Raw genomic sequence first — 230,686 nt, 5'->3', positions numbered from 1 at the left:
GATGTAAGATCAGATTTAAAATCAGAATTACTATCTATTGCTCCTGTATTTATAGGCTGATGATCTTGAAGCTGTTTTGAATTATCACAAGAAAGGTAAGCATCGAGTTTACGCTGCATAATACTGATATGTTCTAATAAAAGACTATTCAAATCCCCAGCAGATTTTCGACCAAAATTTGCCCAAGAAAGCATAGTAGTATCAGTAATACCTTTTAAGTCATTTAAAGAAATAAAATTGTTAGCTTGAAATACATTAAATAATCTAACAGGTAAATTAAGTTCTTCAAGCGGCTTGTCTAATATACTAAATGGTAATATCTCTATTAAGGACATTAACTCTCGATTAGATCTTTTGGTCTTTAGTTGATTAAATCTCGCAATTTCAGAGATCTCTTTTAACAAAGGTGGTAGTTTGGTATAGCGTTGAATATAACTTACATCGTCATATACACCATGACTATAAAGGTCATCAAATAGTTTAATATCGTTATCCTGAATCAATTTAACCCAACCAGAAACTACACCAGTAAATGCTTCTATAGAATAGTATTTATTTTCTGTTGTTTTTCCAAATAATCGACTTCCATTTGTAGAAGTTAGGCAATATTTTTCAAGTTCATTTTCTAATACAGTAACTGGTTTATTAACTGAAAATGATGCTAAATTATTTTCTACTATATATGCAAAAATAGACTCTTTTGACTCTGCGGATTTCGTCTCATTTAAATAATTTAGAGCTACGGAATGTAGGGTCGACACACCCTCTTCTACAACAGAAGATAGTTCAGATGCCTTGCTCGAATAGTCATGTACAAGGTAACCAAAGCCGTCTAACATTAAATAAATAGGCATTTTATTGTTTGATAACGTCACTTCTGCGATGCTATTACAAGTACTATGATAATTACCTGGGAGTGCCCATTTGGCAGCAGCTGTTGATAACACTTTGCCCTTAAAAGCTAACAACTTATCAGAGTCGACTATATTTGGTCTGACGAAACCAACATGTATTAACCCTATGTATGATTCACTTTCATTTAATGCCTTCCAGGTATCATGAATGCTAATTAAATCACGGTAAACACTTATGTGAGGTGCTTCAAGTTCATGATAAAGAGAAAAGTATATTTTTAATGACGCCATCAATTGCTACCTTATTCAGCTAAAAAATATTCTTCAAACGGAATTTCACCTGTTTGATCATACGTGTTATACATTTCTTTAATGCCATGTTCGGCGAGACACTCAATAAATGAGTAAATAGCAATAGAGTCAGAATTTAAGCCTGAATTTTCTACTACGGTAAATAAAACTTTATCAGGATCTAAATCAGAAACACGTAGAAAAGAGTTAACACTAGCGGTTAACTTTGAAGGTACCGTTTCATTTTTAATGCCTAATGCAACAGCCAATCGGTACAAGTCGTAGCGTACTAATTTTTCCCCTTCTTCACCAGCTTGGGGGTTTAGTTCCTCTAATAACTCATCAATCTTCTCTACGGTGACTTCTGTCAGTCCGATTCTATTAGGTTCTGTAATCATAATTAATGGCTCCGAATGATACGTGATTGGGTTGATGAAATTCGTTCAATGGCATATCGAACACCAATACGCTCTTTAAAATCTTCGATCTCTTTATTCGGGTCAATCTCACCTTCATGCACTAATAACACAACTTGGTCAGCCATTTTAGGCAAATACTTAAGTACATTAGCTCGATGCTTAGGATCTAAACGCCCAAGTGGTGTATCCATAATTATCGGACCTGATTTTCTAGCAGTACGATTTAAGCCATCAATGAGTGACAAAGCAACAATTTGCTCAGCTCCCGCACTACGCTCTTTAAGTGCTCGACCTTGATGATCTAATATTGTTAACCCATAATTTTGATTAATTTCTAACCCTGAATACGTCACTTCAGTCGTTAACTGACTAAATGCATTGGCCGCATATTTTTCAACTTGTAATCGAGCCGAATCTCGTAATTCATCTATACCTGCACTAAACACACTCTCAAGACTTTGGTACAAATCTACTTTTACTGAGCTCAATGAATTAGTACCTTGTGTACTTTTTGAAATGACATTGGATATTTGAGTTTGGTCTTTCTTTATTTTTTCTAGACTTTTCTCTACGCTAGCAATATCCATTTCAATGTTAGATAGTTGCTTAATATAGTTGTCACGAATACTGCGTTGGCGTGAAATTTCATCAGTATCAAAACCACTAATTTCATCTTCAATTTCATCTATATTCGTTTCAAGTTTCATTAACTGAACATTAGATTTTCGTTCTTTTTTCACTAGCTCGCAAAAACGTGCACCTTCAGATTGAGATTGAATTTGTGAAAACTGTTCAATTTTAGTATCTAGACGACGAATATCTTCAATATCAACATGTGACAAAGACGCTTCAGCTTTTAATACAGCAATTTGTTCTTTAATTTCTGAAATTTCTTTTTCAGAAATACTCTGAGAACATGTTGGACAAATAGGATCAAACAAACTCTTTTCTAACTCTAAGATTCTAGAATCTAAAATTACTTTATTATTCGAAGCCTCAAACATAGCTGAACGTTGTTCTTTAATATTTCTTAATACTGGTTGTACCCCTGTATATAAAATATCCTTCCACGCATTTCTAAGCAACTGTCGTCGTTCGTTTTGGTCGTCAAAAATCCGTTCTTCAGTTGCTTTTTTAGTTGCTGTTAAAACGTCTAGTTCCGCTTTACTTCTTTGTGCAGCTTCGGTATTTTTTAATATATCGTCAATACCATCAACTAAAATTTCAATCTCACTTTTCTGCAGCTTTAATGCAATCAAATCAGCTTGGGCTGTATCTTCTTTAACATCTAAATCACTTTGACGTGCAGCTAAACTTTTTAGTTCGGAAGAATTATTTGCATCACGAGTTTGTTGCCTGCGTGACTCTTGTAATAAAACAGAAAAATCATCACGTCCATTAATTAAGGAGGGGACGCCTAGAGCTTGTTCAATATGTAGCTTTATTTTTTCGCCTTGTGCATTTTTATCTAATAATAAATTTTCATATTCTTGCAATAACTCACCATCGAATAAAAAGAATCTTGAAATCTCTTCAGGCGAAACTTGATTTATCTGATTTAAAATTTTATCCCCAGAAATTACTTCACCATCAATTTTTAAACCAACCACCTCTTCAAAATCATTATCGATTGAAGGTACAGACACGTGACTTTTCTTGGTTATTTTTCGTCGTAATTCATAGTTCTTTTCTTCGTGTGTAAATTTAAGCAAAATTGACATTGACCAGTCATCAACACTTGCAGCTTCAATATTAACTAAGTTTACACGCGGAATAGTACGCAAATGGCGACCAACCGCCAGTCCATAAAATCCCCAACGAATAGAATTCAAAAAACTGGTTTTACCGCGCATGTTGTCCCCGTAAAGCAACATCACATTTTGTGTTTCATGTTGCGGAAACTGTACAATTTGCTCACCTTTATAAGGCATGAAATTATTAATAACGATTTCTTGTAACTTCATATTGATAGATCACCTTGTGGTATTGAAATTGACGCTTCAACTACTTTTTTAATTTCATTAACGCTATTTCTTTCTTTATCAAACTGGTGCTTTTGCTGAATGGCATAGCACTGTTCAATTAACCGTGAATCTATTGGAGCCTCAAGTTGAGCATTAATTTTTAACAATACAGATAATGGATTACTTTTACTCATCTTCAACATCTCCTAATTCTTCAATTCCATCAGTGCCATATAAGCCACACTCTTGCGGGTCTATACCTAACTCAATTGCAATTGTGATTAATTTATTCGAACCTGATTTGTTCATGGCGGTATCTGAAAACTGAATACTTCTTTGTAATTCACTCTTCAATAATGATAATTGACCAGGCTCGCTGTCTAAACAGATAGGCACCATAACAGCATCATATATAACCGCTTTATGTTTATTCGGGCTTATGCGTAACACGCGACCTCGTCGTTGTATAAATTGCCTTGGATTCTGCGATGAAGCAAGAATAATAGCATGTGAAATTTTAGGAATGTCCACTCCTTGGTCTAAACAACGAATAGAGACCATAATGCCACCAAATTGCTTAAACCATTCCAGTGACGCAGCGGCATCCCCTTTCATATTGGTATGATATTCACAGGGAGAATGGCCACGTTCTTTTAAAGCACTAATAACTTCTCCAAGTTGATATTGGTCTTCACAATATACTAACCAGCTCTCACCTTCTTTATAGTTATCTTTAATCACTTTCACTGCATAGGGAATTTTAGCAGACGCTTTTTTAGCAATACGCGAACGCTGAATTAACATTAGCTGCAGTTTTTTAGATGTAATTGGTGCGCCATTAGCATCACGCTTAGAGCGCGCATATTCTTTATAAATAGCTTTAGTTTCTAGCTCCCATTGCTCAGACTCTTCTACCGTAAAGCGAAGAGCTTCAGGTAAATATTCATACTTAACTAAGCGACCACAATTAATGGCATCTACTAAAGTGAAAGGGGGCTGAACAATATCGCCGAAATAGTTAAATATCTTTTCTGTGCCGACAGGGTCGCCGTAACGATTAGGAGTAGCGCTAAGCCCTAATCGTTTACCTGCATCAATAGTTAATATATTGGAGTTTTCTAGGCTGCCAATTTCATGCACTTCATCAGCCACAATCATTAAGTGTGGCCCTGTGCATATTGCATTAATAAATTCAGGAAGCCTTGCCGTTGCCATCGTGGCAAGGACCACTCTTACGCCTAAATCTTCATCTGGTTGAGTGATTGTATTTAAGCGTCTATTTTTTCTCCATCGATCATGCCCATCACCAGCTTTGAGTAATATGACATCTGGAATATCAGATTTTATCTCTTCGGACCACTGCTTATGTAATAAGCGATCAGGCACCAACACTAAAGCGACACCACCACCCTTTAAATGATCATTTAAGGCGATTAATGCCGTGAAAGTTTTTCCGCTACCCGTGGCATGCTCAAATACACCACGGCAACCTTGTTTTTTCCATGCTTCTATCGCATTAACTTGATGGGGTAAAGGGGTTCTTTTAGTAACTCCATTATCAATCTGCTCAATGTTTGGGGGCATAAAATAATCATCCAATGTATCGGGTTCTATATCTGCTATCGATTCTTTTGAAATACTTTCTAGTTTTGACTTGGCAACTTGAGGAAAGGGAATCACATCTAAAGCATCAATATCATTATCCCAAAGTGCTTCAAAATACTCACTGTTTCTATGCACCTGACGTGCATCTCTCCCTTCAACCCAGCTGCGAAACACATCGATGGTTTCGTAATTACCACGCTCATGCCAACCATTCCAAGTTTCATTTACTGAGCCCTTGAAGGTAACTATTTCATTGTTACCGTGAATAATTCCTACTTTTTCATGAAATAAGCCATTACCAATTTTTCGAAATGCGATTTTAACTTCTAGGCAACCACACTTGATAAGTGTGGCTAACGCGACCGTATTTTTAATCGTATTTGTATTTTGCATCAATAAGTTAACGGAACTTAAAATACTATTTTCGATAAACTGTTCATCAATGACAGGCTGATAGCCTGACTCTAACGCCTCAATATCAGCATTTGATAAGTATTGAGAACACACAAGTCGAATCTTGCCACCACGTTGCGCAAACTTCACAAGTTCAGGGCCAATCAGTAAAAAGACAGTAGAGCTAAAGTAACCTACAGAACGTGCATATGAACTAGCTTCTTGTAAGCAAGGTTTATAAAAGCTATTAACTAAATCATCATGACCCGTTCTGTATTCTTCTTTTAACCCAATTTCACTTAACTTCAATCTTTTCTCCAACATTGATTTGAACTAAATTAATAAAATTCACTAACTCTGGTAACCGTACCTTAATTCGTAATTTGTATGTATTACAGTAACTCCCAAAAGGCTCTATCACGCATTTTCTGGATCTTCTTAGCACCATCAATATACAAACTATAATGCTTCTCTAGCTTATTGATTGTTTCCATTAATGTTTCTTGCTCTGCCTTTTCATTCACACTGAAGATTGCTTTAATGTCTTGTGTTTTAAGCTTAGCGACACGATGGATCACCCAAGTAAGTACATAGCTTGAGTAATCATTTTCACCCGTTTGAAAGTGCGTAATATCTTGTGTCGATAAAATCACACCCACACCATATTCACGACCTTCTTTAAGGATCTTACGTAAACTTGGGAAGTTCTGAGACATAAAGTTATCCGCCTCATCAACCAAAATCATTTTAGTGATTTGACGATAATCGCCTTGTACTTCAGGCTTACCTTTCTTCTGCATTTGCGAATAGAAAAGATCTAACGTTAGCGCCACCACAAGGTTTTGAATCTCACCCGGATAACCAGCAAGCTCAATAACGGTAATCCCATCCACAAGCTCATATAAGCTCATGCACTTACTGTTATCATCTTCAAATATCTCAAGCTCATACAAACTTTCTAGTGCTGCGTATAATGAATCTTCATCTGGCTCAGTCTCAATAAACAACGCCCATACATCAGCAATCGTTGGTGCAGCTTTAGACCATGTACTTGGATCTGCCTTACGAATACCCGCTAAATCATATGCCTCACCAACTAATTTACGTAATCTAAGCTGTTGTTTTTGACCAAGATTAAACGCTTTACCCATGGTTTCAGAAAAACCGCGCGCAGTATGCACTGGTAACATCGGCGTGTCACCAAATAAACTCAATGGATTGTATGGCAGTTTGTGAAGGTTAAACTTCTTACCCGCAGTCGCTTGTTGGAACTTATCGTCTACATAATCTGATTTGTAATCAAAAATCAGCATGCCAATCGCGGCACCATTCACGTTATCGGCTTTATTGCGATGCAATTGAGTAATCACTGATTTGGTAAATTGCGTTTTACCTGTACCCATGGTGCCAATAATACCCGTATTGGTATTCATGAACTTTGAGGTATTGGTTGGCTCCCAATTTAATGGAGCTTGAGTCATTGCATTATGGCCAAACAACACATGCAAGTTTTTACCAGATGCAACTACAGGTGCATTTTCTGGCTCTGTTGGCTTCTCTTCTGCAACTTTACGTTCATCTTGCTGAACTGATGTCGCTTCATAGCTAGTAGTATTATTATTTGTTATATCTACAACTGTTGTTTCTGTTTCTGTTTCTGTTTCTGTTTCTGTTTCTGTTTCTGTAGCAATCACATCCACATCTTTCTCTGGCGTTTCAATTTCTAATTTCACACCTTTAGTTTCTGAGCCTAAGATATACATCTCAGGCACATAACATAGCTTAGCGATATCGATTTTATTCAAAACATCTTGTAACGGTGTCTCTACCAATGTTTTTAGTAGCCCCATTGGTAAATCTACTTTTAAAATACCATCGCGTAATTGATAGTCAGGCTCAAGACAGCTAGCACTTTCGATATGACTAACAACAAAGCCATCAGGATAATCCACCACTTGTGCCAATGAATAATTACCAGTTAACCACTGCTCTTTTTCGTCAAGTAAGCTATCAAAATAGTTATCTTCAAATACGTTATATAAACGGTATTTATCTACCTGCATTAACACTTGACGAACGAATAATGCACGATAAAGTTTATTAGCTAACCCATCGCCACCAAGTAGGTCGTCATTAAGGTAACGTAAAAGCTCTTTCGCTTGCTGCACTGCTTTTTTATAGTCAGGTACTGCACCCGTTTTAACTTCTACAGGCAGTAGATACATTTGTTGGTTTTTGAAACCAACCAGTAATACATCGTCTGAAATAGCCCCTTTTTTATAACCTTGAACATTACGTGAAAAGTCACTATCAGACATTTTAAGGCCAATATTGCCTGATACTCGGATCATTTCAGCTACTGAAAGTGGAACCCAAGTGATATCAGATTTATGAACTAAGCTCGTGACAAACTTATACGCACCAATAACGCCTTTACGCTCTTTATTAATAGTTGGCGCACACGTCATCATGTTAAGCAACCAATCACCATTAAAGGCATTAAACTCGTTAATTTGGCCCCCATCGCCTTGTTTAAGTACTTTCTCAAACAAATTTCGTTGGGCTGTTACTGTAATTGCATCATAAGTTGATGAACTGGTGTATTGATCTGAATAGTGGATAAGAACTACGTCATCGTTGCTATGAAAGAAGTCTAAAGTCACTTTTGGGTCAATAATTGTTGTCCAAATTGAGCTACCATAAGAACGCTCTAATGATTCTTTAAAATCTTCACTAACAGCAAGAGCAATAGCATTAGCACCATGGTAAGGAGTATTTGCTTTTAATGCAGGCTTAGATAAAGAGCCAATTTGATTAGCAATAACTAGATGCGGTTTATCGTGGTATTTAATGCCTTTTAAGCCAAAACCAGTAAAGTAAGACCCTGATTGACTCTCTGAAGACTCACCCGTTAATAAGCCATCACATGCAATGCCTGATGCCATATTATCGATTTCAATATCAGCACATTCTACTTTTTCATTATTTCTGAAAAAGGTTAAATGTGAATAAGCTTGCCCTTCTTTCTCAGCTTGTTTATTAGTGAACTTACTGTAAGTTAAACGCGTACGTAACAGATCAATAATGGTATCTGCTTGCTCACGAACTTTACCTTTATTAAGCTCTAACCACGCTTTTAAATCATCATAATTTGCCGTTTCAGCAAAGCGATCAAACGCATTAAATTGAAGTGCGTCGTCATACAAATTAACGTGAATAGCAGCTGCTTGATCTAAATTATTACGAATGTAATCAACTAGCCCTAAGAACAGCTCTTCTGCTTCATCTTGATTAACCGCATTAATAATGATGCTCTTTTCAGAACCTTTAAAAAGTTGGCTAAATGCAGTTTGGAACTCATCAATCTTCTCTTTCACTAACTTACGAACAAAAGTAAGACTGCTTTTTTCTTGAGCTACGCTCTTTAGCCAAAATGCATTTTCTTTAACTTGTTGATTGTAAGCAAAGTCATGCTCAGGATGATAAACATACGGCAATAACCCTTGAGGTGATAGACGCTCAAAAGTAACACTTGGTAAGCTAGCAAAGCTGTTTGATTCATCATCATTAATCGCATTAGCTAGTGATAAGAAATAAGATAAAACTAATGGATGATAAGGAGAATAGTATTCATCCCCTTCATCATAGATTAAGCCAATCTTCATCACTAACTTTTGATTCGTCGTTAGCATGTCACCTTTAGATACTGAAGAGAAATATCCTTGATAAGCTTCAACAATTTCAGTCACTCGCTGTTTAAAATCTTCTCCCCAAGAAACAAGTGAAATAGTAGTTTTTCGCTCTTCTAGGTAAGAAAACAGTGACAAGTAACCATCATGAAGATCTTTATCAATATTACTTAATACCGTTAACGGCAGTTTATAATCATTCTTTTGTAGCGAAAGGATCTTGCTTTGTACAAATTCTTCTTCCCAACGCAGTAATTTAAGACGTAGGCCCGGTACGATAAATTCACTGTTATCAATCCCAACCTTACCTTTTTGAGAGTAAAATTCGCCGTAATAATCGTCATTAAATAGCTTATGGAAACGGCCACGATTCAATAATAAAGGTAAACTCAAAGAATCAGTCGCAACAGCCCCTTCAATATTAAAGAAGAGATGGTTATCACCCGATTTCACTGAGAAATCGATCTCATCCGATTCGTTAGCTAATGCTTCAAAATCAACGGTTGAATATTTAGCAAGCTCAATAGTTTGCTTCGCATCTGTAAGGGTGTATGTATTGCCTTCTTCCGCACAGATCTGCAATGTATTTGATTCTGTATTTAAAGTAAGGCGTTTTTTCGAATGTTCTACACGAAAAATAGTTTTAAATGCATCAATATAAAATTCGCCTTTACGAACGACAAGGCATCGGAAATTATGACACTCTGATTTATTCTCACGCTTCAGCGCTAAATTGAAAAACAAAGGTTCATGATTATACGTCCCTTTAAGGGTCACAGATGCTGTTTTTAAAGAGTTACGCGCAGTTATTACTTCTTTCTTATTTAACGCTTTCGCTGGCTGAATTTTAAATTGGTTTTTATCAAGATTACTTGCGCCTTGAAAACCTAATTTAAGCTCAAATTCTTCAATACCATCATCAAGCTCAATAATAATATGACGCTCACGTTGACCTGCCTTGGTTTCTGATTTATTCCTAGCAGTCAGAGAACCACCTTCAGAAATAGATTCTTCATCAAGCATTAATTGTTGTTGTGAGTTACGTTTCTTCTCTTGTAGCAGCGCTTCTAATTCTAAATCTTTCCATGATTCAGTATCTGAGAAGTGCTCTTTGATGAACTTCTCACCAAATGTTTTTAGACGTTCAGGAAGTTGATCGTTAAAGTGTTCAACTTCAAATGATAGCGCTTCATACAAGGCTCTATTTTCTTCTAAACGACGTTTGATCTGCTTTGTGTTTCCCTTCATTTCACCTATGAGAGGATCTTCAAACATACCTAATTCATTAAAACGTAATTCACAATCTTCTACCGCTTTATATAAGGCTTCAAAGCCAAAAATAGTCGCGCCATCTTCTACAATAGAATTAAATTGATCATCAAGAAGGCACAAAGATACATCTTGGCCTTTCTCTTGTTGCTTGATAAAACCATTAAGCGCTGATTTTATATTATCAGTACTCCAGACTTGATCAGCTTGGGCTAAATCTTCTGCGGAGTTAATTAAAGTATCAAGTAAGCTATTATGAATAACAACTAACGCACACCCTTTTAAATAACCAGATTGACTCGCCACTTCATCTCGTAAATGTGAGATATAGTTCTCTGTAAAGCCACCTTGCTTTTCTGGTTGTTCTGAATGAACAACAGGCACTATTTTACAATTATTAATCTCAATAAATGGTAACTGAATATCATCATTAACAGCAATCTCACCCGTTTTACGTACTAATAATGCGTTATAAAGGCGTAGGCTATTATCACTGTCAGGTGATTTAAATTGATAGCGGAAACCTGATTGTATTTTTGCATCAGCGTTATTTAAAAGCTGCTCTGCAAGAAAGGTCTCAAATTGTTTTACGGACATATACTGCGTCTCCACTATCACTCATTCTTTCTACGTTACCGATTCTTTCGTAGAACTTAATTAATTCTTGCTCTGTTTGCTTATCAACAAAAATACCGCGTTGCTGGAACTTTGCAATTAACTCATGGAAGCGTAATTTTTCATTATTACCGACAACTAAATTGGTCAGCAAAATTATGTAATCTTGGTTAAGTACTAATACTCGTCCAGAACGACCACGACTTTGAATAAAATTAGCCGCAAGTTGCTTCTCTACCTCTCCAACATATTTTTTATTAATCGCAGGTCTATCTGTTTTTGAATCATTAAATTGTGCGATTGCTAATTTTACAATGTTACCTAGCCAATCAATCGCTTCTTCATAATGTTCTAATTCTGTATCCAACTTGCGTTGAGCACGAAATGCATATGAAAAGTTTTTTAGCTGAGTCGCCACACTTTCTAACTTACAATTTTGAATATCATTAGATATTTGCCACAGCGGTAATTTTTTCTCTTTTGGATTTGGTTGAAGCTGTTCCAACATAGATAGAATTGGAAATAAACGATACGCAGATTCATTAAATAGCTTATAGCCATGATTCTTAATATGCGTACGTTCATTACTTGCTCTTTCATGATCCATTATGAAATAAAGCGGTTTCGATTTTGGGGCTTCACCTGTACGCCAATCAGATATAGCAAGGCTTAACTGAGCTGTATAAGTAAATGCATAGAAAGATAAAAACTGCTCAATTTCGTTTAATAAATATTTTGGGCGAGTAGATAGAAACTTGAAATCCTCACGAAATGCCGCGGATAATGAAGGTAAATAAGGTGATTCTTTTGATTCAAATGACGAATCAACTTTCATCTTACCTTGTAAAGTAGCAAGTAGTTCGCGCTCAATAAAGTTCAATTGAACATCAAATTCTTCAATACGTAAATTTTGTAGAAGATTAGTAAAAAGCAATGCAATACGTTCATCACTTTTAGCAAATGTTCCTTTCTGAGCCTTGAATAAAAGTAATTCAGGACTAACAGTAAAAATATCTTCATTATCAAAATACATTTTTTGAAGTACAGCCCAAAACTCTTCTTCATCTAGCTTTTCTTTAAATGAATTTTGGCAATCATTAATGAAATCATTATATGAGTAATTTTCGATTTTCTTACGTAACAATGAACGCAAAACAAGACCAACAACAGCATTCCAATCAAATTCATTACCTTTTGTTCTTAAAGGTAAATAGCTATTCAAACTGTTTTTATTAGGCACAGTTTCTTGTGATTGAGGAAGGTCGCCACTAATTGGCTGAGTATAGTTATCATTTACCATATTACATGCCACTCACTTCAAAATATTCATCATCTGCATTTGTGATTTTATAACGCTGTTCATCTTTAAATATGAACAAAGAGTCTTTTTGGTTCGCAACTGACACTATTTGTTCTAATACTTCATCCAGCAATAAAACCGCATTTTTATCATGCTTGTTTGGTCTATACCCTTGATTAATCTTAATCAATAATGCCAACAAGTTAATACTTACTGGCATTGGAATCAGCTCATGACCGTCAACTTGAATATAAGAATAAAAAGCACTCACTTTTTCTTTTGCTAAGCCTGCATTTTTAATCGCGGTAAAATTAGCTTTAACATCTAACTCTACAGCCATCTTAAATCCATTATATTCTGAGATGAAAAATGTGCCTTTATCCAGTAATGGTGCGTTACGGTTGCAATATAATTGGATTGCAGTCTCTAGAGTTTCTTTATAAAATTTATTTAACTCTTTTTTCTGTTTAACTGAACCATCAAACTCACCATGCAACAACCATGTTTCTGCATATTTTTCGATTAATGAATTATCAAAATCTGATTTTAATGCATCAACATAATCATTAGCTATTTCCGTATCACTTCTTAGTAAATACACTAAACGTAAATATGAAGCGGCATTTTCAACTTCAAAAACACCATATTCTGCAACTCTATTTTTAAATCCAATAAAGTTTTGGTCTTCGATCCCTAAGCCAAACTGAAGAACAAATTCATCAATTTTTCGCGTATGGATATTACTTGGATCGAATTCTTGAATTTGCTCTAATAATTCATTATCCGCACCAGAGAACAAGTTATCGAATAAATAACCATCCATCGCTAATATTTGAAAAACAAAATCTAAAAGGGCACGAGCAGTTAAAAACTGATCTTTAATTAGGCGTGTTTTTAACAGTAAATCGATAAGTGTTTTTTGTGTCGCAGGAAGGCCTAATAACGCAAAATTAGCCGTTAGATTTGTATAGCCACATTTTTCAACTTCATTACGATAAAGTGCGTAAAAAGGGTTATCGAATGATGCTTCTGTTAATTTAACCAAAAACTTGGCAGCAAAATCAGACGTGCATTCATCATTGCTTAATGTGAATTTAGGGTATTTTTCGAAATCTAAAAAAGTATGGCTAGGAGCAGTGTCTTTTAAACGATTTTCTAAAAATGCAAGAATAGACGATTTGATACCATCATGAATATCAGCACCCTCAACAGCATAGTTACCAAGCATACCAACATTGATGCCAACGATTAATGGCTTATTACTAGCTTTAAACTCAGAGAAACGATCATCCAGTGCTTGGATAGCAGTTTGGCTAGGATTAAAACTGTGCGTCGCATCTAAATGGAAATCATGAGTTGATTTAAACTTTTGACTATATCTAGTTAAAATTTCTGATTTACCATCTCCACTACTACCGCATAAGAATACAATTTCATGCGATTGAGCTGATGTTAACTCTCGCTTAAAATCGGCTTCTATATCCGTTTCTATGTAAATATGGTTCTTATACGACGCTAATTTGCCATCTGACTCTCTTTCTGTACTAACAGCATAAGGAGACGATTTAGACAAAATACTTAAAGCAGTTTTTAAATCCAAAGCCACTAACCTATAAAATCATTATAATTATCCGTATTTTATCAGGTTTAAATTTTAATGGCTGTTAAAAGCTCACATTTATTAATGGGTTTTGTATACTGACTAGCAAAATTTTAGAATCAGTCGCAATTTAAGTTCTTCAATCTATTATCGATTTAGATAATTGTTAATTTTTAATCAGTCATAAATATGAATTGTTTAAAAATTATTAATGTCACCCCTAGCCCTGATAGTGACCCGTAGGGACAAGACACAGCGAAGCGTTTTGTGGCTTGGTTGAGCCATTGGTGTGTAGCGAAGTATGAGCGTAATGCCAATTCGCGAGATAAAGCAGGTTGCCGAAGGGTGCTTCTTTGCAAGATGCTTAGATTGAGATAAGAGTTGTGATGGTTAATTTAATGACTAAGAACGAGAGATTGTTTCTTAGTCATTAAGATTAGGCAATATTGTTTAGCGCTCGCTGTTTATCCATGTAAACTTTTAATCGGTTCGCTCTTGATTCGATTTCTTTCTCTCTTAATTCTCCGCGCTTCATGGCGAAGTTGATGGCTTGTTGGTCGTACACGCCTTCGTTCTGCATTTTCATGTTACTTATGCTGTTTTTTAGCTCTTCTTGGCTTCTGTCTCTTTCTATTGATTCAGTTTGAATTTTACCAATTGCTTCTACTTTCATATCGCCTCTGACCCCGTATTTATACCAGATGGGCTTTCCTTTTTTCTAAATTTAGTTGTAAGCGCTAATCTGGTCAAGCAATAGTGAAGCAACTTTCACAACTTTATGGCAAAGATCAATGCTTCGTGCTCTATCTCTTATATCTATCACGCTTATCCTGCTCTTTTTTGCTTTTTAACTATACTGATGGCGGGATTGAAAGAGTAAAAGGATTTATATGAACTACCAGCATCTTCAGGTTGAACAAGAGGATAATATTCTAATTGTTCGTTTGCACCGCCCTGAGAAGTTAAATGCGATAAATTACCCTATGTTTGATGAGTTAATTGATGTTAGCCGCAAGGTTAAGCATGAACGCGCTATTCGAGCGGTTATACTTACTGGCAGTGGCGATAATTTTAGCTCAGGTTTGGATTTTAATTCGATCATTAAACAGAAATCTCATGCCATTAAGTTGCTATTAAAGATCTGGCCGGGCAATGCTAATAAGGCGCAACAAGTGAGTGCTAATTGGCGTGGGCTTTCAGTACCTGTGATTGCGGCGATTGATGGGTATTGTTGGGGCGCAGGGCTTCAAATTGCACTTGGGGCTGATTTTAGAATTGCATCTTCTCGCGCTAACTTGTCGATTATGGAGTCGAAAATGGGGCTAACGTCTGATATGGCAGGGTCTTTAACGCTTAGAGAAATCATGCCTAAAGATCAGGCGATGAGGCTCAGTATGTGTGCGACGCAATTAGATGCAAAAACGGCGCTGCATCATGGGCTTATTACTGAGATTAACGACAAACCATTAGAGACGGCAATTGAGTTAAGTAAGCAACTTTCGCAGACGTCGCCTGATGCGATTGCGGCAACTAAGCATATTTATAACCGCTATTGGACTGCGCCTAAATGGAAGCTTCTGGCTTATGAGAGTTATAGCCAAGTGCGTATTTTGGTGGGTAAGAATTTTATGCAGGCGCAATATGCATTAAAGAAAAAGGCGCTGCCTATGTTTAAAAATAGACAACGCTTTTGGTGAGTTAACTCGCTGAGTTTATGGCTTAGTCGATAACATTTCGTCTAAGCCACCACCATTATGAACTTGTGTGAAACCTGCTTGTTTTAAGTAACTCATGGCTTGTTCTGAGCGATTTCCACTACGGCAATACACCACAATTGGCGTGTCTTTATCCATATTGGCAAAGGCGGTATCTACGGTATTTAATGGCAAGTTTGCGGCGTCGGTTAGGTGTCCTTGGCTAAACTCACCAGGGGTGCGAACATCGATTAATAATGCGCCTTGCTCGATAAGATCCCACGCTTGTTCACTGCGCTCTGATGCCCAACTAGTAAAAGACAGCATTGATAGTAGTAGACATAATCCCGCTTTGATTTTCATTTATTGTCCTTTTAAAATGCTCAGTAAAACTTGCCTTTATTTTAATCTGGATTGTGTGTTTTCACATAGGTTGCTCATCGTATTTATAGACTAGATCAAAAAAGCCGGTGCATTCTCTTTAATAAGGAATAACACTGGCTTTCTTTTCTATCTGCTGGTTACCTGCTGCTAACTGTCTTTAGTGCTTATGCATTGGCTGTTTCAACTTGCTCGGTTGTTTCACCACGGATAATGCGCGTTAGCTTAGGTGCGATTAGTAATGTGATCACAGCAACAACCGCGGTTGCATAGCCAATTTTACCAAAAACATCGCTGTAGATAGCCAGTGTTTGGTTGGCATCGGTTAGCCCTGCTGGCGCTGTAGTTAGTGTTGCTACCCACCCTGCAATAACCGCCGCAGTAGCAGAGGTTAAGAACCACATACCCATTGCAAAACCCATCATGCGTTGTGGTACAAGCTGCGCCACCATTGCAAGACCTAAACCAGACACAAGAAGCTCACCTAATGATTGGAAAGCGTAACAAACCACAAGCCAGTTAGAGCTCATGATGCCCTCTGCATTGGCAAAGCTTGCACCAAACTTTAGCACTAAGAAAGATAACGCACACAGCACCATACCAAAGGCAAACTTGTACGGCATGGCAAAGCGCTCACCTAAGTTGTTATAAGCAACCGCTAAGATTGGGCTCGCTATCATGATCCAAAATGGATTCAATGCTTGGAACTGCTCAGGCGCAACTGAAATACCAAATAAGTTATGCTCGATATTATGGATTGCAAAGAAGTTCAATGAGGTTGGCATTTGGAAGTAAAGCACAAAGAACACCACGCCTTGCAGCATTAGTGCAAACGCTACGAGCATTTTTGCACGCTCTAGCCCTTGGATTTTGAATGCTTCTTTCATATAAAGAACAACAATCGTTACGCCTACCACCACTAAAATAGCGTGAGCATAGAATAGGTGTTGCAGTAATATTGAACATAAAAAGCTTAATGCCACCGCGCCAATAACAACGCCTAAGTAACGTGTTTTATTTAGAGGAATAAGATCTGGTTCTGAACCAACACCTTTTACCATGCGAGAGCACATTAAGAAGTTTATAACGGTAATGATAAGACCAACCGCACTCACACTAAATGCCATGCCATAGCCAAACTGGCTCGCTATCCATGGTGTTAATAACATAGAGAAGAATGAACCAAGGTTAATGGCCATATAGTACATAGTGAATGCACCATCTAAACGCTTATCGTCTTGGTCATATACTTTTGCAAGTAAGCTTGATGGGTTGGCTTTAAACAGACCATTACCCATAGTAATAAAGCCCATTGCAACATAGATAAGGCCTGAGCCACCAATGTTCCCTGCCGATGCCGAAACACCTAATAGTGCATAACCAATGGTTAATATCAGCGCGCCAAGAGTGATGGTGCGTTTGGTGCCGATGACTTTATCTCCGACCCAACCGCCTATCGCTACCGAGCCAAAAATAAGTGCTGAGAATGCCCCAAAGAGTACAAATGATTCTGACTCTGACATTCCTAAAATTTTAACGAGATAAACGGCGAGAATGGCTTGCATACCATAGAAGCCAAAACGCTCCCAAAACTCGATTGAGAAGATTAAATAAAACTGCTTAGGCTGCTTGAATACATTCAAGTTAGACATAAATAAATCCCTGTATGTTGTGATTAGCTATTTTTCTTATGCATTTTTACGCATTACACAACCAACTTACTTATTTAACATTTACTTAGCACTAGCCAGAAATGGGATCTCAATTATCATTTATGGAAAATGAATTAAAACTTTATAAGATCATAGAGTTACAATAAATTACCAACTGAAATATTTTGAAACATTTATTACTGACACTATGATGACAAATTGTATGCGTTATTAGGGAAGGAAATAAATACCGTTCTAGATAAGCATTTAATCTTAAAAGAAGTTTTAAATGAGGTAACAGCAGAGGTGATTATCTGCTGTTGTTTTAGGAGGTAGTTTATATGAAGTGGAAGTTACATTGCTGCTTGTGGATTTAGACGAGTAATGGCAGCAAGGGCGATGATCAGTAAAGGCCAATGCGGCTGCCTGCGCTTTTTTTTTTGCCTTTTTAGCGACTGATATGCCTACTTCTTAATATAGATTAAGGTTTTGCTCTTTTCTTAGCGCTACTATTGCCGCCCTTTTATCCCAACGACATGACAGAACACTTCTAGAGGATTGCACTTGAGCACTTTGTTTACACAAACCCAGATTGGCAACATGACACTAAAGAACCGCTTTGTTCGAAGTGCAACGTGGGAAAATATGGCGACTGAAGATGGCCATATGACAGACAAACTTTACGATATCTATGAAGAGCTAGCTCAAGGTGAAGTTGGTTTAATAGTGACAGGTTATGCAAACATCGTTGAGGAAGAAAAACCCAATGCCGGCATGATGGGTATGTACAACGACTCTTTTATTGCTGAGTACCAAAAGCTGACTGAGTTAGTGCACAAGTATGATTCTAAGATTGCGATGCAGCTGGCGTATGGTGGCACTAAGACCACGTATAACGTCGGCGAGCGTGTGATCTTTGCACCAAGTGACGTATGCGAAAGAGGCACGCAAACTCTTGGTAAAGCGATGACTAAAGATGAGATTGATTACATTGTTGATGCCTTTGCTCAAGCAAGCCGTCGAGCGCAAGAGTCTGGTTTTGATGGTATTGAAATTCATGCGGCGCACACTTATTTAATCAATCAATTTTTAAGCCCATATTACAACCGTCGTGAAGATGAATACGGCGGTAGCTTAGAAAACCGCATGAGATTCTTAATTGAGATTTATGCCAAGATCAGAGAATTAGTGGGTAATGATTTCCCTATCTTAGTTAAGCTAACGGCAACAGAGTTTTTTGATGGCGGCTTAACCTTTGATGACACTCGCCTTATTTGTAAAAAACTGGAAGAGATTGGGGTTGATGCCATTATCGTTTCAGGCAATATTCACGGCAATGCGAGCACCATGATTGGCGAATCGTTCGATGGTTATACGCTGCAAGATGAAGGCTACTTTCGTGAGTATGGTGCGGTGATCAGTGAAGACATATCTATCCCTGTTATTACGGTGGGTGGTCTTAACGATATTGGTGCAATTGAAGCCATTGCTGAGAACACCAATATTCAATATTTTGCTTTATCACGCCCTTTGCTTGCTGAGCCTCAGTTAATTAAGCGCTGGAAAGAAGGCAGCAGAGCAGAAGTGGATTGTGAGCGTTGCTCTAAGTGTCGCACTAAACGCGGTAATTTCTGCGTAGTGTATAAAAAGAGAAAGCCAAAGAAAGCACAAGCGTAAATTTACTTTCTTTAGAGTGACAAATATAAAAACGCCGCAGGTATTAACTGCGGCGTTTTAGTTTGATTTACTAGAGGAGATTTTCCCATTATGGAACTTTTCTTCCATAGTTATTGGATAATTACGCTATTTCTCTCTTAGCGAGTTTTGTTTATCTTACTCCCATCAACAGCGCGTAGGTCGGATGTTCCCTCTTACGCTTTTGTTCACCGAATTTAGGAAGTAGATATGACTCACCCAATTATTGCCGATTTAAACACTCGTTACACAGCAAAAAAATACGATGCAACTAAACGTATCTCTGCAGAAGATATGGATGTGATTAAAGAAGCAATCCGCCTGTCTGCTTCTTCAATTAACTCACAACCATGGAAATTCATTGTTCTTGAAAGTGATGTAGCAAAAGAGCGTTTCCACGGTACGTTTGCGAATATGTTCCAGTTTAACCAACCGCACGCAAAAGAAGCGTCGCATACCATTTTGTTTGCACACAACCCGAAATTTGATAAAGACCAATACCGTAAAGTGGTTGATGCTGAAGTAAGTTCTGGTCACCTTCCTGCTGAGCGTTACAACGACATGCTTGATGGTGCTTACGGTTTTGTTGAGTTGAATACTGATGAAAATGGCTTTAATGGCAACTGGACTAAAGCACAATCTTACATCGCTTTAGGTAACACGCTGCACACACTTGCACGTATGGGTATTGCTTCTACTTCTATGGAAGGCGTTGATGCTCAGCTAATTGGCGAAGAGTTTAAAGACGAACTTGATGGCTATGTATGTGATTTTGCTCTTGCACTGGGTTACCACAAAGAAGTTGAAGATTATAACCACGGTCTTCCAAAAGCACGTTTAGCGATGGAAGATGTGATTACGGTTCTTTAAGAACGAATACCAATCTACATAAGTATTTGATCATTCTTGCTTGTTAAAACAACCCTGCTCTTTTGAGTGGGGTTGTTTTTATTTATTGAGCTGTTTCTATTTATTGACCTGATACATGGTTTCAAAATTTGGGATATGTTGCTCCCAACGAGGCGGCTCGCCTATATACTCCTGCACTGCCGCAATAAACTCTCTCACTAACGCGGTCTGTTTTCTGTGTGGATATAAGGCATAAACCGCAAGCCCCTTATTACAAATGGCATAGTTTGTTAATAACGGCTTTAGCTTCATCTCTTCAATTGAACATGCTAAATTGGAAGAGGCGATAACGGCATAACCTAACCCATCTTTTACCCCTTCCAATAGCGTTCTTACGTCATTCACTTTGTAGTTCCCCTTCATCTTGTAGTTTTTAAACTGCTTTGAATCTGGTGTTTCACTAAACCTAACAGTATCCACTGTTAACGACCCATTGCTATAGATAACAGAAGGCAAACTAACCAACTCTTCTGGGGTGCTAGGTTCACCATATTGCTCAATGAATTCATGGGAGGCTAAAACAACCGCACGAATGTCTGCTATTTTTTTGGCAATTAAACTTGAATCATCTAAACGACCTAAGCGAAAAGCGACATCGAAGTGATCGGTGATAATGTCAGATCGTTTGTCGTCCATTAGCAGCACAATCTCTACATCTGGGTATGATTTCATGAATTTACTGATCACAGGTTGCAGATATTGCTGTCCAATATGCACTGGTGCTGTAATTCGAATACGACCTTTTGGCTCTGCATGATAAGAATCAGCAATAGTTTGTACATGGCCGATGGTGTTAACCAGTTGATGAGCTTGCTCTAAGATCTCTTCACCGGCAGGAGTTAAAGAAAAGGAGCGGGTCGAGCGATTGAGTAGTTGCACTCCAAGCTCTGTCTCTAATTTTTTTATCTGCTTAGAAAGCGTTGAATTGTCCATATCATGCAGCGCAGCGGCTTTGGTAAACGAGCCTTGTTGTACAACATCAATAAAGAGTGAAAGCTGATTAACCAGAGACATGACGGATCCTTTGTTTAAATAGAGAGGCGTTAACTAATGACATTATAAATCATTAACTAAAGCCTATTATACTGGTTTAAATGTGAGATGGTATCAACGCATTAGCAGATAAATGACATGCATAACTGTCTTCTATTCTACTTACCAAGGATCTTTTGATAAATGCGTTCTGCTAATTGATGACTGGCAATATTACGATCTATCGTTGTTGTGGCTAACTTCCCTTTCTCTACAACACTAATCCAATCTTGGATCATATTCTCAAACCCTTTACTGGTTAGCATTGGCGTCCAATCTTTAAGAGAAAGCTTTTGCTCTGTACTGTTATGCCAGATTTTCCCTTCTACAAAAGAGCTAAATTCAACGGCTTGATTTACATAACTTGCCGATACTCGCTCTGTTGTGATGCCAAAATGACGATCCATTGAAGCATGTAATAAAGTCTCACCAACTTGCCATTGCACATCTAATCTTGCGAGTTGATTGCCTTGCATTTGATGTGTGATATACAAATCATCTATTGTCGCCTGAGCGTTTAAGTTGATACTGTCTAATGGATGGATAAAATCATCAAAAATAAAGGTGCGTAGATCACCCGGCAAAGCATGACGGTGTTTCTCCCAGCGCAGTGAGCGTAGCTGACCTACTTCTCCGTTTGCCAACTCTGGTAAATGTTGATTATATAGCGGGATATGGCGACGATTAAAACCAACATAAAGTGGCTGATTATGCTTGGCAGCAATAGTGTAAAGTTGCTCAACCTCTTCTGCTGAATCCGCTAACGGTTTATCTACAAAGGTAGGTACTCCGTTTTTAAGAAAGAAGGAGGCGATGTCAAAATGCACGCGAGTAGCCGCATGGATCATTACCGCATCAACGCCCAAAGTTAGTAGCTCTTGGTAATCTTCACAATATTGATCCACACGATATTTCTGTGCCAATTGTTTAAGTACCTCTGGATTGCGAGTACAAAAAACCGGCTGAACATTCTCAAGCTGTGTGATGATAGGCAGGTACGCTTTTTGAGCAATATCACCCAAGCCAATGATTCCAATTTTCATGATGATCCTTGTTTAAATACGATAGGTATACTGCAACGCTATCACAACTTTATAAGGCTGCCATCATTTATCAAATAAGAAAATTAACGCTAACCAACAGCAAAAATTAAAATTACCAAAGTTCTGGTTTATTAAACGCTGGAACACATGAAGAGTCGCCATCAATCCCGCTCAGCTCTTGACCACTTAGAGATTGTGCTAACCATCCATGAGGGTAACTAAGCGTAAGTGGCGCTTTAAATTGCGCTTCTGTTACTGGTTGGAAAGCCACTTTTGAATAAAAGCTAGGATCACCATAAGTAAACGCTAATTCCACACCTTCTTTTTTCATTGCTTGAAGGCCAAAATTAATCAGCTCTTGACCAATTCCTTTGCCTTGATAATCCGTATGTACAGCGACTGGCGCAAGTAAGAAGACGTTGATATCTGCTTTAAATGTCAGTCTGGTGAATAAAATACTGCCTATTACTTTCTCATTTTCTGTTGCTACAAATACGTACAAGTCTTCAGCTTTAGTGGTTCCAATAAGATCTTCTACTAGCTGACCAATTAACTGCCCCTCTTGCTCTCCTTCTGAGTCAGAAAAGGTTTTAGTAAATAGTGCGTTAATCTCGTTTGTTTGTGTTGCTGTATATAAAGAATATTTCATTGTCTTATCCTATCTTTGAATTTTTTAATATAAACATTTGGTAATCATATTCACCGGCTCTTTGGTGAAAGATTGCGATTTCGCGCTCGATATCAGCCAACACAGAAGATCCGTATAATTCTTCTTTTAGCTCGTTTAATCTTGCTTCTAATGGGCGGTAATAGGCTTGCCAAGCTTCTTCGCTGAGTGAGAAAGTATCAATCAATTCATAACCCGCGGCTTCTGCCTGCTTAATGCGAGCAGCCGTAGTTGTCATGTCTGGATATTCTTTTTGCCAAAAATCGACGATCCCTTGCTTTGGCTTATCAACGCTCCATACGGCATCACTTAATACAAGGACACCGTTTTCTTTCAGTAACGGTTTCCACGCTTTTAGTGCCGCTTCAACCCCCATGATATAAGCACTGCCCTCTGACCAAATAAGATCAAAACTTGCAGCCTCACAAGGTAGGCTTGTCATGTTGGCGCAAACCGTTGAGATCCTATTATCGAGGCCTTTTGCTTTCATTTTTTGCATTAACGCGTCTAGGGCAAACTCTTCATTATCTACCGCTGTGATTGTCGCTTGAGTATTCTCCGCTAATATCTGAGTCGCGATACCTTGCCCGCAACCAATTTCCAGTATGGTATTAATTTGGTTCGCTACTCTATTTAATGCTTTCAACCTGTCAGCTTTACTGCCTGGCCCCCACGTTTCTAACGCTTCAAATACCAAGTTAAAATCTTGCATATAACGATCGTGTTCATTCATGTCTTTTGATAACCACTTTAATCTCATGGCTTGTTTTTCATCAAACCCTTGTTTTATTAACCATTCTAAATGTGCTGAAGGCGCTTGTTGTTCAATGGTTTGATGCCAATCTCTCATTGAGTTCATACCAAGCATTGAGGATAGAAGCTCTCTCGCTTTTTGTTTCTTTGCGATTTCATCATCTAATACATCTAGCCTATGCAGCAGCTTCTCTCTGTCTATTTTGGCCTCTAAACAAGCCTGACACTCTTTTAGTGACAAACCTCCTGCTTGCAATTGTTGCAATAACACTAGACGCTGAAGATCGTTTTCTGAATAGCTGCGATAACCATTGGCTTGTCGTTTTGCTGAAATCAGGCCTAACTTCTCGTAATACAATAAGGTTGAACGACTTAATCCTACGTGCTGCGCTAACTCAGAAATACGATACATACACTCTTTCCTCTTGGTTGATAACAAACACTATAAACTATGAAGCTTTAGACAGGTCAAGCGTTCACTCTTTTTAATACAAAAATAGATCCATTTATGCTTCAATCTCTTCATGCTTTTAAATCAGAGACAATCATGACTATTGAAAAATTTGAATCCATTTATCAACGAGCGGCGCAGCGTAAAGGTGGGAAAGCACAACTAGAGCTGATGCTGCATAAGCCATTATCACCAGAAGAGTTAGCCGCGATCCCTGATGATCGTTGGTTAGCTGTATTTACAGAAAAGGTTTTTCAGTGTGGTATTTCATGGAATGTAGTTCGTAAAAAATGGCCTGAATTTGAAGAGGTTTTCTTTCAATTTCGCATTCAACCTCTATTACTTCAACCCGATGAAACATGGGAGGAGAAAGCGAAAGACCCGCGAATTATCCGCCATTTAACTAAAGTAATGACTATCCCAGCCAATGCCTTGATGATAAATATGGCAAGCCTAAGATATGGTTCGTTTGGCAAAATGGTTGCAAATTGGCCTAGTGACGATATTACGGGCTTATGGGCATATCTTAAAAAACACGGAAAACGCTTAGGCGGTAATACGGGGGCTTATGCATTACGCCAAATGGGTGTCGATACCTTTATTTTATCTTCCGATGTTGAGTGGTATTTGCGTCATTGCGATATTATTGATAGTGGCCGAGATACGAAGCGAGCACTTCAAGCAGCAACTCAAGCATTTAACCAATGGAAAACTGAGTCAGGGCGATCTTTGTCTGAAATTAGCCAAATAATTGCCTATAGCTGTGGCGATAATCGAATCGTGTAATTTTCTTGGTTCTTAGGGAGATCATTCTGATCTCCTCTAAATTTATCCATATGATATATGTACGATTATCGTCTTATTTCTAATTCAAACCGAAAACTCTACCCATTAATTTCCTTCCCCACCATAATTCATCCGCAAATCTGATGAGTTTAAATGCAACATTCACCCTATTGATAATTTACAAAATAGTCGGTATGGTCGCAAAGTAATCGAAATTATGGACAGCCAATTAAATGAAAATTAAACACATACTTTACTCTTTATGCTTAGTCGGTGTGCTAGGTATGACCTTTACCCTTGGGTACACTAACAAGATCAGCCAAGATTCAAACCAACTAAATCAAGCCCGTTTGGATTTAGCAGAATTAGAAATCAATTTGCTTAATATGCGTCGTAATGAAAAAGACTTTATGGCGAGAATGGATTTAAAATACCTTGCTAAGTTTGATGAAAATGCTCAAAAATTCATGGATAAAAGCCAAGAGATATCTCAAATATTTGATGATTTTGATATTAAACTTGAGCGTAATGATCTGATAAAGAAAGAATTAGAAGAGTACCAAATCACGTTTAAAAACCTTATTAGTGCCTATCAAGTATTAGGACTCACCCAGCAAGATGGATTGCTTGCCAATTATCATAAAAATCGGAAAATATTATTCTCTAAAGCGTTTCGCCAACAAAACATCAGTTTATTAGAAGGGATTCTACGCTTTGATGAAAGTGTAGCTAGCGGTAACCTTATTACGCTAAATAATTATACTGGCGAGCTATTTTCCTTAGCTTCTCAGGCCAATGCGGTAATTAAGCAAAAAATCAAATTAGGCTTAAAATACGATCAAGGCCTGAAAGGCGAAACTCGTGTAGAGTCTTCTGAAGTTGAAAGTAATTTCTCTCTGTTAGCTCAAGAGCTAAACGAAAAAGTGGATGAGCATATTGCCTATTTAAATTGGCAAAAATACCTTGTCTCTGGCTTTTTAATCATCATATTAATTGCTCTTTCTATTACACTCTCATTAATGATTGTTCGCCGCATTTCAAACCAAGCTAATGTCATTAAAGAAATCACTGATACCAATAATATTTCATTACGTGCTCAAAATATGGGCAATGATGAGACCAGCCAAATAGGGTTAAGTTTTAATCAATTACTGGATAAAATTCAGTCTCTGGTTGGTGATACACAACAAAAATCAGTTCACTTAGCAGGCAGTGCATCTGAAATGAGAGAGAAACTGAAGGGAGTACTGCGCGATTTTGATCAGCAGTCGCAACATACAATGATGATGGCCACGGCAGTCAATGAAATGAGCCTAACCGTCGCTGAAATTGCGAACAATACTGAGGCTGCAGCAAGTAATGCCACCCAATCACATCAGCACGCGACAGAAGGCCAAGCAACCTTACATGCGGCATCTCAAGAGATCTCTCAGTTATCGAGTTCTCTGATCTTAAGCCAAACAGACATTTCGCATTTAAGCGGTTTAGTTGGTCAAGTAGGCAGCGTGGTTGAGATGATTCAAAGCATTGCAGAGCAAACCAATCTTCTAGCGCTAAATGCCGCAATTGAAGCCGCTCGTGCTGGTGAACAAGGCCGTGGATTTGCGGTAGTTGCTGACGAAGTTCGCTCTTTAGCCACAAGAACACAAGCATCGACTGAAGAGATACGAACAATCATTGAATCCATTCAAACTCAAACGGATAAAGTGGTTACGAATATTGAGAAATGCAGTGACCAGGGTGAAAGTTCGGTTGAAAAAGCCAGCAGTGCAGAAGCGATATTAAATAAGATCATCGTGGATATGTCGAGCATTTCTGACTCATCGATTCAGATAGCCTCTGCCATTGAAGAGCAAAACACAACAACTAACGAAGTAAGCCAAACTATCACTGAACTTAATGACTTAACTGACAGTAACATTCACTCAGCACAAGCTTGTTTAACTGAACTGCAACAGGTAGCAGAGCAAGCTGAGGAGATGAAAAAACAAGTTTCACAATTTAAGACCAGTTAAACACTAGCCTTAAACTAAAAAAGACAGCCATATAAAAATATCGCTGTCTTTGTTTTATTCTTTCTTATTAAATTCAAGTAATATGCCAACAGCCAATACTGCTATCACTATTGTCACAGCATAACTCATCCATATAACAAGCTCTGTTAGCGGGCTTAACCCACCTGAGATATTCATCACTCCTCCTTGAGTAATATCTGTATCAGGACTCTATTCTACTCTTATTTATTACATTTAAAGTGTGACACAAGCCAAAAAATGACTAAATACTGAAGTATTAATAATCCGCTTTTAAACTTTTGTTACTGTTATTTATGACAATTACATAAAAATACAAGTTAACTCTAAATGAGCCTCATAGGCTCAAATTTTGATTTGCTAAACTAAAATTTAATTCCATAATTAAACATAAATAAAAACAACAAACGAGAAGATGATGGATAAACCGATTTGCCCATGCTGTCGCCAACAAAAAGAATGGTTTTATAGTGAAACAAGTGGCATTTGGTACTGTATTTGTGGCCATGTTCTTTTTATAGCTTAACTCCTATAATTTATAAATAAACAAGAAAAATAAATATTATCAGACTATCATTAGATCTTACCCTCTCACCTTTAGGAGTGTGAATGAAATGGATTTCACTGTCTGGTTTACTTTTTATTTTCATTACAACAAACGCCTTTTCTACCTCTCTAGAGGTCGCTTTTTTAGGTTACAGTAATCACTATGTTGACAGAGACTATGATTATAAAGAGCACCATCAATTAATAGGCTTAAGCATTAATAATGGGTTTAGCGTTGCTCATTTTGTCAACTCTTATCACAATAAGTCAACATTGATAGGTTGGAAGTTTAGAATGGATGACGAGATAAAAATATACGATCTATCCATTCATTTAGGAGCTGTCGCTGGCGTTGTTACAGGCTATGAACAGGACCAAATCATCACTTACATCAATGAAGACATTAGCTTATATTTAATACCTCAGCTAATCTTTACTTACCCTATTACCGACACAATCGCCCTTTCTGTTGTAAATGGTATTACGGCAGATACAACAGGCATCACCTTTATACACCACCTGCAATTGTCTTTTGATAATTTATTTTAATTTTTTCGCTCTTACAAAAGCCGTTAATAATTTATCAAAGTCTAACCGATGAGTACTTTTTCCTATCGATCCTTTATTCCCATTCGTTTTCTCTATCTCTAATGTGTACCCCTTACGAGAAAGGTAACCTAACACACTAAAAAAGATGAAAACTAATGAAGTAACGGCTTCAACTAAATAATCAGATAGCTCATTCCCACTTAACGCATCGAGGATTGGCAATATTAAAAACCAGCCAATGGTATAGAACATGATCACACTGAATATGCCTAGTCCCATTCCATACTTAATACGCTCTTTTCTCCCCCACTGAATTATATTAAGACCTAAAATATTCTCTAACTTTTCCTTGTGGCCTTGATAGGTAAAACTGTTTTCTGTGAGCTGATATTTTTTCGAATCAAATAATACCTTGTTCATATTTTCCCTTCTTATTTATTATTGTTGCGATAAGTTATTTAGTTTTCTTAGAAAAAAGCATTTTATAGATAGATTGAAGAAAGACGGCAAAGCCATAACTAACATTTGCTTTGCCATATTCATCAACCGCATAAATGAAATTTGATTTGAATTTTTCGACAGCGTCTTCAGGAGTATCTGCATAGATGACATCATCCTCTACTTCAAACCCTTGATCTAAAATCTCGGATTTCTCTTGTAAGAACGAACTTGATGCCATATCAAGAAAGGTGTATTGCTTACAATTGCTGTTGGGAATGCAAAAGAATTGGTACTTAGCCATAGCTAGTTTCCTCTATTAAATAAAACGTCTCAAAAATGATTTGAAATTGGATGTGATATTTTATTATTTAGAGTTAACAAGATTTTTATAAACCTGATTAATGAATGTATTTATTTGCAGTAAAAAAATCAATAAATAAATAAGTATAAGTTGATCTAACCCTCACTATACTCAGTTTATGTATACAAAAATCCCTCCATTAAATCTTATTAACAAATGAGCATTATTAATAACTATAAAATAATTGCGGTTATACTCTAATTTATTAAATTTAATAATAAGATTATCATCTTATCCGAGAATATAGTCACATATTTTCTTTCGTTACAGGCATACACTCCTTACCATCCTCAATTAATTAATACGGCATCAGAAGGATTTTTTATGTCGCAAGTTTCTCTCAATGGCGATTGGACACTAACTTCACCTACGCACCCAACAATTTGCATTCCGATGGTCATTCCTGGTGATAATTATCAAGCCCTTTATCGCGCTAACCTTATCCCTCACCCTTATCAAGACACAAACGAACAAGATGTACAGTGGGTTAATCAATGTGATTGGCACTTATCTCGCACCTTTTCTTTATCTCAATCTAACCTAAACGCCTCTTCGTTACTTTTGAATTTAAGCCGTTTAGATACCCTTGCTGATGTTTTCATTAACGATGAACTCGTATTACGCAGTTCTAATATGTTTCACCTACATCGCATTGATATCACTCCATTTGCTGTTATAGGTGAAAATAGGATCTCGGTTCATTTGCATCGAGTTGATGAAGAAGCAAAGAGACGAGCAGAAACCTTACCAATGCCAATTCCATGGGCTGTCGGTAATAATCAAATCCCACATATGAATTTAATCCGTAAAACACAATGCCACTCTGGTTGGGATTGGGGGATCTGTTTATTGGTTTCTGGAGTGTATGACCCTATCACGATTGATGTGATTAACTCTATCGCCTTACATTCTGTGCACACAGAGCAAATTTGGCATCAAGGCAGTGTCGATGTTCTCGTTTCCATTAGGCATGAACCCATTGCGGAACAGCAATTGACAATAATTTTTGCAGAACAAACTCAAACACTACTTAGTAATAGTAGTGGCGAAAGTAGCACGATTTTTCACATTGAAGATCCGAAGCTTTGGTGGCCCGCAGGCTATGGAGAACAACCGCTTTATACACTTAATGTTGAACTTGATAACCAATCCATATCTAAGAGAATTGGGCTTCGTCAGCTAGAGTTAAATAATAAAAGCGACCACATAGGCTCTGCGATGGAGTTTGTTATTAATGGGTTTCCTATTAGTTCAAAAGGGGCGAATTGGATCCCGACGGATGCCATGCCAAGCCTCGAATCAGAAGCTCGCTATCGTGAATTATTAAGCAGCGCAAAAGACGCGAATATGAATATGATCCGCGTATGGGGGGGTGGGCAATATGAATCAGATATGTTCTATAATATCTGTGATGAATTAGGGCTAATGATTTGGCAAGACATGATGTTTGCTTGCTCACTATATCCATCAACTGAAACTTTTATGAATGATGTTGAGCCCGAGATCCGCCAACAAATTCAGCGTTTAAAAGATCACCCCTCTATTGTGCTTTGGTGTGGCGATAACGAAGTAATTGGTGCCATTGGTTGGTACGCTGAATCCAAGAATAACAAAACTACCTACACGGTTAATTATGACCGTTTAAACCGTAAGATTGCTCAATGGATTGCAGAAGAAGATCCTAGCCGTCGTTTTTGGAGCAGCTCACCGTGCAATGGAGATATGGATTTTGGTGATGCATGGCACAATGATAACCGAGGCGATATGCACTTTTGGGATGTTTGGCACTCTGGTAAATCATTTAATGCGTATTTAGATATCAAACCTCGTTTTTGCTCTGAGTTTGGTTTTCAGTCATGGCCTTCTTTTGCGGAAGTAAAACGTTTTGTTCCAGAGCAAGATTGGAATGTCACCTCTCCAACCTTTGAGAGCCATCAAAAGAACGGACGCGGCAATAGCATAATCACCGAAATGTTTACTCGTTATTTTCGCTTTCCATCTAACTTTGAGAATATGTTGTATTTAAGCCAAGTTCAGCAATCTATTGCGATAAAAACAGGGTGCGAATATTGGCGAGCTATCAGCCCTATATGTCGTGGAATGCTGTATTGGCAACTTAACGACAACTGGCCTGTCAGTTCATGGTCTAGTATTGAATACAGCGGCCGATGGAAGCAACTTCATTACCACGCGAAACGATTTTTCGCGCCGACCTATCTGCCTTTTGAAGAGACAGAAACCGAGTTACGTATTCACGCTGTTAATGATAGCCGTGATGAAAACCATCTTGATGGCACCGTTTATTGGATGAATTTGAATGGTGAGATATTAGGCCAGTGGTCTATCAATTATACGATTGAAGCGGATGGTAACGATGTTATTTGGTCATTATGTAAAGAAAAATTCCAACTAAATGCCAACAATAGTTTCTTTTTCGTAGAAACGAGAGTGAACGGTATTCAAAATGAAAACACCTGGTTTGCAGCCCCTACTTTCAAACAACTTAGGATTCAAAAAGCGAAGATTGAGGTGACACTTAACGGCTCTGAAATTACGTTATGCTCCGATAAACCAGCATTCTTTACCCATTTGGAACATGATGGTAATGGTCGCTTCACTGATTCTAGCTTTACATTATTACCAAACACACCACGAATTATTCACTATATTGGCGACGATATTGAAACACTTAAGCAAACTCTGCGTGTGTATGATTTATCTAACAGCTATTAACCGCTTCAGTATTTTGCATTACCTATAATCAAAAGCCAATGGAATAGACCATTGGCTGTTTTATACTAATTACTTTTGCAATCCAAACATTGCTTTTGATGTATAACGGTGTATGCCTCTCTGCTGATTATTTTCTAAAGCCAAACCGAGCATGAATTGAGCCACTTTTTCCCCTTCAATTGGCTTATAATTAAGTAAAAAGCCTTTCATAAGAGGTGTGAATACTCTTGTTACTGCCTGTAATAATACTTCGTCTTTTCTTGGCTCATCCCTGTCTCCTGCTAATGGTCCAGGTTGCATAAATGTCACACTATCAAACCCAATATCTGATATCTCAGCTTCCATTTGTCCTTTGCATTTTAAATAGTGAGATAACGCTGACGGTGATGCTCCGATGCATGAAACCACATAAATATGCTTAACACCTATGTCATACATTTCCTTGGCAGTATTAACGACTAAGGTGAGATCAATCGCTTTTAATGCTGCTTTGCTGCCTGCTTTTTTTAGCGTGGTTCCCAAAGTAATAAAGCCTATTGTTGGTGAGGCTTCTTGTACTTGTTCTTTATTGATTTTCAACTCTGAGTCTATCATTTGAACTAGTTTTGAGCTGCTCGCATCTAATGGACGACGACTGATACTGTATACATGAGTAATGCCGTGACTCTTCAATGCAAAGTTTAATAAATGGTGCCCAATGAGACCGGTAGATCCCGCAATAATAATCGATGTTGAATTAACCATAATTTACTTCTTAAGCCGTTATTGCTGATACTTTTAGCCTAACCCTTAATGGCCAAGCTGTCCTGCTTTTGTATAAAAAAAGCCAGTGAACTCTCTCACTGGCTTCTAAAGATATTAATTTTAAGCAATTTTATGCTTGTATAAATAAGATTATTAGATTGCCCATCCGCCGACATAAAATGCAATCAAAGCGATGGTAATTGATACAATACCTACGTTTAATTTTTTAAACTCACCAGCGAATACGCGGCCGACCACTAACGTCGTAAAACCAATCATAATACCGGTTACGATGTTCGCTGACAGAATAATGAATACCGCACAGACAAGACCAGATAATGCATCTACCGAATCTTCAAAATCCAACTTAGAGACGTTACTTAGCATCAGTAAGCCAACGTACATCAATGCAGGAGCCGTTGCGTAAGTCGGTACTAAGTAACTTACTGGCGATAAGAAGATCATCACTAAGAACAACACACCAACAACCGTTGCAGTAAGGCCTGTTTTTCCACCTGCCGCAGTACCTGCTGCTGATTCAATATAAACGGCCGCAGGAGCACCACCAACAAGACCTGCGACCATTGAGCTTGCTGAATCTGCTGTTAATGCCTTGCCGCCATCAATGATCTTACCGTCTTTATCTAGTAAGTTCGCTTGGCCTGCTAACGCTCGAATTGTACCTGTCGCATCAAATACGGCCGTCATAACCAAAGCAATAACAACAGGAAGAATTGCAGGTGTTAACGCCCCCATAATATCCATAGAACCGATCAATGAGCTCCCATCTGCTGTTTCTAAACTTGGCAGAGCAAAGAACCCGTTGTAGGTGACGCTTGGATCAAAAATCAAACCGATAATTGAGATAGCAACAATCACTAATAAAATGCCACCAGGAACACGCTTTTTCTCTAAACCAAAGATAGCAGCAAGACCTAGTACCGACATAATAACGGAGAACGACTTGATGTCACCTAACATAATCGGTAAGCCTGCATGTGCATTTTTTACGATTAAGCCTGTACCATCAGCTGCAATCAACAGTAAGAAAAGACCGATACCAATACCAGTACCGTGAGCAATGCCTGAAGGTAAGTTATTTAAAATCCACTGACGGACGCCTGTCACCGTAATAAGCGTAAACAAAGCCCCCATGATAAATACAGCACCAAGCGCAACCGGAATGCTTACCCCTTGTCCTAATACCAGACTAAACGCGGTGAATGCCGTTAATGAAATAGCACAGCCAATCGCCATTGGAAGATTTACCCATAATCCCATTAACAATGAACCAAATGCCGCCACTAAGCAGGTAGCAACAAATACAGCGCCGGTATCAAACCCTGCGGCACCTAGCATGCTTGGCACAACGATAACCGAATAAACCATCGCTAAAAATGTCGTTAGACCTGCGATCATTTCTGTTTTCACGTTGCTGCCACGCTCAGAGATCTTAAAAAAGCCATCAAGTTTTTTATCTAAATTAGATTGTGGTGCCGTACTCTGTACATTGTTCTGCGACATTAGAACATTCCTTAAAATAGGTAACTGTAAAGTGGAGTTAATTTTCTGCGCGCATTTTTGCATAAACTGAGATAAATATAAATAAGCAATCGTTACCGTAAGAGCTCAATACTAATCTTTTAGTTAACTTAATCCATCATTAGGTTAAACGTTTTTAATTTTAATCTCCCAATTTCTACACTCTATAAATTTCGCATACACGGCAAATTGATGTAATATCTGCTTACAATAAGAAATAAATAGTTACTTTAAATGGTAGGTATTTACAGCCAATGCATAAAGGAAAATTAGATATGACGTCAAAAATACATATAAAAAATAAAGAGATTCTGTTTCCAAAAGAATACAACTTATTATCCATTACTACCCCTTCAAGCCATATTTCCTACGCAAGTAAAGAATTTTGTGAAGTCGCGGGTTTCACATTAGATGAAATCGTTAATAAGCCTCATAACGTTGTTCGTCACCCTGATATGCCGCCAGACGCATTTAAAGATATGTGGGCTCACCTTAAAGAAAAAAAATCATGGATGGGATTAGTTAAAAACCGCTGTAAAGATGGCAATTACTACTGGGTTGACGCTTTTGCCTCTCCTATTTTAAAAGATGGGGCTATTCAAGAATATCAGTCTGTTCGCTTATGCCCTTCACGCGAACACGTTAAAAATGCAGAAAAAGTGTATGCTGTATTAAAGTCAGGCAATAAACCATTAAAAATGAAACTGCCAAGAACGCGTTTATGGCAACGTTATGCGTTAACTCTTATTCCTAACTTTGCAATCTCTGCAGCAATGACTCAAGCGTCACCGTTACTAGGATTAGCTGCTTTTGCTGGGCTCTCACTCATTAGTACCTATTCGTTAACACGTCGTTTAGAAACCTTAACGACTAAAGCCAGAAAAGTGTTTGATAACCCATTAATGGAATTAATTTATACCAACCACATTGATGATATTTCAGAGATCGAACTGGCGTTAAAAATGCGCCAATCAGAAATCAATGCGGTTATTGGTCGTATTCAAGATTCAAATGAGAAAATTGAAACATTAGCACAATCATCAACAAGCAACTGCCAAGACACCGTAAACAATATTACGATTCAAAGTAAAGAAACTGCACAAGTCGCGAATGCAATTCAAGAAATGAGTGCCTCTGTTAGTGATATTTCAAGAAACGTACAAACAACAGCAGGGGCAACAGAGCATGCACATCAAATAACTGCTGAAGGTATGCTATCGGTGAGCGACACAGTTAAATCAATTGAAATGCTAGTATCACAACTGACCAACGCTTCTACTATCATTGGTACATTACAAGAACACGGTAATACCATTGGTTCTGCATTAACGGTCATTCAATCTATTGCTGAACAAACAAATTTACTCGCATTAAATGCCGCTATTGAAGCCGCTCGTGCCGGAGAGCAGGGGCGAGGTTTTGCCGTAGTGGCAGACGAAGTAAGAACCCTAGCTCAAAGAAGTCAAGAATCGACCAAAGAAATCCAAGAAATCATTTTGCATATTCAATCAAGTACGCAAGAAGCCGTACAAACCATAGAAGAAGGTAAAGATCTTTCTGAAGTGTGTGTTGATAACGCTAAAAGATCGGGAAATAAACTGCAAGAATCATTAGACCAAGTCAGTCGTATTTCAGATCAAAATACCCAAATATCTGTTGCGGTAGAGCAAATGGTCAAGGTAGCAGATGAAATGAATACCAATATTCAATTGATTAATAATGTCAGTTTAGAAACAACCAATCTTGCGAATGGAACAATGGAAGAGTGCCAGACACTTTCAACAACGATTCACTCTCAAGGATCTTTAGTGTCTCAATTCAGAATATTAAGCTAATCAACTCATTTATTAAGCCTAATCTAAGAGAAGATTAGGCTTTTTATGCCAACCTCACTATACCTCTTCAATTTATGTCATAATCCTGATGCATGGGCTTTGCCCTAAGGACTGATTTAAAGGGAATAAAATGACTGCGACAGCCTATCTTAATGACTTAAACCAACGCTATTTATCAATTCATCGCACCAAAGAGAACTTCTTTTGGGACACCTATATGGGGTTAAGTGATGATCACCAAGGCTCTACTGAAGCCGAGACTGCATGGACCAATTTTCTAAGTAACGCAAAACAAATTGCACTAATCAAAGAGCAACTTTCTCTTGCTGAAAATATTGTAGATAGCATTGAAAAAGAACAAACCTTAATTGGATTACAAGGATGGTTAGCTACATTTGAAGCGCACGCAATTGACTCTGAACAAGCTCAAACTCTAAAGTCAGAGTTAATTAAGTTTGAAGCTGGGCTGTTTGAGAAAAAGCAAAAACACACCATGACGTATGTAAACGAAGAAGGCAAAACGGTTGAAGGCTCTCTTCCTGTGCTCGCTTCTGTTGTTCGCACTAGCTCTGATGAAAGTACCCGTCAATCTGCACACCAAGCATTTCTGAGCTTAGAGCAATGGCTATTACAAAACGGGTTTATTGAATTAATTAAACTGCGTAACAAATTTGCTCGCTCTCAAGGTTTTGATACTTTCTTTGATTACTCAGTCACCAAAAAAGAGAAAATGAGTGCAGATGAACTGTTTGCCATTTTGGATGATTTTGAAGTCCGTACTCGTGATTGTAATCAAACCAGTTTAAATCAACTCGCCGCAGATAAAGGCAATAATGCGTTACTCGCTCACAACTTTATCTTCTCGTTTGCTGGCGATGTCATGCGTGAATTAGACCCTTATGTGCCGTTTTCTAAATCGCTGCGTCGTTGGGTTGAATCATTCGGACGCTTAAACATCGAATTCTCTGGCGCAGAATTAACCCTTGATTTATTGGATCGTAAAGGCAAATACCCAAATGGTTTCTGTCATGGTCCTATCCCTTCTTTTTATGATGAAAAAGGTGAATGGGTTGCTGCAAAAGTAAACTTCACTAGTAACGCTAAACCAGACCAAATAGGCAGTGGTTATGATGGTATGAACACCTTATTCCATGAGGGCGGGCATGCTGCACATTTCTCTAATGTAAAAATGAATGCTCCGTGTTTCTCACAAGAGTTTGCACCAACATCAATGGCCTATGCTGAAACACAATCTATGTTCTGCGACAGCCTATTAGAAGATGCAGATTGGCTAAAACAGTATGCTCTCGATGCCGATGGCAATTCAGTTCCTGATTCAATAATCAAAGCGATGATCGACAGTAAACAACCTTTCCGTGCATACCAAGAGCGCAGTATTCTCGTTGTTCCTTATTTTGAACGAGCGCTTTATCAATTAACAGATGAAAAGCTAACACCAGAAAATATTACGGCACTGGCTCGTGCAACAGAGAAGAACATTCTTGGCCTAGCGTGCAGCCCACGTCCATTAATGGCAATCCCGCACTTGGTTTCTGATGAAGCCGCTTGCGCATACCATGGTTATTTAATTGCGCACATGGCGGTATATCAAACTCGTGCTTATTTTACAGAGAAATTTGGTTACTTAACCGACAACCCTAAGATTGGTCCATTATTAGCAAAACATTATTGGAATGCCGGTAACAGCGTTAGCCATAACGAGTCAATTATTGCTTTAACTGGTGAAGGTTTTAACGCAAAGTATCTCGCTGATAAGTGTAATTTATCGGTTGAAGAGGCATGGAAGTCGGAGCAAGAGAAGATCGCAGAATTAGCTTCTCGAAGTCAATCCGAGGTAGCGCCATTAAACGCCTCTATCACTATTATTGATGGCGCTAAAACGCTAGCAAGCAATACAGATTCAAACACAAAAATGTGTGATGAATTTGAAGCCTATATTATGAAAACATACGGTCGTTAAACTTATTACAGGGTGCTATTTATACCACCCTGCTTATTTCAATATAGATAAATTAGAATTCTCAGCTTGAAAATAAAGCTGTTCAATTAAACGCGCTTGCTCTAATTGATCAATAGTTCCATTATCAATCAGCAATTGTTGATCTTTTAAAATATTAATTAAATCTGTCGGCACAGAATCTCCATTACCAACAATTTCTACGTGACCTGCTTGTACCGTTACCAAATCCGTATTAGCCCTATTATCTACCTGATTATTTGATTGCTCATTGACGCTGAATACATAATCATCTTCAAGGCAAATACCCTCATCATTGGTTCTTCGGCACGTATTACGCTCATCTGTTTTGATAACTAAATGTTGAGATACAGAAGCAACAAGCTCTCCCGGTTGCTCAATAAAGTCAGCATTAGGGGGGATCTGTTGGTACTTCTCTCCAGTAACTGCATAACAAATTAAATCGACAATCCCCAAAGAAAGAATTCTTAAAGGCGTGATACCACAATGTGACGATATTTCAATACCATTAAATGGCGAAGAGATGGTTGTAAGTTGCAATTGTTTTGTAACGACTTTTTTCTCATCCTCTCTATCAACCGTAAGTGCCCGACGAGCGACCAAACCACCTTGACTATGTCCAATTACATGCAGGGATTGATTAGGGTTTTCATTTGATAATTTATTTAAGGCAGAAACCAGTTCGCCAGAGGTTTCTTCTAAACTTTTTCTATCATCATATTCAAAACAAATGGCTTGTTGATCATATAAACCATAGACATCCGCTAAGGTTTTAAATTGGCCAGCAGAAGCGAAGCAATCATGAGCGATAATGGTTAACGGTTCATCTGGATTTAAATGAATGCGGTTATCACTCGTATTATTACAATGCTTTAAGCCATCAATCTGTAAGGTTTGTTTGGTCAACATGGTTGGTTCTTCAACCTTATCAATATCATTGACTGAAGCTGACGAAAACCAACCAGACCGAAGAATACTCCAACGCTGGCACATCGCAAAAAGTCGATTTGATTCATTAAGTTCATCCATAAACACAATATAAAATAATAATAGAGTATTTTTTATTCCATTATTACCCTTAGATGAAGAACATTAACAAACTATTCGACAGCTCTCTTGTTATTGCCGCAGATCAAAGCCAAGAAGGTAACAGCCCAGTAACTCTAAGTTGGGGTGAAAAGCTCACCTCACGCTTTCTTTCTATTTATTTCTAAAACCAATAAACACCCATTGACAGTTTATAAAAAGCGAGTATTTTCAATGAAGTTAATTTTTTGAAGTCAATCGCAAAAAAAATTTAGTAAAAACAATGAATTTTTACATTAATAAATCATAAATCACATAAAATATCCATTTGATTAGCGCTTATTTCACTTCCATTAAAAACTTTTATCCGTACACTAACCGACCTATTTACAGTTAATGTTTTGTAACATAAAAAATGACTCGAAACCATACATCAGGGTTCACTTTAATTGAGCTAATTGCTGTCATTATTTTGCTCTCAATCATATCAATTAGCGCAAGTAGCTATTTCTCTGGAATTAGTAGCGTTTCTGCGCATACATTACAAACTGAATTACTACGTTCATTACGCTTAACTCAAACTCGCGCCATGAATAGAAGCGGTTACTGTAACCGATGGCTAATTAATTCAAACCGAGCTCAGCAAGTTAGCCTTGATAAAACAAGTGAATGCGCCACCTCCTTTCCAAATACCCAACGTAGTAATGAGTATCTTGAAAACGAAGACATTACTTATGTGGCTATTTTAGAAAAACAAAATGCCGACTTCGCCTTACAGATAGGGAATCAATACAATGCACTAGCAACACCTTTTGCTTTTGATTTTGATGTAATGGGACGAGTAATGCAGTGCAAAAACACAACTTGTGAAATTTTCATTAATGCTAAATCACAAACTAAAATCTGCATTGAAAAAGAAGGATATATTCATGCTTGCTAAACACCAAAAAGGATTTAGCCTGGTTTCAATTGTTCTCTCAATTGTTCTAATGAGTTTTGCCTTAATTATCATAACCACCTCACTCGTTCCTCGTTCACAACATAATGCTGAACTAATGTACTCAACAAAAGCCGCTGAACTTGGTGCCGCGGTAATGGATGAAATTGTAGGTCGCCAATTTGATCAAAATAGTGGTCCTAATGGGGGTTTACCTGTATGCGAGCCAGCAGAGATTCCCTGTACAGAACCAGACTATCTTGGTGAAGACGGAGATAAAGAAAAAGGCAATAGAACACTCTACAACGATGTTGATGACTTTAACAACTTAACTGGCTCTGTAAAAGATGTATTAGGCAATGATTTAGCAGGTATTTATCCTAACTTTTCTATTTCTATTGAGGTTTTCTACGACGCTAATTTAGATGGAAAACCGGATGCTATCAGCGGAAACTTAAAGCGTATCGTTGTCGATGTGGTAGACCCATCCGGTCAGCATTACGCTTTTTCAGTAATTCGAGGTAATTTTTAATGACACGCTCCCTTGGGTTTACTCTACTTGAAATGATTGTTTCAATTGTCTTATTGGCCGTTGTTGGGCTTTCTCTCAGCGCGATTATTCAGCACAGCATGTCTATTTATGCCGATACCACCACCCGTGAAGAGTTGCTATTACAAGGCCGTTTTGTCACAGAGCGTATGCACAAAGAAATTCGTGATGCCGTACCAAACAGCGTACAAATCAACCAAACAACACAATGCATTGAATGGTTACCAATCACCAATACCGCAGTCTATGAAGCACTACCATTAGCACCAGAATCTGCAAATACGATGAGAGTATTACCAGAGCATGGTTTTGTTCAATCAGAGCGCGTGGTTATTATGCCAATTAATGCTCAAGACTTACTTGATGATATACCAAGCAATGGCGTAGATCGCGTCGCTGAGGTTAAAAACAATATCGATTTTACGCCAGCCCCTGAAGCTACAACCGTAGAAATTGAGTTTACTCAAGAAACCAGTTTTACGGCAAACTCCCCTGCCCATCGCTTATTTGCCTACAAAACCCCTGTGGCTTATTGCTTAGAAGACAGCCTATTATATCGTTATGCAAATTATCCGTTGTCTCGCAGTGAACTTTCTCCTGCTGAATTAAGTGCGGGAGATCGTGAGTTAATGGCTGAAAAAATCAAAAGTGTTCAATTTGATGTTAAGCAAGCTTCTCTCGTGCGTAATGGCTTAGTAAAACTGCAATTTGTCTTTAGTGACAATAATGAAGAAGTGAGGTTGGATCATGATGTCCTTATCGCAAACACGCCTTAGTCATCATAATGGCTCAGCACTTATTCTTACTGTTTTTGTTATCGTTATTGTTGGTTTTTTGGCTCTTATGGCAACGAAGAACCAACAGAAAATGAGTACGCATATCGTGACTTCTATTATGGGCACGCGAACTAATATGGCAGCTCAATCTGGCTCTCAAATTGAGATCAGTCGTTTCTACATGGATAAATCAGGTAGTTGTTTTACTACTGATAATCCAGCAAGTATTTATACATTTAAAGGCGAAGGCTTATCGCAATGTACAGCAGAAGTAAAATGTACACCTATTGGCAAACTAGATTCAGGTAGAGAAGTGTATAACCTAACAAGTACAGCAACATGTAAATTTGGAACCACCACCTTGCAACGTATTATTGAAGTAGGTATTCGCAGTGATGACTAAACTTTTCTCTCGCTCACTCATTATTTCAGCCTTTAGCTTATGTTTGATGCCACTGAGTGCATTTGCTTTTCCGACCATTAATCCAAATACTTACTTTCCAGATGTTGCTCAAGGACATAAAAGCTCAGGGGAAAGTTGCTCGTACGCCCAATTAGAACTCAATAACTCAGCAAAGATTAATGAAACGAAAGGCGCTGCATTAAATTACTGCTCTAGTAATAAAGGAGCCGGATTACCCAGCAATAGCTGTGATGATGGGCATGGTAGTTATCAACTTTGTGAAATAACAGGCTATACTGCACCTTCTTTATCGCTAGGTAATTTTAAAACTCACTATTCTCCTAAAAATGAAGTCTGTAACTCTGGGCAAGAGGAGTTTAAGTCAAAGAAATACAATCGTATTGAGTTACGTAATTCATGTCGCGCTAGTTTTAAAAACTCAAGCGGCACTACTTATATTAGTAGCTTAGATCTAGAAGATAATGTGACTCTTACCTTACTATCCGGCGACTACTGGATTACTCAAATATCTACCAGCGGCAACGCGCACATTAAAATTTCAGGGAGTGTTCGTTTATTTGTTTATGATAATTTTCTTCTAAATAACAATACGAAAATGACTCTAGAACAGAATGCCTCACTTACTGTTATTGGATTTAATAATATACAACTAAATAACAATGCCTATCTAGAAGGCTATGTGTATGCGAATAACCTTCTTTCATTAAACAATGATAGCCATATCAATGGTCGAGTCTCTAGTAAGAAATTATTTATGGAAGGTAATAGCCGTATCAATAAAGCGACAACGCCACCAGAACCAGAAGCTTACCCTATACTATCTCTACGCTTAGATGAAGACTCGTGGAACGGTTCGATTGGAGAGGTCAAAGACAGCTCTGGCAACGGCTATGACGGTATCGCTATTAATAACCTTGCTCCTCAAAAAGACAACCCAGCCCTGCCTATCGATGTAGCCAAGATGGGGACTTGTGGCTATGGATCGTTTAATAAATCACAGCAGCAATACATTGAAGTTCCTAATAACAGCAAACTCTCTAATGAAGATACGATTACGGTCAGTGCATGGATAAACCCAAGCTCATACCCTTCTAGCGGTCGCCTTAATACCATTGTCTCAAAAAATGGTAATTATGAATTTCATTTAAACTCACATGGCCAAGTCAATTGGTATTGGGAGTTAAAAAACTCTCGCTACCCTATGAACCTAACGACGACACAAAGTATTCCCAAAAACCAGTGGTCGCACGTTACCATTCGCTATAACGCTCACGATAGAAATAAAGCCTCGATTTTTATTAATGGCGAAAAAGTAAAATCCATCACTGAAGACGTCTCTCCACTAAAACACTTACAGGTAAATAATCAGCCACTACAAGTAGGTAATGATTATGATCTAACTCGTACTTTTAATGGCTTAATTGATGAAGTAAACGTATTTGATCAAGCCTTATCTGACGAGCAAATTGAACAGCTATATGAGCTACGCCATCCATGTCCTGATGTGGTTTTACCTACCTGTTATGAAGATAATTTTAATAGTGGAAATTTAGACAGCAATTGGGTGACGAGCTCTAGTAGTGGCAGTTTTATTCCTAAAATAATCAATGGTCGATTACAATTAACTCAAGCAAGAAGAGCACAATCAACGGCTTCTTCTTATCAATATTTATACCCTGCTCTTGGTAACAAGATAGAGGTGGAGTTCGATTATATGGCGTATGGTGGCAATGGTGCTGACGGCCTTGCTATTGTATTTTCTGATGCAGAAATAACCCCTCAAGCAGGCGCATTTGGTGGTCCTTTAGGTTATGGATTCAAGAAGAACTCAGAAGCGGTAAAACCTGGTTTTGCTGGTGGTTGGCTAGGTATTGGTTTAGATGAATACGGTAACTATTCAAAAGAAGGAGGGTCAAAAAACCACAACTCTTACTCTACCAATCAATCTGTTGTACTCCGAGGATCAGGCCAGCAATACTCTGGATATAACTATATAGATGGAGAAAAGGTTTCTCCAAATATTGACGGAAATAATGGCAACTATAACACCCATCGTTATCGTATCACTATCGACTCAAGAAGTAATAATACAGCTAATGTAACCGTTGAACGAAGTGTAGAACCTAAGGGAAACACTCCTCGTTTTAACAAAATCATTGGGCCGATAAATGTACTGAGCTCTCAATACAATCAAGATGAAACACCTGAAAACTTCATCATGTCTTTAACTGGTTCAACAGGGCAGTTATATAACACTCATGAAATAGATAATTTCAAAGTGTGTGCTCTGTATTCAAAACCGATTGGAGAGCAAATTGACCATTTTGAATTTGACCACTCAGGGCAAGGCTCTACTTGCGATGTGTCTAACGTGACATTGCGAGCGTGTGCTGATGCCTCTTGCTCAAGCTTATTTACCGATGAGATTGATGTCACTCTTAATACAAGTAACTTAGGTGCGGATGGTTATTGGCTTGGTGGAAACAATATCACAATGAAAAATGGTATTGCGAACCTGTCCATAGGTAAACCAACTCAAGGGAATGTGAGCTTGAATGTTGATAGCTCATCTCCCTCAACAAAACCATTCAGCAACACCTTATGCAGTATTAATGGCGGTTCATTAAGTAACCAAAACTGTACTCTCAATTTCAAATCTGAGGGGTTAACCGTTACTGTTCCTGACAAATTAGCCAATAAACCCGTTACAGCAACTATTAAAGGCTGTGGTAGTTCATTTACTGGTACAAAAAACATTCAATTATGGTCTGATTATATTTCACCAAGCAAAACAAATATTATTGGCTCACCAAGCTTATATGGACTCGTTAATGATTCATGGAATGAGATAGGAAAACAAGAAGCGTCTCCGACTACATTCACGTTAAACTTTGCCAATAATGAGGCTCAAATTACGTTAAATTATATTGATGCCGGACAACTGCAACTCAATGCTAAATACGCAAAATCGTATAGCCAAGATATTGAAGGGAGCGATCAATTTGTCAGTTTTCCTGTTGGCTTAAGTGCGTCAGTAAGCGATAAAAACAATTCAAATGCTAACGGTCGTTGTCAATCAGAAGACACAAGTTGCTCCATTTTCGCTCATGCTGGTGAAGAGTTTAACTTAAACATTAAGGCTCACGCATGGGAGAAGGATAACGACACCAATTTAACTGATAATCCAGTAACTCCAAACTATGCTCAAAATAATTTAATATTAGACCACACACTTATTGCTCCTGCCCAAAACATTGGTGGCAATACAGGGAATTTATTAGTTAATACTTATAATCATGCTGCAAAACAAGACAGCACAAATTCGTTTAAGCAAAGCATTAGTGAGGTCGGTGTTTTTGATATATCAATCACGCCACCTATCGAGTACTTAGGCAGTAATGCATATCAGATTAAAGCCGCGAATACGGGGGCCATTGGTCGATTTATTCCGGCGTATTTTAGTTTATCTGCCGAACAACCTACCATCAAAAATGCTTGCAGAACTTATACTTACATGGGACAAACGTTCGTGTTTGATACCTTGCCAACGTTAGAGATAACGCCTCTCTCATACACAGGTGGTCGTTTACAAAACTACAGTATCGGCCAATGGTGGCGCTATAACAAAGAGTGGGATTTTAGAACCTATTCGGCTTCACCTTCCAATATTAAAGTGATAGACAGTGACTCGCTTTCTATCCTTGGTCGACGCGCAGGTTTTGCTTCTTCTGGTAATGTCATTAAATTGCCTCTGCAGAATAAGGTACAACTGCAAAATGCCAAACTGCGTTATAACAAACCGTTTGATCCGATATCACCAACCAATGACACCATCACTTTAGCGCTTACTGCTGAAGACATCGAAGATCAAGATGGCGTTTGTTATAAGTTAAATGCCACAGGCAATTGCCTTAATTATGATTTCCCTGCCACGCCTGAGCATCAGCAAAAGTGGGGACGAATAACAATGGAAGATGCGTATGGCTCAGAGTTAAATGCACTTCAATCGAGAATTGAGACTGAATATTACGATTCTGGTAGCTTTATTCGTAATGATGCTGACTCCTGCACAGTACTCGCAATACCTGATTTTTCATTTGATGTGGGTAAAGATCCAAATGCCTTGCCTGTAGGAAAAGGAACAACAGCTGCAAGTTTAACTAGTACCAACATAAATGATGGACTTACAAGTATGGACTTCACAGCCCCAGGAAATGGAAATCAAGGGCAAGTCATTCCTACCTTGTCATTAGTTAACCTGCCTTGGCTACAGCAAGACCAAGACAATAACGATTCTTTTGAAGATTTCATTAAAGCAACCATTCATTTTGGGATTTATCGCGGAAGTGATCGTATTATATGGAGCCATGAACAAACCAACTAAGTTCATACAGATAGCCATAATTAATAAGGAAGCATCATGAAAGACGATTACAGCTACCCAATTGGAACAAAAGGTCAACCTTGGGGTGAAACCGAAAAAGCGGCTTGGCTTGCAAGCATGACAGTAAAACGTTCATACCAAGATGAAGTTGTGACGAAAATTCAAGCATTAGCAGAGCGTTTTGATGTTTCTCAATATGGCGCATTATCGTATGACGAATCGCGCTTTCCATTATTGTGCATTAAAACTCGCCAATGGGATAATACAAAACCAACACTATTAATTAGCGGTGGTGTTCATGGCTATGAAACTTCAGGCGTTCATGGTGCATTGCAATTTGTGGACACCAAAGCTGAGCATTACAGCCAATGGTTTAATATTGTTGTTGCCCCTTGTGTTAGCCCATGGGGTTATGAAGTGATTAATCGTTGGAACCCAACAGCGACGGATCCAAACCGTTCTTTTTATGCAGATAGCCCTGCTGAAGAATCGGCAGGATTAATGGCATTAGTTGCATCACTTGGAACGCCTATTTTTGCGCACATTGATCTGCATGAAACGACAGACAGTGATGAAACAGAATTTCGCCCTGCATTAGCTGCACGCGATGGCCTAGAATACATTGAAGGTTACATTCCTGATGGTTTCTACACGGTAGGTGATACAGAAAAACCAGCAACGGCATTTCAAACAGCCATCATTGATTCTGTTCGTACCGTTACACACATTGCACCACCTGATGAGAATAACCAAATTATTGGCTCTGATGTGGTTCAAGAAGGCGTAATTGAATACCCAACGAAGAAGTTAGGCTTGTGTGCAGGTCTAACAGATGCTGATTTTGTATCGACAACTGAAGTGTATCCGGACAGCGACAAAGTAACAGCACAAGAGTGTAACGATGCACAAGTTGCCGCCATTGTTGGTGGCGTTGAGTATCTATTAGCCCAAAAGTAATAGAGAGCCTTCCTATTTAGCAAATAGATGATTCGGATCAAAAAGGACACCTTTTGAATGATTCATCTATTTTCTATCAAAACATCGTACACTTAGCAATCACAAGAAAATGAATATATAGAATTATTAATAAATTGTAATATATCCCACTAAAAAACACCCTTACTTACAATATTTCTCCGATGAAAAAATAAAAAATTCGTATTTTGTTACATTCTCTTAATGGTAAAATACGTGAAGTAATTATCTAAAAGAGAAACCTTATGTGGAACAAACTAAATAAGTCCATGATGTTTTGCCAAATGATGTTTGGCTTATCATTTTATGGTGTAATGGTTATATTAACTCGATTTTTCCTAGAAGAACTAAACTACAGCGAAGCTGACACCATGATGGTAGTCGGTGCCTTTTCATCGATTGGCCCTCTATTTGCTATCGCTGGTGGTTTTATTGCCGATAAATTTTTAGGCGCTTATCGCTCACTAACCATTAGCTACCTTGGTTTCTCTGTGGGCTACGCATTACTTGTCTTAGGCTCATACACCGCCAATGTTCCAATGGCATTATGCGGTATTGCATTAGCAAGTTACGGCCGTGGTTTAATGTCCCCTTCTTATCCAAGCCTTTACAAGCGTACCTTTGATACTCAAGAACATTTTGAAAATTGCTACCCTGTAAACTACTCAGTAAATAATGTAGGTGCACTATTGGGCCAGTACTTGTTCCCTATGTTCGTACTGGTGCTTGGCTTCCATGGAAGCTTCATGTTATCTGCCATTCTTGCTTTCTTTGCATTAGCGACATTAGTGGTTTTCCGTAAATCATTATTAACCGTTGGTGCGGATATTGACCAAAAACCAGTAAGCTCTAAAAATTGGGCTGCATTTTTAGTTACCTCTATTGCTATGATTGCACTGGTATTCTTCATGTTCTCAAACATGGATATTGGCCAAAACATTGTTTATGCGATTGGCCTTACCGCTATTGGTTACTTCATTTTCTTAATGATCAAATCTGAGAAATCAGACGCATTAAAAATGGGGACTATCCTTATCGTTACAGCACTGACCACCGCTTTCTTTGTTTACTACGGTCAAATGATGACATCAATGACCATGGTAACCATCAATACTATGCGTGGTGACCTATTCAACCTAATCCCTATTGCACCAGAAGCGTCAATGGCGATGAATCCATTATGGTGTATTGTCGCTGGCCCAATCATTGCGATGATATTTTCTGCTCTTGAGAAACGTGATATTCATTTTTCAACCGCAACCAAAATTGGATTTGCCTTCATTCTTACAGCCATTGCTTTTGGTATTTTAACCATGGCGGTAATGAGCGTGGGTGAAGATGTAATCATTCGTCCTGAAGTGTTTTTATTAATTCACTTCTTCCAAGCGTTTGCTGAAGTTATCGTAGGCAGCTTAGTGGTTGCATTCATTCTGTCTGTAGCACCAAAACACATCGAGGGCTTTTCTGTCAGTCTATTCTCTGTTGCGATGGCGTTAAGTGGCATTATTGGGGCGGTATTCTCAACCTCTATCGCTCAAGAGAAAGGTCAAGTCATCACTCAGGAATTTGTGCAAACGGTTTATGGCGGTTATTTCCAACTATTAACCATTCTAGCAGTTGTCATGGTTGCAGTTGCTTTTATTGCTTCATTCATTATTCGTAAGATGCTTGAAAGTAGCAAACATGCAGAAACAGCAGAACTAAAAGAACAAGAAGTATAATCTCACCTCTTTTTGAATATTATAGCCTTACTCTGTTCTTTAATAGAGTAAGGTTTTTTTATACCAAACTATCTATTTAACAAGTGTTGCCCCCCTCGTTTCAACATCGCTTCAAGTTCTATTAATTTATAAGGCTTACTCAACGCATAGTCCATTCCTGCCGCAATACACTGCTCTACTTCCATCGACGTCGTTCCCGCCGTAAGCGCAATGATCGGTTTACTATACCCGTTCTCTCTTAATTTTTTTGTCGCTTCAAAACCGTCCATTATTGGCATCCGACAATCCATCAGTACAATATCAATTTCATTCTTATTTAAAAAATCAATCGCTTGCTGACCATTTTCGGCAAACTCCGGAATAATTCCGATTTTGGCTAACATCATCTTTAAAATCGTCTGATTCATCTTATTATCTTCTACAGCCAAGATAGAAAGTTGCTCAATTGGAAAAGAAGAACCAACCTCGTAATCATTACTCCCTTGCTGAATAGAGGGTTCATTAAGTGGGAGCAATACCGTAAATTCCGTACCAATTCCCTCTTGACTAGACAACGAAATACCACCATGCATGACTGATACTAAAAACTGGCAAATAGACAAGCCTAGTCCTGTTCCTTCGAACTGCCTCTGACTCGAATTATCCACCTGAATAAAAGGATCAAAAAGACTGGTTTGCTTATCTTTAGGGATACCACAACCGGTATCTGATACGATTATTTGTAGTGCATTATTAACCCAAAAAACCGACAATATTATCTTACCTTCTTTGGTAAATTTAATCGCATTGCCAATGAGATTTACAATAATTTGTTGAATTCTATCTACATCACCTTGCAACATTTCGGGGAGATTTGGAGTCAAATTAACTTCAAAAGCCAGGTTTTTTTCTTCAATTTGGAGAGTGAATATTTGCTGAATAGTCGATATAAGTCGATTTGGTGAAAAGTTGCCCACTTTAAGAGCTAACATTCCAGCACTCATTTTACTGAAATCAAGCAAGTCATTAATAATCACTCTAAGCATCGCACCAGACTGATGTACTGTCTCAAGCAACGTACGCTGATATGGGGTAATAACGGTATCTTCCATTAGCTCAGCCGAGCCTAATAACCCATTAAGAGGCGTTCTGAGTTCATGGTTTATCATGGCAATAAAATCTCTAGTTGCTTGTTCTGATTTCTCAGCCCTTTGTTTCTCCTTAAGCGTTTCTTCTAATAATTTTTGTCTTTCAAAAGCTGCACTGAGCATCTCAGAAAACAAACTAAACTGATTCTCAATGGTGTCATACCATGTAGGGCTAGGAGGTAGAATAAACATAACTTGCAACGCGCCACATTGCACATCATCTTGGTGAAGGTAAACAATCAACTGAGTACACTCAGCATTCCAATCTAAAGAGTGTTCAGATACAGATAAATCACCAAATTGAATGCTATTATCAGTATAGTAAACACTAATATCATGCTCTTGCGTCGCTAGGCTTGAAGAGAGATGAATCGCTTGTATTGGCTCAATATTAACAAGATCTTCAAGTAATCGTTTCAATAGACCTTTAGTTAAAGTCTCTTGCAGTAATCGCTGGCTATACTCCAAAAAAAGAGCGTCAAGATAACTTTTAAATTTCAATAGAGCTACATCATTCTCAGCTTGCTTTTGCACCATAAGTAACGTGTCTTCAACCAACTTTTTGGCGCGATAAAGCTCATTACTTTTCTTTTCAAGTAAGGTTTCTGCGGCTTTACGAGCTTTTTTCTCTCGCTGAATTTTCCGGTTTAACAGCTCTATCATTTTCTCGTTATCCATCTTTACCCCCTTAATGAAATTACACCTTCAATAAAGTAAAACGAACTTGAGAACCATCTTGCTGTATCGCTTGCATATGAATATCTATATTTTCATTGAAGTACTCTGCACATCCTTGGATCAATCCAAAACATACATTAGAAAAACAGCGTGCAGAAATGTAATCCATCACCATTTCTGATTCTGTATTAGAAATAAAAACAAACTCTGGCGGGCTTGCTTGTTCATACAACTTCTTCACTTCAAGATGAATATAACGTTCTACTTGTTTAATAAAATCAAACGTATTAGACGACTTTCCCTCTATACTTGGCATGCTGCTATAAAGGGTAAAAAAAACCGACTTACCATAAACTTGCTGTAAATCTTCGATACTGATATTGGTTAATTTACTTAATGAGATAATCAACTTTACCAAATTCTTATGATCATAAGTACCGACAGAGGTATAAGCTCCATCATCATTATTATCATCTAGCATTTGCTGACACACTTCTAATCCAAAAGTATCTTCCACTAACTCTAAAAACTCTGAAAAAATAATCCCTTTCATATTTGATCCTATTTACAAACTAGCTCTATCTAAGTGTAGGAAGTACGGCTGAAGAAATCGAGTTTTTAACTCAACCAAGATCTTCTTTTCTGCTCCTGTTTCAGCATTTATCAAAATAAAGACACGACATTTATCTTTAAGTCTATACACTGGCCTCAATATTCATAAAAAATTAGTATATAGAGCTCTCCTCATATGAAGCCAACACTTCCATTAATGTCATTACTTACTCTTCTTAGCGGTTGCCAGCTAGAAAGCACTCTAGAACCAGAGGCTATTCAATGCAGTAACAATGAGTTCTTATTGTCATTACCAGAAGACATTCCTGATTATCGTCACGCTATGGCTAAGTTTTCACAAATTGGTGGCGAAAACCCTCTTAATTCAATGACTTTTGTTAGCCAATGTATACCTAAAACGCCTTTTAAAGACCTTGCTGAAAACAGTGCTACAGCGATCTTATCAACGGACCATAAAGGCGCAGGTCACGTCGTTCATTTTAGAATTAAAAGCAATGTTGCGTACGTAGAGCTCGCTGCACATACCAACCATTGGGCGGGCTCTTCCGCTGCACTGGCTGCGGTAGATCCTATAATTAAACGCAACCTGTTTTTAAACAGTAAAGTTGAAGACGTTATCGTTGGTGAAATTACCGACTAATTAGCTAGCACATTCCTTTATTGATAAGACTATGCATAAAAATCATAGAGTCTTTGAAAAATAGTCATTTGCCTCATACACCGCCTTTCTCTACTATGCGCGCTCTTCTTTTTAACCCTAAGAGCGCAGTATGTTTTCACAATCCATTTTCGCTCAATTGGTCAGAATGAGTGTGTTATTAGTTTTATCCCTTATTGCCGTTCATAACTCACCTGCTTTGTTGAATTTATTAGCTCAACAAGCCGTAAATAGTGGATGCCACCAGCAAACAGGTCAAGACGATAGCCACCACCATTCTCATCATCACCATTAAGAGCACATTATGAGTATTTTTCGTTTTCCACCACTAGTATGGCTTGGGATCGGGATTTTAATTATCAGTCTAGGGATCAGACAATCATTCGGCATTTTTATGATGCCAATTTCAGAGCACTTCCAAACCGGTCGTGAGTTTTTCAGTTTTGCTATTGCCCTACAAAACCTTTTGTTTGGTATTTTCCAACCATTTATAGGCATGGCATCTGACAAGTGGGGCTCAAAGCGCATCATTATTATGGGTGCTATCGCTTATGCAGCTGGCCTTGCTTTAACGTCTATTGCCACTGAATCAAGTATGCTTTATGTCTCTTTAGGAGCTCTCGTTGGTCTTGGGTTAAGTGCAACAAGTTATGTGATCATTCTAGGTGCAGTGGCTAAAGTCGTTCCTGCTGAACACGCAGCAAAAGCCTTTGGTTTAACCACAGCAGCTGGTTCATTTGGCATGTTTGCTGTGATCCCTGGCGCACAAACACTATTGCATGACTTTAACTGGCAAATCGCGATGCAAGTATTTGCGATGTTATGTGCATTGATGGTGGCTTTTGCGCTATTTATGAAAACTGCAAAACCATCATCACAAGGCGCGACAGTAGAAGACACTCAAACCCTAACAGAGGCATTAAAAGAGGCCTTTTCACACAAGGGCTATTGGTTAATACATGCTGGTTTCTTTGTTTGTGGTTTTCATGTGATGTTTATTGCAACGCACCTACCAAGCTACTTGGCGGATAAAGACTTACCAGCCTCAAGCGCAGCAATGGCATTGGCTTATGTGGGTATTTTTAATATCTTCGGTTCATACTTCTGGGGTGTGATGGGCGATAAGTACAGCAAGCGACACGTAATGTCTGCACTGTATTTTGTTCGTACTGTTGTCATTGGTGCGTTCGTCACTTTACCTGTAACAGAGCATACGGCGGCTATCTTTGGTGGCGCAATTGGTTTCTGTTGGTTAGGGACAGTGCCATTAACCTCTGGTTTGGTTCGTCAGATCTTCGGGGCTCGTTACTTATCAACTCTGTATGGTTTAGTTTTCTTTACTCATCAAGTTGGTAGCTTTTTAGGCGCTTGGGCTGGCGGTCGTATTTATGATTACTATGGCTCATACGAACCAATTTGGTGGTCTACGGTTGTTCTGGCTTTCTGTGCGGCATTAATTCACTTGCCAATTAATGATAAGCCATTGGTAAGAGTCAATGAGCAGCTGGCATAATTAATAGCGACTAAAAGAATTCAGTTTCATCATTGGAATACACGTACAAACTCTTGACGTGTATGCGTTAGATTTGCATAGTAAGTGCCTTTACGATTAAACCTTAGGTATTTATGCATGAAACTCATTTTTGATGGCCCGAAAGATGGGCCACTATTTGTCTTCAGTCACGGGGCTGGGGCACCTCTCGACTCTGACTTTATGCAACAAGTAGCCCAAGGATTAGCAAAGCGCGGAATTCAAGTAGTACGCTTTAATTACCATTATATGCAACAACGAATTGAGACTGGCAGTCGCCGCCCTCCAGAGAGAGCTCCAAAGCTATTAGAGCAATTTACACAGGTGCTTTCTCTGTTAGATAAACCGATGATAATTGGTGGTAAGTCTATGGGGGGGAGAATGGCAAGCCTTTTACTAGCAGAGCAGGAAAGTGAGCTGATAAATGTTAAAGGCCTTGCCTGTCTAGGCTATCCATTTCATCCACAAGGTAAACCTGAAAAATTACGTACAGAGCATCTTCCTGATATCGCTGTACCAATCCTAATGCTACAGGGAGACCGTGATGCGTTAGGTAATAAACAAGAAGTTCAGAGCTATAATTTACCTGATTCAATCCAATGGTTATGGCTACCTGATGGAGATCACGATCTTAAACCACGAATTAAAAGTGGATACCGACATCAAGATCATATTGAGTCGGCAATAGAGAGATTAGCAACGTTTATTTTTGACACAATTTAGTTAGTCACTCTCTCTTTTAAGCATAGAGGGGGTGAAATCGCAACATGTTGTGCCTTCGTCATTTTTAGCTTTGTACATGGCAATATCGGCGTACTTAATCAACTCCTCACCTTGTTGATCGTGATCAGGATAAATCGCCACCCCAATACTTAACGAGACATCCATCGGCTCTGTTCCTATCATTATGGGAGTACTAAATTGCTCTAATAACTTTGAAGATAATCTTTTTACTCCTGAGTTTTGAGTAATTTCTTGCCCAATAATCAAGAACTCATCTCCCCCTAAACGATAGATATTATCTCTTCTGCGCACTGTTTTAGTTAATAATTGCGATGTTTTAACCAAAACTTCATCACCAACATCATGACCTAGCGTGTCGTTAATTTCTTTAAACTTATTTAAATCAATAAAATACACTGCAACTTTAGAATGTGAACGTTTAGCATGTTGAAGCGCATACTCAAGAGCATCATTTACCATGCTGCGGTTTTTAAGGCCTGTCAATTCATCGTGGTGTGCTTTATAAGTCAGAGTTTCTGTTTTCTCATGAACAATTTCATTCATGGTAAAGAATGCAGATAAAAGATTGCCCATCTCATTTTTTTCAACAATGTCAGAAATATCTAATTTTTCACCTTGTTGCATTTTTTTAGTACTAGAGAGTAATAAATGAAGGGGATCAAACAGATTTCGCTTCATAAAGAAGATCGTTGCTATGGCTAAAAAGACGAGAAAAACCATTTGCAGTTTGATGAAGGTCACTAACTGGCTACGGTTCTCTTTATAATCACCCTTACGTTTTTCTAATAATAACAACTCAATATTTATGAATTGAGTTAAGTCTTTTCTTAAGTCATCCATATACGCTTTACCTTTGTCTTCTTTAACAATGGCTAACGCTTCAGTCTGTTGATTGTTTTGTGCTAATTCAATGGTTGATCTTAATTCATCAAATTTCAATTGCATCACACCGGAAAGATGATCAAGGTTTTTTTGCTGTTCTTTATTATCACTAGTTAGCTGATATAAACGTTCTAAAACACTTTTAGCTTCTGATTTCCCAACATAATATGGCTTCAGGTAACTGAGATTATGAGTTAATAAAAACCCTCTTTGACCCGTCTCAGCATCTTTAAGACTACTTAATAGTTTTTCTGTACTGGTTATCACATTATTGGTATGAATAACCCACTCAAGCTTTTCATCGCTATAAGCCTCTAACTTAAAGGTCAACATCGAACTTGCAATAGATACAGAGAACAACACCAACAAATATAACGCTAATTTTAATCGAACACTCATATCATCCATGATCTTACTACCACTCACTATAGTGAATAGTAGGCGTTATAAAAAAAAATTCCAAAATTCTTTTTAATAAAGAGCTCAATATCAATATTTAGAGGTAATAAACAACCATATGAATGGCTTTTATCAATAACTAAGCCAATTAATATTGACAAGCGTTTGCTATAAATTCAATAAAAGTTCTCAATCGTTTTGGTTGATAGCGGTCACGATGATAAAGAGCAGAAAAGTCGACACTTGGGATCCCCCACTCTTCAAATACTTGCTCAAGCTTATTACCATCTAACTCTTGTTGGCAATAAATCAGTGGAACACGAATAATCCCATTACCCGCTAATGCACCAGAAACCAATACTCGGCCGTTTTTACACTGTAAATTGCCTTTCACAGAAACGTCATAATGATCTTTATTTTTAAGAGATTGAAAATGCCATTTACGTACAGAACCTGTTAAACAATGGTGCTGATTCAGCTCTTTGGGGTGCGTTGGTCTTCCATGTTGAGTCAAATAAGAGGGACTTGCTAATGTTCCCATTTCAATATTCAACAGTTTTTTAGCGATAAAACCTGAGTCCTCAAGTGAGCCCATACGAAACGCAATATCAAACTCTTCTTCGATTAAATCAACACGGTTACTGCTGAAGTCTAAGCTGACAGAAACATCCGGGTATTGCTGCATAAAATCATTAACTAGCTCAGCAAGGAACACCTCACCTAAATAGCCACCAACACAGTTTATTTTGATCTCTCCTTGTACTTTTTCGACATCATCTACAGCAGATAACAACGCTTGGTCTATAGTATGAAGAGCTTGTTCACATTGATGATAAAAATGCTTTCCGGCCTCTGTTAAACGAAGCGTGCGTGTTGTTCGTATTAATAACGTCACGCCCATCTGTTTTTCTAAGCTACTTATTTGACGTGATACATGCGAACGAGAAACATCAAGCGTTTCAGCGGCTTTAGTAAAGTTACCTAAACGAGCAATAAGAACAAACGAGCGAATATCAGTAAGGTTAATGTGATTGATCATAATAGTGGCTCAATAGTTATCGACGCTCTATTGTTGCAGTACAGCAACAGAGTTTCAAGTAAATGACTATATATCAACAATACAAGTCACAGTAATATATCTCCATCGCAACGAAGCAGGGCTCTGACTTCGATTGTTCATTGAATTTATTAAGGAAATAGAAGATGAAAAAATTAGTTGTTATTACAGGTGCAAGCTCTGGTATTGGTGAAGCAATCGCACGTCGTTTAAGCGATGAAGGTCATCCTCTGCTTCTTCTTGCTCGTCGTGTTGACCGTCTTGAAGCGCTTAACTTACCAAACTCTCTATCTGTAAAAGTAGACGTTACAGACAAAGCGTCTTTTGATGCAGCAATCGCTCAAGGTGAAGCAAAATTCGGTCCTGTTGATGCACTAATCAACAACGCAGGCGCTATGCTTCTTGGTCAAATCGACACTCAAGACGCACAAGAGTGGAAGACAATGTTTGATGTAAACGTTATTGGTCTTCTAAATGGTATGCAAGCGGTTCTAGCACCTATGATGGATCGTAACACAGGTACTATCATCAATATCAGTTCTATCGCTGGTAAGAAGACATTCCCAAACCATGCGGCTTACTGCGGTACTAAGTTTGCGGTTCACGCTATCTCTGAAAACGTACGTGAAGAAGTGGCTTTATCAAACGTCCGTGTTACAACTATTGCACCGGGTGCAGTTGAAACTGAACTTCTGTCTCACACCTCTTCTCAAGAGATTAAAGACGGCTACGGTGAGTGGAAAGAAAGCATGGGCGGCGTACTAGCTGCTGATGATATTGCACGCGCTGTATCTTTTGCTTACCAACAGCCTCAAAACGTTTGTATCCGTGAGATTGCACTTGCTCCAACAAAGCAGCAACCATAGTTAGAATTCACTTTACAACGAAATATAATAAAAGATCACTATTAATACAGTGATCTTTTTTATTAAAAATCTAAGCAAGAAACGACCTCTAACTCAGCATCACACAATAGAAGCAAGATCTCATTATTTCTTTAAATATCGCATTAATTGTTAATTTAAAAGATGAATGTTGTAGCTTATTTGAAATAAAATATCGTAATAGAATGAAAATAAAGCACTTAAAAGAATAATTATAAATTTATATTTCATTTATATAAAATGTCATATATCTTATTTATAAGACTACACTATATTATAAATAAAAATGTCAATTGGCTTATATTCAAAACTAATACCATCCATTATTCTATTAGTTTCATTAAATGGTTGCGCTATAACATCTCAAGAAAAAAAATTAAAAAACTTCAACCAATACTCTGAAAATGGTGATATCCCATCCGCTGTAGAATATGCGATGAACTATTCAGGCTACAATTCTAAAACAAGACAATCTGAACACCTTTTATGGTCACTTCAAGCCGGTTCCGTCTTACAGCGTGAAGGTCAATTCGAATTATCTACCCAATTACTAGATTCTGCCGAAGTCCAAATGCGCAGAGAAGATACCGAGAATACGTTAGCTAAAAGTGGAGAGCTAGTAGGCTCAATTGCTACTAATGATGCCATGCTTGATTATGAAGCCATGCACTATGATGGTGTTATGGCTAATACCATTAAAGCTTGGAATTTCATATCATTAGGTGACTATAAAAACGCAAGAGTCGAACTTAATCGAGCTGAAGAGCGTCAACGTAGAGCTTCTGAATACTTTTCCAATGAAATTATTGAACAGAAAAATCAACTCGCTTCTAGTGGCGATATTGGTCAATTTGTAAAGCGTACTATTAACTCTAAGGATATGAAATACGCCTTAGAGGATGCTGGTATTTTTACTGGTCAATGGCAACACTACAATGGTTATGTAAACCCTTTTACGACCTATTCTTATGGGTTAAATTTATTGTTAGTAGCGAAAGATCGCTCTGATTACAATAATGCCGCAAATGCATTTCAACGTGTATATCAACTAACAGGGTCTGAGTCTGTTAAAAAAGATTACCTCCTAGCAAAGTCATTAAGTAAAAAAAGATCTGCGTCTTTAAGTAATAACATTTGGGTTATTGTTGAGAATGGACAAACTCTAACCAAAGAAGAAAAAAGATTGGATATCCCAATGTTTTTATTCAGCGACAGTATTTCATATGTTGGTGTAGCACTTCCTCGATTAAATAAACGTGGGTTGGCTTTTTCCAATATAAAAATAAATGGGAAAAGCACCGAGTTATTGTCAGACATGGATAAAGTTGTGGCAGCCGAATTTGATAAAAAATTCCCACAAATTTTAACTCGAGAGCTTATCCGAATGACGGTCAAAACCGCTGGCCAAAAGTTATTAGACCAAGAGAGTGATTGGTTAGGTGGTGCTGGTGCCGCGTATACGATAGCGACAACAGGAGCGGATGTACGTAGTTTTACAGCCTTACCAAGCCAATACCAAATTGCTCGTTTAACCAAAAAATCTAATGAGGTTGTGGTTCAGGCCGGTCAATACCGCATCCCTGTTCAACTTGATAAACAATCAGGTAATCACATCATTTGGGTCAGTGCGACGTCTAAGTATGTCACTCCCAAAGTAAAAGTATTCAATATTTAATCACCCCAAGGAAAGAAGTATGAAGAAGTTACTTTTATCAGGCGTTATTGCCTCGATGATGCTCTCTGGCTGTCAATTAACAAAAACCTCAACCAGTTATATTGATGCTAAAGACACCACAACCAACATTGTTGCAACCATATCTTATGCGGATTTCAACAAAGCTGCGACTGAACTGGCTGATGAAATCATTGCAAGTCCAGGACTTGCTCAAAAAGACGGTTCTCGAACTATTGTGCTCGTAGATGAGATTACAAATGACACTATGCAACGTATCGACACAGACCAGTTAACCAAAGGGATCCGAGTAAAGCTACTTCAATCAGGTCTTTTTGCTGTAACAACTGCGTTTGGTGAAGACGACAGTACTCGCAAAGCAAGAAGTCTAAAAGACTCAGAACTAGTCAACCAAAAGACAGTAAAAAAGTCAGGAACCGTTCTGGCTGCTGATTACAGCCTGTCAGGTAAAATCATTCAGCGCAATGCAACACTAGATAACGACGATACTCGCATTGAATATTACTTTCAGTTAACGATGACAAACCTAGAGTATGGCGTTGCATTCTGGGAAGGTGAACGTGTTGTAGGTAAAGTTGCAGATGGTTCAACCGTAAGCTGGTAACCCCCCTCCTATAAAATTGGATATAAATTAAGGAAAATTCATGATTTCAAATAAGAACTTGCTAGCGGCTTTGCTTGCCGGCAGCTTTACTGTGCCTAACGTTCTAGCCCAAGATGTTGTGACACAGATCGAACAAAGCACACAAACAGCGGAACAGGTTAATATTGTTGAAGAAGATCCAGCAGATAAAATTGATGAGCAATTAACTCACTACGTATTACAAAAAGTGAATGCGACAGCAAAAGCCAATAAATCACACCTGATCCGATTCTATAGTGGTGCCGCAAATATCTCGATCACTAAAAGCAACCCAGATTGGGCTAACTACCGAGCAATAGCACTTAATGAAGCCATTGCAAAAGCACGTGAAGATTACCTAAAAACCCTTAATCGTGACTTTACCCAAGAAACGATACGTGATTTCTTTACACAACGTGGTATTCCAGCACCTACGGCTGAAGATTTTAAATCTGAGAACAAATTTGATCAATTAATGACTAAAGCCATTGCTCTGATTGATGGTGCAATGATGGCCAAGTTAGAAGAAATGGGGATCGACGCTGCTGAGTTCCAAAATGCCCCACCAGAGAAAAAACAAACCTTAATGCGACAATACTTTGGTACCACTTCAATTTCAAAAGCGTATGGCGATCTCTCTGGTATGTTCGTAATTAAAACTTTTGAAAATTACAGAAGTGACGGTATCGGTTCTGTCGGTGTGGTAATGGCGTTATCAGCAAAACGCCGTGATCAAGTGGTCGACATGATTGAATCTAACGGTGAAGTCATGCCCGATAAAGAAAAAATGAACCCTAAAAATGCTAATCTTGCCACTGTGTTTGCAAGTTACCCTGCCCCATACTTAAATAAAGGTGTGAAGCTAATGTATGATGCTCAAGGTTACCCAATGTTAGTTGCATTTGGTCAATCAGGCGTTGTACACACAAGTGATCGTGACGAACGAGACATTGAGCGTGAAGCCGCAGAAATGTTTGCTGAAGATGACGCATGGGGTGCAATGGCATCAGCCTATAACCTAAATGGTGATTTTGCGAAGAAAGCTACCGTTGCGAAAAAAACGGATAAAGAGCGTGTCACTAAATTAGTTGGGCCTGGCAACGTAAGAACGGCTGAATCAGCGGTTCGTCACAGCGCTATTTCAATAATGGATCAAAGCTCATCAATGACAGCTGAATTAAAAGGCATGACTGGTGTTTCCATTGAAAATAAATGGCGCCAAAAACACCCAGCAACAGGCCATGAAATGGTTGGTGTCGTATTAGTTTGGCATCCAGTTAAAGTGAAACAAACTCAAATAATCCAAAGCGGTTTAAGCGCAAACGAAATTGATGCCAAGCAAGAAACGTCTGAACCTGCAAAAGCGGGAACAACCGATTCATTTGAGTCTGAAGACCACTTCGACCTTTCTGATTTTTAATAACGGGCACCGTTAATCTATGTTATTTACAATCAAAAAATCGATTATCACACTCGCCCTATCGTTACTTGCCCTTAATGCGCAAGCCGATGTGATCAGCGTTGAGAATACCGGCTCAGGTGCAACCATAGATCAAGCCATTGATATTGCGGTTCGCCGCTCTATTGAACAGGTAAAAGGGGTGTCGTTAAAGAGTATTCGAGTAAACACCCAGAGTTATTCTCGTAGTGATAAAGAAACCACACACTCTAAAAACGTGAACACAGGACAACGAGTTACAACTCACGGTAACGCAACGTATCGTATTTTAAGTGAAAAATGCAGTGATACTACGCAATGCCGTGTTCGTTTACGTGTGAATGTCGAAGTACCAGATGGCTATGAACGCCAGCAGCAATTGAAGAAGCTAAACAATAATCGTCGAACGATTGCAGTTAAGTCATTCACTGGTTCCCATTCAGCCTCGTTTACTCGTAATTTAGAGTCTCGTCTTGTTCAAGATCGTAAGTTCAAAGTGCTTCAAGATCTAAACAGTGAAAATCTAGATTACGTATTAGAGGGGCACCTTATTCAAGCAAGCACGCAACGCAGAACAGTGGATAATTCACGTACCGTTGAGATGACTGGCGAATATATCAAAGATGTCAAAACCTATTACTCATCAAAAGTTCTGGTTGAATATAAGCTGATTGACCAAGTGAACCAACAAGTAAAATGGAGTGCGACCGTACCAACCACATCGTCTCGAAATAACTTAGATCTATTACTCGATATCTCAGCAGGAAAGGTGTTCTCACAACTGAAAGAAAACATCTATCCACTTGTTGTTATCAAAAATAAAGATGGCAGCCTTGTCTTTAACTCTGGAGGCTCCAGCGTTAAAGAAGGTGAATATTACGACGTATTTGCTATGGGCGAAAAAATCGTTGATCCAATCACCAAAGAAAAACTAGGATACAACGAAAAAAAAGTAGCTCGCGTACAAGTATCGCGCGTATTACCAAAGGTTTCTTATCTAAGAATCGTCAGTGGTAACAGCTCAAGCATTGATAAACATTCAATCGCGAGACGCGCCCCTATTGTTAGTAAAACAAAAAGAGTCGCTCCAACAAAACCAAAAGCGAAAGAGCCTGAAGCACCAAGTCGTATCTCTTTTTAATCACCTAGCTTGATAACATACTCAAGTTTAACATCATAACGAATTCCAACTTATCTAAACCATTGAAACAATGGCTTATTTAGGTTGGTAATTCCATTATAATAAAGAATGAAAATGAAACTACAACTCGCAGTTTTAACACTAATTAGCAGTATTTCTTCAAGCGTGATGGCTTATGAGCTATCACCAAAACAACCAAAAAGCATCTCTGAATCCCAAGTTCGCCTTCAAGGTGGAGCCTCTCCAGTCTGGTTTGGTAAATGGGATAAAAACTGTGATGAAGAATGTGATACAAAACTTATCATTGGTGGCTACCAACACCGTTTCGAACCATCAGCAAAATTAGAGACTGTAGCTCAGTTTAAAGACCGTTCTTTTGCTATCGTTAGCCAAATGTATCAGAAAAAAAATGGTAAATACTCTTCACGTAATGAATACCATTTCATTCAAGGTGGACACTCTGAGCGCCGTGTTGACCACTCTTTATGTGAAAGTTCTCAAGCGACCGGTTTTAACTACCAAGGTGAGCTATTGTGTCTAAATGAAAACACATTAGATATTTATAGCGCAAAACATAAACGTTCAATCAAACTACCAAAAGAATCTGATTTTGGAGCGATTAACAATAACCTTGCAGGTACGGTTTCGATTGCTTATGTAAACACAGAAGAGCGTCGTATTCGTTATACCAATCTTCACAACCTGGAAAAACAAAAAAATGAAGCTTGGGAAATGCTATCTACTCGACTTCATGACCGCTCAGATCGCCGCAATATCATTGCAACGTATCCAATAAATCGCTCTCGTGGTTTAGTGACTATGTATGAATACGTGAACCCATTTAACAAAGGCTTAAACCTTTATTATTTTGAAGGTGATAAAAGTGCTCGCCGTATCGTAAGTAATAGTGAAGAAGGTAATTTTGGTTTTAACCCTGAAGTGTTTGTTTATGGTAACCAATACGCAATTACCGCTGAAGATCCAAAAGAGAATAAACGCCATACTTACTTAGTGAATCCTGACGAAATGAGTAAGCCAGAAACCTATGTTAATGACATGTCTACAAAGTCAAAAGTTGATTTTCTAGCAGGTTACGGCTTAATGTATAACAACTGGGAAGCGACTCAATCTATTGGTGATGATGTTGAAACTGACTACAACATCAACGCTAGCTTTTTGCATACCGTTTATCTTCAAGCACGCCTAATGGATACCCAAGCATCATTAAAATACCTGACAAATCAAGCAGAAGGTGCAACTGATGGTAAAAATTCAGAAGCGGTGAGCATGCTAACTGGTTTGGTTGATTTTAATTCATTTTTTGAAGGTGCGGATACGTTACGTTTAAAAATGGATTGGACAAAAACTGATGGCACCGCAACATTTAAATCAAGCAACAGTAGCTACTGCCTTGCTGAAGGCTGCTCTGTGAAAAAAGGCTTCTCTACTGAATACAAATCTATTGAAACACTAGTATTGAGCGAAGGCGGTATGTATATGGGCTTTAGTTACTCAAACTATGCCATGCCATCTGCTGTTGGTTTCCAAAGAAATGAAGACAGCTCATCATTACTGGGTGTAGCCTTCGATGAAGATTTTGAACAAACACGCTACATGTTTGTAATTGGTCGTGATGAAGCCGCTTATGGTGCTCGTTACGAAACGAACTACAACCGCTTTTATCTAACACCTAAATTGGGTATTGGTGTGGCTCAATATGACATTTCATCTGCGGCAGAAAAAATCGCTCGTAACGGTGAATCAGGAAGTATCACTGGTACTTATGGTTTAGCGATAACAGGTGGTCTAGACTTTGGTTACATTTATCAACGCCGTTGGGCTGAAGCAAGTGGCTTAGGCTACTCAATCCAAGCAGGGGTAAGAGCCAACATCGATTGGTCTACCAATGGTATTTTGGATGCTGGCGATGATGATATTTACTTTGATTACAACCGCTTTGATTTAATGTGGGGCCCTTACATTCAATTCAATGCCATGTTCTAAACCTACATAAATAACCAATAAAAAAGCCAAGCTCGGATAACCTTGCTTGGCTTTTTTTTATTCAACGAGTAGATAAACGTTCAGTTAGTGACAATCCACTTAACTACGCCTCTTTTTAGCGACGGTAATTACCGCCACGGTTAGAGGTACGTTCTTTATGAGCAGATGCCGCTTTTGCTTGTGATTTTAAAATCGAATCTACCGTCAATTCCATTGGCTCTTTTGGCTCAAGACCGTGTGGGAAAGTACGTGAACGTGGCGGCTTATCAAACTCAAGGTTAGACGCACGTGGCATACGCTTAAAACGGTATAAGTAGAAGTTTTCTAGCTTCTCTCTCGCCCATTCTGTTTTCTTTAAGTATTTAACACTGCTTGCGATCGACGGGTTAGTGTTAAAGCAATTTAAACGCATTGCAGTATCTAGAATTTCCCAGCCGTAAAAATCAACCAACTCTTGCAGTAAGATTTCTAACTTAAGACCGTGTAATGGGTTGTTTTGTTGCAGTTCAATTCTTTCTTCATCAGTCATCATAACGGATATCCTAAGTGTTAGTTGTTCAAACAGGGTGAATAGGCGCCGAATTATACAGGGTTATCACTCAAAATATAGTATTAACCCGTGAAATATAAGTAACTATCTTTAGGGCGATTATAACGTAAAAAACCAACCACAATAACCCTAAGGCCATTGTGATTGGTGAGTAAAAATAAACTCAAAGACAGTATTTATTTATGCGTGGTTTGGTGCTGGCTTAATCTTAAATAAAATCGCGTACATTACTGGCACTACAATCAAGGTCAGAATGGTCGCAAAACCTAAACCCGCCATAATCGTAATAGCCATTGAGCTAAAGAACGCATCAAACAATAATGGAATAAGCCCTAGTATTGTCGTTAACGCCGCCATACTCACAGGACGAACACGACTGATCGCACTGTCCACTATTGCAATGTACGGGTCTTTACCTGATGACAATTCAAGATTGATTTGATCAAGCAATACGATACCATTTTTCAAAATCATACCGCTCAAGCTTAATAAACCTAAGAACGCGGTAAAGCTAAACGGCATATTGGTACTTAACAAACCAAACGCGACACCAATGATAGAAAGCGGAACCGTAAACCAAATCACTAACGGCTTTTTAAACGAGTTAAACAGCAACATTGTGATGAAAAACATGAACAAGTAACCCATTGGCAATGAACCAAATAGAGATTCTTGTGCATCTTTTGATGATTCATATTCACCACCCCAGGTGATTTCATACCCTTCAGGTAATGGCATTTCCAACACTTTTGGCTGAACACGCGCTAACAAACTTGCAGGTGTATCATCACTCAATAAATCGTGATCGGCCATTACCGTAATCGTGCGTTTTCTGTCGCGACGCTGGATAAGAGGCTCACTCCAATCTAGGTTCACCCCATCAATCACTTGATCTACTGGTATGTAGCTTTGTAGTGATGGACTCCAGATCTTCACGTTTTGCAGTGACTCAAAATCCACACGCTCTACTTCTGGCAAACGCGCCACAATTGGTAGAGTATGTGTGCCATCACGCAGCATTCCTAATGTATTACCACCAAATGCCATTTGCAGCGTATTTGATAAGTCTTCTTTTGAGATCCCTAAACGGCGCGCTTTTGATTCATTAAACTCAGGCGTTAACTCTTTAGTACGTTCACGCCAATCATGTCGAATGTTTCTTGAGCCTGAATCTGTCCCAAGAATGTCTTCAACATCGGTCGCTAAATCACGCAGAATTTGAGGATCAGGCCCTGAAATACGCACTTCGATCTTAGACGCAGGAGAAGGGCCAAATTCCATCATTTTGAATTGGAAGGTAGGCTTCTCAAAGCGTTTATCTAATGAGTTGGTTAAGTTTTCTAACAAACTAAACATTGATTCGCGATCTGTGGTTCTGATCTGAAACTGTGCATACGCTTCATAGCTTTTTTCTGGTTGGTAAGTTAGCGCAAAACGCTGCATACCTTGACCAATCGACGCTGATACAAACTCAATATTGTCTTGCTTATTAATGTAGCTCTCAACCGCTTCTGATTGCTTAATTGTTTCACGAATATCAGTGCCTTCTGGCATCCACATATCCACGTAAAACATTGGCGTATTTGATGCGGGGAAGAACTGTTGCTTCACATTACCAAACGCCATTACCGCAACGACAAGTAAACCCACTAGCGAGACAACCGTTACCCAACGGAAACGTAAAGCCAACTTAAGAGATGAACCAAACGCAGTAAATAAGAACCCTTTGTAAGCGTCTTCTTCTTCACCTGTGTTTTTATCTTCTTCTTTCAATAGCAAGTCAGCTAAGAATGGCGTGATTGTAATAGCCGTTACCCAACTTAAAAACAGTGAGTAACACAACACCCAATACAAATCACCCATGAACTCGCCAGTGGCATCTTCAGACAGACCAATCGGAGCAAATGCGGCAATCGCGATCACTGTTGCGCCCAATAAAGGCCATTGTGTTTGTTTTACAATGTCCGCAGCTGCTTGAACTTTAGTTCGTCCTTTTTTGAGGCCAACTAAAATCCCCTCAACCACTACAATGGCATTATCTACCAGCATCCCTAGCGCAATAATTAATGCACCCAATGAGATACGGTGAAGGTCAATGTTGTTGTAGCTCATTAAGATAAACGTGCCGAATACGGTCAGTAGTAACACCACACCAATAATTAGGCCGCTTCGCATACCCATAGCGAACAGTAGAACCACAATAACAATCGCGACCGCTTCACCTAAGCTGATGATAAAATCACGAACTGACGTATCGACTTCTTGCGCTTGGTTATAGAAATAACTTAGCTCAAGTCCCGCAGGTTTGATCGATTCTAGATAGGCTAATTCGTCTTGTACACGTTGACCAACTTCAACCACGTTCACACCAGACGCGAACGACAGCCCAATATTTAACGCATCTTTTCCGTTAAATCGGATCACATTGCTTGGTTTCTCTTGCGTGCCACGGCTAATGGTTGCGACGTCTTTTAAACGAATAAGATTGCCCGTATCACGCCCATGAATAATCAAATCTTCTAACGATTCAATCGTGGTTAACGTACCGCTTGGACGAATGGTTAAGCTCTCGCCATTCACCAATACTTCACCCGCCTGCACCACGTTATTTTGTTGGTTTAATAGGCCAGCCACGGTGTTCATGTCTAGGTTCAGTGCCGCTAAGCGATCGAGAGAGATCTCAACAAACAGCATTTCTTGTTGATCGCCCGCGATAGAGACTTTACCTACCCCATCAATCAGTTCTAATTCGCGCGTTAATGTGTCGGCATAACGTTTTAACTCTACATAGTTATAATCGTCACCCGTCAGCATCATCATTACGCCAAACACGTCACCAAAATCATCAATAATCTGTAAAGATTGAACCCCTTGAGGCAGAGTTGGTTTCAAATCATTAATTTTACGACGCATTTCATCCCAGATCTGTGGCAACTCATCTGGACCGTAATCCATCTTCATGCTCACCATGATCTGCGACATTCCGTTAGACGACGTCGATGTGATTTTATCGATATAAGGTAATTTACGGATCGCTTTTTCTAACGGGTACGTTAACTCTTCTTCAACTTCTTTTGAGGTAGCCCCCGGATAAGTCGAGATGATCATCGCATCTTTAATCGTAAAAGCTGGGTCTTCTAAACGGCCTAAATCTAAAAATGAGGTAATACCACCAATGGTTAAAATAACAATGAATAGCCAGCTAATGACTTTGTTTTTTATTGAATATTCAGCAATGTTCATTATTGTTGATTCTCCACTAACGTTACCTTTTTGCCTTCACGTAATTTTCGTAAACTTGAGTTGGCAAGAACATCACCTTGAGTAATACCAGAAGCCACAATTGCCCCTTCACCGTTAATTTGGCGAATGGTTACTGGTACTTTAACCGCTTGTCCATCACGTATGATCCAGACATAAAACAGACCTGCTTTTTGGCCCGCTTGCAATACCGTCACTGGCACATGGTAGCCATCAATTGAGGTGATCCCGGCTTCTACCATGTCCACATTCACAGTGGCACTGGTACCAGGCAAAATCTCAGTACTCGGTTGAGGCATGGTTAAATACATCTCATAGGTTTGAGTTTGAGCATTTGGCTCACTAGTGTGCTCTAAGTACTCCATAGAATAAGAATCGGATAAACCTACAAATGTGGTCACCGGATGGTAAGAGTCTCGATTGGTTTCAGGGTTTATCATGGCTAACACGTTATCTGAAAGATCAATACGCACGTACACTTTATCGTTTTGATACAAATTCAGAATTGGCTCGCCTGCCGCTGCACGTTCAAACTGCTCTTTATAAACATCAAGCACTTTGCCGCTAAATGGCGCAACAAGATGAGTATAAGTAAATTGGTTTTGTGCTGAACGATACGTCGCTTGCGCCAGTTCTCTATTCGCAAATAACTCATCAAGTTCCGCTTTTGAAATCATAGCGCGACGGTTCAATTCTTTACCGCGTTGGTACTGTTTTGACGCTAACGAATACTGTGCTTTAGCATCATTAACCGCTTGTTTTACCTTGCTGTCTTCTAGTTTTGCAATGAGTTGGCCTTGTTTAACCACATCTCCGGCTTTAACTAAGACCTCTTGGATCTCACCTGTTACTCGAAACGCAATCGGGGTTTGCTCAGCAGGAACCACTTGGCCTTTAAAAGAGCGAAATTGTTGAGTCACAGGCGCGCCAACTGCAAAGCCTGAAATATAAAGTGGCTCACTGGTTTCTGTTACCGCTTCTTCTTGGCAGCCCGTGAGCATAAAGAGGCTCATTACCAATAATGAATATAATGAACGCTTCATTAAATACCTTCCTCACGCTGCCATGCTTTTACTGTTTGACCTTCAACAAGGCTATCAACGCCGGCAATCACAACATAATCATTCGCGTTTAGGCCTGATATCACCAACCCTTGCTCGTTTAACGGTAACGTCGCTTTAGTGACGGTGTTTGTTTCTTCATTCATTAACCACACTTGCCCTTGGTTGGTGTTTTTACTTACCCACGCACTTTGGGGAAGTTGCAAATAATCAGAGCTTTTCTGTTTGGGAATATGAACTTGTCCCGTCATGCCCGTTAATAAATTACGCCCTTCTGGCAAGGCTATCGTTACAGTCGCTTCATAACTGTTCGTGTCTAAATTAGGCTGCGTTGAGATCTCTTTAAATCTACCATTAATTTGATTGTTAGGCTCATTATCCATGGTTACCCACATATCACTGCTAATTAATGCCGGAATAGAAACTGAGTCTACGTAGCTAATAGGTAAGGTTACCGACACATCCAATGTTGAGTTATCAATCAGATTTAAAATCTCTTGCTTCTCACCCACAATTTGATGTGGTTTTACGTAGGTATACGAAATAATGCCAGAGAACGGCGCATGAATTTCGGTATAACTTACATCCGTTTTTGCTTGTTCGTAATTTGCCAATGCTGCTTGATATTGTGTTTCACGCTGATCGTACTCATTGGTACTAATTAGCTTCTTACTGTACAAACTTTTAGCGCGACTCCATTGTGTCTTCGCTAGTGAGAACTGTGCTTTCGCTGCATCCAATGCCAGTTGTAAATCGTTTGGATCTAATAACGCCAATAACTCACCTTTAGTTACCGCTTGTCCCATTTTAACTTTGATATCAGAGACTTCGCCACCCACTTGGAATGACAATTGTGCTCGATATGTCGCATCAATACGCGCAAGAAACGCATCAGAATCAGCAACAGCGAGATCTTTTACCGACAATAGTTTTACAGGCTTAACTGTCATATCTGTGGTTTCAGATATCGCTTTATTGCATCCCGTCAACATACCCGACAAGCTTAATACAACAACAGCTCCTAGGAATGTGCGCTTTATATTTTGTTTTCGCACAAGTATCTCCACTCATATTATTTACTACACAACTGTGCAGTATAGTTTTAATTTGAAGTAGATCAATATATTTTACATCCGTGCAGTAAAATAGTTGAAAAGTGCATTTTTAAGTACGCGTTAGGCGCTGAACTTGGTATGCTTAGGCCATCAATACGCATTCGGCTGCTCAGAAATCAAAGCGATTAGCAACAATTATACCAATCACAGTAAGTAAGTGATCAGAAATAACGCAGGAAAAATGCTTGAGAACAAGGCGGCACTTTTCAACAAATAGTTTCGATAAGTAGTTATTCTACAATCAAAAATTTCAACGTAGTTATCGAGCATTTTAACCAGTTAAGATGAGCAGTTATTTACTACGATTGGTATTAATACGTATATATTGGTAATTAAGAGCACAAACTAAGGGTGAATAATGACAGAGAAAAAGCAGGGAAAAAGAAGTACCGAAGCTGCTGAACAAACAAAATGTCAAATCTTAATGGTTGCGGCAACGATGTTTGGCGAGCTAGGTTACGAGCGTGTATCACTGCGTAATATCAGTGAAAAAGCGGGCGTTTCCCACAGTCTTATTCGTCATCACTTTGGTAGTAAAGATATGATTTGGAAGGCGATTTGTGATGCCTGTGATAAACATATGCAAAGCTACTTAGATGCCATTATCGAGTCACTACCAACCGATAAAACACCCAGCTATCGCATTTATCTATTCATTGTTAAGTTGTCTGCGTTTACCTTGATGAATCCACAGCCAATTAAAATGATCGCTGATGCGATTCGCCAAGATGACAACGCATTACTTGAGTACTTCTTAAAAACTAAGAGTGAGTTTGAAGCGATATTTAAAGATCTTTTTGAAGAGTACAATGAAGCCAACCCTGATGGAAAACTCGATATTTGGGAAACCAAGTGGCAAATGCTGATTTTTGCTCATGGCGCATCAAGCTTAACCCCAATGATGTCTGAAGCCTGGCCACAATTTGCAGATAACCATGAAAAACTGTTACTGCAGCATTGGAATCTATTTAATCAAATCATGGTTGCTAAGTTCTCAGTGGCGAAAGAAGATATGCTTTGTCCAGCGGAACTTAATGAGTTATTGATTGATGTAGAATGCCCGTTAGAGCATAAGATTAAGGTGTAATTATTTAAGTGGGAGAAAAGCAAAAAAGATAATAAAAAGAAGGTTTTTTATTATCTTAATTCAAAAGCAGTATCAAATTTTCTCTTGCTATAATTTTTACTTTACACATTAGGTGCAATAACCAAAACGGCAATAATAGCTGCAACTAATGTACGAGGAATAAGAACATCTTTATCAATTTTCATCAAATAACTCCGGTTTACCTATCATTCAAATAAATCTAATTTTTCATTAAAGATGAATGAATTAGACTCTAATCAGGTAATACTACGATGCTTGATAACGAGAAACTATCGGTCACTGACTATTCGATGTATAGTTTTTATCTATGTATTTATTGATGCAGTTCACTTAGCCTAGCTTTAATCTGCTCACGTACATATTGATGCGTTTTATTGCTTATATTACGGCGATGATAAATAAGCTTAATTTCATACGGTTGAAGTGGAAAAGGTGACTCCAATACCTTTAGGCCGAGCTCTTGGGCTAAACCAAACATACTTTCAGCCACAATACAGATCGCATCCGTGTGTCTAACACTTAACAATAAATTAGATGGCCCACTGACTTCACGAACGATATTACGCTCAAATATCTCATCAGGACGCGTTTCAAATGCGCCCATGTTCTCATTTTTCAATTTAAGCATGACATGCTCAGCTTGATTAAATTGCTCTAAACTTAATGAATTCCCAGTAATACTTGGGTGATCGCATCGACACGCAAAGGCGATATCCAATTTACCTAAACTCTCACTCACAAAGGTGTAGTCCGTCACGGTAATATCATCAATCAAGATATCGACTTCACCCGAGCGAATTTTATCAAGCATTTGGTACTCAACCGCTGGGCTTTCTGTCAGCAACGCATCGTCCATATCAGGCAAAGATTGCAATACGATTTCTGGCGCGCTGATTATCAAACGACGTGGAGATTCCAATGCCAACACCAATTGCTCCATGATAGGTCTAACTTGATAGGCCAATGAATGGGCTGCATCGGTTGGCTCTAGAGATCGTCCTACTTTTAGAAATAACGGTTGCCCGTAACTCTCTTCAAATTTTTTAATCGCACTGCTCATTGAAGGCTGAGTAATATTCAAATGATCAGCGGCTTTTGTCACACTACCAAAGTCATACACCGCTAAAAAATGTTTGATAAAGTTTAAATTCATTTCGTTTCCTATACCCTTGAAGAAGTACCTAATTGAGTTTAATTAAATCGACGTCGAAACTCGGTTGGCGTCATCATTTTTAACTCTTTAAACTGGCGATTAAAGTTAGATATATTTTTAAACCCCGTTTTTTCTGCCACTAATGCGATAGGAAAGTTAGTACTTGCTAACAGCTCACATGCCTTACCAATACGATATTGCTTGAGATGATCAGAAAAACTCATTCCATAATGCTTCTCAAACATTCGATAAGCCGAGCTCTCACTCATATGAAGTCGCTTACATAAATCAGAGATCTTAATTGCATCACCATAATACGTTTCTATATAACGAGTTGCTCGCTCAATTCGATGGTTTAATTCAGAATCATCCGAAAGCGGCTTACTTCGATAAGGCGTGGTTGATAGCTTTTTTGCCTTCGTATCATCAGCAAGACTGACTAATATCTCAATCACTTTTATCGCCTGCAAATGACGATCTAGCGTATTGGCGTGTTTTAATAATTCTGACATCTTATGTGCGGTTTCTGGGCTAAACGATAAGCCATAAGCAGAATTATCTAATAACCGCTTTAAGTTTCTCGCTTCAGGGATCAGTGCCATTAAACGCTCAACCCAATGATGAGCAAACCAAATAATTAAGGTGTGATGCTTCGACTTCTCTAATTTTACGCTTCTCCCTGCCACCATATGAGGCAAACCCGGCCCATAAAGAAGCAGAGAATTATGGTGGATATCGCCAATCGCATCCCCTGCAAAATAACTGCCTTGAAATGCCTCATCAGGATCTAAATACAACACCAATTCATATTCAGAATGATAATGCCAAGAACACGCAAACTCATTATCTTCTACACGACAATGAAATTCTCTTACTATCCAATCAAAACTAGGTACATTTTGTACGTGTTCTTTAAATGGTTTCATTCTTGGCCTTAACGGTTAATACCTCTCTAAGTATGTCACTCTCAGGCTAATCGTGTAAGCGTCACCTGTCAAAGAAAGATATCAAAATGACTGAATAGTATTAGAGGTAGCTCGAATAACATCACTCACCTTCCCTATCATTGAGTAGACTACGCCTAAATAAAACAGTTCAACCACATTCTCTTTCGTACACTGGAGCTTCACTATGCCGCAAAACAAGAAGACATTTTTGTTTATTTTTATCGCCTTTATTACCGGGCTTTGTAGTGCGTTTTTTTACCCGCTATCAAGCTTGTTTATTGTAGAGGAGTTGGGCGCATCACCAATGATGTTAAGTCTGTATATGACGCTTGCTGTCAGCAGCTCTGTGATCGTATCTCAGTTTATTGCCAAACGCTCAGACACACATTGGAACCGTAAAACCATTTTAATTGTCTCGTTAGCAAGTTACTTAATTTTGGTCGCCAGTTTTACCGTTATTCGTGATTATTGGTTAGCAATTACCATGGCCGTGGTCTTTGGTAGCGTCAGTGGCGCGTCTTTTGGGCAGTTGTTTGCTCTAGGTCGAGAATATGGTGACAGACACGTTGCCAACAGCACCAGTTTTTTAGCCAAGATGCGTGCAGGCCTTGCCATTGCGTGGGTATTTGGTCCACCTGCGGCGTTCATGCTTAAAGCACAATTTGGCTTTAGTGCCGCGTTTGCGGTCTCAGCCATTACGGTCTCTATCGCAATACTCATCATCGCTAAATTTATTCCTGATAACGTGGTAACAAAAGAAGAACGAACAGCGGCAGTTATTGAGCATAAACCGTTAGGTCGTATGGTAATTCTTTATTGCTTCATCATTGTGTGTGCGTTTTCTGCCAACAACTTGTACATCACCAGTATGCCTCTGTATCTTTCACAAGAGCTTCAAGTGGATGTCAGTTGGTTAGGCTTAATGTTTGGTATGGCGGCAGCTTGCGAGATCCCTGTGATGCTTGGTGCAGGTAAAATGGCTGACAAACTAGGCACAACCAGAGTGATGACACTTGGTGTGATATCTGGTGCCATGTTCTTTCTTGTTATGCTTTCAGCCACCAGTTTTACAGGTATGCTGATTGCTCAAATACTTAATGGATTCTTCATTGGTGTGTGTGCCACGCTTGGCATGGTCGCACTGCAAGACATGATGAAAGACCGATTAGGCACTGCCTCTACCCTGTTCTCAAACATGTTGAACATCAGTGTCTTGGTATCAAGCGTGATGGTGGGTGTTGTGGGTGAGTTATACAACTACTACAGCGCACTGTATTTATGCTTTGTTGGTGCTGTTATCGCTGCTGTGTTGTTGATTGTGTTTGAGATATTAGAGAAGAAGCAGAAGGTAGTGATTGAAGGGCAATGCGCGGTGGCTGGAGAGGTGTAGAAGTGGAGAGGTGTGGAGGGAATTGTACCAGATATCACTTTAACCTAGAGTAAGGAACGATGCGATAATGAGTGGTATACTTAACTTAATCAGTAGACTGGAGCACTTTTCATGAGTAAGAAAAACACAACAACGCCCCATGATGGGTTGTTTAAAGCGTTTTTAACAACACCGGATACTGCTAAAGATATGCTGGAAATACACCTACCAACACATCTGAAAACGTTATGTGACCTATCAACATTGAAACTGGAATCAGGTTCGTTTTTAGAAGATGACTTACGTCCGTACTATTCAGACGTACTCTACTCAATGAAAACAGAGTGTGGTGACGGCTATATTTATGCTCTCATTGAGCATCAAAGTAGCCCTGACGAACACATGGCATTTCGGATGTTTCGCTATGCTATTGCCGCCATGCAAAAGCATCTTGACGCTGGAAACAAAGAGCTGCCATTGGTTGTTCCTCTGTTGTTTTACCACGGAAAAACATCACCGTATCCATACAGCATGAATTGGTTAGATTGTTTTACTAAACCAGAAATGGCGAAAGCACTCTATAATAATGATTTTCCATTAGTGGATGTCACTGTAATGGATGACAGTGAGATAATACAGCACAAGCGCATTGCACTGTTAGAGCTAGTCCAGAAACACATTTACCAAAAAGACATCCATGATATCCTTGAATCGTTAGTCATCTTATTATTAAATGACTACCATACAGACAGCCAAGTCCGAACCCTGATAGAATACTTAGTAACGGTAGGGGAAACTCAAAACGTAAATACGTTATTGGAAGCGTTGGCACAACAAGTACCAAAACACGAGGGCACACTAATGACAATAGCAGAGCAATTAATTCAGCAAGGTGAGCAGAAAGGACTTCAACAAGGCCGTCAAGAAGGCGAACAAAAAGGTCGTCAAGATACATTAAAAGAGATGGCTCGTAATTTACTGCAATCAGGCGTAGATAAAGCCACAATAATGAAGGCGACAGGATTTAGCTCTCGTGAATTAGATCTTCTTTCGCATTAATATATCTCGTCATTATCACCCCCTTATCACCAAACTAGAAAAATGCCAGTCAACTTAACTGGCATTTCATTACCCACAATAGGGAGGTTTTTCCTTAAATGTTATTTGCTTGGCATTGGTAGAATCTCAAACATGCCATCAAACTTATCTAGTGAGCCAGCCAGTTTCTCTAGCAGCGATGCATCGCCTTTCACGCCTGCTTGACCAGATTTAAATAATGCCTCTAGCGTTGTCTCACCAAGAACAACTTTTGTGAAATCTGCTTTGTTGATAATTAATTCAAAATCAACCTTTGGTAACTTATCGACTTCAATGTTAGCCATATTCGCATTAGACACTTCACCGTAGTAACGCTCTCCAAGATCTGGGTGGTAAACACCGAAGTTGAAGTCAAGACCTGCGGCTTCTGCTTTTGGTGCGTTCAAACTCACAGCAATAAAGTCTAAGAACATGCCTGTTGGCGTGTTGGCAATTACGTCAGATGAAGCCAGCTTGATTGATTCTTGGATCTCACCAGTACGCAGTTCAACCGCACCTTGCAAATAGCTGTTACGCCACGCCATGGTTTCAGACTGGTAACCTTGCTGTTCAAAGCTGTCAGCGAGTGCAAAACGGTAATCAATGTTGTTCGGGTTACATTGTACTAGGTCGTTAAACAGTTGAGACGATTCTTGGTATTCGCCAGCATTAAAGTGAGTCATGCCCGCTTTATATAGTACGTCTGCACCTGCGGCATTCACATACACACAAGATTGATCTTTGGTTTGCAATGGGTTGGTGTTCACAGGGTTCATATCATGGTAGCCAAGGTACAGGTTTACCACTGCACGAGCATTGTGGCTGTATGAACCGTGGTAACCGTTGGTGTGCCAAGTATCGATTTGAGATTGTGGAACGATCTCTTCAATTTGACGGCCCACATCGTGAATGGTCACACCGTGATTGGCTAAGCGCATCGACTGGTTATGAATGAAACCATAGTTGTCACGCTGTAGCGTCATGTACTCAGAAATTTCGTTTACGTCAGTGTCTGCATCATTCCATACTGGTGCCGAATGTGCCGCGTGAATATTGTCTACTAACCCATTGTCAACAAAGCGCATTTTGAGCTCAGTTAAGTATTTAGTCCACACCAATGAATCACGAACTTTTGCCCCACGGAAAGTATAAATGTTGTGCATACCATCATAAGTAAGCTCAGCGGTATTCAATGAGCGATACTCTGGCACATACAACACAATCTCAGCAGGCGCTTCAGCCCCCGGCATGTTGATTGCGTGGAAATCGAGTCCATCAATATTAATGACTTTTTCACGCTCTTGGATCTCAATCGTCGGTGCGACTAAAGTCACTTCACCACGCGATGCACCAAGGCCAAGTGCGTTATCTACAATGCCTTTGGTGTTGGTATCAAGGGTTGTACCGTATTGGTAGTTTGCACGGCGACCCATTGCGGTGCCTGCGATTACGTTCTCATCAGCCAGTTCTTTGATAAAATCTTTTGGTGCGTAGATTTCAGCATCTTTCGCAAAATCACCTGATTCATAAACACCACGTGAACCGCCAAAATGGTCGGCGTGCATGTGTGAGTAAATCATACCCGTAATTTTGTGCTCACCATTAATCGCAGGTAAGTGCTGTTTTGCGAATTCCCACGAAGCAGCTGCGGCTTGACGAGACAGAAGTGGATCGTGAATCACATAGCCATTATCTGTGCGGTAGATCGTCATGTTTGATAAGTCAGCGCCGCGAATTTGATATACCCCATCCGTCACTTCGTACAGACCACCGGCAGCATAATTTAACATTCCTTGGCGCCAAATTGATGGGTTTACTGAAGGTGGTAAATCTTCCACAGACATATCCGCCATGTATTCAAAACGGTTTTTAAGCTCGCCTGCTTCATGCGTACCAAACTCAGCAATAAGACCATGAGTAGTGCGTTTAAACGCAGACGTGTCTTCCCAAGGAAGCGTTTTTGCCACTGCGGTATTGGCATTTTCGGTGAACTTAGATGCCGCTTTTCCCTCGTACGTATCAATAGATGCATAATCATTGGCTGCTGCGCCAAATGAAACCATAACAGAGAGTGAAAGAACTGAAAGAGTAAAACGAGTTTTCATAAGTAGCCTCTTTGGGAATTCGTATTGGTATGGTGCTAATTTAGCGTATTGACACATAGCAATACATGCATGAAACTGTATTTAACACATCACAAAATATTATGTTTGAGGAAGGGATGGTTTCAAATATAGATCTAAACTTATTAAAAGTATTTGTTGTGGTTTATCGCCACCAGTCGATTACCTTAGCCGCAGAAGAAATGGGATTAACTCAGCCGGGTGTAAGTGGTTTACTTAAGCGTTTACAACAGCAGGTGGGAAGTCAGCTATTTATTCGATCAGGCCGAGGGATTATTCCAACGCAGCATGCTCAAGAATTAATTCGTCATGTTGAGCCTGCATTAGCTCAAATCAACAACGCATTAGAAGGGTTAGAGGGGTTTTCGACCCAGTACCCACGCAAGTTCGTTATATACACCTCAGAACCTGTGATGTTAATGCTGTTACCTAAATTAGAAGCCGACAATAGCTTGGGTAATGTCACTATTGAATTGCAGCCAACCCACTCTAATGAAGAAGCACTGATCCAAGCGCTCAATCAACATCAAGCCGATCTTGCTATCGAAGTATCTAACTATTCAACACACTCGTTTTTTACCGAGCCACTGTTTGAAGATAAGATCCGACTGATTGCACGAAAAGGACACCCTAGAATAGAAGGCAGTGTTACTCGTGAGCAGTTTTATGCAGAGAAACACATTACTTGGAAATTACGCCGTGAAGATACTTACATGGCAGATTATTTTACCGAGGAACGACTAAGTGAACGACAAGTAGCCGCAGAATGTACTTCTCTAGTGTCGCTTATGTCGATGGCCGCGGCGAGTGATTGCATTGCAATGGTGACCGAAAGTATCGCAACCGCATTTGCCGATAAGCTGGATATACAGGTGTTAGATTGCCCATTTACGTCCAAGCCAGTTCACTATCGCCTACTCACCCATAATAGAGAGCGACAAAACCCGGCAAATATCTGGTTGCGAGAAAAAATAAAGTCCTATTTTTGTTAAGCTCACTCTACCATCAGCTAAAGTGAGCTCATCTAAAACGAATGATCTAGCTTGCTTGCGCTAACATATTGGTATCAGCCAATAAGCGCTTCCCCGCCTCATCAAACAAATGCAAGTGCTGCTTTGCAACGTTAAGCGTCAGAGATTCTTGAGTGGCAAAGTCTAACTCTGGCGTTAACGCGGTAAATGTTTTGCCACCCACCAAACCATGCACTAACTGATTCGGCCCTAACGGTTCAACCGCTTGCACACTTAATGGAAAACTTAACCCGGTATTTACTGGCTCTAACAAGGCGTGTTCAGGTCTAATTCCAAGCTGTATTGTCTGAGCAGGTAAATGTGCGTATTCAGCCAAAAACACACTTTGTTGATCAAACTTAATCACCCCATTCACAATCTCGGCTTGATGAAAGTTCATCGCAGGGCTACCAATAAAACTCGCCACAAAGGTGCTTGCTGGTTGATGGTACACCTCTGATGGTGTGCCAATTTGCTCAATCTCGCCTTGGTTTAGCACAATAATGCGATCCGCCAAGGTCATCGCCTCCACTTGATCATGAGTCACATACACACTGGTTACGCCTAGCTCTCGTTGCAGCTTTTTAATTTCTAAACGCATATGGGCACGCAGTGAAGCATCTAGATTAGATAACGGCTCATCAAACAAGAATAACTGCGGATCACGCACAATCGCACGTCCCATTGCAACACGTTGACGCTGCCCACCCGATAACTTTGCAGGCTTTCTGTCGAGATAATCTGCGATCTTGAGGGTTTCTGCCACTTTTTCAATTTTTTCAGCAATGATTTGCTTATCGACACCACGGTTTTTTAGCCCATAAGCCAAGTTGTCATACACCGTCATGTGTGGGTATAGCGCGTAGTTTTGAAACACCATCGCAATATCACGGCTGGCTGGTTTTTCAGTATCAATTCGGCGATGATTTAACTCAATTTCGCCACCCGTGATCGACTCTAACCCTGCGATAGAGCGCAAGATGGATGACTTACCACAGCCCGATGGGCCAACCAATACAATGAACTCGCCCTGTTTAATATCAACAGAAACGTCCTTTACCGCTTGGTGGCCATTGTCGTAGGTTTTTACTAAATTTTTAAGTGCTAACATCGTTCTATCTCTTCACAAATTAGGTATTGGCAATGCGGTTTCATCACCGCATCTGCACGGTTATTTCTCGGTTTCAACAAGGCCTTTCACAAACCAACGCTGAAAAATAATAACCACTAAAATCGGTGGCAACATGGCGAAGATAACCAGAGCAAAGGCTTGGTCGTAACGCGGTTGACTGCTTTGGCTTATATCACTCAATAACTGCTTCACGCCCATGACGATGGTGTTGTAACTCTCATCGGTGGTCATCATGATTGGCCATAAATATTGGTTCCAACCCACCACAAACATGATGATGAAAATCGCGGCGATCATAGTTTTGGATAACGGCAATAAAATATCGATAAAAAAGCGAATTGGGCCTGCGTTATCAAGTTGCGCCGCCTCCACCAACTCATTGGGAATGGTTCTAAAAAATTGACGAAAGAAAAACGTCGCCGTCGCCGAAGCGATTAAAGGTAAAATGAGCCCAGAAAAACTGTTTAACATCCCTAAGTTCGCAACCACCTCATAAGAAGGAATGATACGAACTTCTAATGGCAACAATAGCGTGACAAAAATCAGCCAAAACCACAGTGAAGCAAAAGGCATACGAAAATAGACCAAGGCATAAGCGGCCATCATCGAAATAATGATCTTGCCAATGGCAAAGCCAAGTCCCATCACCATTGAGTTAATGATCATTGATTTTGCATTCACATCCGTACTAAAACCGACGCTCTTGTCCCAGACCTCACCGTAAACTTCAAGAAAATTACCGCCCGGCCACCACTGCAATCCATCACTAATAATGGTGTTTGGGTTGTGGGTAGAGCTAGCGAAAATTAGCCAAATAGGGATGATCATAAAAAGCGCCCCTGCTATTAGGATCACATGATCGAACCATTGATTCTGTTTCATAATAAAATTCTCATCATTGCTGTGTACCAATACATCTCTTTGAATTAATAGTGCACACGCTTTTCAATAAACTTAAATTGCACCCAAGTCAGCATTAAGACTAAAACCAGTAACACCACCGATTGCGCCGCACTGCCTCCAATGTCTGTCCCAATGAAGCCATCACGATAAATCTTATAAACCAATGAGGTCGTTCCCCCACCCGGACCGCCTGACGTTAAGGTATCGATAACGCCGAAGGTTTCAAAAAAGGCATAGGTTAAGTTGATGACTAATAAGAAAAAGCCTGTAGGAGCAAGCAGTGGGAAAGTGATGGTCCAGAAGCGACGGCGATCACTCTCGCAATCCAACATTGCCGCCTCGTTCACCGCAAATGAGATAGACTGTAGTCCTGCAAGAAAGTAGATAAAGTTAACCGAGACTTGCTTCCACACCGAGACCAAAACCAAGGTTAGCGTCGCATCAAAAGGACTGGTGTATAAACTAAAATCCCAACCAAGACTGGCAAAAATATCGGTAAAAACACCAATATGAGGATTAAAAATAAAGCCGCCCATAATACCAGCCACCGCAGGAGCAACCGCATACACCCAAGTGAGCGTGATTTTATAAGCACTCTTACCATGCAAAATATTATTGGCTTTCACCGCCAGTAAAAGTGCGATGGCTAATGATAAAAATGACACCACAATGGCAAAGCCAACCGTAAAAAAGATCGATCTTAAATACTCTGCCGAGCTAAAAATAATGCTGTAATTCTCTAAACCGACAAAGGTTGATGACAATCCCCAAGGGTCTTCTAGCATAAAGGAGAGATAAACCGCTTCGGCTGCGGGATAGAAAAAGAACACTGCAATAATGGCGATTTGTGGCACTAAAAGCGCATAAGGCAACGCCGAGTGGGTAAATTGTTGTCGTTGTTCCACTGTTATAACCTACTACATTAAAAAGAAAAAAATCACTGTGACTAACCGAAATCAACCACAGTGAATCCTTGTTATTGCACCGAACGTGCGAAACGGTTTAACATTACTTTGCTTTCTTTATCGATATTGGCGAGTGCTTTTTCTACCGTAATTCGGTCTGCAAATACGTTATCAAACTCTCTATGCATTACCTCTTGGATTTGTGAGTAAAAACCTAAACGGTAACCACGCGTCCACTCGCCACCCGGTAAGCTCAACTGCTTTACGCCCACTTCTGCATCTGGCTGTTCTTGGTAGTAGCCTGATTGTTTTGTCATGTCGTAAGCCGCTTTGGTAACCGTCACATAACCGGTCGATTTATGCCAAAACATTTGTGTCTCAGGACTTGTTAAGAAATTAAAGAAAGCAGCAACGGCTTGCTCTTCTTCTTTTGGCTTACCATCAATGGCAAATAAGGCAGCGCCACCAATAAAGGTGCGGCCAGCCTCTTTATTGACTGATTTCCAATATGGTAGATAGGTTGTACCTAACTCAAAATCAACACGGTTACGTAACCCACCAAACGAGCCTGATGAGCCTAACCACATTGCTACTTTTTGTTGCTCAAACGGCTGTTGGTTTGCATCCCAATCTGAGCCGTAATACTTGTAGTACCCTTTGTCTGACCACTCTTTTAGCTTGTTAAAATGCATTGCCATGTCTGGCGTATTGATCATGATGTTGGTCGCTGGTGCATCAAAACCATTGTTTTTATTAGCAACGGGAAGGTTATGGCGAGACTTGAAGTTTTCGAACATGATCCAAGGCGTTAAAGATTGTGAGAAAGTAGCGTAGCCTTGCGCTTTTAATTTTTGTGCGACTTGTTCTAGCTCTTCGTAGGTGTTAGGCGCTTCTACCCCTACTTTTGCAAGAATGTCTTTGTTGTAATAAAGCACAGGCGTTGAGCTGTTGAATGGCATGCCAACCATTTTTCCATTGCTGTCTGCATAGAAGTTACGAACCCCTGCAATGTAGTCTTTGTTATTAAATGAATAGCCAGATTGAACGAGAATATCTTCGACAGGTTTTGCAACCCCTGGGGCATTGATAATGGTTGCGGCACCCACATCGGCCACTTGCAGAATGTTCGGTGCTTGGTCGGCACGATAAGCTGCAATGCCTGCGGTAAGTGTCTCTACGTATGAGCCTTTAAACACTGGGGTAATTTTGTATTCATCTTGTGACGCATTAAAATCACGAGCAATAGTATTGACTGTTTCGCCTAGCTGACCACTCATTGCATGCCACCACGTTATGTTGGTTTCTGCCATGGCTGTCGTTGAAAGTAATGACGCTAGAACACCTGTTATCAATTGCTTTTTCATCTTATTCCCTAATGATTTAGTATGAGTAACCGTTTATGTGATGCTCATAGTAGGGATTGAAGATGACAGTTATGCTTCAGTTTTATTGTGTTCTTGTGATGGTTTTAAGGTGGCCTTTTTTGCTGCTCTAGCTTAGAACTACGAGTTAAAGAGAAATTTTGGCGGCGTTTATCAAGCTAGTTGGACGCTAAAAGCTCGCTTATTAGATAGTTGTTTTCGATAAACGCTATAGTACGCATAAAATATTTAATGTGAAATACCTATTAAACATAACCTCCGAAGTCCGCACCGAGATTGTGGGCGCAAAATAGAAATGTCCGGTTTGACCCAATTAGAAATGTCCTCCTATGATTACTATATGAGTCATTTTTTTTAAGGCAAGATTCGATGTTAATGAGTATGAGTGATCAAGTGTTGCTTTTCTCCTTTCGGACGGGATTATAGTTGAGCACCACATCATTTTTATCAAATATGAAGGAAGGTCATCATGGAACTCTCACCAAACGGTTTAACCCCCAACGAAATGTATAAGTTATTAATCGGAGGGATTACACCCAGACCAATTGCATGGGTTTCTTCTGTGTCTTTAGATGGAAAAGTAAACCTTGCTCCATTTTCTTTTTTCACAGTAGCGTCAGCAAATCCACCAATGCTTTGCTTTAACCCGATGTTTAATGAAGAGAAACTGCCAAAAGACACATTACGAAATATTCGAGAACAAAAAGAATTTGTGATCCACAGTGTTAGCTATGATGATTTAGAGACAATGAATAAAACTTGCCACAATGTGGGTGCTGATGTGGATGAATTTGAATACGCAGATATTGAAAAAGTTGCCAGCTCTCATGTCACTCCTCCTCGGATTAAAAATGCAGTAGTTGCTTATGAGTGTAAACTCAATCGTATTGTTGACTTAGGAGAAGAAGCATTGTCGGGACATTTAGTAATTGGAGAAGTGTGCGCGATTCATGTCGCTGATGATGCAATTTCAAACTATCGAATCGACTCCGATAAGCTTGATAGTATTGGCCGAATGGCAGGCAGTGATTACAGTCTAACAAGAGAAAGAATACAGCTTTCTAGAAATTAAAGAAATTGTATCTATATTTACATTAATAACCTTCACTAAGAATTTACTCAATCTATATCATTTAACGTAACGTCACTTTAAGTGCATCTGTCGACACTGTAAGGAAGAGATGCGATTCTGAAGCGTCTACCTTTTGCTTTAGCGCGTTCCCTGCCCTCATTACAACGCTGTAGAATGTATTTTCTTTCCATTTCTGCGTAGGCTGAAATGGTGGTATAAATCACTCGGCTAACATCGGAATTAATATCAACATCACCGAGATCGTGAAATACCAAACCTGCACTTTTAGCTGATAAGGTATCTGCAATTTGAAGGGCGTTGATGGTATTACGAGCTAAGCGATCCACTTTCATTACATCACCATTACGCGAAAAATGGATCATCGCATTTAATTAACTGCGCTCTGAATCTTTGCCACTGGCGTTTTCTTTGAAGATTAGTTTCGGAGTAATAATCTAATTAAGATAGTATTTTGCCCCAAAATACGCATAATCTTGCTATACAACACTCAAAGAGAAATTACCCATGACTAATTTTCAATATTACTTTCACAAACTGCCTTGTTTTAACTGTAAAAAAACCAAAGTAAACACTGATCTTGGTTGGTTAACAGCAACAATGAAAGACGATGTCGTAGCCCAAGCGGCTGCAATTATCGAGCAAGAAGGCGTTAAAGCGGATCTTTCAGTAAACGTGACTTGTACTAAAGCTGAAGCTCGAGATTACTTATTGCTAAATTTCTACGGTTACTCAGATGAAGAGCTAGAAGGCCAAATTGAAGCAGACGATGAGAAAGAAGTTGCAGATGAAATCGCTGAGTTGCTAAAAGACGGTAACGAGGTAGCGGTATTTGAGCACGAAATCGCACTACAAAGCTGTACTGATTGCGACGTTGAATAAGCGTTAATAACGCTCAATATACAAATTCTAGGCATTAGCAGAGTTAAATTTGCTAATGCCTTTTTGTTTTTACCTCTCGATATTTCTAAATATCAGAAGTACCCCATAAAACAACTCAATGTGTTATTATCCTCTCAAATTGTAAGGACAATAATAATGAAGCTTATCCCCCTACTGAAACAGCCTAGAATCCACTGACTTATTTTAAATTAATGCCAATTCCATTATTTTTATATAAGTTTAAAGGTTTATTATGCAAGAAAAACACTGGTCAAAGTTTCAGTTACTTCATGAAGTAGTAACCAACAAAAACATTCACATTAAAGGCACCCATAGCTATTACAGCGATTGCTGGGATAACGGTTTTGAAGACTCTGTTGTTCGGTATTTACACGGAGACAAAATCAGCCGTCAATGGGAGCCAAGATGGGAAAGAGACAAAAGTTAAGATAAAAGAACAAGTACGAAGTGACAGCCCAGAGATGTTGGTTCAAATGGCAAAGCTAGGGCAAGGTGTAGCTGCAATGCCAAAATGGATGGTAGAACACGAATTAAAATCGGGCTCACTAACGCAGATATTAGAACAATATAAAACGGTAAAGTTACCTATGTATATGGTCTATAAAGATAGTGAGTACCAACCTCAACGCATTCGTGCTTTCATTGATTTTATTTCAAATTACTTTTCTTAGGGGTAGAAGAGGTAAATCGCCCTTAAAATAAATTTATGGAAAATTCTAGTTTAAATATTGAAAAAAAAAGAATTTTGATGATTTTCTAGTGCAAGTGATAGCGTTTGCTTCAGAATAATCTTGATCTTTAACCCATTCACGGCCAAAATAAAACTGTATATAATTACAGTGTTATTTTTATGAATGTGATCCCTATTTCTGCCAGTGCCGGTATTATTGGCTTTGAGAGTCCTGCTGCTGAGTACTCTCAATTGGCGTTTGATCTTGATGAGTTGTTAATCGAGCACCCAAGCTCAACGTTTATTGGTCGCGCCTGTGGCGATTCAATGCAAGGCGTGGGCATCTTTGATGGTGATTTATTGATAGTTGACCGCCATGTAACGGTATCAAACCATGATGTGATAGTGGCTAATCTAAACGGTGAATTTGTGTGTAAGTTGCTTGATACCCAACGACGTTTATTAGTCTCCGCCAATGAAAGCATTCAACCGGTACAGATTAATGATTTTGATACGTTCAGCATTGAGGGAGTGGTGATCCGCTCGATACGCTGTCACCGCCCTAGCCATTTATTGAGTTTTAATTGATGTTTGCCCTTGTCGATGCCAATGCGTTTTACTGCAGTGCTGAGCAAGTGTTTCGCCCAGAGTGGCGCTCTCGCCCTATCGTTGTCTTATCTAATAACGATGGAATGATCGTGGCGGCTAACCGGTTGGCTAAAGAAGCCGGCATCCAAAAATTTAAACCTTACTTTGAGATGAAATCCCTATGTGAGCAACGTGGGGTTATTGCGCTCTCTTCAAATTATGAGCTTTATTCTGATCTCTCTGCCAAAATGATGGAGGTGATCGGACGCTTCGCACCAGAGCAACATATCTATTCTATCGATGAGTCTTTTCTTTCTTTTAAACGTTGCTTCCCTGCTATCCAATGTCTACGTCAACATGCTTCTGAATTGCGTCGAGCTGTTTGGAAAGAGTGCCGTTTACCAGTGTGCGTTGGAATGGGTCCCACATTAACATTAGCAAAAGTGGCCAATCACGCAGCTAAAAAAATCGAACAATACAATGGGGTCTGTGTTCTGGATTCAGAGCAAGAGCGCTTAAAAGTATTAGGGGTTTTAGAAGTTGGTGATGTGTGGGGAATTGGTCGCCAATTATCAAAACGTATGAACACAATGGGAATTTATACCGCGTTGCAATTGTGCGCTATGCCGATTGGTTTGGTTCGTAAGAATTTCAATGTGGAAGTAGAGCGCGTGGTTCTTGAGTTAAACGGCCAAGTCTGTAAAACATGGGATGTGGCGCGAGCCGATAAAAAACAGATATTCTCAACAAGAAGCATGGGTAACCGAATTACCGATCTAGAATCACTGCAGCAAGCGTTAGCTAAACACGCGGCGATTGCTTCTTACAAAGCGAGAAAACAAGGCTCACTGTGCAAAATCATGATGTGTTTTGCCTCTAACTCTCCTTTTGATGAAAAGCCTGTGAACAGAAAGCTAATTCACAATTTTGCTTATCCAACGGCAGATGCAACACAACTGACTTCCGTCACTACCTCTCTTGCTAAAGCCTTATTTCAGCCAGGTGTTAATTATTACAAAGTAGGCGTTGGTTTGCTGGATTTAAGCAATGGCGAGCATGAGCAATTTGATATGCTGAACCCTACCCCAAATAATACGGAATTGATGAGTGTTTTTGATGGTATTAACCAAAAATATGGCACAGACACGCTGTTTTTAGGCGCTCAGGGGATTAATGAAAAATGGGGAATGCGGCGTGATAGGCTAACGCCGCAATATACAACCAGATGGAACGATGTGCCGAAGATTAGGTGTTGATTGGTTACATAGAAGGGATAAACATCGATATGCCAAAAATGAATATATGAACAAAAAACCTAGCAAATTAATTCATATTTGGCATAAACATAGCTATAACACTCTGTATTACGCCATATATGAATAAAAAAATTATTTAAGGATAAAAAATTCATATTTGACCGGTGTAAATAGCCCCGTTTAGTTAAGTGAACTATTTTTCTTAGGAATAGATACTGACTGCTTACCAAATACGTTAATGAGCGCACCTGTCACAATCAAACCACCACCGATATAAGTCCAAATAGATGGAACCTCATTAAATATCCAAACACCTAATAACGCAGAAAAGACAATCTGAACATAAGAGTAAGCAGACGCTTTACCCGCCGCTTGGGTTTGCATGGCTTTGGTCAATCCATATTGTCCAATTTGTGTGAAGATGCCGATTAAAATCAGGATCATGGTAAGGAACAGGCTTGGCCATACAAAGTTATTCCAAATCAGTACGCTTGAGATAGGTAACGCCACTAATGGGAAATAAAATATGATCACAGAGCTGTCTTCTGTTTGGCTGAGTTTTCTTACTATCACATAGGCAATCGAACTTCCTAATGCACCACACAACGCAACAAGGATACTAAAAACAGGCAGTTCACTTGTACTGCCATTGTTCATGCTTGGTTGGACCATAACAAATAAGCCCACAAGACAAAATGCAATGCATATCATGGTTGATTTTTGAATGTGCTCTTTAAGAAACAGAACGCCGAGCAATGCGGTAAAGATAGGATGGACGTATTGTAAGATGGTTGCTTCCGCCAGAGGTAAGGTCGTCACTGCGTAGTAAACACACATAAGCGCTGCTGTGCCTACTGCTCCACGGGCAAGAAGTAAGGACTTATTGTTTCCCCATATCGAAATGCCTTTTCGTTTCACATCTGCATAGCTAATGATCAAAGAAACTAATGCCCTTGCTGCCACAATTTCAAATACTGGAATACCGTAATTACTCACGTATTTTACGCACGCCGACATGAGCGCAAATCCAAGCGCAGAAAGAAACATAAATCTAACCCCTGTCGGGATCAGTGAAAAAGAGAAAGTAGGCATAACAACATCAACCAAATTTAGAGGGTAATGAATGATAGCCTAATTTACTCGCAGCACCCAAAGCTCTTATATTAATCACATCGACATTCAGACTGTATTCCAAATATCTGCTCTTCCCACAATGGATTATTACACTTTGTTATTAAAATAATAAGTAATCATAATTTCATGTAACTCTCTTTTTTGTATATCTTACTCCCATACAAAATAACAACCGTTAGTTAGGCAAGGGGAAGTACCATGACAAATGCACTATTTCAACCAATGCAACTGGGTAACCTTACGCTTAAAAACCGTATTGTTATGCCACCAATGACCCGCTCTCGCGCTACCCAGCCAGGTAATTTGGCAAACGACATGATGGCACAATATTACGCACAACGCGCAAGTGCGGGGCTTATCATTGCTGAGGGGACTCAAATTTCAGAGATGGGCCAAGGCTATGCATGGACTCCGGGTATCTACTCTCAAGAACAAATAGCAGGTTGGAAAAAAGTCACTGACGCCGTGCACGCAAAAGGTGGTGCTATTTTTGCTCAACTTTGGCACGTTGGCCGTGTTACTCACCCTGATAATATTGGTGGACAACAGCCTATTTCATCGTCCGCACTAAAAGCAGAAAACGTAAAAGTGTTTATTGATAATGGTACTGACGCACCGGGCTTTGTGGATGTGGTTGAACCTCGTGAAATGACAAAACAAGACATTACTGATGTTGTTGCAGAGTATCGTCAAGCGGCACTAAATGCAGTAGAAGCCGGTTTTGATGGCATTGAGCTTCATGCTGCAAATGGCTATTTAATTAACCAATTTATTGATTCAGAAGCCAATAATCGTACCGATGAATATGGTGGCTCTATCGACAATCGCCTGCGCTTTTTAGGCGAAGTGGTTGAGGCAATGGCTGACGCTATTGGTCATGATCGCGTTGGCGTTCGTCTTGCTCCGTTTACCTCATTAAATGGTACGGTTGATAAGACACCAACAGAAACCTACACCGCAGCCGCTGTGTTGTTAAATAAACTCAATGTGGTTTATATGCACATTGCTGAAGTCGATTGGGATGATGCGCCAGATACACCTGCAGAATTTAAAGAAGCGATTCGTGATGCGTTTAAAGGCACTATTATTTATGCCGGTCGTTACAATACCGAGAAAGCCGAGCACGCATTAACCAGCGGTTTAGCAAATATGGTCAGCTTTGGGCGTCCATTTATTTCTAACCCTGATTTACCAAATCGTATCAAACACGGTTACCCTCTAGCGCAACATGATCCAAATACGTTATTTGGCGGTGCAGAGCAAGGCTTAACAGATTACCCTGAGTATCAAGCGTAATTGCCTTAATATTGAAACACTCTAAATAAATGATATAACCCTGCTTATTTAAGTGGGGTTATTTTTTATATCACGTAATATTGCCTTTCTTCTTTTTATATTCAGAGTATACGTCTATGCGTGGAATCCTTTATCTGGTTATGGCTACCATTCTTGCCGCTATTGGCTGGGGTGCATCAAAAATGGTCGTCATGACGATTCCCGGTGATATTTTTATTGGCACACGATTTCTGCTCGCAAGTTTGGTGCTTCTTCCTTTTTGTTATAAACAACTTCGCAACTTAACCATCAAACAAGGCTTTGCGCTTACTGGCGTTGGTTTAGTGCTATCGCTTGCTCTGCAAGTCTGGGTGTATGCTGTTGCTATCACTTCGTCATTAGCAGAGGGCGCATTTATTATGAGTTTAGCCATGCTAATTGCCCCTCTGATTGCCTGGATTTTATTTCGTCAAAAGCCCAATAAAGCCTTTTGGTTAGCCTTGCCTATTTCTATTTTTGGTATGATGTTATTAACCCTAGGAAATGGTTGGAAAATGGAACCAAGCCAACTTGGGTTTATGCTCTCTTCTCTTTTATTGTCATTACACTTTGTATTAAACAAGCGTGTTATTGGTTCTATCACACCGTTATTATCCATTTGCGTTCAAATGTTTGTTGTGGGAATTAGCGGCTGTTTATATGCATCATTTAATTCACATGCGCCATTTGAACTCACAGAGCATGCTATTTTTTGGTTTTTAATCTCAACCATTGTGGCAACGGCCATTCGTTATCTCGCTCAAACTCTTGGGCAATTTTCGGTAGAGATAGAAACCGCCTCACTGATTATGATCTTAGAACCTATCTGGACATTACTGATCAGTGTTACCTTACTGAATGAAGTGTTAGAAACGCAAAAAATGTTCGGTGGTGGTGCCATTATTTTATCTTTGTTGCTTTATATTAAGCTGTCACGAAGGTTCAGGTAGGTGATTCATTGATAATTTTTCGATGAATTGACCAGCAGCGATATGCGGTGGTACTTCCACAAGCGTGTCCACCATACACAAAAATCCGAGTGTCTCTCTCACTCGGCTTTAGGTTTTCAATATGCTCTTAAAACATTACTTTCTTATTTGCCTTTCACTTTATTCTTCAAGTTTTGCATAAAGGTTTTAAAGTGCGGCATAAAATCAGCAAACAATTCATGTTTACGATTTGCCATCATAACAGGGCCTAGTAGACGTAACGCAACCCCAACTCTCGTTGATACTTCTGGCTCTAAGCCACTCATTTGCTTTAGCTTATCGACGATAGTAAATACATCTTCACGATCTTGAAATTCAAACGCCAATGTTTGAGCTGTTTCTTGCTCTGGTGTTATCTCTTCAATGGTCACTCGATAACACTTATCTTTTCTAATTTTAGGGATCATTGTTCTACCTTCTAATAATCTTAATTTCATCATGATTAACAGCAAACCGATTTGAACTTCCTCTTGAAAGAACGCTCAATCAAGTTGATAATATCAACTATATATTTTTAGTTGATAAAATCAACCAACTTTAATGGTAATATTTATGTCTGATAGAGAATCATTAGATAGTTTGTTCACGTTAGTGCATACGTTAAAGCGTAATTTACATGATCACATTGAAGAACTACATCTTGGGATCACACCTATGCATGTACGAGTTATCAAGATCATTAACCACAAACCGCACTGCACAGCCGTTGATATTGCTCACTATTTAAATAGAGATAAGGCTCAAGTCACACGCCTTCTAAGCAGTTTACTTACACAAGAGCTCATCATTAAAGAACCAAACCCTGAAGATAAACGCAGCCAATGCCTTCGCATCACGGAAAGCGGCAAAGAGATTATGAAAAAAATATCAGGGATTGATAACAAGATGTTTGAAAAGATGTCGAAGGATCTTTCAGAGGCAGAAATCGCTGAATTTAAGCGTGTTTCAGAGAAGATGGTGAATAATCTTAACCGCTAATCTCCATCAAATAAATCAAGACTGATAAAAAGATTAAATTATCAACCGCGGAATAGGTTTAATCGTCACTTTCATTATTTAAGGAATCATCGTGCATAAATTCATTATGTATTTAACTGTACTCTGCTTAACGCTGTTTTTTCTCGGGTGCTCAACTTTTTCCAATAATAACAAACCTTTGAATTTATCTGGGCAGTATTACAATTACCTGCAACCCTCGTTTGATCAGTACTTAGCAGAAACCAAAGATTGGCTCTCTGAGCATCGTGCTTTTATCTCTGATAATCATGAAAAAGAGTTAGCAATGAACATGCCCTTTGAGCGTGGCAATAAAAACTCAAAAAAAGCGATCCTACTGGTACACGGACTAGGGGACTCTCCATATAGCTTTAGTGATCTTGCAACGACATTTTCAGAGCAAGGCTTCTACGTGCAGGTTCTTTTATTACCTGGCCATGGAAGTAAACCTGAAGATATGTATTTAACAACCTATCAAGATTGGCAAAACATTGTTGACCATTACGCTAATCTACTTAAAAAAGACTATCAAGAAGTGTGGTTAAGTGGATTTTCAACTGGCGCTAATTTAACGGCTATTCATACATTAAATAATGAAGGTATTGATGGTCTTATCTTTATTTCACCCGGTTTTGAATCACTAAACCCTACATTAGAAAAGCTAAGTTCAATCGTTTCTGTATTTTGGGATGGTATATCGAAAAAAGAAAACAACTTTGCACGGTACAGCTCTATATCCATGCATGGTATGGCTCAATACTCCGACAGTGCCGTCGCATTTAGAAAAGCAATTTCTGATAAAAATATCACAGTGCCCACTTTAATCGCTATCAGTGAAGCCGACAGCATTATCAATTCACAAGCGACCACGGAATTTTTCGCAGATAAATTTGTAAACCCTAACAATCACTTGATTTGGTACGGCGATCAACACAGTTTGCGAATAAAGCAACGAACTCAAGCCTACTCTATGAAATTAGACGCTTTACACATCAGTACAGCATCACACATGAGCCCATTATTTTCGCCTAACAATAGCTATTATGGGAAAGAAGCAGAAAAGCTTATCTGTACCAACAGTTTAGATGAAGAACAAACCCAATCCTGTAAACAAGGTGAAAATGTGTGGTTCTCGGCATGGGGTTATCAAGAAGAAGGAAAAGTTTATGCCCGACTGACATGGAACCCATACTTTGATAATTTAAAATATGAGATTAGCAAGTTAGTAGGCTATCTAATTATCGATTAGGTATAAACAGGACAACCATTAAATGTATGGTTGTCCTTTACGCTTACAGCACTGTATTTATTGCTTTTATTCAACAGGCAGTAATTCAATAAAATCCTGTTCAAGAGATTGCCTAAAGAAATCAGGCATGGATTCCATCGTAAATACCACCGCATCTTCAAGAATGGTGGTGGAACCGCTAAGTGTCCAATAAGAGCTTCCTTTATGTGTGTTCACTTTCACTTTAAAACGTGTTGGAGTGGTCGTAACCATTTTTCTATCCCTTAAATAACATACCAGATCATGCTACCACTTCCATTTTATGAAACCAGACTTTTCTCCCTATGAAGAGCAAGGTTTTTGTCGTTTGTATTTAATCTCACTTGTTCTTCTATATTTACGTTTAAATCGCTATAAAAAATCCGAGAGCATAATCACTCTCGGATTTTTTATTCAAATAAGATAACCGCTGTCTTACAGCTTAACGAGCAGCTTGCCTTTGTTTTCACCGGTAAAGAACATATTCAAACCAGACATTGCGCTTTCTAAGCCATCCAATTGGTGAGTTCGGTATTTCACCTTTCCTTGCATCACATATGGAGTTAACTTTTCTAATAGCGCAGGAACATTGCCTAGATGATCTGGCATAGCGAAGCCTTGGATCATCACGCGTTTCTTAATCAGATTAATCCAGTTTGGTCCTGGTGCCGGCTCTGCTGCGGTGTAATCCGCTATCATGCCACAAACAACGATTCGCCCGTGCGTGTTCATGCGATTAAAAATATGGTGTTGAATTGGGCCACCTGTATTTTCAAAAAACACGTCTACACCCTCTGGTGTAAGTTCTGCCAATTTTGCTTCTAAGTCGTCTGTTTTGTAGTTGATAGCACCATCAAAACCCAATTCATTCACTATCCAATCGGCTTTTTCATCACTGCCTACGACACCAATGATTCGTAAACCATCTGCTTTGGCTAATTGACCCACAATAGAACCTACAGAACCTGCTGCGCCAGTAACAACTAAGGTTTCACCCGCTTGTGGTTTAGCAATATTAAGCAGGCCTTGTGTTGCTGTTAAACCCGGAAGTGCGAACACGGCCAGTGCCATTTCTGCACTTACACCTGCTTGAACTTTATTAATACCTTGTCCGTTAGTTACTAGATATTCCGTCCAGCCCATCATGCCCATGACAGAATCTCCAACAACAAAATCAGGATGGTTTGATTCAACGACTTCACCAAAACCGCTTGAGCGCATCACTTGACCTAACTCGACACGCGGAATGTAGCTATTGGTGTCAGGGCTCATCCATCCCATCATGGCTGGATCTAAAGACATATAAGTTTGCTTAATCAGAATTTGTCCTGGGCCAGCCGCTGGGATCTCTTTTTTTACCACTTCAAACAGCTGTGGGCCGATTGGGTTTCCATCTGGGCGTTGGCTCAATTGAATTTCAGTATACTGGCTCATAACATTTCCTTTTTGTTGTTAGTATTCGTGCGAGTGATTACAGTATTACTTATGTTTTTCATTAGATATAGAGGGTAATATAGGAAGGTCTATTGTTAAAAAGGCAATAATAAAGTTATGGATCAATTACGGGCGTTAAAATACTTCACCGCTACGGTAGAGGCGGGAAACTTCTCTTCAGCAGCCAAAAAGTTTGGTGTTCCTGCATCTTCTGTCTCGCGTCGCATTGCCGATCTAGAGGCGTCTCTCGGTGCTCAATTATTGAAGCGAACGACTCGAACCGTCTCTCTCACAGAGGTTGGCTTGCAGTACTACAACCAAGTCACGACACTAATTCAGCAATTAGACCAATGTGACAAAGCAGTAAAAGATTACCAAACCACCCCAACAGGCACGCTTAAAATCAGCTCCATGGTGGGTTTTGGTGAGCGTATTCTTGCCCCAATATTGGATGAATTTACCCTTCGATATCCAGATATTGTTTTAGATGTAGAGTTGAACGATCAACTCTCCAAATTGGATAGAGACGATGTAGATATTGCAATTCGTGGAGGCTATGCGCCAGATGAGCGTGTGGTTGCGATTCATCTTATGGATAATCAGTTTATCCCTGCTGCCTCTTCTGCTTATCTTGATCATTACGGTTACCCTAAGAGTACAAAAGAGTTACCTAACCACAGAGGCTTATTCTTCAAAACACCGCATGGCCCAACGCCTTGGTTAAGTGAAATAAATGGAGAATGGCAAGATGTCTCGGCCCCAAGTTTACTCACAACAAATAATGGCCAATGGTTGGCAGATAAAGCGATAAAGGGCGCAGGAATAATCATGATGCCACGCTGGGTGTTGCAGCCTTATTTTGAGCGTAATGATCTCATTGAATTGCATTTTAATGAGCCATTAAGCATTACTCGAAATCAAGATCTTGGTGTTTATATGCTGTATCAAAAATTGGCTTACTCAACCCCAAAAGTAAAAGCGGCGGTTGATTTTATTACGGCCAGAATTAAAAAATAAAAAACCATACTTTATTAGATAAAAAGTGAAGAAGTTGCCTTGGCTTTTCTTTAATTATCAAATAGTAAATCTTACTTTCCACACCTAGAAACTAAACTTTGATGTAGCTCAAAAAACAACCTAGGAATTAGGCGTAAGTTGGATCGACATTACATTTTTTGAGGGAATAAAAATGACGATACCAACCGTTTACCGTAGAGATATTCTCGGTTTAGTTTTACTCATTTCCATTGTTTTGAGCACTCTTTATATTCTTTTGGATGTGCTGGCTTTGTTTGCCTACCTAAACCATGAGAAAGAAATCGCATCGACCTTCTTTCATCAATCCTTTTATTTTCTGGTGTTTTTCATCCCACCCTATTTTATCGCTAAGTACATCAAACAAATGGATGTAACAACACCACAAATGATCACGGAATAATGGACAGAAAAATTAAACACTTGTTTTAAATTATTCAATTTTACTAAATCAATAATCACGATAACTTTATCTTAACGGCTAAAATGAAGGATTGATTATGTACGATTTGAATGGTGATTTTGAAGATTTAAAAATGAATTTTACTCAATCAAAAATTAAAATACTTGGTTGGGATGACAAAGAATGGATTGTGGAGGATGTAACATTTACTTTTTTCATTTGCATGATACTTGTCTCTATTGTTTCTAATTACTTTTAAACCTAATTAGAAACAATAGCTCTAATACAATTGAATTAATGCGTGGTACGGCTTGGGCCATTACGCACTAAATCTTGTCCTGTTTGGAATACTTCTTCTGTTACCCAACGAGACAGTAGTAATTGATGCTTATCATCCAGTACCGCAACAAAGCGACGACCATCTTTATTGTTTGTTGCCATTGCAATGCCTGCAACGTTTGTTAAACCAAAACCACCATTTTCAACAGAGATTAAAAACGTTTCTAGATCTTCTAGGTTTGTGATCATGCTTGCTTCTTGGTTCATATTGGTATTCTCTTCTAAACTCAATCGATAATCACAGAATGGTACGGTTTTTATCTTATCAAGGCAATAATTGCTCTTGTGTATATTGGCTCTTTCTATCTCTAGTGCCCTACTTTTCTTTATTTCGATAATATCCGCTGCGCTCCACTGCCTTCTTCGTGCAAAATGTCATCAGGATTCAATAACTGACACTTTTCCATACTCAAGCACCCACAGCCAATACAACCGGTAAGGTTCTCTTTTAAAAATTGTATTTGATGTAACTTAGCATCGAGATCTTTTTGCCACTTACTGGCAACTTTCTCCCAATCCTGGATTGTGGCTGTTTTTCTCATCGGTAAGTCTTCAAGCTCTTTGGCTATTTCTTCTAACGTAAAACCGACAAGTTGAGCAACCTGAATAAGCGCAATTCGACGAAGCATTGAGGGGTGATAACGACGTTGATTGCCAGAAGTTCGAATAGACGCTATTAATTCTTTTGTTTCATAAAAACGCAAAGCAGAATGTGCGACTCCACTTCGCTCAGACAATAACCCAATGGTTAGTAGTGTTTTTTCATTCAGCATTTGTCACTCCCTGACCCTGTATAAAGATTAAGTTAATTTTACCTTTATACATGCTGTTACAGATAAAAAAACAGCCCTTACTAAAAAGTAAGAGCTGCTTCTAATCAAAGACGGGCGGTTTATTCATGTATTTGTTATTTACAATACCGTATTAATAGGCTGCTGACTCATAACCTTTTTTACGAGAACGAGCATCAGCAATAGCGCCATGCACCATTTTTCCAAACGCTTTATCTTTTGCACGCTGCTCAGCTAAACTTGCACCATTAATTGCTTGTTCACGCATCAATTTTTGATAACTGACTAAGCGACGTTCTTCAAGAACACCTGATTCAACCGCTTTTAGCACGGCACAACCTGGTTCAGAGGTATGAGTACAATCACCGAAGCGACAGTTATAAGCAAGATCAGTAATCTCACTAAACGTCGCATTTACGCCTTGCTCGCAATCACTTAATTGAAGCTCACGCATTCCAGGAGTGTCCATTAATAGACCACCTTGCGGCATTAGCTTAAGCGCTCGATACGTTGTGGTATGACGGCCTTTACTGTCATCTTCACGTATATCGCCAGTCTCTTGAGCTTCAAAGCCAAGTAAACCATTTACCAATGTTGATTTACCAACACCAGATGAACCAAGGAAAGCGATAGTCTGTCCATTTTTACAGTAGCTATGTAGAGCAACTAAATCATTCGAATCAAGTGCATTTACACTGTAAACACTCATCATTCGATTCAGTTTTTGAACTTGATCTTGCTTGTCATCTGCATCATCACATAAGTCTGCTTTAGTTAGTACCACAACTGGCTCTACTTCGGCTTCTTTTGCTATAGCAAGGTAACGTTCTATACGACTTAGATTAAAGTCATTATTTAACGAACACACGATCATGACGCTATCTACGTTTGCTGCGATTAATTGCGTCGCAACTTTTGATCCCGGCGCTTTACGATCAAACAGAGATTGTCTATCTAGTACGCGTTGAATTCGTAGATTTTCATCAAACAATACCCAATCACCGACACAAACACGATCATCCCCTGATGGTGGTAATAAGCTTGCTTGGCCTTGCTCACTCAAAACAATAATACTGCTTCGATGCTGCTCAATAACTCGACCTGTCTGCAGATCTGTTAAGTCATCTAGAGTCAGTTGCTGTTGAAAATAAGGACGCCAGCCTAGTTGTGATAGTGTGAGAATTTGCTCACTCATTTGTTGCTCCATACATATGGTAGATTGTTTACCATTGATAACCGTTAACACATCAATGGTAAACACTCTTAAACTGTAAATTAACGCTGTTTTAAGTGGCTTTTTAACGAAACGAATAGTAGCACCATACATTTAAAAAAGAGCAATAATACTTTTTCGATTAATGCTTATTTTCATCATTTTAAGACCTTGGTAGCAATTATTTAACTTAACGTCTATTTACCTCAGTGCGTTTACTATCGAATTCTCAACGTCATAAAATATGGTCCTATCCCTCAGTGATGTAAAACAAGTTAGCCTTGTCATTACGATAAAAATAATTAATTAAACTTAAGCGTGCCAAAGGTATTTAGACAGCACTGCACGAACTAAAATATCAGTAGCGGATTCGTTGGTTTAATTGGAATACTTACTTAATACCAATCTACATAAGTATTTGATCATTCTTGCTTGTTAAAATCGATTATATCTGCGTTATAAATTTTGTAATTAGATCCACTAGTTACTGTAATTTATGCCTTGCTATAATCGATTTTTCCTGCGCAATTATCTGAACAACTACTTATCCAGAATGGTATAACATCTCTAAAACTAAATTTAAGCTATTCTTACTATAGATAATTTACATTAAGGAAGCCTGATGAATAAGATTAACCCGAAGAAGCTATTAAATAGCAAATGGACAGCGGTTAACCCTGTACAAAAAGAAAAGCATTTTTTAATTACTGAAATTGAGTTTGAGGAAAATGAGGTAACACATTGTTTAATAGAAGCAATTATAACAAAACGCACACAATCACTTGATTGGGAAGAATTAAAAAACCAAGAACGTTGGCTTTCTGGGTGGAAATAAAACACCTACATCTAAGTAGCTAGGTGTTTTTTTATTATAAGGAACAATCGATTAACGGTACTTCTTTAAAAATTTATCCACAGATCCTTTCGGGGTTTTTCCTATTTTAATCATTAAATCAAAGCTTGGATTAACAATGCCATGATCACGCTCTAATGCTTCTAGCTGTACTAACCATAGCGAGGCGGTCACCTCGGCATCAGCTAACGCTCGGTGAAATACGCCATCATTATCGATTTTATGATACGCGACTAAGTCACCCAGTTTATGCGATGAAACCTCTTGAGTTAATCGTCTTGATACCAGTAATGAACAAGCAAAATCACCTTCATAACCACGCTGAATCAACTCTAATTCAGCATCTAAAAAACGTTTATCAAATGAGGCATTGTGTGCGACTAAATTACAGCCTTGAATAAAATCAGCAAACTCACCCATTACTACATCACAACTAGCAGCATCGACTAACATTCGATTTGAAATACCGGTGTAATTTTCGATGAATGAACTCACTCTAAATCCCGGGTTCATCAAACCTTGAAAACGATCAACCACCACGCCGTTTTCTAATTTAACTGCACCTATTTCAATAGCACGATCACCTTGGTTTGGTGATAAGCCTGTGGTTTCGAAATCGAGTACAACGACGGTATTTGCTGGGGCGGTTTTGTTAGCGCTAATTACTGACACAAATGATTTCCAAATAATAAATAAGAAGTGAAAGAGAGAGATTAATCGTAATGGAACAAAAGCATATAGACTTCGATCAAAAAACGCGAGCTGATATCCAGTCTCGCGTTTTTATCTATGCTTAATTCTACCGAGTTAACATACGCTTATTTAGCAATATTAACCTGTAGCATTTTAACCTGGTGGTCTAAATACTCGTCATAAGTACCTTGGAAAGTCACTAGTTTTTTCTCATTAATATCAATGATATGAGTTGCTAGTGATGATACGAACTCACGGTCGTGACTTACGAAAATTAAAGTACCTGTGTAGATTTTTAATGCTTCGTTAAGTGCTTCTATCGCTTCCATATCCATGTGGTTAGTTGGTTCATCCATAACAAGTACGTTGATGTCTTGCATCATTAACTTGCCAAACAATAGACGGTTTTTCTCACCACCTGAGCAGCTTTTCGCTTTTTTGTTTGCGTCGTCAGCAGTAAACAGTAAACGACCCAAAATACCACGAACCATCAAGTCATCGTGCTTAACGGTACGCCACTGAGAAATCCAATCGAAGATGCTTAAATCGTTATCAAAATCAGCCGTGCTGTCTTGTGGGCAGTAACCAAAAGACGCATTTTCAGACCATTTAACAATACCTTCGTTTTGCTCTAGGTCATTCACTAAGCAACGTAAGAAGGTTGTTTTACCTACACCATTCTCACCGATAACAGCTAAGCGAGTGCCCGCTTCTAGTAATAAGTTTCCACCTTCAAACAGAACTTCACCATCAAAGCCGTGACCTAGGTTTTCAAGCTCTAGTGCTTGACGGTGCAGTTTTTTACCTTCGCCAAAGTTAATTGATGGGCTCATACGACTTGATGATTTCACTTCATCTAGCGTGATTTTGTCCATTTTCTTTGCACGAGAACTTGCTTGTTTCGCTTTCGATGCGTTAGCACCAAAACGGTTTACGAAGTCTTGTAATTCACTGATCTCTGCTTCTTTTTTCGCGTTACCCGCTAATAGTTGTTCACGGATCAAGCTTGATGCTTCTAAGAAGTACTCGTAGTTACCTGGGTAAATACGTAATTCACCGTAGTCGATATCAGCCATGTGCGTACATACAGAGTTTAAGAAGTGTCTGTCGTGCGAGATGATGATCATGGTACATTTACGTTTGTTTAGCTCTTCTGCTAACCAGTTAATCGTGTGAATGTCCAAGTTGTTGGTTGGTTCATCAAGTAACAAGATATCTGGGTTTGCAAACAGTGCCTGTGCTAATAACACACGCAGTTTCCAGCCTGGAGCCACTTGTTGCATCAAACCAAAATGAAGCGCTTCATCAATACCAGCTTGAATTAGGATATCACCAGCACGGCTTTCTGCACTGTAACCATCCATTTCTGCGAATTCACTTTCAAGCTCGGCGACTTTCATGCCATCTTCTTCACTCATTTCTGGCAATGAATAGATGCGATCACGCTCTTGTTTGATTTCCCATAGTTTTTTGTCACCCATGATAACAACATCAATTACGTTATATTGCTCAAACGCAAACTGATCTTGGCTTAATACACCTAATTTCTGTCCCGGCGTCATTGATACGTTGCCTGAACTAGGAGTTAATGCACCACTAAGAATCTTCATGAACGTTGATTTTCCGCAGCCGTTCGCACCGATCAAACCATAACGGTTACCGTTGCCAAATTTTGCTGAAATGTTTTCAAATAAAGGCTCTGCGCCAAATTGCATTGTGATGTTGTTTGATTGTATCAACGAAATAATTCCTAGGGTTTACTGACAAGTCATGATTTGGCTATAGAAAGCCACAAGATGAAGGACGAAAGTATGATGAATGAGAAAATCTAGCCGCGGATTATACAGAGATCTTGATCACAATGTCGAGGAATATGATGTTTTAATACACAATAAAAAAGCCCCGGAGAAATCCAGAGCTTTATGATGGTATTTAACGTCGTAGTGATACTAAAAAATAATCATTAATTAGAATTTATAACCAACAGTAAAAGAGAACTGATCAGCAAAAATATTATCTCCACTCTCTTTTAAGTTAATGAAATCTAATCTTAAATCAGTATAGAAATGGTGATTAAACGTAGCTCTTGTACCAATACCAACAAAGATAGTTGAGTCATCCCATTTCCAAGCATCTAGTCCAAAAGCACTGGCTTCTTCTTTAAACTTTGCAAAACCCAAGACACCATAAGGCTTTATTGACGCATTTTGCATATGAAAGGTATAACCAATATCGGTATCAAACTTAAAGGTTGATGTATCAATGTCAAAAGGGAAATCTGTGCCGCTGCCTTTATTTAAAGAAACGTTGATACCAATAATATCATTTATGTCATAACCATAAGCCAAAGTAAGACCACTGGTTGAATATTTTCCATCAAAAGCTATATCATCAATACTTGTGGAATTAAAGCCCAATCCAACTCGATGACCTTCTAAAACATTCGCATAAAGGGCTGTAGAAGATAAAAGTGAAGCTGCTAGAAGGGATTTTAGTGCTAGTTTAATAATTACTCTCATTTTAAATAATAATAATGATTTCATCCATGAATTCGTATTCTTAGTCGTTGAGTAAATAATATGAAATTGAAGAGATTAATACTAAATAGCTCTCGTTATTACATTTATAAGCGTTGCTTATCACAAAAAGCCCTAAATTAAATTAGGGCTTAAATATTAAAAATACCATTTTAAATTGAGATCCATTTATTGCCTTCTATTAACGCCAAACGCCCCACTTGCCAGTCGTTCCCGGTTCTTCGCCTTTTGTCCACCACTGTGCTGTCCATTCTTTATCGTTATAGCTAACAACATCCCCATTGTTATAAATTAAACCGGCTTGCCATGCGTTTGTTGACTCAACTGGCGGCTCTACTGGTGGTGTTGTATCGGCTTTAATTAAAGAAAGTTGGTAACTTAAATCAGCGCTTGGTGCAAACACTCGGTTAGCGTAAATATTAGTAGTGTCATACATATAATGATTCATTTCTTGGTGCCAAATACCAATAAACCATTCTTTATTTTTCAATTGGTTAAATTGTCCTGCCAGTTCCGCTGACCATGTCGCCGTATTATTCACATTAATGGCTAAACTGATGTCTGTTGTTTCCGCCCCTGTCGCATCAAATGTTCTGAATCGAACCGTATCGCCTGATTCTACTGGCCCAAATCCTTGGCTAATGTAATAACCTAAATCAGAATATGATGGTGGTGGGTCGACTGGATCTGTCGGTCCTGGAGGTGTCGTTCCCGTTCCATCAAATGAAATATCGCTGCAGTTATAAAAGCCTTCACCAGCGGCATCTTCACGCTGCCAGCGAGTATAAAGAACGGCCGAATCAGCTCTATCCGCAGGAAGAGTAATATTAATACGGTATTTCTTATCTTCCCCGACAGGTACGTTACTTGAGGTATCAATTAGCTCTAAATCACCCCACGTTAATGGAACGGTTGGATCGTAATTAGGATTAGATAAATAGAACTGCCAGTAAGAAGGGTTATGAGGTGCGGTGGCATTAAAGATAAGCTCAATCTGGTTATTCTCATCTAAGGTAACCGCCGTTTTTTGCCAATGAGAAGAACCTACGTTTAGGCCTGCTTTTGCATTATCGCCCGCCGAACATAAATTACCATCACGAACAATGGCTTGAACATGTGCCATGTCTTTATAGTTTGGTACGTTTGCAGCAACTTCATTACGTTGGACAAAAGGAAACGCACCTGATTCATCATACGCTGCCTGACATGCCTGATTTGGAATAGTATTATCCCAAAAGCCTCCATCTAAATAACAAGTGTTTTGCCTTGCACTAGGGTACTCAACCCAACCATGAGCTTGCGCTCCCATTGATGATAGTGCACCAATAAAAGCGATGCTGAGCGAACTGATTTTTATTTTATTTGTCATGATTTCATCCTTGTTTATAAACAATAAAAGCGAGACGTTAACGCCTCACTTTTGTTTATAAAACTAGCAAGAATTCATAAATTGGCGATAAGAACAGGGATAAATCGATGCTTTATTTACGCATTTGTTATCTACTTTGCATCTCAGTATGAGCAGAATGAAAGCGCATTATATTCTTTCGAGTCAGTTCATTCTTTACGCTTCACCTCAGCATTAAGTGCGATTTACTTCTTAGATGCTCTCTGCTGCTGTTTTCTCTCTTTCTTTTCTTGTTTACGTTGTTCAATCAACTTTGCCGCGTCACCACCAACGTGAGTTTCGCCTCTTTCATCCGCTAGTTGAACTTGTTTTTCACGCTCACGGAAACGAGACTTTTGCTCATCACTATGCTGATCAATACATTTAGGGCAACTTACGCCTTTCTCAAATGCCTCTGATTGTTTATCTTCGTCTGTGATTGGCAAACGACACGCATTACATACATCGTAATGGCTTTTTTCTAATTGATGATTAACGGCAACTCGGCCATCAAACACATAACAATCGCCTTCCCATAAGCTGTTTTCTTCTGGCACTTCTTCAAGATATTTTAGGATCCCACCTTCAAGATGGTACACCTCATCAAACCCTTGTTCTTTCATGTAAGCTGTCGACTTCTCACAGCGAATACCACCGGTGCAGAACATCGCGACTTTTTTATGCTTTGCAGGGTCTAAGTTTTCAGCAACATATTGAGGGAATTCACGAAAGGTCTCTGTATTTGGATTCACTGCATTTTTAAACGTACCTATGTCCACTTCATACTCGTTACGGGTATCAACCAACAGTACTTCTGGATCAGAAATAAGCGCGTTCCAATCAGCAGGTTTAACATACGTACCCACCACATGAAGGGGATCAATACCTTCTACGCCCATAGTAACGATTTCTTTTTTTAACTTTACTTTGGTACGGTTAAACGGCTGTACGTCATTAATTGATTCTTTATAAACCACATCAGCTAAACGAGGATCTTCTTTAAACCAAGCGAGTAGTGTATTAATCGCTTCACGAGAGCCAGCAACCGTGCCATTAATACCTTCACTTGCTAGCAGTAATGTGCCGCGAATATTATTATCTTCTAATACTTGAGTTAATGGTTGACGAAGGTCGGTGTAATTTTCTAATGAAACAAATTTGTATAACGCACAAACGATATATTGAGACATGGGTAACTTTCCTTTTTTGCGAGGCTGGATCGTAAATCCAGAGCAATGAGTATTTGCCTTAGCGGCTTATAATAGTGCGGGGAGTATAACGGAGGTCTATCGACACAAATACCGACAGTTTTTGTGGTTTTTCTAACCAAATTGAATTAAATAATAAAATAACCACCTTTCAAATAGCAAGAGAGCTAAAATTTACAATGTAAACAGACATAAAAAAAGCGCTGAATGTAATACTCAACGCTTTGATTTATAGTTACTTAATAGAATAAATTACGAGTTAAATTCACTCACATCAATATCAAGTAATTTACCGATACCTTCGCCATAAGCAGGGTCAGCTTTATAACAATGTCTTAAGTGACGAAGTTGAATTTCTTTTGGCACACCGTTTAAGTTACGCGCTGTGTTATCAAATAAGATAGCTTGTTTCTCAGCGGTCATTAGACGGAATAGATCGCCCGGTTGTGAGAAATAATCTTCATCTTCACGGTGATCCCAATGTGCTGCTGCGCCATCTAAGTTTAGTGGTGGCTCAGAAAAATCTGGCTGCTCTGCCCATTGACCTTCATTATTTGGTTCATAACCTAATGTGCTACCAAAGTTACCATCAACACGCATTGCGCCATCGCGGTGGTAACTATGTACAGGACAACGAGGTGCGTTCACTGGGATGTGTTGGTGGTTTACACCTAAACGGTAACGCTGAGCATCACCATACGCAAATAAACGACCTTGTAGCATCTTATCTGGAGAGAAGCTGATACCCGGAACCACGTTTGCAGGGTTAAATGCCGACTGCTCTACTTCTGCGAAGAAGTTTTGTGGGTTACGGTTTAGCTCAAATTCACCCACTTCAATTAATGGATAATCTTTGTGTGGCCATACTTTGGTTAAATCGAACGGATTATAAGAAACCGTCGCCGCTTCTGCCTCTGGCATGATCTGAACTTTTAATGTCCATTTAGGGAAATCTTGGTTATCAATGCTTTCAAGCAAATCACGTTGATGACTTTCACGATCATTACCAATCACAGCACCCGCTTCAGCATCTGATAGGTTTTTAATGCCTTGTTGAGATACAAAGTGGAATTTCACCCAGTAACGCTCGTTATCACTGTTGATAAAGCTAAACGTGTGGCTACCAAAACCATGCATATGACGGTAAGTAGCAGGAATACCACGATCACTCATCACGATAGTTACTTGGTGAAGCGCTTCAGGTAATGATGTCCAGAAATCCCAGTTATTTTTCGCGCTTCGCATATTTGTGCGAGGATCACGTTTAACCGCGTGGTTTAAATCAGGGAATTTAAGAGGATCACGTAAGAAGAATACGGGTGTGTTGTTACCCACTAAATCCCAGTTACCCTCTTCTGTGTAGAATTTTAGCGCAAAACCACGGATATCACGCTCGGCATCTGCTGCGCCACGCTCACCAGCGACGGTAGTAAAACGTGCAAATAGCTCAGTTTGTTTACCAATTTCAGAAAACAATTTTGCTTTTGTATACTTTGTGATGTCATGAGTAACCGTGAATGTACCGTAAGCACCAGAGCCTTTTGCGTGCATACGACGCTCAGGGATCACTTCACGGTCAAAATGCGCCATTTTTTCTAAAAACCACACGTCTTGCAATAATTGAGGACCACGTTTACCCGCAGTTTGAACATTTTGGTTATGTGCAACAGGACAACCTGCCGCTGTGGTTAGCTTTTTAGTCATTATTCATTCCTTAATATAGTAATAAAGCTCACGAAAAAACTGTTATAAAATAGGGTTATAAGCAAAAGTGACAGTTTTCTATATCTAATCCAAAAGTTCCCTCACGGCTGGATAAATGATCCACGCCTGCGGACACTCCCATTTCATATCCTGCAATCAGTGTAGGAGATTTCATAGAAAGACGCTTAACGGCAAAACCTTCAGGTGGAGCGATCACTCGAATTGTCGTTCCTTCAGGGGGATTACGAATAAATTCCAATGACTGATTGTAATTTTCAGCACGAACCAACATTGCTTGTGCTATTTGAGGATATCGCGCTAATAGTTTAGTCATTAACCAAGGTGAACGTGCAGGTTTCATCTCATAACTTAAAGGGTGAGATAAGATCACGGTAATATCTCTCGCCCCTCGACGATAAGCCTCTTTTACCGGAATAGAGTCAGCTACGCCACCATCGGTATAACAACCGCCAGAGAAACAAGGTGTTGATTTATAAGCGATAGGTAAAGCGGTTGTTGCTTCAAGAACATTATTTAAATTACTTTCTTTTATTTGATAATAATCGGCGTTACCACTGTCAATATTAGTTACTGCCGCATACATAGGAATAGAAGAAAATAAACGCTCTGAATTTAAGGGATGTCTTCTGTTCGATTCCTCAATTAGCCATTTCACATCAACAAGATCACCACCGCGAGCAAATCGTGTAGGATTAAAAAAGCGTTTGTGGGTTGCAAGTTTCGTAATGACATCAAAGCTACGTTGAGGTGCATAAGAAAGGTACCCTATTAGATTCGATGCCCCGGCAGAGACTCCAATAGCGAAATCATAAGGCATAAATTCTTTCTTCATAAAAGTGTCTAAAACACCGCTAGCAAAAATGCCACGCATTGCTCCACCTTCTACGACTAATGCACTCTTGACCATACTCTATCTTTAACCCCTAAAATACTGTGGGCATAGCATAAACATTTTAGATAATAAGAGATAATCGCTTGTACTTATAGCTGTGATTTATAAAACCTATCAAAAATTAGATTTAAATCATGAACTTGATTTATAACGTAGTATTCTATTAATAAGATATTGACAATATTAACTAAAAACTATAACAAACATATGGATATAGTTTTCAGATTAAGTAAAACTACTCGAAATAGAGACAAAAAAGCCCCAATAAGTACGATACTCATGGGGCTTTCTTTATGTAGTTATCTTAAGATGATTAGTTAAACAGATACAAGTATTCTCCATAACCCTCTTTTTCTAGATCTACTTTTGGAACAAAACGCATTGCAGCAGAATTCATACAGTAACGTAACCCTGTAGGTTTAGGCCCATCACTAAACACATGCCCTAAGTGTGAATCAGCAAATTTACTGCGGATCTCGGTACGTTTACTAAATAATGAAAAATCATCTTCTTCGGTAATGTAGGCTTTATTGATTGGTTTGGTAAAACTTGGCCAACCCGTTCCTGACTTGTATTTGTCTGTTGATGAGAATAACGGCTCACCACTGACGATATCAACATAAATCCCCTCCGCTTTATTATCCCAATACGCATTATCAAATGGACGTTCAGTCCCTTCTTTTTGTGTTACGTAATATTGTTGTTCAGTCAGCATCTTCTTAATTTCTGATTCTGATGGTTTGGCATATGGCTTAACATTTTGAGCCATTTTTTGCTCATCAATGTACTGACGTAATGTTTTTGGTTTATCTTCTCTGTCTTCACCAAATACCGAATCTAGATATTTATCACGGCCTGAACCATTACGATAATACTTATAACGAATTGGATTACGTTTGTAATAATCTTGGTGGTAATCTTCTGCTGGCCAAAACTTTTTAAACTCAATTAATTCTGTCGCTAAAGGCTTTGGATAGACTTTCGCTGCATCAATCGCATTCATAAACTCTTGAGCAATTACTTGCTGACTTTCATTATGGAAAAAGATAGCAGGGCGATACTGTGGACCTCTATCAACAAATGAGCCTTGGTTATCCGTTGGGTCCATATATCTAAACAGCTGATCAAGCACTTGCTCATAGCTAACGATCTTTGGATCAAACGTCACTTGAATCACTTCAATGTGGCCTGACTTTCCTGATGACACTTGTTTATAGGTTGGATTTTCAAGATCTCCCCCTGAATAGCCTGAAACAACATCCATCACTCCATCTAATTTTTCTAAATCAGATTCAGTACACCAAAAGCACCCCCCTGCGAGAGTGGCTACCTCATAGTCCCCTTTCATTGGCTGAGTCATGTCTTCAGCGGTAGAAAAGAAACTTGTTGTAACAGCAAAAAATGAAGCGAAGAGTAGAGCAACTGTTGTAATTTTTAATCGGGATCTCATATCAACCTCTTATGGTTTTTTATTAATATAGTTATCAGAGTTATGCGCTTGGAAAAAGTTGCAATTTGTTATTGAATATTAATTCTGTGTTATAACTTTTAATTATTAAGATATAGCTCATGGCTATGCTAGATAAGTCGGACGATTTATTGATTCAGTGCATCTTTTTCTGCTCTTTCTTTAGTTAGAGTGATCTTATTATTCCCTATCAATGAAAGAAGAGAAGTCATGACTCAAGTAAATCAAGAACGTTTAGTAAATCACTTTCTAGATATTATTCAGATCGACAGCGAATCAAAAAATGAAAAAGCGATTGCAGAAGCATTAGCAGAGCAATTAGGGGAACTAGGCTTTACGGTATCAAAACTACCAGTACCTGAGCATGTATCAAATGGCTTTAATATTTACGCAAAATTAGAAGGATCATTAGAGAGCAGCATTGTATTTAGCTCTCACATGGACACTGTTACTCCGGGTAATGGTATTGAGCCAATTATTGAAGATGGTGTGATCCGCTCTAAAGGTAACACTATCCTTGGCGGTGATGATAAATCAGGTATTGCTGCAGTAATGGAAGCGGTACGTGTGATTAAAGAAAACAATCAAGCACACAAAACACTAGAGCTTGCATTTACGGTTTATGAAGAAGGCGGTTTACACGGTTCTAAAAACTTTGATATGAGTTACATTCAATCTAACCACGCTATCGTATTAGATTCAGGTGGCCCTATCGGGACTATTATTACTTCTGCTCCTGGTCAACAAAACCTAAAAGTAACCATCACAGGTCGTCCAGCACACGCAGGTTTAGCACCAGAAGAAGGCATCAATGCCCTAACGGTTGCTGCAGATGCCATTACTAACATGACATTGTCTCGCATTGACGAAGAAACAACAGCTAACATTGGTGTTGTCCGTGGTGGTCAAGCAACAAACATTGTAATGCCAGAGTTGTACATTGAAGGTGAAGCTCGCTCTTTAGATGATGAAAAGTTAGCGAAACAAGTTGAGCATATGGAGTCAACCTTTAAAGCAGCGGCTGATAAGCACGGTGCTGAAATCGAGATCATTTCAACTCGTGCATACAACGCTTATAAAATTGCAGATGAAAACCCACATGTTGTGAGTATTAAAGAAGCGTTTGAAAGCATTAACATCGACCCATTTACTAAACCAACGGGTGGTGGCTCAGATGCAAACGTATTTAATGAAAGGGGCTTAACAACAGTTAACCTTTCTACAGGTATGGCGAAAGTTCATACTACGGAAGAGTTTATTAAAGTATCAGATATGGTAGACATTACGCGCTTTGTTGCGGCGTATTTAACTCGTTAATCTGAATTCGTTTTAATTCAAAATAAATAAAAAGAGCCACTCTAATTAAGGTGGCTCTTTTCTATATATGATTTTATTTCCCAGTCATTATTTGTTGGAACAACAAGCTGGTTTCACAAATATCATGATCATGCGAATGGCCTTCGTGCTGGTTCAAATAATTCATTACTGCTTGGCTTTTCGCCGTTAGTTGCATTCCAATTTTTCCACTATCAATCATTTTTGGCACGCCTCGATATACTGTGGCGGTAATATTAATATCATCAATTCTTTCCGGTTTTACGCTGTAAGGGCTCTCATCCAATACAGCAAAATCAGCAAATTTGCCTACCTCAATCGATCCTACCGTCTCTTCTAGTCTGGCAGTATAAGCAGCGTTAATAGTGATTGCTTTCATCGCTTCATCAACCGTAATGCGCTCTTGCGGGCCTTGAACCGTTTCACCTGATAAACCAATACGATTCACGGCAGCCCACACTAAACTTAATGGTTGAGCTGGTGCCATAGGTGCATCTGAATGCAAAGATAACATGCCACCCGCATCAATAAATGAGCGTCCTCTTGACATCACTTCCGCTCGCTCTTTACCTACTCCTTGCTCACCATATAATTCAGCTAAGATATGCGTGTAATATGGATTAACACTGAAGTTAGCTCCCGCTTCGACCGCCCTTGGTATATCATCTTTATCTGTAATACCTAAATGATGAAACCCCGTTCTATGATCGCTACGCGGCACCTCCGAATTTAATGTTTCAACAATATCAACAGCGGTTTCAAATCCAACATCACCATTCGCGTGTATTACAACCGTATAACCATCTTTCCAATAGGGGCGCATGCTGTCTTCAAGCTCTTGTGGGGTTTGTAACCACTCACCTTCATGTCCATCAATATAACCCTCTTTTAAATGCATCAATTGGCTATACATCGCACCATCCGTAAATAACTTAACGTATTTTGGTAACCAACGGACTTGTTCATTCTCACTGTAAGTTTGAGTTTGAGTCTCTGCAATTACTTTGCCTTTTTCTGCGTCATATCCTCCCATGGCATAAGTAAAGTTACCCGCAGGGATCAACCAATAATCCAAAGCAAGTGTATCTTCCATAAGAATATCAATCATTTGATCATACATTTCAGGAGTCACTACCACACCGGGATCAATAGCTGTTGTGATCCCCCCCGCCTGAACATAATCACGAGTACGCTCCATACCTGTGGCAAATAAACCACTTTCCACCATAAACTCTAAAACGTCATTCAAGATTACTTTGGCACCATTTTCATAGGCATGCCCTTTATCCCAATCTAATTGCGCGTAACCTTGCCCTTCTCCCGTCCATGAGGCTTCACTCCAGCCAAACATTTCCATTGCTGCATCATTAAAATACAACTCGTGAAAACTGCGATGCCAAACAATTATTGGGCGAGTATTAGAGATCGCATTCAATTTCTCTTTACTCATCTCACTGCCATGAAAGTAATTATGATAACCCCATGTCAATAAAGGAGTTTCTTTATCTTTCATTTCAGATTCGATTTCTGTTAAGCGAGCGAAATAAGCATCATTACCTTGTATTCCTTCTACATTTCCCCATGGAAAATTCCAATCTGCAGGTGTAATAAATTCAGAACCCAATAAAATAGCACTGAGCCATAAATGAATGTGTGGTTCAACAAAACCGGGGGTAATTACTTTATCTTCAAATTGATCATCAATTGTAAAGCTTGGGTGCGATTGATATTTTGTAATCAATGTTTCTTTTTTCCCTAAATCAACAATTTTACCCTCTTGAACCACCACAGAATTTGCACCTATTGGCGTCTTGTCTGACATAGTAATTAATTCATTTGAAGAATAGAGAATTATCGGATTTTGACTAACAGCAGAAGCATCATAAGTCGGTGTTTTCGTTTGTGTGCAGCCGACCAGAGCAGAGATCGCAATGGCAATAGAAGAAATTTTAAATAATCGATTCATAATTTTTGCCTTTCATAATCAATTTCAACTTGTGAGCCACGGCATACTTCAGCGTGATGCTCTGTAATAAAGCCATATTACTTATGAATCGACGTTCTAAATAATGCATTATGATGGGAGATACCCAACATTGGAGTGACTATGTTTTCTTATGAACACTTAACCTCATTTTGCGCTACCGTTGAAGAGGGAAGCTATAGCCAAGCAGCTCGAAAACTAGGAAAAGATCGCACAACGATTAGAGAACAAATTAAAGCATTAGAAGATAGCTATGCAATCGAATTATTTGATATTCAAGGAAAAAAAGCCATTGCTTCACCGGCAGGACTTGCTATCTATAAGCAAGCAAAATTGTTGGTTAAAAACAGTGAAAAACTCAATTTACGTATGATGAATAATTATCAACAACCGATCACTCAGTTGGATATATTTCACGATATTATTGTGCCGAATTCTTTAATTTTATTAGTGGAAGAATTTATAACCAATGCATTCCCTCATATTAAAATTCATTGGCTTCACCGTAACAGAGATCAGGCGTTGGCATCTCTGGTTGAAGGTAAGCATCAGTTAGCTATCATGCAAAATAAACCATCGAATGAAACACAATTCCCAATTGGTTTTTTGAATTTAGGTACACATAGTTTCTCGGCTTACTGCAACCCCACGCATCCTATAACTCAGTTATCAAACTTATCGTTGTATGATTTGCAGCTAGAAAAACAGTATATTAGTGAAAATCATTACAACACCATGCCTGAAATTTTTGCAGTCTCCACCGATTTACGTTTGGTCAGCAACAATGATGTCCTACTTAAGCTTGTTAGACATGATGGCTGGGCATTAATGAGTAAAGGGTTAGCTCAACCTTATATTGATAACAAGGAGTTGATTGAAATTAAGATCAAAGAACTATCGAATGATCTTCAAATTGGCATTTCTTTTTTTTACCCTCTTACGCTTGAGCTAAATGACGAAATACAGCAGTTAACGACATTTTTACGTCAATACGCTCAACAGTATTTAAATTAAAAAAGCGCCCTTATTTCTTGTTAAATAAGGGCGCTTTATCAACAGGTCTCTAGATCACTAAAAGAACCATTTCACACCAATTTCCGCTTTAAGCTCTGAATCCCCTTTTATTTCGAATCCATTTGGCAAAACAACATCGGCACTGCCGTATTCTAATTTTGTCATCAACCATTGAGTTCGATTCGATTTTATTGGGGCATTGAACATGATATTAAACGAGCTTGATTCCATCTCCACCACATCGCCCGTTGCTTTAAAGTATTCCGGCCATAGTTGTAAAAAGGCACCGCTATCACCAACGGGTTGAGTCACAAACATATTAATCATATACCCATCGGCAGATTCACCAAACACGTCACCCACGGTATAAGCAAGGTTTGGAAACACCATTACCCCTGCTGTGTAAGCGGGGTTAATCAAAGCGATGGCCCCTAATGAAAGCAACGTTGTGTCTTTTAACCCTTCTCCTTTTGTGGTTCCAGCATTGCCATTTTGATGAATGAGATCGGCTGAGAAACCAACCCGTGGCATTAATGGATTATCCATCGCATGAACCTGAAAATATTGTGCTCGGCCCCGTTGGTAATCAAATCCAAATTGATCTTTTCCTTCTTGTTTGGCTTTATCGTTACCAAAAACACCTTCTACAAAACCCGCAAATTGTGTGTCTTCACTCCATGCTCCAGTAAACATCGATGACACCCTAACATCAGCATCAGATGTGACAAACATAGCCGCTTGGGTATAAACACGAGTTAAATCGGATGGGTCAATCACTTCATTCTCTTCAGCCAACACAAAATTTGGAAACATCATCAATACGGAAATACTAGCCACTATTTTTTTCATGCAATCACCCGCCGTTACTTATTCAATATCAGTAACTATAAGTCCAATAAATCAAACTAAAAAAGGCATTATGAGGGGAGAATTCAATCATATGAAACGATAGTAAATGATAAAAATAAGATGTTTGGTTTAATCCATCATGATGCATTAGCAAATAAACCATAATTAAACTATGGTTATTTCAGCGGTCATTATCATTGTTTTTCAATAAGGTGGTGCAGCATGAACATATCAACTAATGGCATTATCTATGTCGTCGCATTTATTCTTATTTTGGTTGTTGGTTTTCGAGTCAATACGATCAAACAACAATTAATCCAGATAAATGTACACGTTCCTACTCAGTCAGAAACCATCCATATCTACGACTACTTACTCTTTAATCAACGTTAATATATTCATCCATTGAATGATTATTGCGATTAAAAGCTCAAGATAAAAATTAGAAACAGTTCACGGAATTACTTTAGAGAAGAAAAGCCGTTAGCAAACCCAGTTATGATAAATCTTTCTAATATTTTCATAGTAAAGGATTATTTATGAACTTCGTTGACGGTGTATTACACATCGAATCATTTTTAGCGATAACACTTGGGATCATCGTTCTTTTCTTAGGCCGTCGATTAACACAGATGAGTTACTGGTTAAAAGAATTTAGTATTCCAGAACCCGTTTCTGGCGGCATTCTTGTTTCGGTTCTTTTCGCCATTCTTCATTACGCAACACAAATTGATGTCTCTTTTGATTTAGCTACTCGTGATCTTTTACTGGTTTATTTCTTTACCACTATTGGTATTAATGCCAGCCTAAAAGATCTGTTTAAAGGGGGTAAGCCTCTCATCATTTTATTAACCATCACCATTGGGTACATGTTCATTCAAAACCTCACAGGGATAGGGTTTGCTTTGTTGCTTGATCAGCCCGCTGTTTTTGGTTTGTTAAGTGGATCAGTCTCTTTAATTGGTGGGCATGGGACAGCTATCGCATGGGCTCCAAAAATTGGAGAGCAGTTCGATTTAAATACCGCTATGGAGATAGGCATTGCAAGTGCCACCTTTGGGTTAATTCTTGCCAGTTTAATGGGTGGGCCAATTGCAAAATATTTAATTAATAAACACAATTTAAAAGCGACTGAAGGCGAAAATTTTGATGTTGGAACTCAGCAAGATTCTAAACAAACTCACATTACTTCTTATGATTTCTTAGATGCTATGCTCGCGATTCACATCTGTATTATCTTAGGAGCTATCTTAAATGAAGTGGTTTCTGGGCTTGGGTTGGATCTTCCTTTATTTGTGAGTTGCTTATTTGCCGGTATTTTAATTTCTAATTTAATACCAACCTCTTACCCTCGATTAACAGGCACTCGTTGGCCTGCTCGTAAACCTGCGGTTGCTCTGATAGCAGATATGGCATTAGGGGCATTTTTATCGATGTCTTTAATGAGTATGCAATTATGGGCGTTAGTCGACTTAGCTGGTCCTATCTTTATTATTTTGGCTGCTCAGTTCTTTATTGCAATATGTATTACCATTTTTGTTGTCTTCCCTCTTATGGGAAAAACGTACGATGCTGCGGTCGTGTGTGCAGGGTTTGGAGGTATATCACTGGGGTCGACCCCAACAGCGATGGCAAATATGTCAGCAGTGGCGCAGAAGTATGGGAATTCACATCAAGCTTTTATTATCGTGCCTTTAGTTTGTGCCTTTTTTATCGATCTCGCTAACGCGCTGATTATCCCTTATTTTATTAAAATAATCGGGTAGCCGCATATCTAGAAAGCGCTTCACTGAAAAATAGATCTCAAAAACAGAAGCATGATCAAAAGGCTAAATCCTTCTTGATCATGCTTCTGGATCAACAAATAATCTTATTGAATGGCTTTAATATCTTCAGCCATTGATATTAGAGTTGATAAGATCTTCTCCCCATCGACTCGCAAGCCATTGTGCTCATACTCACTGGTCATCCATGCTCTAGAGTTAGGAATAGACTTTAACGTTTCACGAGAGAAATCAAACTCAACAAACATATCATTGACATACGTTGCCGCAGCCATAGGAACCATATTCTTTTCTAATTGCTCAACATTGTATAAATTTGGCCAATCAGACTTTGCCGCCAAAAGCTCTGCAGCTTCTTTTAACGGCTTTAACGTTTCAAGCTGGTCAAAGAACCATGGATAGACCATTTCACCGGTAAAACGCAGTGGAGCGCCTTTCTGGTGGTTAAATTGAGGATAACTCTCTCTCACTCGATGTGCTGACCACTTTGAAGCATTATGTTGACAATAAATCGATTCATGTAAAATCGCATACAGTGGATTAGTTAAATGCGCTTGCTGTGAAAGTACATAATTTAAAAAGCCATAACCTAATTCTTGTTGGCCATTTACATCAACAAAAGCAGTTTCTAATTGGAAATAGAGCTCTTCTGCTCCTCCCGCCATACCAAAACAGATCCCCATTTGTTGAAATTGCTCAACGGTGAAGATCTGGCCATTAGGCAAAGTAACCGAGCGAGCGAGTAAGCTGTTCGCAATGCGATCACACAGCTCTTGAGCTCGTGGAAAGCGAGCAAAAAATTCACTATTTTTATCTAACGTTCGCTTATATGTCCCATGGTACACATCATCAATATTACGTGTAATAGAAGGGATCCCACCTGTAATATACGAAGCCAGTAAACTATCAGGAAATAATGATAAGTAAGTTAGTGAGCAGAACCCACCAAAACTCTGGCCAATAATCGCCCACTTATCAACGTTAAAATGCTTTCTAATCGCTTCAGCATCACGAACAATGTTATCTGCTCGAAAGTGGCTTAAATATTCTGCTTGTTTTATCGGATCTAAGTGTTGGATCGTTTGAGTTGTGATCGGAGAACTTAATCCCGTACCACGCTGATCCAATAAGATCACACGATATTGATCTAATGCACGCTTTAACCAACCAGAATTACTGAGTGGACGAGCAGCAGGAAAACCAGGCCCACCTTGAAAATAAACTAAATACGGAAGATCACGATCGCTATTTTCTGCTTTTACTAATTCTCGAGCATAAACGGAAACATGATCAGGGGTCGCGGTGTAATCATCATAATTAAGAGGCAAAGAAAAATGATGAGATTGATACTTTACACCATCAAGATAAAACGCGGGTTCTGAATGATTGAGCATGACATTTCCTTATATCCATCTGACTTAGATACCCAAAAGTAAACTAAGTAAGTTATTATTTTGGTTATCTATTTTTATTATTTTTCAGCCGCTACTACTGATATTTCAACAAGCAGTGCTTCACGAGCCATACTTGCTTCAACACATGCACGTGCTGGAGCGTAACCTTCTGGTACCCATGCATCCCAAACCGCATTCATTTCAGCAAAGTCTTTCATATCTTTAATGTAGATCGTTGCTGATAACATATGCTCACGAGAGCTGCCTGCTTGATCTAGCAGTAGATCCACTTTATCAAGCATTGTTTGCGTCTGCTCTGCTATGCCTTTGGTTGCATCAGCACAAACTTGACCACACAGATAAACCGTTCCGTTGTGCTTAACGATACGGCTCATGCGTTGTTTTGTTTCTTGACGTTCAATCATGCTTACCTACTTCTAAAATATTAAGGTGTAATTTAGAGTGTTAGAGTAATAAAAAATGAAAGAAAATACGAGGACTCTTCTCGTTAAAGCCTTATTTCATAATGGAAGAATGATCATGGTCCCATAAGATACGGGGAATGTGATGAGGATTTATTGATAGATAAAAAAACGGCGAGCACTAGGCTCGCCAATACGATTATTGAAACCAATAAAAGTTAAGATGTGTAACAATATGAGCCAATCTTTCGATTGGTAAAGGACAAAGGTTGTCTATTCGTTAGAGATCATAACCTTTGGGCATATTGTTTTGTCATCGCTTTGTCAGGGTAAGGCTATAAAGCTGTCAATAGTTTGACTACCCAGCCATCTCATCCAATGCGCGTAATACATCTTGATCATAGTTCTGTAGATAAACTAATTTACAGATCTTCCTTCTAACAGCAAGCCCAGCAATCAAGTTTTCAATAGACAAGTGTTTACCTTGATCTTGGCTGTTATAAAACTCGATCGTTTTACTCAAGGTTTCGTAGGGTAGAACTTCACCTGCAACTTGTAGAAAATCTAGCTTTTCAAGCAGTTCTTTACATTCTTCAGAAATAGACGAAGAACTGTGTCCTGTCATTGCTGATAATGCAGTAATACTTCTCTCTAAAGCCTGTTCTGAGGTGTATTTCGTTAATGTTATCGTTAATTCATCCGCATTGATTTCTGCTGAATGTTTACGAAGTTTAACTCTTCGTCCTAAACGACCAGATTTATTTGGGCTATTTCGTTTAATTGGGGCAAATTCACCATCTATAATTGTGGAAAGCTGATCAAGCTCTTGCTTAGGCATGATCTCATTACGTAATGGATTAGGCATTGTTGGAGCCATGTTACGTTTGCCCGCATTTGTGGTTCGTGCACGAGAATAACGGATCACTTCTTCTGGATCACAACGAATATCAACTTGATAATCAGGCAATTTTTCATTGTTATCTAGCATAGAGATCGTCAAATGATACCCCCATAAATTAACAATAAATAATTCATCCGTTACTTTATCTTTCGCTAATTTCTTTAGTTCACGAATCAGATCTAGAGAAAAACGTCTCCAATCGACGTTACGAGCGAGTTTTTGATTTATTTCGCTTAGGAGTAGGTTATCTGTCATTCGGCGCGCTAGACGGCTTCTGAAGAAGCTATAGAGCTGAAATACCAAGGTGTGTTGCTTTAAAATCTCAGGTGGAAACAAAAAGAAGTAATCTTTGGTCAGTAATTCATCATAAAACGAAGGTTCCCATACCAAGATATACAAATTAGGCTTGATCTTAATTTCACCATCTTTGCCTTCTTTTGGTGCTTCATCAGACGCTGTAATGGTTCTTGCTAGGAAACGAAAGCGATCACTTTTAAATCCTTTAGGCATATTTTCACTTAACCAACGTCCAGTTAATTCATGTAACTGAAAGTCAGTAAATTCAATACGATCAATACTTTCACGAATAGAATCACGGGCTGGTCCGGAATCTTTTTTACCACGTAAAGTTAAAATATCCGTAATATAAATTGGGGTTTTATTCCCCATGGTTTTAGTTTGGATATGGTAGTCATCTTGGTTATGATCGTGGTATTGAACGGTCAACGTAAACAAAGCGAACAGTGTCATAAGATCATCCACTGTCATTATGTTTTTTGATGATCTAGTTTCAATGATCGCTTTGGTTCCAGAGATCGCAACCATTGCTTTTTGATAATTTTTACGCGTACGTGGTGGCGCTAAAGCTTGATCTATAATACCTGCCCAATTTGTTGGTGATACTACAAATTGATCCGCCTCATCACGCATACTTGGTGGAATGCTTAATCCATGCTCTGTTAAAAATTGGCGATTAACTTGTGTTTGAGCTAGAGCTTTTGAACGTTTTTGTTTTTCTTGTTCATGACTTTGTTCAGATTTTAAGCTTGTAATTCCTAAAGTAGAAATTAAATGAGATGGATTGATAAATTTATGAAGCATGGTTTTTCCAGCAAGCCCTTGTTCAAATCGAACAGGGGATTGTTCGAATAAACCAATACTTACTGCTGTTCTTAATCGTTGTTGAATAGCCGCTCTGGTTAAATGTCCATCTGTTGCTTCAATGATTTCAGTTGTGGAAACTAAACCGTCAGGTGACGAAAAACCTTTTAATGAAATTAGATTCATTAATTCTAAGATACTTTTTGTGACACCTTTAAAATGTTGGTATTGGGCGATCCAATCAACTAGATTTGTTGGTATTTCAAATAAGTGCCCCCCCTTGTGATCTCTAGGAAGAGGGATATAGATCTTTTTGTTATCTGTAGTTTTTATATGATTCATTTTCAACTGACATTCATTGTATTTTAATCATTCTTTCGCATAGATTAAATGAATTGGATCTTTAAAGAAAGAAAAAAATTATTATTCTTTTAAACTGATCTTTATGATTATTACTGATCTTTATGATTATATTGATCTATGATCTGGTCAGTAATTTGCTCGCAAGTTATTGTTTATACACAAGTAAAAAAATACAAGCTTGAAAGCATGATCAAGACTTTAATGAAAGCATGATCAATATATGAATGGATCAATGATCATTAAAAGATAAAAGCATGATCATAGTGTTTCTGAATCAATGATCATCTATTTTACTGAAGAATGATCATGAACTAATCACAAGTTATCCACAGTTATAGCGGTTATAAGCTGATTTTGCCTTTAAAAAAGAAGATAAATTATTTTTTGATCTTGAATTAGATCTAAATGAGCTGTTATTTGGTTTTTTTATTAAATTACCTTTTGTAAATATCCATTTTTTTAATTGCAGTTGGTTTATTTTAGATCCAGAAGAATGATCAAGTTACTTTATTTGTTTGATCTACTTTTATTTCGATGTATCGATCTTCTATGAAGCCTTATTGAATATACATTCTCTGTAAGTTAAGTGTCCCATTTCATGCTTCCGTCATCTTGAAGTTCTTGATCATGCTTCTTATTATAGGTTTTCAATTTACAGTCTATATTACCGTTATTATTGCTATTTTTACCCTTGATCATGCTTCAATTTGTATATTTTGTATTGAACCATGTGTTAATTATTGAGCGCATTTTTCTTATTTTATTTTTGCTTTTTTTATTGAAAGTACATAAGCCGTAATTTAGCTATTGAATATCACGCTTCCGTAAAATTTACACTGTAAATCACCAATTGGTGACGCTGTAACACTTTTTCTAATTGATTTATTCTTGGTAATTATCGCTATAAATTGGTATTTAAATTTAACATAAATGACAGCTTTGTTAGTTATTTTTTCTTTTTAATGAATATCACATAATTAAATATATGTTCAGCAATTTGTTGATATAAACCTTTATTGCTGTACAATTCTTTTTATAGTTACATTACTGGCGAATATTATGAATAGAGAAAAAACCATTGCCAATTTGGCTGCATTGGCCGAGCAGACGCAACAAGTTCAGTCTGATCGTATTGAATTGGTTCTTGAAGAAAGAAATAACGAACATTTCCCTCCAATGTCGAAAGCTATGATGGAAACTCGTTCTGGGTTAACAAGAAGAAAATTGGATGAAGCAATTACTCGATTAGAATCTGAGGGACACCAATTTACTAAAAATAATGCTAACCATTATTCTATCTCATTAACAGAAGCGCATATGTTGATGGATGCAGCTGGAATGCCTGCGTTTCATGAACAGAAAAAAAATGCAGGTAATAAGCCTTGGGTTGTAAATGTTCAAAACCAAAAAGGTGGTACTGGTAAGTCAATGAGTGCAGTACATCTTGCTGCTTGTTTGGCGCTAAATTTGGAAAAGCGTTACCGTATTTGTTTAATCGATTTGGATCCTCAAGGGTCACTACGTCTTTTCTTAAACCCTCAAATTAGCGTTTCAGAGCAAGATACCATCTATTCAGCTGTTGATATTATGCTGGATAATGTCCCTGAAAATGAAGTTATTGATGGTCAGTTTATGGCTAAAAATGTACTTCTAAATACACAATATCCGAACTTGAAGACTATTTCTGCTTTCCCTGAAGATGCGATGTTTAATGCAGAAGCGTGGCAAGACCTATCAACAAATGGTTCATTAGATATTGTTAAGTTATTAAAAGAAAAGGTTATAGACCCAATTGCAGATCAGTTTGATGTGATCATGATTGACACTGGTCCACATGTTGACCCATTAGTTTGGAATGCAATGTATGCATCGAATTCACTGTTAATTCCATGTGCAGCAAAGCGTTTAGACTGGGCATCGACAGTTAACTTTTTCCAACATCTACCAACTGTATATGAAATGTTCCCTGAAGATTGGCATGGACTAGAATTTGTTCGCCTGATGCCAACGATGTTTGAAGATGATAATAAAAAACAAGTTTCGGTACTAACTGAAATGAATTATTTATTGGCGGATCAAGTGATGATGGCGACGATTCCAAGAAGTCGTGCATTTGAAATTTGTGCAGATACTTACAGTACTGTTTTTGATTTAACCGCGGCTGACTTTGAAGGTGGTAAGAAAACGTTAGCTGTTGCTCAAGATGCAGTGAAGAAAAGTGCATTAGAGTTTGAGCGTGTTCTTCATAGTCACTGGAATTCGTTAAATAAAGGGGAGTACTAATCCATGGCAATTAAAACTTCTGATCTAAACGCAAAGCTGTTTGGAAAAACAAATAAACGCCGAGCAACAACACCAGTTGAAGCACAAAAAGCAGCAAAATCTCAAGCTCAAGTAATTGAACTTGCGGTTGCTGGTGAAGATATGGTTACATTTGAATTACGTAAAATTCCAGCAAAAGACGTGCGTGATTCTACGGTTGTTTTTGCTGAAAATGCTCGTGAGCAATCATTTCTAACTGAACATGCTTTATCAGATATTTTAACGACACTTCGTGATCGTGGTCAGCAATATCCAGCTGTGGGTCGTATTGTTGATGGTGGTAAAATTGAAGTTCTTGATGGTAGTCGTCGTCGTATGTCATGTATTTTGGCAGAACAAGACTTCTTAATTTATGTCGCCGAAGGCATTAATACCAAACACGCTAAATTTCTTTCTGATGTAGCCAATGCTCATAAGCCATTATCACTGTACGAACGTGGTAAAGAGATGCATGCAATGCTTGCTCGTGGTGACGTAGCTGATCAAAAAGAGCTAGCGAAAGTATGCCAGTGTAGTGAAGCATTAGTTAGTGGCGCATTAAAAGCGGCGACATTACCTTTAGAGCTTCTTCAAGCGTACCCAAGTGTTAGCGAAATTGGTCGCCCTACCGTAGTTAAGCTTCATAAGCTCTTTAATACGCTATCTGAAGAAGATCAAAAAACCTTACTTGAGCAGTGTGCCGGCGAACAAGGAGCGGTTTGGACGCGTTCTACAGCGCTTGGCGTGAGTCGAATGACGAAAGAAGTGACAGAACTTATTGAAGTTTGGGTTGAAGATTTATTGCCAAAAAGAGAAGCGGCTAAGCCATTAAGTACTGAATTGGTAAAAGACCGAGCTTCATATAAACGTAAAGGTTCGGCTTTGACTCTGAACTTGAAAAAAGTCGATGACGCATTAATGGAAGATATTTTGGCGTACATTAGTCAAAAAGTATCTTAATACGTTTATTAGCCATTAATTATAATAATAAAAAAGAGCCCGATTTAGTTAACTAAGCCGGGCTCTTTTTTGTATTTGAATCGTTGTTTGTTTTATTTTAAGACTACACTAACGGCGCAAGATCCGCTGGTCGGTAGTTTACTGATTTTAAAACCTTACCTTGCTTAATTACTTTGTTATCTAATTCTACGTTTTTAGCGCATTTAGCAATGATGAATCCACCTTTTTCAGTCGACATCAATTCAATTCCTTGCTCTGCGTAGAATGCTTTTGTTGCCTGGTATTCATCTTCTGTTTTGCATACTTTACTCATGTTGCTTGAATGTACTTCATCCCAACAAGGTACAAAATCGATATTTAAGTTTTTTGCTACGTTTAATAGAAGATCAACCAAATATGAAATACTTAAATTATCTTCAAGATCCTTAGTACCTAAATGTACAGCACGACCCATTAATACATAAACCGTATCAACAATCGCATCAGCTTGCTCAATCTTGCTGTCTGCTTCTGCTAATTCTGTCAGTTCTTCAATTGCTAGAGAAGTGTGCAGAAGATCATTTTTTTCATCTAATGATTCAGGTGCTTCTACTGCTAAGTCAAAGGTACTTCTAAATTGCTCGATGTCTTGATATAGCTTTTGGTAGATAGGCTGAGTAAGTTGACTTAAATGCATGGTCATTCCTAAATGATGAAGGCTTAAATGTAGCAAGCATTATACATTTTCTCGATTTGTATCGTCATACTTTCTTTTCTTAATAGATAGAAAATATTCATCTCATGCTACAATTTACGCATAATATCTTCTTATGTTAATGGACTTTTCTGCAATGCTTTCTGCACTGTCATTTCTAAATTCAGTATCTTCTTATGCTGAGAGTGGTTATATCCGTTATCCGATTTTGCTTGAAGGTTCAAAGCAATGGTGCGAATCATTACTAGACTCTTTTTTTTCTCAGCAAAGTTCACGATTTGCCAACGTTGAGTTGTACGGTGATTTAACTATTCCAGAGTATGTTGCTTCTCCTATTAAGTCTGCGTTAAAGAAGCTAGGTCAAGAAACCGATTATTTGGTGATTAATATTTCCCATGAATTTAATGCGAATGCTATTAATGCAATATGTGGAACCGTTGTTGGTGGGGGGCTCGTTTTTTTTATTCGTACTGATAGCTCTTCACTTTCTTTAGCGGTTAGTCAGTGGCTATCGTACTTTATGGCTCAAATGGTGTGCTTAAAAGAAACGGATACCGACTACGTATTACCTGAGCGTCCTCTTTCTCTCGATAATATCGCTAAATGGCATGACGCGGTTTATCGTTCAGCGGATCAAGAATTAGCAGTGAAAGCGATTCAAAAAGTCGTTTCTGGTCATGCAAAGCGTCCACTTGTAATGACGGCAGACCGCGGAAGAGGAAAGTCATCAGCGATTGGAATAGCCATTGCTGAGTTAGCGATGGAGCGACCGTTAATTATTGGTGTAACCGCACCACAGCGTGCAAGTGTCGATGAAATATTTATACATGCCGAACGTATTGCCCAGCTCAACCTTGCTGTTGTAACGAAACAAAAAAATCAGTTAATGATTAATGACTCTCAGATTATTTATCTTGCACCCGATGAGTTACTTCGACATCCCCTGGCGCTGGATTTATTATGCGTAGATGAAGCGGCCGCTATCCCTGCGCCAATGTTACTTTCATTCGTCGAACAATATTCTCGCATGGTTTTTTCTACCACTATTAATGGCTATGAAGGTACCGGACGAGGTTTTGAGATTAAGTTCAAAAAACAACTTCATAAGAAAAGACCAAATTTTCGGTCCATCGAAATGAAACAACCCATTCGTTGGAATAATAACGATCCGTTAGAAGGGTGGTTATCGTCTGTATTTCTACTTAACCATAATAATGCCGTAGATTCAGTTGATATGATTGAACCGTTAACACTGATTAATTATCACTGTTTACCTGTGTCCCAGTTAGTTAATGACAGTACGCTTTCTCAGTCCTTATTTTCTCTTTTAGTATCGGCTCATTATCAAACCTCTCCAAATGATTGGATTTCATTATTAACCGATCCCACGTTGCGTTGTTGGATTGGAATAGAAAAGTCGACTAATAAGTTAGTTTGTTGCGCCTTGCTTTCTAAAGAGGGAGAGTTAGAGCTTGATATTATTAATGCAGCTCAACTTGGTAAGAGACGCCCAAAAGGTCATTTAGCAGCAATATCATTAACTCAAACATTATGTATTGATGAGCCAGCATTTCAATCGAGTATTCGTGTTATGCGTATTGCTGTCGACCCGAGTTATCAGCAGCGTGGTATTGGATCCAAATTTATTAATGCGATAGAAAATAATTACAAAGCCAAAGGGGTCGATTATCTTAGTACTAGTTTTGGATCTACTGCGGAGTTAAACCATTTTTGGTATAGACTGAATTTTCATTTTGTACGTTTAGGAATATCGAAAGATAAAGCCAGTGGAACCCATTCCTTATTAGCTATAAAACCATTAAGCCACCGTGCACTTTCTTGGGTATCTATAGGTAATGATTATTTTACTACTTCGTTTCCTGAACAATTAATGTCGACATTTTCAAGCCTTGATTATAACGACGTTCTTAGTCTTTTGAAGGACGTATCATTTAAAGAGAAATTATCGCCTCTTATTAATAAAAGGCTGGAGACTTTTGCTTTAGGTGGGCTTGGGTATGAGTTGCTGCAATATGAGCTTCGTTATTTCATTTTAAGTCATCTATCTGCTCTTGCTCTTTTATCTGAGGCACAGAAGAAGCTTGCGGTAACTAAGATTCTTCAAGTAAAACAGTGGCCAGTAGTTATAGAAGAGTGCAACTTAATAGGAAAGAAAAACGCAGAGTTACAACTAAGAGAACTCGTTAAATCCTTGCTAACCAATTTACAGTGTAAATCGTAAACCCTCTATATCCCATTACTATGATTTACAGTGTAAATTGAAGATATCATCTCTACTCAATTTACACTGTAAATTCACAGCATCGAATATCTCATAATGCTTTAGACTTCAAAATATAATTAATAAACCTTAGTGACTTACGATGAAATACGATATTCTAATGTAATCGAAATGTTATTCATTGACGTTGTAATCTAGGGAATTGGAAATGAATGAGAAGGGATTAAACCGCCTTAATAAAGAAGAGCTTGAGTTCGTTGATGATAAAACGGCTGCGCTACTTCTTAATACCCCAACAAACGCTAAAGTTATCTTATGGATTATTGTTGTTTTCTTTTGCATCGCAGTTGCTTGGGCTTCTTGGGCAGAAATAGATAAGGTCACTGTTGGCCAAGGAAAAGTTATCCCATCATCTCAGTTGCAAGTAGTTCAAAACCTCGAAGGTGGGTTAGTCAAAGAGATGTTGGTTAAAGAAGGTGATCAAGTTACTAAGGGTCAACAGTTATTATTAATTGATGATACTCGTTTTCGTTCTGATTTTAGAGAAAGAAAAAAACAGCTGATTAACCTTACTGCAAGTGCGATGCAATTATCTGCATCAATGGACAGTATTTTAATTCAAGATGTGAACAGTAAAAAGCGTTGGAAAGACTCTGTCATTATATCAACTGACAAATTAAAGTTTGATGACGCGTTTGCAAAAGAAAATCCAATTGTAGTCAGACGTCAAATTGCTGAATACAAAGCGGATATGAATAACTTAAAAAACCGTATTTATGTATTCGATCAACAAGTAAATCAAAAGCAACAAGATTTAGTCGAAATTAAAGCTCGTACGAGAAATTTGCAAGCAAGTTATGGGTTGGCAAAAAAAGAGTTAGATATTACTAAACCACTCGCTGATGAAGGGGTTGTTCCTCGTATTGAGTTATTGAAACTTCAAAGACAAGTGAACGATACCAAACGTGAGTTAACTTCTACGCAATTAAAAATTCCAGTTTTAACATCCGCGATTCAAGAGGCAGTATTAAATCGTATTGATGCAGCACTTAAGTTTCGTTCAGAGCAGCAAGAAAAATTAAATACGACTCAAGATAAATTGTCAGCATTAACTGAATCTCAAGTTGGGTTAAAAGATAAAGTTAATCGAACGGTTGTGTTGTCTCCTGTAACGGGAACGATTAAAAAAATATACATCAATACGGTGGGGGGAGTGATTCAGCCAGGTATGGATCTTATTGAAATAGTACCAACCGAAGATACACTTTTAATTGAAGCTAAAATTGCACCACAAGATATTGCTTTTTTAAGACCTGGATTACCGGCGATTGTAAAATTCAGTGCGTATGATTTTACTCGTTATGGGGGATTAAAGGGGACATTAGAACACATCAGTGCAGATACGATTCAAGATGAAGAAGGCAATAGCTTTTATTTAGTTCGTGTTAGAACATCACAAGAAGACTTAGCAAAGAAAACTCAGTTTTATATTATTCCTGGAATGACAACTACGGTTGATATTATTACAGGAAAGCGAACAATTTTGGATTATTTAGTAAAACCAATAGTTCAAGTTAAAGGTTCAGCGCTAAAAGAGTAATGTGCAACATAGGGAGTGTACTAAATAGTGAAAACAAGATGGTTATTCATTATCCCTTTTGCCATATTTTCTCTAACTTCTATTGCTTTAACAAAACAAGATAATATTTGGATTAAAGCAGTAAAAAAAGAATATGGCGACAGGGCAGCAAGGCGAGTGAATGCATGGCGTGAACTCATTTCAGAATTAGATGGAAAAAAAGAAAAAGAGCAATTAGCTGAAGTTAATCAGTTTTTTAATCAATTGTATTTTGTTAATGATATTGATTTATGGGGAAAGGCAGATTATTGGGCAACGCCTCTTGAATTCTTAGGAAGTAACGCGGGTGATTGTGAAGATTTTACGATAGCAAAATATTTTTCGCTTTTAGAGTTAGGCGTACCAGATAAAAAATTGCGATTGATTTATCTTAAAGCATTGGAGCTTGATCAGTTTCACATGGTACTGGCTTATTATCCAACCCCCTCATCAGTACCATTGATTTTAGATAATATAGATAAAGAAATTAAACCAGCGACAGAACGAACCGATCTATTACCTATTTATAGTTTTAATGGTCAGCATCTATGGCTAATGAAAGGCAAAGGTAACGGACAGCAGGCAGGAGAATCATCTCGATTAAGTTTATGGAATGATTTAAGAGCAAGAAATGAAGGCCTGAGATTAAACCACCCAATTATAAATTATGATGAGTAGTGATATGACATTATATAAACAGCTAGTTTCATGGATGACAGTTGTCTTTTTACTATTGATGATTTCTGTCTTTGCGATAGAGTTCCGCAGTACACAAACTTTTTTAGAAAACCAGCAGCGTTCAGAGGTGAATAACACCATAAATACAGTTGGCTTAGCTCTTGCTCCATATCTAGAAAATGAAGATAAAGTGGCTGCTGAGTCGGTTATCAATGCTCTATTTGATGGTAGTTATTATTCGGCGGTACGTTTAACTCTATTTAATACTGATGATGAAATCGTACGTGTTTATCCTCTTGCTATAGATAGCGTGCCTAAATGGTTTTCAGACTTACACTTATTTAGAACCATTTCAGAAAGCCGTATTATCACGAGTGGTTGGTTACAATTAGCTGAAGTCGAGATAGTGACTCACCCTGGTTATGCGTATCAACAACTCTGGAATGCGTTAACGCAACTTGCGACGACCTTTCTTATCGTTATTTCCTTAGGGATTATTATTATTTCTATTGTTGTAAAGCGAGCTTTATCACCTTTGCAATCGATCATCATTAAAATGAAACAAGTGGCTGAAAATAATTTTAGTGGCGAATTACAACAACCGAAAACAAAAGATCTTGAAGCGGTTATTAATGGCATTAATTCAATGTCTGCCCAAATAGCACAAAGCTTTCAATCACAAGCAAAAGAAGCTCAAAAATTAAGAGACAAGGTTTACCTTGATCCTATCTCTGGATTAGGTAATCGTGCTTTTTTTATGGCTCAATTAAATACATGGTTAGCAGAATCAGCAAAGGGAGGGGTTGCCTTATTCAGAGTTAACTTTATTAATAAAGTCTATGAAGAAGAAGGCTATGAAGCGGGTGATGCTAAAGTTAAAGAGCTGTCTGATTTATTGAAAGTAACTTTGCCATCAACGAATGTAATTTTGACTCGTGTAAACGCTTGTGAATTTGGTTTTATCTTTCCAAGTATCGAAGAAGAAGAATTAAAAATAGCGGCAGATAACATTATTGCTTATACACAAGACATAAAGGGTGATCCAACCGCAACTGCACCTATTGATGCTGACTTAGGGGTTGTGCTTAATGAATCAACAAAGACAACGACAGATATATTATCTTTGGCGGATAACGCATTAACTCAAGCACATTCGCATCCTGAGTTACCTTATGGCTATATTGCAGATGAAAGCGCACATGACCTAATGGGTAAACAGCAGTGGAAGCAATTTGTGGATGAAGCGATTAATGAACATTTGTTTGATTTCACATTGCAGTTAGCTACCACTCATCTTGGGGCTGTCTTTCATCAAGAAGTCTTTTCTGCTATCGAAAAAGACAATCAACGTTACTCGGCTAATCAATATCTCCTTGCATTAGATCAGCTTAACGAGACAACACAGTTTGACCAATTCGTCATTCGAACCATGATCGAACGAATTATTGCAGAAGAGATAACACAGCCTGTTGCAATAAACTTAGCGAATAGAAGTATAGAGAATCCAAGTTTTGTTCGTTGGTTAACTAATACGTTAAGAAACAATAAGTCGATTGCTTCTTTATTACATTTTGAAATTCAAGAAACGTCTTTTATCGAAAATGAAGATCATACGGCGTTGTTATGTAATGTTATTCGCTCTTTTGGTGCCGAGTTTGGTGTTGATAATTTTGGCCGAAATTTTGAATCACTTGAATATCTTAAAGTATTTAGACCTAAATATGTGAAGTTAGATTACTTATTTACTCATCAGTTAAATGATGAAAAACAGCGTTACATTTTAGCGTCAATTTCAAGAACGGCACAAAATTTAGGAATTACAACAATCGCATCACGAGTTGAAAATAAAAAGCAATTAGAGTTGCTTTCAGAGCATAATGTGGATGTTTTCCAAGGCTTTTTTATCAATGAAAAAGTAAAAGGTAAATAGAATGAAAGATCCTTTATTGCATTCATTGTGTTATGTCGGTCGCTATTACGGCCAAGTTAACTCACCAGAAGCCTTGATTAATGGTTTACCTTTGCAAGACGGCAAGTTAACGCCTTTTCTCTTTTCTCGAGCAGCAGAGAGAGCGGGTTTAGTTGCGAAAGAGAATCAAGCTGAATTACTGAGAATACCTAAACTTGTGTTGCCTGCAGTACTGTTGCTTAAAGGCGGTGAGTCTTGTGTTTTGATTGGGTTTGATGCTGAAAACGCTCAAGCTGAAATTATCTCTGCAAATTCAGACATGATGCCTATCTCTATTTCTACTGAAGAATTAGAGTCTCAATATATTGGACGTTATTTCTTACTAAAAAAGCAATTTAGATATGATGCTCGTTCACCGGAGATCTTAAAAAAACGCGAAGGACATTGGTTCTGGAGTACTCTATTTGAGTCGAAACATATTTATCGAGATGTGTTTGTAGCATCTATCCTGATTAATATATTTGCTATCGCGACACCTATGTTTACCCGTCTAGTATACGATAAAGTGGTGCCAAATTTGGCATTTGAATCACTATGGGTTTTAGCTTCTGGTATTTTTGTCGTTTTTGTTTTTGACTTCATATTAAAGTATGTACGAGGCTACTTTATTGATGTCGCCGGGAAAAAGTCCGATGTATTGATCTCTGCTAAGTTGTTTCAAAAAGTACTGGGGATCCGAATGGAGGCAAGACCTCCCTCTGTAGGAGCTTTTGCAAGGCATCTTCAAGAGTTTGAATCAATAAGGGAGTTTTTTACGTCCGCTACAATAGCGTCATTAATTGATCTACCTTTTGCGTTGCTCTTTTTATTCGTTATTTACTTAGTGGCAGGCCCAATTGTTTTGGTTCCTATTGTTGGTATTGTTTTACTACTTATTCATGCCGCAATCATACAAGGACCATTAAAGAAAACAATTGAAGAAGGCTCAAGACTGGCATCCCAGAAATACGCGAATTTAATTGAAAGTTTAGTAGGTCTAGAAACATTAAAGCTATTTAATGCACAAAGTCAGTTTCAGTATCGATGGGAAGAAGCCGTCACTCATATTTCTAATTGGAGTATCAAAAGCCGTCGTATTACAGATTCAATTCAAAATATGGCTGGTTTTGTACAACAAGCCGTAAATATAGGAATGATCATTGTTGGTGTTTATCTTATTGCTAATGGCGATTTAACGATGGGGGCTTTAATTGCTTCAACAATGTTGAGTGGTAAAGCAATTGGCCCATTAGTTCAAATTTCATTGTTATCAACTAGATATAATCAAGCTAAATCGTCAATGACTATCATTGAGCAGTTAATGGCTATGCCTGATGAGCAAGAAGAAGATAAGCGTTATATTCATCGACCTGTTTTACAAGGGAAGATTGAACTTGATAAAGTAAGTTTTAATTATCCAGAATCACAGGTAGCTGCAGTTCGAGATATAAGCCTTACGATTAATCCGGGGGAGAAAGTCGCGATTATCGGAAGAATTGGCTCAGGAAAAACAACGTTAGAGCGTCTCATCATGGGCCTTTATCAAGCGACAGCTGGTTCTGTTCGAATAGATGACACCGATATCTCCCAACTTCACCACGTGGACGTGAGGCGTAATATAGGCTGTGTACCGCAAGATATTACTCTGTTTTATGGTTCCATCAGGGATAATATTACGTTGGGCCGTGAGCTGTCCGATGATGCTGAAATGATGGATGCAGCCAACCGTGCTGGAGTTACGGCATTTACTCAACAAGATCCAGCAGGTTTAGAGCGGCAGGTAGGTGAAGGTGGTTTACTATTATCTGGAGGTCAGCGTCAATCCGTTGCGATAGCTCGAGCGTTAATAGGCCGTCCTCCAGTACTATTAATGGATGAGCCGACGAGCAGTATGGATAATCGCTCAGAAATGCTGTTTAAAAACCAGTTGTCACATTTAAAGCCGTCTGAAACCTTGATTCTTATTACACATAAAACATCAATGCTAGATATTGTTGATCGTATTATTGTTATGGAGAAGGGGCATATTATTGCTGATGGGCCCAAAAATCAGGTTCTAAATGAATTGAAAGCAGGCAAAGTACAAGCAGCAAACTAGCTATTATTTATCTCCTAATGAAAAGGCAGCCATTTCACTGGCTGCCTTTTTTATGCAATGATTTGTTTAAAAATGTATTCAAACTTTACTATGGGAGTGATGCTATTTTTTCTTACGAGTGAATATGTTCCATTCGTTAATTACATCTCCTTTAAATCCAACAACGCTAGCAACAACTCGGCGATTTAGAGCGTGGCTAACTGCGGAATCTCCTTTTTCCGTTAATTGTGTATCACCAAAACCGACAGTTTCAATTCTATCTGGGTCTACACCGTACTCGATTAACGCGATACGTACAGCAGAAGCGCGTAATTTTGATAAGTGGATATTATATTCAGCATTTCCTTGTTGGCTTGCAAAGCCTTGAAGTTGAATTGAGGTTTCTGGATATTCATCAAGAAATTCGGCCATGGTTCGGATCTCTGTTTTAAAGATCGGAGAGATCTCTGAAGAGTCATTCGCAAACAGAATTTTAAGATCTTTTTTATCAGAGTGTTCTACATATTCAGCACAACCATCGTTATCTATTTCCGCACCACGTGGTGTTCCTGGGCAAATATCTCGAGCATTAATAACACCATCATAATCATCATCTCTTAGATCGGCGATTTGATCTGACTTAGGTGTTTCAATGTAGTCTTTATCACCAGATACACAACCAGTCAAAAATAGAGAAGCAATAAGTGCAGGGTAAATTACTGTTTTCATTATTATATAGCCTCTTCTTCTGATTGTTTAGAGTCCCATTCTTTTGGCGTATCTATGAGTAATGAAGGTAGAAGCGTTCCTGTTGCATGCAACACTCTGTATTTAGCGAATTGTTCTGCATAGTGGGCATCTAAATAAGACTTACGCGCTTCAAATAATTCGTTCTCTGTGTTTAATAGATCAAGTAACGTTCGCTTACCGATACGGTATTGCTTCTCATACGCGATGACAGTATCTGAGGCCGCATCAACGTGATCGGCTAAAAATTCTTTTTGTTGTAACGTAAGATCAAGCGCACTCCATGAAAGACGGAATCCTTCTTCTACATTACGATAAGCACTGTCTCTAAGATCTTTTGCCATATTTAGTTGGTAAGCACTTTTGTCAGACTGAGCACTATCGCTTCCGCCATTATATAAGTTATAGCGCATACGTATCATGGCAGAGAACTCATCACTATTACCCTCTATGCCACCAGCATCATCACGCCATGTTTGAGCTGCTTCGAAAGAGAACGTTGGATAATTGGTGCTTTTAGATTGAGCATATTGATATTTTGCGGCTTTAACATCCGATTTAGCAGTTAAGATCACCGGGTGATATTCAAAAGCACGTTCAATCCCTTCTTGCTGACTTAAAGGCAGCGTATTAGCATCTGCTCTTGGGTAGATTAGAGCTTGAGGTCGTGAACCTACAATTTTGGTAAACACCGTGTGTGTATCAAATAGGTTGTTTTGAGCGGCAAGTAAATTACCATGAGCTCGAGCGATACGAGCTTCTACTTGAGATACATCGGCTGTTGAGCCGATACCTGATGCAGCTCTTTTTTTAATGTCTTTATAGATTTTTTTATGAATTGCTAGGTTACTTTCGGAAAGTGCTAATACTTCTGTTGCTTTTATTGCGTCTAAATAGACTTGCGATACATCAAGTGCTTTATTTTCAGCTAGAGACATAAGTTGTAAACGTGCAGATTCTGATTCAGCTTTTGTCCTATCTATATCGTTAATTGTATTAGACCCATCCCAAATTAATTGGGTTAACGACAAAGTCGCATCTTTACGAGTCATGTCTGTTGATTGCGTAAATGTTGAATCCGCCGGGTTGATACTTTCTAAACCTATGCCTGCATCTAAATCAATCGATGGCAGGTAATTACCTGACACACTTTCACTGTCTGCAACAACACTTAAATATGAGTTATATGCTTTTTTTACTTCTGGATTTGTTGTTAGTGTTTGAGATATCGCTTGCTCTAGGGTTTGAGCTTGAATCGATACGCTCAAAACAAGCAAGCTACTGGTTGCCAGTTTCATCCATTTCAATGTTGTTCTCCTTGTTATCGTACTCTTATAACCACAAATTAAGACGCCATATAATTGTATGAAAAGTTCAGCGATAATTATATGTACATGTCAAATCTATGTATTGTTTTTGTTTTTTAAATGTTGGAAATGCTACGTTATAAAAATATAAAAAGCAAAAATTAACCTGTTGAAATATGGTGATTAATACTTTGTCACATGTCAGATAAAATAAATTGATGAGCTTTTAAAAATGAGAATAAAAAAGCAAATAAATTCTGTCTTATTATTGAGATTTGGTTGTTTTTATTTTTATGAAAAAGTTTTTTGTCGATTATTCTTACATATATTATGGAATAAGTATCACATTTTGCGATGAGGTTCATAAAAGTGAGAATAAATAAGTAATAGGACAATTTTGTTACGGTGTTTTCACGTTTATCACTGCTTTCATGCTGTGGCGATACTGTTAATAATATGATAAATTTGATGCAATATATTGCTAATTGTTAACTAAGGGATGATTGGTGTGAATGAATGGATTTGGGGATTTTGTCATGGCTGAAAATACATCAATAAATGCAGAGCAGATAATTGTTATTGATAAAAACGGTAACTTAAAGCTAATTGCTCCAGGTGAAAAGGTGCTACCCGGGGAAATTATTGTTGAAGGTTCTTCTGGTAGTTTAGTGGTTAGCAATATTGATTTACCCGAAAAAAATGATGACATTAATGCAATATTAAGTGCAATTGTTGATGGCCAGGATCCAAGTCTTATCGCAGATGCTCCCGCTGCTGGTGAAGATAACGGTTCAAGTTTGACTACATCAACAGAGATTGAACGTATTGGAAAAAGTACTATTGCTGAAACAAGTTTTGATACTTCTTCATTAGAGTCTCTTGGGCTATCGAAAACACAAAGTTTAACATTATCAGAACAATACAAGGCATATAGAGAGACTGGAGAGTTTCAAATTCCAGATCCAAGTAATGGCTTAGTTAAAACCGCGCCGACTTTATCTATTCAAGAAGTTGATGAAAATGGAGTGATTAATGAAAAACATGCAGAAAACGACATTCAAGTAGAAGTAACTCTACCAATAGGCACAGAAAAAGGTGACAAAGTTGAGTTACACGATGGTGACGGGAAGGTGGTTGGCGAGCATCTAATTACTGAAGATGATATTACAAATGGCAAGGTAGAAATCACTGTACCAACTCCTACCCCAGATGGAAGCTATGAATACGTAGCAGATATTACCGATCCAACAGGCGATACTGGCCCAAGGTCTAATGAAGTGGGGTTTGAGCTGGATACGACGGCGCCAGGCAAAGGGGTGGACGACGACGACGCAAGCAACGATCTGAACAACATCCAATTTGTGGATGGTGATGGCGTTTTGAATGGCACAGAGCTGAGCGCCGTGACTCTAACGGGCAAAGTGGAAGCCAATGGCACGCTAAACAGCATCGTCATCAGCGGTAAAAACATCGATGGTGAAACGGTGACATACACGCTGAAAGCGGGTGAGTACAGCGTGACAGACGGTGTTGTCACCATCACAGGGTTGGATTTAAAAGCGCAAGGGTTCGCTGACGGTGACTTAACCGTTGACATGAGCGTGACTGATGAAGCAGGCAACAGTGGCGTGGTGAGTGATGAGATCCAAGTCGATATTACCGGACCAGAAAGCGGCATTGATTTTGTGGATGGGGGCGATGAGTTACTGAATGCTCAAGAAGCTCAAAGCGTCACTTTTGTTTCAAAAGTAGAGGCGGGCAGTACGGTAAACAGCGTGCTCATTACCGACAAAGACGGCAATGAGCACAAGATCACATCAGGCATTACGGTGAGCGCTGAAGGTGTCGTCACCATTACCGCTCAAAACTTATCAGGCTTGAACGATGGCACTTTAACGGTGAGCATGGAAGCAGAAGACTCGTCAGGAAATACCGTCACAGTAACAGACACCACGATGCTAGATACAACGGCACCAGGCAAAGGGGTGGACGACGACGACGCAAGCAACGATCTGAACAACATCCAATTTGTGGATGGTGATGGCGTTTTGAATGGCACAGAGCTGAGCGCCGTGACTCTAACGGGCAAAGTGGAAGCCAATGGCACGCTAAACAGAATCGTCATCAGCGGTAAAAACATCGATGGTGAAACGGTGACATACACGCTGAAAGCGGGTGAGTACAGCGTGACAGACGGTGTTGTCACCATCACAGGGTTGGATTTAAAAGCGCAAGGGTTCGCTGACGGTGACTTAACCGTTGACATGAGCGTGACTGATGAAGCAGGCAACAGTGGCGTGGTGAGTGATGAGATCCAAGTCGATATTACCGGACCAGAAAGCGGCATTGATTTTGTGGATGGGGGCGATGAGTTACTGAATGCTCAAGAAGCTCAAAGCGTCACTTTTGTTTCAAAAGTAGAGGCGGGCAGTACGGTAAACAGCGTGCTCATTACCGACAAAGACGGCAATGAGCACAAGATCTCATCAGGCATTACGGTGAGCGCTGAAGGTGTCGTCACCATTACCGCTCAAAACTTATCAGGCTTGAACGATGGCACTTTAACGGTGAGCATGGAAGCAGAAGACTCGTCAGGAAATACCGTCACAGTAACAGACACCACGGTGCTAGATACAACGGCGGACAACGACGGCGACGGCGTGACCGTGGCGATCACGGGCATCACAGAAGACACCGGCACGGCGGGCGACTACGTCACCACAGACAACACGCTGAAAATCTCAGGCACGGTGGACGTGGATGACAACAATACGTTGAGCGTGAAAGTGGGCGACAACACCTACACCGTGGGCGACGGCAAACTGAGCGTGAGCGTGAGCGGTGGCGTGTGGACACTGGATCTGGAAGGCAGCGAGCTGGCAGACGGGGTTCACCGCGTGATGGCGAGCGTGACGGATGCGAACGGCAACACAACGAACGCGACGCAAGACGTGACGGTTGATACGACTTATGGTGAAGAGACCGGTGATCCAGTCAATGGCATCACGCCAGCAAGCGTGAGCATCACGGACAATAACGACGCGGACGGCAACAACAGCGAAGTCATCAACGCAACAGAAAAAGCGGACATCACGGTGCGCTTCGGTGAGGGCGTGAGCTCAGGCACGGCCACTGTGGTCATCAGTGATGAAGATGGTGACACCGCAAACGACATCACGTTCAACGTGACGTTGAACGGTGATGGTACCGCCACGGTGGATGGTGATTATACGGTGATCAATAACAACGATGGCACTTACACCATTAATGACGTCGACGTGAAAAGGCTGGCGGATGGCACCTTAACGGCAAATGCGACGTTCATAGACCAAGATGGCAACACCGCGGGTGATAGCGATAGTGCTAGTGATACGGCTATCAGCGACACGGTCGCGAAAGACATTAATAACGCACCAACTGTTAATGATTTAGTATTTAATTCAACCGATGAAGATGTAGCGATCTCATTAAACCTAAAGGATTTAAAGATAAGAGACGATGTTACGTTAACTAATATTACGGTTGATCCAGCGTTTGGTTCTTTAGATCTGATTTTTAATGATGTTGAAGTGACTGGTGCAACGTTTACTCCAGCAGAAAATAAACATTTTGATAGTAATAATGCCGTTAAATTTGAAGTCACTGTAACTGATGGATATCAGTCTTCAACAGGATCTGCAACACTTATAGTTAATGCCGCGGCAGATAAACCAACGCTATCTGTTGTGTTAGGTGAATCAGTAATTGCTGGCCCTGGTTTTGATACAAGTGATGTAAATTCAATTAAAGACTTCTTTGCTAATGGCGGAACTATACCTGGTATAGGGAATGTTGTGTATAGCGGTGAAATGGTGCTTGGCGATGACGGGAACAATTTAATTATTGGTACTGGTGTTGTAAATAGTTTGATTGGAGACTTGGTTGCAGGCACTGGTAACGATGTTTTCGTTGGTGGATCTAGTAACGATTCAATCTATGGAGGAACAGGACCTCTAGATTCTGGTATTGATGGCGTTATATATAGCGGAAAAATAAGTGAATATTTAATCGTAAACCAAGGTGGAGCACACGGTGGAGGTGTCGACCATTGGGTTGTAACAGACACATTAGGTAGAGATACCGGATATGACCATACAAGACCTGAAGATAACGGTGATCACTTATATCAAATCGAGCGATTAATCTTCTCTGATGCCATTGTTGAGCTAAATTCTGATGGAACGTATACGATTCTACAAGAGACAGAAACGACACTAGATTTATCCGCATCTGTAATGGATACAGATGGTAGTGAATATTTAGATACTATTAATATCTCGGGTCTTCCTGCAGGGGCTCAAATTTTTGATAAAGACTCCAACCAACCTCTTGGAGAATTTAAAGAGATCAACGGCGAGAAAATTTGGGTGATTGATATTGCCGGCCAAGATACTCAAACGGTTAATTACGATAATTTAGTTGTTCGTTATCCATCGGCAGAAACTCTTGATATTGATGTTTCAGCAGTTGCAAAAGAATCTTCAAATAATTCAGAAGCGACGACAACTGTTAATGCTGCACCTAGCCAAGATATACATGCAGATATTATTTTAGGCCACGAAGGTAATGACATTTTAATTGGTGGATTAGGTGACGATATTTTAGTAGGCGGCGCAGGTAAAGACATCTTCAAGTGGGTTGATCAAGGTGCTGGTACAGGGACTGACACCATCAAAGACTTTACTGTAGGTGAGGATTTAATTGACTTAACTGAAATTATCGGTGGCGATGATGATGCTATTAATATGGAAGATCTACTTTCCCACATTACTGTATCTGAAAGCGGAGATGATCTAACTCTATCCATTACAGACGATGCAGGTAACGCCCATGAAATCATTGTTGAAGGTGCAGTTGATTCATTTGGATTAGAAGACGCTAACTTCTCTAATCAATCAGAAGTACTAACAAAACTAATGAATGATCAGATGTTTAAATTAGATGATATTACTTAATTAGTGGACCTAACCTTAAATTAAGGGCCTGTTTTGGCCCTTTTTTATTTTAGCCCCTTGTTTAAGGGCGTTCAAAAGAGCACAATTTCAACAAACAAGTCGAAGTGAGATTTACATGGAATTAGAAGATATTCGTCGTGATTACAGCCTTGGGGGCTTACGTAGAGCTGATTTACCGCAAGAGCCCGTTGATTTATTTGAACTGTGGTTAAAACAAGCGGTAGAAGCAAAACTGACTGACCCAACTGCGATGACAGTGGCGACGGTTGATAAAAATGGACAACCCTTTCAACGTATCGTGTTATTAAAGCATTTTGATAAGACAGGGTTTGTTTTTTATACCAACCTTGCTTCTCGAAAGGCACAACACCTGGCAGAACACGCCAAAATTTCTCTGCACTTTCCTTGGCACACTCTTGAACGTCAAGTTCACATTACTGGGACGGCTGAGAAACTAAGCGCACTTGAGAATATGAAATATTTCACCTCAAGGCCAAAAGAAAGCCAGATCGCAGCATGGGCAAGTAAACAAAGCAGCCGCTTAACGGCACGTTCAGCCCTCGAAGGTAAGTATCTTGAGTTGAAGCAAAAATTTGCTCAAGGAGAGATCCCTGTTCCTAAGTTTTGGGGCGGTTTTAGAGTGAATATAGAATCAATTGAATTTTGGCAGGGTGGCGATCATCGTCTGCATGATCGATTCCTATACAGTAGAGATCAAGATGACTGGGTGATCGACAGATTAGCGCCATGATCTTGACGTGATCGTTTTAATTTAAGAAAAATGCCGATGATCATAAGATCATCGGCATTTTTTATATCTCTTTTAACCATTCAGTATTCAATTTCTCTGTTTCCCCGAGATAATCCAATAACCACTGAATCGCAATAGATTGATTGTTTGTATTCCACGCTAAGCAACACGGACTTGGAGCAATGTTATTTTCAATTTGTTTATTAATAATCTTTCCAGTCGAGAGTAAGCGCTTAGCTTTATGGCTTGGCATTACTCCAACACCTAAACCATCAATAAAACATTGCTCGGCACTGTGCCAGTTAGGAACAATTAAACGACGTTGATTATCCAATTGCCAGGTTGTTCTTTTTGGCAGCATACGGGATGTATCTTCTAAACAGATCACGGGGTACTTCATTAATTCAGAATCAGGAATCGCACCATCATAACCTGCGAGAGGGTGAGAGGTGCTCATGACAAAATCCCACGAAAGCTCTCCCATAGGACGATAAGAGAAATTACCACCAATAGGGATAGTTGCCGTCGCTCCAATACCAATATCCGCTCTGCCTGTCATTAAGGCATCCCACACTCCATTAAATACTTCCATGGTGAGTTGTAGCTCGATATCAGGAAAAGTAGCGTAAAAATCACGTACTAATTGATTCACACTATCTTCACGAACCACATTATCCAAAGCAACCGAGACACTTTGCTGCCATCCATTAGCGACACGTTGTGTATTTAAACGGATATCTTCCATCTCTTTAAGTAACTTTCTTGCTTGTTCTACAAAATACTCACCAGCAGCGGTTAACACGACTTTGCGATGTAAACGGGTAAAAAGAGTCACCGTTAATCGGTCTTCTACAGACTTAATTGTATAGCTAATTGCACTTGGTACTTTGTGTAACTCTTCAGCTGCGTGACTGAAGCTACCAAGACGAGCAACGGACTCAATTGTGATTAATTCATGATAAGAAAACATAGAAAACCTGATGGTGAATTGAACACATCAAAAATATTGATGCTAAGTGCAAATTATATCGTTTCACAAGAGTAGCAACTAGCACATAGAATGCAACGGATTTTAAATATGTTCAGCTTTGGAGAAGAACATGGAAAACAAAAAACAATCTATTCCTTATATCTGGCTTGCTGGCCTAAGTATGTTGGGATTTTTAGCAACAGATATGTATTTACCTGCATTCGATATTATTCGTGGTGATTTGGCAACAACCGAAAGTATGATTGGTTTAACCCTTAGTATTTTCTTATTCGGTATGGCGATAGGTCAACTTTTTTACGGTCGTTTGACTCAAAAACTAGGCACTAAAAAATCGTTAATCATTGGTTTAAGCATTTTTGCAATCAGCAGCTTGGCTGCTTCATTTTCAACCAGTGTCGAAATGTTACTTGTTGCGAGATTCTTTCAAGCATTAGGTGCTTGTAGTGCTAACGTAATTTGGCAAGCAATGGTGATCCAACGTTATGATGCAAAAACATCTCAACGTATTTTCGCAACGATTATGCCACTAGTTGCTCTTTCTCCAGCATTGGCTCCTTTACTGGGTGCAGCTATTGAGAAGTTTTATGGTTGGTCGATGATTTTTGTTACGTTAACTATTATTGGTGTTGGCCTAGCAGTAAGAACGTTTGCGGATAAAGAGCCAGCTCAAGTAGTAAGTTCTAATGCGAAAACCATTACTTTCCGTGATGTTATCAAGTCAAAAAAATTCACAGGTAATATGCTAATTTATGCAGCAAGCTCTGCAATTTTCTTTGCATGGTTAACGGGGTCACCTTTTGTTATGACTCAAATGGGTTATTCAGGTGCTGATATCGGTTTGAGCTACATTCCACAGACAATTGCATTTATTGTTGGTGGTTATGGCTGTCGTTGGGCTCTAGAGCGTTTTGAAAGCCAAAAGGTACTTCCTTGGATCTTAAAGCTATCTATTGCGAGTGTGAGCATTGTGTTCTTAATTGCATGGCGCATGGAACCTACATCAATCATTCCAATGCTAATCCCATTCTGTTTCTTAGCAGCAGCGAATGGCGCGGTTTACCCTATCGTAGTAAACAATGCATTAATGGACTTTAAAGAGGGCAGCGCAGTGGCTTCAGGTCTATTAAACTTTTTACAAATGCTATTTTGTGTAGCGGCAAGTGCGATGGTATCAAGCATTAGTTATTTAGGTCCAATCTCAATGGGTAGCGTGATGCTATTGCAATTAGTATTCCTATTTATTGGTGCGGTTTTGGTATTTAAATCAAACAAAGAAGAAAATAGGGTATTAGCTGGGCAATAATCTGCTTAGAACTTCTACCCTGTTAGAGTAAATAAAAATAGCATTGAGCGTAATTGCCAATGCTATTTTTTTGTTTGTAGAATACTAAACGATGTTTATTTTTTGCCTATCATCACCGGTTCAATATCAATGTTATATCCAGAATAAGAAACCTTACTTGGGCTATATTCTCTTTTTGTCACTAGGTGCTCTGTATTGAATTGGATATCTACTCGTGGAAATATTTTATTCGTACAAATATATTATTTTTCTTAAGGTTAGAGTTAAAAGAGGTTTGTTCTTGTTTCAATGCCGATCTTAACGTCAGTAAATCTTGATTGGACTTCTCTTTTGAGCGGAGGATTTTTTCTGCTAATTCAGGTGATTGTCGTTCAATGTTTATTTGCTCAATTTTTATGATTTGTGAACTTATATCATCATGGCGTTTTTGAAGTGCGTGAAGCGTCTCTTTGTGAGTATTAAAATCGTGGAAAGCATGGATTTTAGTATAAGCCCCACCTTCGATACCTAAGTTAGCAGTCTTAATAAAACCATTAGCTGTAGCCTTTCCTCCACTAATCGTGCCGTGTTTTTCTGTATTATCAATAACAAAAATAGAGCCTAAGGACTCAAGGATACAGTGGTTTGCATGCAGAGTAATATGAATGTCGTTGTGTGCCATTATATGCGCATTTTGAGCCAGTTTTGTTGTTACTTTCCCCTCAGACGTAACACTACAAGTTAGTGGTTCTTCGTCCGCTACAGGCCGACCAATGATACCATTCATAACGGTAATATCACCTTTTGCGTTTACTTCTGCATTTTCAATAAACCCGCCAACCGTAATACTTCCCTCTGCGGATACTTTCATGCCGGGTTCAATATCTTCCTGAACAAAAATACTGCCATTAAATGAAACGTGGCCTGATGTCGCATTCACATTTTTTAGGGTTAGAAGATTATCAACCGTAACGCCAGAGGTATGAATTAAAGGCGAGCCATCGATATCGGCAAGCAGTATATTTGAATCAGAAGAAGAGATTGAAGAGCCTGGGTAAAGCTGAAAATCAGAATCAATGCCAGAAGCCGCAATGATACTTTTCCCTGTTATAGTAAGGCCGTTTTTTCCTAGTGCAGCAGGGATTTTTTCCATTAACGGTGTGTTCTTTTTAACACTAATTACCTCTCCTAGATCTCGCATATCGACATGGCCATCATCCATTTCTTGTGGTTGTAATACACGTTCTAGAATATTAGGGACAAGAGACTTAAACTGCGCATCTTGTCCTGCTATTGGTGCTTGACCGACAGCAATGATGTTTGAAATTGTTTCCCCTGGCTTAAGAACTTGGCTTTTTAACAATAGATTTTTAAGGTTATCTTTATTTATCCCCTTCAAAATATGTTTATTTGTTAATGCTTCTATTATCAATGGACCGCGTAATGGTATGCCACCATAAGCACCAGTTACGGTCATGGTCGCGGTCATTTCATCTTCTTGCATATCGATAGATAACTGCGCATCTAGACGTTGTGAAATGAGAATACCATTTAACTCAGACACACTTCCTTTGTTTATCGAAGAAATAACATTTTCTATTTCATTATCAAATAGATAGTATTTTTCTGCCCCCATATTTTTTAAAGCTTGGTGGATATGGTGCGCTTCGATTAGGTGGGGTAATTCGATGTTTTCAGGAATAACAAAATGTACGGTAGATTTGTCATCTGATAAGATTAAGAACGGCTCAATCATATTCTCTCCAAAGAAACTTTTTATAGCATATTGGAGAGGATATTATCACTTATAGCGTATAGGGTTTACATTAAGTGTTGTAAGTGCAAACCGATTCACAATTATATAAAATTACCCATTAAGTTTCCCTACTAATTCAAGAACTTCAAAATAAGGTTGGGACTCAAATTTAGCAAAACCAGCCATTTTGTTGGCTTTTATCTTTGTGGTTAATGGTGTGGGAATACCACATAAAAAACGAGCAAAAACGGCGTTGGCTAACGGTTCTTTACTGTTATTTTGTAGCTCTTGGCACCACCATTTTACTTGTTCATCATCTGCAATGAAATGCGTATAGCCTCTTGGTAAGACTGCCGCTTCAGAGCGACAAGCTGAGCAGTGTCCACATTTCTCTGGTGCATTAAAATCGGCAAAATAACGTGCTAATTCATGGCTGAGGCAAGTCTTTGTTTCAAAGAAATCGAGCATTGCATGAATTCGGTTTATCTCATTCTGCTCTTTATTTTTAAACAGTTGGTGCTGCTCTTGAGCTAAAACATGGGTGCTTTCTACCTTGTTTAGAATTTGATAAACCTCTGTGACTTGTTTACTTTCCAGTTCAATCCAACCTTGCTCATGAAAATAATCCAATGCCGCAACGACACGTTTACGTTCACCTCTGTAACCCATCCACAATGCATCAAAATCAACCGTGTGCCATGTTTTGGCTTTTGGAGAACATTGAAAAATAGTAGATACAAATTGCTGACGCTCAGTTTGAAACTTAGCAATAATGTCATTAATAGAGATTAGTGTTTTAAAGCGATAATCAGCATAGTAGCTGTATTTTGCTTGAATGATGTGTTTTAGCTCTAAGTACACCAATAAGGTTTTTAAAGGCAATTGGCGAACATTGCTGTCTTTAGATAAACGCAGTAATTGAGTTTCCCACGTTTCTGATGACTTATAGATGTCATCCAATACATATTGAATCGCTTCTCTATCTGGAGTATCACCATAAACAAAGTTTTCTAATACATTTAAACCTGAGGTATTGGCAAGAACGGTACAAAATGAGAGCTTGCCATCTCGCCCGGCACGACCAATTTCTTGCGAGTAGTTTTCAATGGATTTAGGTAAATCAAAGTGAATGACTTGGCGAATATCAGATTTATCCACCCCCATACCAAAAGCAATAGTAGCGACAATACAATTAATATCGCCATTCATAAATTGGTGTTGAATAGATTCTCTAATGTCGTGTTTTAGTCCGGCATGATAGGCTTTTGCCTCAATACCATTAGATTGTAACCACTGAGCCACGTTTTCAGCGGTTTGCTGAAGAGTAACGTAAATAATACTTGCCTGATCTGGCTTTTGTTTTAACGTTGCAAACAGTGCTGAACGTTTCTGCTCTTCTTCTACAGGTATAATTGAGATGTCTAAGTTAGAGCGATAGAAGCCTGTGATAACCACATTTTCTTTTGTAATGTTAAACTTCTTCCCCATGTCTTCAATAACCGCTGGCGTTGCTGTTGCGGTTAATAGGAGTACTTGAGGTATATTCAGTTCTTCACAATCTTGTGGCAACTTTAAATAATCAGGTCGAAAGTTATGACCCCACTCTGAAATACAGTGCGCCTCATCGACAACAAGTAAAGAGATATTGATTTGAGCGATAAACTGGCGGAAGCGTTCGTTTTTTAATCGCTCAACAGAGATCATTAAAATCTTAATCTCCCCATTTCTTACCCCTTGCAAGATCGCTTGAGTCTCCTCACGAGTTTGAGTGGAATCAATCGATGCAGCAGCAATGCCTTTGCTTTTAAGAAACGTAATTTGGTCTTTCATTAAGGCAAGCAAAGGGGAAATTACGAGGGTTAGATTAGGCAATAAAAGAGCAGGTAGCTGATAGCATAATGATTTACCTGAGCCGGTAGGAAAAATAGCCGCAGACGAGTGGCCATCGAGCACCTTCTCGATAACATGTTGTTGACCACCTCTTAGAGAGTCAAAGCCAAATACCTCTTTTAATGTCTGCTGATAATTCATTAATAATCTACCTTTTTTCTCATACTTTTAGTTTGGCCACGTTGGGTTTTGTTATCCACTCGTTTGCGTTGAGAACTACGCGTTGGTTTTGTTTCTCGGCGCGCTTTTTGAGTTTCTGCTGCTGATAATATTAATGCTTTTAGACGCTCAAGCGCATCATCTCGATTTTTTTCTTGCGTTCTAAATTGTTGTGCTTTGAGCACGATAATGCCTTCTTTAGTGATACGGCTATCTTTCATTTTTAATAGACGCTCTTTATAGAAGGCAGGTAACGTTGATTTTGCAATATCAAAACGAAGATGAATGGCACTTGAGACCTTATTCACATTCTGTCCACCCGCACCTTGAGCTCGAATCGCAGTCAGTTCAATTTCCCAATCGGCTAATTGGACTTGGTTTGAAATGGTTAGCATGTAATAAACCTATGATCGTTGTTCTAATAGAGGGTATACTATCAGTTAGCGTCAATGCGCACCATTTTCAATACAAAGGTAATTTCATGAGTGTAAAAGAAGAACTGCAAAAAATTCATCACCGCCTAGATCGTTGTAAGAACCGTTTAGCGGCAGCAGAAAAGCGCGATGATAAGCCTGTCGTTAAGCAATTCTTGCAGGAAATTCAAACACTAGAAAAGAAAATCAACAAGCTAAAAGGTAAGCAGCAATACGAAATGGGCAACAAGGGTACTGAAGTTCGTAACCTTGAGTTCAAGCGTGCTATTACCAAAGCTGAGCAAGCTGATATGGGTAAACTGAAAAAATCGGTTCGCGGTTTAGTCGTTGTTCACCCAATGACAGCGCTTGGCAAAGAGCTAGGACTTAAAGAAATGACAGGTTTTGCGCCACAAGCGTTCTAATAACTTTTCATTTCAAACTCAAAACACAAGTACGTGTTGAAATATAAATAGCCATGATATCGTTAAGAGCATGGCTATTTTTTTTAAGTAATTCATTCATACATCAGCTATGATGTCCGCTATTATTCATTATCAGAAAATTACATGACTCACTCTAAATCTGCTCCTACAAAAACACCGATGCACCCTCGCAATAAACATAATGCTAATTATGATTTTCCTGCGTTGATTGCAACATCTCCTGAACTGAAAGCATTTGTTGAAACGAATCAATATGGTAATGAATCAATCAACTTTTCAGATCCTCTTGCGGTTAAAGCGCTAAACAAAGCATTATTAACGCATTTCTATGATGTTCCATTTTGGGATATTCCAGAAGGTTACCTATGTCCACCCATTCCAGGTCGTGCAGATTACATTCACAATATTGCTGATTTACTTGCAATCACAAATGACGGTGAGATCCCAACGGGTAAAAATGTGCGTGGCTTAGATATCGGTGTGGGTGCTAACTGCGTATACCCAATCATTGGTCATCGTGAATATAAGTGGAACTTCGTTGGTTCTGATATTGATCTTCAAGCGCTTAAAATGGCGTCGTTTATTGCAAACAATAACCCAAGTCTGAAGAAGGGTATTGAGTGTCGTCAGCAGAAAAATGAAGAGAATATCTTTAGAGGCATTATCAAGCCACAAGATGAATTTGCGTTCACCATGTGTAACCCTCCGTTCCATGCATCAGAAGCAGAAGCAACAGCAGGATCTGAGCGTAAACAACAGAATCTAGCGACAAATAAATCGAAGAAAGGTCACGCTTACAATGAATTAAAAGGCGTGAAAAAACTGAATTTCGGTGGCCAAAAAGCAGAGCTTTGGTGTGAAGGTGGTGAACTAGCATTCATTACTAAAATGGCAAAAGAGAGTTGTGAATTTGCACTGCAAGTTCAGTGGTTTACGACATTGATTTCTAAGAAAGAAAACGTAGAAGCTTTACATCAAGAGCTTGCACGATTAGGTGTTAAAACGATTAAGACAGTTGATATGGCTCAAGGTCAGAAAATCAGCCGTTTTGTGGCATGGACATTCCAAGCCAATGTAAATTTGTAAGCTTTTAGATGCCGATTTAATTCTTTATCTATCAATGAGTTAGTCATAAAGAGTTTCTAAATTTGACTAAACGTAAATTACAGACACATTCAGTAACAATCTCTGCGATTTAACATTAATAATTTCAATCATTTAGCTGTCAGAATACACAGAATTCGACAGTTAAATGGTTATTTTATGAAATCAAAAACTCTTCTTGCTTCTTTAATTAGTGCGGCCTTTCTTGTCGGTTGCAGTGATGAAGCGGCGACAAAAACAGCACCTCCTGCCCCTCTTGTAGCAACCCATACCGTAGAGTCTATTCAATACCAACAAGGTAAAACTTATATTGGCCGTATTGAAGCGATGGAAGATGCGTCTATTGTTGCTCAAGTTTCTGGTTATATTCAGTCTCGTTCATTTAAAGAAGGCCAAATGGTTGAGAAAGGCGATGTACTTTTTCAGATCGATCCTTCTACCTTTGAAGCGCAAGTAGCCAATGCCAAAGCGGGTATCACTCAAGCGAATGCAGCATTAAAAAAAGCACAACTTGATTTCCAGCGTGGTAAAAACCTACTTCCTAAAGGTAATATTAGCCAAGCTGAATTTGATGGCTTAACCGCGCAATTATTAAGTGGTGAAGCACAAGTTGAGTCGGCTCAAGCGCAATTAAAATTGGCGGAAGTTAACCTTTCTTACACTACTATTACCGCCCCATTTTCAGGACGTATTAGCGACAGTAAAGTCAGCATTGGTGATTTGGTTTCACCGGCTTCTGGTGTATTGACTACTTTGGTGAGTTTAAACCCAATTCACACCCGTTTTACCATTAGTGAGCGTGAACGTTTATTAATGGGGATCGATCAAGTGAAAGGCGATGGTGATGGCGCATCAAGCCAAGTTGAAGTCGTTCTGAATCTTGAGAATGGTAAAGAATATAATCATTTAGGTAAGATTGATTACATTGGTAACCGTATCGACCAAACCACAGGTACGTTAACACTTCGTGCATTGGTTCAAAACCCTGATTTCACCTTACTTCCGGGTCAGCATATCAACGTAAATCTACGAGAAAAGAAACCAACTGACGTCATTGTTACGCCTCGTCGTGCGGTACAAAGTGACTTAGAAGGCAGCTTTGTGATGGTACTGACTGAAGGAAATATTGCTGAACGACGCAATGTTACCTTGGGTAAGCAACTGCCAGAAGGGGTGATTATCAGCTCTGGTTTAGATGCGAATGAGCAAGTGCTAGTGAAAGGATTACAACGTGTAAGAAATGGCGTTCAGGTTCGTCTAGAGAACGCGGAGTCTTAATATGTTAAGTCGATTTTTTATACAGCGTCCAAAGTTTGCTCTGGTTATTTCTATTATTCTCACTCTTGCCGGAGCCATTTCTTTAGCGATTCTTCCTGTGGCGGAATACCCTAAAATTAGTCCACCTTCAGTAAGCGTTAATGCGTACTACACGGGGGCAAGTGCAGAGGTGGTTGAACAAGCCATTGCCGATCCGATAGAAACCTCGGTCAATGGGGTTGAGGATATGATTTATATGTCCTCAAAAAGTGCCAATGACGGGTCGTACTCTCTTAACGTTACCTTTGATGTGGGCACCGATCCTGACATGGCTCAGGTCAATGTTCAGAATCGGGTTGCGCAAATAGAATCTAAACTGCCACAAGAAGTTCGCATGGTAGGTGTGACGGTTAAAAAGCGCTCTCCTGATCTTTTAATGGTACTGAACTTCTACTCGCCTGATGGTAAGTATGATGACCAATTTTTAATTAACTATGTAAACCTAAACATTAAAGATCAGCTGGCTCGTGTCACGGGTATTAGTGAAGTTGGTGTACTTGGTGGTGGTGAATACGCAATGCGTGTTTGGCTCGATCCAGATAAAATGACCAACTTAGGGTTAACTACCTCTGATGTTCATGCCGCATTAGCTGAACAAAACGTACAAGTTGCGGCAGGTAAAATTGGTGCTGCGCCTTATGCCAGTGCGCAAGATGTGCAGTTTAACTTGGTGACAAAAGGGCGTTTAGAATCAGTTGAAGAGTTTGAAAACGTCGTACTTCGTGCAAATAACGACGGGTCATCAGTTTATCTAAAAGACATTGCGCGTGTTGAGTTAGGTAAGAAATTTTACGACGGTAATGGCCAATTTAGAGGAAAAGACGCCTCTATCGTAACGCTGTCTCTGCAATCGGATGCCAACGCATTAGAGAGTGGAAAAGCGGTAATGGAGATGCTTGAAAAGCTTAGTGCGACTTTCCCTGAAGGCTTGGCGTATGAAACCAGTTATGACACCACGCTGTTCGTTGCAGAATCCATTAAAGGGGTAGTAAAAACCTTAATTGAAGCGATTTTATTGGTAATCGCGGTAACGTATCTGTTCTTAGGCAGTGCGCGTGCAACGCTAATTCCAGTTGTTGCAATCCCAGTATCGTTAATTGGTACCTTTGCGGTCATGCTTATGACCGGGTTTACGATTAATACTGTAACCTTGTTTGGCCTTATCTTAGCCATTGGTATTGTAGTGGATGATGCCATTTTGGTTATCGAAAACGTCGATACCATTATGAAGCGTGATCCGTCATTAAGCCCAAGAAAAGCCACGTTAATCGCGATGAAAGAAGTAACAGGCCCAATCATTACCTCAACTTTAGTTCTGCTTGCGGTGTTTATTCCTGTTGCAATGCTTCCGGGTATTACTGGAATCATGTATCGCCAGTTCGCATTAACCATCTGTATTGCGGTAATTATCTCATCAATTAATGCGTTAACGCTTTCTCCTGCACTGTGTTCTTTGGTGCTAAAGCAAGGTGGAGATAATACGGCTCGTTGGTTTAAAGCCTTCAACCATGGTTTAGATAAAGTTACTAATAAATACGGTGAAATTGCGGGTTTCTTTGTTCGAAAAACAACGATCTTGATGGTATTTTTTGCTGTAGCGCTTGGCTCGGTGACTTACCTTGCGAAAAATACGTCAACGGCATTCGTTCCTCAAGAAGATAAAGGAATTTTGCTGGTTAACGTGCAGTTGCCTGATTCCGCATCACTTTCTCGTACTGAAGAAGTGTCAGCCAAAGTGCTTGAGATCTTGAATCAAGAGCAAGGGGTTGATGGCGTTACTATTGCTAATGGTTATGCGTTTTTAACAGGGGCGGCAGCTTCTAATGGCGCGTCATTGTTTGTGAAATTAAAGCCTTGGGATGTTCGTAATGACATGGAGGGAGATAACTCGTCATTCGCTATCACGAATCGTATCAATGGCCGTGCCGCAATGGAGTTACCAGAAGCGGTGATTTTCGCGATGGGTGCGCCAGCGGTACCCGGGATGGGAGCAGCTTCTGGTTTTGAGTTTGTGTTAGAAGATACGCTAGGTCGTAATCGTACGGATTTAGCGAATGTGATGAACCAAGTGATTCAAACTGCAAACCAGCAACCTGAAATTCAATACACATTCAGTACATTCCGTGCCAACGTTCCGCATTACTATGTGGATATTGACCGTGAAAAAGCCAAACAACTTGGGGTATCACTTGGTTCTATTTTCCAAACGCTGCAAGGTAATTTGGGTTCGATGTACGTGAATGATTTTACCATGTTTGGTAAGAACTTCCGTGTCACTATGCAAGCTGATGGGCAGTACCGTAGCAGTATGGATGATTTGGATAAATTTCACGTGCGTGCAAGCTCGGGTCAAATGGTGCCACTAAGCACATTAGTGACTTATGACACGGTATTTGAACCCGATGTAGCGTGGCGTTACAACATGTATCGTTCAGCCGTTATTCAAGGTCAACCTGCCGCAGGCTATTCGAGTGGTGATGCGATTGCTGCGATGGAACGTGTTGCCGCTGAGGTGCTTCCTCACGGCTACCAATACGAGTGGACAGGCATGGCTTACCAAGAAGTGAAAGCGGGTAACCAAGCGATTTATGCGTTTGCTCTAGCGCTGATCTTTATCTATCTATTTATGGTGGCACAGTACGAGAGTTGGAGTATCCCTCTGGCGATTATCCTTGTGGTTCCTGTGGCGACATTAGGCTCCTTTGTGGCCTTAAATTTAGCAGGAATGCCATTGAATCTATACGCTCAAATTGGTTTGGTTCTCTTAATCGCGCTGGCCGCAAAAAATGCCATCTTGATTGTAGAGTTTGCGAAAAACGAGCGTGAAGAGAAAGAGACAGATTTGGATAACGCATCAGTAAATGGCGGTCGTTTACGATTCCGCGCGGTAAACATGACATCGTGGTCATTCATCTTAGGTATTTTGCCATTGGTGTTTGCATCAGGAGCGGGTTACATCAGCCAAAACTCTCTGGGTGTGTCACTGATTGGCGGCTTACTGTGCGTGTTATTGGTCGGTACGCTACTTATCCCTGGTTTCTATGCCATGGTGCAACGCCGTCGTGAGAAACTGCACGGCGGAAGTACCAAGCTTGTTCACATTGATGATGAGTAATACCAATCGTAGTAAATAACTGAGTGAGTTATTAAACCAAAAGGGGCCTTCGTGGCTCCTTTTTTATGCCTCTGATTTGAGTGTGATTCATATCGGTGCTAACTATTATTGATGTTATACTTATTACGTGAGTTACAACCATATATGATGGAATTGTATGAAAAAATATGAATTAGTGGTTCAAGATATTATTAGTAAAATTTGCCAAAATAGTATTAGTCATAAGTTACCTCCAGAAAGGGATCTCTCTGAGCTGTATGGTTTGTCTCGATTCACGATTCGAAAGGCTCTGGCAAAATTAGAAGCGATTGGGATTGTAAAAGTTAAATTAGGTTCAGGGTATTTTGTTAATACGTCAGTAATGGGAACGCCATTAATTTATAATTCCATTACTGAAAATAGTTTTGATGAAATGTCATATAAGAAAATAAAGCTGAATAAAACATTGCCCGATCAGCATGATAAGCAAATCTTTTCAATTAGTGATGATGATTATATATGGCATATAAGAAGATTAAGATTAATTCATAATAAAGTAATTCAAATTGAAGAGGCTAAAATTCCGGTTAGATTATTTCCGGAAATGAATGAGCAAATTATTGAGAGCTCGATTCAAAAGCATGCATTAGCGATAGGTTTGGATATAGATAGTTATTTAACCAGTTACCAAGCGATCAGTGTATCAAGGGAAGATTCAGAGCTTCTTGATTGTAAAAAAAATACAGCAGCAATGAATATTACGAATCGTGGTTTTTTAAAAAATGGCGAGTTATTCATCGTCAGTAATATTATAGATATCAATTATCAATGTACGTATCACACTCCATTTAACAATGAGAGTATTGATTATCGAGATAAAAAATAGCCGCTCAGTTATAAGCGGCTATCGTTTTTAAGGAGTATGAATGGACCCATCAGGGAGCCTGCTTTGAGTCCATTCATGGGGACGATACATTACAGGGAATTCAGCCGCAGCTTCTCTATTGATTTCGACACCAATCCCAGTAGTTTCCGATGCGTAAAGATAACCATTAATCGGCTCTGCAGCATTAGGGAAAACACGCTTGGTGTTCTCGTTATATTCAACATGCTCTTGAATCGCCGCATTATGTAAATGTACGTTTAAGTGCGTATTTACAGCAGCACCAATAGGTGTCATATCTGGTGGGCAATGCCAAGCCAGACGAACCCCAAAGGTTTGGCATAAGTGAGCAAGTTTTAGAGCAGGAGTGATCCCACCAATTTGCGAAACATGACAACGAATAAAATCAATTCGTCGATTAATGATTAATGCTTTCCACTCTTCAGGGTTATTAAATAGCTCACCTAATCCTAATGAAACCGAGGATTGGCTTCTGATATTATCCAACCATTCAGTTTGGTTGGGCGGTAAAATATCTTCAATGAAATATGGCTTAAACTGCTCGACCTCTTTTGCAAATTGAATGGCTTGATTAGGGAATAAGCGTTCATGAACATCATGCAAAATGTGGAATGTATTACCGTATTTTTCTCTCAAAAGTCGGAACATGGTTAAGGTATTATCCATGTACTGATCTTGATCGTAGTATGAGCCTTCTGTTGGGTTTTGCGCTGTGTTTAACTGGCTTGGAACACCACCATAAAAGCCTAATTGGCAACGTATATGCTTGTAACCTTTATTTAGAAATGAGTCGACCAAGTCATAAATGCCTTCCATTGTATCGCTGGTTGCATGGGTGTATACAGGGATCGCATCTCTTGATTTTCCACCAAATAATTGATGTAAAGGCATGCCTGCTAATTTTGCTTTAATATCCCACAACGCCATGTCTACACCAGAAATGGCATTATTAATAACAGGTCCATTACGCCAATACGCGTTAACCATCATCATTTGCCAAATATCTTCAATATTATTCGCATCTTTACCGATAAGAAGTGGTTTGAGATATTCGTCAACCATAGTTTTTACCGCTAATGGTCGCTGCTGAAAAGTCGCACAACCAAAACCAGTTACTCCATGATCAGTTTCAACGACAACAGTAATTAAGTTATGTCGGTCTGGCTTTGTAATTATACAATCGATATTGGTGATGATGGTTTTTTTCACAATTAAACAACCTAAATTAATAATAACTTCTATTATATAACCGTGTTAAAAGTAACATTTCAAGCCCTAATTTTGGGGTGAAAATAATTGGTCTGAAAAGGTTTTTTAATTGATTAATAAAACAGACCAATCCTGAAAAAAGGCCGAAAAAATAATTTTACTGAGTTTAAATGTGAGATAACTCTCTTTTTATAGAGTTGGATTAATATGGGTTGTCGTTATGATATCTCCAACTTAGTCATTTCCAAAACAGGTATGTTATGCAAAGCATTGACACAAATAACGAGATCCCAAAAGGTATAGACTCGACATCTAAAGAACTCAGCTTTGAGGATAACTTACAGTTATTAATTAAAGCTCTTGGCAGTGAAAATAATATAAATAGTACGACTCACTGCATGACTCGCTTACGGTTTAAGTTAGTGGATGAGTCGCTTGTTAATCAAGATGAAATCAAAAAAATAAAAGGCGTAAAAGGGGTTGTTTTACAACAAGGGCAAACTCAAGTCATTATCGGGGTTGAGGTTGAAAAATGGTATAACGCGATTTCAAATACATCGATGAACACGAGCTCTCCTGGGGTAGATACCATAGAGAAAGGTAAGTTATTTCAAGGTGTCATGCGAATTGTTGCGGGTATCTTCGGCCCAGTAGTTCCTGCGATTGCAGGTGCAGGTATGTTGATGGGCCTGCTTTCTGGTCTTATTGCAACCAATGTGATTTCTGAGTCCTCAGATACGGTGTATTTTTTCCGTTCTATCTCTGTTGCTGTATTTTTCTTTTTACCTATGTTGGTTTCATTCTCAGCAGCGAAGGTGTTTAAAGTTAATGAATACATTGCACTGGCTGTTTCATCAGCAATGCTTGCGCCTAAATTAATTGAGAAAGCAGCGCAGCTAAAAGATGTTGGTGCAGTGCCTGAGTTAACGGTACTTGGCGTTGTTCCTATTGAGCTATTAAATTACGGCGGTGCCATTGTCCCTGCAATATTGGCTATTTGGGTGTTGTCGAAAGTAACGCCTTTAGTTGATAAGTTGGTTCCTTCATCAGCAAAACCTGTATTTACGCCACTTTTAGCCTTTACAGTAACTTCGACTATTACGCTATCATTTGTAGGCCCTGCAGGTATTTGGTTGAGTAATGGCGCGGGATGGGTAGTTGGTTCATTACTTGAGATATCTCCAACGTTAACAGGTTTTGTCTTTGGTCTAACTCGCCCAATTACTATTGTATTTGGTATTCACCACAGTATGACGCCAATCAGTTTAAATAATTTTGCGCTATACGGAAAAGATTTATTAATGCCTATCATGTGCTTAGGTAATTTAGCGATTGCTGGTGCAACCATGGCAGTGTGGCATAAGCAACGTAAATACGTATCTAAAGAAGAGTCATCAATCACATTAGGTTCGGGGGTTACTGCAATTCTAGGTATTACAGAACCTGCGTTATTTGGTGTTCTGACTAAGTATACGAAAGCGTTAATGACAGCAAGTTTAGCTGCCGGCGTATTTGGTGCTATATCAGTTACCATTGATACTCATTTAAACAGCTACATATTATCGTCTGTATTCAGTTTACCTGCGTATCTATCAGGCGGAACACAAAACTTTATTCAAGCGATTTTGGGCGTGTGTGGTGTGTTTGTTCTCTCTTATATTCTAACGTTATTATTCGTTAAACTTGATGATAAATAACCTCTTTTAGTTAGTCATATAAGTGAGCCGTTAATTGCTAGCAAATAATGGCTCACTTTCATTTTTAAGTCGTAACATTAAAGGAAATATATATGAGTCACATCGCTATTATTGGTGAATGTATGATCGAATTAAATGGCGACCCCTTTGGACAAATGCAACAGAGTTACGGTGGGGATACCTTAAATGCTGCAATATATTTAAATCGAAGCCTATCAAGATCATCGGAAGAAACTCATGCAGTTCAAACCAGTTATGTTACTTCTTTAGGAACTGATGCCATTAGCCAAGAGATAATGAAACGCTGGAAAGAGGAAGGAATATCAACGGATTTTACTCTTCAAGACTCTCATCGTTCTCCTGGTCTTTATTTGATACAAGTGGATGAGCAAGGTGAGCGAACATTTTTGTATTGGCGTAATGACTCCGCTGCACGTTATATGCTTCAGCACCCTGATTTTGGAAAAATTCGTAAGAACCTTGAGAGAGTTGATGCCATTTTTATTAGTGGTATAAGTTTGGCTATTTTACCTGATGAAGATCGATGCATGTTATTAGGCTTGTTAAATGACCTACATCAACAAGGGATTACGATTATTTTTGATAGTAATTATCGACCAAAATTATGGGATTCAGAAATAAAAACAAAAGAGGCCTATCAGCAAGCGTATCAAACGACTGATGTCGCATTGGTGACATATGAAGATGAACAGCTTTTATGGGCAGACCAAGATCCGACACAAACGATTCTAAGGCTTCATCAATTAGGAGTGAAAACCGTTGTTGTAAAATTGGGTGCTAAAGGCTGCCTGATGAGCGAAAGCCCAGATCATCAGCCAACATTAATCGCAACGAAACAAGTCGAAACGGTTGTAGATACCACTTCTGCAGGGGATTCATTTAATGGTGGATTCTTATCTTGTTACCTTACTGGCGGCTCAGTGTTTGAAGCGTGTCGTCGAGGTAATGCATTAGCTGGCCTTGTTATTCAACATCATGGGGCAATTATCCCTAAACACATTACAGATACACTTTAATATCAGAGTAGGAATATAAAATGTCGACAATTAATGAACAACTTCAATCGCTAAAAGTCATTCCAGTTATCGCATTGGATAATGCTCAAGATATTATTCCATTAGGTAAGGTGTTATCCGATAATGGACTTCCTGCGGCTGAAATTACTTTTCGCTCAGATGCAGCAGTAGAAGCTATTCGTCTTTTAAAGCAATCACAGCCTCACATGCTGATTGGCGCTGGAACGGTTTTAAATGGTGAGCAAGCACTTGCAGCAAAAGAGGCTGGAGCAAGCTTCGTTGTGTCTCCTGGTTTCAATCCAAATACAGTTAAAGCATGCCAAGAAATTGGGATTGATATTGTTCCTGGTGTAAATAACCCAAGTACAGTAGAGGCGGCATTAGAAATGGGGTTAACTACGCTGAAGTTTTTCCCGGCAGAAGCGTCTGGTGGTCTTAATATGGTTAAATCTTTAGTTGGTCCTTATGGTGATATTCGACTAATGCCAACCGGTGGAATTACCGCATCAAATATTCAGGATTATTTGGCTATTCCTCAAGTATTAGCTTGTGGTGGCACATGGATGGTAGATAAGAAACTAATCGAAAATAAAGACTGGGATACCATTGCGCGATTAACAAGAGAAATTGTTGAGCAAGTAAAAAGCTAATTTAATTTTAGTTCACCACTATCAAAAGGGGCCTTCGTGGCTCCTTTTTTATTTACAAAAAGAGTGATATTAACCTCTCATTTTGAACGCGAGTGGTTCGGTTCCCATAATGCTAAGGTATATACTCTTTTGTCATTATCTCGCCTCAGCGCATTCTATTGTTCAATTTATTCTGAGTATTAATCAATGCAAAAACATAACGTAAAATTTATTGCTACCGATATGGATGGCACATTACTTAATGAGCACAGCCAGTTAGACCCACGTTTTTTCGAATTGTATAAGCAACTAGAAGACAAAGGCATCATGTTTGCCGCGGCGTCTGGACGTCAGTACTACAGCTTATTAGAAACCTTTGAGCCAGTGAAAGATAGCATGATGTTCATTGCTGAAAATGGCACGTTAGTGATGCATAAAGGCCAAGAGCTTTACAGTTGCACGATAGATACACCATCAATCAAAAACATTATTCAAACCGCGCGTTCTATAGATGGAGCACACATTGTATTGTGCGGAAAACAATCCGCTTACATTGAAACTCAAGACCCACAAGCATTAGCCGAGTTCTCTAAATATTATCAGCGTTGCCAATACGTAGAAGATTTATTAGCAATTGATGATGAGTTCATTAAAGTCGCTCTTTGTCATTTTGATGGTTCAGCAGAGCATATTAATCCGGTAATAAATGCAGAGTTTGGTCATACACATCAAGTGGTGGTTAGCGCTAAGATCTGGCTCGATGTAATGAATGCGGTTGCCTCTAAAGGGGCGGCGATCAAGCATCTTCAAAACACGCTTGGCTTTAGTTTTGAAGAGACAATGAGTTTTGGTGATTACTTAAATGATTTAGAAATGCTACAAGAGAGCTACTATTCTTACGCGATGGAAAACGCACATCAGCAGGTGAAAGACACAGCACGCTTTATCGCGCCAAGTAACAAAGACGCTGGCGTGTTTACGGTGATTAAAGAGCAAGTGTTATAAGCGTTTACTTATCGCACACTCGATATTAAAAAGCCCTAACAACGCGTTAGGGCTTTTGTTTTCTAGGGGAATAAAACCGTTAAGCTAGGGCTAATTCACCATCATTCTGTTGATGAGAAATAGAATCATCATAGAACTTATTTTTTACAATTTTTGTACCTGCGGTGCCATTAAGAGCATCTAAAGCCAAATGCAAATCGGTAATGATACCAATTGAAATATCGACATTTTCAACATAGTTGATCATCGCATCAATTTTTGGCTGCATAGAGCCTTTATCAAACGCATAACCTTTTAATTCTTCGGTTGTCGCAATGTCTAATTTGATTTGGTTTGGCTTACCGTAATGGAAGAATACCCCATCACCATCGGTCAAAATTAAGAAAAAGTCGGCGGAAATTTGTTGAGAAAGTAACGATGCCGTTGAGTCTTTATCAATAACACAATCAATATTTGAAGTGATGCCATTCTCATCAGTACAAATAGGAATGCCGCCACCGCCACAACAAATAACGATGTTATCGTGCTGCAAAGCTAATGAAATCAATTCACTTTCACGAATATTTTTAGGAGCAGGAGAGGCAACAACGCGTCTATAGTAGTCACCATCTTGGTGAATAGACCAATCAAACTCTTCAGCAAGAGCTTTAGCTTCTGCTTCTGAATAGACTTGACCAATAAATTTCATCGGTTCGTTAAATGCAGGGTCGGCTTTATCGACATCTACATGAGTAAGAATTGTTGATACGTTACAATCAACGCGGTTACGCAATTCTTGTGCAAGCATGGTTGCTATCATCCCTTGGGACTCGGCAACTAAACAGCTAAGAGGATAAGAAGGAACAGCATCAAAGGCATCATTTTGTTGGCTTAATAAACCAACTTGTGGACCATTTCCATGAACAATAGCAATACGGTAATCTTCACTTAATTTAGCAATCGATTCTGCCGCTACCTTTACGTTTTCAAGTTGATTTTCATAAGAAAGAACCTGACCACGACGCAATAGTGCATTGCCGCCTAGGGCAATAACAATTGTTGGTTTCATTGTTGTACTACTCATTTTAAATTTTCTCAATGCCACATCAGTGCTGTGATCACCAAATAGAGATTCATTTTTCTCTGTATTTAGCCAGCGTTTATTTATCACAAATCTACCGTATTCAGCACCTCCTTATTTAGAAATCAAAGGGTGCGAAGACATAGACTGGACATTGAGCGGGGATTCTATACTGGAAATATCAGCAACGCACCGTATTTATTTTATAAATAGATAATATATGTAAGTAGGTGTTTCTTTGTATATAGCTTATTATATGATGTTAAATTAGTGTAATAAACTAAATCGAGTACCTCTGGAGAGGGATATTCTATTGTGTTTTTAGCTCTGATAAGGGGAATGCCATAAGTCAGTGGCAACTTATGGCATTTTTATTATTGATTATTGGCGAGTTGTTTTTTCTTAAACAAGGCAATAAATGGGATCAAAAATAAATACGAGGCGAGTATAAATCCAAACGTAGATACGAACGCCATCATTGTCGACTGCTGATGTAGCAATGATTGGATTTGTGCTAAAAATGTAGGATCAGTAATATGATGCCCTTGAGTATGGGCAGCTTGTTGAAGAACCGGATTACTTAGCGTTAAATCTCCCCCTAACGAATTCCACTCTTTTTGCTCCATGCGACTGAAGTAGGTATTCACAATAGAGATACCAAAGGATCCTCCAATGGTACGGAATAAGTTAAATACAACGGCGCCACTAACAGCATCTTGTTTCGATAGCGTAGAGTAAGCTAATTGACTTAATGGTGAAAACACCAATCCCATGCCTGCACCTTGAATAATACTTGGAAGCAAGATCCAGTACATATCTATATTTAGTGAGTATTTTATCATTAAATAAGTACCGTAAGCATTGAGCAGTAAGCCAATTACAATCAATACTTTCGCATTAAGTTTATCCATGTAACCTGCGAGCATGACCAATACAATGGCAGAGGTTAACCCGCGTGGTGCCATAGCAAGACCTGTCGTATCAACAGGGTAGTTTAATAATTGCTCTAACATCATTGGTTGCAATTGGGTAATACCAAACATCCCCATAGCAAAAGCGCCCATGACTAAGCACGACACGGCTAAATTACGATCTTTTAATAACCATACGGGAGCAATATCCCCTTTGATTTTGAATGAACGGCGAACAAAATAAGCAATAGAAATAGCACTAATGATTGAAGAGAATAAAATCAAATTAGAGCTAAACCAGCCTTTTTCATTCCCTTGATCAAGCACCATTTGCAGTAACCCAATCCCGATAGTCATACCAATTACGATTGGCCAGTCGATCTTTGTTGGGCCTTTATTTTCAATCTTCACATAAAAGAAAATAAGAGATAAACAGATAAGGCCAACAGGAAGATTGACATAAAATATCCATCGCCAATCCATATTTTCAGTAATGATCCCCCCTAATGTCGGCCCTAAAATTGGACCAAGTAATACCCCAACGCTAAACAAAGCCATCGCTTTACCACGTTGTTCAGGAGGATAAATTTGGACCATAATCGATTGAGATAATGGGATCACCGAGGCACCAAAAGCCCCCTGCATGATCCGAAAGGTCACCATTTCGGCCAATGAGTCGGCTTGACCACATAATGCAGAGGTAATGATAAAACCAGAAACAGAGATCAATAACAGCTTTCTAACGCCAAACTTTAGAGATAAAAAACTGGCCAAAGGAATGAAGATAGCCTCAGCCATTGAGTAGGAAGTTAGCACCCAAGTGACTTGCTCTGATGTTACCCCTAATGCTCCCATCATATGGGGAAGGGCAACATTAGCGATAGTCATATCAAGCAATACCATAATGGCTGAAAGCATAACAGCAAGAGTAACTAAGGTACGCTTAGAATCAGCCCCATCACTTATGTTGCTATCTGTCGGTGTAATGACATGAGACATGATAATTTCCCTTTCCGATTATTTTTCTAGAGGCGCTAATGTATCAACCGTTACTGATGCACTAGCCCCTACTCGTAAAGGAAATTTCAGTTTATTTTGATTATTATCTAGTTTTATACGAATAGGAAAACGTTGCGGTACTTTTACCCAGTTTCCTGTTGCGTTTTCAGGTGGCAGTAATGAAAACGAAGCGCCGCTGGCAGGAGAGATCGCTTCAATCACACCAACGTATTGCACGTCAGGGTAAAGATCTAAGGTGATGGTTACTTTCATACCTTTTGTTACTCGTCCTAAATGAGTCTCTTTAAAGTTTGCTTGAACCCAATAAGAGTTTGCTTCTACTAAAGGGGCTAATGCTTGTCCGGGAACCACGACACTACCAGGATGAACTTGAACTTTACCAAGCGTACCATCGTGATCTGCAAATATATTTGTGTAAGACAATGATAAGCTCGCTTGGCTTAACGCTGCTGCGGCCTTTTTTACTTCAGGAGATGCATCGCCTTTGGCACCTTGAGATTTGATGAGTTGAGACATCCGTGCTCTCGTTGCGGTGACATTGCTTTCTGCGGATGATAATTTCTGACGAGCATCGTCTAAACCTTGCTTTGGAAGTAAGCTTTTTTCGGATAATTCTTTAATTCGTTTGTAGGATATTTGAGCATCGCTAAGGGTTGCTATGGCACTTTTTACATCTGCACTGGCGGCTAATATTGCATCGTCTGTGGCTGCGTTATTTGATGTTGCCATCTCATAGCCCGCTTTTGCTTCATCGAGCTTTGCTTGGTATGGAGCAGGGTCAATCTGCACTAATAAATCGCCCTTACTTACAGAAGCATAATCAGTGGCATTACTGGTGATTATTTTTCCACTGACTTGTGGTGCTATATACACAATATTAGCATGAACATAAGCATCATCTGTACTTGGAAATTGTTCTTGATGCTTAACGTAAAAGTATCCGGCAGCAATTAGTCCAACGGCAATACATCCAATCGCCAGTAGATTTCGTACTAAATGTGTTTTTTTATCGTTCATTTTCAATCCTAGCTTACTGTGTTTTTGAATAAAAAATAAATAAAATGACTTGTTAGCTAACTGTAGTCTATATGTAAGTCATAGTCAGCCTTAGAGGAAAAGAATATCAAGTTATTTAATAATAAAGAGTTAAGCGTCGCTTTTGATATGTGAATAGTCAGGTATAGCGGCGCTTTAACACTTTTGAGTATTGAAGTGGCTATATGATTAGGGTTTTCATGCGTAAGTTATTGATATAAAGATATTTAAATAATCAGGTGGCTCATGGGAAATGAAGCAAGTTGAGGGTGCTGATCACGCAGTTAAATTTTGGCTTGGTGTAGTAGACACCTACACCACTGAGAATAATATTAAACAAGGATACCAAGATGACATATTAGATGACTCACAATGGAGTATGGTGATAAGGCAGCGTTTTAGTCACGAGTAAGGTTAACCATTAAATATTTACTACGTTCTCCCCTAATAGTGATAAAATCTCCGCACCAGAATAACCGAGAAACTCTATGTTTATCCATCATGTTAACGATATCGACTGGCTGGTGATTACCGCTTTTGAAGAACTGAAAACGATGTTTATCGAAGAAGCCGGTGCGATCCCCTCTTGTTTCTCTACTGCCAGCGAATTGAGCCTGATTGATCAAGCCAAGCGCACTTATGGGTATTTGCCTACATTCACTGGTGTCATTACCGATACAGGTACATTTCAAAGTCAGGATAACGAAGAAGATTTGCTCCCACAGCTTGCTTGCCTAGTTGAGGGGCGTGGTCGGGTGTTTATCTATCACGGTGGTTTTGTGGCTTTTGTGGATGACGAGCAAACCTTTATCACTCGAATGGATTGAAAATTATTCAGTACCGATACCGAGTAACTAAAAAAATAATCAACCCGCCAATCTGCGGGTTGTTTACTATCTGGGTCTCTATATTATATCTCATGCATCACGCAGCGACCGACTCATCTCTCGCCATTCTTCTCACCAATACTGCTCTTACATTGTCGTATACCCAGTTAAAGGTGAATGCGTAAATGGTGATAAAAATAGTCACGCCGATATCCATCATAAAGGCTTCCCAGATGCCTACGTTTAATAAGTAAGCCATCACAGGTACAGTTACGAATAGTAACCCTAATTCAAACAATACAACGTGGAAGATGCGTAATGAAAGGGTGCGTTGTGTTTTCTCGCCAGTGAAGAATTGATCGAAAATCCAATTATAAATAAAGTTCCAGATCATCGCGATAGTGGCAACGACTATCATGGTTCCTGATAGGGCAGTAATATCGTGATTAGTAAAAATAGCTAACCCAAGAATAGATAGAGATACCGCTAATACCTCAAATAATACAGCGTGGAAAATACGTTCAGTTGTTTTCATAGCGATGACTCTTAATGATTATTGATACATTTAAAAATAATGAATCAGCGATTATAGAGAGCGAATAAAAGAGATAAAGTTAACAGCCATCACAAATCGTGATAGCTTGGGTGTTTAATCCAATGACTAAGCCAATGCCATGTACAGTTTTGAGCAATTAAAAATCTTTGTCACCGTGTGTGAGTGCGGTTCATTCTCTGCCGCTGCTCGTCAGTTAAAACGCGCTCAATCAGGTGTAAGTCAGGCCATTGCCAATTTAGAGATCGCCATTAACCAAGAACTGTTTAATCGTGAGAAGAACACACCAGTGCTGACAGAGAAAGGCAGAGCGTTATTGCCGATTGCCCAATCTATTTTGCATCAACAAAAGTACTTTGATCAAAAAGTTGAATCGTTAGAAAGAGAGCACGAATATGAGTTAGTCATCGCCATTGATGAGAGCTTAATGAATGACGATGTATTACAAATATTGGCGGCCTTGGCAGATAAGTTTCCTGTGACGGATTTTGAGATCATCACAACCTCAACTTTTGATGTTGAAGAGTTAGTAAAAAAAGGCAAAGCTCAAGTCGGGATTGTCTATGCAGATGGCGAGCTAAAAGTAGACATGGATTTCTTTACTCTAGGTCATGTGCGCTTTCTGACGGTAGTGTCTCCAGAGCATGAGCTAGCCAGTTTGCCTGTCGTGAATGATGCAGCATTGAAAGGGCACAGACAGTTAGTGCATCGCAGCTCAAAGCGTAAAGAGTTATGGTTCAGCTATGGGATAAGCTCAAAGTTGTGGTACGCAAATACGCATCAAACCTTGATGGATCTCGCTTGTAAAGGGGTTGGCTGGGCAATAGTACCAGAGCATAGTGTTGCAAGCTTACTGGAGCAGAATAAACTGGTGGCGTTGCCGATTGCGCATGAATTTGATGGATGGTTTACTCCTATGGGTTGTTTGGTATCGCGCAGTCATGTTTTTGGCCCTGTATTAGAAGAGTTATTGTCCTCTTTACAAATGATTAGTCAAAAAAAACCGCCAGCTCATCATTAATGAACTAACGGTTTATTTACACTGTAAAACGGAATTTAAGCGACTTGTTCATTTTTTACTTGTGTGGTGGCTATATCTTCACAAAACTCGTGGTGTAGCGCTCGAATAGCGTTTTGATAGTCTTGATCGCTTACTACAAATTGCACGTTTACGTTACGCATAGAAGCGTGTAGGGCTACAGGGGTGACGTCATTATTCATCAATGATAAAACCCCTTTTGCTAATGCTTTGTTGGTATCAATCTGAGAGCCAATCACCGAAATTAATGCCACCATACGACCTTTAATAGAGGCGTTTGGATAGCGTTTTTCTGCTTTGTATAACAACTTATTCAGGTTTTCAGTGCTACCGCCAAGATAATAAGTGATTGAATTTGCATTCATTTCTTTACCAATTAAACTCACTTGTGCGTCTGATATAATTTCCATTAACTCATAACCGACATTATCCACTTGGCCGACCATTGCTTGATCAAACAGATGTAAGGCAAACACTTTTTCTTTACCTGCAATGATCTCTACTTTGTTGGTTTCTGGTTGGTAATCTGATGAGATCAATGTGCCTTTGTGCTCTGGCTCAAACGTATTTTTAATCTGAATTTCAATGTCGCTCTCACGAAGCCCTGCCGCTGCATTAGGGTGAATAGCTTCCATTCCTAAGCTTGCTAATTGATCAGCAACATCGTAATTGGTACGTCCAATCGGGAATACCTTATCTGTGCCAACAACACGCGGATCAGCTGAGCTTAAGTGATATTCTTTATGGATAATCGCCAAATCAGCATGAGTAAGTGACGCGATGCGACTAAAGGTCATTTCACTGTAACCACGATCGTATGTGCCCATTAAGCCTTCTTTGCAATAGGCATAGCCAGTAACAATTGGCAGCTCTGTGGTGACATCTATATCTTTAAATACATCAGTGATGGTTTCATCTAATGTTCTCGGAGTTTGGTTATCCCAACCAGAGAGATCGACGAACTTCGCGTTAATTCCAACGGTTTTTAGCTTTAATGCCGTGTTAAAGGCACTGTGAGCTTCACCAATAGAAGATAGAAATTCACGCACTTGAGGTAAATAACGACGCAGTGAAAACTGGCCGTATTGACAGGTTTCAAGAATATTAGAAATACAGGTTTTGGCTTCATCAATTCGTGAGCAAATGAACTTATCTGCTCTTAAACGATTTAAAGGATCAATAAAGAGGTGTTCATTGGTTAATAGCATACGATTTTTCACATACTCTAATGCTTCATCCCAGCTATCGTCGCGCTTAGCGATAAGTTTATAAACACCAGGTTTGCCTGTCTTTTTGCACTCAAGTAATGAATCGGTAATGCCACCATAGGCAGAAACCACAAAAACGCGATTATATGGATTCTGAGGGCGAAGAAAGATGTTGTCTAAAACGGCGTCAAACGCAGTCATAGAAGTACCGCCGATTTTTTCTACGGTATAAGTCATGGGTAAATCCTTTTTGACTTTGAGAGGGAGAATCCACTAGAGTCACCTTGAACCCAAGTGGATTTACTACTAACTTAAATAAGCACTAGGGGGAATGAGTGTTTAATCTAAGATAGGGTAGACACCGTTTTCATCATGAACTTCGGCACCTGTGATTGGTGGATTGAACACGCACGCCATCACCATTTCTTTATCTTTATAAGCACGCAAGTAGTGTTCATCATGCTTATCAAGAATGTACAAGGTGCCCGGTTTGATTGGGTAGGTTTTACCGCCAATGACTTCAATTTCACCTTCGCCACTCATGCAATAGACTGACTCTAGGTGGTTTTTGTAGTGAATATGCGTTTCTGTATCTTGGTAAATTGTGGTGATGTGGAAAGAGAAGCCCATGTTGTCGTCTTTCAACAACATTCTTACGCTTTCCCATGTTTCTGATGCTACGCGTCGTTCGCTATCACGACATTCGTCTAGTGTTCTAACAATCATTGTATCGTCCCTGATTAAGATGCTTTTTTGAAGTGTTTTTCTGCAATATTATCAATTGCGTTTTCAAAGATAGTTAGGCCTTCTTCTAGCTCTGACTCTGTGATCGTTAATGGACAGAAGAATTTCACTACTTCATCAGATGGACCTGCGGTTTCAATGATCATGCCGTTCTTAAAGCAATCTTTAGCGATATCACTTGAGATAATGCCGTCTTTACACTCAATACCAATCATCATGCCGCGACCTTTTTGTTGAACAAACAATTTAGGGTAGCGTTTTACAGCACGAAGAATGACATCACTGACTTTTTGAGAGCACTGTTTGATGTGTGTTTCAAAATCTGAGTTTGCCCAGTAAATCTCCAGTGCTTTTGCAGCAGTAATGAACGCGTGATTGTTACCACGGAAAGTACCGTTATGCTCACCTGGTTTCCATTCATCTAATTCTGGTTTTAGTAAGACAACCGCCATTGGTAAGCCGTAGCCACCAATAGATTTAGATAGCGTAACCATATCTGGTTTAATACCTGATGGTTCAAAACTGAAGAAGGTGCCAGTACGACCACAGCCAGCTTGGATATCATCAACAATCATTAGAATATCGTTGGCTTTACAAATCTTGCTTAAACGTTGTAACCATTGATTTGATGCGACGTTTAATCCACCTTCACCTTGTACAGTTTCTAAAAGTACAGCAGCAGGTTTATCTAAACCACTTGAGTTATCAGATAGCATGGTTTCAAACAGATTAAGGCCATCGATATCGGCATAACCTTCAAAAGGAATGCGAGTGATGTTGTTTAAGCTAAAACCTGCACCTTGGCGATGGTGTTGATTACCTGTCGCTGCTAATGCTCCTGCAGTACACCCGTGGAAACCATTAGTGAAGGCGACAATGTTAGTTCGATTGGTGACTTTACGTGCCAGTTTTAAAGCGGCCTCAACGGCATTGGTTCCGGTTGGACCGGTAAACTGAACCTTATAATCTAGATTTCTAGGTTCAAGAATATAGTTATTCAATGCATTCAAGAAAGTGGCTTTTGCACTTGAGTGCATGTCTAAGCCGTGCGTAATACCATCTGTTTCGATGTATTCAAGTAAAGCTTGCTTTAAGACTGGGTTGTTGTGACCGTAGTTGAGTGATCCGGCTCCAGCAAGGAAGTCTAAGTAACGTTCGCCGCTTTCGGTTTCTAGCCAACATCCTTTTGCTTTTTGAAAGATAACTGGAAAACTGTTTGAGTATGAACGTACTTTTGATTCTTGCTTCTTGAAAATATTCATGATGAGTCCGTTTATGATTCCTATTTTATTTTAGAGCGATACGATACAAATATTCAGTATCGTGCTTGCCTTTGAAATGAGCTTCTTTGTCTAGAAACGTAGTCACTTCACCTCGGTCACCATGCTCGGCATCCAGCTTTTTAAATAGCGACCAAGAGGCGTCGTTGGCTTTGGTAATCGTCGTTTCTACGAATTCGGTGTGCTTGAGGTTTTTTCGCTGTAAAAGCTCATTTAGCATGGAGTAAGCTAAACCTTTACCTCGGTAGCGAGGAGAGACTGCTACTTGCCAGATGAATAATGTTTTTGGGTCATCAGGCTTATGGTAACCAGAGATAAAACCAGCAAGGTTGCCGTCTTTCTCTGCTAAAACGCAGGTCTTACTGAAATGGGTAGATTGAAGGAAATTACAGTATGAAGAGTTGATATCAAGAGGGGGACACTCGGTGATCAATGCATAAACATCGTCACCGTCTGTCCTTGAAGGTTCTCTAAATGTCCATTTTTTGCTGGATTCAATATCCATGCTTGAACACAAGATTCTGGGCGCTGCAATAGTCATATGTAAATACATATCCTTTGTACTCTAATTAAGTTCCTTTTTATTATTGGCATTTTTAGAGATGCAAAGGAAGCTAATCACAAGAAAAGCGTGTTTTTTAGCCTTTTAATGCGACATTGATCTCGTTTTTATGTTTTTATTTAGTTAGAGTTCTATGTATTTTATTGTGTGAAATAGATCAATTTCATGTTTTTTTTATAAAAAAATAGCCCATTCTAGTGGGCTATTTATCGTGTTTTGTTAGAGATAATTTATACAGTAGCGACCATTTTTTGCAGTAATCGAATCATCTCTTTTTGCTCGTTTAGATTAAGAGAGCTAAGTACTTCTTTATTCACCTTCACAGGGATCGGCAAAAGTGTTTCTTTTAATGCTCGGCCTTCATCTGTGAGGTAAATACGAAATGAACGACGGCTGTTGGGATCTGCTTGTCGCTCAACAAGGCCAAGTTTTTCTAATTTATCTAATGTTCGTGTTGTTGTGGAGTTTTCCACTTTTGATTTTTCAGCAATATCACGTTGAGTGACTCCTTCTTCTTCCCATAAACACATCATGGTTGGCCAAAGAGCAACAGTTAAGCCGTGCTGTTTTAATTCTGCTTCGAAATTCTTTGAGGCTTGGTTGGCAATAACGTTAATCATCCATCCAAAGCTGCTTTGACGATCAAATTCTTCCATTGTGTTTAAACTCCTGCACTTACAACTATTGCAATGGTAACTAATCCGGTTGCAATTAGCACCAATAATGCACGCTTATTTGATACAAATACTAGGTTTGATGACATTTGATGTTCTGTCAGCTTTTTTTGTACGCCAGAAATCATTGCCCAAACAAGCGGCTTTGAGCGTAATTTATAAAAAAGAATGGCAACTAAATGCAGTATGACTAATACCGGTAACAAACGTGCACATATTCCATGCAGGGTAACGAAAATATCAAAGACATCATCATTTAAGACGATATCAGAGTAAGGGATGTGATCGAATAACCCCGCTAACGCTATACCGGTAATACATTGAGTAAATAAAGTGAAAATTAACCCGATAACCATCCAAGACCCCGCTGGATTATGGCCCGCTTTTGATGGTTCTTTTCCTAATAAATAACGAATGGTACGTTTTGGGGAAGCAATAAATTTTTTAAAACGGCTCGTATCACTGCCAACAAAGCCCCATATAATGCGCCACATAATAAGAGTAAACAGGACTAAACCTAAATAGACATGCGGTCCTTCTCCATTAAAGCCACTTGCGGCTAATCCAATAAAAAGCAGAGCTTGAAGCCAATGATATATGCGTGTTGGTAAATCCCAAATCTTCATTTTCTTGTTCCTAATTGATGGATGTTTTAACTTACGAGAAATAATTTACATCACAATAGTTGCATATGCAACTATTGTGATGTAAATTAAATTCAACTTGAAGCGAGACAGACATCTATTAGAGATAAAGTAATGAAAAAATTAGTACTTAGTTTATGTGTTTTACTACCAAATATTGCATTTGCTCAAGCAAGTGTTGACCTCATTAACACAAGACAACAGGCTTTTGTACATATCGAAAATCAATCAGAGCAAGTTGAAGGCATGATTGATGAAAATGCACCTAAGTGGAACGAAATTGAATTGATCAGCCATGAACTTTCTAAACATAGCCAATTACTAACTACAGCATTTCCGGAAGGTAGCCAAGATGGCAGTAAAGCCAAAGAAGCGATATGGAATAAACCTGAAAAGTTTAATCAATTGATGCAAGAGATGGATAGTGGCTTTGTTCAACTTTATCAAGCAAGCCAACAACAAGATAAAGCATTAGCAGAGGCGGGTTTATATCAAGCACAAGATACTTGTAATGCGTGCCACCGTTCTTACCGCTCACGTTTTTAAGTAATCCCTGATTAGAACAATACAAAAATCATTAAATTAAAGAGAATAAAGTCATGAAAAAATTAATTAAATCAACATTATTGATCGCATCACTATTTGGATTTTCAACGCTAACACAAGCAGCTGATTATGGTGTTTCATTAAACTGGAATACAACCAATGTCGAAAAAGTACTGGAGTTAATGAGTGCTCAACGTTCCGCATTCGGAGAATTAATTAAGCAAAAAGAAATTAAAGATATGTTTATTTCTGAAAGTGATATTGACGGAAAACCAATGGGTATTCTTCGCTTTGTGATCCAAGCAGATAGTGAAAAAGAGGTTAAAAGTAAACTAGCATCACTTCCTTTTTATAAAGAAAACATAGTTAAGATTTCTAATATTCAGTTGTTAGGGGGGAAGTGGTTAGATAACACTCCGGTAAATAAAAACTATGCACTGATGTTTGAATGGAATACTGATATTGATGGGATGGAAATGGATCGGGTCACTGGGATTGATTTACAGCGTGTGGTTTCTTTGAATGCATCGGGGCTAGTGACTTCGTCGTATATTAATACTCAAACATTGAAAGATGGTTCTACTCGTCCAACTTATTCTGTATCTATCATGGCAAAAGATGAAGAACATGCTCGAGAATTAAGCCAGAAGTTTGAAGCAGTAGCATTAGGGTACGCAAAAGTCGACGTTATGTACTTAGGTCATAAAATTAATATGGCTGGATTATAAGGTAACGATGATAAAAACTAGATATTAAAAATAGAAAAAAGGGTTGAAGATATGCTCACTTCAACCCTTTAAACGTTTTATAACGGTATTAGTTAGTCAGTGCTAACTTAGCGCCAAAACCTACTAATAAAGAGCTTAAACCGTATTTAAGTAGATTAGAAAATGCTTTGCTTTCTGCTATTACAGTTCTGAATTTAGCTGCAAAAACAGCAATGCAAATAAACCACATTAGCGCAATGATAGCGGTTGTGATCCCAAGCATGCCAATCATCGATGGTGATGAGGTTTCAGGCGTTAAAAACTGTGGAATAAAAGCCACGAATGTCAGACAAACCTTAGGGTTTAGCGCATTAGTAAGTATGCCTTGGCGGTATACTTTTAAGTCTGAAACACGATTAGCTTCTTCGAGTTCACCGAGCCCACCTTTAGCTGCAAACATTTTAAAGCCGATGTAACACAAATAGGCAGCACCAATGTATTTGATAATGGTAAAAGCGGTCGCTGACGATAGCAATAAAGCACTTAAACCAATAACAGCTAAAAAGGTATGAAATAGAACCCCAGTAGCGACACCGAAAGCGGCATATATACCAGTTTTAGCTCCACCTCCTAAGGCTCTTGAAAGGACAAAAAAGAAATCAGCGCCTGGCATTGCACAGAAGGCAAACATGCCAGCAATAAAGAGAAGATAAGTTTCAATGCTCATAATTAACCCATGAATAAGAAAACGTAATATAGGCTATATTAGAGCCCCGAATAAATTATCGATAATGTACTGCTTATTGAGCGATATATAAACCGTTATTCAGACACTTCGAGTAAATAATCTTCAACTTGCTCAGATAGCCAGTCAATAATAACGCCACGAGGCATGTTCGTTTTGGTCATTTCTGCGAAAGATTGCCAGTTCATTGCTCGGTTATGTTTGAGAACCTTTAACGTACCATCACGTAAATACTCATTAATTAATAATGCAGGGACCGACGACCATCCCGTTTTATCTAATACCGCATCACGAAGGTGCTCATAAAAAGTAAGTGCAATGTATTTGCTGGATGTTGGCTCAAATACCATTAGTTCATCATCATCAATGTAATTAACGATGATTTCTGTGTGGCTTTCCAAATCTGTCGGGCTTACTTTTCGTAGTCGGCTTAATGGGTGTTCTTTATGTGCTACCGACATCATACGAATTTGTCCCAGCTCATTTTGTTGAACATGCAGAAGTTGGTTATTAATAGGTAATATTCCATACGCTACATCAACTATATTTTGCTCTATCATTTCTTCAAGCTCTGGTGATGGAGCAACATAAATAGAGATGCTGGTATTTGGGAATTTTCGACTCATGCGAGTTAGGATATCACGCCAAATGGGTTCAGGCAGTGAGTCATCACGCACAACACGAATAGTTGAAGCAATGCCTTCATTGTATTGTAAGCACTTACTTATAATATCGTTGCTAATAACCATCATACGTCGGCAGTCATTAACGATTGATTCACCTATTTCGGTAGGGGTAATACGGTTGCCAGTACGAACTAATAAGGTTACTCCAAGCTCATCTTCAAGGGTGCTTAATGCGGCACTGACAGTGGTTCGACTTTTTTGAAGCTTACGAGCCGCTTCTGCAATAGAGCCTAATTCGACTGTATATAAAAGCATTTCAATCTGACTGGTTTTCATGATTATTTCTCGGTAATTTATGCTCTTTTTAGCTAAGCGACGAATAACCTGACGCTGACTGATTATCCTATCACCAATTTAGACTATATGATGCGTTGTATATATAAAAAAGACGAAAAATAAGTCGAAGAGGTAAATTATGTCATATTCAATTCATAAAGAGAGGCAGTTATTGCTTATCTCTACATTTTCAGCGTTATTGTTTGCCATGATAGGTATTACATTGGGTTCATTGATCCATTCATTAGTGATTATTTTTGATGGTGTGTATTCACTTGTCAGTTTAGGGCTCACTTTAGTGTCGCTTGCTGCTGTGATGTATATTCGAAAAGAAGAGGTAGCGAAAAACATTAAGCGCGTTAAGGTAATTGAGTCTTCAGTGATTTTACTAAAGGGGATCGCAATTACCTTAATGTGTGTACTGTCGTTTATTTCTGCAGTTGAAGCGATTATGGATGGTGGCCGAGAAGTGAATACCGGTATCGCATTAGCTTTTGGTGTGTTTAGCATGATTGGTTGTTACACCAGTTATTGGGTAATGAAAACACAAGGTCGTGCTGTTAACTCGGCATTAATTGAAGCTGAAGCAAAGCAATGGTTAATGGATACAGTGATCAGTGCTGCTGTATTTATTGGTTTTATGGTGGCAAAATTGTTGTTGTTGACATCGCATGCCCATTATGCGGAGCTTGCTGACCCTGCTATGGTTGTTCTTGCCTCAATCTATTTTATTATTGTTCCAGTAAAAATGATCATCAGTTCAAGTAAACAATTACATCAGCTGAGCCACAATACGTTTCTAGGTAAATACCTGCATATCTAACTGGTATTATCTAGGTACGTTCATCTTTAGGGGTGTCCATCACCACCAAGGTGCCAATTGAGTTGACCTGAGAGATCTCCCCAAGTACGTTTGAATGAAACTGCTTGTAGGATGCGAGACTCTCGGTCTCAACTCGTAATAAATATTCATTTGCTCCCGTAATATTGTGGCACTCTGTCACTTCTTTCGATTCCATGATTTGTTCTTCAAAATCTTTTTGCGATTTTTTACTGTGATCAGATAATCCAATTGTTACATAAGCAACGAATCCTACTCCACATTTGCTTGGATTTAATACCGCACGATAGCCTTGAATTGTCCCATTTCGTTCTAATTCTTGTACACGGCGCAGTGTTGCGGAAGCTGATAATCCAATACGGTCAGATAGCTCTACATTAGTGAGTCGTCCATTCTTTTTTAACTCTTGCAATATTCTTTCGTCAAATCTATCCATTGCGACTAATCCTTGCGTATTAATTTCATTTTAAACAAATATAGACAGAAAATTTACTCAGTCTCGCATTAAGATACAAGCAGAATTTATTTTTATAAGATGTTTATTATGGATTACACCTATTTACTTGCTTTAACCACATTTGCTTTTGTTGGCGCGTTTACGCCTGGACCAAATAACATTATGTTGATGACTTCAGGAGCGAACGTTGGTTTTGTTCGTACTATTCCACACATGCTTGGTGTGATATTTGGTTTTGCATTTATGTTGGTTTTAGTTGGGTTTGGTTTAGTTCAAATTTTTCAGACCTACCCTCAATTAGAGATGGCATTGCAGATCATCAGTGCGGCGTATTTACTTTATCTGGCGTATAAAATTGCGAGCAGTAAACCCGTTGATAATATTAATGGTGACTACAAACCGATGTCGTTCCTACAAGCTGCGAGCTTTCAATGGGTTAACCCAAAAGGGTGGTCAATGGCATTATCGGTTATGAGTATTTACGCGACCAGTGCAGATATGTTTAGTGTGTTTCTAATCGCATTTGTGTTTATTTGTATTAATGTGCCTACCGTAAGTTTTTGGACTGTTGCGGGTAAAGAGTTACAAAAAAGATTGAAAACACCAAAGCATTTGAAGTTTTTTAATTACAGCATGGCAGGTTTACTTGTCGGCTCTATGGTGATGGGCTTTTAATTGGTTTTCTTTGTTAATCGGGTGTTGCTGTCTTGGATGTGTTATCTTTATGTATATCACTTCTAAATACACGATTAACAAGGGTATTCCTATGTATCGACATTTCTTTTTGCTTCTCATCACTCTTTTTACTTCATTGTCATTGCAGGCAGAAGAAGTGACTTATTCAGAACAAGAGTATTTAGATCGTCCATTAATGGAGCGTTATATTTTAGATGAACTAAAAGCATTACGAATGGAGCAACAAGATCTAGAGCGACGTTTAACGATACAAATTACTGATCGAGAGTTAGCGGTTGCTGATAAATCATTAAATTACTCGAATACAACGGTAACGTATTTTTTCTATGTCATTGCTGCGGTCGCTTCTCTTATTGCGTTGATTGGATGGCAATCATTAAGAGAGATGAAGCAAAATACCAAAGAGATGGCAGATAAGCAGCTCAATAAAATAGCCCAAGATTATGAGAAAAAATTTGTAGCGTTAGAGCGAGATCTAAAACGTAAAACACGAATTATCACTGAGAATAACCGTGAAATTGAAATCATTAATGAAGTTCATAACTTATGGTTGAGAGCTCAAAGTGTTCAAACACCGGAACAGAAAATGGATATTTACGATGAGATCCTAAAAGTAAGACCGGGTGATTTAGAAGCATTAACCTATAAAGCGGATGCGGCAATGGAGATGCGTGAATTCCATTGGGCATTGAATTTATGTAATCGTGTTTTAGAAGTAGATGATCAAAATGCACACGCATTATTTCAACGTGCTTGTGCGTATGCGCAATTAGGGGCTGAAGTGCAAGCCATTGATGACTTGCAACGTTCTATTGAGGCAAGTACTTCTATGCGTGAACTTGTACTAGAAGAGACAGACTTTGACCCATTAAGAGGTTTAGAGCGTTTCGAAGCACTGTTAGAAGAATATGCAAATAACGTATCTTAAATAGGCATCATTTATTCGCCAAGGTGCTCGAAAATAAAGTCCATAAAGCAACGTACCTTGGCTGACATATGTTTACGACTAGGATAAACCATGAAGATATCAATGGTTAATTCAGGGTAATCAGCAAATAGCTCAACCAGTCTTCCTGTTTCTAATTCATCGGTTAAATGAAAGTGAGGGATACGTGTTATCCCTTGCCCTGCCAAACATAACGATAACTCCATAAATGAATTGTTAGTGATGACCTGACATTGCAATGGTACAGCAATAGGGTGATTGTCTTTATCTACAAAATCCCAAACAGCGCCTTGTTTTACATACGCATAACCAATGGTTTTATGTTCTGAGAGTTCATTAGGATGCAATGGTGCCCCATGCTGTTTTAAATAGTCTGGTGACGCAATGGTGATGGCTCTTGATCGTAAAAATCGACGGCTGATCAAGCTAGAATCTTCAAGTTGATGTGATGCGCGGAGTGCCACATCAAACCCTTCTGCAACGATATCAATTTTTCTGTCATTTAAGTCTAACTCAAGCGTGATGTCTGGGTATAAATCCGTAAATTTACCAAGAATCGGGCGTAAGCGTGAAAGAGCAAACCCAACAGGGCAACTGACTTTTAATCGACCTTTAGGTTTTTCTTGCTGTCCGGTAATCGCATTTTCAGCCATTTGTGCATCTTCAATCAGCTGTTGGCATTGCTGAAAATAAAGTTCGCCTTCAGGCGTTAGACGTAGTGTTCGAGTTGTACGGTGAAGTAAGCGAACGCCTAAACGCTCTTCTAGTTTCCCTATCTCTTTACTGATGTAGGAGGTCGAATGCCCACTGTTTAATGCTGCTTGGGTAAAGCTGCCGCTGGTCACGACTTCTGAGAAAATGACCATGCCATCAAATAATGCTGAATTAAATGCCATATTTGCGTATCTTTAGATTTATTAAGTGTCATATGGAAACAATCATTGCACATTTAGGCTATTAATCAATATCTGTGAATGAATTATAGTTATCCCATCGCAAACAAGAGCAATATATTTGAAAAGAGCAGAGCATTAACTACTCTTTTTATTCAAACTGATTATGAAGGTATCCCTATGAAAATTTTAGCATTAGCAGCAAGCAGCAGTTCAACATCAATTAACAAACAATTAGCAACGTATGCAGCAGGTTTAGTGGCTGGTGCTGAAGTGGAAGTGTTAGACATTAATGATTATGAAATGCCTATCTTTAGTGAAGACAAAGAAAAAGAGTTAGGTCAACCTGAGCAAGCGAAAGCTTTTTTCCAAAAAATTGGTGAAGCGGATGCTGTTGTTATTTCTTATGCTGAACACAATGGCTCTTATGCAGCAGCATTTAAAAATGTGTTTGATTGGACATCTCGTATTGATATGAAAGTGTATCAAGGCAAACCAGTTGTAATGCTAGCTACGTCTCCTGGCCCTGGTGGTGCAGCAACGGTATTAGCTGCGGCTACAGGCTCTGCGCCTTACTTTTCAGCAGAGGTTAAGGGCTCACTTTCTGTACCTAGTTTTTATGATAACTTTGATATTGAAAAAGGCGAGTTACGTAACGAAGAGTTGAATGCTGAACTAAAAACGATCATGTCGGCATTATAAAATTTCAGAGAAAGACGAGGGCGTATCCACTTTGTGGCTGCGCCTTTTTTTATACAATAAATTCTCAGAGTAAAAACAAAAAAGTGAATATATAAAATCAAATAGATACTTTTCGCATCACAAGTCCTCAACAAATGAACAAGCTTCCATCATTCAATACTATTATTTGTAATTTTTATGAATGAGAATGGATAGGCATCAATTATTATATGGTCATGATTTATATAGGACGTTTTTTATGATTAAGAAGTATTTTGCCGCTTTGTTATTAATGATGAGTATGATGGCTTCAGCCGATGCTCAATCAGTTGATAGCATGGTTACGGTTCAACAAGAGTTAAAAGAAAGATTAGTACAGTTATCTACCGCTGATCCTGCCGATAAATTGTTTTTTGAAGATGTGTTACGTCGTAAAAATGACAAAGTTCGAGCGGATATTGAATTACAGCTGCAAGAAAACCCAAGAGCTAAAGGGCTTGATGGCGTTGTTCGTTCAGAGATGGTCCTTATGGGCGAGTTATTGCAACTAAGTCATCAAGATTTGGTTGAATTGACTAAAGCAGTCCGTAAAGCGAAAGGCGATGAGAAAGACGATTTAGAATTTGCTGCACAAAAACGCCTTGGCATCATGGATATGTATTATGAAGAAGCATTCAAAACATTATCATGGGGTGAAACACTAAATATTGATTTCATCAAAGAAAAAACAGCCATTTTAAAAGAACTAACAAATCGTGCAGATTTATTGGCAAACATTATTCATTATCTTGAATCACAAAAATCAGACATTGCGAAACGTATGCAATATGCGTCAGTAGAGAAAAAAGATCTGCTAGCACAAGATGCGACGAACTTGTCTGAACGAGTTTCATTAATGGTTGCGAGTTTAGAAGTAACGACGGCATTAATGGAGCAAAACAATATTGATATTACAGAGTATAAACAACTTATTTTCTCTGTAACAGGCGATATCAACAGCGATGTATTGGACATCGGCGTTGCTTATGGTTTAACAGAAGAGTGGGTTACACACTTTAAAGATTGGGCGGTAGAGAATACGCCATCTATTATTGTTAAATTAGTTATTTTTTCGCTTATTCTTTGGGTGACAAGTTTCCTTTCTCGACTGGCTAAAACAGCAATAAAGAAAAGTGTCTCTCATTCTAAAATGAAGTTCAGCAAGTTAATGCAGGAGTTCTTTGTGTCTATGGGCTCAAAGTTCATCATGATGATCGGTATTTTGATTGCGTTATCTCAAATTGGCATTAATTTGGGTCCACTGTTAACTGGTTTTGGTGTTGCAGGTGTGGTTATTGGTTTTGCATTAAAAGACACATTGTCTAACTTTGCATCTGGCATGATGATTCTGATTTATCGCCCATTTGATGTAGGTGATTTGGTTGATCTCGGTGGTATCGTAGGTAAAGTGAATCGTATGAATCTTGTATCTACTACAATCAAAACGGTAGATAACCAAAACTTAATTTTCCCAAACAATAAAATTTGGGGTGATGTGATTAAGAACGTAACAATCGAAACTGAGCGTCGTGTAGACATGGTATTTGGTATTGGTTATCAAGATGATATTGAAAAAGCAAAAGTTATCTTTACTGATATCCTAGAGAGCCACCCATTAGTACTAAAAACACCAGAACCTATGGTTAGATTGCATACACTAAATGAATCGTCAGTGGACTTTATTGTTCGCCCTTGGGTTAAAACAGATGATTATTGGAATGTATATTGGGAAGTCACTGAAACGGTTAAGAAGCGATTAGATGCAGAAGGTGTGAGTATTCCATTCCCACAACGTGATGTTCATGTTTATAAGCATGAAGCGTAATACCAATCTACATAGTATTTGATCATTCTTGCTTGTTAAAATCGATTTTTCCTACGCAATTATTTGAACAACTACTTATCCAGAATGGTATAAGTAGAAAAAGGTGAATGTAAAAGAGTGACTTAAAATGGTCACTCTTTTTTTTGCGTTAATTTATGTCATCTTCAGATTTTATCGCTATTGGAGTTGGCTTCTTAAATTTTTTAATAATCAATGACACGATAAAACAGAGTGCGCCCACAATAAGTGCAGAGCGTAAAATAATGAAGCTATCATGTTCTAACTGTTGAACATGAGGGCCGACAGAAGCAAATAAACGCAAGCTAAAAAAGGCGAGGAGGATGAATGGGACAATTTTTTTCATGCGTAAATACTCCGTGAAATAGGATTATAATGGCTACTTAATAACATCATGATATCTAAAGAGAGTCCCAATTTAATCGCTTATATCCGTAATGTTAGATTACGATAATAAGAGCATCTAGGCATTATGTGGCAATACGAAGGCAGTGAATGTACGAGTAAATTGGAACTGTGATCTGTGATATAAATGATGTTAATCAAATTGATAGTTTAATTTTTTTATCTAAAAGTGTGGTTGGTACCTCTTTGCTTGTGTAAATTTTAACCGTTTCATGAAGAAATACCTTTACAATGCTTGGTTCTAGGGTATTATACCTCTCGCTCTGTTGCTCAGAGTTGTTAATGAACATCAAGTAAAAGTAAGCCTTAGTATTTCTTCGTAATGTCGTTATTCTCAGTGTTTCCCTTAGCTTTGTCGTCACATTTAATAATTCAAGCTCTAAGCACATCGCATTATGCGATTTTTTATGAATTTAAATATAAGGGACATTACATGTCTAAAACAACTGGTATCGTTAAATGGTTTAACGAAGAGAAAGGTTTCGGTTTTATCACTCAAGATAACGGCGGCGCTGACGTATTCGTACATTTCCGTGCTATCGCTTCAGAGGGTTTCAAAACTCTTGCTGAAGGCCAAAAAGTTTCTTTTGAAGTTGAGCAAGGCCAAAAAGGCCCTCAAGCTGCTAACGTTGTAGCTGCTTAATTTCAAATAAGTTGCGCAGATGGTATTCGTACCATTTGCGCTACTTTTAAATGCTTTATTAATACTCGATTTAGTTCTACTTTGTAAGATATCAACATTTCAAACATCTGCTCCTGTTTTGTACTTGTCATAACATCTCTTAGTTACTTCTACCATCTTAGTTTTAATCCAATCATTTTTCTGTAACATAAATCTATTACTCTATTTTAATATTTTTTAGCCTAGCTATAGTTTTATATTAGGTTGAAAATTAACAAAATTTCTTATTTATAAAATACAAAAGGTATTTAATGAACGTAAATTTTACTATTTTCAAAAATAATGTTTCATGGGACGCACTAATTCATCAACTAAACAGTGATGTTTTATTACGTAACATACTAATGAAAGGCGAGTTAGACTCGTTTGATATTGATTTTTCATATTGTGAAGAGACAGGTAAAGGAAGTATTACCAATAGTAATAATCAACCTATTGGCGATTTTTCAATTTCGTTTTAATTAGTGTCACGCTTTTTAAACATAATCATCATTGGCTTCTTCTAAGAAAGCATCAGTCAATATTCTTCTCTGAAAATGCGATTACTACCCTCAAAAAAGTTTACTAAGTACGTATGGTTACGTACAAGGTAATCATAAGCTATTGAAAATTCTCGTATAATTTAAAAAATGATAATGGGGTGTTTTATCTTTTTGATAGCTTTGTTATATACATCCAACTTTCTATTTTTATACTAATTCCCGTCATTATTTGGCTAATAATTTACTAATATTGATAAAATGTTACCTTCCTCATAAATTTCACGTAAAAACATGCAGTACTTTTAAAAAATCGTGATCTTGATCCTCGCAAAGAACTCAACTCTACTATAGATTGAATAGGTCATTAAGAATTATGATAGCAGCTCAAAGATGAGCGAGTGATTAAAGGAAGTATTTTATGAAAAGAACAAGAAAAGCCCAATTGCAACGTGCGCGAATTCAATATTGGAAAGACACTGCAAAAGACGCGGCTAAAAAGTGGTAAAAATAGAAAACTCCTGATGGTCAGGAGTTTTTTGGTTTTAGGGCTTTGTAAAACATTAAGACACTGCTGAAATACCCACGCTCGATACAATAAACCTTTCTTTTATTCTTTAGACAACAACGCATTTATTTTATCCATACAATGAGTAACGTGAGGGGCTAATCGACCTTCTTCTACTGCTGTTCTTGAGCCATATAGTGTGATTGGTTCTAGATAATTCAATCCTGTATCTTGAGCCATTTTTTCAATAGGCATTAATAAGGTTTTCATGATTGACTCTTGGCTGTCATCTGGTTGATAAGCTGAAAGCGGGCTGCCTGTACTTGTCATGCATAATAACGTTTTACCGTGAAGTTTATTGCCTTTAGAACCATAAGCAAACCCATATTCTAAAACGCAATCTTGCCACTCTTTTAATAAAGACGGACTAGAGTACCAATAGATCGGGAATACAAACACGATAACATCATGACAAAGCAGCAACTCTTTCTCTTTCTCTGTATCAATCTGGAAATCTGGGTAGGTTTGGTACAAGTTATGTGTAGTCACTTGTTCATGCTTAGATAACGCTTCTACCAGCGTGCGGTTAATCGTAGAGCTTTCAATTAAAGGGTGGGCAAGTAAGACTAAAATACGTTTCATGATGTTCTCATTTTATGGCGAAAAAGCTAGCCATGATCATTGGAATGACCGACGAACATGACTAGAAGGGCAATAATGTGGCGGATTAGTGCGTCATTTGTGTCGCTAATGCAAAGCGATTCCAAGCATTAATCATGATTACTTGCATCATTGCTTGTACTAGTTGTTCTTCACCCAGAACCTCTAAAGCTTCTTGATAGACTGTATCTGAAACACCATCAAGAGCGATTAGTGTCATGTCGTCTGTTAATGCTAATACAGCACGTTCTGTTGCGTTGAATAGTGGTGACTCTTTCCATGCTGCTAGAGCAAACAGTTTTTGTGCTTCTACACCTGCTTTTTCTGCTTCTGGCACATGCATTTGAATGCAGTAAGCACACTTATTGATCATTGAAGCGCGGATCTTAATTAGCTCTTTTAATTCAGCAGATAACGTCACGCCAGCTAGGTAAGATTCAATAGAAAGCATTGCATTTAAAGCTTTTGGTTGGATTTTTGCTATATCAATACGTGTAGTCATAATTAATCTCTCTTTATGTTTTTTGTTAGCGCCTTATTGCGATGTGTGTATTGTGCATAATTCGATAAAAAGAGAGAATAGTCATTAAAGCTGAAATAATTTTGCATAAAACGCAAAGGTGGGAGTGTGTTAGATTTAATTCGAGTATTTGATCAGGTGGTAGAGTCTGGTAGTTTTTCTCAAGCCGGCCATGCGTTACATATGGCGCCATCATCGGTTGCGAGAAACATCGATAACCTTGAAAATAAGGTGCAGACGACATTATTTAAACGAAGTACACGCCAGTTAATTTTGACTGAAGAGGGGCTTTATTTTCACCAACAATCAATTAAGTTGCTGCAAGAGAGTGATAAGTTATTGAGTGAAATGAAGGGGCATAATGAAGAGCCTGAAGGTATGTTACGTATCTCTGTCTTTGAAAGCTTCGGTAATTTAGTTCTCGCTTCTTTAATTCCTGAGTTTTTATCTTTATATCCAAAAGTACAGATAGAGTTAGAACTAGATAACAACTTGGTGGATCTTAATAGTGAAAATATCGATATAGCGATACGTATTGGCACCCCTCAAGATAGCCGTTTGAAAGCACGTAAGTTAATGGAAAATAATACATCTTTAGTGGCTTCCCCTGATTACCTAGCGAGTCATGCGGCAATTGAGAAGCCGGATGATTTGATTCATCATAATTGTTTGCTTATTAGCCATGAAAGGCAAAGAAATCATTGGTATTTTAAAAAAGGAAATATATCGAAAAAGATTTCAGTTTCGGGGAATCTAATTTCAAAAGGAGGATCGCCACTATTGAACGCAGCACTAAAAGGGACCGGGGTACTGCTGCTCTCTAATTGGATGACGGCGGACTACATTGAAAGTGGCCTATTAATTCCAGTATTACCTAAGTGGACAACAACTCATGGCGAAAGCAGTAGTGGTGAAATTTTTGCAATTTACAAAAGTGCTCAATATCCTAAGCCATATATTCGTGCTTTTTTGGATTTCATCATTGATAAAGTGAAAGAAAACTAATTCAATTTACGTTAATGTTTCTTTAAGCTTTTTAATCAGAGCTTGGTATCTCTTCGGTAAATCTCTATTTCTCTTTTGTACTAAAAATAAGCTCTCTAAAACCGGAGTTGTTGGTTGGTGTATATGTAAATCCTGCTTATAAGGAAAGGCATCAATCGCACTTTGTGGAAGAACCGTAAACCCAATTCCTTGTGCAATAGGCAATAGAATTTGGCTTAATTGATTTATGTAACTGGTTACTGGAATTTCATTCACATTGCCTTTTTCTAGAGCTACATCTTGGCAAAGATCAAAATAAAGTGATAGATAATGCTCTGCATCGGGGTGTTTTATTAATCCTAATGCCAGTAAGGCATCCCAAGTTATGACCGTGTTTTTATGGTGTTTTGGTAATACTAAACAGAGCGGCTCTTTACTAATTTCTTCACTACGAAATAGATTGGGCGTTGGCTGATGAGTTACGATACCAATATCAATTTGTCCGCGTTGTATCTCATCTAATATTTTACTGTTTGGGGCAACTTCAACATGAGTCACTAAATCGGGGTGACTCTTTTGTAGATTGATAAATTCTGGGTACAGAGATAATGCTAAGGCCCCTGAGCAAGCAAACTTACACAATCCTTTATATGGGTCATCAAAACTTAATGCTTCAACTAGGTTGGCTGCATCGCGTCGCTGCTGGTGTGCATAATTGTATACTAGACGACCTTGCTCGGTGAGATCGACGCTTTTCCCTTCTCGCTTTAACAGATCATAGCCACACGCCAGTTCTAGCTTCTTAATGTGCTGACTAACCCCAGGCTGAGTCATAAAGAGTTTTTCTGCAGTCTGGGTAAAATGGCCAATATCAACCAAAGTACAAAAGGTATTGAGCCAAAGAGGATTAAGCATAAATCACCAAGAAAATGAGACTAAAAACAGATAACAAAAGATTATTAGATTAAGAGTAATTGATAATTTCTAGTTTGATAAGAGGGTGGTGCGATTTATTTCGCCTGCAAGATGATGACTTTTTGTTTTAGGTTAATTACACTCGCCGAAAATAGTTAAGAGGAATGAAAAATGGACTGCCCAAGTTGTGAAGAACATATTGGCTGGGAATGGGTTGAAGAAGAAGCCATTGAGCCGAATGAGATTTTTGAATGCCCTGAGTGCGAAGAATCGCTACGTTATCTGATAGATGAAGGGACGTATTTAGGTCCTCAACATAAAACGGTAGAAGTGGTGAGTTAAATATCACTCCTACCATTTAGACTGCTTATTATGAAAGCTTAAAGGTAGCTACTTTTTCACTTAAATTAACGGCTTGCTCTTTGAGTGAATGGGATTGAGTTAAACTATCTGTTGAATCGATAACAAGCAGGTCTGTCACATCTTTAATGGATGTGACATTTTGAGTTATCTCACCAGTTACGTGAGTTTGTTCTTCAGCGGCTGTCGCAATTTGAGTCGCCATGTCGCTGATTAAAGTAACTGACGAGCTAATTTCTTCGAGTGCTAGTGTTGCTCTATCTGCGTCTTCTACAGAGCTATTTGCCAGATCAGAGCTACTTTTCATCAAGTTAACGGCACGACTTGTTGTTTGTTGAAGGATATCAATTGTCGATTTAATCTCTTCTGTTGATGTATGAGTTCGTTGAGATAACACTCGAACCTCATCAGCAACAACAGCAAAACCTCGCCCTTGCTCTCCTGCTCGTGCGGCTTCAATGGCTGCATTTAACGCAAGTAAATTCGTTTGTTCTGCAATACCTTGAATAGTCGCCAATACAGTATTGATTTCTTGAGAGTGCTGCTGAAGCTCACTGATTACCATGCTGGCTTCATTCACTTCATTTGCTAGGTTATTGATTGATGCTTTTGTTTCAATAACAAGAGAATGACCTTTTTGGGTACTGCTTGATGAGTTTTGTGCAGCTTCTGCCGTTTGTTCGGCGTGAGACGCAATTTCACGCGTAGCTGATGCCATTTCAGTTACAGCGGTAGCAACCATGGTGATTTCTTGCTGTTGAAGGTTTAATTCTTTCACTGAATTATTTACACGATTAGTACTTTGTTCTGAACCTTCAGTAAGTTGCTGCGATTGTAAACGGATATGTTGAATTAGTTGCTGAAGGCTCTCTACAAATGTGTTGAAGTTATTAGCCAGTTCACCAACTTCATCTTTATTTTCAACATGAATTCGTTGAGTTAAATCTCCACTACCATTGGCAATTTGAGCAAGGGCTTGAGAGACATTATTTAATGGACGGAATAAAATACTACACAGTAAATTGAATAGTAACGTACAGATAATGACAACAATCGCTGTGACTAGAACCTGTCCTGATACGGCATCAAATAGAGGGGCAACTAGCGAGTCATAATTAATTACACTAATAGTGATTAAACTTGTGTCTTCAATTTTTTGAGCATACATAATGTATTCATCACCATCTATCTCAATAGAGATATTAGAGTGACTATTTGTTGCTTTTTGAATGGTGGAGAAATCCAACCCTAAAGTAGAAACTGATTTATTCAGTAATTTTGTATTCGGGTGTGTAAAAATATTACCTTTATCATTAGCAATGAACATAAACCCAGAACCAGGAATAATTACTTTTTCCATGCTGTTTAAGATATCAGTAATCTCAACGTCTGCGCCAAGAACCACTTGCTGACCGTGAAGGCTTAATGCCTTCCCTAAAGAAACAACATTTGCGCCAGTTGCAGCAGCAATGGTTGGATTATCCATAAATACTTTTGAAGGTGTGGCAACTGCGTTTGTGTACCATCCCCACTTTCTTGGGTCATCATTACCAGGAGGAAGGATAACGCCATTTGCGTTAGCTTGAGAGCCATCAGGGTAAGCAAGGAATACATTATCAAATTTTGCAGAATCGCGAATTTGTTTTAAGTGGGTAACGATAGCATCGTTTTTGGCTTCAGTAGGTAATGACGTGAGTGCTCGTTCTTTAGAAAGAATCCAATCAGTAACGTATTGATTATATGAAGCGGTGGTACTTTCTAGTCGCTGTTCAACTTCAGTATCTAAGCGATCTAGTGAGGCTTTAAAGGAAAGGGCCTCAACTAATACTCCCCCGAGTATAATGGCGGCACTTGCGGAGATAGCAAGCTTGTTTTTAAGCGATAAATTTTTTAGCATAATGTGTTTCATCTTTTGTTGTAATGATAATTATATAAATAATGTGTATTTAATATTTTAGTAATAAATTTAGCTTCGAAATAAATCATGACACAAATAGTATATTGAAGATAATATTAGTGGTAAAAGAAGTATTTCTATTGTGAATCATTAAGCATTATTCATGCCGTTTTCATTTTTATTTTGAATATATGGGTGACTTCAATGGTAAAATATAGTTTCTCTTTTTGTTCATTAGGATACTGTTAAGTTGAATGCTTCATATAAATACACCGTAGCAGGTTGCTCTGCCATTTTATTATGGAGTTTAATTGTTGGGTTAATTCGTAATGTGACCGAGCAATTAGGGCCGATTGGCGGTGCCGCAATGATATACAGTGTTGGCTCACTGTTTTTAATGATTGTTATTGGGTTACCAAAACTTAGTTTGTTTTCACCGCGTTACTTGCTGATTGGTGGTGGTCTATTTGTTAGTTATGAAATGTGTTTATCGTTAGCGCTTGGTATGGCAAACAGCCGTAATCAAGCGGTTGAAATGAGCATTATTAATTATTTATGGCCTTCATTGACGGTTCTTTTTGCTGTGCTTGTGAGTAATAAACCCGTAAGTAAGGTGATTTATCCTGCAATATTATTGTCCTTTTTTGGGGTTGCATGGACATTGAGTGGCGATGACGGTTTATCTGCTTCTCAACTAATGGCTAATGCAGCAACTAACCCTATCAGCTATATGTTGGCATTTACGGGCGCATTTCTTTGGGCCATTTATTGTAATGTCACTAAAAAACTAGCTAATGGTAAAAATGCAATTACTTGGTTTTTTATCGCAACGGCAGTGTCCTTGTGGTGCAAATACGCAATCAGTGATGAAGGTGCAATCGTGATGACGAGTGATGCCATAATTGATTTATTGCTCGCTGGAATAGTGATGGGCAGTGGTTATGCGTTATGGAATATCGGTATTATTGGCGGCAACATGGTACTGTTAGCAACGTTCTCATATTTTACACCTATTTTTTCTACGTTCTTTTCTGCGTGGATTCTAGACATTGAGCTAACAATGCAGTTTTGGCAAGGCGTTATAATGGTGACCTTAGCGTCATTAATATGTTGGTGGTTTACTCGAGAACAAAAGTAATTATTGGTAAATATAAGCTATACATAGTAAGTGAAGCCCTTTATTTGCAACAAGGAATGTTTATGAAACTCGGACACAATTTCTCCAACCAAGCTGTTGATGCGTTTATTAAGATCAGCGCTCTTTCTGTTCTGGTCTTATGGTGCTTTTCTATTCTTAAGCCTTTCTTATTATTGATGGTGTGGGGCGGTATTATTGCGACTGCTCTCTACCCAATAGTTGCTTATCTTGGTAAAAAAACGCCAATCAGTGAAAGTAAGTTGAGCATGCTCTTAACCATTATTGGGGTCGCATTGTTGCTTATTCCTTTAGTCGCGCTATCTACAGGAATTTATACCAGTGGAACGGAGTTATTTTTAGGATATCAGGATGGGACTATTGCGATACCTAAACCAAAAGAGAGCATGCAAGAGTGGCCAATTATTGGGCACGAGGCGTATTCGTTTATGTTTCTTGCGTCTTCAAATCTTGAAAGCCTGTTATTTAAGTACAGCGCAGAAGTGAAAGTCGTTGCGAGTAAGGCGGCTTCTTTAGTCGGCTCTCTTGGTGGTGGTTTTATTCAGTTTATTATCTCAACCATCATTGCGGGTGTTTTCATGGCAAATGCCGCTAAATGCGAGCGTGCCTTCATTCTTATTTCAAATCGCTTAACCGGAGAGCATGGTGAAGCGCTAACTAAACTATCGAAAACGACGGTGAGAAGTGTCGTTCAAGGAGTTATTGGTGTTGCCGTGATACAAACGACCATGGCCGGACTTGGTATGGCGGTTATTGGTATTCCAGCGCCTGCACTTGGTTTATGGATATTCTTAGTGCTTGTTTTTGCTATTATTCAATTGCCACCGATTTTAGTCCTTTTACCTGTTATCTTTTATGTTTTCAGTGTTGATACCACTACATCAGGCGTGTTATTTGCTGTTTGGTGTGTATTGGTGAGCAGCAGTGATGCAGTATTAAAACCAATATTATTAAGCCGAGGCTCTCATATTCCAATGATCGTTATTTTACTCGGCGCATTAGGTGGGATGGCGATGTCTGGTATCGTTGGTTTATTTGTAGGGGCGGTAGTTCTGAGCTTAACCTATCAATTATTAACAGTATGGTTAAATAGTGAAGCGGAAGGGAAGAATACGTAATTCTGGGCTGTAGGTTAACTGTATACATTGATGATCACAGTTATGTATATGATTTATTGTTAATTGTAATAAATCATATTTATAGACTATGAGAACTATTTCCTCCTGATATAGTCTTATTAAGAGTTAATTTGGGGAGTAGATAATGGCGAACATAGTTGTATTGCATGGTTTATATATGCATGGTGTGGTAATGAAGCCTCTTGCGGAACGATTGAAAAAGAAGGGGCATACCGTACAAGTTATTAGCTATAATTCACTGCGTATTAATGAAATGGTACTGTTTAAACGTATTCATAGTTGCCTATCGGTGTCTAAAAAAAACGTTGTTCTTGGACACAGTTTAGGTGGCATTTTAGCCGTGCATTTTGCTAACTATCATCAAGACATTAATACCCCTTTAGACTCTATTGTAACCATTGGTTCTCCGCTTCAAGGGGCTTCTATTGCGAAAGAACTTCAAAGTAAAAAATTGGGTTTTATATTAGGAAGCTCGAAGAGACAGGGATTGGTCGATGTTGCTAAATTAACAGCTAATTGTCCTATTGGTTCTATTGCTGGGACATTACCTATTGGTTTACGTCCGCCAATGATTCGAGATCATCAACCTTCAGATGGGACAGTGACGGTTCAAGAAACTTTACTTCCAGAGTTGACTGACCACTTGTGTTTAAACTACTCCCACACGAGTTTGCTTTATGCGACAGAAACAGCAAATCAAGTGGATTACTTTATTGAGAATCATAAATTTAAAAAGGAAGAGAAATCAGAGGAAGAGGTGGCATGAGAAAGTAGATAGTCCGTTATCTACTTCTATAATGTTCGATAAAGTATGGATTAATCCAATTCTTGGTCTTCAAGTTGGCGTTCTTTTCGTAATCGAGCTTCTTCCATTACGGCATTGATTTCAGCCATTAAGCCATCAACATCGGCATCTTTGCCATCATCAATAAATACGCCAGTAAGCTTTGAATTTGGTGTTAATTCACCACTTTCATACAGTGCCCACATTTCTTTTGCGTATTCAGAACCAAGCAGCTCTGGAGCGTATTGACCGTAGTAAGTAGTCATGTTGTTTACGTCACGCTCAAGCATCCATTTTGCATTGTTATTTGCCGAAGCATCTACCGCTTGAGGTAAATCGATAATTACAGGGCCGAGATGATCGACCAATACGTTAAATTCAGACAAATCACCATGCACAATACCTGCACACAGCATACGAGTGACATATTGGATCATTAAATCATGATCTCGCATTGCTTGTTCTTTGGTTAAAGTTACGTCATTTAAACGAGGTGCGACAGAGCCCTCATCATCGGTAACCAACTCCATGAGTAATACACCATCAAAGCAACCATAAGGCGTTGGTACACGAACATCAGCTTCTGACAGCTTATATAACGCATCCATCTCTGCGTTTTGCCATACTTTCTCTTGTTCGTCACGGCCAAATTTAGAGCCTTTCTCCATCGCGCGGGCACGACGACTATTTTTTACTTTTCGCCCCTCACGATACGCTACCGCTTGTTTAAAGCTACGTTGTTCGATCTCTTTGTAAACTTTGGCACACTGAATATTATCGCCACTACGTACAATGTAGACCGAGGCTTCTTTACCGCTCATTAATTGGGTTAGAACTTCATCTATTAAACCATCTTCAACTAATGGTAGTAATCTGTTTGGTATTTTCATTGCACCTCATATGAGCGTAGATAGACGTCGTAAAGAGTGACGTTTTTTTGAGCTGTGTATTAATTTATGTAGGGCATTATGCCTATATTTTCCTTGGTCACAAGTTTTGATGATCAGATATTTTTTGTCTTGTTTGTGATCATGCTGTGATTTCTTTTTGTTTTGCCATAATTTATAGACTATAGATTCGATCTAACACAAGTTTTTAGCCAATCATTTCTGATATGTTTTTATCTCTTTCGTCATCGCATAGCTTAATTTTCTTTAAAATAAGAGAAGAGAGCTATAACGATGTGTTAAATAGACATAAGGCAGTAAGAAGATGGATATTTTATTATTAAGTAATGGCAAGATTGCAGGTAACAATTTTGTAATGGAATTTGCAAGTGAAGCGATTGTTGAGCAAATTCAACGAACAAAAGCCAAGAATCTGGTGCTTATTCCTTATGCGGTTATTCGCTCTAGCCATGATGATCGTGTTGCCTTGGTTCAACAAACCTTTGATCATCTTGGGTTAGATTGTAAAGTTACCGGTCTACATCGTTCAGAAGATCCAGTAAAAACCATTCAAGAAGCGGATGGTATTTTAGTGAGCGGCGGTAATACCTGGGTGTTAAATAAAACTTTGCATGATTTAGGTTTAGTTGGCCCAATTCGTAAAGCGGTATTAACTGATGGTGTTCCATACATTGGTTGGAGCGCTGGGACTAACATCGGTTGTCCAACAATTCGTACGACCAATGATATGCCTATTATTACAGGGGCTATTCTTCCTTCATTGAATCTAGTGCCATTCCAAATTAATCCTCATTATTTAGAAGCGTCTGTTGAAGGGCATTTTGGTGAAACTCGTGATGAGCGTATTCAAGAATTTCTAGAAGTGAATAAACATGAGCCAGTGGTAGGGATCCCAGAGGGCACATGGTTACATATCCATGATGGTAAACTGAGTTACCACACTGCTAATGAAAAGCTATTGAAGTTGTTCTCTCACGGTAAAGATCCTGTTTATTACACTGCTGAAGACGATGTACAGTTCTTAATGGAACATAGCTGCTAAGTCATGAGCTTATAAAGTGATAAATTAGAGAAGGCCAAGTTATCAAATAACTTGGCCTTTGTATTTTTTAGCTGTCACTGAGACTTGAAAGCACCACATCGGCTGCTTCTAATGCGCCTTCTAAATAACCACCATTCTCTTGTGCGGCTTCTGTTCCTGCAAAATACCAATGAAATTTATTCAACGCTTTTTCTGATGCTGGCAACCCATAGTGAGGGTGAGCGCTAGGAGCTTGGTGATCAGCTTCTGTTGCTGTTAATGTTTCTTTGCTCCAATCTAAGAGTTTAATATCAATGGGAGTACTGGCTTTTGAACCAAAGATCCTTGTTAGTTGCTCAATGGCTGCTTGTTTGATTAATGCCTCACCTGCTTTTGCACGAGTCGCAGCATCAATGCCGACAAAGCCAAATAAAGCACCAACGCCATCAAAGGTACTTGCATCATGGATTTCAACCAAAGGACCAACACGGCTGCTTGCAGAGCCTGATAACCCTTCTTCGCGCCAGAAAGGAGATTTATAGATAGCAAAGAACTTTGCGTGTGCAGCCATCCAAGTGGTGGTTGCAGAAAAACGCTGTGTTAACTCATAAGGTAACGCTGGAGTAAAAGAAATACTTTCAGCTAATAAGCGCAAAGGCAGTGCAAAAATAACCTGTTCAACTTCAATGCTTTCCACTTTACTATTGTGATTTATCGTAACGGTAGTTTTACCATGATCATGATATTCAACATGGGTTACTTTACTATTAAGTTGGACTTTATGACTTGGAAGTGCGGCCAGTAAGGTATCTACCAAGCATTGCATTCCCCCTGCAATTCTCATTGACGTTGGAGATTGCTCAAACCCTGATTCATAACGAATAGGCGCGCTGTTTGATTGGTTTTCTATTAAATAAGCGCCTTGTGAGTACTGTGGAAAAATAGGCAACATTAAATTATTAATCAATTGAGTGATGCGAGGATGCATTTGCGGCCAAAACCAAGATGGGCCCATATCTACCGTATTGAGGGGTGAGGTTGGTAACTCTAAACCAGTAATAGATGATGATAAAATACGGCCACCAACACGTTCTCTAGCATCAAGTAATAAGTAGTCTTTGCCCATTTTTTCAAGTCGATAAGCCGTATATAACCCACTAAGACCTGCGCCAACAATAAGGTTTTTGGTTTTCATTATTCGTCTCCTACGCTTGTCGCTGATGTAAGTGGTGACCTGCTTTTATCCATACGAGACACTCTGTTTGAGCCGTCGTAGCCTGCAGTAAATGCCCGATAGGTAGACGTAACCAATCAAATTTTTGATAGCGAATGCTTTGATGAGTAAATTCGCCTTCTACGACAAGAATTTCTATTCCACCGTGGTTTTCTAGCTCAATAATTTGGCCCTCTTTCCATTTTTCAAGGCGAACGGTCTCTTGCTTAAAGTGGTGTAGCGGCTGAAATAATACCCCTAGGCGATTATCGTCTTTAACAAACTCTTGTTCTTGAGTTTTGATATGTACTGGTGTGGTATCTCCTTCTTGATATTGGCCTAGCTTTACTAAAATCATACAGCCATCTTTTACTATTGGCGCGTGAGACGTGCCGATAGGGTTGCGCACATAAGTGCCAATAGGATAACTGCCATGTTCGTCAGCAAATATTCCCTCAAGTACTAAAAACTCTTCACCACCAGTATGAACGTGTAATGAGAAATAGCTGTTTGGCTCGTAAGTTACCAAGGTTGTTGCGGTTGCAATTTCACCGCCATCACGCTCTAACATTTTTCGTGATACTTCTTTAATTGGAGAGGGAACCCAAGTGGACTGAGTAAAAAATACGTTCGCTTTTTGGGATAAGTCAGTATGTAATTTCATGGTAAACCTGCGTGAATGGCGAGTAATTAAGTCTATTGTGTAATGTTTATCTAGGCGTAACAAATCAGAACTTCTATACTATCGATAAAGATTTTCTTTAGTGTCTTGTTGTAGGGTAAATAGAATATTATGAAAATTAACCATTTGAATGGTCTAAGAGCCTTTGAAGCGGCGGCAAGGCATCTGAGTTTTTCTTTAGCGGCAAAAGAGTTAAATGTCACACCTGCAGCGATAGGGCAGCAAGTAAAATTGCTGGAAGAGTGGCTTGATGTCTCTCTGTTTGAGCGACGCTCTTCTGGTGCTTCTCGTTTAGTATTAACCAAGGAAGCTCTGCAAGGTTTACCTGATATTACACGTGGATTTAACGCTTTATCACAAGGGCTAAGCCGGTTAAAACCGATAGAGGTTAACCCTATTTTAACGGTCGCCGTTAGCCCAGCCTTTGCTGCTAAATGGTTATTAATGCGTATTGATGACTTTCAAACATCACACCCTGAATGGGATCTCCGGTTAGATACCAATATTCGAACGCTTGATTACCTTGCTGAGAGCATCGATATTGGCGTCCGATATGGAAAAGGGAATTGGGAAGGGTTAGAAAAATCATTATTAATGACAGAGTCTGTCTTTCCTGTTTGCTCACCTGATTTAGTAAAGAAGGGGCTATTTAATTTAGATAACCTTACCGATTTTCCTTTATTACATGATCTGTCTTTACCCAAAGAGAGTGGGTTTCCTTCTTGGTCGAGTTGGGCGAAGCAGAATAATGTTCATGATATAAATGCAGAAAAGGGATTGAAAATTAATAATTCGGCGTCTGTTATTCAAGCGGCGATTAGTGGCCAAGGCGTGGCATTAGGCCGAAGTGTATTAGTGCAAGAGGATTTAGATTGTGGTCGATTGGTTAAGCCATTTCCTGATTTGAAATGTCATATAGAATTGGCGTATTACATTGTCTGGAAACCAAATGGACTTGAACATGAAAAAATCAAGGCGTTTAAAGATTGGTTGCAGTATCTACAATGAAAAGGAATAAAACCAAAGCACGGACATGTAGAGTTATATCAAACCAAACGAAGATAAAATGAAGATCCCAAGCGTACAAGTGACTAAGGATGCTACTGTCGTTTGAGCTATGATGTTTGCAGCCAGTGTAGCGTTACCACCCATTGCGCGTGCCATTACGTAACTTGCAGCAGCGGTTGGCGCCGCACTCATAAAGAATAAAAGTCCTAAATCTAGCCCTCTAAAGCCTAACAATATACCTCCAATGGTAATAAATACTGGACTTAATATCAGTTTGTAACTAGTCGCAAACCATGTAGCTAGATTATCTTTTTTCATTGAAGTTAGGTTGAGTGATCCTCCTGCGCATAATAGTGCTAATGGTAAGGTCATATTAGCGAAATATTGTCCCGCTTGAGTAATAATTTTAGGAATTGGGACAGAGAGAGAAGAACAAGCTATCCCTAATAGAATTGAAATGATTAATGGGTTTTTAGTCAGTGTTTTTACTATTACGCCAAATGCTTGTTTGTCATTATCATCTTTCGGAGTTAGTGCGATCACAGCTTGAATGTTATATAAAATGGTTGTGGCTGCGACATAAATAGCAGCCAATGCAACACCAGCGTTTCCATAGGTATTTGCCACATAAGCCAAAGCAATGATTGCAGTGTTTGCTCTAAATCCCCCTTGAATAATGACACCGTGATCTTGTTTATTTTTAAAGGTAAACCGAGTGGAGTAAATAGTAAAAATAAAGAACAAGAAGTTAGCGATAAGTCCGTAAATAATTAAATGACTGCTAGATGCGAAATCATGGTTAGCATTTACGATACTTAAAAAAAGCATCGCAGGTAATGTGACTTGGAAAACAAGTTTAGAAGAGACTTCAATAAAGTTATCATTGATTAGATGAGTGCGTTTAAATAAAACGCCCAAAAATAGCATTAAGCAGATCGGGCCAGTAATTGAAGCGGAGAACAGCAATTGAGTAATAAAATTATCCATTGTGATTTTCTTATAAGTCTTCCCTATTGTAGGCGCTTATTTTACACACAATTAATCAAATTACAGTTATGATGATAGCAAAAACCTCTAATGCATAGAGGTTTTATGTTGAGATAGGTATTATAAGTAGGTTTAAATTTTAGCAATGCTGTCGAGTTGTAGAACGGGTGCGGCATCAATGTCTTCCGCATTCATCATAGAAGATACACGCTGCATTGAAGATAATAGCAAGCTTTGTTCCCACGGCTCTAATTTATGGAATTTGTTGACAAAATTATCTTGCAAAGAAAGGGGCGCATTATTGAGGAGTTCTTCCCCTCTCCCTGTTAAATGTGCATGAACCTTACGGCGATCAGATTCACTTCTAATGCGTTGAACGTACCCATTATGCTCCAAGCGGTCAATGATAGTAGTGGTGGTTGCTTGGCTTACATTGGTATGATTTGATAGCTCTTTGATCGTTACATTATGCATACTTTGAATCGCACGCATTAAAATGAGTTGAGGGCCCGTTAATCCATATTCTTTATTCAGTTTTTTCGATTGTAAATCGATAGCTCGAATTATCTGACGAATAGCGACTAAAACTTCTTCATGTTTATCCACGTAACAGGCCTTTGTATAAATGCAAAATTGAATGGTTTACAACGTTGTTGATTTTGGCATTGTACTGATGTTGGCACTATTCTCAATCTTTTATCTAAAGGATGGGATGTTAATGTTAAAAATTTTTCCAAATTGAGCTATGAAAGAGATTATGACTCATTCTCCCATTCTCCCATTCTCCTTTATCTAATTCTGCTTTAACTGATTTGGCTGCATCACGTGAAGCGTGGCCAATTGCAGTGGTTACATCTTGTGTTGTGTGTCCAATGGTTTTACCCGCATCTTTAAGCTCAGCGCAACCGTTTGTTATAAATAATGAACTCAAAAATAAACATAATAGAGTTTGTTTAAACATGATTTTCCTTGATATCTAGGTCAGATGAATCAATACAGACTGAAATAGTGACTAAGGTTTATATTAGAGATATTTTAAATAAAGAATCATTGCCATAACGAATGTTGTTATTATGGGATTAACGCCTATTTTTTTCTTTAAATACGCGCAATAAAACCGTCATAACCCTTCAATAATTTTGTCATAAAACCCCTTTACGCTACTCCTGATTATATAAAACGTAGTTATAAAAATAACAATTTCAAAAGGGAAGTAGGATGAGCAATTTTGTAGAGAAAGAATCAGATTTTAGCAATATGGTGAGTGCACGTTTATCTCGTCGAGGTTTTTTAATGGGAGCAGCAGCGGCAGGTGCTGGCGCTTTTTTAGCGTTAAACCCAGTAGCAAAAGCCATTGCTGGTAGTATGGATAGTTCGTTATTAAATTTTGAGGCTATCCCAACATCTACCAGTGATTCCATTATTCTTCCTAAAGGTTATAGCTCTAGTACTTTGATGTCGTGGGGCGATCCTATCTTTGCTAACGCTCCTCAATTTAACCCTAACGGTAAGCAAGACTCGAAAGCACAGGCACAGCAATTTGGTGATAATACCGATGGTATGAGTATATTCCCTTTATCAAAAGATCGCGCCATTCTTGCGGTCAATAATGAATACACCAATTATGAGTACTTGTTCGCGCATCAAGGCAAAGCGATGACGGCAGATGATGTTGCCAAAGCACAAGCTGCGGTAGGGATTACCATTGTTGAAATTGTAAGAAAGAACGGTCAGTGGATGCTGGATCCAACAAGTAAAGTCAACCGTCGTATTACCGCAAATACGGAAATGGAAGTGACGGGTCCTGCCGCAGGTCATGATTTATTGAAAACCAAAGCGGACCCAACAGGCAAAAAAGTATTGGGTACTTTTAATAACTGCGCAAATGGTGAAACGCCTTGGGGCACCTATTTAACTTGTGAAGAAAACTTTAATTCATTCTTTGGTTCAGAGAAAGCGGTAGAATTAACCCCTGATGACAAACGATACGGTGTAAAAGCCAAGCAAAGTAAATATCAATGGCATAACTTTGATGATCGTTTTGATGTTGCTAAAAACCCAAATGAACCAAATCGTTTTGGTTGGGTGGTTGAAATTGATCCGAATGATCCAACCTCAACCCCATTAAAACGAACTGCGCTAGGTCGATTCAAACATGAAAATGCCGCGTTAGTCGTAAACGATGATGGCCATGTCGTGGTGTATCTTGGTGATGATGAACGTGGCGAGCATTTGTATAAGTTCGTATCAAAAGATAAATACCAAGAAGGTAATAACGCAGCCAATCGTAACCTTCTTGAAGAAGGCACCTTGTACGTTGCTAAATTTGCAATGAAAGACGATAAGTTAGAAGGTGATGGCCAGTGGCTAGAACTCACTTATGGTAAAAATGGATTAACCAAAGAAAATGGGTTTAATAGCCAGGCTGAAGTGATGATTTTTACTCGTCGTGCAGCCACACAAGTAGGTGCGACCACAATGGACAGACCTGAATGGGTTGCCATTCATCCTGATAAAAAACACGTATTTTCTACACTAACTAATAATAAATATCGTGGTGTTAAAGAAGGGCAAGATATCGATGGCGTTAACCCACGAGCTGAAAACCATTACGGTCAAATCGTGCGTTGGGAGCCTACAAATGGCGATCATGTTAGTGATACATTCCAATGGGATTTGTACCTAATAGCAGGCAATCCAACGGTTCATAAAGGCAATTTGTACGCTGGTAGTGACAACATCAATAAGGACAATATGTTTAATAGCCCTGATGGTATTGGTTTTGATAAAGCAGGACGCCTATGGATTCAAACCGATGGTAATTACTCAAACAAAGGGGACTTTGCAGGGCAAGGTAATAATCAAATGTTATGTGGTGATCCTAAGACTGGAGAAGTGCGTCGTTTCTTAACTGGGCCAATTGGCTGTGAAATTACCGGACTCACTTTTTCTGAAGATCAAAAAACCATGTTTGTTGGTGTGCAGCATCCATCTGGACATTTTCCACAAGGGGGGAATAACAAACCGCGTTCAACCATTGTGATGGTAACTAAAGATAATGGTGGTGTGATCGGCAGTTAGGATCTTTATACCAATGTAACTAATTAGGTGATCTATTTATTACGCAGGAAAATCACTTAAGAGTAAGGCAAAAATTCTTATAAGTAGTTATTCTACAATCATAATTTTTAACGCAACTATTGAGTTATTTAACCAGTAATAATGGTCAGATAATTAATGAAATTGGTATTATATTTAGATATAAAAAAGTGGCTTCATAATGAGGCCACTTTAATTGAAAGTGTTGAAGTGATAGTTATTAAGTGTCTACTTATTTTCTTCTTCTACAGTCCAATGGATAAGGACTTTTCATAATTTTTTCCTTTGAATATAAAGAATTAATGCGTGATAAATGTATCCGCACATAATACCTTTTTCTTTGGGTGGTACTTTGCTAAATATTGAGACAATTCATAATTCAATGAATAAAACGAAGTGTAGCAGGTAGATAACTAGGCTAATGCACTTTCAATGGCATCAATTGCCATTCTTACACTAATTGGAATTTGCCCATGAAAGGGATGAAGGGCATAGACATTAGACGCTTTCATTTCAAAAGTAGGTAACACTTCTTTTAACTCATCTTGATGTTGTAAATAGATAAACTCAGGAAGCAGCCCAATTCCGAACCCATTTTTTATTAAAGCTAAACTATTTTGAACCGTGTTGACTTGATGGGCAGCGATAAAGTTTATAACTCGGGTATTTTTTGTGGTCGTATTTATTAGCTGATGCGAAATTTGTTTTGATTGCCAGTGATTTGCAACATAAGGCAAGGCCTCAATGCTATCAATAGCAAACTCTGGATAGCCTTTGGCAATACATAATACGTCTTGTATGGTTCCAATGCGTTTCTGCTTTAGGTTACTTAATTTTGATTCGCCAACACGGATAGCTAGGTCGATTTCTTCTTGCATCAAATCAAGCTGTCCATCATGCGCGATTAAGTTTAGTCCAACTTCTTTGTGCGTGTTAAATACGGAGCTAAGAGCCGGAATAACAATGCTGTTCATTAAGGCGTGTGGAGCGGTGACAGACAATTTTCCTTGAGGAGATTCTTGCTGATGTAAGATATCACTCCATGCCTTTTCTGCTAATTTGTGCATCTCACAGCATTGCAGATAGAAATGCTCTCCAGAGGCGGTGAGTGATTGTTTTCTTGTTGTACGTTTGAGCAATGGAATAGCAAGTTCATGCTCTAGTTGCTTTAAGTGTTGGCTAATCACAGACTTAGACAGTTCCAATTTCTCAGCCGCTTTAGTGATTGATCCTGTTTCAACAATCGTCATAAAAAGGGTCATCTGTTTAAGTTTATTCATGCTCTTTTAAATCCTATTGTTCTATTTTATTAAACAGTGAGTTCTTATTGGTTTGTTTTTCGGTTTCAATAATGCACGTATAGTTCATTGTATACAAACATTAGGAGAAACAATCATGGCTCAAGAACAAATTTTAGCAGCATGCAAAGCTGGCATTTCAGCATGGCAACAGGCTTTTAACTCTCAAGATGCAGCAGGTTGTGCAATACAATACGCTGAAGGTACGGTGATGGAAGCGCGTCCATTTGGTACATTTACAGGCCGCGAAGAGATCCAAGCATTTTGGCAAAACATTATGGACCAAGGTTTTGCTGATGTTGATTATACCGAAGTTAAATGGGAGCCAATCGGTGAAGATGGTTACCTATTAACGGCGAATTGGACGATGAACAAAGCATTTGGTGTTGTACATCGTGAACATTGGACAATTCAAAACGATGGTAAAGCACGTTTGATTTCTGATGACTTTGAAGTACAAGGCGAGCGTTAGAAAGCATTTTTGAGATTATGTGGTTGAGTGATTTGTCATTATCAACCACACTAAAAAATTACCTACAGTTTGGGATCATGGATGATTAATATATTAAGTTTATTTACCTTAGCTGCGTTGTGGGGCGGTTCATTTTTATTTGTTAGAATTGCAGCAAACCCGTTAGGGCCTGCCGTATTAATTGAGACACGGGTTGCTTTCGCTGCATTGACTCTACTTGTTGTTTCCTTATTTCTGAAAAAATCCCTACACTTTATGTCAAATATTAAGCACTTCCTTATTTTGGGGTTGTTTAATTCAGCATTACCTTTCTTATTATTTGCTTATTCAGCACAAATTTTAAATGTATCTACTTTAGCTATTCTTAATTCTACCGCTCCAATTTGGGGTGCGATTATTGGGGCGGTATGGACTCGAACTTGGTTAACCAAAGAGGTCGTGTTTGGTTTGGTTCTAGGTATGATCGGGGTTAGCGTTTTGGTTGGATGGGAGGCGATTAATGTTGGTGATGAAGCCATTATCCCGATGATTGCAGCCTTAATGGGCGCATTTAGCTATGGTGTTGCAACTAATTATGCCAAAAATGCACCAAGCGTTGAGCCGTTTAATAACGCACACGGCAGTATGTGGGCTTCTGTTATCTTGGTGTTACCGCTTGTTCCTTTTATGCCAGTAAGAGAAGTGGTGAGTGTAGATATTGTTTTCGCTGTATTTGCCCTTGGTGCTGTGTGTACGGGTTTAGCTTACTTGTTGTATTTTAGACTGATTAAAGAACTTGGCGCTTCTTCAGCCTTAACTGTTACCTTTATTATTCCTGTTTTTGGGATTTTATGGGGCTACTTATTTTTAGGGGAAACTGTTGGGATAAATGCCATTATAGGTACGGTTCTCGTGGTGATAGGCACCATGTTTGTTACGGGGTTTTATACGAAGTTGTTACCTAGAAAATTGGTATAATAATTATTTTCATTAATATTCTAACTTTCATAGATGCATTAATGGAACCTAAATAACCGATAATGGAAATTGAAGGGATGACTTTATAAATATACACTGGCCTCCTGTTTGATTTAGAGAATATTAATCACTGTGTTAATTACGCCGCCTTAAACGCTCCATCCCCCCTATAGCTCTCATTGCTAACCTAAGCACTGTACTCGACTGAGTATTCGGCTTAACTCTTTGCGCTTGTTAATTCTTTGCCGTACTTTCGGCTACTTTTCTGCGCTAAAACTCATACCATTGCCATTAATTAAATGGTCTATTTATTACGCAGGGAAACCACTTAAGAGCAAGGCAAAAATTCTGATAAGTATTTATTCTACTTAAATAATTTTTAACGAAGCTATTATGTGATTTAACCAGTAATAATGACTAGAGAATTACTGGAATTGGTATTATCAAAGAAGCACCTATTTACACCCCAGATCTATTTCGGGTACGTATTACCGTGCATAAATTGAGAATTCAATGTTTAAAAATTTCAAAATTGACTGGATGTCTAATATCCGTGGTGATCTCCTTGCGGGCATCGTTGTTGCTCTTGCTTTAATTCCTGAAGCTATCGCCTTTTCTATCATCGCAGGTGTTGATCCTAAAATTGGGTTATACGCTTCTTTCAGTATTTCAGTTGTTATTGCTTTTACTGGAGGTCGCTCTGGGATGATCTCAGCTGCGACTGGTGCAATGGCACTATTGATGGTCACGTTAGTTAAAGAACACGGGTTAGAATATTTACTTGCCGTAACCGTTCTTACTGGTGTATTGCAGATCTTAGCGGGTTATTTAAAACTAGGCAGCTTGATGCGTTTTGTTTCTCGCTCGGTTGTTACTGGGTTTGTTAATGCGTTAGCCATATTGATCTTTATGGCGCAACTACCTGAGCTCACGAATGTAACTTGGCATGTTTACGCCATGACAGCCGCCGGTTTAGGGATTATCTATCTGTTCCCATACCTACCGGTTATCGGTAAATTAATTCCTTCGCCTTTAGTCTGTATTATCGTATTAACCGCCATTTCGATGTCATTTAATATTGATATTCGTACTGTTGGAGATATGGGACATCTACCTGATACCTTGCCAATTTTCTTATGGCCTGATGTGCCTTTAAACCTAGAAACGCTATTAATTATCTTGCCGTATTCTATTGGTTTGGCAGTGGTGGGTTTATTAGAATCCATGATGACAGCAACGATTGTCGATGATCTCACCGATACCACCAGCGATAAAAACCGCGAGTGTAAAGGCCAAGGGCTTGCCAATATATTTACGGGTTTTCTTGGTGGTATGGCAGGTTGTGCGATGATCGGACAATCAATGATTAATATAAAGTCGGGCGGCCGTGGACGTTTATCAACGTTATCTGCTGGTGTGTTTTTGTTAATTATGGTGGTTTTTCTTGGTCCTTGGTTAAAACAAATCCCAATGGCAGCCTTAGTCGCTGTGATGATAATGGTATCTATCGGTACTTTCTCATGGAGTTCAATTACTGATTTAAGAAAGCACCCAATATCAACCAATATTGTTATGTTAGCCACGGTGATTATTGTGGTAATGACGCATAATTTAGCTATTGGTGTTCTGGTCGGTGTCTTGCTTGCGTCATTGTTCTTTGCTAATAAAATCAGTCGTATGATGGTGATAAAGAATAATTCGGACGCACATAAATCGCGTGAATATACCGTAATAGGGCAAGTATTCTTCGCCTCATCGGATAAATTTATTACTTCTTTTGATTTTAAAGAAGTGATCGAGAGCGTGACGATTGATTTATCGGCTGCGCATTTCTGGGATGTTACTTCAGTCTCTGCATTGGATAAAGTGGTGGTCAAGTTTCGCCGAGAGGGGACTCAAGTCGAGCTTATCGGAATGAACCAAGCAACCCAGACGATTGTTGATAAATTTGGTGTACATGACAAACCAGAAGAAGTTGAAAAACTATTGGCCGGACATTAAGGATTAGAAAATGAAAAATATAATAGCTTGTATTGATGGATCTCCGATGACGCTTGCAACGTGTGAAGCGAGTGCATGGGTTGCATCTAAGATTAATGCGCCGCTTGTCTTATTGCATGCTCTCGATAAAACCACTAGACCTGTTGTGAGTGAGTTCTCTGGGCAAATAGGATTAGGCAGCCAAGAAGAGTTGCTTAATGAACTTGCAAAATTGGATGAAGCCCGCAGTAAAGTCGCACTCAAGCATGGAAAACAATTGCTGGAAGAAGCGGCTGAATGGGTAATGAATAAAGGCATTAGCCATGTTGAGCAACTACAACGTCATGGAAGTTTACTGGAAAGCCTGATTGATTTAGAAAATGAACTAAGAGTATTAGTGATTGGTAAATTAGGTGAAGAGCAGGACAGTAATAAAACGATAGGCTCTCAACTTGAGAGTGTTATTCGTTCTATTAAATCCCATACATTAGTGGTGAATGCGCCATTTTCTATCCCAACGTCTTATCTCATTGCTTTTGATGGCAGCCCAACGAGTGAAAAACTGATTGAAAAAGCAATTAATACGCCTTTGCTTTCTGGTTTAGAGTGTCATTTAGTGATGGTGGATGACTTTGCGGTAAAGAGTGCTGCTTTTGAGAAGGCTGCGATTAAATTGAAAAATGCAGGGCTCAGTGTGCATGAAGACATTCTGTCAGGATCTGTTGATGATGCTTTGCTGAAGTACCAGAAAGAATATCAGATAGGCATGATGGTAATGGGGGCTTATGGGCACTCAACACTAAGACAGTTTTTTTTAGGCAGCAATACAACCAAGGTATTAATAAAAAGTGAAGTGCCTTTATTGCTAATTCGTTAGTTATTGATATATAAGTTAAACTTAAATATAAAAACGCCTAAAGTTAATTTCTTTAGGCGTTTTTTATCGCTGAGATTTAAATACAACATCGTCCTTTTTTATTACGATTGTTGACTAAGCCATTGCTTGGTTACTTCATCAATCGCTTTTCCTTCTCGGGAAACTTGATAATCGAGCGCGGCGATAATTTCATTAGAGAATTTAAGTGCATCTAATGTTTTAATTTGTTCTTGAGTGAAGTTTATGGACTTATCTTGTCGAAGTAATAATACAGCACGATCAATTATTCCCAATAACCCTTTAGGTTCGGAAATTTCACGAATATTGTATTTATGATGTAGGAATTGAGGTTTCCATAATGGAACAACAACCCACTCTTTATTCTCGACGGCCTGTTCAAATGCATTGAAGCAATCTTCTTCGCTTCCGGTATAAAAGCGGTAGCCTGCGTTGTTTAAACCGTATGTTTCCATCATTTTGATTGAAAATCGAGAGATCCCTGCGCCCGGATTAATGCCTTGAATTTGCTTATTCATGCGTGAGATTACTTCTGGCTTCAATAAATCTTTTACTTCAGATACCGCACTTTCTGGGATGTAATCAGGAACTCCCCAATGTGCGTATGGTTTATAGTGCAGGCCTAATTCAAGCAATTCGACTATTTCTTCTACATCAGATTTATATATACCATGACTAGAGGGAAGCCAAGCAGAAGCGAGCATATCAATGTCGCCTGATTTTAATTTCTCAAAGTTTTCTTGATGTGGAGAGTAAACACGCTCTACCTTAAAGCCCATGTCCGCTAAAACATGCGAAACAATGGAAGCGGTGACTCGATGAAAAGAAAGATCCGTGACACCAAGGATTATTTTGTTCTTCATAGTTCCGTCTCTAGTATTTTTGCACTGTAGGCAGGGTAATCAATATAACCGTGTTCATTGCCACCAAACAACGTATTACCATCTAGTGTCGCTAGCTCATAATTGTTCTCTAAGCGTGAAACCAAGTCTGGGTTAGAGACGAACGGTCGACCAAAAGCCACAAGATCAGCATAACCTTTATTAAGGATTTCATTTGCGCGTGCTTGTGTGTAGCTACCAGCAACAATTATCGTATTGGTGAACAGTTTTCTTAGTTCAATACGGAAGTTTTCAGGAATAACAGGTGCATCGTCCCAATCTGCTTCTGATAAATGTAAATAAGCAATATCGCGTGATTGTAACTCTCTTGAGGCGTCAAGAATCGTCGGGACGATATCAGGGCAATCCATGTCTTTGAATGTAATGAAGGGCGCAAGTCGAACGCCAGCTTTCTCTGAACCGATTTCTTTACTTACGGCATCGACGACTTCAAGTAAAAAGCGAAGACGGTTCTCTCGAGAGTCCCCATACTTATCCATTCTATGGTTAGAGTTAGTACGAAGAAATTGATCAATCAGATATCCATTACCGCAATGTATTTCAACCCCATCAAAACCGGCTTCGATTGCGCGCTTTGCAGAGTAGGCGAAATCTTGAATGACTCGATTGATATCGTCATGAGTCATTTCTCGTGGTTGAATACAATCAACCATATTACCGTTACCTTGTTCGTCTGAAATCCACACTTTGGTTTCAACAGGAGCAAGCGCAGAGGGAGCAATTGGCAACTCACCTTTTTGGAACGTAGGGTGAGATACTCGACCTACATGCCATAATTGGCAAAAGATTGCAGCGCCTTCTTTATGGGCTGCTTGGGTTATTGGTTGCCATCCTTTTACTTGTTCATCGGTGTAAACACCAGGAGTGAATGAATATCCTTGCGAGTCATCTGAAATTTGAGTTGCTTCAGAGATAATTAACCCTGCCGTAGCACGCTGCTTATAGTAGGTCGCCATCATGTCATTTGGAATATTACCGGGTTGGCTAGTGCGAGCACGAGTCATTGGGGCCATAACCACTCGATTTTGTAAGCTGATTTTTTTTAGGTTTGTTTTTTCAAATAATGTTTTCATTTTTTTCCTTTTAATTGTCAATTAGTTAATTAGCGCGCCGCCATCAATATCGATAATTGAACCTGTCATGTATGGGTTTGTAATTGCCATCACATAGGCCATTGCAATATCTGAAGCTTGACCTATGTGTCCAACAGGTAAATTTTGTTTTGCGTTGTCATACATAGATTCACGGGACGCTGGGTCCATATTTTTATAAGCGGTGGTGGCAGTTAATCCCGGGCTTACTGCATTAACTCGAATTGGAGCCAGCTCTTTTGCTAGGACTTTTGTTACCGCCTCTAATGCAGCATTTATTGCTGATTTAGTGTAAGTATTTGCAACCACTTTACGCGATAACATACCTGTTGTTAGCGTGATTGACCCATTAGGTTTGAGATATCTAGCAACGTGTTTTGCGGCATAAATTGAGCCCCAAAATTTGGTATCAAAGGCTGCTTTGGCTTCTTCTATGGAGACATCAACCACTTTTCCTGAGGGAGCAAATGATCCAGCTGTGATAATAAGGTGATCAACTGGGCCAATAGATTCAAAGTAGTGTTGAACGCACTTTTCATTGCTGATATCTAGACCTGTTGAGCGGCTAGCAACATGAATACTATTTCTTTCGTTGGTCAACAGCTGTGCGATTGCTTCACCAATGCCAGAAGTACCACCAATGATAACGAATGAGGTTTTTTCGTGGTTCATAATGAGTCCCTTTTAAAAAATAGTTATGGTTTGTGTTGAGAAAATAAGCGTTAATTTACATACAAATAAATAAAGAACAGTGAGCAAATAATCAGAGATTTTTCTATTTTTTGTAGCAATGAGTAATTAAAAACATCGATATCATCAGCGGTAAAACCGAAGGAGATTTCATTAATCGTCGTTTTATGTGATGGCTTTATTCCAGTAACAAAATTGAGAGGCATCGTCATATTCCTTTGATAAAAGGCTCAGGTGATGAGTCTTTATTTAAAGAGTTAGTTAGCTAATTTAGGTATTGATGTTGCGGATGTTTTGTCATTGCTATTTGCTTTTGCAATAAAGAACAATCCAATGATAGGAACAGCGACGGCAGTGAAAGGGATCATGCTTGCGCCTAGTTGGCTATCAAGCACCATGCCACCAAGGAAACCACCGAATGCATTTGCTAAGTTAAACGCAGAGATATTTGCAGTTGCTGCTAGCTCTTGACCTTCACCACCATTGTTCATTACTCGAAGCTGCATGGCAGGCACATTAGCAAATGACGCAATACCAAAGATAAAGGCTGCAATGACAAATAAGATTTTGTTATCAACTACCAGGCCAACAGCAATTAGTGAAACGATCATGGCAATAGCCCAGAACATAGAAGCTTTGTTTAAGTCTTTGTCTGAAGAGCGACCACCTAATGTGTTACCAATAATAAGACCAAAACCAACAATCACGAGGATCCATGTGACTGCTGACTCACCGTAGCCAGTAATATGCATAGCAATTGGAGCAAGGTAGCCATACAGAGTCATAAAACCAGACCATGATAATGCGGTGATAACCAAGCTAATAATCAACATTGGATTCTTGAATGCCATTAACTGAGTTTTAATATCTTTTGCTTCGCCGTGTCCCGTTGATTTAATTGAAGTTAGAATTGAAATCATTGCAATTGCACCAAACGCAGCAACCGTAAAGAAAGTGGTGTGCCATCCAAACTGTAAGCTGATCCACGTACCAGCAGGAACACCGAGTACGTTAGCAAGCGTTAAACCCGCAAACATTTGGCCCACAGCTCGGCCTGCCATTTTCTCTGATACTAAATTGGTTGCAACAACAGCACCAATGCCATAAAAAGGTCCTTGAACAAGACCAGCAATAACGCGACTAATGAGCAATAAATGATAGGTTGGCGCTAACGCTGACAATATATTACCGATGATAAATAGCGTCATTAATCCCGTTAATACCAGTTTTTTATTAAATCGAGCTAAATAGATAGTTAAGATTGGGCCGCCAATAACAATGGCTAATGCATACGCACTGATTAAGTAGCCAGCTTGTCCTTCCGTTATTGACAGAGACGTTGCAATTTGAGATATGATGCCTGCAATAATAAATTCAGCAGTACCAATTGCAAAAGCAGCTAGTGTGAGAATCCAGACTTGAAATGGCATTTTTTCTTTATTCATGGTGTTTACCTTTAACTTATTCTTTGTCGTTATTACTTAATGACAGCTATTCTATCTGTTCGCTTTAATTTGATAATTAGGTAAAATATAAAATCATTATTCGGTTTTTATGAATAGTGATAATTGACAGTCTTAAGAGTGAAAAACAATAAGGGCAAGAGATGGATAAGTTCTCTGATATGACGATGTTCGTAAGTGTGGTTAAACATCAAGGGTTAGCGGCAGCAGGGCGTGAGTTGGGACTTTCTCCCGCAACAATGACGGCAAGGCTGCAAGGCTTGGAAGAAAGGTATGGAGTAAAGTTACTCAATCGAAGTACAAGGCATATTTCCCTGACTGATTCAGGTGATCTCTACCATAGAGCGTGTCTTGAGATCCTTGATAATGTCAAAGAGACTGAGGATCTGATATTAAATGGGGTGAAAGAAGTAAAAGGGTCACTTAAAATCAGTGCGCCAAAAGACATTGGTAAGCAATATATTCTTCCTATTTTGTCTGAGTTTTGTAAATTATATCCAGATGTCGTGCCTTACCTTTATTTAAACGACGATGTTTCAAATATTGCCGAATCGGGTATTGATATCGTTGTAAGATATGGAGAGCTTGCTGACAGTAGTTTGATATCTCGACGATTATCGTCCAGTCATCGAGTATTGTGTGCCTCTCCTGATTATTTAGCTAAGCATGGAACCCCTTTAACCCCACAAGATTTAGTTAATCATAATTGCCTTGCGATGGTACGCAGTAATGAAGAGCTTAAGACGTGGCATTTTCAAGATACAGATAAAAAGAACGTTATAACGGTATTACCTAAACGATTTTCAGATGATGGTGAAGTGGTTCGATATTGGGCATTAGAAGGAGCAGGAATTGCTTTGAAGTCGATATTAGACGTACAGAATGATATCAATAACTTACGTCTTGTGACTCTGCTAAATGGTTATATGGCGAATTTCAATACATCGACGTCTGTATCAAGTGCCGATTTAAATGTGGTGTATATAAGTAAAAAATATCAACCAAAGCGAATTCGATTATTTCTAGATTTTTTGTTTGAGAAATTTGATGTGATGAAAGCGGGTGAGTAAGTATCGAGGGATTAAGAGAGCAACACTGAGCCATCGAGATTGACTCAGTGTTTTGGTGTGGCATTTACATCATCACCAAACTTGCTGTTCCTAAGAAAGCAAAGAAGCCGACCACATCGGTTACAGTAGTTAAAATAACAGAACCAGCAAGCGCAGGATCTAACTTAAATTTATCTAAGGTGATAGGAATAAGAACGCCAAACAGAGCCGCCGTAATAATGTTTACAATAATGGCGAGTGAAATGGTGGCACCTAACGCGAACGACTGGAACCAAGCTCCAGCAATACCGCCGATGATTAATGACCATAACAAACCATTGATTGAACCAATCCCCAATTCATTTTTTAATAACGCAAAGCGGTTACCAGGAGTGATTTGATTGAGAGCCATCGCACGAACCATTAAGGTTAATGTTTGGCTACCAGCAATACCTCCCATAGAAGCCACAATCGGCATTAATACGGCAAGCGCAACCACTTGCGTGATGACATCTTCAAATAACCCAATGGTTACAGACGCTAATATTGCTGTCAAAAGATTAATACCAAGCCACACGCCACGTTTTTTTGAACTCTTAAGGATAGGAGAGAAAAGATCGTCCCCTTCATCCATACCGGTACCGGCCATTAAGCGAGTTTCGTAAATTTCACGTTGAGTATTAATCGCAAATTGCCAATCAAGTTGCCCAATTAAAACATTATCGTCGTCGATAATCGCCACACTGGGTACGGCTGAGTGCTCAACGGCTTCAATACTTTCATTGAGAGGGTGGTGCACATTAAGCACTAAGCAATCTTCTAATTTCAATGTGTTGATTTTAACTGAATCATCAGCAGTCAAAATATCTGTGTATTGCACAATACCGTGAAATTTATGCGCTCGGTTAATCAAGTGCATATATTGATGCGATTGAAATAAATTAGTTTTTAATAGTTTTTTAGCTCGCCCAACACTGACATTAAAAGGTAATGTTGCAATTTTTCGGTCAGCCCAGTGACCCACTTCGTCATCTTCATACTGTTTTGCATCATCATATAAATCGAGTTCATCACGGCTGATAAGTTGTAAAGCAAGGCTGAATATTTCATCAGGCAGAGACTCCGCCCACTCAATTAACGATAAGTTATCCAGTTTAGCTAAGGTGAAGTTTAACTCTGCCTCTGACAGTTCTTCTAGAATTGCCACACGAGCATCAGCACGCATTTCAGTTAATACTTCAATGTGCATTTCTAATGGCAAGTGTCGCCATAATTGCACACGGTCATCAACGGGGAAAGATTCTAAAATACGCGCAATAGAACCCGTATCTAACCCATTTTCTACAAATTCACCCAGTAAGCTTATTTGTTGCTGTTGGTCGTCGGCATTGAATAGCGTTTCGAGTTGGAATGATAAATCTTGATGTTCGTTCAATGTCGTACTCCATAGATGGAAGCGGGTTTTCAAAAGGATATATGATTATAGTAATTAGATTTATTTTATTAAACCCTTTAATACAATGATTTATCTGAATGGCTGATAAAATTAAGGACTCCTTAGAGTCCCTAATTGTGTTGTTGTATTTTATAGCGAGAAATTAGACGCTTTTCGTTACCATATTAGGGTTAATTGCCGTGATTTGTTCAATAAGATCGGCTTTGTCGCTTTTTTCTTGCCACACTAAATATAGGGCTTGCTCCATAATTGGTGCGTTTTCAACCACATAAAGCTCACCATTTTCAACACTTTGATTAATCACAGGTGCAGGTAAATAGCCAACGCTTGGGTGAGCTATTAAATAATCTAGTGCCATTCTTGATGAATGAGTGTGCAGGATAGGTGTTTTCTGCAATTCATTTATTTTACTGTGTTGAATAGAAAAACGTGCTCCCCAATCTAAATAAACCAAAGGAAGAGGCTGAATGCTGCTAATAGTACAATCGATTTGATTGGAGACTAATTGCAATTGATAATCACGAATTTTACATACACGGATACCATCAATTTTTGGTGGTTCACTGGTAATAAAAAGATCGACACTTTTATCAAGTAATGATTTAGCAAGTTCTTGTCGAGGTATGGATTCTAATCGAAGAGCCAATCCTTGAACGGCATCGTAAATACCGTTTATCCAATCAGAAATGCCATCAAATTCCCAAATGAGCGCACTTGCTCCAATAGTGATCTGCGAGTTGTATTCTTCGGTTAATGCAACATCCTGCTTTGCTCGGCCCCATGTTTGTAAAATAGCTTCAGCATAAGGAAGAAGGCGCTCACCCGCAGCCGTTAATTGAACATTATGGCGCTGGCGAGTAAATAAAGGATTCCCTAGCTGTGATTCTAACTGACGCACACGGAAGCTCACGGCAGACTGTGTAAGAAATAAATGCTCTGCAGCACGTCCAAAATGACGCGTTTTTGTTACTTCTAAGAAGGTTTTAAGCAGATCAGTATCCAATGTTTTCATCTCTTTGATGGTGGTAATGGCCACAATAAAATATTTTAATTGAAAGCGCTAATATTTTTTGTTTTACAAGAGTCTCACTCTGATTTACATATACGTTTTTTGTGGTCACGAAGAAGCATCAATGAGAATAACAGCGAAATTTTATGATGATAAAAACTTCAAGAGAGGTTTTAGCCGTAGTGGTTTTACAATCCGTGAAGCAACGATTCTAGAAACGTATGGTCGAACCATGCAATCTTTGCTAAATGGTGTGTTTACGCCTGAATCAGACGCTGAGCACCGCTTTGTTGAACAGGTAAAGGATCAACCTACCGAGATCTCTGAATTTGCTCAGTGTTGGTTAAAGTATCAAAACAAGATTAACTTTAAACCGAAATTCTATACATTATGTGGTACACAGCGTTCGTCAGGAGATAATTCTGATGATAGTTCTGATGATTCACCATCAGATGATCTTGATTAGTATTAACTCTAATGGTTTAAACTTTTAAAAAAGTTACGGTTATCTTTAAATCGGTTTTAGATAAATAGCTAAAACCGATTTTTTAATGCGCCGAGCATAGTGTTGTTTTAAAATATGAAAGTCCTCTACAGGCTGAGACGTACGACGAACAAAAATCTGATAAGTAGGCTGTGAAAACGTCATAATCTAGATTATAGGAAAGAGCTGCCCCCTTAAATCGCGAGATCTTGGGCTATCTATCAAAAGACTAAATCGGTAGTGTGTCATTCGACTGTGATTAAGAAATCAGCGGGCGGCATAGTACTTTAAACTACGACGGCTAAAGGAAGGTCTGAATCGAATGTATTAAGAAGTAGCATGCTTCGAGACTCCGACAATCGTGAAGATCTGCCAGTACTATCCATACGAGCAATGCTTATGCTTGTCCGAATAAGCTTATATTAGGTCAATACCTCAGTTAATCATGCTCTTTCAAACGTAAAGCTGATGGCGATAACAATATTTGACCCGGTTGAGTGCCCATTTATTCATTGAGATGCCGAGTAAAATACAAAAATATCAATGAGCGCTGTCAATGTTTCTTTTCATCCAAATAGCCAATCGATGCTTAATGTTTGGACCATTCGTTTTGTCAAGAGGGAGTGGAGAAAGCAGGCGAACTTGTACTAAAAATAGATATACCGCTTTTGCAATAACAGGCTGAGGAAGGCTTTTATCTACAATATGATAACCTTGCATTTCTGATAATTTACAGCCTAATTCAAGTGCTTTCTTGAATAATTTATCTTCATCTTTTTTAACTATATTTTTCATAACAACTTCTCCAAAAATGAGTAAAATTGACGGTATATTATTGTACTGTGGACGAGTTACTTCTATTTTTACTAATACTCCTAGAGTAAAACTATAGACTAAGATGGAGATTAATACATAAAACGTAATGAAAATTTATCTCAGAGTACGGCTGGATAAAATTTAGATACTCTTCTAGACTGTTTGTATGTGGTTTATTGATATAGAAATTATAAACTCTATTGCTAATGTTGGGAGATTTTAATGAACGGTTATTACGTTAGTTTATTGATTTTTTTGTCTGGTTTTTTTTCAAGCTTTGCGCTTGCAAGTAATACTGAGATATCACTTGGTTTTGGTATGAGTGATTATAAATTTCAGCATTATTCCAGTGAACTTGATACTCAAGATGTTGGTATGGCGCTGAATCTAACTCATTATCCATATGTGAATGAATTAAGTACCGGGGTGTTATCCTTAGGGGCGCGAGTTGGAATAAATCACCCTGGCAACTTTCATGGTAGTATAACGGCTGATGATGCTAACGATTTAGGTACTAGTTTGATGAGCCCAGGACCAGGTGTTTCATTATCTGCAGTTTCAAAATATCAGTATAATGATATATTTTTTAGAGCAGGCATTGGCGCTTTATATTGGTCGAATTCTATTTATATTGATGAGGTTAAAGTGAGAGATAAAAATACATCAATATTGTACTCTTTAGAAGCGGGTTACCAAGTAGCACCAGATGTAGACCTATCTATAGGTGCGACATCTTCAAGTTATAAAGGTAATATGACTAACATTTATCTTTTTATAATAACATTTCATTTATAAATACCAATGGTAAAGTAATTTATCTCTCTTGGTAAGATTAAAATTGTTAAGGTCTAATTATTAGATATTTAGTACGGGGTTCATGGGAAGGCATCAAATAGTAAGCTAACTGCCGAACTTACGGTGCTCTTCTCGTCATTGAAATAGGTAGTACACCAAGGCCGCAGAGGCGCTAATCATGTTGATGCCTCATAGTGTGCTTACGTTAAACAAGTATAAATAGCTGTCTTAAAAGGGGCTTAGGACTATAGGAACCCACTGTGTTTTTTAAAAATTACTCCCGATTTCAGATAATAAGTGCGACATTCATGGAAAGGTGTAGAAGAGAAAGCACAAGCGATCAAGAATGCTGTTTCTATCGATGATAGACCAAGCATCGTTGACAGCAAGGAGCGATTGTCTTTAAAGAAACGGTATTGACTGCTTGATATTGGCGAGTGTTGCACTTCGCAATTAAATTCGGGATAAACTAATTATTTATTAGATAATCCCTCACTTCGAAGTTGGATTCTTTAAGTTAGATTACAAGATAGATAACTAAGATATAGTGATTCTTTAATTATTATTTTAAATATATAATTGAAATTTTTCATCGTGAGCATTAAATAATATTGGTCTATTTGGGATGATTCATATGGATTTTTCTATATTGTTTATAATTTTTATGGTCTTTAATTTATGCGCGTTAATATATTTCTTTTATTTTTCAGTTATTTATAAAATCATAAGTTATGATAATTTTATTTTAAGATTATATTTATTTTTCATTTTACCTGCCTATATTTTTATTTGCGTGTGTCTTGGGGTTCATTTTTTTGATTTAATTTCAATAGAAAGTTTAGATATTATTTTTCTATTTTTTACAATTAATTCATTTCATTTGTTTTTAATCTTTATTCTAATGTTACATAAAATATATTTGATAAGGAAAATGAATTCTAATAGTAGACGTAGAAGTAGAAGTAGTATATGTGCATACGAAAAAGACATCACAAAGTTGATTCAGTTAGGTTTACCCTTTAGCTTAATCAAAATAAAAATCAGCAATAGAGATAAATTGGTAGATTTTTCTAAAAATAAAACCTTCATTAAGGTGGTATCCCATGCTATTTTGATGACCAAAAAAAGCATGAAAAATAATAAGTTAAGGTTCTATCATGATAGTGGTGAAATTATTGTTATACTTTCTGAAGTAAATAAAAGTGAATTGATAGACATTACGTCAGAAGTATATAATGTATTGATAACGCCAATATTGATGAATAATAAAATATTTATTCTTCAACCTATTATGGGGTGCGTGATAAATACATCGAGCAGAAAAACTGCAGATGAAATTATTAGGCAGGCAGATATTTCCTGTTATAAGGCTAAAAAATCTGGGTTAGGCGTTGGTTTTTATAGCGCATCTTATTCTAAATCTATTTGCGAGGAGATAGAAATACTAAATAAATTAGTTTATGCAATTCCTAATAATGAATTTAAGCTCTATTATCAGCCTATCGTTAAAAGTTCAGATAAGACGGTCCATGGTTATGAAGCGCTAATACGTTGGTTTCAAGATGATGGTACAATCATACCCCCAGATAAATTTATTAAAATTGCAGAAAGAAATAATAAAATTAAAGTGATTACACGATGGGTAATTAATCAAGTAGTTCATGATATTAATGAATTTAAAAAAAATAATATATTTTCAAAAATACATATTAATATATCAACGTTAGACCTTCATGATAACGATCTTTATGAACAATTATCAACCTTAGTTAATAACCGATGGTTATTATCATCTGATATTATCCTAGAAGTAACCGAAAGTGCATTAATGGCTGATGCAGACGCCGCTTATTTGATGTTAGAAAAACTTTCAGAGCTTGGATTTTATATCAGTATTGATGATTTTGGAACAGGGTATTCTTCGTTATCACTGCTTAGAGTCCTTCCATTTAATCAGATAAAGATTGATCAATCTTTTATACGTAATATGACTATTGGTAACAATGATTATGCGATTGTCACTTCCACTATCTATCTTGCTCATAACCTGGGGTGTAACGTGGTTGCTGAAGGGGTTGAAGACGAGGAAAGGTTTACTGAACTTAAAGCGTTGGGTTGCGATTTTATTCAAGGTTATTACATTAGTAAACCAAAGGAATTTGCTGGAATAATTCGCGAATTTTCAAAATAAATGCTATCAAAGTCAGTTTTTATATTTAGCATTTATTGAACGATTTCCAGATTTTCAGATTACTGTAAGTAAGTCTCTAATTCTCTAGCCATAAACTCAGCAATCCATGGTTGTGCTTCAGGTTTTGGGTGCAGCCCATCCTTCATTATCCACTCTGGTTTTATGATCACTTCTTCTAAGAAAAAGGGCAGTAGAGGAATGTTATGTTTCTCACTTAATGTGGGGTAGAGTGATCCAAATGCTTGGCTATAGCGTTTTCCATAGTTAGGTGGCACTTGAATTTGCATGAGTAACGGTTTTGCATTGGCAGCGTTAATTTGAGTAAAAATACTCTCTAAATTCGCGCTGATTCTTTGTGGTGGAAAACCTCTCAAGCCATCATTAGCACCCAATTCGATAAGGACATAGTCAGGCTGGTGCTGTTTCAGGAGGGTGGGTAATCGATCTAATCCATTTCCTGTTGTATCACCTGAAATACTACCATTAACAACCTTGGTTATTTTGCCTAGTTTCTCTAGCTGTAGAGGTAGCAGTGAAGGCCAACTTTGCTCAATTGGCATGTTAAAGCCAGCACTCAAGCTATCACCAAGGATAAGTAAGGTTTCGCTATAAGCTTGCTTAACAATAAATAATTGACTGCTCAGTAGAACAATGAAAAGAGTGAGGATTTTACGCATATTCAACCTTTAATTAATCGAGTCACAGTAGAATAGCAGAGTTCACGATTTTGAAGTATAAGGATTAGTTAAAGAAGTGTAAAAGAAATTGATGATCGCGAGTCTATTGGGTATACAATACGCTCAATAGCATAAGAACCTAGATAGTAAGAGCAACTTCAAAAGGAAAGGACAATGACCACAGCGATAAAAGTGAGTTCAGTAGGAAAATCAGTGATCTCAAATGATGCAGAACTCATCATTTTAAAAGACATCTCCTTTGAGGTTCAATCAGGACAAAGCGTAGCGATTGTGGGGACTTCTGGTGCCGGTAAATCAACCTTAATGACCTTGCTTGCAGGGCTAGATATTCCCACGTCTGGTTATATTGAATTATTAGGGCAAAGCCTATCCCAGCTTGATGACGAAGATCGTGCTCAAATACGCAGTGAATCGATTGGTTTTGTGTTTCAAAGCTTCTTACTTATCCCTTCTTTAACTGCTCTTGAAAATGTTACCTTACCTGCGATTTTACGTGGTGAAGGTGAAGATATTGCAAAAGCAAAACAGTTGTTAGATTCAGTTGGTCTTACTGGGCGAGAAACACATCTTCCTTCTCAACTTTCAGGTGGAGAGCAGCAACGTGTGGCCTTAGCGAGAGCATTCATGACTCAGCCTCGTATTCTTTTTGCAGATGAACCGACAGGTAACTTAGATCAATCCACTGCGGAACACATTATTGAACTCTTATTTGAGATGAACCAAAAACACGGCACTACACTGGTTCTTATTACTCATGATCCCAAATTGGCAGCACGATGTGAGCGCACACTTACCATCAATGCAGGGCAGATCCACGAAGAGGTGAAGTGAAATGAATGAGCAATCATTAGCACCAAGCTCTTCAGGAAACCATCGTTCTTCTGGCAACAAAATGATATTACGTTGGAGTTGGCGTGAGATCTGGCAAGGCCAATTGTGGCCTGTAATAGCATCATTAACCTTGATCGTTGCTTGTGTAGTGGCCTTGTCTGCGTTGGCGATTCGAATAGAAAAAGTCATGACAGATCAAGGTCGTTCAATGATGGCTGCGGATCTTGTATTCAGTTCAGCTAATCCAACGCCTGAATTAATCTTACAACAATCGCAAGAGCTGGATGTGACGTTATCCTCTCAAGTGCGTTTTCAAACTATGGCATTCAGTGATTTAGGAATGCAATTGGTGAGTGTGAAATCGGTAGAAAGTAATTACCCACTTCGCGGTGAACTCTTATTAAATGGGGCTGATAACCAAATCCATAGCCAAGTTAAACCGGGAGAAGTGTGGATCGCTGATCGCCTTTTATCATTACTTGAACTCAATATTGGTGATGTGATTGCCATTGGTGATGCTGAAATGCCAATAAGTGGCGTGATTGAATCAGAGCCTGAATTGGCATTTAATCCATTTCGAACAATGCCGAGTGTGTTTATCCATCAGGCAGATTTAGATAAAACAGGCGCTATTCAACTGGGCAGCCGTGTTCAATATCGCACTTTATTTAAAGGTAATGATAGTGCGATATCGTTATTGCAAAGTGACTATGAGTTGCAAGCAGGAGAGCGTTGGATAAGCGAAGAGACTCAAGGTCGAACCGCTGATCTAATGCAAAAAGCCAAACAGTATTTGTCATTGACTATCTTGATGGTGATATTAATGGCATCTGTCACCTTGGTATTAACGTGTCAGCATTATGCGACCAGTCGTGCCAATACGGTAGCAATGTTAAAAAGCATGGGCGCAAGCAAGCAGTGGCTGAAACGTTGGTTATTAAGCCAAGTGGGTTTGATGTTCTTCACAGGTATAGTTGCGGGATCATTAATTGGCCTTGGTTTAGAGTTGCTATTACGCATCCCTCTTACGGGAATTTTACCAGAAGATCTACCAAGTTACGGTTGGCAGCCATTTGCGTTTGGTTCTGTCGTTGCGCTGCTTATCGGTTTACCTGCTTTAGGCATCCCACTACTGCGCTTATTAGACACTCCTGCGATAGTGGTACTTCAATCTCAAATAACCGCATCTTCTAAAAAAGGCTTATGGTTAATTGCGGTGCCAGTAGTCGCTTTCTTATTTATGTACGGAAATAACAGCCTAGTCTGGATGGTATCAGTTGGTTTAGTCGTACTGTTTGTTTTACTTGCGGGTATTAGCTATGGTCTACTACACCTGATTGGACGCTTTAAATGGGGTGCAGCGATGACCTTAGCGCTTAGTCGCATTAAACGTTCTCCCAAAAACAGCATGATGCAATTAGCCGCATTGTCGGGTTCATTGATGCTAGTTGCCGTGATTTGGTTAGTGAGAACTGATCTGTTGGGCGATTGGCAACAAACGCTTCCGCCTGATGCACCGAATGTATTTGCGATGAACATTGCGCCTTATGAGCAACAAGAATACTTACAAGCATTAGATAATGAAAAGCTAGATAGGTCGGAGGGTTATCCAATTATTCGTGGGCGTTTAACTGAAATTAACGGTGAAAGCACCAAAGAGAAAATGAAAGGCGAAGGCCAAGGCTCAGATGCATTACGTCGTGAAATAAACTTTACTTGGCGTGATGAGCTTCCTGTTCATAATGAAGTGGTTGCTGGGCAGTGGAGTAATTCTAATGGTGTTTCTGTCGAGCAAGACGTTGCTAATGATTTAGATATTCAAATTGGCGATACGTTGAGTTTTTCGGTAAACAGCCAACTCTTTTCTGCTGAGGTGAACTCTATTCGTGTTGTGGATTGGCAGAGCATGAAACCGAACTTCTATTTTATCTTTACGCCTGATGTGATTGCTGATCTACCTGCCACTTGGTTAGTGAGCTTTAAAGTCGATGACAACGAAAATACGCTATTGAATCAATTAGCCCGTGATTATCCAACCGTGAGTTTGTTGGATTTTAGAACCATGGGTGGAAAAATCCAAGCGATGCTTGCTCAAATCACGTGGTCATTGAGTGTTTTAGCTGGTTTAGGTGTGGTTAGTGGCGTGTTGTTAATATTCACTTTACTGCGTTTGAGTTTGTATCAGCGTCAACGTGAAATTACCCTTTATAGAACCCTTGGTGCAAGCCGTCAGCGTATTAGCCAGACATTATGGAGTGAATATGGGGTCATGGCATTAGCCGCAGGCTTTGTTGCGGTAATGGGCGCAGAGGCAATCGTATTTAGCTTAGTGAAATGGGGCTTTAAACTTGAGCCTACATTGCACATAGGTATGTGGATTATATTGCCATTACTCGCCATGATGATTGTATTTATGAGTTTGGCCAGTGTGATAAAACAGTTACTAAAACCGTTAAAGTGAGTATTTATTTCAAGTTATCATATTCAGGTTTTAATTTATATTAAAGCCTGAATCTATTCTTTTATTATGTTTGATTTTTTAAGTGAATCTTTAAATTAATATATACGTAATATCCATCATGTTAATTAAGACGTTAATGGTTGCGTATTTATTGGTTGCAGTATTGTTTTTTGTGATAAATTAAAAATAATCTAGGGGTTGATATAACTAAAAACTAGGCGTAATCTCTAAATGGATGTTTATTAAATCTACTGTATATTTATAACTTTTTTGAAGTTAGTAATAAAATAAAGTTACAAATATTAATGTAGTTTAAATTTCCATTGGTCTAATTACATTAAAGGTATTTCATTATGAAAAAGAGACATTTTTTATTTACACTAATATTAGCTTGTTCATCAACTCTTGCATTGGCTAACGATCAAACAGCGAATTATCAGGATCAATTTTCAAAACCTGTTGATGGGATAAATACAGTAGAGTCAGTATTGAATGCCGGTGCTGTTCTTGATGATACGCCAATCTTACTTACAGGGTATTTAGTAGAGCCTTTAGGCAAAGAAGTCTTTGTATTTAAAGATGATACCGGAACATTAAATGTCAAAATTGATGGCGATAAGATGCCAAGCTCACAAGTAAAACCAAACGATAAAGTGACGCTTAAAGGCGAGATAAATAAAGAACAGAATTACATTATCTATGTAGATAGCATCACTGTTGATTGATAAAAATATGGTCCATTATGCTATTGAAACATATTAGTCCTGTGAGTATGAGAGGCAATACATTACACTGCTTCTCTTGCTTATTTAAAGGATTATTATGAAAACTTTATTTTTAACACTAGCTCTGACTTTTTCTGCGGGCGTTGCTGCAAATACAACAACTGAGCTTACGCATATGATTGGTGACCAATCAATGGTCGCTATCGCACCTGTAGATATGAAATCCGTCATGAAAGAGATGAGATTAGAGTATAAGTTAGGTGAGCGAGCGACCTCTATTGAGGAGATGGCTAAAGCTGTTTCTAAATTAGAAGCGTTGATCAAACAGTTAAAGCAAGGCGAATATACCCCAGAAAAGCAAGCGATGTACCAAGAAGGGTTTAATAAGTTATCGGCTTCTGTTGCGTTAGTTAAAACAGAACTGGATGCGGGTGATTTAGAGAAAGCACAAGCGGCACTTGAGCAAGTTGACGAGCTACGAGTTGAATACCACAAAAAGCGTAATCCAAGCATTTGGAGTAAGATCTTTGGATAATAAAGCCTAGATCTCAAGAATAAAAAATGGAGCTAACCAGCTCCATTTTTATTATTTACCATTCTGCGAGATAGAGCGATTAACTGTTATACATCTTATCGAAATTCTTCTGGTTCCAACCAACCATCACTTGATCACCAATCTTAAGAACAGGGATAGAACGAGCACCCATGGCTTGTAATTCCTTGCGTCCTCGTTGCATTTTTGCATTGGTCAATCTATATGCAATTTTTTTAGAATCAAGGTAACGCTGTGCATCTTTGCAATGTGGGCATTTGTCAGCGACATATAAAACAACACGTTTCATTATTATCTCTCAGTTAAATCTAGTGATACAGATAGCGTAGCTTATACAAATAGGTACGGGAATAGTTTTCGACGCTCTTCAGGCGTTAACGCTTCTACTCGGGCAATATTTGTATCAGGAATAGCTTCAGGGTTAGGGTAGTGTTTTAGCACCTTTTCCATGCTCTCTTCACGAATAAGGTGAAGAACTGGATATGGAGAGCGATTTGTTAAATTCTCATCATCTTCAGGCTCAGAACCACCAAAGCAGTAATCAGGATGGAAAGTCGCAATTTGGAATGTGCCTTCCCAGTCTTGTTGTTTGATAAGTGCATCAACCCAATCTAAGAAGAAGTTATAATCCATAAAATCTTGCAGCATGTTTGGAATGGCAACTAAAGTTGTTTCTAACTCTTCAGCAGTTTTAGAATCTAAGTTCATCAGTTCTTGTAGAATATCTTCAAGCAAGACCTCTTCTGTTTTTGCCTCAGATACAAAAATTTTGATTTGTTTATTACGGTTAGGTTTTGCAGCAAAAGGGCAAAGATTAAGACCTATAACTACATCTTCTAACCATTGTTGAACGTCTTGTTCGATTTTTTGAATATTCATGCTATTAGGTTCATTTTATTATGAGTATTGTTAACAAGGATATCAGATCTAGCGGTTGTTGCTGTAACAATCTTTCAGAGGGTAAATTACATACATTGATATAAGATACGCCAACTTAAGATTGATTAAATAGCTTCTTTTCAAAATCGGGTGCTGAAATAGGTTTTGAATAGAGATAGCCTTGAACTAGATCTGTACCTTGTTTGATAACAAATGCCTCTTGATTTTGATTCTCAATGCCTTCAACAGTCACTTTTAGTCTTAATTTTTTTGCGATGCTGATCATCGCGGATACTATATTTTGGTCATCTGTGTTTATTTCAATATCATCGATAAAGCTTTTATCTATTTTCAATGCACAGAATGGATACTTTTTTAGGTATTGGAATGAAGCGTAGCCGGTACCAAAATCATCTAAAGCAATAGATATACCCATATTTTTTAATTGAAGTAATGTATCAATCGCCAGTAGTTCATCTGAAATTAAGCAACTTTCTGTAACTTCTAATTCTAGATTTCGAGCAGGTAATTGGTGTAGATTAAGTAATTGCTTAATATGTGAAACAAAATGAGGATCTTTTAGTTGGATTGGTGAAATATTTACGGCCATAACAAAGTTTGGTGAGTGTATAATCCATTCTGAAGCTTGTTGAATTGAGTTACGAAGTGCAAAGTACCCTAATTCATAAATAAGACTATTTCGTTCTGCCAGTTGTATTAATACATCGCTAGAAATTGCTCTTAGCTGTGGGTGATTGCAACGTAGTAACGCTTCACAGCCAATCCATCCTTTAGTTACTGGACATATTTTAGGTTGATAATGTAAGAAAAAATCTTGATTATGAACGGCTCCTAATAAATAGCGTTCGATATTATGATCAGACACGACCGATTGAGTAGGTAGTGATACATTTGCAATTGCAAATTTTTTGCCTAAGTTATGGCATTTTACCATGGTGTTATAAGCAGACTGAAGTAAAGCTAAACGAGAAAAGCTTTTTTTAGAATGTACTGCACCAATATAACTTTGTAAATAGAGAGATTGTTCATTTATAGTATAGCTAGCTTGGCTTATTTTAGATATTTGACGGCAAAGCTGTGGCAGTTTTTCTTTATTAGTTTGAGCAATAGTTAGGATATCGGAAAGACCTAAACGGTCAGCCATTAAAATGTCGGAAATCTTCGTTAATTTTGAGCGAAATTTAACCAATAAAGAGTCAAAAGCTTGATAGGCATACTCTTGCTGAACTTTTCGAAAATTAGGAAAGCGGGCATGAAGAACAGCAACTGTAGTTTCGTTTTGAATCAGCTTATCTATATTCTGGATAATGGCAGTAGAGCTTAGAAGTCCACTATTAACATCATATTTTTTATAGACTTCTACTTTTCCCTCTGCGACTTTTAGCATTGAATTTCCTTGGGTAATTTGATTTTTATTTCATGTGGCTGCTGAGTTGCTCTTGCCGCATCAGCTTGCAAAGTTTGATTTCGATGAAGTAAATTAGCATGCTGGTACAAAATGTTAATCTGAACTGCGATTGAATATTGATAAGTTGTTTTCATCTTTTGATAAGCAGCAGAAAATAAATTTCATTGTTTATCTAGAATACATAGCTACCGGAATGTGTGTTGTCAGGCCAATATAGAGGAAACTCAAAATATAATCCTTGATGGAGTTGTTCTTGCACACCTTTAAGGTAAGACATTTCTTTAGATGAACTGCATGATACAATCTTAAGCTCATTACTAGAAATATTCATAATTAATGCAGAAGGAATATTTATGATATTTGATAAACTATCGAGCATATTTTGCATTTTCTTAGGAATGTCGATGGTAGATGTTAACACTTTTTGCATGTTCGGGTATCCATTTACAAACAGCTGCTTATTGTTATTGGTATAGTAACAGCTCATTCTATTACCGAGTTGTCTTAGATCTGATAATCTCTTTATAATTTAGCGGTATAATGTACTATAAAAGCTCAATCTCGAATAAATACATCAAATAAACTTAATGAATTATTAACATAGAGGCCATAAATAATAATTATTTACTGCCAAGCCTAAGCTATTGATGACCAACTTTTTATTAAATAACCTTAAGTGTAGTCTAATAAGTAGAATTTAAAAGGTAATAATATAAGATGTATAATTTCCCATTATTTTATGAGAGGTATTTTAAATGATACATCTTCTTGTGGAATAATTTTTTTTGGCATTGTTGAATTACCTAACATAGCACTTTGTTCTTTAATGAAAAAATCATGAACATGTAATGATTTTAATACTTTATCTCTTCTCTCCATCAACGTTTTAGATAAAGGGACCCCTTGGACTAAAGATACTATAGAGCTTGTTTTTTTAGGGTTATCTATACTTAAAGCAACATAACATTCTAATATCCCAATAATTATTTCTGAAGAATATGGAAATTGAATTAATATATTTTGATAATGGTTTAATTTATTATTTACCATGTCAATGGATAAATTAATATTTTCAACTCTATCAAACTCAATGATGGTTTGTGAAAGTAATAAAATAGATTCTTGTATTCCAACGTCTTCTTTTAAAGTATTTAAATAATTTTTACAATAGATATTAAAGTGATTTTTTGTTTTTAATATAAAATTAACTCTTTCGATTAACCATAGTTCGCCAAAAAAGGATAGTAAGTACAATAGTTCAATTAGAATAACGGAATTCAATCGATGCAAATCATCAAAAAAAGGCTGTATGCTTTTTAATGTAATTTTCTTGGCTTTAATAATATCACCATCCATTATCAAACGTTTACATTTACTAAAATTGAGCAAAATTAGTAATTGTTTTTTTTGAGTTTCCGTTAAACGATACTCAAAACGGCGGGCGACATTTTGTTGTTCAATAAGGAGGTTGTTTTTTTCCTTTTCAGATTGACAGTTTTGAATGTAGCTATCGTAATAATTAAAGCATTCTGCTATGTATGAACACCAGTCAGGATCCGCTATTGGTAAGTGGTTGGCGAGTAAGTGTGAAGATTTAATAAAATATACCTTGTTATTACAAGTTAAAGCTAGTTTTAATGTATTAAGTGCTCTATGAGGGATACTAGGTGTTAATTCTAAAGCAGAATGAGCCGAAAAAAGAGCATCTTCATAACAAGATTGTTGTGTTTGTAATCTACTTAAAAAGTCAAAAGCCGATGGGAATAATGGATATATACGGCAAAGAGATTCCGCCGATTCTATAAGTTCACTTTGTCTTCTAACGTTAAGATCTGCTTCTAACTGCAGTTTTTTTAGAATGTAGTTTCGTCTATTGACAAATTCCGGTTCATTACAAAGTTTAAGTAGACAATCTTTTTCATCATGGGTAAACAAGTCAAATAAAAATTGGTCGAGTTCATTTATATTTTTGCTTTTAGCTAAAAAGATAGTATGTGCTTTGAGTGATTCTAGGTTATAGCTATTTTTCTTTAAATTATATAAATAGCTGAACATTTTATACTCTTGACAAGCGTTTACCATTTTATTATTTAGAATTGCTTTACTAACAGGCTTGCAGAGGTACTCACCATTCCCTTTTGATAGGGTGCTCAGTACGGTTTGGGTTGTATTGTCACCAGATATAGTGATTAATCTACTACAAGACTCAATAAAGCCTTTATCTTTTAATAAATCATAAAGCTCTGAGCCATTCAAATCCTGTTCCAAATGGTAATCAATAAATAATATGGAGTAGTGTTTTTTTGAACACATACGAATTGCTTGTTGATAGGAATAAGCGCAATGTATTGATTTGAAACCTAATAACATTAGCATCTTGGAAAGACTTAACGAGAAGACTTGACAATTGTCGATAATTAGAATGTTAATGCTATCCATTTTTTTTATATTATTGACATTATCAGATAAATGCATAATGTTACCTTCCTTACCTATGTATATCTCGGTTTTTCCTTGTTATTAACATCTATACTATAAAAACCTAATCGATATCAATGATAATTAATCTGGTTTGTTAACTCTCTCAAAATAACTTTCTTGATTGGTACTTAAGCGCCTAATTCTCTACACATTTTAACTCCAATCTGGTGTTGTTCTAGCAATTCCAACCTAACCAGGAACCACGTCAATCTGATAAACATCAGCACGATTTCCCTATCTGGCAGGGTAGTTGTCACTGTTAAAATTTAACCAGTTTGGGCGATAAAGAGTAATTGTGTATCGTATCTCAGTAGAAAGAAAAGAAGCCGAGCGTTAAGTTACTCGACTTGAAAAAGAATACAGTTCTAATGTTAAAGTTATTTTTCATCTGATAAAATTATGTCCACACGGCGATTTTTGGCACGGCCTTCTTTTGTATCATTACTTGCTATCGGATCAGTATAACCCATTCCTTTGACTGATATTTGTTCAGGTTCTACTCCTTCCTCTATTAGTTTATCTGCGACTGAACGAGCTCTTTGTAGTGATAAAAATTTATTATATTGGGCTGTTCCAATTGAATCGGTATGACCTATAATATTTATATGATATTGAGGGGATTGAGTTAGGAGTTCGATAGTATAAAGCAATGCGCTAGTATCATTAATCTCAGCGCTTCCAGAGGCAAATAACACGGTACCAAGTCGTTGGTTTTCAATATAGTCAGTTACTGCGATTGCGATAATAACTTCTTCTGCTTCAGATTCAACTTCAGGTTGAGATTTAACTTCAGGTTGAGATTTAACACTAGGCTGTGCCAGTTTTTCACTAGTACCGAAGTGATAAGAAAACCCAATTGACGCAGTGTTAGTATATGTACTTACAATGTTATTATTAATATCAGTTAAAGCTTGATATTCAAATCGGATTGAACCATTTTTCATTACGATATATTCCAGTCCCAGCGCACCAAGAAATGAACTATCAGAGCTAGGGCCATAATTAGCATAACCAACTCCAAATTTACCATATAGGTCTATTTTATCTGTTAAATTATAATTTATTTTTGGTGCTAAGGTTAGGACTCTTACGTTTGTACTGGCAAGGCCGGCATCTCCTAAAAAGTCATAACCCATCTCAAAGTCTACTATGTCATTAAAGCTATAGCCTCCAAATAATCCGGTAGCCGTAGAGCTATTATCAACGCACACTTTACCTGTATAGCACTTATCGGGTAGCCATGTATAACCTAATTTGAACCCTAAGTAGGGGTTTGCATACAGTAAGTTAGATACGAACAATGCAAGGGTAGTAAGAATAGTAAGTGTCTTTTTCATAACCTAGTACCTTAATTTAATGTGATAAGTTTCATCTACCTTAGTAAACAGTTTAGGACATAAAATTTAAATTTGTTGCGAATTATTTTTAATAATAAGGTAGTACCGAATTACTCTTAAATTCTCGTTATCTGTTGAAGCTGAAAATAATTAGCTTTTTCAGACACTAACAAACGTTTTAACATCTCAAACTAATCGATTACTATCAATATAATTAATCACATTCATCTTTTCCGTAGATTATTTTAATCTACAGTCAGGTAATGAGAGATATGGTCTCGTCAACAAGAATGCCAATTAGAAACATATGACTACGTTTAAACCAGCAATGATGACTAAGCATAATTTACGAATATGGCATCAACTTTTTGCTCTATGTGTCACTGAGAATAATTGGCCCAAATAAAGGCAATTGATAACGTTAGACTCTTGGTTTTTAACCGTGATTATCTAAACATGTTCTTTAAGTGGTAATATGTATGATGCTCTCGCTAGAAAGGAAATTTATGCTCAAAACTAAATATGATCGTCAAATTGACTGATTCAAATGGTAAAAATAAAGCAAATACTAGTTTGAACACATTGGATGGAGCAAAGTCGACACTAGCTTTAAGACAATTTAGGTTCTTTACTTATGAAACTGGTCTGAATTATAGAGCTATTTTTTGCAGAATGTATGATGTCAATATATTTGTTGTCTCATATTTAATATGCAGTGTTAACTAAATGTGATGTTGATTACATAAATACACCGATTCCTATATATGGTCATTGTGGCTTGTTCATTTTTATACCATAGTATAAAAAATATTTTATTATAATAATTAAAAGTGGCTACAAGGGTAGGTTATGGAGTACTTGGAACTTAACAAGAAACTATTCAATACAAAAGATAAACAAGGTTCATACGCTATATATTTAAATGAAATAAGTCGGTATCAGATTCTTACTGACAAAGCGGAAGCAAATTTTGATTTAATAAAAACAATTGATTTATTTAATCCAGAGTTAGGGTGCCGCTTTCCCACTTATGCTGTATGGTGGGTTAAAGAGTCGTTTAAAAGTGCATTATTTCATTGCTCACGAGTAGTTTGTCTCTCTATTTTGAATCGATATGGAGTTTTTTACTGTGAGATTAAGATGTTGAAAGAGTTATATGAAAATTTAGATTTATCAAATGAAAAGTTAGGCATAAAACAAGCAGAAACACTTTGTAAACGATATATTTAAAAAGTGAATTATATTCTGTTTAATCTTTATTATAATCATGTGTTGAATATGTATTAAGGTTGTCTTTATGGAGAGTGGGATAATATTAAAGTTATTGTTATTTTGTAACTTAATATCTTTTGTTTTTTTATCGAGTAAGATTTTCGAATTTATCATTGATAATGTTTATTTAAAGAGAATAGTAACTATTTTGGGGGTGTTTTTTTATTCCTTTGTTTATGTTTATATAGAGAGTTTTATTTTGGAAAGTTGGGTTAATAGTTATAATTATTTTGAAGTTATAACTATAGTTACCCTTTTAACTCAAGTTTTGTTTATTTTTATTTTATTTAAAAGTAAGAGTGATAATATAAAATCAAACCTAGAAAATAAAAGCAAAGAATTGATATACAGAGATATAATCAGTGATAGAATAAAAGAAAAGAAAGATTTCAATATAACAAAAAT

General features: G+C 38.6%; 203 protein-coding genes and 3 pseudogenes (2 of these 206 only partly in view). 101 read left to right on the top strand and 105 right to left on the bottom strand.

Annotated elements, in window-relative coordinates; translation table 11 throughout:
* From F8B77_RS03145 to F8B77_RS03105, 9 genes are all read right to left on the bottom strand, one after another.
* Nucleotides 1–1,145, bottom strand: the 5' end (the start) of a protein-coding gene (locus F8B77_RS03145) for a sigma factor-like helix-turn-helix DNA-binding protein (protein ID WP_151653614.1). 1,690 nt of this gene lie to the left of the window's left edge; the window shows 1,145 of its 2,835 coding nt (coding positions 1–1,145); its start codon is at nucleotides 1,143–1,145; its stop codon lies off the left edge, out of view.
* Nucleotides 1,146–1,156: 11 nt separating this feature from the next.
* On the bottom strand, nucleotides 1,157–1,543 hold the full coding sequence (locus F8B77_RS03140; RefSeq protein ID WP_151653612.1) for a hypothetical protein: 387 nt from the start codon (nucleotides 1,541–1,543) through the stop codon (nucleotides 1,157–1,159).
* A 2-nt stretch (nucleotides 1,544–1,545) separates the two neighbouring features.
* On the bottom strand, nucleotides 1,546–3,528 hold the full coding sequence (locus tag F8B77_RS03135; RefSeq protein ID WP_151653610.1) for a hypothetical protein: 1,983 nt from the start codon (nucleotides 3,526–3,528) through the stop codon (nucleotides 1,546–1,548).
* Nucleotides 3,525–3,722 carry a hypothetical protein gene (locus F8B77_RS03130; RefSeq protein ID WP_151653608.1) on the bottom strand — a complete coding sequence of 66 codons (198 nt, stop codon included), beginning with the start codon at nucleotides 3,720–3,722 and terminating at the stop codon, nucleotides 3,525–3,527. The genes F8B77_RS03135 and F8B77_RS03130 overlap by 4 nt, the downstream gene beginning before the upstream one ends.
* Nucleotides 3,715–5,835 (bottom strand): DEAD/DEAH box helicase family protein, encoded by a 2,121-nt coding sequence (locus tag F8B77_RS03125; protein WP_167512745.1) that lies wholly within the window; start codon nucleotides 5,833–5,835, stop codon nucleotides 3,715–3,717. Before F8B77_RS03125 ends, F8B77_RS03130 begins: the two co-directional genes overlap by 8 nt.
* Before the next feature lie 83 nt (nucleotides 5,836–5,918).
* A complete protein-coding gene (gene dptH, locus F8B77_RS03120; protein ID WP_151653604.1) occupies nucleotides 5,919–11,081 on the bottom strand; it encodes a DNA phosphorothioation-dependent restriction protein DptH in 5,163 nt (1,720 codons plus the stop codon).
* A complete protein-coding gene (dptG, locus tag F8B77_RS03115) occupies nucleotides 11,062–12,399 on the bottom strand; it encodes a DNA phosphorothioation-dependent restriction protein DptG (protein ID WP_151653602.1) in 1,338 nt (445 codons plus the stop codon). Before dptG ends, dptH begins: the two co-directional genes overlap by 20 nt.
* A 1-nt stretch (nucleotide 12,400) precedes the next feature.
* A complete protein-coding gene (gene dptF / locus F8B77_RS03110; protein ID WP_151653600.1) occupies nucleotides 12,401–13,999 on the bottom strand; it encodes a DNA phosphorothioation-dependent restriction protein DptF in 1,599 nt (532 codons plus the stop codon).
* Between the two features lie 436 nt (nucleotides 14,000–14,435).
* Nucleotides 14,436–14,672, bottom strand: coding sequence for a hypothetical protein (locus tag F8B77_RS03105; RefSeq protein ID WP_151653598.1), 237 nt, complete (start codon nucleotides 14,670–14,672; stop codon nucleotides 14,436–14,438).
* A 217-nt stretch (nucleotides 14,673–14,889) separates the two neighbouring features.
* Here F8B77_RS03105 and F8B77_RS03100 point away from each other — a divergent pair, with 217 nt between their 5' ends.
* Nucleotides 14,890–15,696: a crotonase/enoyl-CoA hydratase family protein gene (locus F8B77_RS03100; protein WP_151653596.1), complete on the top strand. Its 807-nt coding sequence runs from the start codon at nucleotides 14,890–14,892 to the stop codon at nucleotides 15,694–15,696.
* 15 nt (nucleotides 15,697–15,711) lie between these two features.
* Here the strand turns inward: F8B77_RS03100 and F8B77_RS03095 are convergent, their stop codons facing one another.
* Nucleotides 15,712–16,056, bottom strand: coding sequence for a rhodanese-like domain-containing protein (locus F8B77_RS03095; RefSeq protein WP_151653594.1), 345 nt, complete (start codon nucleotides 16,054–16,056; stop codon nucleotides 15,712–15,714).
* A 185-nt stretch (nucleotides 16,057–16,241) separates the two neighbouring features.
* The gene (gene dtpA, locus F8B77_RS03090; RefSeq protein WP_151653593.1) at nucleotides 16,242–17,726 is read right to left on the bottom strand and encodes a dipeptide/tripeptide permease DtpA; all 1,485 of its coding nucleotides are present in this window, start codon (nucleotides 17,724–17,726) and stop codon (nucleotides 16,242–16,244) included.
* A gap of 564 nt (nucleotides 17,727–18,290) precedes the next feature.
* On the opposite strand from dtpA, the gene F8B77_RS03085 reads away from it, so the two are divergent.
* The gene (locus F8B77_RS03085) at nucleotides 18,291–19,403 is read left to right on the top strand and encodes an NADH:flavin oxidoreductase (protein ID WP_151653591.1); all 1,113 of its coding nucleotides are present in this window, start codon (nucleotides 18,291–18,293) and stop codon (nucleotides 19,401–19,403) included.
* A gap of 228 nt (nucleotides 19,404–19,631) precedes the next feature.
* The gene (locus F8B77_RS03080) at nucleotides 19,632–20,291 is read left to right on the top strand and encodes a nitroreductase family protein (RefSeq protein ID WP_122032476.1); all 660 of its coding nucleotides are present in this window, start codon (nucleotides 19,632–19,634) and stop codon (nucleotides 20,289–20,291) included.
* A 96-nt stretch (nucleotides 20,292–20,387) separates the two neighbouring features.
* Here F8B77_RS03080 and F8B77_RS03075 read toward each other — a convergent pair whose 3' ends face one another.
* From F8B77_RS03075 to F8B77_RS03060, 4 genes are all read right to left on the bottom strand, one after another.
* Nucleotides 20,388–21,344 (bottom strand): LysR family transcriptional regulator, encoded by a 957-nt coding sequence (locus F8B77_RS03075; RefSeq protein ID WP_151653589.1) that lies wholly within the window; start codon nucleotides 21,342–21,344, stop codon nucleotides 20,388–20,390.
* Nucleotides 21,345–21,481: 137 nt separating this feature from the next.
* On the bottom strand, nucleotides 21,482–22,405 hold the full coding sequence (locus F8B77_RS03070; RefSeq protein ID WP_151653587.1) for a Gfo/Idh/MocA family protein: 924 nt from the start codon (nucleotides 22,403–22,405) through the stop codon (nucleotides 21,482–21,484).
* Nucleotides 22,406–22,517: 112 nt separating this feature from the next.
* Nucleotides 22,518–23,054, bottom strand: a complete 537-nt coding sequence (locus F8B77_RS03065) for a GNAT family N-acetyltransferase (RefSeq protein WP_151653585.1) — start codon at nucleotides 23,052–23,054, stop codon at nucleotides 22,518–22,520.
* Between the two features lie 4 nt (nucleotides 23,055–23,058).
* The gene (locus F8B77_RS03060) at nucleotides 23,059–24,237 is read right to left on the bottom strand and encodes a MerR family transcriptional regulator (RefSeq protein WP_151653582.1); all 1,179 of its coding nucleotides are present in this window, start codon (nucleotides 24,235–24,237) and stop codon (nucleotides 23,059–23,061) included.
* Between the two features lie 135 nt (nucleotides 24,238–24,372).
* Here F8B77_RS03060 and F8B77_RS03055 point away from each other — a divergent pair, with 135 nt between their 5' ends.
* Nucleotides 24,373–25,062 carry a DNA-3-methyladenine glycosylase I gene (locus tag F8B77_RS03055; protein WP_151653580.1) on the top strand — a complete coding sequence of 230 codons (690 nt, stop codon included), beginning with the start codon at nucleotides 24,373–24,375 and terminating at the stop codon, nucleotides 25,060–25,062.
* A gap of 233 nt (nucleotides 25,063–25,295) precedes the next feature.
* On the top strand, nucleotides 25,296–27,077 hold the full coding sequence (locus tag F8B77_RS17475; protein ID WP_167512744.1) for a methyl-accepting chemotaxis protein: 1,782 nt from the start codon (nucleotides 25,296–25,298) through the stop codon (nucleotides 27,075–27,077).
* A gap of 54 nt (nucleotides 27,078–27,131) precedes the next feature.
* On the opposite strand, the gene F8B77_RS18030 is transcribed toward F8B77_RS17475, so the two are convergent.
* Entirely contained in the window at nucleotides 27,132–27,254 is a 123-nt protein-coding gene (locus F8B77_RS18030) for a hypothetical protein (RefSeq protein WP_280114363.1), read from the bottom strand.
* 450 nt (nucleotides 27,255–27,704) lie between these two features.
* Here F8B77_RS18030 and F8B77_RS03045 point away from each other — a divergent pair, with 450 nt between their 5' ends.
* A complete protein-coding gene (locus tag F8B77_RS03045) occupies nucleotides 27,705–28,190 on the top strand; it encodes a hypothetical protein (RefSeq protein WP_151653578.1) in 486 nt (161 codons plus the stop codon).
* On the opposite strand, the gene F8B77_RS03040 is transcribed toward F8B77_RS03045, so the two are convergent.
* Together F8B77_RS03040 and F8B77_RS03035 are read right to left on the bottom strand one after the other, a co-directional pair.
* Nucleotides 28,182–28,610 (bottom strand): hypothetical protein, encoded by a 429-nt coding sequence (locus F8B77_RS03040; RefSeq protein ID WP_151653576.1) that lies wholly within the window; start codon nucleotides 28,608–28,610, stop codon nucleotides 28,182–28,184. The two genes, F8B77_RS03045 and F8B77_RS03040, sit on opposite strands and share 9 nt — an antisense overlap.
* Before the next feature lie 34 nt (nucleotides 28,611–28,644).
* Nucleotides 28,645–28,932 (bottom strand): hypothetical protein, encoded by a 288-nt coding sequence (locus F8B77_RS03035; protein ID WP_151653574.1) that lies wholly within the window; start codon nucleotides 28,930–28,932, stop codon nucleotides 28,645–28,647.
* Between the two features lie 384 nt (nucleotides 28,933–29,316).
* Between F8B77_RS03035 and F8B77_RS03030 the strand changes: the two genes are divergently transcribed.
* Entirely contained in the window at nucleotides 29,317–31,725 is a 2,409-nt protein-coding gene (locus tag F8B77_RS03030) for a beta-mannosidase (protein WP_151653572.1), read from the top strand.
* 69 nt (nucleotides 31,726–31,794) lie between these two features.
* Here F8B77_RS03030 and F8B77_RS03025 read toward each other — a convergent pair whose 3' ends face one another.
* Nucleotides 31,795–32,469, bottom strand: a complete 675-nt coding sequence (locus F8B77_RS03025) for an NAD(P)H-binding protein (RefSeq protein WP_151653570.1) — start codon at nucleotides 32,467–32,469, stop codon at nucleotides 31,795–31,797.
* A gap of 153 nt (nucleotides 32,470–32,622) precedes the next feature.
* Nucleotides 32,623–33,993: an NCS2 family permease gene (locus tag F8B77_RS03020; protein WP_151653568.1), complete on the bottom strand. Its 1,371-nt coding sequence runs from the start codon at nucleotides 33,991–33,993 to the stop codon at nucleotides 32,623–32,625.
* 293 nt (nucleotides 33,994–34,286) lie between these two features.
* Between F8B77_RS03020 and F8B77_RS03015 the strand changes: the two genes are divergently transcribed.
* Nucleotides 34,287–35,846 (top strand): methyl-accepting chemotaxis protein, encoded by a 1,560-nt coding sequence (locus F8B77_RS03015; protein WP_151653566.1) that lies wholly within the window; start codon nucleotides 34,287–34,289, stop codon nucleotides 35,844–35,846.
* Between the two features lie 130 nt (nucleotides 35,847–35,976).
* Complete coding sequence (locus F8B77_RS03010) at nucleotides 35,977–37,827, top strand: M3 family metallopeptidase (protein WP_151653564.1); 1,851 nt, start codon at nucleotides 35,977–35,979, stop codon at nucleotides 37,825–37,827.
* A 33-nt stretch (nucleotides 37,828–37,860) separates the two neighbouring features.
* Here the strand turns inward: F8B77_RS03010 and F8B77_RS03005 are convergent, their stop codons facing one another.
* Nucleotides 37,861–38,874 (bottom strand): esterase/lipase family protein, encoded by a 1,014-nt coding sequence (locus F8B77_RS03005; RefSeq protein WP_244298181.1) that lies wholly within the window; start codon nucleotides 38,872–38,874, stop codon nucleotides 37,861–37,863.
* 412 nt (nucleotides 38,875–39,286) lie between these two features.
* Between F8B77_RS03005 and F8B77_RS03000 the strand changes: the two genes are divergently transcribed.
* From F8B77_RS03000 to F8B77_RS02970, 7 genes are all read left to right on the top strand, one after another.
* A complete protein-coding gene (locus F8B77_RS03000; protein WP_151653562.1) occupies nucleotides 39,287–39,811 on the top strand; it encodes a prepilin-type N-terminal cleavage/methylation domain-containing protein in 525 nt (174 codons plus the stop codon).
* Nucleotides 39,801–40,340, top strand: coding sequence for a type IV pilus modification PilV family protein (locus F8B77_RS02995; protein WP_151653560.1), 540 nt, complete (start codon nucleotides 39,801–39,803; stop codon nucleotides 40,338–40,340). Before F8B77_RS03000 ends, F8B77_RS02995 begins: the two co-directional genes overlap by 11 nt.
* Complete coding sequence (locus F8B77_RS02990) at nucleotides 40,340–41,134, top strand: PulJ/GspJ family protein (protein WP_151653558.1); 795 nt, start codon at nucleotides 40,340–40,342, stop codon at nucleotides 41,132–41,134. Before F8B77_RS02995 ends, F8B77_RS02990 begins: the two co-directional genes overlap by 1 nt.
* Nucleotides 41,106–41,537 carry an MSHA biogenesis protein MshP gene (locus F8B77_RS02985; protein WP_151653556.1) on the top strand — a complete coding sequence of 144 codons (432 nt, stop codon included), beginning with the start codon at nucleotides 41,106–41,108 and terminating at the stop codon, nucleotides 41,535–41,537. Before F8B77_RS02990 ends, F8B77_RS02985 begins: the two co-directional genes overlap by 29 nt.
* Nucleotides 41,530–45,942: a DUF6701 domain-containing protein gene (locus F8B77_RS02980; RefSeq protein WP_151653659.1), complete on the top strand. Its 4,413-nt coding sequence runs from the start codon at nucleotides 41,530–41,532 to the stop codon at nucleotides 45,940–45,942. Before F8B77_RS02985 ends, F8B77_RS02980 begins: the two co-directional genes overlap by 8 nt.
* A 36-nt stretch (nucleotides 45,943–45,978) precedes the next feature.
* The gene (locus F8B77_RS02975) at nucleotides 45,979–46,899 is read left to right on the top strand and encodes a M14 family metallopeptidase (RefSeq protein WP_151653554.1); all 921 of its coding nucleotides are present in this window, start codon (nucleotides 45,979–45,981) and stop codon (nucleotides 46,897–46,899) included.
* A 263-nt stretch (nucleotides 46,900–47,162) separates the two neighbouring features.
* A complete protein-coding gene (locus F8B77_RS02970) occupies nucleotides 47,163–48,638 on the top strand; it encodes a peptide MFS transporter (protein ID WP_151653552.1) in 1,476 nt (491 codons plus the stop codon).
* Nucleotides 48,639–48,706: 68 nt separating this feature from the next.
* On the opposite strand, the gene F8B77_RS02965 is transcribed toward F8B77_RS02970, so the two are convergent.
* Together F8B77_RS02965 and F8B77_RS02960 are read right to left on the bottom strand one after the other, a co-directional pair.
* Nucleotides 48,707–50,443 carry an ATP-binding protein gene (locus F8B77_RS02965; protein WP_151653550.1) on the bottom strand — a complete coding sequence of 579 codons (1,737 nt, stop codon included), beginning with the start codon at nucleotides 50,441–50,443 and terminating at the stop codon, nucleotides 48,707–48,709.
* Nucleotides 50,444–50,462: 19 nt separating this feature from the next.
* Complete coding sequence (locus F8B77_RS02960) at nucleotides 50,463–50,996, bottom strand: heme NO-binding domain-containing protein (RefSeq protein WP_151653548.1); 534 nt, start codon at nucleotides 50,994–50,996, stop codon at nucleotides 50,463–50,465.
* Nucleotides 50,997–51,191: 195 nt separating this feature from the next.
* Between F8B77_RS02960 and F8B77_RS02955 the strand changes: the two genes are divergently transcribed.
* From F8B77_RS02955 to F8B77_RS02940, 4 genes are all read left to right on the top strand, one after another.
* A complete protein-coding gene (locus tag F8B77_RS02955; protein WP_151653547.1) occupies nucleotides 51,192–51,656 on the top strand; it encodes a hypothetical protein in 465 nt (154 codons plus the stop codon).
* A 130-nt stretch (nucleotides 51,657–51,786) separates the two neighbouring features.
* Nucleotides 51,787–51,969 (top strand): hypothetical protein, encoded by a 183-nt coding sequence (locus F8B77_RS02950; protein ID WP_146864443.1) that lies wholly within the window; start codon nucleotides 51,787–51,789, stop codon nucleotides 51,967–51,969.
* A 9-nt stretch (nucleotides 51,970–51,978) separates the two neighbouring features.
* The gene (locus F8B77_RS02945; RefSeq protein ID WP_151653544.1) at nucleotides 51,979–53,187 is read left to right on the top strand and encodes an MFS transporter; all 1,209 of its coding nucleotides are present in this window, start codon (nucleotides 51,979–51,981) and stop codon (nucleotides 53,185–53,187) included.
* A gap of 117 nt (nucleotides 53,188–53,304) precedes the next feature.
* The gene (locus F8B77_RS02940) at nucleotides 53,305–53,928 is read left to right on the top strand and encodes an alpha/beta family hydrolase (protein WP_151653542.1); all 624 of its coding nucleotides are present in this window, start codon (nucleotides 53,305–53,307) and stop codon (nucleotides 53,926–53,928) included.
* Here F8B77_RS02940 and F8B77_RS02935 read toward each other — a convergent pair whose 3' ends face one another.
* A complete protein-coding gene (locus F8B77_RS02935; protein ID WP_244298179.1) occupies nucleotides 53,929–55,239 on the bottom strand; it encodes a diguanylate cyclase domain-containing protein in 1,311 nt (436 codons plus the stop codon). It abuts the gene before it with no gap.
* Nucleotides 55,240–55,378: 139 nt separating this feature from the next.
* Nucleotides 55,379–56,269 carry a LysR family transcriptional regulator gene (locus F8B77_RS02930; RefSeq protein WP_167512743.1) on the bottom strand — a complete coding sequence of 297 codons (891 nt, stop codon included), beginning with the start codon at nucleotides 56,267–56,269 and terminating at the stop codon, nucleotides 55,379–55,381.
* 164 nt (nucleotides 56,270–56,433) lie between these two features.
* Between F8B77_RS02930 and F8B77_RS02925 the strand changes: the two genes are divergently transcribed.
* From F8B77_RS02925 to F8B77_RS02900, 6 genes are all read left to right on the top strand, one after another.
* Nucleotides 56,434–57,153: an SDR family oxidoreductase gene (locus F8B77_RS02925; protein WP_151653538.1), complete on the top strand. Its 720-nt coding sequence runs from the start codon at nucleotides 56,434–56,436 to the stop codon at nucleotides 57,151–57,153.
* A gap of 304 nt (nucleotides 57,154–57,457) precedes the next feature.
* The gene (locus F8B77_RS02920) at nucleotides 57,458–58,846 is read left to right on the top strand and encodes a COG3014 family protein (protein ID WP_244298177.1); all 1,389 of its coding nucleotides are present in this window, start codon (nucleotides 57,458–57,460) and stop codon (nucleotides 58,844–58,846) included.
* A gap of 19 nt (nucleotides 58,847–58,865) precedes the next feature.
* Nucleotides 58,866–59,468: a penicillin-binding protein activator LpoB gene (lpoB, locus tag F8B77_RS02915; RefSeq protein WP_151653536.1), complete on the top strand. Its 603-nt coding sequence runs from the start codon at nucleotides 58,866–58,868 to the stop codon at nucleotides 59,466–59,468.
* 40 nt (nucleotides 59,469–59,508) lie between these two features.
* Nucleotides 59,509–60,906: a DUF6844 domain-containing protein gene (locus tag F8B77_RS02910; RefSeq protein ID WP_151653534.1), complete on the top strand. Its 1,398-nt coding sequence runs from the start codon at nucleotides 59,509–59,511 to the stop codon at nucleotides 60,904–60,906.
* A gap of 19 nt (nucleotides 60,907–60,925) precedes the next feature.
* On the top strand, nucleotides 60,926–62,065 hold the full coding sequence (locus F8B77_RS02905) for a hypothetical protein (protein WP_151653532.1): 1,140 nt from the start codon (nucleotides 60,926–60,928) through the stop codon (nucleotides 62,063–62,065).
* A 114-nt stretch (nucleotides 62,066–62,179) separates the two neighbouring features.
* Entirely contained in the window at nucleotides 62,180–64,069 is a 1,890-nt protein-coding gene (locus F8B77_RS02900; protein ID WP_151653530.1) for a hypothetical protein, read from the top strand.
* A 115-nt stretch (nucleotides 64,070–64,184) separates the two neighbouring features.
* On the opposite strand, the gene F8B77_RS02895 is transcribed toward F8B77_RS02900, so the two are convergent.
* From F8B77_RS02895 to F8B77_RS02880, 4 genes are all read right to left on the bottom strand, one after another.
* Nucleotides 64,185–64,601, bottom strand: coding sequence for a VF530 family protein (locus F8B77_RS02895; RefSeq protein WP_130046782.1), 417 nt, complete (start codon nucleotides 64,599–64,601; stop codon nucleotides 64,185–64,187).
* Nucleotides 64,602–64,799: 198 nt separating this feature from the next.
* Entirely contained in the window at nucleotides 64,800–67,862 is a 3,063-nt protein-coding gene (locus F8B77_RS02890) for an efflux RND transporter permease subunit (RefSeq protein ID WP_151653528.1), read from the bottom strand.
* Nucleotides 67,862–68,923, bottom strand: a complete 1,062-nt coding sequence (locus F8B77_RS02885) for an efflux RND transporter periplasmic adaptor subunit (protein WP_151653526.1) — start codon at nucleotides 68,921–68,923, stop codon at nucleotides 67,862–67,864. Before F8B77_RS02885 ends, F8B77_RS02890 begins: the two co-directional genes overlap by 1 nt.
* Nucleotides 68,923–69,996 (bottom strand): efflux RND transporter periplasmic adaptor subunit, encoded by a 1,074-nt coding sequence (locus F8B77_RS02880; RefSeq protein WP_151653524.1) that lies wholly within the window; start codon nucleotides 69,994–69,996, stop codon nucleotides 68,923–68,925. Before F8B77_RS02880 ends, F8B77_RS02885 begins: the two co-directional genes overlap by 1 nt.
* 418 nt (nucleotides 69,997–70,414) lie before the next feature.
* Between F8B77_RS02880 and F8B77_RS02875 the strand changes: the two genes are divergently transcribed.
* Nucleotides 70,415–71,143: a TetR/AcrR family transcriptional regulator gene (locus F8B77_RS02875; RefSeq protein ID WP_151653522.1), complete on the top strand. Its 729-nt coding sequence runs from the start codon at nucleotides 70,415–70,417 to the stop codon at nucleotides 71,141–71,143.
* A 334-nt stretch (nucleotides 71,144–71,477) separates the two neighbouring features.
* Here the strand turns inward: F8B77_RS02875 and F8B77_RS02865 are convergent, their stop codons facing one another.
* Together F8B77_RS02865 and F8B77_RS02860 are read right to left on the bottom strand one after the other, a co-directional pair.
* Nucleotides 71,478–72,317, bottom strand: coding sequence for a LysR family transcriptional regulator (locus tag F8B77_RS02865; protein WP_151653520.1), 840 nt, complete (start codon nucleotides 72,315–72,317; stop codon nucleotides 71,478–71,480).
* Nucleotides 72,318–72,355: 38 nt separating this feature from the next.
* On the bottom strand, nucleotides 72,356–73,243 hold the full coding sequence (locus tag F8B77_RS02860; RefSeq protein ID WP_151653518.1) for a helix-turn-helix transcriptional regulator: 888 nt from the start codon (nucleotides 73,241–73,243) through the stop codon (nucleotides 72,356–72,358).
* Between the two features lie 205 nt (nucleotides 73,244–73,448).
* On the opposite strand from F8B77_RS02860, the gene F8B77_RS02855 reads away from it, so the two are divergent.
* Nucleotides 73,449–74,654, top strand: coding sequence for a sugar efflux transporter (locus tag F8B77_RS02855; protein WP_151653516.1), 1,206 nt, complete (start codon nucleotides 73,449–73,451; stop codon nucleotides 74,652–74,654).
* 111 nt (nucleotides 74,655–74,765) lie between these two features.
* Nucleotides 74,766–75,692, top strand: a complete 927-nt coding sequence (locus tag F8B77_RS02850) for an Rpn family recombination-promoting nuclease/putative transposase (protein WP_151653514.1) — start codon at nucleotides 74,766–74,768, stop codon at nucleotides 75,690–75,692.
* Between the two features lie 101 nt (nucleotides 75,693–75,793).
* Here the strand turns inward: F8B77_RS02850 and F8B77_RS02845 are convergent, their stop codons facing one another.
* The gene (locus tag F8B77_RS02845; RefSeq protein ID WP_151653512.1) at nucleotides 75,794–77,815 is read right to left on the bottom strand and encodes an alkyl/aryl-sulfatase; all 2,022 of its coding nucleotides are present in this window, start codon (nucleotides 77,813–77,815) and stop codon (nucleotides 75,794–75,796) included.
* Between the two features lie 116 nt (nucleotides 77,816–77,931).
* Here F8B77_RS02845 and F8B77_RS02840 point away from each other — a divergent pair, with 116 nt between their 5' ends.
* Nucleotides 77,932–78,825 (top strand): LysR family transcriptional regulator, encoded by an 894-nt coding sequence (locus F8B77_RS02840; RefSeq protein ID WP_151653510.1) that lies wholly within the window; start codon nucleotides 77,932–77,934, stop codon nucleotides 78,823–78,825.
* Between the two features lie 46 nt (nucleotides 78,826–78,871).
* Here the strand turns inward: F8B77_RS02840 and ugpC are convergent, their stop codons facing one another.
* From ugpC to F8B77_RS02820, 4 genes are all read right to left on the bottom strand, one after another.
* Nucleotides 78,872–79,954 carry a sn-glycerol-3-phosphate ABC transporter ATP-binding protein UgpC gene (ugpC, locus tag F8B77_RS02835; RefSeq protein WP_151653508.1) on the bottom strand — a complete coding sequence of 361 codons (1,083 nt, stop codon included), beginning with the start codon at nucleotides 79,952–79,954 and terminating at the stop codon, nucleotides 78,872–78,874.
* Between the two features lie 60 nt (nucleotides 79,955–80,014).
* A complete protein-coding gene (gene ugpE, locus F8B77_RS02830; protein WP_151653506.1) occupies nucleotides 80,015–80,857 on the bottom strand; it encodes a sn-glycerol-3-phosphate ABC transporter permease UgpE in 843 nt (280 codons plus the stop codon).
* A gap of 44 nt (nucleotides 80,858–80,901) precedes the next feature.
* Entirely contained in the window at nucleotides 80,902–81,783 is an 882-nt protein-coding gene (locus F8B77_RS02825; RefSeq protein WP_130087903.1) for an ABC transporter permease subunit, read from the bottom strand.
* A 71-nt stretch (nucleotides 81,784–81,854) separates the two neighbouring features.
* Nucleotides 81,855–83,147 (bottom strand): extracellular solute-binding protein, encoded by a 1,293-nt coding sequence (locus F8B77_RS02820; RefSeq protein ID WP_151653504.1) that lies wholly within the window; start codon nucleotides 83,145–83,147, stop codon nucleotides 81,855–81,857.
* 487 nt (nucleotides 83,148–83,634) lie between these two features.
* Between F8B77_RS02820 and F8B77_RS02815 the strand changes: the two genes are divergently transcribed.
* Complete coding sequence (locus F8B77_RS02815; protein ID WP_151653502.1) at nucleotides 83,635–84,237, top strand: flavin reductase family protein; 603 nt, start codon at nucleotides 83,635–83,637, stop codon at nucleotides 84,235–84,237.
* Nucleotides 84,238–84,362: 125 nt separating this feature from the next.
* Here the strand turns inward: F8B77_RS02815 and F8B77_RS02810 are convergent.
* Nucleotides 84,363–84,674: pseudogene (locus tag F8B77_RS02810) on the bottom strand (recombinase family protein); the annotation flags it as partial.
* 88 nt (nucleotides 84,675–84,762) lie between these two features.
* Between F8B77_RS02810 and F8B77_RS02805 the strand changes: the two are divergent.
* From F8B77_RS02805 to F8B77_RS02785, 5 genes and pseudogenes are all read left to right on the top strand, one after another.
* The gene (locus F8B77_RS02805) at nucleotides 84,763–85,137 is read left to right on the top strand and encodes a hypothetical protein (RefSeq protein WP_151653498.1); all 375 of its coding nucleotides are present in this window, start codon (nucleotides 84,763–84,765) and stop codon (nucleotides 85,135–85,137) included.
* Between the two features lie 253 nt (nucleotides 85,138–85,390).
* Nucleotides 85,391–85,579 (top strand): annotated as a pseudogene (locus tag F8B77_RS02800) (CatB-related O-acetyltransferase); the annotation flags it as partial.
* Nucleotides 85,563–85,829 (top strand): annotated as a pseudogene (locus tag F8B77_RS02795) (LysR substrate-binding domain-containing protein); the annotation flags it as partial. The pseudogenes F8B77_RS02800 and F8B77_RS02795, both read left to right, overlap by 17 nt.
* Before the next feature lie 179 nt (nucleotides 85,830–86,008).
* Nucleotides 86,009–86,416 (top strand): LexA family protein, encoded by a 408-nt coding sequence (locus F8B77_RS02790; protein ID WP_151653496.1) that lies wholly within the window; start codon nucleotides 86,009–86,011, stop codon nucleotides 86,414–86,416.
* On the top strand, nucleotides 86,416–87,672 hold the full coding sequence (locus F8B77_RS02785; RefSeq protein ID WP_151653653.1) for a Y-family DNA polymerase: 1,257 nt from the start codon (nucleotides 86,416–86,418) through the stop codon (nucleotides 87,670–87,672). Before F8B77_RS02790 ends, F8B77_RS02785 begins: the two co-directional genes overlap by 1 nt.
* 180 nt (nucleotides 87,673–87,852) lie before the next feature.
* Here F8B77_RS02785 and F8B77_RS02780 read toward each other — a convergent pair whose 3' ends face one another.
* Entirely contained in the window at nucleotides 87,853–88,764 is a 912-nt protein-coding gene (locus F8B77_RS02780; protein WP_167512742.1) for a DMT family transporter, read from the bottom strand.
* Nucleotides 88,765–89,004: 240 nt separating this feature from the next.
* On the opposite strand from F8B77_RS02780, the gene F8B77_RS02775 reads away from it, so the two are divergent.
* Together F8B77_RS02775 and F8B77_RS02770 are read left to right on the top strand one after the other, a co-directional pair.
* Nucleotides 89,005–90,102: an alkene reductase gene (locus tag F8B77_RS02775; protein WP_151653492.1), complete on the top strand. Its 1,098-nt coding sequence runs from the start codon at nucleotides 89,005–89,007 to the stop codon at nucleotides 90,100–90,102.
* A gap of 116 nt (nucleotides 90,103–90,218) precedes the next feature.
* Nucleotides 90,219–91,070, top strand: coding sequence for a DMT family transporter (locus F8B77_RS02770; protein ID WP_151653490.1), 852 nt, complete (start codon nucleotides 90,219–90,221; stop codon nucleotides 91,068–91,070).
* 143 nt (nucleotides 91,071–91,213) lie between these two features.
* Here the strand turns inward: F8B77_RS02770 and F8B77_RS02765 are convergent, their stop codons facing one another.
* Complete coding sequence (locus tag F8B77_RS02765; RefSeq protein ID WP_151653488.1) at nucleotides 91,214–91,516, bottom strand: DUF3861 domain-containing protein; 303 nt, start codon at nucleotides 91,514–91,516, stop codon at nucleotides 91,214–91,216.
* 145 nt (nucleotides 91,517–91,661) lie between these two features.
* On the opposite strand from F8B77_RS02765, the gene F8B77_RS02760 reads away from it, so the two are divergent.
* A complete protein-coding gene (locus tag F8B77_RS02760) occupies nucleotides 91,662–92,087 on the top strand; it encodes a MarR family winged helix-turn-helix transcriptional regulator (protein WP_167512741.1) in 426 nt (141 codons plus the stop codon).
* A 91-nt stretch (nucleotides 92,088–92,178) separates the two neighbouring features.
* Nucleotides 92,179–93,354, top strand: a complete 1,176-nt coding sequence (locus tag F8B77_RS02755; RefSeq protein WP_151653484.1) for an alpha/beta hydrolase — start codon at nucleotides 92,179–92,181, stop codon at nucleotides 93,352–93,354.
* A 66-nt stretch (nucleotides 93,355–93,420) separates the two neighbouring features.
* Here the strand turns inward: F8B77_RS02755 and F8B77_RS02750 are convergent, their stop codons facing one another.
* The gene (locus F8B77_RS02750; RefSeq protein ID WP_151653482.1) at nucleotides 93,421–93,606 is read right to left on the bottom strand and encodes a hypothetical protein; all 186 of its coding nucleotides are present in this window, start codon (nucleotides 93,604–93,606) and stop codon (nucleotides 93,421–93,423) included.
* Between the two features lie 201 nt (nucleotides 93,607–93,807).
* A complete protein-coding gene (locus tag F8B77_RS02745) occupies nucleotides 93,808–94,806 on the bottom strand; it encodes an NADP-dependent oxidoreductase (protein ID WP_151653479.1) in 999 nt (332 codons plus the stop codon).
* Nucleotides 94,807–94,923: 117 nt separating this feature from the next.
* Here F8B77_RS02745 and F8B77_RS02740 point away from each other — a divergent pair, with 117 nt between their 5' ends.
* The 3 genes from F8B77_RS02740 (at nucleotide 94,924) to F8B77_RS17470 (ending at nucleotide 96,503) form a co-directional block, all read left to right on the top strand.
* Entirely contained in the window at nucleotides 94,924–95,823 is a 900-nt protein-coding gene (locus tag F8B77_RS02740; protein ID WP_151653477.1) for a LysR family transcriptional regulator, read from the top strand.
* A 172-nt stretch (nucleotides 95,824–95,995) separates the two neighbouring features.
* Nucleotides 95,996–96,244 carry a D-fructose-6-phosphate amidotransferase gene (locus F8B77_RS02735; protein WP_151653475.1) on the top strand — a complete coding sequence of 83 codons (249 nt, stop codon included), beginning with the start codon at nucleotides 95,996–95,998 and terminating at the stop codon, nucleotides 96,242–96,244.
* 97 nt (nucleotides 96,245–96,341) lie between these two features.
* Entirely contained in the window at nucleotides 96,342–96,503 is a 162-nt protein-coding gene (locus tag F8B77_RS17470; protein ID WP_167512740.1) for a hypothetical protein, read from the top strand.
* Nucleotides 96,504–96,538: 35 nt separating this feature from the next.
* Here the strand turns inward: F8B77_RS17470 and F8B77_RS02730 are convergent, their stop codons facing one another.
* From F8B77_RS02730 to rsgA, 3 genes are all read right to left on the bottom strand, one after another.
* Nucleotides 96,539–96,790 (bottom strand): hypothetical protein, encoded by a 252-nt coding sequence (locus F8B77_RS02730; protein ID WP_072055435.1) that lies wholly within the window; start codon nucleotides 96,788–96,790, stop codon nucleotides 96,539–96,541.
* A gap of 119 nt (nucleotides 96,791–96,909) precedes the next feature.
* The gene (gene soxR, locus F8B77_RS02725) at nucleotides 96,910–97,356 is read right to left on the bottom strand and encodes a redox-sensitive transcriptional activator SoxR (RefSeq protein ID WP_151653473.1); all 447 of its coding nucleotides are present in this window, start codon (nucleotides 97,354–97,356) and stop codon (nucleotides 96,910–96,912) included.
* Nucleotides 97,357–97,507: 151 nt separating this feature from the next.
* Nucleotides 97,508–98,569, bottom strand: a complete 1,062-nt coding sequence (gene rsgA / locus F8B77_RS02720; RefSeq protein WP_151653471.1) for a ribosome small subunit-dependent GTPase A — start codon at nucleotides 98,567–98,569, stop codon at nucleotides 97,508–97,510.
* A gap of 640 nt (nucleotides 98,570–99,209) precedes the next feature.
* On the opposite strand from rsgA, the gene F8B77_RS02715 reads away from it, so the two are divergent.
* Nucleotides 99,210–99,422, top strand: coding sequence for a TIGR02450 family Trp-rich protein (locus tag F8B77_RS02715; RefSeq protein ID WP_151653469.1), 213 nt, complete (start codon nucleotides 99,210–99,212; stop codon nucleotides 99,420–99,422).
* Between the two features lie 51 nt (nucleotides 99,423–99,473).
* Here the strand turns inward: F8B77_RS02715 and F8B77_RS02710 are convergent, their stop codons facing one another.
* The 8 genes from F8B77_RS02710 to msrB form a co-directional block, all read right to left on the bottom strand.
* Nucleotides 99,474–100,103: a 3'-5' exonuclease gene (locus F8B77_RS02710; RefSeq protein WP_425277976.1), complete on the bottom strand. Its 630-nt coding sequence runs from the start codon at nucleotides 100,101–100,103 to the stop codon at nucleotides 99,474–99,476.
* A gap of 155 nt (nucleotides 100,104–100,258) precedes the next feature.
* Complete coding sequence (locus F8B77_RS02705; protein WP_151653465.1) at nucleotides 100,259–101,872, bottom strand: ABC-F family ATPase; 1,614 nt, start codon at nucleotides 101,870–101,872, stop codon at nucleotides 100,259–100,261.
* Nucleotides 101,873–102,100: 228 nt separating this feature from the next.
* Nucleotides 102,101–102,676 carry a porin family protein gene (locus tag F8B77_RS02700; RefSeq protein ID WP_244298174.1) on the bottom strand — a complete coding sequence of 192 codons (576 nt, stop codon included), beginning with the start codon at nucleotides 102,674–102,676 and terminating at the stop codon, nucleotides 102,101–102,103.
* Between the two features lie 175 nt (nucleotides 102,677–102,851).
* Nucleotides 102,852–104,039 (bottom strand): lytic polysaccharide monooxygenase, encoded by a 1,188-nt coding sequence (locus tag F8B77_RS02695; RefSeq protein ID WP_151653463.1) that lies wholly within the window; start codon nucleotides 104,037–104,039, stop codon nucleotides 102,852–102,854.
* A gap of 224 nt (nucleotides 104,040–104,263) precedes the next feature.
* Complete coding sequence (gene trhO / locus F8B77_RS02690) at nucleotides 104,264–105,247, bottom strand: oxygen-dependent tRNA uridine(34) hydroxylase TrhO (RefSeq protein ID WP_151653461.1); 984 nt, start codon at nucleotides 105,245–105,247, stop codon at nucleotides 104,264–104,266.
* A 270-nt stretch (nucleotides 105,248–105,517) separates the two neighbouring features.
* Nucleotides 105,518–106,969 (bottom strand): catalase KatE2, encoded by a 1,452-nt coding sequence (katE2, locus tag F8B77_RS02685; RefSeq protein ID WP_151653459.1) that lies wholly within the window; start codon nucleotides 106,967–106,969, stop codon nucleotides 105,518–105,520.
* Nucleotides 106,970–107,024: 55 nt separating this feature from the next.
* Entirely contained in the window at nucleotides 107,025–107,897 is an 873-nt protein-coding gene (locus F8B77_RS02680) for a patatin-like phospholipase family protein (RefSeq protein WP_151653457.1), read from the bottom strand.
* A gap of 298 nt (nucleotides 107,898–108,195) precedes the next feature.
* Nucleotides 108,196–109,332: a peptide-methionine (R)-S-oxide reductase MsrB gene (gene msrB, locus F8B77_RS02675; RefSeq protein ID WP_151653455.1), complete on the bottom strand. Its 1,137-nt coding sequence runs from the start codon at nucleotides 109,330–109,332 to the stop codon at nucleotides 108,196–108,198.
* Between the two features lie 228 nt (nucleotides 109,333–109,560).
* On the opposite strand from msrB, the gene F8B77_RS02670 reads away from it, so the two are divergent.
* On the top strand, nucleotides 109,561–110,667 hold the full coding sequence (locus F8B77_RS02670; protein ID WP_151653453.1) for a M20/M25/M40 family metallo-hydrolase: 1,107 nt from the start codon (nucleotides 109,561–109,563) through the stop codon (nucleotides 110,665–110,667).
* Nucleotides 110,668–110,740: 73 nt separating this feature from the next.
* Here the strand turns inward: F8B77_RS02670 and F8B77_RS02665 are convergent, their stop codons facing one another.
* The gene (locus F8B77_RS02665; protein ID WP_151653451.1) at nucleotides 110,741–112,651 is read right to left on the bottom strand and encodes an amidohydrolase; all 1,911 of its coding nucleotides are present in this window, start codon (nucleotides 112,649–112,651) and stop codon (nucleotides 110,741–110,743) included.
* Between the two features lie 141 nt (nucleotides 112,652–112,792).
* Between F8B77_RS02665 and F8B77_RS02660 the strand changes: the two genes are divergently transcribed.
* The gene (locus tag F8B77_RS02660) at nucleotides 112,793–113,683 is read left to right on the top strand and encodes a LysR family transcriptional regulator (protein WP_130087861.1); all 891 of its coding nucleotides are present in this window, start codon (nucleotides 112,793–112,795) and stop codon (nucleotides 113,681–113,683) included.
* A gap of 57 nt (nucleotides 113,684–113,740) precedes the next feature.
* Here F8B77_RS02660 and F8B77_RS02655 read toward each other — a convergent pair whose 3' ends face one another.
* Nucleotides 113,741–114,532, bottom strand: a complete 792-nt coding sequence (locus F8B77_RS02655; RefSeq protein ID WP_130087860.1) for a hypothetical protein — start codon at nucleotides 114,530–114,532, stop codon at nucleotides 113,741–113,743.
* Between the two features lie 222 nt (nucleotides 114,533–114,754).
* Here F8B77_RS02655 and F8B77_RS17465 point away from each other — a divergent pair, with 222 nt between their 5' ends.
* Together F8B77_RS17465 and gltS are read left to right on the top strand one after the other, a co-directional pair.
* On the top strand, nucleotides 114,755–114,925 hold the full coding sequence (locus F8B77_RS17465; RefSeq protein WP_167512739.1) for a hypothetical protein: 171 nt from the start codon (nucleotides 114,755–114,757) through the stop codon (nucleotides 114,923–114,925).
* Between the two features lie 146 nt (nucleotides 114,926–115,071).
* Nucleotides 115,072–116,298 (top strand): sodium/glutamate symporter, encoded by a 1,227-nt coding sequence (gene gltS, locus F8B77_RS02650; protein WP_151653449.1) that lies wholly within the window; start codon nucleotides 115,072–115,074, stop codon nucleotides 116,296–116,298.
* 104 nt (nucleotides 116,299–116,402) lie between these two features.
* On the opposite strand, the gene F8B77_RS02645 is transcribed toward gltS, so the two are convergent.
* The 3 genes from F8B77_RS02645 to F8B77_RS02635 all read right to left on the bottom strand — a co-directional run bounded on the left by F8B77_RS02645 (nucleotide 116,403) and on the right by F8B77_RS02635 (nucleotide 120,476).
* Nucleotides 116,403–117,710 carry an alpha/beta fold hydrolase gene (locus F8B77_RS02645; protein WP_151653447.1) on the bottom strand — a complete coding sequence of 436 codons (1,308 nt, stop codon included), beginning with the start codon at nucleotides 117,708–117,710 and terminating at the stop codon, nucleotides 116,403–116,405.
* A gap of 77 nt (nucleotides 117,711–117,787) precedes the next feature.
* A complete protein-coding gene (locus F8B77_RS02640) occupies nucleotides 117,788–118,135 on the bottom strand; it encodes a RidA family protein (protein ID WP_151653445.1) in 348 nt (115 codons plus the stop codon).
* Between the two features lie 355 nt (nucleotides 118,136–118,490).
* On the bottom strand, nucleotides 118,491–120,476 hold the full coding sequence (locus tag F8B77_RS02635) for a replication initiator protein RctB domain-containing protein (protein ID WP_151653443.1): 1,986 nt from the start codon (nucleotides 120,474–120,476) through the stop codon (nucleotides 118,491–118,493).
* Between the two features lie 1,080 nt (nucleotides 120,477–121,556).
* Between F8B77_RS02635 and F8B77_RS02630 the strand changes: the two genes are divergently transcribed.
* Together F8B77_RS02630 and F8B77_RS02625 are read left to right on the top strand one after the other, a co-directional pair.
* The gene (locus F8B77_RS02630) at nucleotides 121,557–122,780 is read left to right on the top strand and encodes a ParA family protein (protein ID WP_130046015.1); all 1,224 of its coding nucleotides are present in this window, start codon (nucleotides 121,557–121,559) and stop codon (nucleotides 122,778–122,780) included.
* A gap of 3 nt (nucleotides 122,781–122,783) precedes the next feature.
* The gene (locus tag F8B77_RS02625) at nucleotides 122,784–123,758 is read left to right on the top strand and encodes a ParB/RepB/Spo0J family partition protein (protein ID WP_151653441.1); all 975 of its coding nucleotides are present in this window, start codon (nucleotides 122,784–122,786) and stop codon (nucleotides 123,756–123,758) included.
* 103 nt (nucleotides 123,759–123,861) lie between these two features.
* Here the strand turns inward: F8B77_RS02625 and F8B77_RS02620 are convergent, their stop codons facing one another.
* Complete coding sequence (locus F8B77_RS02620) at nucleotides 123,862–124,434, bottom strand: pyrophosphohydrolase domain-containing protein (RefSeq protein WP_151653439.1); 573 nt, start codon at nucleotides 124,432–124,434, stop codon at nucleotides 123,862–123,864.
* Nucleotides 124,435–124,588: 154 nt separating this feature from the next.
* On the opposite strand from F8B77_RS02620, the gene F8B77_RS02615 reads away from it, so the two are divergent.
* The 5 genes from F8B77_RS02615 to F8B77_RS02595 all read left to right on the top strand — a co-directional run bounded on the left by F8B77_RS02615 (nucleotide 124,589) and on the right by F8B77_RS02595 (nucleotide 133,036).
* The gene (locus tag F8B77_RS02615; protein WP_151653437.1) at nucleotides 124,589–126,694 is read left to right on the top strand and encodes a GNAT family N-acetyltransferase; all 2,106 of its coding nucleotides are present in this window, start codon (nucleotides 124,589–124,591) and stop codon (nucleotides 126,692–126,694) included.
* A 208-nt stretch (nucleotides 126,695–126,902) separates the two neighbouring features.
* On the top strand, nucleotides 126,903–128,294 hold the full coding sequence (locus tag F8B77_RS02610) for an HlyD family type I secretion periplasmic adaptor subunit (protein ID WP_130087856.1): 1,392 nt from the start codon (nucleotides 126,903–126,905) through the stop codon (nucleotides 128,292–128,294).
* 27 nt (nucleotides 128,295–128,321) lie between these two features.
* A complete protein-coding gene (locus F8B77_RS02605) occupies nucleotides 128,322–128,990 on the top strand; it encodes a transglutaminase-like cysteine peptidase (protein WP_130060001.1) in 669 nt (222 codons plus the stop codon).
* A 4-nt stretch (nucleotides 128,991–128,994) separates the two neighbouring features.
* A complete protein-coding gene (locus F8B77_RS02600; protein ID WP_151653435.1) occupies nucleotides 128,995–130,920 on the top strand; it encodes a bifunctional diguanylate cyclase/phosphodiesterase in 1,926 nt (641 codons plus the stop codon).
* A 1-nt stretch (nucleotide 130,921) separates the two neighbouring features.
* Nucleotides 130,922–133,036 carry a type I secretion system permease/ATPase gene (locus tag F8B77_RS02595; protein ID WP_151653433.1) on the top strand — a complete coding sequence of 705 codons (2,115 nt, stop codon included), beginning with the start codon at nucleotides 130,922–130,924 and terminating at the stop codon, nucleotides 133,034–133,036.
* 102 nt (nucleotides 133,037–133,138) lie between these two features.
* On the opposite strand, the gene F8B77_RS02590 is transcribed toward F8B77_RS02595, so the two are convergent.
* Nucleotides 133,139–133,744: an OmpA family protein gene (locus F8B77_RS02590; protein WP_151653431.1), complete on the bottom strand. Its 606-nt coding sequence runs from the start codon at nucleotides 133,742–133,744 to the stop codon at nucleotides 133,139–133,141.
* Nucleotides 133,745–133,746: 2 nt separating this feature from the next.
* Nucleotides 133,747–135,069, bottom strand: a complete 1,323-nt coding sequence (locus tag F8B77_RS02585) for a TolC family outer membrane protein (RefSeq protein ID WP_151653429.1) — start codon at nucleotides 135,067–135,069, stop codon at nucleotides 133,747–133,749.
* 536 nt (nucleotides 135,070–135,605) lie between these two features.
* On the opposite strand from F8B77_RS02585, the gene F8B77_RS02580 reads away from it, so the two are divergent.
* A complete protein-coding gene (locus F8B77_RS02580; RefSeq protein ID WP_151653427.1) occupies nucleotides 135,606–140,063 on the top strand; it encodes an Ig-like domain-containing protein in 4,458 nt (1,485 codons plus the stop codon).
* Nucleotides 140,064–140,178: 115 nt separating this feature from the next.
* On the top strand, nucleotides 140,179–140,814 hold the full coding sequence (gene pdxH / locus F8B77_RS02575; protein WP_151653425.1) for a pyridoxamine 5'-phosphate oxidase: 636 nt from the start codon (nucleotides 140,179–140,181) through the stop codon (nucleotides 140,812–140,814).
* A gap of 61 nt (nucleotides 140,815–140,875) precedes the next feature.
* Here pdxH and punR read toward each other — a convergent pair whose 3' ends face one another.
* Nucleotides 140,876–141,784 carry a DNA-binding transcriptional activator PunR gene (gene punR / locus F8B77_RS02570; protein WP_151653423.1) on the bottom strand — a complete coding sequence of 303 codons (909 nt, stop codon included), beginning with the start codon at nucleotides 141,782–141,784 and terminating at the stop codon, nucleotides 140,876–140,878.
* A 130-nt stretch (nucleotides 141,785–141,914) separates the two neighbouring features.
* On the opposite strand from punR, the gene punC reads away from it, so the two are divergent.
* The gene (gene punC, locus F8B77_RS02565) at nucleotides 141,915–143,108 is read left to right on the top strand and encodes a purine nucleoside transporter PunC (RefSeq protein WP_151653421.1); all 1,194 of its coding nucleotides are present in this window, start codon (nucleotides 141,915–141,917) and stop codon (nucleotides 143,106–143,108) included.
* A 208-nt stretch (nucleotides 143,109–143,316) separates the two neighbouring features.
* Here the strand turns inward: punC and F8B77_RS02560 are convergent, their stop codons facing one another.
* From F8B77_RS02560 to arfB, 3 genes are all read right to left on the bottom strand, one after another.
* Nucleotides 143,317–144,843, bottom strand: coding sequence for a DUF342 domain-containing protein (locus F8B77_RS02560; RefSeq protein ID WP_244298173.1), 1,527 nt, complete (start codon nucleotides 144,841–144,843; stop codon nucleotides 143,317–143,319).
* A gap of 111 nt (nucleotides 144,844–144,954) precedes the next feature.
* Nucleotides 144,955–146,874 carry a RecQ family ATP-dependent DNA helicase gene (locus F8B77_RS02555; protein WP_151653419.1) on the bottom strand — a complete coding sequence of 640 codons (1,920 nt, stop codon included), beginning with the start codon at nucleotides 146,872–146,874 and terminating at the stop codon, nucleotides 144,955–144,957.
* Complete coding sequence (arfB, locus tag F8B77_RS02550) at nucleotides 146,874–147,287, bottom strand: alternative ribosome rescue aminoacyl-tRNA hydrolase ArfB (protein WP_130044899.1); 414 nt, start codon at nucleotides 147,285–147,287, stop codon at nucleotides 146,874–146,876. The genes F8B77_RS02555 and arfB overlap by 1 nt, the downstream gene beginning before the upstream one ends.
* Nucleotides 147,288–147,373: 86 nt before the next feature.
* Here arfB and F8B77_RS02545 point away from each other — a divergent pair, with 86 nt between their 5' ends.
* The 5 genes from F8B77_RS02545 (at nucleotide 147,374) to F8B77_RS02525 (ending at nucleotide 154,152) form a co-directional block, all read left to right on the top strand.
* Nucleotides 147,374–147,730: a YibL family ribosome-associated protein gene (locus F8B77_RS02545; RefSeq protein WP_151653417.1), complete on the top strand. Its 357-nt coding sequence runs from the start codon at nucleotides 147,374–147,376 to the stop codon at nucleotides 147,728–147,730.
* A gap of 144 nt (nucleotides 147,731–147,874) precedes the next feature.
* Nucleotides 147,875–148,837, top strand: a complete 963-nt coding sequence (gene rlmF / locus F8B77_RS02540; RefSeq protein ID WP_151653415.1) for a 23S rRNA (adenine(1618)-N(6))-methyltransferase RlmF — start codon at nucleotides 147,875–147,877, stop codon at nucleotides 148,835–148,837.
* A gap of 177 nt (nucleotides 148,838–149,014) precedes the next feature.
* Complete coding sequence (locus F8B77_RS02535; protein ID WP_151653413.1) at nucleotides 149,015–150,133, top strand: efflux RND transporter periplasmic adaptor subunit; 1,119 nt, start codon at nucleotides 149,015–149,017, stop codon at nucleotides 150,131–150,133.
* Between the two features lies 1 nt (nucleotide 150,134).
* Nucleotides 150,135–153,287 carry an efflux RND transporter permease subunit gene (locus F8B77_RS02530; RefSeq protein WP_151653411.1) on the top strand — a complete coding sequence of 1,051 codons (3,153 nt, stop codon included), beginning with the start codon at nucleotides 150,135–150,137 and terminating at the stop codon, nucleotides 153,285–153,287.
* Between the two features lie 157 nt (nucleotides 153,288–153,444).
* Nucleotides 153,445–154,152, top strand: coding sequence for a GntR family transcriptional regulator (locus tag F8B77_RS02525; protein ID WP_151653409.1), 708 nt, complete (start codon nucleotides 153,445–153,447; stop codon nucleotides 154,150–154,152).
* A 27-nt stretch (nucleotides 154,153–154,179) separates the two neighbouring features.
* On the opposite strand, the gene F8B77_RS02520 is transcribed toward F8B77_RS02525, so the two are convergent.
* A complete protein-coding gene (locus F8B77_RS02520) occupies nucleotides 154,180–155,379 on the bottom strand; it encodes an enolase C-terminal domain-like protein (RefSeq protein WP_151653407.1) in 1,200 nt (399 codons plus the stop codon).
* Nucleotides 155,380–155,639: 260 nt separating this feature from the next.
* On the opposite strand from F8B77_RS02520, the gene F8B77_RS02515 reads away from it, so the two are divergent.
* From F8B77_RS02515 to F8B77_RS02500, 4 genes are all read left to right on the top strand, one after another.
* Nucleotides 155,640–157,076, top strand: a complete 1,437-nt coding sequence (locus F8B77_RS02515; protein ID WP_151653405.1) for a PTS transporter subunit EIIC — start codon at nucleotides 155,640–155,642, stop codon at nucleotides 157,074–157,076.
* A gap of 92 nt (nucleotides 157,077–157,168) precedes the next feature.
* The gene (locus F8B77_RS02510; RefSeq protein WP_151653403.1) at nucleotides 157,169–158,113 is read left to right on the top strand and encodes a sugar kinase; all 945 of its coding nucleotides are present in this window, start codon (nucleotides 157,169–157,171) and stop codon (nucleotides 158,111–158,113) included.
* 20 nt (nucleotides 158,114–158,133) lie between these two features.
* Nucleotides 158,134–158,763, top strand: a complete 630-nt coding sequence (locus tag F8B77_RS02505) for a bifunctional 4-hydroxy-2-oxoglutarate aldolase/2-dehydro-3-deoxy-phosphogluconate aldolase (RefSeq protein ID WP_151653401.1) — start codon at nucleotides 158,134–158,136, stop codon at nucleotides 158,761–158,763.
* Nucleotides 158,764–158,949: 186 nt separating this feature from the next.
* Nucleotides 158,950–159,747 (top strand): Cof-type HAD-IIB family hydrolase, encoded by a 798-nt coding sequence (locus F8B77_RS02500; RefSeq protein ID WP_151653399.1) that lies wholly within the window; start codon nucleotides 158,950–158,952, stop codon nucleotides 159,745–159,747.
* Nucleotides 159,748–159,826: 79 nt separating this feature from the next.
* Here F8B77_RS02500 and F8B77_RS02495 read toward each other — a convergent pair whose 3' ends face one another.
* From F8B77_RS02495 to F8B77_RS02485, 3 genes are all read right to left on the bottom strand, one after another.
* Entirely contained in the window at nucleotides 159,827–160,897 is a 1,071-nt protein-coding gene (locus F8B77_RS02495; RefSeq protein ID WP_244298172.1) for a carbamate kinase, read from the bottom strand.
* A gap of 284 nt (nucleotides 160,898–161,181) precedes the next feature.
* On the bottom strand, nucleotides 161,182–162,717 hold the full coding sequence (locus F8B77_RS02490; RefSeq protein WP_151653397.1) for a DHA2 family efflux MFS transporter permease subunit: 1,536 nt from the start codon (nucleotides 162,715–162,717) through the stop codon (nucleotides 161,182–161,184).
* 18 nt (nucleotides 162,718–162,735) lie between these two features.
* Entirely contained in the window at nucleotides 162,736–163,755 is a 1,020-nt protein-coding gene (locus F8B77_RS02485) for an HlyD family secretion protein (protein ID WP_151653395.1), read from the bottom strand.
* Nucleotides 163,756–164,026: 271 nt separating this feature from the next.
* On the opposite strand from F8B77_RS02485, the gene F8B77_RS17460 reads away from it, so the two are divergent.
* Together F8B77_RS17460 and F8B77_RS02480 are read left to right on the top strand one after the other, a co-directional pair.
* Nucleotides 164,027–164,185: a hypothetical protein gene (locus tag F8B77_RS17460; protein ID WP_167512738.1), complete on the top strand. Its 159-nt coding sequence runs from the start codon at nucleotides 164,027–164,029 to the stop codon at nucleotides 164,183–164,185.
* Between the two features lie 76 nt (nucleotides 164,186–164,261).
* The gene (locus F8B77_RS02480; RefSeq protein WP_151653393.1) at nucleotides 164,262–164,600 is read left to right on the top strand and encodes a cytosolic protein; all 339 of its coding nucleotides are present in this window, start codon (nucleotides 164,262–164,264) and stop codon (nucleotides 164,598–164,600) included.
* Between the two features lie 97 nt (nucleotides 164,601–164,697).
* Here the strand turns inward: F8B77_RS02480 and F8B77_RS02475 are convergent, their stop codons facing one another.
* Complete coding sequence (locus F8B77_RS02475) at nucleotides 164,698–165,135, bottom strand: PACE efflux transporter (RefSeq protein WP_167512737.1); 438 nt, start codon at nucleotides 165,133–165,135, stop codon at nucleotides 164,698–164,700.
* A 139-nt stretch (nucleotides 165,136–165,274) separates the two neighbouring features.
* Here F8B77_RS02475 and F8B77_RS02470 point away from each other — a divergent pair, with 139 nt between their 5' ends.
* The gene (locus F8B77_RS02470) at nucleotides 165,275–166,174 is read left to right on the top strand and encodes a LysR family transcriptional regulator (RefSeq protein WP_151653389.1); all 900 of its coding nucleotides are present in this window, start codon (nucleotides 165,275–165,277) and stop codon (nucleotides 166,172–166,174) included.
* A gap of 35 nt (nucleotides 166,175–166,209) precedes the next feature.
* On the opposite strand, the gene F8B77_RS02465 is transcribed toward F8B77_RS02470, so the two are convergent.
* The 6 genes from F8B77_RS02465 to F8B77_RS02440 all read right to left on the bottom strand — a co-directional run bounded on the left by F8B77_RS02465 (nucleotide 166,210) and on the right by F8B77_RS02440 (nucleotide 171,286).
* On the bottom strand, nucleotides 166,210–167,637 hold the full coding sequence (locus tag F8B77_RS02465) for an aspartate kinase (protein ID WP_151653387.1): 1,428 nt from the start codon (nucleotides 167,635–167,637) through the stop codon (nucleotides 166,210–166,212).
* 102 nt (nucleotides 167,638–167,739) lie between these two features.
* A complete protein-coding gene (locus F8B77_RS02460) occupies nucleotides 167,740–168,126 on the bottom strand; it encodes an ectoine synthase (protein ID WP_130047052.1) in 387 nt (128 codons plus the stop codon).
* Between the two features lie 14 nt (nucleotides 168,127–168,140).
* Entirely contained in the window at nucleotides 168,141–169,406 is a 1,266-nt protein-coding gene (ectB, locus tag F8B77_RS02455) for a diaminobutyrate--2-oxoglutarate transaminase (RefSeq protein WP_151653385.1), read from the bottom strand.
* Between the two features lie 25 nt (nucleotides 169,407–169,431).
* Nucleotides 169,432–169,965 carry a diaminobutyrate acetyltransferase gene (gene ectA, locus F8B77_RS02450; protein ID WP_167512736.1) on the bottom strand — a complete coding sequence of 178 codons (534 nt, stop codon included), beginning with the start codon at nucleotides 169,963–169,965 and terminating at the stop codon, nucleotides 169,432–169,434.
* Nucleotides 169,966–170,216: 251 nt separating this feature from the next.
* Nucleotides 170,217–170,642 carry a MarR family winged helix-turn-helix transcriptional regulator gene (locus F8B77_RS02445; RefSeq protein WP_151653381.1) on the bottom strand — a complete coding sequence of 142 codons (426 nt, stop codon included), beginning with the start codon at nucleotides 170,640–170,642 and terminating at the stop codon, nucleotides 170,217–170,219.
* A gap of 5 nt (nucleotides 170,643–170,647) precedes the next feature.
* Nucleotides 170,648–171,286: a cytochrome b/b6 domain-containing protein gene (locus F8B77_RS02440; protein WP_151653379.1), complete on the bottom strand. Its 639-nt coding sequence runs from the start codon at nucleotides 171,284–171,286 to the stop codon at nucleotides 170,648–170,650.
* A 132-nt stretch (nucleotides 171,287–171,418) separates the two neighbouring features.
* Here F8B77_RS02440 and F8B77_RS02435 point away from each other — a divergent pair, with 132 nt between their 5' ends.
* Together F8B77_RS02435 and F8B77_RS02430 are read left to right on the top strand one after the other, a co-directional pair.
* Nucleotides 171,419–171,850: a c-type cytochrome gene (locus F8B77_RS02435; RefSeq protein WP_151653377.1), complete on the top strand. Its 432-nt coding sequence runs from the start codon at nucleotides 171,419–171,421 to the stop codon at nucleotides 171,848–171,850.
* A gap of 53 nt (nucleotides 171,851–171,903) precedes the next feature.
* Nucleotides 171,904–172,578: a hypothetical protein gene (locus F8B77_RS02430; protein WP_151653375.1), complete on the top strand. Its 675-nt coding sequence runs from the start codon at nucleotides 171,904–171,906 to the stop codon at nucleotides 172,576–172,578.
* Nucleotides 172,579–172,666: 88 nt separating this feature from the next.
* Here the strand turns inward: F8B77_RS02430 and F8B77_RS02425 are convergent, their stop codons facing one another.
* Nucleotides 172,667–173,284, bottom strand: coding sequence for a LysE family translocator (locus tag F8B77_RS02425; RefSeq protein ID WP_167512735.1), 618 nt, complete (start codon nucleotides 173,282–173,284; stop codon nucleotides 172,667–172,669).
* A 95-nt stretch (nucleotides 173,285–173,379) separates the two neighbouring features.
* Nucleotides 173,380–174,264, bottom strand: a complete 885-nt coding sequence (locus tag F8B77_RS02420) for a LysR family transcriptional regulator (RefSeq protein ID WP_151653371.1) — start codon at nucleotides 174,262–174,264, stop codon at nucleotides 173,380–173,382.
* A gap of 139 nt (nucleotides 174,265–174,403) precedes the next feature.
* Here F8B77_RS02420 and F8B77_RS02415 point away from each other — a divergent pair, with 139 nt between their 5' ends.
* Nucleotides 174,404–175,087 (top strand): cation efflux transmembrane domain-containing protein, encoded by a 684-nt coding sequence (locus tag F8B77_RS02415; RefSeq protein WP_151653369.1) that lies wholly within the window; start codon nucleotides 174,404–174,406, stop codon nucleotides 175,085–175,087.
* Nucleotides 175,088–175,097: 10 nt separating this feature from the next.
* On the opposite strand, the gene F8B77_RS02410 is transcribed toward F8B77_RS02415, so the two are convergent.
* On the bottom strand, nucleotides 175,098–175,541 hold the full coding sequence (locus tag F8B77_RS02410) for an Lrp/AsnC family transcriptional regulator (protein WP_151653367.1): 444 nt from the start codon (nucleotides 175,539–175,541) through the stop codon (nucleotides 175,098–175,100).
* 108 nt (nucleotides 175,542–175,649) lie between these two features.
* Here F8B77_RS02410 and F8B77_RS02405 point away from each other — a divergent pair, with 108 nt between their 5' ends.
* Nucleotides 175,650–176,237: a LysE family translocator gene (locus F8B77_RS02405; protein WP_130047044.1), complete on the top strand. Its 588-nt coding sequence runs from the start codon at nucleotides 175,650–175,652 to the stop codon at nucleotides 176,235–176,237.
* 91 nt (nucleotides 176,238–176,328) lie between these two features.
* Complete coding sequence (locus F8B77_RS02400; protein ID WP_151653649.1) at nucleotides 176,329–177,186, top strand: TPR end-of-group domain-containing protein; 858 nt, start codon at nucleotides 176,329–176,331, stop codon at nucleotides 177,184–177,186.
* Nucleotides 177,187–177,197: 11 nt separating this feature from the next.
* Here the strand turns inward: F8B77_RS02400 and F8B77_RS02395 are convergent, their stop codons facing one another.
* Nucleotides 177,198–178,100, bottom strand: a complete 903-nt coding sequence (locus tag F8B77_RS02395) for a LysR family transcriptional regulator (RefSeq protein WP_151653365.1) — start codon at nucleotides 178,098–178,100, stop codon at nucleotides 177,198–177,200.
* 177 nt (nucleotides 178,101–178,277) lie between these two features.
* Here F8B77_RS02395 and F8B77_RS02385 point away from each other — a divergent pair, with 177 nt between their 5' ends.
* Entirely contained in the window at nucleotides 178,278–178,799 is a 522-nt protein-coding gene (locus tag F8B77_RS02385) for an NADPH-dependent FMN reductase (protein WP_151653363.1), read from the top strand.
* A 238-nt stretch (nucleotides 178,800–179,037) separates the two neighbouring features.
* The gene (locus tag F8B77_RS02380) at nucleotides 179,038–180,642 is read left to right on the top strand and encodes a mechanosensitive ion channel family protein (RefSeq protein ID WP_151653361.1); all 1,605 of its coding nucleotides are present in this window, start codon (nucleotides 179,038–179,040) and stop codon (nucleotides 180,640–180,642) included.
* A gap of 148 nt (nucleotides 180,643–180,790) precedes the next feature.
* Here the strand turns inward: F8B77_RS02380 and F8B77_RS02375 are convergent, their stop codons facing one another.
* A complete protein-coding gene (locus F8B77_RS02375) occupies nucleotides 180,791–181,006 on the bottom strand; it encodes a hypothetical protein (RefSeq protein WP_151653359.1) in 216 nt (71 codons plus the stop codon).
* A 492-nt stretch (nucleotides 181,007–181,498) separates the two neighbouring features.
* On the opposite strand from F8B77_RS02375, the gene cspE reads away from it, so the two are divergent.
* Nucleotides 181,499–181,708 carry a transcription antiterminator/RNA stability regulator CspE gene (gene cspE, locus F8B77_RS02370; RefSeq protein ID WP_012552262.1) on the top strand — a complete coding sequence of 70 codons (210 nt, stop codon included), beginning with the start codon at nucleotides 181,499–181,501 and terminating at the stop codon, nucleotides 181,706–181,708.
* Nucleotides 181,709–181,998: 290 nt separating this feature from the next.
* Nucleotides 181,999–182,208 (top strand): hypothetical protein, encoded by a 210-nt coding sequence (locus F8B77_RS02365; protein ID WP_151653357.1) that lies wholly within the window; start codon nucleotides 181,999–182,001, stop codon nucleotides 182,206–182,208.
* Nucleotides 182,209–182,836: 628 nt separating this feature from the next.
* On the opposite strand, the gene F8B77_RS02355 is transcribed toward F8B77_RS02365, so the two are convergent.
* Together F8B77_RS02355 and F8B77_RS02350 are read right to left on the bottom strand one after the other, a co-directional pair.
* On the bottom strand, nucleotides 182,837–183,376 hold the full coding sequence (locus F8B77_RS02355; RefSeq protein WP_151653355.1) for an NAD(P)H-dependent oxidoreductase: 540 nt from the start codon (nucleotides 183,374–183,376) through the stop codon (nucleotides 182,837–182,839).
* 85 nt (nucleotides 183,377–183,461) lie between these two features.
* Nucleotides 183,462–183,896 (bottom strand): carboxymuconolactone decarboxylase family protein, encoded by a 435-nt coding sequence (locus tag F8B77_RS02350; RefSeq protein WP_151653353.1) that lies wholly within the window; start codon nucleotides 183,894–183,896, stop codon nucleotides 183,462–183,464.
* Between the two features lie 126 nt (nucleotides 183,897–184,022).
* On the opposite strand from F8B77_RS02350, the gene F8B77_RS02345 reads away from it, so the two are divergent.
* Nucleotides 184,023–184,919: a LysR family transcriptional regulator gene (locus F8B77_RS02345; protein ID WP_151653351.1), complete on the top strand. Its 897-nt coding sequence runs from the start codon at nucleotides 184,023–184,025 to the stop codon at nucleotides 184,917–184,919.
* A 6-nt stretch (nucleotides 184,920–184,925) separates the two neighbouring features.
* Here the strand turns inward: F8B77_RS02345 and F8B77_RS02340 are convergent, their stop codons facing one another.
* Nucleotides 184,926–185,813 (bottom strand): LysR family transcriptional regulator, encoded by an 888-nt coding sequence (locus tag F8B77_RS02340; RefSeq protein ID WP_151653349.1) that lies wholly within the window; start codon nucleotides 185,811–185,813, stop codon nucleotides 184,926–184,928.
* A 171-nt stretch (nucleotides 185,814–185,984) separates the two neighbouring features.
* On the opposite strand from F8B77_RS02340, the gene F8B77_RS02335 reads away from it, so the two are divergent.
* The gene (locus F8B77_RS02335) at nucleotides 185,985–186,155 is read left to right on the top strand and encodes a hypothetical protein (protein ID WP_151653347.1); all 171 of its coding nucleotides are present in this window, start codon (nucleotides 185,985–185,987) and stop codon (nucleotides 186,153–186,155) included.
* A 28-nt stretch (nucleotides 186,156–186,183) separates the two neighbouring features.
* Here F8B77_RS02335 and F8B77_RS02330 read toward each other — a convergent pair whose 3' ends face one another.
* Nucleotides 186,184–188,070, bottom strand: a complete 1,887-nt coding sequence (locus F8B77_RS02330) for a methyl-accepting chemotaxis protein (protein WP_151653345.1) — start codon at nucleotides 188,068–188,070, stop codon at nucleotides 186,184–186,186.
* Nucleotides 188,071–188,320: 250 nt separating this feature from the next.
* Here F8B77_RS02330 and yddG point away from each other — a divergent pair, with 250 nt between their 5' ends.
* The 3 genes from yddG (at nucleotide 188,321) to F8B77_RS02315 (ending at nucleotide 191,131) form a co-directional block, all read left to right on the top strand.
* Nucleotides 188,321–189,208, top strand: coding sequence for an aromatic amino acid DMT transporter YddG (yddG, locus tag F8B77_RS02325; protein WP_151653343.1), 888 nt, complete (start codon nucleotides 188,321–188,323; stop codon nucleotides 189,206–189,208).
* 62 nt (nucleotides 189,209–189,270) lie between these two features.
* Nucleotides 189,271–190,344, top strand: a complete 1,074-nt coding sequence (locus F8B77_RS02320; RefSeq protein ID WP_151653341.1) for an AI-2E family transporter — start codon at nucleotides 189,271–189,273, stop codon at nucleotides 190,342–190,344.
* Between the two features lie 145 nt (nucleotides 190,345–190,489).
* Nucleotides 190,490–191,131 (top strand): PGAP1-like alpha/beta domain-containing protein, encoded by a 642-nt coding sequence (locus F8B77_RS02315; protein WP_151653339.1) that lies wholly within the window; start codon nucleotides 190,490–190,492, stop codon nucleotides 191,129–191,131.
* A 50-nt stretch (nucleotides 191,132–191,181) separates the two neighbouring features.
* Here F8B77_RS02315 and F8B77_RS02310 read toward each other — a convergent pair whose 3' ends face one another.
* Nucleotides 191,182–192,039, bottom strand: a complete 858-nt coding sequence (locus tag F8B77_RS02310; RefSeq protein ID WP_151653337.1) for a PA4780 family RIO1-like protein kinase — start codon at nucleotides 192,037–192,039, stop codon at nucleotides 191,182–191,184.
* A gap of 322 nt (nucleotides 192,040–192,361) precedes the next feature.
* Between F8B77_RS02310 and pepE the strand changes: the two genes are divergently transcribed.
* Entirely contained in the window at nucleotides 192,362–193,099 is a 738-nt protein-coding gene (pepE, locus tag F8B77_RS02305) for a dipeptidase PepE (protein WP_151653335.1), read from the top strand.
* Between the two features lie 67 nt (nucleotides 193,100–193,166).
* On the opposite strand, the gene F8B77_RS02300 is transcribed toward pepE, so the two are convergent.
* Nucleotides 193,167–194,273, bottom strand: coding sequence for a flavin monoamine oxidase family protein (locus F8B77_RS02300; protein ID WP_151653333.1), 1,107 nt, complete (start codon nucleotides 194,271–194,273; stop codon nucleotides 193,167–193,169).
* Between the two features lie 10 nt (nucleotides 194,274–194,283).
* Nucleotides 194,284–194,955: a cupin domain-containing protein gene (locus tag F8B77_RS02295; RefSeq protein WP_151653331.1), complete on the bottom strand. Its 672-nt coding sequence runs from the start codon at nucleotides 194,953–194,955 to the stop codon at nucleotides 194,284–194,286.
* A 129-nt stretch (nucleotides 194,956–195,084) separates the two neighbouring features.
* On the opposite strand from F8B77_RS02295, the gene F8B77_RS02290 reads away from it, so the two are divergent.
* A complete protein-coding gene (locus F8B77_RS02290) occupies nucleotides 195,085–195,981 on the top strand; it encodes a LysR substrate-binding domain-containing protein (protein ID WP_151653329.1) in 897 nt (298 codons plus the stop codon).
* A 33-nt stretch (nucleotides 195,982–196,014) separates the two neighbouring features.
* Here F8B77_RS02290 and F8B77_RS02285 read toward each other — a convergent pair whose 3' ends face one another.
* From F8B77_RS02285 to F8B77_RS02275, 3 genes are all read right to left on the bottom strand, one after another.
* Nucleotides 196,015–196,968, bottom strand: a complete 954-nt coding sequence (locus tag F8B77_RS02285; RefSeq protein ID WP_151653328.1) for an AEC family transporter — start codon at nucleotides 196,966–196,968, stop codon at nucleotides 196,015–196,017.
* Nucleotides 196,969–197,100: 132 nt separating this feature from the next.
* Nucleotides 197,101–197,574 (bottom strand): MarR family winged helix-turn-helix transcriptional regulator, encoded by a 474-nt coding sequence (locus F8B77_RS02280; RefSeq protein ID WP_151653326.1) that lies wholly within the window; start codon nucleotides 197,572–197,574, stop codon nucleotides 197,101–197,103.
* Nucleotides 197,575–197,689: 115 nt separating this feature from the next.
* Nucleotides 197,690–197,929, bottom strand: coding sequence for a hypothetical protein (locus tag F8B77_RS02275; protein WP_151653324.1), 240 nt, complete (start codon nucleotides 197,927–197,929; stop codon nucleotides 197,690–197,692).
* Nucleotides 197,930–198,186: 257 nt separating this feature from the next.
* Here F8B77_RS02275 and F8B77_RS02270 point away from each other — a divergent pair, with 257 nt between their 5' ends.
* On the top strand, nucleotides 198,187–200,049 hold the full coding sequence (locus F8B77_RS02270) for a PhoX family protein (protein ID WP_151653322.1): 1,863 nt from the start codon (nucleotides 198,187–198,189) through the stop codon (nucleotides 200,047–200,049).
* A 431-nt stretch (nucleotides 200,050–200,480) separates the two neighbouring features.
* Here F8B77_RS02270 and F8B77_RS02265 read toward each other — a convergent pair whose 3' ends face one another.
* Nucleotides 200,481–201,347, bottom strand: a complete 867-nt coding sequence (locus tag F8B77_RS02265; protein WP_151653320.1) for a LysR family transcriptional regulator — start codon at nucleotides 201,345–201,347, stop codon at nucleotides 200,481–200,483.
* Nucleotides 201,348–201,462: 115 nt separating this feature from the next.
* On the opposite strand from F8B77_RS02265, the gene F8B77_RS02260 reads away from it, so the two are divergent.
* The 4 genes from F8B77_RS02260 (at nucleotide 201,463) to F8B77_RS02245 (ending at nucleotide 205,651) form a co-directional block, all read left to right on the top strand.
* A complete protein-coding gene (locus F8B77_RS02260; RefSeq protein WP_151653318.1) occupies nucleotides 201,463–201,837 on the top strand; it encodes a nuclear transport factor 2 family protein in 375 nt (124 codons plus the stop codon).
* Nucleotides 201,838–201,918: 81 nt separating this feature from the next.
* On the top strand, nucleotides 201,919–202,794 hold the full coding sequence (locus F8B77_RS02255; RefSeq protein WP_151653316.1) for a DMT family transporter: 876 nt from the start codon (nucleotides 201,919–201,921) through the stop codon (nucleotides 202,792–202,794).
* Nucleotides 202,795–203,307: 513 nt separating this feature from the next.
* Complete coding sequence (locus F8B77_RS02250) at nucleotides 203,308–204,795, top strand: SulP family inorganic anion transporter (RefSeq protein WP_151653314.1); 1,488 nt, start codon at nucleotides 203,308–203,310, stop codon at nucleotides 204,793–204,795.
* Between the two features lie 10 nt (nucleotides 204,796–204,805).
* Complete coding sequence (locus F8B77_RS02245; RefSeq protein WP_151653312.1) at nucleotides 204,806–205,651, top strand: universal stress protein; 846 nt, start codon at nucleotides 204,806–204,808, stop codon at nucleotides 205,649–205,651.
* Between the two features lie 101 nt (nucleotides 205,652–205,752).
* On the opposite strand, the gene F8B77_RS02240 is transcribed toward F8B77_RS02245, so the two are convergent.
* The 4 genes from F8B77_RS02240 to F8B77_RS02225 form a co-directional block, all read right to left on the bottom strand.
* The gene (locus F8B77_RS02240; RefSeq protein WP_151653310.1) at nucleotides 205,753–206,532 is read right to left on the bottom strand and encodes a glycine betaine ABC transporter substrate-binding protein; all 780 of its coding nucleotides are present in this window, start codon (nucleotides 206,530–206,532) and stop codon (nucleotides 205,753–205,755) included.
* Complete coding sequence (locus F8B77_RS02235) at nucleotides 206,529–207,644, bottom strand: alkene reductase (RefSeq protein ID WP_151653308.1); 1,116 nt, start codon at nucleotides 207,642–207,644, stop codon at nucleotides 206,529–206,531. The genes F8B77_RS02240 and F8B77_RS02235 overlap by 4 nt, the downstream gene beginning before the upstream one ends.
* Nucleotides 207,645–207,665: 21 nt before the next feature.
* Nucleotides 207,666–208,334, bottom strand: coding sequence for an SDR family oxidoreductase (locus F8B77_RS02230; protein ID WP_151653306.1), 669 nt, complete (start codon nucleotides 208,332–208,334; stop codon nucleotides 207,666–207,668).
* Between the two features lie 275 nt (nucleotides 208,335–208,609).
* Nucleotides 208,610–209,797 carry an MFS transporter gene (locus F8B77_RS02225; RefSeq protein WP_151653304.1) on the bottom strand — a complete coding sequence of 396 codons (1,188 nt, stop codon included), beginning with the start codon at nucleotides 209,795–209,797 and terminating at the stop codon, nucleotides 208,610–208,612.
* Between the two features lie 161 nt (nucleotides 209,798–209,958).
* On the opposite strand from F8B77_RS02225, the gene F8B77_RS02220 reads away from it, so the two are divergent.
* On the top strand, nucleotides 209,959–210,885 hold the full coding sequence (locus F8B77_RS02220; protein ID WP_151653302.1) for a LysR family transcriptional regulator: 927 nt from the start codon (nucleotides 209,959–209,961) through the stop codon (nucleotides 210,883–210,885).
* A gap of 64 nt (nucleotides 210,886–210,949) precedes the next feature.
* Here F8B77_RS02220 and F8B77_RS02215 read toward each other — a convergent pair whose 3' ends face one another.
* Complete coding sequence (locus F8B77_RS02215; protein ID WP_151653300.1) at nucleotides 210,950–212,299, bottom strand: magnesium transporter; 1,350 nt, start codon at nucleotides 212,297–212,299, stop codon at nucleotides 210,950–210,952.
* A 163-nt stretch (nucleotides 212,300–212,462) separates the two neighbouring features.
* Complete coding sequence (gene hdfR, locus F8B77_RS02210) at nucleotides 212,463–213,323, bottom strand: HTH-type transcriptional regulator HdfR (protein WP_167512746.1); 861 nt, start codon at nucleotides 213,321–213,323, stop codon at nucleotides 212,463–212,465.
* Between the two features lie 130 nt (nucleotides 213,324–213,453).
* Here hdfR and F8B77_RS02205 point away from each other — a divergent pair, with 130 nt between their 5' ends.
* Nucleotides 213,454–213,795 carry a MaoP family protein gene (locus F8B77_RS02205; protein WP_130044846.1) on the top strand — a complete coding sequence of 114 codons (342 nt, stop codon included), beginning with the start codon at nucleotides 213,454–213,456 and terminating at the stop codon, nucleotides 213,793–213,795.
* Between the two features lie 558 nt (nucleotides 213,796–214,353).
* Here the strand turns inward: F8B77_RS02205 and F8B77_RS02200 are convergent.
* Nucleotides 214,354–214,608: a DUF5062 family protein gene (locus F8B77_RS02200; RefSeq protein ID WP_151653295.1), complete on the bottom strand. Its 255-nt coding sequence runs from the start codon at nucleotides 214,606–214,608 to the stop codon at nucleotides 214,354–214,356.
* 243 nt (nucleotides 214,609–214,851) lie between these two features.
* On the opposite strand from F8B77_RS02200, the gene F8B77_RS02195 reads away from it, so the two are divergent.
* Both F8B77_RS02195 and F8B77_RS02190 read left to right on the top strand, forming a co-directional pair.
* Complete coding sequence (locus F8B77_RS02195) at nucleotides 214,852–215,424, top strand: hypothetical protein (protein ID WP_151653293.1); 573 nt, start codon at nucleotides 214,852–214,854, stop codon at nucleotides 215,422–215,424.
* A gap of 931 nt (nucleotides 215,425–216,355) precedes the next feature.
* Nucleotides 216,356–217,615, top strand: a complete 1,260-nt coding sequence (locus F8B77_RS02190; protein ID WP_244298171.1) for a putative bifunctional diguanylate cyclase/phosphodiesterase — start codon at nucleotides 216,356–216,358, stop codon at nucleotides 217,613–217,615.
* Nucleotides 217,616–217,674: 59 nt separating this feature from the next.
* On the opposite strand, the gene tesA is transcribed toward F8B77_RS02190, so the two are convergent.
* A complete protein-coding gene (gene tesA, locus F8B77_RS02185) occupies nucleotides 217,675–218,292 on the bottom strand; it encodes a multifunctional acyl-CoA thioesterase I/protease I/lysophospholipase L1 (RefSeq protein WP_151653292.1) in 618 nt (205 codons plus the stop codon).
* A 174-nt stretch (nucleotides 218,293–218,466) separates the two neighbouring features.
* Between tesA and F8B77_RS02180 the strand changes: the two genes are divergently transcribed.
* The 4 genes from F8B77_RS02180 (at nucleotide 218,467) to F8B77_RS02165 (ending at nucleotide 222,865) form a co-directional block, all read left to right on the top strand.
* Nucleotides 218,467–219,144 (top strand): ABC transporter ATP-binding protein, encoded by a 678-nt coding sequence (locus tag F8B77_RS02180; RefSeq protein ID WP_151653290.1) that lies wholly within the window; start codon nucleotides 218,467–218,469, stop codon nucleotides 219,142–219,144.
* A gap of 1 nt (nucleotide 219,145) precedes the next feature.
* A complete protein-coding gene (locus F8B77_RS02175; protein ID WP_151653287.1) occupies nucleotides 219,146–221,605 on the top strand; it encodes an ABC transporter permease in 2,460 nt (819 codons plus the stop codon).
* A 353-nt stretch (nucleotides 221,606–221,958) separates the two neighbouring features.
* Complete coding sequence (locus F8B77_RS02170; protein ID WP_151653285.1) at nucleotides 221,959–222,330, top strand: YgiW/YdeI family stress tolerance OB fold protein; 372 nt, start codon at nucleotides 221,959–221,961, stop codon at nucleotides 222,328–222,330.
* A gap of 97 nt (nucleotides 222,331–222,427) precedes the next feature.
* Nucleotides 222,428–222,865, top strand: a complete 438-nt coding sequence (locus F8B77_RS02165) for a cytochrome b562 (protein ID WP_151653283.1) — start codon at nucleotides 222,428–222,430, stop codon at nucleotides 222,863–222,865.
* A 79-nt stretch (nucleotides 222,866–222,944) separates the two neighbouring features.
* Here F8B77_RS02165 and F8B77_RS02160 read toward each other — a convergent pair whose 3' ends face one another.
* The 6 genes from F8B77_RS02160 to F8B77_RS02140 form a co-directional block, all read right to left on the bottom strand.
* Complete coding sequence (locus F8B77_RS02160) at nucleotides 222,945–223,172, bottom strand: glutaredoxin family protein (RefSeq protein WP_045104395.1); 228 nt, start codon at nucleotides 223,170–223,172, stop codon at nucleotides 222,945–222,947.
* A 41-nt stretch (nucleotides 223,173–223,213) separates the two neighbouring features.
* Nucleotides 223,214–223,762, bottom strand: a complete 549-nt coding sequence (locus F8B77_RS02155; RefSeq protein ID WP_151653281.1) for a DUF1415 domain-containing protein — start codon at nucleotides 223,760–223,762, stop codon at nucleotides 223,214–223,216.
* A gap of 115 nt (nucleotides 223,763–223,877) precedes the next feature.
* Complete coding sequence (locus F8B77_RS02150; protein ID WP_244298170.1) at nucleotides 223,878–225,170, bottom strand: putative bifunctional diguanylate cyclase/phosphodiesterase; 1,293 nt, start codon at nucleotides 225,168–225,170, stop codon at nucleotides 223,878–223,880.
* A 193-nt stretch (nucleotides 225,171–225,363) separates the two neighbouring features.
* Entirely contained in the window at nucleotides 225,364–225,621 is a 258-nt protein-coding gene (locus F8B77_RS17920) for a hypothetical protein (protein ID WP_244298169.1), read from the bottom strand.
* Between the two features lie 302 nt (nucleotides 225,622–225,923).
* Nucleotides 225,924–227,666, bottom strand: coding sequence for a response regulator (locus F8B77_RS02145; protein WP_151653279.1), 1,743 nt, complete (start codon nucleotides 227,664–227,666; stop codon nucleotides 225,924–225,926).
* A 383-nt stretch (nucleotides 227,667–228,049) separates the two neighbouring features.
* On the bottom strand, nucleotides 228,050–229,009 hold the full coding sequence (locus tag F8B77_RS02140; protein ID WP_151653277.1) for an OmpA family protein: 960 nt from the start codon (nucleotides 229,007–229,009) through the stop codon (nucleotides 228,050–228,052).
* A gap of 849 nt (nucleotides 229,010–229,858) precedes the next feature.
* On the opposite strand from F8B77_RS02140, the gene F8B77_RS02135 reads away from it, so the two are divergent.
* On the top strand, nucleotides 229,859–230,239 hold the full coding sequence (locus tag F8B77_RS02135) for a hypothetical protein (protein ID WP_151653276.1): 381 nt from the start codon (nucleotides 229,859–229,861) through the stop codon (nucleotides 230,237–230,239).
* A gap of 67 nt (nucleotides 230,240–230,306) precedes the next feature.
* A protein-coding gene (locus F8B77_RS02130; RefSeq protein ID WP_151653274.1) for a putative bifunctional diguanylate cyclase/phosphodiesterase crosses the window boundary here: on the top strand, nucleotides 230,307–230,686 show its start. Its footprint extends 1,171 nt past the window's final position; 380 of the gene's 1,551 nt are visible here — the first part of the coding sequence; it begins with the start codon at nucleotides 230,307–230,309; the stop codon falls past the right edge of the window.

Source organism: Aliivibrio finisterrensis, assembly GCF_008933155.1.
Taxonomy (GTDB): Bacteria; Pseudomonadota; Gammaproteobacteria; order Enterobacterales; family Vibrionaceae; genus Aliivibrio; species Aliivibrio finisterrensis.
Note: the sequence above shows the minus strand (reverse complement) of the source record. Positions and strands in the feature narration are given on the sequence as shown.

Bases quoted from the DNA above. Each gene is read 5' to 3' on its own strand.
- F8B77_RS03140 (WP_151653612.1), bottom strand. From the start codon at position 1,543: ATGATTACAGAACCTAATAGAATCGGACTGACAGAAGTCACCGTAGAG.
- F8B77_RS03135 (WP_151653610.1), bottom strand. From the start codon at position 3,528: ATGAAGTTACAAGAAATCGTTATTAATAATTTCATGCCTTATAAAGGT.
- F8B77_RS03130 (WP_151653608.1), bottom strand. From the start codon at position 3,722: ATGAGTAAAAGTAATCCATTATCTGTATTGTTAAAAATTAATGCTCAA.
- dptH (WP_151653604.1), bottom strand. From the start codon at position 11,081: ATGTCCGTAAAACAATTTGAGACCTTTCTTGCAGAGCAGCTTTTAAAT.
- dptG (WP_151653602.1), bottom strand. From the start codon at position 12,399: ATGGTAAATGATAACTATACTCAGCCAATTAGTGGCGACCTTCCTCAA.
- F8B77_RS03105 (WP_151653598.1), bottom strand. From the start codon at position 14,672: ATGAAAGTAGAAGCAATTGGTAAAATTCAAACTGAATCAATAGAAAGA.
- F8B77_RS03100 (WP_151653596.1), top strand. From the start codon at position 14,890: ATGAACTACCAGCATCTTCAGGTTGAACAAGAGGATAATATTCTAATT.
- F8B77_RS03095 (WP_151653594.1), bottom strand. From the start codon at position 16,056: ATGAAAATCAAAGCGGGATTATGTCTACTACTATCAATGCTGTCTTTT.
- dtpA (WP_151653593.1), bottom strand. From the start codon at position 17,726: ATGTCTAACTTGAATGTATTCAAGCAGCCTAAGCAGTTTTATTTAATC.
- F8B77_RS03080 (WP_122032476.1), top strand. From the start codon at position 19,632: ATGACTCACCCAATTATTGCCGATTTAAACACTCGTTACACAGCAAAA.
- F8B77_RS03075 (WP_151653589.1), bottom strand. From the start codon at position 21,344: ATGTCTCTGGTTAATCAGCTTTCACTCTTTATTGATGTTGTACAACAA.
- F8B77_RS03070 (WP_151653587.1), bottom strand. From the start codon at position 22,405: ATGAAAATTGGAATCATTGGCTTGGGTGATATTGCTCAAAAAGCGTAC.
- F8B77_RS03065 (WP_151653585.1), bottom strand. From the start codon at position 23,054: ATGAAATATTCTTTATATACAGCAACACAAACAAACGAGATTAACGCA.
- F8B77_RS03060 (WP_151653582.1), bottom strand. From the start codon at position 24,237: ATGTATCGTATTTCTGAGTTAGCGCAGCACGTAGGATTAAGTCGTTCA.
- F8B77_RS03055 (WP_151653580.1), top strand. From the start codon at position 24,373: ATGACTATTGAAAAATTTGAATCCATTTATCAACGAGCGGCGCAGCGT.
- F8B77_RS17475 (WP_167512744.1), top strand. From the start codon at position 25,296: ATGAAAATTAAACACATACTTTACTCTTTATGCTTAGTCGGTGTGCTA.
- F8B77_RS18030 (WP_280114363.1), bottom strand. From the start codon at position 27,254: ATGAATATCTCAGGTGGGTTAAGCCCGCTAACAGAGCTTGTTATATGG.
- F8B77_RS03045 (WP_151653578.1), top strand. From the start codon at position 27,705: ATGAAATGGATTTCACTGTCTGGTTTACTTTTTATTTTCATTACAACA.
- F8B77_RS03040 (WP_151653576.1), bottom strand. From the start codon at position 28,610: ATGAACAAGGTATTATTTGATTCGAAAAAATATCAGCTCACAGAAAAC.
- F8B77_RS03035 (WP_151653574.1), bottom strand. From the start codon at position 28,932: ATGGCTAAGTACCAATTCTTTTGCATTCCCAACAGCAATTGTAAGCAA.
- F8B77_RS03030 (WP_151653572.1), top strand. From the start codon at position 29,317: ATGTCGCAAGTTTCTCTCAATGGCGATTGGACACTAACTTCACCTACG.
- F8B77_RS03025 (WP_151653570.1), bottom strand. From the start codon at position 32,469: ATGGTTAATTCAACATCGATTATTATTGCGGGATCTACCGGTCTCATT.
- F8B77_RS03020 (WP_151653568.1), bottom strand. From the start codon at position 33,993: ATGTCGCAGAACAATGTACAGAGTACGGCACCACAATCTAATTTAGAT.
- F8B77_RS03015 (WP_151653566.1), top strand. From the start codon at position 34,287: ATGACGTCAAAAATACATATAAAAAATAAAGAGATTCTGTTTCCAAAA.
- F8B77_RS03010 (WP_151653564.1), top strand. From the start codon at position 35,977: ATGACTGCGACAGCCTATCTTAATGACTTAAACCAACGCTATTTATCA.
- F8B77_RS03005 (WP_244298181.1), bottom strand. From the start codon at position 38,874: ATGGATGAACTTAATGAATCAAATCGACTTTTTGCGATGTGCCAGCGT.
- F8B77_RS03000 (WP_151653562.1), top strand. From the start codon at position 39,287: ATGACTCGAAACCATACATCAGGGTTCACTTTAATTGAGCTAATTGCT.
- F8B77_RS02995 (WP_151653560.1), top strand. From the start codon at position 39,801: ATGCTTGCTAAACACCAAAAAGGATTTAGCCTGGTTTCAATTGTTCTC.
- F8B77_RS02990 (WP_151653558.1), top strand. From the start codon at position 40,340: ATGACACGCTCCCTTGGGTTTACTCTACTTGAAATGATTGTTTCAATT.
- F8B77_RS02985 (WP_151653556.1), top strand. From the start codon at position 41,106: ATGATGTCCTTATCGCAAACACGCCTTAGTCATCATAATGGCTCAGCA.
- F8B77_RS02980 (WP_151653659.1), top strand. From the start codon at position 41,530: ATGACTAAACTTTTCTCTCGCTCACTCATTATTTCAGCCTTTAGCTTA.
- F8B77_RS02975 (WP_151653554.1), top strand. From the start codon at position 45,979: ATGAAAGACGATTACAGCTACCCAATTGGAACAAAAGGTCAACCTTGG.
- F8B77_RS02970 (WP_151653552.1), top strand. From the start codon at position 47,163: ATGTGGAACAAACTAAATAAGTCCATGATGTTTTGCCAAATGATGTTT.
- F8B77_RS02965 (WP_151653550.1), bottom strand. From the start codon at position 50,443: ATGGATAACGAGAAAATGATAGAGCTGTTAAACCGGAAAATTCAGCGA.
- F8B77_RS02960 (WP_151653548.1), bottom strand. From the start codon at position 50,996: ATGAAAGGGATTATTTTTTCAGAGTTTTTAGAGTTAGTGGAAGATACT.
- F8B77_RS02955 (WP_151653547.1), top strand. From the start codon at position 51,192: ATGAAGCCAACACTTCCATTAATGTCATTACTTACTCTTCTTAGCGGT.
- F8B77_RS02950 (WP_146864443.1), top strand. From the start codon at position 51,787: ATGTTTTCACAATCCATTTTCGCTCAATTGGTCAGAATGAGTGTGTTA.
- F8B77_RS02945 (WP_151653544.1), top strand. From the start codon at position 51,979: ATGAGTATTTTTCGTTTTCCACCACTAGTATGGCTTGGGATCGGGATT.
- F8B77_RS02940 (WP_151653542.1), top strand. From the start codon at position 53,305: ATGAAACTCATTTTTGATGGCCCGAAAGATGGGCCACTATTTGTCTTC.
- F8B77_RS02935 (WP_244298179.1), bottom strand. From the start codon at position 55,239: ATGGATGATATGAGTGTTCGATTAAAATTAGCGTTATATTTGTTGGTG.
- F8B77_RS02930 (WP_167512743.1), bottom strand. From the start codon at position 56,269: ATGATCAATCACATTAACCTTACTGATATTCGCTCGTTTGTTCTTATT.
- F8B77_RS02925 (WP_151653538.1), top strand. From the start codon at position 56,434: ATGAAAAAATTAGTTGTTATTACAGGTGCAAGCTCTGGTATTGGTGAA.
- F8B77_RS02920 (WP_244298177.1), top strand. From the start codon at position 57,458: ATGTCAATTGGCTTATATTCAAAACTAATACCATCCATTATTCTATTA.
- lpoB (WP_151653536.1), top strand. From the start codon at position 58,866: ATGAAGAAGTTACTTTTATCAGGCGTTATTGCCTCGATGATGCTCTCT.
- F8B77_RS02910 (WP_151653534.1), top strand. From the start codon at position 59,509: ATGATTTCAAATAAGAACTTGCTAGCGGCTTTGCTTGCCGGCAGCTTT.
- F8B77_RS02905 (WP_151653532.1), top strand. From the start codon at position 60,926: ATGTTATTTACAATCAAAAAATCGATTATCACACTCGCCCTATCGTTA.
- F8B77_RS02900 (WP_151653530.1), top strand. From the start codon at position 62,180: ATGAAACTACAACTCGCAGTTTTAACACTAATTAGCAGTATTTCTTCA.
- F8B77_RS02895 (WP_130046782.1), bottom strand. From the start codon at position 64,601: ATGATGACTGATGAAGAAAGAATTGAACTGCAACAAAACAACCCATTA.
- F8B77_RS02890 (WP_151653528.1), bottom strand. From the start codon at position 67,862: ATGAACATTGCTGAATATTCAATAAAAAACAAAGTCATTAGCTGGCTA.
- F8B77_RS02885 (WP_151653526.1), bottom strand. From the start codon at position 68,923: ATGAAGCGTTCATTATATTCATTATTGGTAATGAGCCTCTTTATGCTC.
- F8B77_RS02875 (WP_151653522.1), top strand. From the start codon at position 70,415: ATGACAGAGAAAAAGCAGGGAAAAAGAAGTACCGAAGCTGCTGAACAA.
- F8B77_RS02865 (WP_151653520.1), bottom strand. From the start codon at position 72,317: ATGAATTTAAACTTTATCAAACATTTTTTAGCGGTGTATGACTTTGGT.
- F8B77_RS02860 (WP_151653518.1), bottom strand. From the start codon at position 73,243: ATGAAACCATTTAAAGAACACGTACAAAATGTACCTAGTTTTGATTGG.
- F8B77_RS02855 (WP_151653516.1), top strand. From the start codon at position 73,449: ATGCCGCAAAACAAGAAGACATTTTTGTTTATTTTTATCGCCTTTATT.
- F8B77_RS02850 (WP_151653514.1), top strand. From the start codon at position 74,766: ATGAGTAAGAAAAACACAACAACGCCCCATGATGGGTTGTTTAAAGCG.
- F8B77_RS02845 (WP_151653512.1), bottom strand. From the start codon at position 77,815: ATGAAAACTCGTTTTACTCTTTCAGTTCTTTCACTCTCTGTTATGGTT.
- F8B77_RS02840 (WP_151653510.1), top strand. From the start codon at position 77,932: ATGGTTTCAAATATAGATCTAAACTTATTAAAAGTATTTGTTGTGGTT.
- ugpC (WP_151653508.1), bottom strand. From the start codon at position 79,954: ATGTTAGCACTTAAAAATTTAGTAAAAACCTACGACAATGGCCACCAA.
- ugpE (WP_151653506.1), bottom strand. From the start codon at position 80,857: ATGAAACAGAATCAATGGTTCGATCATGTGATCCTAATAGCAGGGGCG.
- F8B77_RS02820 (WP_151653504.1), bottom strand. From the start codon at position 83,147: ATGAAAAAGCAATTGATAACAGGTGTTCTAGCGTCATTACTTTCAACG.
- F8B77_RS02815 (WP_151653502.1), top strand. From the start codon at position 83,635: ATGGAACTCTCACCAAACGGTTTAACCCCCAACGAAATGTATAAGTTA.
- F8B77_RS02805 (WP_151653498.1), top strand. From the start codon at position 84,763: ATGACTAATTTTCAATATTACTTTCACAAACTGCCTTGTTTTAACTGT.
- F8B77_RS02790 (WP_151653496.1), top strand. From the start codon at position 86,009: ATGAATGTGATCCCTATTTCTGCCAGTGCCGGTATTATTGGCTTTGAG.
- F8B77_RS02785 (WP_151653653.1), top strand. From the start codon at position 86,416: ATGTTTGCCCTTGTCGATGCCAATGCGTTTTACTGCAGTGCTGAGCAA.
- F8B77_RS02780 (WP_167512742.1), bottom strand. From the start codon at position 88,764: ATGCCTACTTTCTCTTTTTCACTGATCCCGACAGGGGTTAGATTTATG.
- F8B77_RS02775 (WP_151653492.1), top strand. From the start codon at position 89,005: ATGACAAATGCACTATTTCAACCAATGCAACTGGGTAACCTTACGCTT.
- F8B77_RS02770 (WP_151653490.1), top strand. From the start codon at position 90,219: ATGCGTGGAATCCTTTATCTGGTTATGGCTACCATTCTTGCCGCTATT.
- F8B77_RS02765 (WP_151653488.1), bottom strand. From the start codon at position 91,516: ATGATCCCTAAAATTAGAAAAGATAAGTGTTATCGAGTGACCATTGAA.
- F8B77_RS02760 (WP_167512741.1), top strand. From the start codon at position 91,662: ATGTCTGATAGAGAATCATTAGATAGTTTGTTCACGTTAGTGCATACG.
- F8B77_RS02750 (WP_151653482.1), bottom strand. From the start codon at position 93,606: ATGGTTACGACCACTCCAACACGTTTTAAAGTGAAAGTGAACACACAT.
- F8B77_RS02745 (WP_151653479.1), bottom strand. From the start codon at position 94,806: ATGAGCCAGTATACTGAAATTCAATTGAGCCAACGCCCAGATGGAAAC.
- F8B77_RS02740 (WP_151653477.1), top strand. From the start codon at position 94,924: ATGGATCAATTACGGGCGTTAAAATACTTCACCGCTACGGTAGAGGCG.
- F8B77_RS02735 (WP_151653475.1), top strand. From the start codon at position 95,996: ATGACGATACCAACCGTTTACCGTAGAGATATTCTCGGTTTAGTTTTA.
- F8B77_RS17470 (WP_167512740.1), top strand. From the start codon at position 96,342: ATGTACGATTTGAATGGTGATTTTGAAGATTTAAAAATGAATTTTACT.
- F8B77_RS02730 (WP_072055435.1), bottom strand. From the start codon at position 96,790: ATGAACCAAGAAGCAAGCATGATCACAAACCTAGAAGATCTAGAAACG.
- soxR (WP_151653473.1), bottom strand. From the start codon at position 97,356: ATGCTGAATGAAAAAACACTACTAACCATTGGGTTATTGTCTGAGCGA.
- rsgA (WP_151653471.1), bottom strand. From the start codon at position 98,569: ATGAGTGAGCAAATTCTCACACTATCACAACTAGGCTGGCGTCCTTAT.
- F8B77_RS02715 (WP_151653469.1), top strand. From the start codon at position 99,210: ATGAATAAGATTAACCCGAAGAAGCTATTAAATAGCAAATGGACAGCG.
- F8B77_RS02700 (WP_244298174.1), bottom strand. From the start codon at position 102,676: ATGAAATCATTATTATTATTTAAAATGAGAGTAATTATTAAACTAGCA.
- F8B77_RS02695 (WP_151653463.1), bottom strand. From the start codon at position 104,039: ATGACAAATAAAATAAAAATCAGTTCGCTCAGCATCGCTTTTATTGGT.
- trhO (WP_151653461.1), bottom strand. From the start codon at position 105,247: ATGTCTCAATATATCGTTTGTGCGTTATACAAATTTGTTTCATTAGAA.
- katE2 (WP_151653459.1), bottom strand. From the start codon at position 106,969: ATGACTAAAAAGCTAACCACAGCGGCAGGTTGTCCTGTTGCACATAAC.
- F8B77_RS02680 (WP_151653457.1), bottom strand. From the start codon at position 107,897: ATGGTCAAGAGTGCATTAGTCGTAGAAGGTGGAGCAATGCGTGGCATT.
- msrB (WP_151653455.1), bottom strand. From the start codon at position 109,332: ATGAGATCCCGATTAAAAATTACAACAGTTGCTCTACTCTTCGCTTCA.
- F8B77_RS02670 (WP_151653453.1), top strand. From the start codon at position 109,561: ATGACTCAAGTAAATCAAGAACGTTTAGTAAATCACTTTCTAGATATT.
- F8B77_RS02665 (WP_151653451.1), bottom strand. From the start codon at position 112,651: ATGAATCGATTATTTAAAATTTCTTCTATTGCCATTGCGATCTCTGCT.
- F8B77_RS02660 (WP_130087861.1), top strand. From the start codon at position 112,793: ATGTTTTCTTATGAACACTTAACCTCATTTTGCGCTACCGTTGAAGAG.
- F8B77_RS02655 (WP_130087860.1), bottom strand. From the start codon at position 114,532: ATGAAAAAAATAGTGGCTAGTATTTCCGTATTGATGATGTTTCCAAAT.
- F8B77_RS17465 (WP_167512739.1), top strand. From the start codon at position 114,755: ATGAACATATCAACTAATGGCATTATCTATGTCGTCGCATTTATTCTT.
- gltS (WP_151653449.1), top strand. From the start codon at position 115,072: ATGAACTTCGTTGACGGTGTATTACACATCGAATCATTTTTAGCGATA.
- F8B77_RS02645 (WP_151653447.1), bottom strand. From the start codon at position 117,710: ATGCTCAATCATTCAGAACCCGCGTTTTATCTTGATGGTGTAAAGTAT.
- F8B77_RS02640 (WP_151653445.1), bottom strand. From the start codon at position 118,135: ATGATTGAACGTCAAGAAACAAAACAACGCATGAGCCGTATCGTTAAG.
- F8B77_RS02635 (WP_151653443.1), bottom strand. From the start codon at position 120,476: ATGAATCATATAAAAACTACAGATAACAAAAAGATCTATATCCCTCTT.
- F8B77_RS02630 (WP_130046015.1), top strand. From the start codon at position 121,557: ATGAATAGAGAAAAAACCATTGCCAATTTGGCTGCATTGGCCGAGCAG.
- F8B77_RS02625 (WP_151653441.1), top strand. From the start codon at position 122,784: ATGGCAATTAAAACTTCTGATCTAAACGCAAAGCTGTTTGGAAAAACA.
- F8B77_RS02620 (WP_151653439.1), bottom strand. From the start codon at position 124,434: ATGCATTTAAGTCAACTTACTCAGCCTATCTACCAAAAGCTATATCAA.
- F8B77_RS02615 (WP_151653437.1), top strand. From the start codon at position 124,589: ATGCTTTCTGCACTGTCATTTCTAAATTCAGTATCTTCTTATGCTGAG.
- F8B77_RS02610 (WP_130087856.1), top strand. From the start codon at position 126,903: ATGAATGAGAAGGGATTAAACCGCCTTAATAAAGAAGAGCTTGAGTTC.
- F8B77_RS02600 (WP_151653435.1), top strand. From the start codon at position 128,995: ATGACATTATATAAACAGCTAGTTTCATGGATGACAGTTGTCTTTTTA.
- F8B77_RS02595 (WP_151653433.1), top strand. From the start codon at position 130,922: ATGAAAGATCCTTTATTGCATTCATTGTGTTATGTCGGTCGCTATTAC.
- F8B77_RS02590 (WP_151653431.1), bottom strand. From the start codon at position 133,744: ATGAAAACAGTAATTTACCCTGCACTTATTGCTTCTCTATTTTTGACT.
- F8B77_RS02580 (WP_151653427.1), top strand. From the start codon at position 135,606: ATGGCTGAAAATACATCAATAAATGCAGAGCAGATAATTGTTATTGAT.
- pdxH (WP_151653425.1), top strand. From the start codon at position 140,179: ATGGAATTAGAAGATATTCGTCGTGATTACAGCCTTGGGGGCTTACGT.
- punR (WP_151653423.1), bottom strand. From the start codon at position 141,784: ATGTTTTCTTATCATGAATTAATCACAATTGAGTCCGTTGCTCGTCTT.
- punC (WP_151653421.1), top strand. From the start codon at position 141,915: ATGGAAAACAAAAAACAATCTATTCCTTATATCTGGCTTGCTGGCCTA.
- F8B77_RS02560 (WP_244298173.1), bottom strand. From the start codon at position 144,843: ATGATTGAGCCGTTCTTAATCTTATCAGATGACAAATCTACCGTACAT.
- F8B77_RS02555 (WP_151653419.1), bottom strand. From the start codon at position 146,874: ATGAATTATCAGCAGACATTAAAAGAGGTATTTGGCTTTGACTCTCTA.
- arfB (WP_130044899.1), bottom strand. From the start codon at position 147,287: ATGCTAACCATTTCAAACCAAGTCCAATTAGCCGATTGGGAAATTGAA.
- F8B77_RS02545 (WP_151653417.1), top strand. From the start codon at position 147,374: ATGAGTGTAAAAGAAGAACTGCAAAAAATTCATCACCGCCTAGATCGT.
- rlmF (WP_151653415.1), top strand. From the start codon at position 147,875: ATGACTCACTCTAAATCTGCTCCTACAAAAACACCGATGCACCCTCGC.
- F8B77_RS02535 (WP_151653413.1), top strand. From the start codon at position 149,015: ATGAAATCAAAAACTCTTCTTGCTTCTTTAATTAGTGCGGCCTTTCTT.
- F8B77_RS02530 (WP_151653411.1), top strand. From the start codon at position 150,135: ATGTTAAGTCGATTTTTTATACAGCGTCCAAAGTTTGCTCTGGTTATT.
- F8B77_RS02525 (WP_151653409.1), top strand. From the start codon at position 153,445: ATGAAAAAATATGAATTAGTGGTTCAAGATATTATTAGTAAAATTTGC.
- F8B77_RS02515 (WP_151653405.1), top strand. From the start codon at position 155,640: ATGCAAAGCATTGACACAAATAACGAGATCCCAAAAGGTATAGACTCG.
- F8B77_RS02510 (WP_151653403.1), top strand. From the start codon at position 157,169: ATGAGTCACATCGCTATTATTGGTGAATGTATGATCGAATTAAATGGC.
- F8B77_RS02505 (WP_151653401.1), top strand. From the start codon at position 158,134: ATGTCGACAATTAATGAACAACTTCAATCGCTAAAAGTCATTCCAGTT.
- F8B77_RS02500 (WP_151653399.1), top strand. From the start codon at position 158,950: ATGCAAAAACATAACGTAAAATTTATTGCTACCGATATGGATGGCACA.
- F8B77_RS02490 (WP_151653397.1), bottom strand. From the start codon at position 162,717: ATGTCTCATGTCATTACACCGACAGATAGCAACATAAGTGATGGGGCT.
- F8B77_RS02485 (WP_151653395.1), bottom strand. From the start codon at position 163,755: ATGAACGATAAAAAAACACATTTAGTACGAAATCTACTGGCGATTGGA.
- F8B77_RS17460 (WP_167512738.1), top strand. From the start codon at position 164,027: ATGAAGCAAGTTGAGGGTGCTGATCACGCAGTTAAATTTTGGCTTGGT.
- F8B77_RS02480 (WP_151653393.1), top strand. From the start codon at position 164,262: ATGTTTATCCATCATGTTAACGATATCGACTGGCTGGTGATTACCGCT.
- F8B77_RS02475 (WP_167512737.1), bottom strand. From the start codon at position 165,135: ATGAAAACAACTGAACGTATTTTCCACGCTGTATTATTTGAGGTATTA.
- F8B77_RS02470 (WP_151653389.1), top strand. From the start codon at position 165,275: ATGTACAGTTTTGAGCAATTAAAAATCTTTGTCACCGTGTGTGAGTGC.
- F8B77_RS02465 (WP_151653387.1), bottom strand. From the start codon at position 167,637: ATGACTTATACCGTAGAAAAAATCGGCGGTACTTCTATGACTGCGTTT.
- F8B77_RS02460 (WP_130047052.1), bottom strand. From the start codon at position 168,126: ATGATTGTTAGAACACTAGACGAATGTCGTGATAGCGAACGACGCGTA.
- ectB (WP_151653385.1), bottom strand. From the start codon at position 169,406: ATGAATATTTTCAAGAAGCAAGAATCAAAAGTACGTTCATACTCAAAC.
- ectA (WP_167512736.1), bottom strand. From the start codon at position 169,965: ATGACTATTGCAGCGCCCAGAATCTTGTGTTCAAGCATGGATATTGAA.
- F8B77_RS02445 (WP_151653381.1), bottom strand. From the start codon at position 170,642: ATGGAAGAATTTGATCGTCAAAGCAGCTTTGGATGGATGATTAACGTT.
- F8B77_RS02440 (WP_151653379.1), bottom strand. From the start codon at position 171,286: ATGAAGATTTGGGATTTACCAACACGCATATATCATTGGCTTCAAGCT.
- F8B77_RS02435 (WP_151653377.1), top strand. From the start codon at position 171,419: ATGAAAAAATTAGTACTTAGTTTATGTGTTTTACTACCAAATATTGCA.
- F8B77_RS02430 (WP_151653375.1), top strand. From the start codon at position 171,904: ATGAAAAAATTAATTAAATCAACATTATTGATCGCATCACTATTTGGA.
- F8B77_RS02425 (WP_167512735.1), bottom strand. From the start codon at position 173,284: ATGAGCATTGAAACTTATCTTCTCTTTATTGCTGGCATGTTTGCCTTC.
- F8B77_RS02420 (WP_151653371.1), bottom strand. From the start codon at position 174,264: ATGAAAACCAGTCAGATTGAAATGCTTTTATATACAGTCGAATTAGGC.
- F8B77_RS02415 (WP_151653369.1), top strand. From the start codon at position 174,404: ATGTCATATTCAATTCATAAAGAGAGGCAGTTATTGCTTATCTCTACA.
- F8B77_RS02410 (WP_151653367.1), bottom strand. From the start codon at position 175,541: ATGGATAGATTTGACGAAAGAATATTGCAAGAGTTAAAAAAGAATGGA.
- F8B77_RS02405 (WP_130047044.1), top strand. From the start codon at position 175,650: ATGGATTACACCTATTTACTTGCTTTAACCACATTTGCTTTTGTTGGC.
- F8B77_RS02400 (WP_151653649.1), top strand. From the start codon at position 176,329: ATGTATCGACATTTCTTTTTGCTTCTCATCACTCTTTTTACTTCATTG.
- F8B77_RS02395 (WP_151653365.1), bottom strand. From the start codon at position 178,100: ATGGCATTTAATTCAGCATTATTTGATGGCATGGTCATTTTCTCAGAA.
- F8B77_RS02385 (WP_151653363.1), top strand. From the start codon at position 178,278: ATGAAAATTTTAGCATTAGCAGCAAGCAGCAGTTCAACATCAATTAAC.
- F8B77_RS02380 (WP_151653361.1), top strand. From the start codon at position 179,038: ATGATTAAGAAGTATTTTGCCGCTTTGTTATTAATGATGAGTATGATG.
- F8B77_RS02375 (WP_151653359.1), bottom strand. From the start codon at position 181,006: ATGAAAAAAATTGTCCCATTCATCCTCCTCGCCTTTTTTAGCTTGCGT.
- cspE (WP_012552262.1), top strand. From the start codon at position 181,499: ATGTCTAAAACAACTGGTATCGTTAAATGGTTTAACGAAGAGAAAGGT.
- F8B77_RS02365 (WP_151653357.1), top strand. From the start codon at position 181,999: ATGAACGTAAATTTTACTATTTTCAAAAATAATGTTTCATGGGACGCA.
- F8B77_RS02355 (WP_151653355.1), bottom strand. From the start codon at position 183,376: ATGAAACGTATTTTAGTCTTACTTGCCCACCCTTTAATTGAAAGCTCT.
- F8B77_RS02350 (WP_151653353.1), bottom strand. From the start codon at position 183,896: ATGACTACACGTATTGATATAGCAAAAATCCAACCAAAAGCTTTAAAT.
- F8B77_RS02340 (WP_151653349.1), bottom strand. From the start codon at position 185,813: ATGCTTAATCCTCTTTGGCTCAATACCTTTTGTACTTTGGTTGATATT.
- F8B77_RS02335 (WP_151653347.1), top strand. From the start codon at position 185,985: ATGGACTGCCCAAGTTGTGAAGAACATATTGGCTGGGAATGGGTTGAA.
- F8B77_RS02330 (WP_151653345.1), bottom strand. From the start codon at position 188,070: ATGCTAAAAAATTTATCGCTTAAAAACAAGCTTGCTATCTCCGCAAGT.
- F8B77_RS02320 (WP_151653341.1), top strand. From the start codon at position 189,271: ATGAAACTCGGACACAATTTCTCCAACCAAGCTGTTGATGCGTTTATT.
- F8B77_RS02315 (WP_151653339.1), top strand. From the start codon at position 190,490: ATGGCGAACATAGTTGTATTGCATGGTTTATATATGCATGGTGTGGTA.
- F8B77_RS02310 (WP_151653337.1), bottom strand. From the start codon at position 192,039: ATGAAAATACCAAACAGATTACTACCATTAGTTGAAGATGGTTTAATA.
- pepE (WP_151653335.1), top strand. From the start codon at position 192,362: ATGGATATTTTATTATTAAGTAATGGCAAGATTGCAGGTAACAATTTT.
- F8B77_RS02300 (WP_151653333.1), bottom strand. From the start codon at position 194,273: ATGAAAACCAAAAACCTTATTGTTGGCGCAGGTCTTAGTGGGTTATAT.
- F8B77_RS02295 (WP_151653331.1), bottom strand. From the start codon at position 194,955: ATGAAATTACATACTGACTTATCCCAAAAAGCGAACGTATTTTTTACT.
- F8B77_RS02290 (WP_151653329.1), top strand. From the start codon at position 195,085: ATGAAAATTAACCATTTGAATGGTCTAAGAGCCTTTGAAGCGGCGGCA.
- F8B77_RS02285 (WP_151653328.1), bottom strand. From the start codon at position 196,968: ATGGATAATTTTATTACTCAATTGCTGTTCTCCGCTTCAATTACTGGC.
- F8B77_RS02275 (WP_151653324.1), bottom strand. From the start codon at position 197,929: ATGTTTAAACAAACTCTATTATGTTTATTTTTGAGTTCATTATTTATA.
- F8B77_RS02270 (WP_151653322.1), top strand. From the start codon at position 198,187: ATGAGCAATTTTGTAGAGAAAGAATCAGATTTTAGCAATATGGTGAGT.
- F8B77_RS02265 (WP_151653320.1), bottom strand. From the start codon at position 201,347: ATGAATAAACTTAAACAGATGACCCTTTTTATGACGATTGTTGAAACA.
- F8B77_RS02260 (WP_151653318.1), top strand. From the start codon at position 201,463: ATGGCTCAAGAACAAATTTTAGCAGCATGCAAAGCTGGCATTTCAGCA.
- F8B77_RS02255 (WP_151653316.1), top strand. From the start codon at position 201,919: ATGATTAATATATTAAGTTTATTTACCTTAGCTGCGTTGTGGGGCGGT.
- F8B77_RS02250 (WP_151653314.1), top strand. From the start codon at position 203,308: ATGTTTAAAAATTTCAAAATTGACTGGATGTCTAATATCCGTGGTGAT.
- F8B77_RS02245 (WP_151653312.1), top strand. From the start codon at position 204,806: ATGAAAAATATAATAGCTTGTATTGATGGATCTCCGATGACGCTTGCA.
- F8B77_RS02240 (WP_151653310.1), bottom strand. From the start codon at position 206,532: ATGAAGAACAAAATAATCCTTGGTGTCACGGATCTTTCTTTTCATCGA.
- F8B77_RS02235 (WP_151653308.1), bottom strand. From the start codon at position 207,644: ATGAAAACATTATTTGAAAAAACAAACCTAAAAAAAATCAGCTTACAA.
- F8B77_RS02230 (WP_151653306.1), bottom strand. From the start codon at position 208,334: ATGAACCACGAAAAAACCTCATTCGTTATCATTGGTGGTACTTCTGGC.
- F8B77_RS02225 (WP_151653304.1), bottom strand. From the start codon at position 209,797: ATGAATAAAGAAAAAATGCCATTTCAAGTCTGGATTCTCACACTAGCT.
- F8B77_RS02220 (WP_151653302.1), top strand. From the start codon at position 209,959: ATGGATAAGTTCTCTGATATGACGATGTTCGTAAGTGTGGTTAAACAT.
- F8B77_RS02205 (WP_130044846.1), top strand. From the start codon at position 213,454: ATGAGAATAACAGCGAAATTTTATGATGATAAAAACTTCAAGAGAGGT.
- F8B77_RS02200 (WP_151653295.1), bottom strand. From the start codon at position 214,608: ATGAAAAATATAGTTAAAAAAGATGAAGATAAATTATTCAAGAAAGCA.
- F8B77_RS02195 (WP_151653293.1), top strand. From the start codon at position 214,852: ATGAACGGTTATTACGTTAGTTTATTGATTTTTTTGTCTGGTTTTTTT.
- F8B77_RS02190 (WP_244298171.1), top strand. From the start codon at position 216,356: ATGAATTCTAATAGTAGACGTAGAAGTAGAAGTAGTATATGTGCATAC.
- tesA (WP_151653292.1), bottom strand. From the start codon at position 218,292: ATGCGTAAAATCCTCACTCTTTTCATTGTTCTACTGAGCAGTCAATTA.
- F8B77_RS02180 (WP_151653290.1), top strand. From the start codon at position 218,467: ATGACCACAGCGATAAAAGTGAGTTCAGTAGGAAAATCAGTGATCTCA.
- F8B77_RS02175 (WP_151653287.1), top strand. From the start codon at position 219,146: ATGAATGAGCAATCATTAGCACCAAGCTCTTCAGGAAACCATCGTTCT.
- F8B77_RS02170 (WP_151653285.1), top strand. From the start codon at position 221,959: ATGAAAAAGAGACATTTTTTATTTACACTAATATTAGCTTGTTCATCA.
- F8B77_RS02165 (WP_151653283.1), top strand. From the start codon at position 222,428: ATGAAAACTTTATTTTTAACACTAGCTCTGACTTTTTCTGCGGGCGTT.
- F8B77_RS02160 (WP_045104395.1), bottom strand. From the start codon at position 223,172: ATGAAACGTGTTGTTTTATATGTCGCTGACAAATGCCCACATTGCAAA.
- F8B77_RS02155 (WP_151653281.1), bottom strand. From the start codon at position 223,762: ATGAATATTCAAAAAATCGAACAAGACGTTCAACAATGGTTAGAAGAT.
- F8B77_RS02150 (WP_244298170.1), bottom strand. From the start codon at position 225,170: ATGCTAAAAGTCGCAGAGGGAAAAGTAGAAGTCTATAAAAAATATGAT.
- F8B77_RS17920 (WP_244298169.1), bottom strand. From the start codon at position 225,621: ATGCAAAAAGTGTTAACATCTACCATCGACATTCCTAAGAAAATGCAA.
- F8B77_RS02145 (WP_151653279.1), bottom strand. From the start codon at position 227,666: ATGCATTTATCTGATAATGTCAATAATATAAAAAAAATGGATAGCATT.
- F8B77_RS02140 (WP_151653277.1), bottom strand. From the start codon at position 229,009: ATGAAAAAGACACTTACTATTCTTACTACCCTTGCATTGTTCGTATCT.
- F8B77_RS02135 (WP_151653276.1), top strand. From the start codon at position 229,859: ATGGAGTACTTGGAACTTAACAAGAAACTATTCAATACAAAAGATAAA.